A 228,166-nucleotide genomic window follows, 5' to 3' on the forward strand; every position below is an offset into this window, starting at 1 on the left:
GACATCGCCGCCCGGTGGCGCGATGTCCCGCACGTCCCTGCCGTCCTCGGCGGCCTGGCGCAGCTCGTGCCCCACCAGGTCCTCGGGCTGCACCCAGGTGAGGCGGATCACGCGCCGCCCTCCCCGGCGTCGCCCGCCTCGCTCGCGATCAGGGCGGCGAAGTCGCTCTCGTGGGCGCGGCGGCGGGCCTGGTCGTCGGCGTGGACGCGCCGCGCCACCCCGGCGATCGCCCGCCCCGGCTCCACCAGGTCCGTACGGCTGGCCCGCCCGATCTCCTCGACCCACTCCGCCGGCACCGAGGCGAGCCCGCCGAGCGCGCCGGCGATGGCGCCGCCCATGGAGGCGATGGAGTCGGCGTCGCGCCCGTAGTTGACGCCCCCGATCACCGTCTCCCGGAAGTCGCCCTTGCCCACCACCAGGAACCCCAGGGCGAGCGGCAGCTCCTCGATGCTGTGCACCCGGCTCGGCCGGCGCGCCCCGAGCCCCTGGTCGCGGTAGGTGTCGGCGACGGTGTCGTAGGGCCGCATCGCGGCGCGCAGCGTCTCGAACGACCCCTCCCAGTGCCCGAGCCCGCGCGCCGCCTCGCAGACCGCCTCGATGGCGGCCCGGGTGCCGTCCTTGGCCAGCCGCAGGCACACGGCCACGACCGAGTCGGGGGTGGCGCCCGGCCGCATGGCCTCGGCGACCGCGGCGGCCATCACGCCCGCGGCCTCGCGGCCGTAGCTGGACTGGTGGGCGCCGGTGAGGTCGATCGCCTCGGCGTAGGCGGCGTCGGGGTCGGCGGCGTTGACGACGCCGACCGGCGCCACGTACATGGCGGCGCCGCAGTTGACGATGTTGCCGACGCCGGCCTCGCGCGGGTCGACGTGGCCGTAGTGCAGGCGCGTGACGATCCACTTCTCGGCGAGGAAGATCCGGTGCAGCGGCAGCGCCTCCGCCTCCAGCTCGGGGATCCAGCGCCGCTCCCCCATCAGCTCGGGCACCAGGTGCTCGGCCATCGCGTACGCGTCCAGGTGGCCCCGGACCTTCTCGTAGACGCGGATGAGCGCGTGCGTCATCAGGGTGTCGTCGGTGATGTGGCCGTCGCCCTTGTGGTACGGGGCGATGGGGCGGGCGTTGCGCCAGTCCTCGTTGAACGGCGGCACGATGCCCTCGACCGGCCCGCCGTACCGCTGCGTGATCTGCTCCGGTGTCCAGCCCTCCGTGGCGCCGCCCAGCGCGTCGCCCACCGCCGCTCCCGCAACACAGCCCATTGCCTTGTCGGTGAGCGGGTCTGCGGGCCGGCCTGCGGGCTGGTCTGCGAGCGGCGTCATGCGAGTTCCTCCGTGAGTTCGATGAGATCTGTTCCCGCCAGGCTCGGCAGGCAACAGCCGGCCAGCGTGCGGGCCGAGGCGGTCCACCCCTCCGGGATCGCCTCGTACCCGCCGCAGGCCCCCGTGATGGCGCCGGTCAGCGCGGGCGCCGAGTCGGCCAGCGGCGCCAGGCAGGCGGCGGCGGGCACGGCCCGGTCGAGCGCGCCGCCCGACACCTCGGCGAGCACCAGCGCGACGGGCACCGTCAGGGCGGCGCCCACCGCGTAGCTGTAGACGTGGTCGAGCAGGGCGGCGTCGAGCGCGGGCACGGCGGCGAACGGGTCGCCGGCCGCGCGCGCCGCCTTCAGCGCGAGACGCGCGTTGTGCCCGATCGCCGTGTCCTCGGGCAGGACGTCCAGCGCCGCGCGGACGGCGTCCCCTGCGGACCCCGTCGCGACCGCGGCGGCCACGGCGGCGGCCATGGCGAGCGCGCCGAGCACGCCGTCGCCGGCGTTGGTGACCCGGGCGTCCTCGCCGGGGTCACGGCCAAGGGCGCCGAAGGCGACGGCCCGCACGGCGGCGGCGTCGTCGAAATGGTGCGGGTTGTCGTGGCCGCTGGCGGGCGGCTCGACGCCCCGGGCGAGATTGTCCAGCGCGGTGGCCACCGAGATGCGCGCCCGGACCTCGGGGCCCAGCTCGCGGAACGCCGCGGCGCGCGGCCGGTCGATCGTGAGCGCCGTCCAGGCCAGCCATTCGGCGTCGTCGGACGGGCCGAGCGCGAGCGGGGCGACGGGCTGGTTCAGCGCGAACGGCACGGGCAGCGTGGTGACCCGGTGCTCCTCGGCGAACGCGTCGAGCTCGCGGTGGAGGCGTCTGCTCCACGGGGCGTGCAGGGCGGAGCGGTGCCGCCCGGCGGGCCAGCCCGCGGCATCACCGACGGCGAGCCCGACGAAGGCCCCCCGGATTCTGTCCCCCGACATGGTCTCTACAGTCCTTTCGCCGTACGGTCCGGGTGGTCGGCCGGTTCCCCGGCCGGCCGGGCCGCGGGCCGGGCGGCCAGGTCGCCGGTGAGTTCGTCGGCGAGTTCGTCGGCGACGGTCAGGACGTGCCTGCCGGCCACCACGGGCAGGCAGGTGCCCGCGACCGGGCCGACGCGGGCGGCCCACCGCTGGGGTACGCCGGCCTCGCCCTGCCCCGCGCCGGCGATCGCGCCGGCGATGGCGCCGATGGTGTCGGCGTCGCGGCCCAGGCCCACGGCGAACGTCACGGACGCCTCCACCTCGCCCCCGCCCGCCAGGTAGGCGGCCAGGGCGAGCGCCACGGCCTCGGGCGCGACGTCGGTCCACGGGTAGTGCCGGACCACGACGGCCTCGTGCAGCGCCTCCACCAGCGCCGCCTCCCGACGGTCCGAATCGCTGTCCGACTCATCGGCCGAGCCGGCGCTCGTATCACGGTCCGTTTCGCGGTCCGTTTCGCGGTCTGTGACGCGGTCGAGGGCGGCGACCGCGCGTTCGATGGCGCGGGCCGTCCAGGAGTCCGGCGGCACCACCGACAGCGCCGCCGCCACCCCCTCGCGCGGCGGCAGCCCCGCCATGGCGGCGGCCACGGCGCCCGCGACGGCCCGCCCGCCGAGGATGCCCTCGCCGGACTGGCTGACCCGGCCGTCCTCCTCCACGAGCCGCGCCGCCTCGGCCGGGTCGCCCGGGCAGAAGATCCCGTACGGCGCGGCCCGCATGGCGAGCCCGTCCGACCAGCCGTGCTGGTGGACCAGGCCGGTCATCGGCGGTTCGAGGCCGCGGCGCAGCGCCTCGACGGTCCCCAGCTCGGAGAACCCGGCCCCGCGCATGGGGCCGGCGATCCGCGGCAGCACCTCGGCCCGGTAGGCGTCGGCCACCGCGGCCGAGGTCAGTCCGTGCCCGTGCCGCACCAGCAGGGAGGCGGCGAAGATGGCGTACTCGGTGTCGTCGGTGCCGCCGCGTTCGATCTCGGTGAGCCGGCCCCAGCGCCGCCGGATCTCCGACGGCGTGAGGTTCTCGGCGGGCGCCCCGAGGGCGTCGCCGGCCGCGAGGCCGAGCAGACACCCCCGGGCCCGGTCGCGATACGTCACTTCTGGTACCGCTCCAGCACCTTGTTGCCGTCCTCGACGAGCTTCTTCGCCACGTCGTCAATGGTGATCTTGTTGGCGAAGTACTCCTGGAGCGCCGGCGTCGCCACCTTGCTCTTCCACTCGTCGAACCCGTTGACCTTGAGGAACGGCGCGACGACGAGGTTCTTGGCTGAGGCCGTGGCCACGTCCCAGCCGTTCTCCTTGGTCGTCATCGACGGGTCGGCGGCGGCCTTGACGGACGTCGGCAGCAGCCAGTCGCCCTTGGCGAGCTTGGCCTGGTTGTCCGGGTTGAGGAAGAAGGAGATGAACTTCAGCGCCTCGTCCGGGTGCTTGCTGTCCTGCGACACCGAGAGGGTCTGGGAGACCGCGCCCTGGTCGGAGGTGGTGCCCTTCAGCGGCGGCAGCGTCACCCAGTCGAAGCCCTTCGGCGCCTGCTCGGCGACCTGCTGGCGCAGGTACACGCCGGCGGGAAGCAGAGCGAACTTGCCGGCGTAGAAGGCGGGCAGCGGGTCGGCCGTGCCCTGGCCGAGCGCCGCCGGGTCGGCCGACTTGTCCTTGTAGAGCTGGTCGTGGATGCGCTGGAGGACCTGCTTCTCCTCCGGGCCGACCTTGACGGTGGTCTTGCCGTCGGCGGTCTGGAAGAACGTGCCGCCGAAGTTGAGGGCCAGGTTGAGGGTCTTGTTGACCGGCGACTTCATCGGCCACGCCACGCCGAACGCGCCGCCCTTGGTCATCTTCTTGCTCGCCTCGGCGAACTCGTCCCACGTCCACGGGTTGTCGGGGGTGGGGATGCGCACGCCGGCGCCGTCGAGGAGCTTCTTGTTGGCGATGATGACCTGCGACTCCTGCAGGAACGGCACGCCGTACACGCCCTGCTTGCCCTTGCCGTCATCGAAGGTGACGGTGTCCCACGACTTCTGCGGGATGTCGCTCTTCAGCTCGGCGGGCAGCTTGTCCGACAGGTCGAGCAGGTAGCCGTCGGAGGAGAAGCCGGACAGCGCGGGCGAGTCGTTGTGGATGACGTCCGGCGCGGTGCCGCCCGCGAACTGGGTGACGAGCTGGTCGTTGACGTTGTCCCAGCTGCCCTGGACGTAGGTGACCTGGATCTTGGGGTTGGCCTTGTTCCACTCGTCGACGATCTGCTTGTTGGCGGCGACCGACTCCTTCTGCCAGGCCAGGCTGAGGAAGTTGAGCTTGACCGGCTCACTGGGCTCGGCCGCGGAGCCGCCCTTGTCGCCGCTGCCGCCGCTGCCGCAGCCGGCGGCCAGCGCGACGATCGCTGCCGCCGCCAAAGCGGACTTCATACGCATGAGAGCCTCCTACTAGCCCTTGACGGCGCCGGCCATCAGACCGGACTTCAGTCGCCGCTGGATGATTGCGAAAAAGATCAGGCTCGGGATGGTCGCCATGAGCGACGCCGCGGCCAGCGGGCCGAGCCGGGCCACTCCCTCCGGACCGGTGAAGCGCACCAGCGTCAGGGGGAGCGTCATCACGTCGGGGTCCTGCAGGACCACGAGCGCGAAGAGGAACTCGTTCCACGACGAGATGAACGAGAACAGCAGCGTCGCCACCACGCCGGGGGCGAGCAGCGGCGCCACCACGCGGGCGATGGTGGTGATCCGCCCGGCGCCGTCCACGGCCGCGGCCTCCTCCAGCTCGGCCGGGACCGCACGCACGTACCCCTGGAGCATCCACAGCGCGAACGGCAGCGTGAACGTCACGTGCACGACCACCAGGCCGGGCAGCGTGTTCACCAGCTCCAGGTCCCGAAGGATCATGAACAGCGGGATGATGATGAGGATGAACGGGAAGACCTGGCTGACCAGCACCCACCCGATGGCGATCCGATTGACCAGGCCGCGGTAGCGGGCCATCGCGTAGGCGGCGGGCAGCGAGATCAGCACCGTGACGAGGCTGCTGGCCAGTGCCACGACCAGGCTGCGGGTGGCCGCGCCGACGAGGTCCTGCTCGCCGAACGCGTCGGCGAAGTTGGCCAGCGTCGGGTCGCGCGGGATCCACGTCGGGTCGGCCAGCGCCATCTCGCGCGGCGTCTTCAGCGCCGTGGACAGCAGCCACAGCAGCGGGAACGCGAGGAAGACGACGTAGGCGAGCAGGGCGAGGTACTGCGGGACGCGGCGCACCCCGGCGGCCGCTCCGCGGGTGGTGGTCACTTGGCCTCCCTCATCTGGCGCCACAGGTACACGCCGAGCACCGCGAGCACGACGACGGCCATCGCGAGGCCGAGCATCGAGGCGTAGCCGGCGAACCGGTACCGGAACGCCTCCTCGTAGGCGAACAGCATCGGCAGCCGCGTCTGGCCGCCCGGCCCGCCCTGGGTGAGCACGTAGACCAGTCCGAACTGGTTGATGTTCCACACGAAGTCGAGCGAGGTGATGGCCACGATGACGGGCTTGAGCTGGGGCAGCGTGATGTTCCAGAACTTGCGCCAGCGGCCCGCCCCGTCCACCTCCACGGCCTCGTACAGCTCTCTCGGGACGCTCTGCAGGCCCGCGAGCAGCACGACGGTCGTCTGCGGCATGCCGGTCCAGACGCCGACCACGATGATCGCCGGCAGGGCGAACGAGAAGTCGGCCAGCCAGTTGACGTGGGTGCCGAGCAGGCTGTTCAGGATGCCGGCGTCGGGGTGGTAGACGAGCTTCCACATGAGGCCGATGACCACCGGCGGCATCGCCCACGGCACCACCGCCAGCACCCGGGCCACTCCCCGGAACCTGAGGTCCTGGTTGAGCAGCAACGCCAGGCCCAGGGCGGCGAGGAACTGCAGACCGGTCACCGAGACCGACCAGATCATGCCGATCCGGAACGACGACCAGAAGTCCTCGGCGGTCAGCAGCTCGGTGAGGTTCTCCAGGCCGACGAAGCTCGTCTCGTGGTTGCGGGTGTTGCGCGCGTCGGTGAACGCCAGCCCGATGCCGTACAGCAGCGGGCCCACGCTGAACAGCAGGACCGGCACGAGCGCGGGCAGCATGAGCACCCACATCTCGCGGGTCTGCCGGGAGATCCCTCTGCGGCGCGCCCGCCGCCCGGGCGGCGTGGGCGGCGCGGACCTGGTCGCGGTCGCCGTCATGACGTGCCCCCTCCTTCCGTGGTCCTGGTCTCTTCGTCGATGCCGATGTCGATGCGGGTGCCGGTGCCGGTATTGGAACCGGAGCCGCCGCCGGGGCGTCGCCCCGGGTCGCGCCGCACGGCCGGCGGCTCGGGCGTCGTGGAGGCGCGCACCACCAGGCGGGGCGGAACGGTCACCACGCGCGGCTCGTGCTCGCCCTCCTGGAGCCGGTCGAGCAGCAGCTCGGCGGCGGCCCGGCCACGCTCGGCCGACCCGAGCGAGACGCTGGTGAGCGACGGCCACGAGGCCGCGGCGAGGTCCGTGTCGTCCATGCCGACCACCGCCACGTCCTCCGGCACGCGCCTGCCGGCCGCGCGCAGCACGTCCAGCGCGCCGAGCGCGATCAGGTCGTTGGCGCACAGCAGCGCGTCGACGTCGCCCACCCGGTTGAGCAGCGCCGCGACCGCGCGGGCGCCCTCCGCCCGGTAGAAGTCGCCGATCTCCACCAGGTCCTCGTCGTACGGCAGGCCCAGCTCGGCCAGCGCCTCCCGGTAGGCGGCGCCGCGGGCCGCGCCCGGCACGGTGTCGGTCGGGCCGTTCACCAGGGCGATGCGGCGGCGGCCGAGCCCGTGCAGGTGGTCGACGGCCAGCCGGACACCGGTGCGGGAGTCGGCCCGCACGTTGTCGACGGGCGTGCCCTCGGGCACCGAGCCGATGACCACGACGGGCGCGCGGGCGGCCGCCAGCATCTGCAGGTGCGCCTCGGTGACACGCAGCGGCACCATGATCATGCCGTCCACGTAACGCTCTCCGAGGCTGTGCAGCACGTCGATCTCGTCAGCGACGACGGCGCCGGTGGAGTGGAGCACGAGACGGTATCCGGCGGCCTTCAGCACCGGCTGGATCTCGCGCAGCATGGCCAGGTACGCCGGGTTGCCGACGTCGGCCATGGCGAACGCGACCTGGTGGGTGCGCCGCGACTTGAGCGAGCGGGCGACGGCGTTGCGCACGTAGCCGAGCTCCTCGGCCGCGGCCATCACCTTGCGCACGGTCTCCTGCCGGGTGGGCAGGCCGTTCAGCACCCGCGAGACGGAGGCGATGGACACGCCCGCGCGCTCGGCGATCGTGGTGATCGTGGGTCCCTGTGCCAACGTCGTCCTTCCCGGTTCGTAAACGTTTCCGGCATGATTCTGTAAACGTTTACGGTGTTTCGGACATGAAACCCGGACGCCACACAAGGGTCAAGTCACGATCACATAACGCCAGGTCAACGCCATGTCTGACAAACAGGGCAGACCTTCGGCAAGGTATCGGTCATGGAATCGGCACATACGGGCGACGGGGCGGCTGGGATTGGGAGCGCTCCCGTGGGCCGTGGTGGGTGCACCACGGCCCCGGTGACCGGGCGCGCGTCACGGCGGGCGACCGGTGAGGCGGCGGAGCGTGCCCCTGGAAGGTCACCGGCCACGGTCGGCGGGTGGGGGCTCGCGTGCCTGCCGTAAAGGATCTCTGACGCAGGACCGGCCACGGCCCCGCGCCGGCCGTGCATGCCTTGACGGGAGGACCCACCGCGGCGAGACGTCAGGAGCGGACGGGAGCCACCACACGCGGGTGCTCGGTGCTCAGGGCGCGGATGGCCGGGGCGCCCGTGAGGGCGACGACCGCCGCGAGGACCGCCGGGACGAACAGCGCCACCGGCAGCGAGGACGCCTCGGCGACGTACCCCAGCACGGCGGGTCCCACCAGCAGCCCGCTGTAGCCGAACGCCGTCACCAGCGACAGCGCCCGGCCGACCTGGCCGCCGGCCGCGCCCACGGCGCTGAAGATCACCGGCACCACCGTGGCCAGCCCGACCCCCGCCAGCGCCCACCCCGTCCAGGCGCACACCACCCGCAGCGCCTCGCCGACCAGCGGCGAGACGAGCACGAGGACGTACCCGCAGGTGGCGAGCAGCCCGGCGAGCTGGATCGTGCGCACGGAGCCGAGCCGGCCCCTGATGGGGTCGCCGAGCAGCCGGATGGTGGTCATGGCGACGGAGAAGATCGTGTACGCGATAGGCGCGGCGGCCGGGTCGGTGCCGAGCACCCAGCGGGCGTGGAGGGCGGCCCAGTCGATGGCGGCGCCCTCGCTCAGGTGCCCCGCGAACGCGGCCAGGCCCAGCATCGCCACCAGCCCCCACCGCCGCCCGGAGCCGGCCCGGGCCCTGGAGCCGTCACGCCGGGAACCGGCGTCCGCGTCCTCGGGCCCGGACGTGGCCTCGGACCCGGACGCGGACGCCCGCGCGGGCAGGAGCAGCCGCGCGAACGGTACGTACACGAACGGCACCGCCACGGCCGCCACCACGAGCAGCGCCTGCGCGTCCAGCCCGGCCTGCAGCACCAGCGCCGTCAGCCCGCCGCCGGCGGCCCCGCCCAGGCTCCACGTCCCGTGGAACGCGGAGATGATCGGCCGCCGGTAGGCGTGCTCGACCTCGACGGAGTGGGTGTTCATGGCCACCTCCGTCACGCCCAGCCCCATGCCGAACACCACGGCCAGCACGGCCAGCCACAGGTACCCGGGGGCGAGGGCGGGCCCCAGCAGCACCGCGGCCGACACCGGCCCGGAGAACCAGCAGACGGCCCGGCTGCTCCACCGGTCCACGAGCGGGCCGGCGACCAGCATGGACACCAGCGCGCCACCCGAGATCAGCAGCAGCACACTGCCGAGCCGCGCGGGGCCCAGGTCGAGCCGGTCGTTGAGGGACGGCAGGCCGGCGGCCCACAACCCCATCACGAACCCCGCCAGAAAGAAGTAACCGAAAACCGCGATACGGGCACGTCTGGCCACCGCAAGACTTATGTTCACGGCTAGAGCATAATCATGGATGTGAGGACGACACAATGGCGATGACCCCGAACCCGACCCCGCCCCCCATCCGGGCGTCGGGCCCTGACCCGGGTGTTGGCGCGGAACCCGGCACGGGGCCCGTGACGAGTTCGGCCATCGGCTCCGCGGCGAGCGGCACGACAGCTGGCGGGCCGACGGGCGGAGCGACGACCAGTGGGTCGGCGGGCGGGGCGACGACCAGTGGGGCGTTGCGCGCTCACAATCGGGTGCGGCTGTTGCGGGCCGTGCACGACTGCGGGGCGAGCCTGACGCGTTCCCGGCTCACCCGCGACCTCGGCCTCGCCCGCGGCACGGCGTCCGTCCTGGTCGGCGAGCTGGCCGAGGCCGGGCTGCTGCACGAGGAGCCGGCCGCCGAGCACGGGCGCGGCCGGCCGACGCAGGTGCCCGGACCGCACCCGTACGGCCCCCTCGCCCTGGCGGTGGACGTGCGGGAGGACGCCTGGGAGCTGGCCGTGTGCGAGCTGGGCGGCCGGGCCACGGTCCTGGAGGTGCGCCCGCACGACGGGACGCCCGAGGGCGCGCTCGTCCCCCTCGGCGCGGCGCTGAGGAGCCGGCTCGACCACCTGGCCCCCCGCGTCGTCGGCATCGGCGTGGCCCTGGCGGGCCCGGTGCGCCCCGGCGGGCTCGTCGACATCGCCCACCTGCGATGGAACTCGGTCGACGTACCCGGCCTGCTCGGGCTGCCCGAGCCGCCCGTCGTGGGCAACGACACGGCGTTCGCGGGGCTGGCCGAGGCGCGGCGGGGCGGGTTGCGCGGCGTCGCGGTGGGGCTGCACCTGCACGTGGACTTCGACCTGGGCGGGGTGCTGATCGTGGACGGCCGGCCGCTGGGCGGGGCCGCCGGCATCGGCGCCGAGTTCGGGCACATGCCGCTCACCGGCGGGGACGCGCCCTGCATGGGCGGGGCCCGCGGCTGCTGGGGCCAGGGGGGGGGCACGAACGCCCTGCTGCGCCACCTCGGCCTCGCCCACGGCGGCGGCCGGGGCCGCGACCAGGCCGAGCGGCTGCTCGCCGGCGCGGCGGCCGGTGACGAGAGCGCGGTGCGGGCGGTGACGGCCTGCGCCGGCGCGCTCGGCCGGGGCATCGCCGCCCTGGTGAACGCGCACGACCCTGAGGTGGTGACGTTGTCGGGGTTCGGCGTGGACCTGCACGCGCGGGCGCTGCCGGCGCTCATGGAGCGGTTCGGAGGCGGCCTGATGACGATCCGCCGCGACCGGCCGCCCCGGCTCGCGCCGTCGGCCCTCGGGTGGCGCGGCTCGCTGATCGGCGCCATGGAGTCGGTCTTCGACGCCTTCCTGACGGTCGAGGCCGTGGACCGCTGGCGCCGCACCCGCTCCTGAGAGCACCCGGCCTCCGGACACACTTGACCCTTATGGGGGTGCCGTCAACGAACGTGTCACCAGCCCCGAACGCGGGAATCGGACCGACACGCCGCGGAGCCGGTCGCAAGTCGGCTGCCCCGAAGAATGCCGTGAGTGCGGCGATGCCCTGGCCGGCTTTGTTCAGGCCCGCGAGCTGCGGCCGATCAGGTTCTGCGCGAGATGACCATGATGTATTCGCAGGGAGCGTTCGTTCGGTTGGCGAAGCCGTGGTCCGCGTCGGCCTGGAAGAACAGGGAGTCGCCTGTGTTCAGGGTCTCGCTGATCCCGCCGATCGCGACGGTGAGGGTGCCTTCGAGCACCACGAGCTGTTTCTCCGTACCCGGCGGATACGCGGGCAGCAGCCCGGTGGAGACCTGTGCCGGGAGGTGGTGGACGACCATCTCGGCTCCGCCCGCGCCCGGGGCCGCTGACACCATGTGCCGCTCGAAGCCGGTTTCCGGGTCACGGAAAACGGGGCGATCGTTCTTGCGCATGACAATGGCCACACCAGACGCGGCAGCAGCCGGCGCACCGATCAGGTCCGAGAGCGACGCGTCGAGCGCGTGGGCGATCCTGGACGCGACGCCGATCGTCGGGCTCTTCTCACCGCGTTCGACCTTGGACAGCATCGCCCGGCTGACCGACGACTGTGTGGACAGCTGCTCCAGCGTCAGACCCGCCTCCTCGCGGCGTCGCCGCACGTTACCGCCGAACGCGCCGGCCAGGTCATCACCGTGCTGTGGTTCGGCCGCGTTTCCGTCTTGCTCGACCACCGTGCTCCTTGATCGTTGGGTGTCTCGCTGCCCACAGTGTAGGGTTTCTCCTAAAGAAGACAGATTCTTCTATCAGAGACGCGATGTGCGCCCAACACGACGGAGGTTCCGTGCGTTTGATCTCAAGTGGCCAGCACCATGCCACGTTCGAATTCGGCGATCTGCAGGTGATCTCGTTGCGAGACGGGTACATCGACATGCCGCCGACCCGGCTCCGCGACGAGGACGGGCGCCCGCTCGATGAGCTGCCGGCCGCCGTCCCGCTGGCCGGCGACAACTTGCGGCTGTCGGTCAACGCCTTCTTCGTCACCGACGGCACGCGGTCGGTTCTCATCGACACCGGCGCGTCCAACGCCTGGCACGACCCCACCATGGGGTTGATCTACGACGCGCTCGACGAAGCGGGAATCGACCGCGCGCATGTCACCGATGTGGCCATCACCCACAAGCACGAAGACCACGTGAGCGGCCTGATCGCGCCGGACGGTTCAGAGGCGTTCACCAAACTCGAGCGCGTGTGGATCGGCGCGGGCGACACCTCGGTGTTCACGGGGCGGCTCGAACCGATCCGCGACCGGGTCGTACCCGTGTCGGAGAAGGTCGCGATCAACGACTGGACCACCGCGATCCCGACACCGGGCCACACACCCGGTCACACCGTCTACGACGTCAGGAGCGGCACCGGCCACCTTCTCGTCTGGGGCGACACCGTTCACGTTCCCACGCTCCAATTCGATCAGCCGAACGTGTCCTGGGAGCTCGACGGCAACCAGTCCCAGGCCCGCACCGCGCGAGCGACCCTCCTCGAACGACTGACCCAACCACACCACTTCGTAGCCGGCGCCCACCTCGACTCACCCGGCATAGCCCGCGTAACCCCCTCCGGTGACGGTTATGCGCTGGAATACCTCGCACCACCGATCGGCTGATCGAGCCTGTCGGCTCCGGGCGGCGCTGGCCTCCTCGGACCGGATGCCGCCTGGCAAGGCGTTCGACCTCGCACGCTGCTGTCCGACCTCAATCCCAAGAACCTCGCCCTCGCGGTGGCCGCCGCCCTGGCGATCGCCGCAAGAACGAACAGGCGTCTTGACGCATCAGGCTGTCGAACACGCCCTCCGGTCCGCGAGAAGGGGCTGCGACACGCCCGGATGCCGGAATGTGATGCAAAACACGCACAAGGGGTGAAATCCCGCAGCACGCCGGACGCCTCACCCCGTCCTGCGACCTCGGAACGGTCCATCTCAGCAAGCCACGCCCAAGGCCGTCCGCACCCGCAGGAGACCGTGGACGGCTGGAGACGGCCGCCCGGAAGGACGCCGCCGCGCGGTGATCCCGGGATCGGGCCGCGCAGAGGCGCGGCGGGCCGGCCACCCGCGCTCCCTCGTCCGGGAAACGAACGCAGACAGGGCCGCCCACCTGGGCGTTTGCCGGCGGCTGAACGGTTCTCACCACTCCGCCCCCGGGCCAGGCGGGCCCAGCGGCCGCGGCACGCCATGACGGCGGCCCGGCAGGCCCGGCAGGCGGCCTCGGGCGGAGCCGTCCAGGCCCTGGCCGGAGGCCGTTTCCCGGGCGCGGCGGGCGGCGTCCCGCTGTCGTCGCCCGCCCGCGGCGGCGACGCGAGGCGGGCCGCGGCGGCGTCCCCGAGGAGGGCGTGGCCCGTCCCCGGGCGGCCGCGCCGGCGTGGCGCACCCCCTGAGCGGACGCTTTCCGCACCAAGAACCGCTGGTATCCGCCATGATTAGCCACTGCACTACGGGTAACAGAACCCCGAACGTTTAACTCCCCGAGGAGACAGAGATGGCACTTCCCACTCTTACCCCCGAGCAGCGCAAGGCGGCTCTGGAGAAGGCGGCCGAGGCCCGCGCGGCGCGTACCGCCCTGCTGGCCAAGGTCAAGGCCGGCGAGATGTCGTTCTCGCAGCTGCTGGAGCGCGATGACGACATCGCCAAGAAGATCAAGGTGTCGCAGGCGCTCCGCGCGGTCAAGGGCGTCGGCCCGGCGAAGGCGACCGCGCTGATGGAGGAGGCGGGCGTCGACGAGAAGCGCCGCCTCGGCGGCCTGGGCGCCCAGCAGCGCAAGAAGCTGGTCGAGGCGCTCGGCTAGAACCCGGGTGTCCGGGTCCTGGAGACCGGGTGGCCGGGTCCGCGCGGGTGTGCCGCGCGGACCGGCCGGCCGCCCGGCCCCGGAACCCCCGGCCAGAGCCCGGAACGACCCCCAGGACCAGCCCCGGAACGACAACAGAGACCAGCCCCCGAGCGCGGGAGCCGGCCCCCGGCGGGGTCAGGAGCGCAGGTGGGTCAGGAGCGCAGGTAGGTCAGGACGGCGAGGACGCGGCGATGCTGGTCGCTGTCGTCGGCGTAGAGACCGAGCTTGCTGAAGATGCTCCGGATGTGCTTCTCCACAGCCCCGTCGCTGATCACGAGCTGCCTGCCGATGGCCGGGTTGGACCTGCCCTCGGCCATGAGCCCCAGCACCTCGCGCTCGCGCGGCGTGAGCTGCGCCAGCGGGTCGTTCTTGCGCCTTCGTACCATCAGCTGCGACACCACCTGCGGATCGAACACGGTCCCGCCCCCGGCCACGCGCCGCAGGCCCTCCAGGAACTCGTCCACGTCCACGACCCGGTCCTTCAGCAGGTAGCCCACCGCGCCCCGGGCGTCGGCCAGCAGGTCGTCGGCGTACGAGACCTCCACGTACTGCGACAGGATGAGCACCGGCGCCCCCGGCACCCGCCTGCGGGCCTCGACGGCGGCGCGCAGGCCCTCGTCGGTGAACGACGGCGGCATCCGCACGTCCACGACCGACACGTCCGGCCGGTGCTCCTCCACGGCCGAGACGAGGGCGTCGCCGTCGCCGACGGCCGCCACCACCTCGCAGCCGAACTCCTCCAGCAGCCTGACCAGGCCCTCCCTGATCAGAACCGCGTCATCGGCCACGACTACGCGCACGGCACCTCCGCCACGATCACTGTCGGCCCGCCGTCGGGCGAGTCGACCGTCAGCTCCCCGTCGACCGCGCGGAGCCGGTCGGCGAGCCCGGCGAGACCGTGTCCCTTGGCGACGTGTGCGCCGCCGACACCATCATCCCCGATCGTCAGCATGAGGAAGTTCCCGGTCCGGCTGAGCTGGATGGTGCAGAGGGTCGCGCGGCTGTGCTTGGCGATGTTCGTCAGGGACTCGGCGACCACGAAGTAGATCGCGTTCTCCACGGCCGCCTGGAAGCGCCCGACGATCTGCACGTCCAGCTCGACGGGCACCGTGCAGCGGCCGGCCAGGGCGGCGAGCGCGGGCGCGAGCCCGCGGTCCGACAGGATGGGCGGCGCGATGCCGCGCGACAGGGCGCGCAGCTCGTCGAGCGTCTCGCGGGTGGCGGAGATCGCGGAGGTGATCGTGGCCTGCGCCCCCTCCGGGTCCTTGGCCAGCTGCCGCTGCGCCCGGGACAGCTCCATGGCGAGCGAGACGAGGCGCTGCTGGGGGCCGTCGTGGATGTCGCGCTCCAGCTTGCGCAGGGCGTTCGCCTCGGCGGAGACGGCGGCGGCGCGCCCCTCGGCGAGGTCCTCGATGCGCTCCTGGAGCTGGGCGACGCCCGTGAGCAGCCCCCGGCCGAGCGCGGAGCGCACCAGCGCGGCGGCGCGCACCGTGACCGGCATGAGCACCAGGCCCAGCAGGCCGAGGGAGACGTAGAAGATCGAGTTGACGCCGTAGCCGTCGCCGAGGCCGAGCAGCTCGGGCAGCTCCACGTTGCCCGGGATGCGGGAGGTCACGATGCCGTAGACGGGGTAGAGCAGGCCGGCGAGCGGCACCGCCCAGAACACCACGGTCAGCACGAAAGCGATGATCGCCATCGGCAGGTTCAGGATGCCGTGGAGCAGGTCGAGCCAGGACTGGCCGCTGGTCAGGGGGTTGATCAGCCGGCGGAACCGGCCGGCGCCCTCGGGGGCGGGGCGGTAGCGGGGGCGTACGGGCGGTTGGCCAAGGACGTCGGACAGCCAGCCGCGCTCGGCGTCGGCGAAGCCCCTCGCGATCATGAGGGTGCCGGCCAGGAGCGGCACGCCGACCCACACGACCGCGGTGCCGACTCCGGCGGCGAACCCGGCGACCAGGATCGCGAAGCCGATGACGGTCGTGGGGAAGCCCACGAGCGTGTAGCGCGTGTCGAGCAGGACACGCCTCATGAGGGAGAGCATGGCGCAACGCTATGCCGGAGTCGTCGCGGTTTCGACCCGGTGCGCAGGCATGCCGCGGTAGGGCAGGCCCTACCCCGGCGGGTGGTGTGGTCTCGACCCGGACTCGGTGGCCCACGGCAATGTGCCGGCGCGGCCCCGCCGGGAGCCTGGGTTCATCTCCTTCCCCGATGAACCCCGACGACCCCCGCATGAATCGAGGCCCCCCGTGACCGTGCTCCTCGACCGCCCGGCGACGCCCGGAGGCGGTGTCGCGGCCGGCCCGCCGCGCGTCGCCAGGGACCCGTTCATCGACGTGCTGCGCGTCGCGGGCATCGCGCTGGTGGTGTTCCAGCACTGGACGATCCCGGTGCTCGCCTTCGACGGGACCACTCTGACGACCGGCAACGCGCTGGAGACGCCCGGGGTGTGGGTGGTCACGTGGCTCAGCCAGGTGATGCCGCTGGTGTTCTTCGCCGGCGGAGCCGCCAACGCGATCAGCTTCCGCCGTGCCCGGCACGACGGGCCGCGCTGGCTGGCCACGCGGCTGCGGCGGCTCGCCTGGCCGCTGCTGCCGCTGGCCGCCGTGTGGATCCCGCTCCCCCACGCGCTGGCGGCGCTCGGCGTCCCGGCCCAGCCGCTGGAGACGGGCACGCGGCTGACCGGCCAGCTCCTGTGGTTCCTCGCCGTGTATCTGATCGCGGTGACGGCCACGCCGCTGATGGCTCGCCTGCACGACCGGTACGGCGGGCGGGTCCCCGTGGCGCTGGCCGCCGGTGCGGTGCTGACGGACGTGGCCCGCTTCTCCACGGGCGTGGACGCGCTGGGCTATCTCAACATCGTGTGCGTCTGGCTGGCGGTCCACCAGCTCGGCCTCCTGTACGCGGAGGGGCGGATCACCCGGCCGGGCGTCATGGCGGCGGGCGGGTTCGGGGCCGCGGCGCTGCTGGTGTGGGCCGGACCGTACCCGGGCAGCATGATCGGCCTGCCCGGCGCCGAGATGTCGAACATGGCGCCCCCGACGCTGGCGATGCTGGCCGTGGCGTTCGGGCAGGTGGGGCTGGCCCTGCTGCTGCGCGAGCGGATCCTGCGGCTGCCGCTGGGCGGGCTGCTCAGGTGGGCGGGGCCGCGGGTCATGACGGTGTACCTGTGGCACATGCCGGCGCTGTTCGCGGTCACCGGCGTCGCCGTGGTGGCGCTGGGGCTGGACACGCCGGCGCCGGGCAGCGCGGGATGGTTCGCCGGGTGGCCGCTGTGGTTCGGCGCGCTGTGCCTGGTGATGTGGCCGCTGCTGAAGGTGTTCGCCCGGTTCGAGGAGCCGCCCGCGCTGCCGTACCGGCCGGGCGGGTGGCCGGGGGTGCTGGTCGCGGCGGCGCTGGTCGGCGCCGGTCTGCTGACGCTCACGGTGGCGGGGTTCGCGCCGGGGGCCGCGCCGGTGCCGGCGGTGGCGGCGGTCATCGGCGGGCTGCTGCTGACGACGCGGCGCCCGCTCGCGCGCTCCACCGCCCGTCCTCGCACGTGATGCGCACCGGATGGTCGAAGCAGGCGCTGACGTGGCCAGTGGTCAGCACGTCTTCGACGGGCCCGGCAACGAGACACCGCCCGCCGCGCAGCAGCATGGCGTGGGTGGTGCTGGCCGGCAGTTCCTCCAGGTGGTGGGTGACGAGGACCGTCGCCAGCGACGGGTGCTCGCGCCGGAGCGCGTCCACGCTGGCGAGCAGCCGCTCGCGCGCCGCCAGGTCCAGGCCGGTGGCGGGCTCGTCGAGCAGGAGCAGCCTGGGCCGGGGCATGAGCGCCCGGGCGATCAGCGCCCGGCCGCGCTCGCCCTGGGACAGGGTGTCCCACCGGGCGTCGCACCGGGCGGCGAGCCCGAGCATGCCGGTGAGCCGGTCGGCGCGCTCGACCTCCCCGGCGGCCGGCGACCAGCGGGGCACGAGCGCCGCCGTGTTGGTCAGGCCGGTCAGAACCACCTCGCCCAGCCGCAGCGGCCCGTCGGGCGCATGACGCGGATCGACGTGGCCGATGAAGGAGCGCAGCTCCCGCACGTCGACCCGGCCGAGTCGGCGGCCGAGGACCTCGACGGCACCGCGCGTGGGATGGGTGACCGCGCCCAGGAGCTTGAGCAGCGTGGTCTTGCCCGCGCCGTTGGCGCCCAGCAGCGCCCAGTGCTCGCCCCGGCGGACCGTCAGGTCGATCGAGCGCAGCAGGTGAGCGCCGTCGCGGACGACGTCCACGCCGGCCACGCGCAGCACGGGGCCGGCGGCGGACGGGGTGGAGACGATCATCCTTCGGCCGGCCGTGCGCGCAGGAACTCCATGAGGCCCTCCAAGTTGTCCACCGTGGCGGCGACCGCCGCGCCGGTGTCTCCGCGGGCCAGCGCCTCCAGCAGCCCGGCGTGGTGGCAAGAGACGTCTGGCATCGCGGTCTCGTGCGTCACCATCTCGGCCATGACCTCGCGCAGCACCGGCCTGGCCGAGGCGAACAGCGCCACCAGCGCCGGGTTGCCGGACAGTTCCATCACCGCTTGGTGGAAGTCGAGGTCGGCGTCCACGAAGGCCGCCGCGTCGCCGCCGATCTGCTCCTGACGCCCCCGCAGCGCCGCCCGGAGCCCTTCGATGTCCTCCGGCCGCGCGCGTCGCGCCGCCAGCCTGGCGCCCTCGACCTCCAGGGCCCGGCGGACCTCGCACGCCTCCAGCGCCCTCGCCCGCCGCAGCAGCGCCCGTACGTCGGCCGCCTCCCCCGCCGCACGGGCGGCGAAGGTCCCCGACCCGTGGCGGACGTCCAGCAGCCCCTCGCGGGCCAGCACCCGGACCGCCTCCCGCACCGACGACCGGCCCACGCCCAGCTCGGCCGCGAGCCGCTCCTCGCTCGGCAGCCGCTCGCCCGGCTTCCAGAACCCGTCCCGGACCCGCTCCCGTAGGAGCCTTTCGAGCTGCGGCACCACGGGCCCGCGCGTCAACCCCGACTCGACCATGCCCGCCACCCTAGCAGTCCTCAGACGTCTGAGGACTCGTCGGCTGGGGCTGTGAGCCGGCGGAAACACGCCTGTCATACGCGGGTCGCCACAATGGCGTGACATGACGACACTACGACCGCTGTCCGAGGCCGACCTGCCGGCCGTCGCCGGCATCTACGCCCACTACGTCGACCGGACCGTGGCCACCTTCGACGAGACGCCCCCCGGCGTCGAGGACTGGCGGGGCAAGGCGGCCGCCATCGCGGGGGCCGGGCTGCCGTTCCTGGTGACGGAGGAGGACGGCGAGGTGACGGGGTTCGCCTACGCCGGCCCGTTCCGTCCCAAGCCCGCCTACCGGCACACGGTCGAGGACACCATCTACCTGGCGCCCGGGGCGACGGGACGCGGCCTGGGGCGGCTGCTGCTCGGCGAGCTGATCGAGCGGGCCGCCCGCGCGCGGGCGCGGCAGATGGTGGCGGTGATCGCCGACAGCGGCGACCCGGCCTCGCTGCGGCTGCACACGGCCTTCGGCTTCGAGCAGGCGGGGCGGCTGAGGGGCGTCGGCTTCAAGCACGACCGCTGGATCGACACGATCCTCCTCCAGTTGACCCTGTGAAGTGAACCGGTTCGAAGCACCACGTTCCCCGCGCACGCCACAACGGTCGGGCAGGCGGTTCGGAGCACCAGGGTTTCCGCCTCACTCCCCCCGCACGCCACAACGGACGGCGCGCATCGGGCAGGCGGTTCGGAGCACCGGGGTTTCTTCGGCAGGATAGGGACCGTGAGCCTTCTCATCGACCGCCTTCCCGAAGAGATCGACGCCGACCCCGACGCGATCTTCGACGCCTTCGTCTCCTGGAACTCCGAACGGGGGCTCACGCTCTATCCCGCCCAGGAGGAGGCGCTCATCGAGGTCGTCTCCGGCAGCAACCTGATCCTGGCGACCCCCACGGGCTCCGGCAAGAGCCTGGTCGCGGCCGGCGCGCACTTCGCGGCGCTGACGCGCGACATCCGCACGTTCTACACCGCGCCGATCAAGGCGCTGGTGTCGGAGAAGTTCTTCGACCTGTGCGCCGTCTTCGGCACCGAGAACGTCGGCATGATGACCGGCGACGCCAGCGTCAACCCCGGCGCCCCCATCATCTGCTGCACCGCCGAGATCCTCGCCAACGTCGCGCTGCGCGACGGGGCGGCGGCCGACATCGGCCAGGTCGTCATGGACGAGTTCCACTTCTACGCCGAGCCCGACCGCGGCTGGGCCTGGCAGGTGCCGCTGCTGGAGCTGCCGCACGTGCAGTTCGTGCTGATGTCGGCCACGCTGGGCGACGTCTCGATGTTCGAGCGCGACCTGACCCGGCGCACCGGCCGGCCGACCTCCGTGGTCAAGCACGCCGAGCGGCCGGTCCCGCTGGTCTACTCGTACCGGATGACGCCGCTGCACGAGACGCTGGAGGAGATGCTCTCGACCGGGCAGGCCCCCGTGTACGTCGTGCACTTCACGCAGGCCGCCGCGATGGAGCGGGCGCAGGCGCTGATGTCGATCAACATGGCGACGAAGGCCGAGAAAGAGGCCATCGCCGCGATGATCGGCGGTTTCCGGTTCACCACCCGCTTCGGCCGGGCGCTGTCGCGGCTCGTGCGCCACGGCATCGGCGTGCACCACGCCGGGATGCTGCCCAAGTACCGCCGCCTGGTCGAGCGGCTGGCCCAGGCGGGCCTGCTGAAGGTCATCTGCGGCACCGACACGCTCGGCGTGGGCGTCAACGTGCCGATCCGCACCGTGCTGTTCACGGCGCTGTCCAAGTACGACGGCAACAAGGTGCGCCGCCTGCGGGCCCGCGAGTTCCACCAGATCGCCGGCCGGGCCGGCCGGGCCGGGTTCGACACGATCGGCTACGTGGCCTGCCAGGCGCCCGAGCACGACGTCGAGAACGCCAAGGCCCTGGCCAAGATCGGCGACGACCCGAAGCGGCGGCGCGGCTACGCCCGCAAGAAGCCGCCGGAGGGGTTCGTCGGCTGGAGCGAGGAGACGTTCGAGAAGCTGCAGACGGCCGAGCCGGAGCCGCTGGCCTCGCGCTTCAAGGTGAGCAACGCGATGCTGCTGGCCGTCATCAACCGGCCCGGCGACTGCTTCCAGGCGATGAAGCACCTGCTGACCGACAACCACGAGGACCGCAAGTGGCAGCGGCGGCACATCAGCCAGGCCATCGCCATCTACCGGTCGCTGCTCGCGGGCGGCATCGTCGAGCAGCTCGGTGAGCCCGACGAGCAGGGCCGGCGGGCCCGGCTGACGATCGACCTGCAGGAGGACTTCGCGCTCAACCAGGCGCTGTCCACCTTCGCGCTGGCCGCCTTCGACCTGCTCGACCAGGAGGCGCCCGGCTACGCCCTCGACATGGTCTCCATCGTCGAGTCCATCCTGGACGACCCGCGCCAGATCCTGTCCGCCCAGCTCAAGAAGGCCAGGGGCGAGGCGGTCGCGCAGATGAAGGCCGACGGCATGGAGTACGAGGAGCGCATGGAGGCGCTCGCCGAGGTCATGTACCCGATGCCGCTGGAGGACCTGCTGCTCGGGGCGTACGAGACGTACCGGCGGGGCCACCCGTGGGTGGGCGACTACACGGTCAGCCCCAAGTCGGTGGTGCGCGACATGTACGAGCGGGCGATGACGTTCGGCGAGTACATCCAGTTCTACGAGCTGGCCCGCTCGGAGGGCACGGTGCTGCGCTACCTGGCCGACGCCTACCGGACGCTGTCGCGCACCGTTCCCGAGCACCTGAAGACCGAGGACCTGGTGGACCTCATCGAATGGCTGGGCGAGCTGGTCAGGCAGGTCGACTCGTCACTGATCGACGAGTGGGAGAAGCTGGCCAACCCCGCCGAGGCGCTCGAGGCGCACCAGCAGCTGGAGACCAGGGTGCGGCCGGTCACGGCCAACACGCGGGCGTTCCGGGTGCTGGTGCGCAACGCGATGTTCCGGCTGGTGGAGCTGTGCGCGCTGGAGAAGGACGCGGAGCTGGAGGAGCTGGCTCCGGACGTCGACTGGGGCGCGGCGCTGGACGCCTACTACGACGAGCACGAGGAGATTTTCACCGACGCCGACGCGCGCGGGCCGGCGCTGCTGCGCATCGAGGAGGAGAGCGGGCTGTGGAAGGTCCGCCAGACGGTCAAGGACCCGGCGGGCGACGGCGACTGGGGCATCGACGCGCAGGTCGACCTGGCGGCCTCCGACGAGGAGGGTCGGGCGGTGCTGCACGTCATCGGCCTCAACCGGCTCTGATCCCGTGCTGGGAGCGCTTGGAGCCCGGCGGCCCCCGGGCCGACGCCGGGCTCGACGTCCCCCGCACCGGCCACACCTGGTGATCGCAGGGATCACGGGGACGCGCGGCGGGAGAGATAGCCGTGTGCCGGAACGGACTGGCAACGGCGTTCCGGCACACGCCTGTTCCTCAATCCTCGCGGGGAAAGGTTCTTGATGGGGTCATGGCAATGTCTCAAGATCGGGACATTTCGCACCTCGCGATGCGGCAGATCTTGAGGAGCATCCGCTGGGCGTCCTTGGCCTGCTCCCGGTAGTCCGCCTTGGCGGGCCTGCCCCACTCCCCCGCCCGCGTGTAGAGCAGGAGGGCGTTGGCGCGGCGGGCCACCACGGCGCGCTCGCCGCCGATGGCGGGCTTGCCGCCCTGGTAGCTCTGGCCGGAGACGGTCATGGCCTCGTCGCCGAGGGTCAGCGGCGCGACGGCGTACCGGTAGCCGGCGGTGCGGCAGCCCGCGGCGGCGGCGCGCAGGTCCTTCATGGCCTTGCGGGCCGCGGCCTCGGAGGCGTAGAGGACGACCTGCTCGGACTTGGAGTAGTCGGGGACGGCCGTGTAGACCACGGTCTTGGCGGCCACCCGCCCGGCCTGGCCCAGCTTGGGGCGCTCGCACGGGTCCACCACCAGCGGGGCGGTCTTCCTGGCGCTCACGCTCCAGCTCGTCTCCGGGTCGTCGTCCTTGACCGCGGCGGCCTTCTCGGACAGCAGGAACCCGTTCGGGATGGACACGGCGGCGGCTAACACGAGACTGATCAGCATGGTTCAAAATAGTACGAATGAGTGACGAGGACATCAGAAGGGTTCTGGGCCTGCTGTCGCAGGAGGACACGCTGCGCGCGTTCGCCTCCCTGGTGCTCGGCGTGGGCGGGGAGCAGCCGCCGAAGGCGCTCGACCGACTGGCCGGCGGCGGCCTGGCCGCGCGCGGCGAGGACGGGACGTGGCGGGCGGCCCCCGAGCGGTTCCGCGAGCTGCTGCGGGAGCACGCCGAGCCGGCCGCCGCGCTCAGCGAGGAGGAGCGCCTGCTGCGGACGTTCCTGGTGGACGGCCGGCTGCGCACGATGCCGATGAAGCGCGAGAAGCGACTGGTGGTGCTGCGCTACATCGCGCGGCTGTTCGAGCCGGGCGTGCGTTACGCGGAGAAGGACGTGAACGTGACGCTGCGCGCCTTCCACGACGACTACGCGGCGCTGCGCCGCTACCTGGTGGACGAGGACCTGCTGTCGCGGGAGGGCAACGTCTACTGGCGCAGCGGCGGCCCGGTCGACGTCTAGGGCTCGCGGATGTTGCGGGTCAAGGCGTCGATCTTCGCCTCCCAGGCGGCGTCGTCCTCCGGCCGGCCGGGCACCCCGGGCAGGGTCTGCCAGGGCAGCGGCCCGCCCTCGCGCCGGTACTCCACGCCGATCGCGTCCAGCCTGGGCAGGTGCGCGGCCAGCCGTTCGCGGAAGTCCGGCAGGTCCCGCCCGGCCGGGCTCCACACGGTCTCGGCGAAGGCGGCCAGCCGGGGGAAGGCCATGTAGTCCACGCGCCTGGCCGAGTCGATGAGCTCGGTCCAGACCGCGCACTGCGCGCCGAGCACCCGCGCCGCGGCGGGATCGCCGCGCAGCGCGGCCGGCACCGGCTCGAAGGCGTGGACGTCCTCCAGCGTCAGCACCGTCCCGAACGGCGCCGGCTCGTCCGGCCCGGGACCCTGCCGGTAGTCCAGGTAGACGGAGGTGTTGGGGCAGGTGACCACGTCGTGGCCGCGCCGCGCGGCGGCGACCGCGCCGTGGTCGCCCCGCCACGAGGCGACCACCGCGCCCGGGGGCAGGCCGCCCTCCAGGATCTCGTCCCAGCCGAGCAGCCGCCGCCCCCGCGAGGCCAGGTGGTCGGCGAAGCGGCGGATGAGCCAGCTCTGCAGCTCGTCCTCGTCGCGCAGCCCCAGCTCGGCGATGCGGCGGCGGGCGGCGGGGCTGGCCCGCCACTGGTCCTTGCGGCACTCGTCGCCGCCCACGCTCACGTACGGCCCGGGGAACAGCTCCAGCACCTCGTCGAGGACGTGCTGGAAGAACGCGATGGTGGATTCCTCGACGTTGAGCACGTTGACGCCGACGCCCCAGGTGGTGCGCACCTCCAGCGGGGTGGCGAGGTTGCCCAGCTCGGGGTGGGCGGCGATGGCGGCCTGGGTGTGGCCGGGCAGGTCGATCTCGGGCACGACCGTGATGTGCCGGGCGGCGGCGTAGGCGACGATCTCGCGCAGGTCGTCCTGGGTGTAGTAGCCGCCGTGCGGCCGGCCGTCCATGGGGCCGTCCCAGCCGACCTGGCTCTCCCTGCGCCAGGCGCCGACCTCGGTGAGCCGCGGGTAGCGCCGGATCTCCACGCGCCAGCCCTGGTCGTCGGTGAGGTGCAGGTGCAGGACGTTCAGCTTGTGCAGCGCCATCAGGTCGACGAAGCGCAGCACGTCGTGCTTGGGCAGGAAGTGGCGGGCCACGTCCAGCACGCAGCCGCGCCAGGCGAAGCGCGGTGCGTCCTCGACGTACGCGGCCCGCACCTCCAGCGGCGGCGCCCCGGAGCCTGCCGCCCTGCGGTGGGCGCGGGGCGGCAGGAGCTGCCGGAGCGTCTGCGCGCCGTAGAACGCCCCGGCGGGGCCGCCCGCCTCGATCCGCGCGCCGCCGGTGTCCACGGTCAGCCGGTACGCCTCGGGCGGCAGGTCCGCCAGGACGAGGCTGATCGTCCCCGACGGCCCGTCTCCGGCGGCCGGTCCGCCCGGCAGGAGCTCGCCTCCGGTCACCGGGCCGAGCTCCGCGCGCAGCCAGGAGGCCACCTCGCCGAGCGCGGGGTCGGCGGCGAGCGCGGTGTCGCGGTCCAGGAGCCAGCGGCCCAGGCGGGGCTCGTACCGGACGGGTTTGGGAACGATCATGTGCTCTCTTTCTCCTCGTGGATCAGTCGCAGGTGATGGCGGCGTCGGCGAAGTCGGCGTGGTCGGAGGTGGCGTTGTCGCCGCCGTTGGTCGCGACCAGGCGCACGAACCGGGCGCCGCGCACGGAGGCGGTGATCTTCTTGCCGGGCTGCGCGCCGGTGAGCACGCCGGAGTACGCGACGCGGCCGCCGTCCGCCCAGACCTCGAACCCGGCCGAGCCGCCGGTGCCCACCTCGTCGTCGATGCCGGCGGTGAACTCCACGCTCCGGCAGCGGCCGGCGGTGTGGAACTCGATGTCGGCGGGCGCGTGCGCGCCGAGTCCCTTGGCGTACCGGACGCCCTCGATCGTGAGGGGCCGGCCGTCGCCGGCCGCCTTGTCGCCGTTGCTGGTGTCCCGCTCGACCGGGCCGAAGTAGTTCTTGGCCGAGGTCCACGGCAGGTCGCTGAGGTACGTGCGGCCGGGGCCCGGCGCCTGGGCGACGGTCACGACGGCGGTGCCGGTGGCCGTCCCGCCCGTGAAGGCGGCCGTGGTGGTCAGGTCGTAGGCGCGCGGCTCCGTCCCCGCGGGCGGGGTGACCGCCCAGGTGACGGTGAACGCCTCCCCGGCGTCGAGCCGGGACCGGGTCGCGGAGGTACGGGCCTCGGCCTTCCACGCCTCCGGCACGGCGAGCGTGACGCGCAGGTCGCGGAGCCGGCCGGTGCCGCCGGTGTTGACGACCCGGGTGACGATCTCCCGCTCCTTGCCGGGTTCGAGCGTGCCGGGCCGGTCGTCGCCGAGGAAGGCCGGCGGGTCGGTCTCCACCGTCACCAGCGGCGGGGCCTGCTCCCGGCTCTCGCCGACGCGGTACATCACCGCGCCGTGCGCCGGCACGTGCGCCGACAGCTCGCCCGTGGTGGTGGCGACCTGCCCGGTCCACAGGTCCTCGGCGCGATAGCGCGAGGCGGGCAGCCGGTGGGAGACGGTCGCCGCCCGGTTGCTCTCGTTGAACAGCACGATCGCCTGGTCGCCGCCGTCGAGGGGCTTGGCCAGGCCGTGGTACCAGCCGTCGCTGCGCACCAGCCGGGCCGGGACGCCCAGCCTGTCCTGGTTCACGGCGATCACCTTGGGGTTGGCGACGATCGCGCGCGGGGCGGTGGCCGGGTCGGCCTGGAGGACGAGCGGGGCGGCGCCGGCCGCCCAGAGGGTGAACTGGGTGCGGTACTCGGCGTCGGTCATGCCGCCCCGGCCGGCCTGGATCAGGTCCGGATCGGCCCAGCTCCCCGGGCCGGCGTACTGGACGCGGAGCTGGTTGGTCTCCCAGACGTCCGCCATGGACGCGTAGGCGTCGGCGAGGGGCCGGTTGTAGACGTTGGTCCGCCAGGTGGCCGCCTTCGCGTCCTTGGCCCACAGCCACGGGACGGTGCTGCCGTCCTCGTTGTTCATGGCGAACGTCACGGAGTCGCCGAGGGCCTCGCGCATGCGGGGGTAGAGGGTCTGGGCGATCTGCTGGACGTTCTGGCCGGGGAAGTCGGCCGTGGGCACGGCGCACCAGTCGTACTTGACGTGGTCGACGCCCCAGCCGCGGATCAGCTCGGCGTCGGCGGCCTCGTTGCGGTACGAGCCGGGGCCGCCGCCCGAGCACGCCTTCGTGCCCGCCGACAGGCTGAGCCCGAGCCGGAGCCCGAGGCCGTGCAGGTGGTCGGCGAGCGCCTTGATCCCGCCGGGGAAGCGGGCCGGGTCGGGGGCGAGGGCGCCGTCCGCGCGTTGCGGGGCGAGCCAGCAGTCGTCGACGAGGACGAGCCGGTAGCCGAGGGGCGCGAGGGCGGCGAGCCCGGCGGCGGCCTGCCGTACCGACGTCTCGGAGACCGAGCAGCCCTGCGAGCGGCTGCTCCACCCCATCGGCGGGCCGTCGGAAGGCGCCGCGGCGGCGACGGACACCGGGAGGAGGGGCAGCGTGAGGAGGGCCGCCGCGGCGGCGGCCGTGAGTTTGCGCATCGGGGGTCCTGTCAAACCTGGTTGAGCCGGGGGGCGCCGGGCTCGATGACGAAGGAGCCGGAGGTGTAGGCGGGGGCGTACGGCTCGGTGACGCGGGACAGCGACCGGAAGTCGACCGTCATCTCGCGCTCGGTGAGCCGGGCGCGGACGTAGCCGCGGCGGCCGTTGAAGAACTTCACGTGCGGGTTCTCGGCGAGCAGGACGCCGGTGTTGGGGTACTCGTCCAGGCCGTCCCCGGCGCTGGTCACGGACGTGGTGACCAGCTCGACGGCCACCGCCTCGGACTCGGGGTCCTGGAAGCTGCGCTTCACCTCGCCGGCCCAGTGGGAGTGGACGTCGCCGGTGAGGACGACGGCGTTGCGCCTCGTGGCCTCGATGGCGGCGGTCAGCCGGTCACGTGAGGCGACGTAGCCGTCCCAGCCCTCGTTGGAGTAGCCCTTGCCCTCGCCGTTGGTCCAGTCCATCTCCATCATGAACACCTGCTGGCCGAGCAGGTCCCAGGTGGCCGCGGAGTCCTTGAGCCGGCCTTCGAGCCACGCCTCCTGCTCCTGGCCGAGGATCGTGCGGTTGGGGGCCAGGCGCTCCTGGCAGTCGGGGCCGACCGTGCCGCTCCTGCCGGTGCAGGCGTACAGGTCGCGGTACTGGCGGGTGTCCAGCAGGTGCAGGTTGGCCACGGCGCCCCACCGCAGGGTGCGGTGCAGCCGCAGCGACGAGCCCTTGGGCCGCTGGGCGCGGCGCAGCGGCATGTTCTCGTAGTAGGCCTGGAAGGCGTCGGCGCGGCGCTTGAGGAACGGCGGGTCGGGCTGCTCGGGGACGTCGCCGGCCCAGGCGTTCTCGATGTCGTGGTCGTCCCAGACGACCGCCCAGGGGGCGACCGCGTGGGCCAGTTGCAGCTCGGGGTCGGCCTTGTGCTGGGCGTGGCGTAACCGGTAGCCGGCCAGGTCGAGGCACTCGCCGCCGGCCTGGTCGCGCACGGGGTACTTGTAGTCGCCGTACTCGTAGATGTAGTCGCCGAGGAACGCGATCAGGTCGGGCTCCTCCTCGGCCATCCGCCGGTAGGCGGTGAACCAGCCGGTCTGGTAGTCGGCGCAGGAGGTGAAGGCCAGGTTGAGCTCCCGGCTGCGCGTGCCCGGGGCCGGGGCGGTGACGGTGCGGCCCACGGGAGAGATCTCGCCCTCGGCCTTGAAGCGGTAGAAATACTCGGCGCCCGGCTGGAGGCCGGCGGGCTCCACGTGGACGCTGTGGGCCTCCTCGGGCCGGGCGGTCTCGACGCCCTGCCGTACGACGTGACGGAAGCCCTCGTCGCGGGCGAGCTGCCAGTGGACGGCGACGGGCCGGGACGGCATGCCGCCGAGACCGTCCGGGGCGAGCGGGTCGGAGGCGAGGCGGGTCCACAGGACCACGCCGTCGGGGGCCGGCTCGCCGGAGGCGACGCCGAGCCGGAACGGGTCGGACAGGGGGGCGAGGGCGGTGCGGGCCGCCGCCGCGCGCGCGGGCGGCACGCCCAGCGCGGCGGCGGCGCCCAGGCCGGCGCCCCCGGCGAGAAAAGCACGCCGGGTGATCATGGGGGGCTCCCTACTTGACGGTGGCGTTGCCCTCGGTGACCGCCTGGTCGGCGGCCTGCTTGGGCGTCAGCCGGCCGAGGTACATCTCGTTGAAGATCTGGTTGAGCTTGGTCTCGAAGCCGGTGAAGCCGGTGGTCACCGGGAGGGGGAAGGTCATGCCCTCGGCCTCCTTCACGAGGGCCGACACGTCGAGCTTGGCGGTCCTGGCCCAGTGGTCGACATAACCCTGGCTGAGGCCGTTGAGCGCGGGGAACACGTAACCCTCGTCGGCCATGAGCTTCTGCGGCTCCTCGGTGCCGAGGTAGGCGGCCAGCCGCGCCGCCTCCTCCGGGTGCTTGCTCCTGGCGTAGACGGCCTCGGCCAGGCCGTTGAGGTTGACCGCCCGGCCGGCCGGGCCCTCGGGCATGGGGGCGACGCCGACCTCGAACGCGGAGTCGGGCACCACGAACGGCAGCAAGGCGTTGTTGGCCGGGAACATGGCCACCTCGCCGGCCTTGAACATGTCGGTGGCCTTGCCGGTGGGCGGGTTGGTCCGGGTGGCGGGCGGCGAGACGTGGTACTTGTTCACCAGGTCCACGCCGAACTGCAGCGCCTGCACGCTCGCCTCGTCGTTGAAGGTGTACGTGCCGAAGGGCTTGTCGAGCAGCTTCCCGCCGTTGCCGTTGACCCAGTTCATCCACTGCGTCTGGTAGTGGTTCCAGGACAGGAAGCCGTACGTCTTCACCTTGTCCGGGTCGAAGCCGGGGTCTCCGGGGTGCTTGCCGGCCTCGTCGGCGGTGAGCTTGCGGGCGGTCTCCAGGAACGTGCCGGACCCGTCGGGCTTCCAGGTCAGCGTGTCCGGCATCTCGACGCCGGCCTTCTCGAACAGGTCCTTGTTGTAGAGCAGGCCGACGACGCCCCAGTCCTTGGGCATGCCGTACTGCTTGCCCTGGTAGGTGAACGCCTCCACCACGGTCTTGTGGTACTTCGCGGTGTCCACCGGCACGGGGCTGAGCACGCCCTTGGTGACGTACTCGGGGAACTGGGTGGGCGTCATCCAGAAGACGTCGGGCGCGGTGCCCGCCACGGCGTCGGCCGTGAGCTTCGTCCAGTACTGGTCGTACGGCAGCAGCTCGATCTTGACGTCGATCGACGGGTTGGCCTTCTCGAAGGCGGCCATGACCTTCTCGTAGCCGGCCTTCTGCTGCTCGTCCCACAGCCGGTACGTCAGGGTGACCTCGCCGCCGCCGTCCGTGCCGCCTCCGCCGCCCCCGCCGCAGGCGGTGAGGGTGAGCGCGGCGGCGACGGACAGGGACACGGCCCGGCGGATTCGGGGGGTTGTCATGCTACGCCGACCTCTCTCAGTCGAGTCTCACTTGAGGCCGGTGAGGACCACCGACCGGACGATGTACTTCTGGAAGAAGACGAAGATCACGACCATGGGGGCGAGCGCGATCAGGCCGCCCGCCATGATGAGGCCGTGGTCGACGCCGATGCCGTTCTTGAGCACGGCCATGGCCACCGTGACCACCTTGGTCTCCTCACCGCTGGTGACGATCAGCGGCCAGAGGAAGCTGTTCCACGACGAGACGACGGTGATGATCGCGAGCGTGCCGATGGCCGGCCGGCACAGCGGCAGCAGGATCCTGATCAGGATGGTCAGCGGCCCCGCGCCGTCGATGCGCGCCGCCTCCTCCAGTCCCGAGGGCAGGCTCCTGAAGAACTGCCGCATCAGGAAGATCCCGTACGGGGTGCCGAGGATGAACGGGGCGAGCAGGCCGTACCAGGTGTCGACCGCGCCGAGCTCGCGCATGATGAGGAACAGCGGGATGACGGTGACGGCGCCCGGCACCATCATCGTCGCCACGTACAGCCAGAACAGCGCGTCACGCCCGCGGAAGCGCAGCCGGGCGAAGGCGTACGCGGCGAACGTCGTGAACACGAGCTGCCCCAGCGTGAGCAGGGCCGTCATGGCGACCGTGTTGAGCAGGTAGCGGGGGAAGTCGCCGCCGAGGATCTCGGCCAGGTTCGCCGTGGACGGAGGCAGGGCAGGCAGCCACGGCTCGGTGGTGCTGAGCTGCCGCCGAGTCTTGAGTGCGGTCAGCACGACGAGCAGGTAGGGGAAGACGGACACGAACGCGCCGGCGGCGAGCGCGGCGTACAGCGCCACGCGTCTGAACGATGTCGTCACGGTGCTCTCCGGCTCTCAGCTCAGGTCGTAGGTGGTGCGCTTGCCGAAGAACCTGACCTGCGCCAGCGTCACCACGAGGATGACGGCGAACAGCAGCATCGACAGCGTCGAGGCGTAGCCGAAGTCGAACTCCCGGAACGCGGTGCCGAAGATCCTGAAGTTGAGCACGTCGGTGCTCCGGCTCGGGCCCCCGTCGGTCATCACGAAGATCGTGTCGAAGACCTGGAAGGCGCCGATCAGGTTGGTCACGGTGACGAAGAACGTCGTGGGGTTCAGCAGGGGCAGCGTGATCCTCCAGAACCGCTGGGCCGGGGTGGCGCCGTCGGTGGAGGCCGCGTCGTACAGCTCCTTGGGGATGCCCTGGAGGCCGGCCAGGAAGAACAGCATGGTGTAGCCGGTGTGCTGCCACACGTTGACCAGCGCCACGGCGGGCAGCGCCCAGCGGGGGTCGGACAGCCAGTCGGGCCCGGCGACGCCGACCAGGTGCAGGGCCCGGTTGAGCGCCCCGTCACGCGGGTCGAAGATCCAGTCCCAGACGAGGCCCATGACGATCGGGGTGGCCATCCAGGGGATCACGAACAGCGACCGCAGGAACCGGACGCCCTTGATCCGCCGGTCGAGCAGCAGGGCTAACGCCAGGGCGAGGACGGTCTGGAGCGGGATGCACAGCAGGACGTACAGGACCGTGATCCAGAGCGAGTGCCACGCCTCGCCGTCGCCGGCCAGCCGCGCGTAGTTCTCCAGCCCGACGAACACGGGCGCCGACAGCAGCTCCCAGCGGAACAGGCTCAGGACGAGCACGATGACGACCGGCAGGAGGAGGAAGGCGACGACGCCCAGCAGGCTGGGCGCGACGAACAGGTACGCGTACCAGTCGCCACGCCGTCGCCGGCCGGTCACGACGGGTCCGTCCGGGTCGGTGTCAGCAGGCGGCGGGTGGTCTCCAGCCCCCAGGCGTCGAGGGCCATGATCGGGTCGCTGGAGCCGCGCAGCCCGCCGCTCGCCTCGATGTGCGCGGCCCATTCCTCGCGCGCCTCCACCTCGGGGCGGACGATGAGGCAGTCGGGGTCGTTCACCCACCACCGCGCGTGCAGGAACTCCCGGGCCGCTCCGGTCAGCCGCGCGCCGAGCTGCGACGGCTGGCTGATGTCGCCGGAGCGCGGGTAGAGCGTGGGGGCGATGTCCGGGCTGACCCGCATGACGTCGACCAGACCGAGGCTGGGCAGCATCGGCGCGCCGCACCCGTGCAGCGTGGCCGCCGGCCCCGCCCCCTGCCTGATCAGTTCCAGCCCGCGCCGGTACGCGGCGACGGGGTCGAGGTCCTCGTGCCGTACGCCCGGCAGCGCCCCGGCGTACAGGTAGTCGAGCTTGAAGTGGGTGATGCCGAGCGTGGCGAACGCGCGGAAGACGTCCACGAGGTAGGCGGCGGCGCCGGGGTGCGTCACGTCGAGGACGGCCAGGTCCTGGTCCCACATGTGACCGGCGTGGGCGCCGCCCACCATCCAGTCGGGGTGCTCCTGGAAGAGGCGGCTGCCGTGGCCGGCCAGGAAGGGGGCGGTCCAGATGCCGGCGCGGCGGCCCGTTCCGATGACGGCGCCGACGGCCCGCTCCAGCGAGCCGAACCCGGGCCGGGGCTCCAGCCAGTCGCCGATGCCCGCCTCGTAGCCGTCGTCGACGAGGATCATGTCCGCGGTCAGCCCGTGTCGCTCCACCAGGCGGAGGTTGTCGAGGACGTCGGCCTCGGTGACCTTGTCCCAGTAGCCGTACCAGGTGCACCACATGGGCGGGACGGCGGGGAAGGCGCCGGTCGCCTGTCCCGCGGCCCTGTCGGCGGCCCAACCGGCGGCCAGGTCGGCGGCCCAGTCGCGCAGGGCCTTGTCCATGGGGCCGTCCGCCTGGATGTGCCGTACGGGACCGTCCGCCGAGACGACCAGCCGCCCGCCCTCCCGGCGCGCCCGGATGGAGGGCACCGCCTGCGGGCCGGGCGCGGACCAGAGCTGGACCGGCCCGTCACCCGGGTCGACCGCCAGCAGGCCCTCGCCCTGGAACACGCCGTCCGGGACGGGGGTCTCCGGGCGGTAGCAGAGCGTCTGGATGTTGCGGTCCGCCGGGCGCGGCGGGGTCTCGCCGAGCCGGTAGGAACCGGTGGGGCTCCACGACTGCCATCCGTGCTCGAAGACCCGCCCCCGCTCCGGATCACACCTGATCTCGCCGACATCCGCGAACGACATCGGTCCCTCATCTCTCTCTACTTACGAAGGAGCACTTCATTAGTAGCACCAGGCGTTCCGGAGGGTCAATGGCCGAAATAGCACGATATAGGCGGCCACTACCGGCACGCCGCGAGCAGCTGAACACTGGCATAATGGTCAGTTACAGAGGAGACCTACATTAGGAGCGGCGATGGCCGATGTTCGCGGCGGTGACCTGTCGCGGCTCAGGCAGCTCAACGCGCTGACCGCGATCAGGGCGCTGCGCGGCGGCGAGCCGCTCACGCTGTCGGCGCTGGCCGAGCGCACGGGCCTGTCCCGGCCGTCCACCAAGGAGGTGGTGGACGAGCTGGCGCAGCTGGGCTGGGTGGAGGAGGTGCCGCCGAGCCCCGGCACGATGGGCAGGCCGGCGCGCCGCTACCGCTTCCGCGCCGACTGCGGTCATCTGGTCGGGGTGGACATAGGCGGGCACAACATCCGGGCCGCGCTCTCCGACCTGGACGGCGACATCCTCGCCGAGACCCGCCAGCCCGTACGGCCCGACGCCCCGCTGGAGGAGCGGCTGGCCGCGATCGAGCGCGCGGTGTCCGGCTGCCTGGCGCTCAGCGGCCGGACCGCGTCCGACCTGTGGCTGGTGGCGGCCGGGACCACGGGCGTCGTCTCCCCCGAGGGCCGCGTGCTGTTCTCGGCGGCGATCCCGGCCTGGACGGGCCTGGACCTGGCGGGTGAGCTGGCGCGCATGTTCCCGTGCGAGGTGCTGGTCGAGAACGACAGCCGCCTGGCAGCCCTCGCCGAGGCCCGGCGCGGCGCGGCGCGCGGGGCGCGTGACGTGGTGTTCCTGCACGTGGGGCGGCGGATGGGCACCGGGCTGATCATCGACGGCAAGGTGCACCGGGGGTTCGGCGCGGCCGCCGGCGAGATCGTCATGCTGCCGGAGGCCCGCTGGTACGACGCGCCCGACCACCTCAACGCCTGCGAGGTCGTCCCACCCGGCACGCCCGGCGAGGACGCGGCTGGCTTCACGCTGGCGGCGGCACGCGACGGCGACCCGGCGGCGCTGGCGGCCGTCGGCCGGTACGTGGACGACCTGGCGGTGGGGACGGCCGCCATGGTGCTGCTGCTGGATCCGCAGGTCGTGGTGCTCGGCGGCGGGTTCTCCCGCTCGGCCGACGTGCTGCTGGGGCCGCTGCGCGAGCGCCTGGAGCGGGCGTGCCTGCGCATGCCGGAGGTACGGGCGTCGGCACTGGGCGACGAATGCGTGGTGATGGGCGCCATCGACTACGCGGTCGACCACCTCGACCGCCACCTGTTCACCCCGCACGCGGGCCCCGCCCTGCCCCTCCCCCAGCCGGTCTCGGGGCCGGGGGCTTGACGCGACACCGGCGCCGGGACCAGGGGGCGACCGGTGGCAGCCCCTCACGGTGATCGTCCGCGCCATCGGATACGGTCGAACGACCGCCACACCGGCAGCAGGAGGGCACCGTCATGGCCGACGCCATCACCGTGAGCGTTCTCGGTACCGGGATCATGGGAGCCGCCATGGCCCGCAACCTCGCCCGGGCGGGTCACCGCGTCCGCGTGTGGAACCGGACGCGCGCCAAGGCCGAGCCGCTCGCCGCCGACGGGGCGTACGTCGCCGGCACGCCGGCCGACGCGGTGGAGGGCGCCGACGTCGTCGTGACCGTGCTGTACGACGGCGCGGCCACGCTGGACGCGATGCGCCAGGCCGCCCCGTCCCTGCGTCCCGGGGCGGCGTGGGCGCAGTCGACGACCGCGGGGATCGAGGCGCTCGGCGAGCTGTCCGCCTTCGCCCGCGAGCACGGGCTGGTCTTCTTCGACGCCCCGGTGCTCGGCACCAGGCAGCCCGCCGAGGCGGGACAACTCGTGGTGCTGGCGGCGGGTCCCGCCGGGTCGCGTGACGCGGTGGCGCCCGTCTTCGACGCCGTCGGCAGCCGTACGGTCTGGACCGGCGAGGACGGCGCGGAGGCGAGCGCGACCCGCCTCAAGCTGGTGATCAACAGCTGGGTGCTCACCGTCACGCACGGCACGGCAGAGGCGCTCGCCCTGGCCAAGGGCCTCGGCGTGGACCCGCAGGGCCTGCTGGACGCGGTCGAGGGCGGCCCGCTGGACATGGGCTATCTGCGGGCCAAGGCCGCGCTCATCCTGGGTGGCGACCTGAGCTCGCCCAGCTTCGCGGTCGCCACCGCGGAGAAGGACGCCCGCCTGATCGTGCAGGCGGGCGAGGGGGCCGGGGTCCGGCTGGACGTGGCCGCGGCGGGCGCCGAACGCTTCCGCCGCGCCGGCGCCCAGGGTCACGGTGGCGACGACATGGCCGCCTCCTACTACGCCAGCTTCGACGACGACGCTCAGGCCCGCTGACTCCCGGCCCCGGACGGCCTGTCTCCGGTTACGGCATCCTGCCCAGCGCGCGCGCCAGCACGGTCGCGGTCCTGGCGATGACGCTGTTGTCCATCACGGCGTCCGGGTCGGTGCGGTTGGTGTAGACGGCGATGATCAGCGGCGCGCCGGAGGTCGGCCAGACGACGGCGATGTCGCTGCCGGGCGCGTACGCTCCGGCGCCGCCACCGGTCTTGTCGCCGACGGTCCAGTCCGTGGGCACCCCGGCGCGGATGCGCTTGGTTCCGGTGACGCTGGCGCGCAGCCAGCCGTTCAGCCGCTCCTTGTCCTGGGCGGTCAGGGCGCCGCCCAGGGTGATCTTCTGGAGGTTGCGTGCCATCAGGGCGGGCAGGATGGTGTCCCGCTTCTCGCCCGGCTTCCAGTCGTTGAGCTCCGGCTCCCAGCGGTCCAGCCGCCCGATCGGGTCGCCCAGGGACCGGTAGTACCGCGTCAGCCCGGAGGGGCCGCCGATCTGCTTGAGCAGCAGGTTCCCCGCGGTGTTGTCGCTGACGGTGATGGCCGCGTGGCACAGCCGCTCCACGGTCATGCCGTTCTCGACGTTCTCCTTCAGACCGGTGATCGGGGAGTCGACGACCACGTCGTCCTGCGTCCAGTGGAGGGTCCGCTCCAGCAGGCCCGGATCTGTCGTGCGCGCCTTGGTCAGGATCGCGCCGCACACGAACGCCTTGAAGGTGGACCGGCTGGGGAATCGCTCGTGCGCCCGGTAGGCGATGGTCTTGCCGGTGCCCGTGTCGAGCGCGAACGCACCGATGCGCCCCTGGTAGGAGGCCTCCAGTGCGCGCAGTTCCTTACGGAAGTCGGCCCGCGCCCCCGTAACGCTGGTCTGCGTGGTGGCCTGAGTGAACGCCACCCGGGCATCGGCCGTCGCCGGCCCCGCGCTCCAGGCGGCTCCGGCGAACGCCGTGGAGATCGCCAGTACGGACGCCCCCAGCTTCGTCCGGAGTCTGCTGGTGGTGTGGTGGATCTGCCGCATGCGAACTCTCCCCGTTCTCGTTCTGTCTTCGCGCCGTTCTTCGTGCGGGGAAGAGCAGACCAGAGGCCGCACTGTGATGTCCAATAGCGATATGGACGATCGACCGATATGGATTTCGATATCCATCGAGGTGAAGCCGAGGCCTTCCTCCGGTCAGGTCACGATGGCCGGATAGGGACTCCTCATCGCGCCGAAGTAGGCCTCGGGCGCTCCTTCGATGTGCTCGGGCAGTTCATCCATGAAGGCGCGCAGCAGCGGGGTCGCGTTGTGCCGGTCGAGGTCCTCCTGTGACCGCCAGACCTCATAGAGGAAGAAGCGGCCGTCCTCCTGCTCGTGGAGGTGGTACTGAAGGCTGCCCTCGTGCCCCCGGGACGGCTCGACGAGGTCCATCAGGAGCTTTCTGAACTCGTCGGCGTGTCCGGGCTTGGGGGTCAGGAATCCGTAGAGCGAAACGGGCGCTGGTGCAGGGGAAGTCGTCGTCATGTGACCGACGTTAGGATGTGACATCGATGAGAGATTCAAGCCGTTGCCGTATGAGGTGGGTCACATGAAGATCGGGGAGCTGTCCCGCGAAACGGACGTGGCCGTACGTCTCCTCCGCTACTACGAGGCCCAGGGGCTGCTCACCTCCCACCGCAGCGAAGGCGGCCACCGCCATTACGATCCCGAGGCCCCCGCCATCGTCGCCCGCATCCGCACCCTGCTCGCCGCCGGCCTCCCTACCAAGGTCATCCGCGAGCTCATGCCCTGCTTCGTCGGTGACGGCACCGAGCTCCAGGCCTGCGTACTCGACCACCTCAGAACCCAGTACGCCGAGCTGGACTCCCGCATAGCCGACCTCACCCGAGCCCGCGCGGCTCTGGGCGACATCCTCGACGCCTCCACCCGAGCACTCACCCCCGCCTGAACCGGCCGTCACGCGTCGGGGCCACCCCGAGCCGTCCGGCCACCCGTGCCACCGCCGCGTGTGGCGCCGCCGTCACATCGTCGGGCACGAAACCGAGCCAGGGCAAGGTGCAGCAGCAATGGACCAAGGCAGCCGCGGCGACCTCATGGGTCGGCTGGCCGAGGCGACGGAGTCCGTCACGACCACACACCCGCTGCGGGTCGCCATCGACGGGCCGCCGGCCGCCGGCAAGACCACGCTGGCCGACGAACTCGCCGCCGTTCTCCGTACGCAGGGCCACGACATCATCCGCGCGACGATCGATGACTTCCTGTTCCCCCGGGCACACCGCTACCGACGCGGCCAGTACTCGGCCGAAGGCTGCTACTTCGACGCCCACGACCACGACGCGCTGTGCCGCGTCCTGCTCGACCCGCTCGGCCCAGGCGGAGACCGAAGGTTTCAACAGGCGGTCTACGACAGAGACACCGACACCCCACTGTCCCCGCCCGTCATGACCGCTCCCGCAGACGCCGTGCTGCTCTTCGACGGCGTCTTCCTCCTGCGCCCGGAGCTGATCGACCGATGGGACCTGCGCATCTTCGTGTCCGTCCCGTTCGAGCGGACGGTGGATCGCGCCCGGATCCGAGGCAACGCGCTGGCCGGATCCGCCGCCGACACCACCGACATCGAACGGTCTTGGCGCAACCGCTACATCCCATCCCAACAGCTCTACTTCGCGACGGCCCGCCCGACCGATCACGCCGACATCATCGTGTACAACGACCAGCTCCACCGGCCGTCCTGGGAAGTCCGATCAAACTGATCGGTATACAGGATTCGACGACTGCTCCTTCAGCACCGGTGCTGAGGACACCAATGATCAACCCGGGACAACAAGAAGCCCCAGGCTCTCGGCGGAGGCCGTGAGCTGGGGCTTCGTCATGCTTTGGAGCGTGGTGGACGATACTGGGATTGAACCAGTGACCTCTTCCGTGTCAGGGAAGCGCTCTCCCGCTGAGCTAATCGTCCTTGGAGGTGGAGACGGGATTTGAACCCGTGTGGACGGCTTTGCAGGCCGCTGCCTCGCCTCTCGGCCACTCCACCGAGGCGAACTCCGAGCGGAAGACGGGATTCGAACCCGCGACCCTCACCTTGGCAAGGTGATGCTCTACCACTGAGCCACTTCCGCGTTGCCCGACTACTCTAGCGGGTTTTTCGAGTGAATGCTCACTCCACGCGCTCCGGCGAGCGGCGGGGCGGCTACTTGCGGAGCTGCCGGACCACGCTGCGCTCCGTGGCCGGGAGGCTGAGGAAGATCTCCAGGATGCGGGTGAGCCGGTGGACCTCGATGCGGTGGAACGCCGGCCCGTCGGAGCGGGCGAGCAGGAGGGTGAGCGCGAGCGGCGGCAGCGGGGCGTGGATGACGTGCAGGCCGCCCTCCAGCGTGGCGGCCGCCGGCCGGGGCGGCACGACCTCCGGCAACGGCACCTTCTGCGGCGCCCGCCAGCTCGCGTACAGGACGCCGTGCTCGGCGGCCGTGGCCGCCCAGTCGGCGCTGAACAGCACGGGCAGCGAGTCGACGAGGGTGGTCAGGGCCCGGTCGCCGGCCGTGGTGATGTACTTGAGGATCTCCAGCTCGGGGTAGGTGCCGGGCGCCTCGCGGGTGGTCCACAGGCCCTCGACCGTCACGCCGTCGATGCCCTCCAGGCTCTTGCGCAGGGCGTCCTTGGGCGTGTCCTCGGGGCAGAACACGGTGATGTCGTCGACGGCCTGGCCCGCGCCCCTGTCGAGGACGGTGACCTGGGTGATGTCGGCCCCGGCCGCGCCGAGCACCCGCGTGACCTCGGCGAGCGCCCCCGGGCGGTCGGGCAGCGCGATGCGGACGCGAAGGAGCATTCGTCCCCTCCCCTGCGAAGATGCCGGTTCCCAGCCTATCGGCGAATACCGGTCATGGTCCGACCTGCGCTACAAATGTCCAGGTGAAGATTGGGGCGATAGGAGTGTGGCCACCCGTCGTGCTGGCGCCGATGGCGGGCATCACGAACGCGCCGTTCCGGGTACTCTGCCGCGAGCAGGGCGCCGGGCTGTTCGTGTGCGAGATGATCACCACGCGGGCGCTCGTCGAGCGCAACCCCAAGACCCTTCGGATGATCAGGTTCGCGGAGTCGGAGTCTCCGCGCAGCATCCAGTTGTACGGCGTCGACCCCGACACGGTGGGCCGGGCGGTCAAGATGATCGCCGAGGAGGACCTGGCCGACCACGTCGACCTGAACTTCGGCTGCCCGGTGCCCAAGGTCACCCGGCGCGGCGGCGGGTCGGCCCTGCCGTACAAGCGCAACCTGCTGCGGCGCATCCTGCGCGCGGCCGTCGCGAACGCGGGGCACCTGCCCGTGACGATGAAGATGCGCAAGGGCATCGACGACGACCACCTGACGTACCTCGACGCCGGCCGCATCGCGGTCGAGGAGGGGGTCGCGGCGATCGCGCTGCACGCGCGCACGGCCAGGCAGCACTACGGCGGCGTGGCCGACTGGGAGGCGATCGCCCGGCTGAAGGAGGCCGTCCCCGAGATCCCGGTGCTCGGCAACGGCGACATCTGGTGCGCCGACGACGCGCTGCTCATGGTGGCCGAGACAGGATGTGACGGCGTGGTCGTGGGGCGCGGCTGTCTGGGACGGCCATGGCTGTTCCGGGACCTGGCGAACGCCTTCGACGGCGTTCCGGAGCGAGTGCGGCCGAATCTCGGCGAGGTGGCGGCCATGATGGCCCGCCACGCCGAGGGTCTGGTGGAGTGCTTCGACCTCGAGCGCTACGCCGTGGCCGACTTCCGCAAGCACGTCGGCTGGTACCTCAAGGGCTTCACGGTCGGCGCCGAGCTGCGGCGGCAGCTGGCCACGGCCGAATCGCTCGACCAGCTCAGGGACGGGCTGGCCAGGCTGGAGCAGGACCAGCCGTGGCCGCCCAACACCGACACCCCGCGCGGCAAGTCGGGCGAGCGGACCAAGGTGCAGCTGCCGGACGGCTGGCTGGACGACCCGTGGGACTGCGTCGTGCCCGACGACGCCGAGTCGGACATCTCCGGCGGCTGACGGACGCGCGGACCTTTCAACAGCGACCCCGCCGGCCAGTGAGAGCCGGTCAGTGGGGGCCGGTCAGTGGGGGCCGGTCAGTGGGGGCCGGTCAGTGGGGGCCGGTGACGTCCGTGCCGCAGGGGCCGCCGCCGACCGCAGGCTCCAGCGTGACGGGCTCGCCGGACATGGTCAGCGTCGGGTAGTGGACGGAGATCCGCTCGGCGGAGCGGCCGGCGTAGTGGCAGATGAAGCTGCGCCTGAACCGGTCGGCCGTGGTGTTCGGCCCGGACCCGTGGACCAGGCTGCCGTTGAAGAAGAGCACGTCACCGGCCTCCATGTCGACCGGCACGGGTTCGAGGCCGGGCGGCGGCGGGACGTACTCCCGGGTGAAGGACACGTCCAGGTCGGCCTCCTCGGGGCAGAACAGGTCCATCTTGTGCGTGCCGGGCACCACCTCCAGGCCGCCGTTCGCCCGGTCGATGCGGTCCAGGGCGATCCAGGCGGCCACGCAGGTGCCGGGCTCCACCTGGAGGTAGAAGTTGTCCTGGTGCAGCGCCTGCCCGCGCGCGCCCGGCGGCTTGAAGTAGAACATGCTCTGGGCTGCTATCGGCTCCTCCCCCAGCAGCTCGCGCAGGATCGCCGCGATCCGCGGGTCGAGGAGCCGGCGCAGGGCCACACCGTTCACCTGGTGGGGGTGCATGATCCGCGGGTAGTCGCGCAGGATGTCGTACGGCCGGCCGGGCTCCTGCGGCTGGGGCTGGAAATGTCCCGGTATGGGGCCGCCGGCGTGCAGCTCCATGAACGTGTCGCGCAGCTCGGCGGCCTCGGCCGGGGCGAGGAGCCCGGGCACGACGGCGTACCCCCGGTCGTGGAAGGCGGCGAGCTGGCCGTGGAAGGCGGTGAGCGTCATGCTTCTCACGCTAGGAACCCGACCCGTCGAAAGGTATGCCCGTGACCGCTGACGACATGTCCGTTCCTGCCGCGGAGATGGTCATCGTCGGCCACTTCGACCGGGCGCCCGGGTACGCGACCCGCCGGCCGGCCGGGTCGCCGAGCTGGCTGGTGATGTGGACGCAGGCGGGGGCGGGGCTGGGGGGGCAGGCCGGCGCGTCGTTCACGGCCGGACCGGGCGACCTGGTGGTGCTGGCGGCGGGCGCGGCGCAGCACTACCGGGTGGCGCCGGGGGCGGAGCGATGGCGGTTCTGGTGGGCGCACTTCCAGCCGCGCCCGTCGTGGCCGGGATGGCTGGGGCCGTACGCGCGGGCGGCGGGGTGCCATCTGGTGGCAGGGGTGCCGGGGGCGCTGCACGAGCGGCTCGACCAGGCGTTCCGGCGGGCGCTGCGCGACTCCCGCTGGCTTCCCCCGGCCGGTGCCGTCTCGGTGGCCGCTTCCACGGCGGCGGCGCCCTCAGGCACGGACGCCGGGGTCGCGGCGGCCGGGGCGACTGTTGCGGGGGCGGCTGTGGCGGGGTCGGCGGCGGCGCGGGAGCTGGTGCTCGGCGCGGTCGAGGAGGTGCTGGTCCTGGCCACCGCCTCCGCCCGCCACCCCGGCGAGGAGAGCGGCGACGGGAAGGGCGGCGACCCGAGGGTGGGCCGCGCGCTCGCGCTGATCGCCGCCGAGCCGGGCGCCCCTCACTCGGTCGCCTCGCTGGCGCGCGCCGTCGCGCTGTCGCCGTCGCGCTTCGCCCACCTCTTCACGGCCGAGACGGGCACGCCGCCGATGCGGGCCGTCCGGCAGGCCCGGGTACGGCACGCGGCCCGGCTGCTGGAGGCCACCGACATGGACGTCGGCCAGGTCGCAGCGGCCTCCGGCTTCGTCAGCCCGTTCCACTTCAGCCGGGCGTTCCGGCAGGAGTACGGCCTGCCGCCCCGCGCGTACCGGCTGAGCCGGCAGGTCCCGCACACCACCGAAATCTGAGCCCACGAGCGCCGGAGACGCCCGGTCAGCGGACCCCGCGCGGCCTGAACTGGATGCTGATGCGCGGTCCCGTGGGCCTTGTGGTCTTCGGCACGGCGTGCTCCCAGGTGCGCTGGCAGCTTCCCCCCATCACGATGAGGTCGCCGTGGCCCAGGTCGTGGCGGATGGAGTGCCCGCCGCCGCGCGGGCGCAGCAGCAGGGGCCGCGGGGTGCCGACCGAGATGATGGCGACCATGGTGTCCTCGGTGCTGCCTCTGCCGATGGTGTCGCCGTGCCAGGCCACGCTGTCGCGGCCGTCACGGTAGTAGCAGAGTCCCGCCGTGCGGAACGGCTCGCCGAGCTCCTCCTCGTAGTGGGCGTCGAGCTCGCGCAGGGCGTCGTCGAGCACCGGGTCGGGCAGCCGCTCGCCCTCGTCGTAGAACTTCAGCAACCGCGGGACGTCGACCACCTTGTCGTACATCCGCCGCCGCTCGCCCCGCCACGGCACGCGCTCCGCCAGCCGCTCGAACAGCGTGTCCGCGCCCGACAGCCAGCCCGGCCGCACGTCGATCCACGCGCCGTGGTCGAGCCGCGTCCGGCGCACCGTGGAGCCGAGCGGGCCGACGGCGACGTCCTCGTCCAGCCCCAGCAGGGACGCCTGGAAAACACCCCTCATGCCGCCGAGTGTATGCCCATCTTCAAACATCCATTCGACTCACCCCTCCTGCGGGACATCCACCGGACATCCACCGGAAGGGACGGCTGCCGTCGTCGGCCGGCATGGGCCCGCCACACCCGGCCGCCCCCGCCTCTTCACCGAACGGTGGGTCCACGACACGGACGGCTGACCGCCCCCTTCCCGGCACCGCAGGCCACGCTGTAACGTCTCTTTGATGATAGCCCGTTACATGTTCGGCGCGATCACGGCCCGGACCGGAGACGAGATGTCCGGTCCCGCCCTGCTCGTGGCCGGACTCGCCCTGACCGGATCGCCGGTGGTCGCGTCGTGGCTGCTGGCCGGGCTCACCGCGTCGGCCGCGATCGGCGGACCCCTGCTCGGGGTGCTGCTCGACCGCGCCTTACGCCCGGGCAGGATGCTCGCCGGCTGCCTGCTCGGCTACACCGGGGGCCTGCTGGTCGTGCTGCTCGGCCTGGGCCACGTGCCCGACGCCGCGCTGATCGGGGTGGCCGTGCTCGCGGGCGTGCTCGGGCCCGCCCTGACCGGCGGCTGGACCGCCCAGCTGCCCCTCCTGGTCCCGGCGGGACGCCTGGAGCGGGCCAGCGCGCTCGACGCGATCAGCTACAACGCCGCGGGGCTGACCGGCCCGGCGGCGGTGGCGGGGGTCGCGGCCGCGTGGGACGGGCGGAGCGCGGTGGTGGTGTCGCTGGCGCTCATGGTGGCGGCGGCCCCGATCGCGTACCGGCTGCCCGGCCGTCCGGAGCGCGGGGTCCGGACCGAGGGCATCCGGCGGGAACTGGCCGCCGGTTTCACGGCGATCGGCCGGAACGCGCCCCTCCGCCGGGCGACCGTGACCTCGATGGTCTCCTACGCCGGCGTGCCGATGTTCGTGGTCGGGGCGCCACTGCTCGGTGGCGTGCTGGCGGGCGGGGCGGCGTACGGGGCGCTGCTGCTGGCCGTGACCGCCGGGGGCGCGCTGGCCACCAACGCCCTGCTGGCCCGGCGGCGGAGCACGTCGCCCTCCCCCGACACGATCCTGGTCTGCGCGACGCTGCTCCTCGGCGCGGCGCTCGCGCTCGCCGCCGTCGCGCCGCACCTGGCGGCGGCACGGCCCGGACCGTTCACGGGGGCGTTCGGGGTGGCGGTGCTCGCCGCGGCGCTCGCGGGCGTGGCGGAGGGGCCGCAGCTCACGGCCTTGCTGTCGGTACGGCACCGCGAGGCGCCGGCGGAGCGGCGGAGCCAGATCTTCACCACGGGCGCCAGCCTCAAGATCACATCTTTCGCGGCGGGGTCCGCGGTGGCGGGCCCACTGGTGGGGCACGACGTGGGCACGGCCCTGCTGGTGGGGGCGGCGCTCCAGCTGGCGGCCGTGGGCGGGTACGCGCTGCTGTCACGCACGTCCCGCCCCTCCGGTCCCCCGACCGGAGCGGAGAACCGGGGCGGTCAGGCGCGGGAGCGGTGGGCGGCGACGCGTTCGCGGGGGGCGCAGCGGGCGCTGCAGTAGCGGCGCGGGCTGCCGCCCCCCAGGTCCAGGTACGGCCGGCGGCAGCCGGGTGAGGCGCACAGCCCGCCGGGCACCCTCTGGTGCTCGGCCAGCAGGACCGCCAGAGCCATCGCCGACGACGCCAGGAACCACTCCGCCCACGGCGCGTCGTCGCGGCTGTCCACGTGGACATGCCAGGGGCTCGTGCCGCCGTGGCTGGTGAGCCGGGGCGGCCGGGCGGTGCCGGCCAGCAGCCGGTTGAGCAGGCCGGCGGCCTCGTCCGGGCCGGGCGCGGCGAGCACCTCCACCAGCCGCTCGGCCGCCTCCCGCATCGCGGCGACGTCGTCCTCGTCCAGGTACGGGCTCATCGCCACCCCTGGACTCACCGGCTGGGCAGGCACGTCCCGGCCCACCGGCAGGTCTCCGCCGGCCGGCCCGGGACCGGCGCCGTGAACGGGACCGGCGCCGTGGAGGGGACCGGCGCCGTGGAGGGGACCGGCGCCGTGGACGGGGACGACCGTCTCGCCGTGGGCCCGCAGGACCGCCGCCACCGACTCGACGGACGGCCCGGCGGACGGCCCGGCGCCCGGCCCGGCGGGCATCCCCGCGGGCGGTCCACCGGGCGGTCCCGCGTACAGCAGGACCGCGCACAGGTCGACCGCCCGCGCCGCCATCGCCTTGGTGGAGTGAACCTTCACGCCCGCAGCGTATGCCCCCCTCCCCCACCGCGCCGCCCTCTTCGTCACCCGCCGCAGGCGGCGAAGACGAACGTGTCCTTCAGCAGCGTGTACGTGTCCCTGATCGTCACCTTGCCGGTGCCGGAGTCGATCTGCGCGATCGTCACCGACGTCGGCTTGGTGTCGTGGTACCTCATCAGGTGCACCGTGACCTGCGACGGCCCCGTCCAGTCGACCATCTCGGCATCCCCGGCGGGCAGCTTCACCTTCAGCCGCGCCGTCACCTGGTCGTTCACCATGTCGTACAGCGCCAGCTGCTGCTTGGAGCCGCGCACGACGGCCGCCACCGTGCGCCCGTCGCCGGACAGCGCCTGCGGGCCGTTCGACGCGACGAGCTGCGGCGGCGTGACGCGGGCCAGTTCCTGCCCCGCGTCGCTGTAGGCGACCAGGACCTGCGTCCCCTCATCGTCCTCCGTCCCGGCGAGCACCTCGCCACCGTCGGCGCTGAAGCCCTTCAGCTCGTACGCCGCCGGGATCGTGCCGATCCGATCACCGGTCTCGGTGTCGAAGATCAGGGTGTCCCGTGGCTTCTCGGTGGTGAAGGACACGGCGAGCCTGGAGCCGTCGTCCGAGAGCTGGAGGGCCGTCTCCGCCGGGCCGGCCTTCGGCAGCGCGTTCTCCGCCGGCAGCCTGACCCCGCCCCCGAGGGTTCGGACGGCGAGGCGGCCGCTCTTGGTGAAGTACGCGATCCGCCGGCCGTCGCCGCTGACGGCGACCGGCGCGGCGACGCCCTCCACCGGCTTGCCCTTGGCGTCACGCGCGGTCGTCTGGGCGTCGGGCAGCGTGCCGCGCGCGCCGCTGTGCATCACGACGCGCCACCCGCCGCACGGCCGCGGGACGTCGTCCTTCTTCCGGCAGCCCTTGATCGAGACGTACCGGACGCTGTCCTCCCCGTGGGCCAGGTGGGCGTGCGGGGGCTCCTGCAGCGACCCCCAAGCGGCCGCAGGCCCGGCCTGCGCGCTAGCGGGCGCGGCCTGCGCGGGCGCGGCCAGGACGGCGGCCAGTCCCAGGACGAGCGCCGCGGCCCCCGCCGTGGCGCGCGTTCCCCTGCCGCTCTCGGGCTTCGTGCGCCCCGTGGCGTTCCTGTTGCTCATGTCCGTCACTCTCCCGCCGCGTAGAAGGCGTACCGGCTCCTGCCGATGGAGTACGTGTCGTTCTGCCGGACCGCGCCCGTCTCGGGGTCGGCGGTGAGCACCCGTACCACCGCCGGCCTGCCCTCGTCGTTGGCCGCCACCGTCAGGACGAGGCGTCCGTCGGCCGTCCAGCGGGCCAGGTACGGCGAGGCGGACGGCTTGAGCGCCAGCTTCACCGTCTCGTGCAGCTCGCCGCTCTCCAGGTCGTAGATCCGCAGCCGCGGCGGCCGCTTCCGGTCCGTGTCGCCGTCGATCAGCACCGCGACGGTCCTGCCGTCGGCGGCCAGGGCGAGGACACTGGCGTTGGCCACCACCTGCGGCGGCGTCCGCTTGACGACGGTGCCGTCGAGCCGGTGGGCGACGAGTGTGGTGGTGTTGTCGCCGGCGTCGCGGCGGGCCAGCACCTCGTCGCCGTCGCCGCTGAATCCGAGGAGCTCGTCGGAGGCGGGCAGCTCGGTGACCTTCCCGGTGGCGACCGTGACGATCTTGCCGGGCAGGCGGACCGGGTCGTCGGAGTGGCTCACCAGGAGCCGGTCGCCGGCCGGTGAGAGGGCGAGCCACACGTCGTCGGTGCCGCTCCCCCGGGGGACGAGCGACCGGGGCAGCTCCGTGACGGGGCCGCCGCTCGACCGCCGTACGACGAGGCGGTGGTCGCGGGCGCGCTCGTAGGCGATGACGCGGCCGTCCCCGCTGACCGCGAACCGGCCCTCGTCGGAGAGCGTCCGGCCCTTGGCGCTGGTCCGGTGGGTGGCGGCGTCGCGGACGGTGAGCGTGCGGCCGTCGCCCATGAGCAGCCGCCAGTGGCCGCAGGCGCGGGTGTCGCCGCTCTTCGGGCTCTCGCAGGAGGGGATCCACGCCGCCCGCGCCGCCGGAGAGGCGGTGGTGGCGGTCGTCGCGGGGGTGGTGGCGTGGGCGGGGGGCGGCGCCAGTGCCGCCCCTCCGATGACCGCCGCGGCCAGTAATGCGGCGGATGCTGAAATGTGCCCCATGTCGGTGTTCCTTCCGTTCACCGGGTTAGATACCGGCACGGGGACTGCGGTTGGTCACAGCTCGGCCACGACCGCGGACGCCGCTACGCCAGCGGCCGCCGCCCGGCGAAGCCGAGGTCGGTGCGGTGGTACCAGCCGAGCGCCGTCTCCCCCTCGATCCAGCACAGCCGTACCGACACGCCGTCGAGCACGGCCGGGAAGTCGAGCAGGACCGGCGCGATGCCCTTGATCTCCAGGCCCCGGCCGGCCCAGCCGCTCAGGATGTCCTCGATGCGCGCCTCCAGCGCCTTGAGCTCGGGGATCCCGCCGAGGGCCGACGACCCGGAGGTGCGCCGGTCGTGGGCGATCTCGGTCATGTCGGCGCGGGCGGCGACGAGCGCGCCGGCCTCCTCGATGATCGCGGGGAGCAGTTCGCGTGCCTCGCCGGGTGTGAAGATCCTGTCCATCACGGCACGCTAACGGTTGCGCCCGTGGACCGGGCCCGTGGGCGTGGACGAGTTGGGCTCGTAGGCCGGTTCGTAGGCGTCGACGAGGAGCCGCTCGGCGTGGTCGAGATAGGCGTCGAGGAAGGACGCCGCCTCGTCCGGCCGGCCGGCCTCCAGCAGCTCCAGCAGCCGGCGGTTGCGCTCGACGAACGGCTCGTGGAAGGTGCGCGGGTTCTTCATGACGTGGAAGACGAGCCGCAGCTCGGCCAGGAGCTGGCACATGGCCTCGTCGAGCCTGGGACTCTGGTTGAGCGTGACGAGCGCCTGGTGGAAGCGGATGTTGGCGGTGCCGACGGCGCGCCAGTCATCGCTCGCGGCGGCCCGCTCGGCGTCGGCGACGGCCTCCCTGATCAGCCGCAGCGCCTTCGGGGTGGGGGCGCGCCGGACCGCCGCGCCCTCGATGACGCGGCGCACGCGGTAGAGGTCCGCGACGTCCTCTGCCGACAGGATCCGCACGAACACCCCCCGGTTGAGCCGGTGGTACAGCAGCCGCTCGTGGCTGAGCAGCCGGAACGCCTCCCGCAGCGTGTTGCGCGAGACGCCGAGCGCCTCGGAGATCGACTCCTCCGACAGGCGCTGGCCGGGCTCGAAGAAGCCCTCGCTGATGCGGTCGCGCAGGATGTCGGCCACGCGCTCGGCCGTGCTGCTGCGCCCCAGGCGCGAACGGTCCCGTTCGAGATCAGCAACCCCGTCGTCCACGGTGCCAATTAATCATGGAACAAACCCCTTGTCGAATTGTTCAACGATCCTTACGTTGATAAAAAGCCCTTCAAATCCGTGGGGAGCGACGCGATGGCAGGCTCCACCTCACAGGCCCGGCGGGTGATCGTCGCCAGCCTGGTCGGCACGTCACTGGAGTGGTACGACTTCTTCCTCTACACGACCGCGGCGACGCTGGTCTTCGGCAAGCTGTTCTTCCCGACCTTCGATCCCCTCAACGCCACCCTGCTCGCCCTGACCACCAACGCCGTGGCGTTCATCGCCAGGCCGCTCGGCGGCATCGTGTTCGGCCACTTCGGCGACCGGGCCGGGCGCAAGACGGTCCTCGTCGTCACCCTGCTCCTGATGGGCGTCTCGACGTTCCTCATCGGCGTGCTCCCCGGGTACCACGCCGTGGGCGTCGCCGCCCCGGTCCTCCTCGCCGTGCTCCGGTTCGTCCAGGGGTTCGGGCTGGGCGGCGAGTGGGGCGGCGCGGTCATCATGTCGCTGGAGCACGCCGACGACCGCCGCCGCGGCTTCAACGCGAGCTGGCCCCAGGTGGGCGTGCCCGCCGGGTTCGTGCTGGCCACGGCGCTGCTGACGCTGCTGTCGGCCACGATGTCGGACGCGGCGTTCCTGTCGTGGGGCTGGCGCATCCCGTTCCTGCTGTCGGGTGTGCTCGTGGCCGTCGGGCTCTGGGTGCGGCTGAAGGTGACGGAGTCGCCGCTGTTCGCCGAGCTGGAGCAGCAGGGTCAGACGGCTCGGATGCCGCTGGTCGAGGTGCTGCGCACGCACCCGCGGGCGCTGCTGTCGGCCTTCACCGCCCGCATCGGCGTGGACGTGGCCTTCTACACCTTCACCGTCTACATCCTCGTCTACGTGACCGGCCGGCTCGGCCTCCCGCGCTCCGTCGGGCTGAACGCCGTCCTCATCGCCTCCGCCCTGCAACTGGGAATGATCCCGTTCTTCGGCGCCCTGTCCGACCGCCTCGGCCGGCGCCCCGTCTACCTGGCGGGGGTCATCGGCGCGGCGATCTGGGTCTTCGTCTTCTTCCCGCTGCTCGACACGCGCTCGTTCCCGCTCATCGCGCTCGCCGCGGTCGTCGCGCTGATCACCCACGCCGCCATGTACGGGCCGCAGGCGGCGTTCATCGCCGAGTTGTTCAGCACCCGGCTGCGCTACAGCGGGGCCTCCATGGGCTACCAGGTGGCCGGGATCGTGGGCGGCGCGATCGCGCCGATCGTCGCGCTCAAGCTGCTCGACGCGTACGGCACGACGCTCGCCGTGTCGGTGTACGTGCTCGTCGCGCTGGCCATCACGGCCGTGGGCCTGGCCATCGCGCCGGAGACCCGCAACCTCGACCTGCACCGCCCCGAGGGCCTTGCCCAGCGCACCTGACGTCCCCTGTCCCTGACAGGCCCGTACTCCCCCAACCGCCGCGAAACCGCGGGCGGCGGCTGCCACCGCCGCCCGCGCGGGAGGTCCCCGGTGAGAACCGTCCTGCTCGTCATCGCCACGATCATCGCGATCCCCGCACTCGCCGGGCTCGTCACCGGGCTGGATCGCACCGACGGCGGCGAGGTCGCCGTGGTCCGCGACGGCGGCCCGTTCGACGACAACAAGGTGCGCCAGGTCATCGACCCCGCCTCCGGCCTGACCTGGACCGGCTGGTGGTCCTCCGTCCACAGCTACCCCGCCCAGCAGCGCTTCTACACGATCACCGCCGATCCCAAGCGGGCCACCACCCTCGGCGTGGACGTCGTGAAGGTGCCCAGCAGCGACGGCGTGAACCTCGGCATCGAGGGCACCCTGTACTTCACGCTCAACCTCGACCATCGGACGCTCAAGACGTTCGACGACAGGTACGGCACCCGCACCTTCCGCGCGCAGGACGGCGCGTCGCTCTACCCCTGGGACGGCGACGAGGGCTGGAGCGCCTTCTTCGGCCAGGCGGTGCGGCCCGTCATCGACAACGCGCTGCGCTCCGAGGTCGGCGCCATGCGGTGCGGCGAGCTGGTGCCGTCGTGCTCGCTGCTGGAGAGCACCGGGCTCAAGCCGCGGAGCAGCAACACCTCCCTGGTCCAGGTGCAGAACGCGGTCAACGCCTCGCTGGCCCGCGAGCTGCCCGGCACGCTGGGCGGCGACTTCCTGACCGGGCTGCGGTTCACGCTGGCCAGGGTGACGCTCCCGCCGGAGGTGCAGCAGGCCGTCGACCGGTCGCTGGCGGCCGACGCCGCCGTCTCCGAGGCCCAGGCCAAGGTGGAGCAGGCCAAGGCCGAGGCCGCAGCCAACCGGGCCCGCCAGCAGGGCTACGACGCCTGTCCGGCGTGCGCCGAGATCGAGAAGCTCAAGTCCCTGCCGCAGGGCATCACCGTGTACGCCCCGGGCAACCCGCAGTCGGTCGTCGTGCCGGCCCGCTGAGCCCGCTCCCCTCGTCCCGTCCCGGCCGGGAAAGGCGGCCGCGCCGGGCACGGGAACGAACCGGGACGTTGTGACTTAATCGCTGCCGATTCCCAAAACACCGGGCATCCTTTGGGCATAAACTGCGCGCCTGTGAGCCTGCCTGTACGTGAACGTTCCCCCCGGCCCGGCGGCGGTCGACACCGCCGTCCGGTGCCCACGTCCCTGCCATCGGACGCCCCCGTGCTCGTGCTCGCCGCGCCGGGCGACGCCTCCGGCGTGGCCTCGGAGATCGCCGCGGTGGTGCGGGTGGACAACCCGCAGATCGAGGTGCGCCTGGCGACGGTCGCCGACCTGGCAGACTCCCTGCCCTCCGGCCGCGACGCCGTGGTGGTGCCGCTGCTGACCTGGGACGACCCGGCCGTCCTCGCCGACATCGGCAAGGCCGTGGCCGCCGGAGGCTCCGGCGCGGTCGTGGCCGAGGCGCTCGGCCCCCACCCGCTGCTGGCCGAGGCGCTGCACATCAGGCTGGCCGAGCGCGGCCTGGCCCGGGCCGACCGGGTGCGCCTGCTCAACGTCTCCAGCCCCGTCGACGCGGTCATCCTCGGGACCGCCGGCGGGGCGCGGGCCGTGCAGGCCGTCCAGGCCACGGCCGTGCTGCTCGCCTCCCGGCTCACGCTGCCGGTCGTGGCGGCGTCGCTCGACAGCGAGCCCGGCGTGACCATGGCCGCCCAGCGGCTGCGCGCCGCCGGGGCCGGGCGCCTGGCCCTCGCCCCGTGCCTGATCGGCCACGAGGTGGCCCCGGGGACGGTGGAGCGGGCCGCCGCCGAGATCGAGGCCGGCCACGCCGAGCCGCTCGGTGCGCACGGCGCCATCGCCGAGCTTGTCGCGCGAGCTTACGGGAGTCAACTCGCCACTTGACAAGGGCTTGTGGAGATCACAAAACTCGCGTTAACTTCTCTCCATGCGCCACGTGCAGTGCAACGGTGCGCGTTTGTGCCTGCGTGACGTCACGGAGGCCGACGTGGCGGCACTGCACGCCATCTACGGCGACCCCTCCGCCACGCGCTTCATGCCGTTCGGGGCCCTCACCTTCGAGCAGGTGAGGGCACTCGTCGACGAGGCACTGGAGGCGGCGGAGGCCGAGCCGCGCCGCCTGTACGTGTTCGCGGTCGAGGACGCCGACCACCACGAGGTGATCGGCGTCGCCCGGCTGCACGTCGAGACCGACCTCCCGCACAGCGCCGAGATCGGCCTCGGGCTGCGCCCCGACCAGTGGGGCCGGGGCATGGGCACCGACCTGATCCGGCTGCTGCTGTCGTTCGGCTTCAAGCGGCTCGGCCTGCACCGCGTCTGGGGCGCCCGCTCCCCCGACAACCTGCCCGCGCAGCTCGCGATGCTGACGGCCGGCATGGTCGAGGAGGGCCGCATCCGCCACCACCTGCCCACGCCTGACGGCTGGCGCGACTCCATCGTCCATTCCGCCCTGGAGGACGAGTGGACCGACCGCTGACCGGGCTCTGACGCGGCTCCGACCCTGCGCGGCTTGACGTGAAGGTGCGTCGCCGCCGGGGATTGTCGGTGGCTCCCCCTACGATGAGGCTCCTCACGGAGGGATCACAGACATGCTCGACTCGCTGATCGTGCCCCTGTTCGTCACGACGGACCTGCCGCCGAGCGCCGACCTGGCCGAGTTCGGCACGCTGCTCGCCGAGACGGCGCGCACGCTCGACCATGACGGCGTGAGCTACGAGGCGTTCCTCGCCGGCAAGGTGTTCTGGCTCGACAGCCCCGTGCCCACCCGGCAGGAGGCCGTCGCCGAGGTCGAGCAGCGCTTCGCCGCCCTGCTGGGCTACCTCGCCGCCTCCGGCCCCGGCCACACGACCCGCGGCGTGGTCGCCGACGTGCGCCGGGCGATCTCCGCCGCGGTCACCGGCCGCTACGGCGACGCGGGCGTCGCTCCGGCCGTGTTCGCCATCCGCGACCGCGACGTGCGCGAGCGCACCCCCGACACCGCCCTCTACGTCGACACCCGCGACGCCGTCCCCGACCTGGTCACGGCCACCCGCTCCTACCTGTGAGGCGGAGCGGCCGCCGGTCAAGTCCTCGTACAGACCTGGCGGCCGACGGTGACATCAGTCGTGGCGTGGGTAGCCCGGATTCATGCTTTTCGGGAAAGAACACGTTCAGCGCTATCAGGAGACCAACGGCGCGGAAGGCCACGACTGGAACAACACGACCGTCCTCCTCCTGACCACGAAGGGCCGCCGCACCGGCCGCCCGTACACGACGCCGCTCATCTACCAGAAGCACGGAGACGCCTACGTCGTGGTGGCCTCCAAGGGCGGCGACCCCGACCACCCCGACTGGTACAAGAACCTCGACGCCACTCCCGAGGTGGAGGTGCAGGTCATGGGCGAGAAGTTCAAGGCCCGGGCGCACACCGCCATCGAGGAGGAGAAGCCCGAGCTGTGGGCCGTCATGACCCGGACCTGGCCGGACTACGACGAGTACCAGACGAAGACCGACCGCCCGATCCCGGTCGTGGTCCTGGAGCCGCTGCGCTGACACCCGCGCCGGAAGAGCTCCGCGAGGACGGAACGAGGAGACGGTCCCCGTTCGTTGGCCGGGCATGGCTGACATTCCCTATGATCGGAAAGAACAGCTCAGGCAGATCGAGAGCGGTCTCCTGCCCGGCGAGCGGATCGTCGCCGTCTACGACGCGATCGGGGCAGGCACCGGCTTCCTCGGCCTCACCGACCGCCGCGTGATCGTGCAGGACAAGTCGTTCGTGGGCAAGCGGGTGGCGCTCACGAGCATCCCCTACGGCAAGATCTCCGCGGTGAGCGTGGTGAGCAACAAGTCGTTCGCGGGCGGGTTCTTCTCGTCCGGGGCGATCGCCATCCACGTCGGGACGCACACGTACGAGGTGGACTTCCGCGGCGAGAACAAGGCGCACCACGTCCACGACGTGATCCTCCACCACATCTCCCAGGGCTGACGCCCGCGGCGGCGCCCGGACCCCGGCGGGCCCGGGCGCCGTCACGTCACGCGCCGGGGGCCGTCCCGGCGACCGACGCGTACAGCTCCAGGGTGCGCTCGGCGATGCGCTCCCACGAGAAGTGCTCGACCGCCCGCGCCCGCCCGGCCTCGCCCATCCGGCGCGCCCGCTCGGGGTCGCCCAGCAGGGAGTTGACCCGCTCGGCGAAGTCGGCGGCGAAGCGCTCCGGGTCGTGCGGCACCCCGTCGGCGCCCTGGTCGATCGGCACGAGCAGCCCGGTCTCGGCGTCGGCGACGACCTCGGGGATGCCGCCCGTGGCCGTGGCGACGACGGCCGTCTCGCAGGCCATGGCCTCCAGGTTGACGATGCCCATGGGCTCGTACACCGACGGGCACACGAACACCGTGGCGTGCGTCAGGAGCTGGATCACCTCGGGCTTGGGCAGCATCTCGGAGATCCACACCACGCCCTTGCGCTCACGTTCGAGGTCGCGGACCAGGCCGGTGACCTCGGCGGCGATCTCCGGCGTGTCGGGCGCGCCGGCGCAGAGCACGAGCTGCGCGCCGGGGTCGAGGGACCGCGCCGCGTGCAGGAGGTGGACCAGGCCCTTCTGCCGGGTGATGCGGCCGACGAAGACGACGTACGGCTTGGCGGGGTCGACGCCGTGCTTCTTCAGCACCGCGTCGTCCCGGTCGGGGGCGTACTCGGCCGTGTCGATGCCGTTGTGGATCACGCTGACCCGCTCCGGCGGGATCTCCGGGTAGGCGGCCAGCACGTCGCGCCGCATGCCGTCCGAGACGGCGACCACCGCGTCGGCGGCGGCCAGGGCGGTGCGCTCGGCCCACGAGGAGATCGTGTAGCCGCCGCCGAGCTGCTCGGCCTTCCACGGGCGCAGCGGTTCGAGGCTGTGCGTCGTGACGACGTGCGGCACGCCGTACAGGAGCTTGGCGACATGTCCCGCGAAATTGGCGTACCAGGTGTGGGAGTGGACCACGTCGGCGCCCTCGCAGGCGGCGGCCATCTCCAGGTCGACGCCCAGCACCTGGAGCGCCGCGTTGGCCGACTCCAGCCCTGCGGGCACCCGGTAGGCGGAGACCCCCGGCTCGTCGCGCCGCGCGCCGAAGCACCGCACCCGGACGTCGGCCAGGCGGCGCAACCGGCTCGCCAGGTACTCCATGTGAACTCCGGCACCGCCGTACACCTCTGGCGGATACTCCCGGCTGAGCAGATCAACGCGCATGGAACGACCTTACGAGCATCCCGCCCATCCGGGACACACCGGTGCGCGACTCGCCGCTTCCCGCCCTGTTACGGGACGACCCCGGCGATCGTCCGGGCAGCTCAGCAAGGAGAAATCGCCAAAATCTGGAGAAAAGTAACACTCCGGTACGAGGTCACGTCGATAGATCGGCTCATAGGGGGTAGCGTCCTGGTCATGAGGTCCCGGAGGGTGCTTGCGGTCGTGCTGGCAGGTGGCGAGGGGAAGAGGCTCATGCCTCTGACGGCGGACCGGGCGAAACCGGCCGTCCCGTTCGGCGGGATGTACCGTCTGATCGACTTCGTCCTGTCCAACCTGGCCAACGGCGGTTACCTGCAGATCGTCGTACTGACCCAGTACAAGAACCACAGTCTCGACCGCCACGTCTCACGCACCTGGCGGCTGACGGCCATGCTCGGCAACTACGTCACGCCGGTGCCGGCGCAGCAGCGGCTCGGCCCGCGCTGGTTCTCCGGCTCGGCCGACGCGCTGTACCAGAACCTGAACCTCATCTACGACGAGATGCCCGACCACGTCATCGTGTTCGGCGCCGACCACATCTACCGGATGGATCCCCGGCAGATGGTCGAGCAGCACGAGGACTCCGGCGCGGACGTCACGGTCGCGGCCATCAGGCAGCCGATCTCCCTGGCCGACCAGTTCGGCGTCATCGAGACCGACCCGCAGGGCCGGCGCATCGTGGCGTTCCGGGAGAAGCCGAAGGACGCGGTCGGCCTCGCCGACTCGCCCGACGAGGTGTTCGCCTCGATGGGCAACTACGTCTTCCGGACCCAGGCCATGATCGACGCTCTGCGCGAGGACGCGCTCGACCCGACGAGCAAGCACGACCTCGGCGGCAACATCATCCCGATGATGGTCAAGTCGGGCGGAGCCGACGTCTACGACTTCGCCAACAACGTGGTGCCGGGCTCCACCGAGCGCGATCGGGGCTACTGGCGCGACGTGGGAACGCTCGACGCCTACTACGAGGCCCACATGGACCTCATCTCGGCGCACCCGATCTTCAACCTGTACAACGACAAGTGGCCGATCCACACCGGCCACGACCCGCTGCCACCGGCGAAGTTCGTGCACAACGACGGCGACCGGGTGGGCCGGGCGATCGACTCGCTCGTGTCCCCGGGCGTGATCGTCTCGGGCGGCACGGCCATCCGGTCGGTCCTGTCGCCCAAGGTCGTGCTGCACTCCCACTCGCTGGTGGAGGACTCCGTCCTCATGGAGAACGTCAAGGTGGGCAGGGGCGCCATCGTCCGGCGGGCGATCATCGACAAGAACGTGGTCATCCCTGACGGGGCGCGCATCGGCTTCGACCTGGACTACGACCGCACCCGCTTCGCGCTGACGCGCGGCGGCGTCGTGGTCATCGGCAAGAACGAGATCGTGGAGCGCTGACCCGCGCCCGGGTCGCGAAGGAGGTGTGGCCTCGGGCCGGGCTGGCGTGGGGCCATGCCCGAGGCTGGGGCCGCCGTCCGGCCGGGGGGCGCCATTCCCGCCGGTCAGACCGTGACCCGTGGATCATCCGGATGTCGTCCACGGTAGCCAGGTGATCGCCGGGGGTGCCACCCATTAACCGGCCGCGTCAGCCGTGGCGGCGGGCGCGGAAGTGCGCCGCCTTCGCGCGGTTGCCGCATTCGCGCATGTCGCACCAGCGGCGGCCGTTGCCCCGCGAGGTGTCCACGTACAGCCGGGTGCAGACGTCGGCGCCGCACTCCTTGATCCGCGCGGCGTGCGGGCCGCCGAGCAGCTCCACCGCCTGCCGGGCGACCGTCGACAGGACGGCCGCGAGGTCGCCGCCGCGCTCGATGCGCCCGTCGGCGCCGATCGCGACCCGGACGGGAGGCCCGGCGGCGACCCGGTTGACCAGCTGGCGGTCGCCGGGGAGAGCGGCGCCGGCGGCCAGGCGGTGGACGGCCTCGCGCAGCTGCCTGGCGGCGGCCAGCCCGTCCGGCGTGACCTCGCAGGGCCGGTCGAGAACGCCCGCCTCCACGGCCCAGATCTCCAGGTCGGCGGGGCTCTCCAGCATCTCGCGCCGGTCCGCCCGCCGGTGCTGGACCGTGCCGGCCAGGTCGAGGCCGAGGTTGCCGCTGACGAAGGTGAAGCCTGCCACACCCTCATCATAACCGCCTTGACAGGTTATGAGAAGGACGAGCACAGTGAAGTAACCGTGCTGAGTGGTTATGTGGGGAGCGGACCTGTGGCCGTCCAGGTGACGAGGACAAAGACGACGAGGGCGGAGAGCCGGGCGAAGGCACCGGCCCTCATGCCGTCCCTGTTCGTGGTGATGTGGAGCAGCGCGTTCGTGGCCGGCCTGATCGGGGTGGGCGCCGCGCCGCCGCTGCTGCTGACGTTCGCCCGGTTCGCGCTGGCCGGGCTGCTGCTGGGCGGGTACGCGCTGGCGGTGCGGGCCCCGTGGCCGCGCGGGCGGCGCCTCGCGCACGTGGTGGTGGCCGGGCTGCTGGTCCAGGTGGTGCAGTTCGGCGCGTTCTACTCGGCGCTCGGCCTGGGCGTCCCGGCGGCGGTGATCGCGCTCGTGCAGGGGCTGAGCCCCATGGTCGTCGCGCTGCTCGCCGGGCGGGCGCTGGGCGAGCGGATGAGCCCCGTCCGGTGGGCCGGGTTCGGGCTCGGCGCCGCCGGGGTGGGCCTGGCCGTGGCCGACAGGGTGAGCTTCTCCCCCGCCGCGCTGGCGCTGTGCGCGGCCGGGCTGCTGGGGCTGAGCGCGGGCACGGTGTACCAGAAGCGCTTCGCCGCCGACATGGACGTGCGCACGGGGACGGCGGTGCAGTTCCTGGCCGGGGCGCCGCTGATGGGACTGGGCGCGCTGCTGCTGGAGACGCCGCGGGTGGGCGACTGGGGCGCGTTCGGCGGCGCGGTGGCCTGGCTCGTGCTGGTGAACTCGATCGGCGCGTTCCTCCTGCTCAACACCATGCTGCGGGACGCGCCGGCGAGCCGGGTGAGCACAATGTTCTTCCTCACGCCCGCGGTGACGGCCGTCATGGCGTGGCTCGTCGCCGGGCAGTCGCTGCACCCGCTCGCGGTGGCCGGCCTGGTCGTGGGCGGCGCGGGGGTGCTCCTGGCCGCGCGCCGCTGAGGTCAGCGCTGCTGGGTGCCCGGCTTGGGGGCAGGGGAGCCGGAGTCGGAGAGCTGCTCGCCGGGGGCGAGCTCGGCGCCCAGCTCGGCGGTCCACGGCACGCCGGCGCGGGTCTCGGGCGTCTCGACGCGGAAGCGCGGCAACGCCTCGGGGAAGTTCTCCCTGATGAAGGTGACCAGGTGCTCGCGGACGTCACACTTGAGGTCCCAGGCGGAGGGCGAGTCGGCGGCGCTCATCAGGGCGCGCAGCTCGACCAGGCCGTTCGGCAGGACGTCGGTGACCTGGAGCGTCCAGTCCTTCTGATCCCACAGCGGGTTGCTCTGGATGAACGCGTACAGCTCGTCGCGCAGCTTCTGGATCGGGATCGACCAGTCCACCCGCAGGAACACCACGGCGACGACCCGGCTGCCGTGCCGGGTCCAGTTCTCGAACATGTTCTGCGTGAAGTACGAGACGGGCAGCACCAGCCGCCGCTCGTCCCAGAGCCGGACCACCACGTACGTCAGCGTCAGCTCCTCGATGCGGCCCCACTCGTCGCCCACCACGACGACGTCGTCAAGGCGCAGCGCGTCGCTGAAGGCGAGCTGGAGGCCGGCCAGCGCGTTGCCGATCGTGGGCTGGGCGGCGATGCCGACCACGGCGCCGGCGATGCCCGCGGAGGCGAGCAGCCCGGCGCCCAGCGCCCGCACCTGCGGGAACGAGAACAGCATCGCGCCGATGGCGATCACGATGATGGTCACGGCGGCGATCCGGCGGACCAGCGCGATCTGCGTCATGATCCGCCGGGCCCGCCGGTTGCGCTCGCCCTCGACCCGCACCAGCCGTTCGAGCACCACGTCCGTCAACGCGTAGCTGGCCTGGACGATCAGCCAGGTGACGGACCCGATCGTGACCAGCCCCAGGCCCCGCTCCACGGTCGCGGCGAGCTGCTGCTCGCGCGGGCTGTCGCCGAACATGCCCGGCCCGAACACGAGGTTGCACGCCACCACCGCGGCCACCGTGAACCCCGCCCAGGTGCAGTGCTCCACCAGGTGCCCGGCGAGCGACCACTTGCGTCCGGCCCGTTTCAGGAGCCGGCGCATGACCTCCACCAGAAGGATCGCGCCTACGACGGAGACGGCCAGGATGGGCCACTCGGCCGGCGACTGCACGTGTCATGCCCCCAATGTCTTAAAAGGTCTCGTCGAAACTCACATTGCCCTCAACCGCCACCTGATAAGCAGAGACCCGCCGTTCGAAGAAGTTCGCCAGCTCCTGCACGTCCTGGAGCTCCATGAACGCGAACGGGTTGGCGGTGCCGTACCTCGTGGGCAGGCCCAGGCGGGCCAGCCGCTGGTCCGCGACGTATTCAAGGTACTCGCGCATCTGGTCCGCGGTCATCCCCGGCATGCCGTCGCCGCACAGATCGCGGGCGAAGGCCAGCTCGGCGGCCACCGCCTCCTCCAGCATCGCGGTGACCTGCTTGCCCAGCTCGTCGTCGAACAGCTCGGGCTCCTCGGCCCGGACGGTGTCGACGACGCTGAACGCGAACTCCATGTGCATGGACTCGTCGCGGAACACCCAGTTCGTCCCCGTGGCCAGGCCGCTCAGCAGCCCCCGGGATCGGAACCAGTACACGTACGCGAACGCGCCGTAGAAGAACAGCCCCTCGATGCAGGCGGCGAAGCAGATGAGGTTGAGCAGGAACTGCCGGCGCTCGGCGGCCGTCTCCAGCCGCTGGAGTCCGTTGATCGAGTCGATCCACCGGAAGCAGAACTCCGCCTTGTCGCGGATCGACGGGATGTGCTCGATCGCCGCGAACGCCTTGACCCGCTCGTCGAGGTCGGGCAGGTAGGTGTCGAGCAGCGTGAGGTAGAACTGCACGTGCACGGCCTCCTCGAACAGCTGCCTGCTCAGGTACAGGCGCGCCTCGGGGGCGTTGACGTGCTGGTAGAGGTTGAGCACGAGGTTGTTGGCGACGATCGAGTCGCCGGTGGCGAAGAAGGCGACCAGCCGGTTGATCAGGTGGCGCTCCTGGGGCGTCATCTTCGCCAGGTCGGCGAGGTCGTTGTGCAGGTCGACCTCCTCGACCGTCCAGGTGTTGCGGATGGCGGCCCGGTACCGCTCGTAGAAGTCGGGGTAGCGCATGGGGCGCAGTGTCAGGTCCATTCCCGGGTCGAGCAGCATGTGATGTCTCCGTGTGAGAGGGGTGGGGCGGCGGGGCCTACTGGCAGGCTTCGCAGACGTCGGGGTTCTCCAGCGAGCAGGCGATCGCCGCGCTCGTGTCCTCCGAGGGGGCGGGAAGGCCGGGCACGGGCGCGGCCGGCACCGTGGTCTGCGCGATCCGGGTGGCGGGCCGCGAACGCAGGTAGTACGTGGTCTTCAGGCCCTTCTTCCAGGCGTAGGCGTACATCGACGAGAGCTTGCCGATGGTCGGGCTGGCCATGAAGAGGTTGAGCGACTGCGACTGGTCGATGTACGGCTGGCGGGCCGCGGCCAGGTCGATGAGGGCCTTCTGCGGCAGCTCCCAGGCGGTCCGGTAGAGGCTCCGCAGGTCGTCCGGGACGCCGGGGATGTCCTGGACCGAGCCGTCGGCCCGCTTGATGGCGTCGCGCATCGCCTGCGTCCACAGTCCGCGCGTCTGGAGGTCGGCCACCAGGTAGCGGTTGACCTGGAGGAACTCGCCGGACAGCGTCTCGCGCTTGAAGACGTTCGACACCTGCGGCTCGATGCACTCGTAGCAGCCGGCGATCGACGCGATCGTCGCCGTCGGCGCGATGGCGATCATCAGCGAGTTGCGCAGCCCCGTCCCGGCGATCTTCTCGCGGAGCGCGTCCCAGCGCGGCGAGGCGGCGGCGCCGGCGTAGTGGTCGGGGTGCAGCACTCCCCCGGCCGCGCGGGTGTCGCCGTACGAGGGGTGCCGGCCGCGCTCGGCGGCGAGGTCGGCGGAGGTGTCGTAGGCGGCCAGCGCGATCTCCTCGGCGATCCGGGTGGACAGCTCCAGCGCCTCGGGCGAGTCGAACGGCAGGCGCAGCGTGAAGAACACGTCGGCCAGCCCCATCACGCCGAGCCCGATGGGCCGCCAGCGCCGGTTGGCCGCCTCCGCCTCGGGCGTCGGGTAGAAGCCGAGGTCGATGGTGCGGTCGAGGAAGCGCACGGCGGTCCGCACGGTGGCGCGCAGCCGCTCCCAGTCCAGGCCGGCGCCGTCGCGCAGGTGCGCGGCCAGGTTGACCGACCCGAGGTTGCAGACGGCGGTCTCGGCGTCGCTGGTGACCTCCAGGATCTCGGTGCACAGGTTGGACAGGTGGATGACGTTCTCCGGCCGGGCGGTCTGGTTGGAGGTGCGGTTGGCCGCGTCCTTGAAGGTCATCCAGCCGTTGCCGGTCTGCGCGAGCGTGCGCATCATCCGCCCGTACAGGGTGCGGGCGGGGATCCGCCTGACGTGCAGGCCCTGCGCCTCGTAGGCGCGGTAGGCCCGGTCGAACGCCTCGCCGTACAGGTCGGTCAGGTCAGGCACGTCCTTCGGGTCGAACAGCGACCACGGCTCGTCGGCCTCGACCCGGCGCATGAACTCGTCCGGCACCCAGTTGGCGAGGTTGAGGTTGTGCGTGCGGCGGGCGTCCTCGCCGGTGTTGTCGCGCAGCTCCAGGAACTCCTCGACGTCGGCGTGCCAGGTCTCCAGGTAGACGCAGGCGGCGCCCTTGCGCCGGCCGCCCTGGTTGACCGCGGCGACGGACGAGTCCAGCGTGCGCAGCCAGGGGACGATGCCGTTGGAGTGCCCGTTGGTGCCCCGGATGAGCGAGCCGCGGGAGCGGACCCGGGTCCAGGCGATGCCGATGCCCCCGGCGTACTTCGACAGCCGGGCGACCTGCCCGTACCTGTCGTAGATCGCCTCCAGCTCGTCGCGCGGCGAGTCGAGCAGGAAGCACGACGAGAGCTGCGGCCGGCGCGCGCCCGAGTTGAACAGCGTCGGCGAGCTCGGCAGGTACGACAGGGTGCTCATGAGGGCGTACAGCTCGGCCGCCTCGGCCACGGTGGCGGACAGGCCGCAGGCCACGCGCAGCAGGAAGTGCTGCGGGCGCTCCAGCACGGCGCGGGTCTCCGGGTGGCGCAGCAGGTAGCGGTCGTAGACCGTGCGCAGGCCGAAGTACTCGAAGCGGTCGTCGGCGTCGGGCGGCACCAGCGCGTCCAGTTCGGCGGCGTGGGCGGCGACGAACGCCGCCAGCTCGTCCTGCACCAACCCGGCCGCGTGGGTGGCGGCGACGGAGTCGGAGAACGACCGCACGCCGCAGGCGGCGGCCTCGGCGGCGATCTCCTCGGCCAGCAGCCGGGCGGCGACCCGGGAGTTGGCCGGGTCGGCGATCACCCGCGCGGCCGCCTCCTCGATGGCCAGCCGCCGGTCACCCTCAACGATGGTCGTCACGTGCTCTCTCCTCGCGAGCTCGCCTCGGCGAGGGCGCACGAGAGCACGGCGGCGCGGGGTGTCCCCGGCCGCGACGGCCCCCGGGCCCTCCCTCGAGGCCCTGGACAGGTCCAGCCGGTGGTCCCCCGGCACTCGCTGGCAGGTCTTCGGGCTCGCGGGCAGGCGCGCGTGACCGATCACGCGTTCCTACGCGTACGATCACCCGCTCGGTCCTACTGGCCGTCGCTTCCCGGATCGCTCCAGTGCTCTGTGACGGCGGTCGTTCCCGCTCACCGCTGCGGGGCAGCCCCGGAATCGCACCGGGTTCCCTTTTGCTCCGCCCCGAGGGGCGAACCAGCGACGAGCAGGATCCTACATCTAGTGGCCGTCGGCGCAACTACCGCTGCATGTTGTGCCGGTCGTGGTGACGAGCCCGAGATCGCGGAGCACGCCGCGGGTGCGGCCGATCTCCGTGCCCAGCCAGAGCGCGAAGTCGTCGCCGAAGAGCGGCAGGGCGCTCCAGCCGCGCCTGCGGCAGACCTCGCGCCACGGGGCCGAGCGGGAGACGGCCTCGCACATCTCCAGTGCCGCGTCGCGCGTGTCGCCGGACATGCCGTGCGGCCCGACCGCCGCGCACCAGGCGGCGAAGTCGACGCGCACGCCGCTCTCCAGCAGGCTGGGGGCGTCGATCCCGTCGACGCGGTGCGCGCAGGAGACCGCCAGCGCCTTGAAGCGGCCCGTGCGGATGTCGTGCCGCCAGTCGGCCAGGGTTCCGGCGGCGGCCGCCGCCTTGCCGCCGAGCAGGGCCTCGGCCACGTCCTCGCTGCTCGGGTAACCGGTGTAGACGACCTGCCGCGTGTCGGCGCCGAGGCCCCGCGCGACCAGACCGAACAGCAGGTGGTCGGGCTCGCCCCGCGGCCCGCCGGCGAGCATGGTCTCGCCCGGCCGGGCCAGCAGGTGGGCGCCGAAGTCGTCGAAGTCGCGGAACTTCGAGGCCGCCGGCACGACCACGACCTCGATCTCGCCGGCGAGCCGGGCCAGCGGGGTGGCGGTGTCGAGGAGGGTCGGCCCGTCGTTGAGCGCGGCGGCGGCCAGGGCCGGCAGGCCGGTGACGGTGATGCGGGTGGCCTCGCCCTCGCGCGACACGGCGAACCCGGCGTCCCAGGCGGCGGTGCCCAGGGCCTGGGCCACGCGCGTCCACCGCTCGCCGCCGGGCACGATGGCGAACCTGCCGCGCACACCCCGGCCGGGGGCCCGCCCGGCGCCGCACCCGGCGGCGCTCGCCAGCCCCGAGACCGCCAGGCCGAGCCCGAGTGCGAGCACCTGCCGTCGGCGCATGGCGTGCCTCCCCCGGTCCGCGAGCCAGCATCTCGCTACACCAGGTTAACGAACCACTACAAGACGTCACACATCAGGGGCTATGGGATGCTTCCACCCCACACCCGCCATGAGGTACGAACCGCCGCCCGGCTCCCCCGCCAGGCGGGGCCGGTCCGGGCGCCAGTCCGCCGCGTTCACCAGGCCGGGCTCGACCAGGGCGAAGTCGCCGAAGAAGCGCCGGATGGCGGCCGGCGGCCGGTCGGCGCCGCGCCCCTGGGAGATCGGGGTGACGCCTCCGCCGCCCGCCGGCCTGCCGGGGGCGACGGCATGGGTGATCACCAGGTGGCTGCCCGGCGCGACGGCCTCGCGCAGCCGCGCCACCGTCTCGTACGGCCCGTCCGCGTCGGGGAGGAAGTGCAGGATGCCGACCAGCAGGATCCCCACCGGCCGGCCGAGGTCCAGCAGCTCCGAGGCGCCCTCCAGCACCTCGGGCGCGTCGAGCAGATCCGCCTGGAGGAAGGCGGCCCGGCGGTCCGGGGCCGCCCTGCCTCCGTCGCCCTCGCCCAGCAGGGCCCTGGCGTGCGCGGCCACGACCGGGTCGCGGTCGACGTACACGACGCGGGCGTCCGGGACGATCTCGTGGACGCTGCCCTGGGTGGGCAGCCCGCTGCCGAGGTCGAGGAACTGGCGCACACCGGCGCCCGCGAGGTGGCGCACGGCCCGCCGCAGGAAGCCGCGATTGGCCCGCGCCAGCGGCACGGCCTGCGGGACCAGCGCTACCAGCCGCTCGGTCGCCTCGCGGTCGACGGCGTAGTTGTCGTGGCCGCCGAGCAGGTAGTCGTACATGCGGGCGACGTTCGGCGTGTGCGGATCGAACTCGGCCACATTCGGATCTTAGGTCGAGAATGCGCCGCTAACACGACCTTTGTGCGATTGTAGCCATAGTGCCGCGTTAAGTTACTCAACTGTGACACTCTTCGCGAGATTGCGAGGCTTGTCGACATCGCGGTCCAGAGCCACGGCGGCGTGGTAGGCGAGGAGCTGGAGCGGGATCGTCAGCAGGATGGGGTCGAGCTCGATCTCGTTCTTCGGCACCACGATCACGTCGTCGGCCAGCTTGGCGTCGGGCTCGCGGTGGCCCACCATGAGCACCTGGCCGCCGCGGGCGCGGATCTCGCCGAGCGTGGTGAGGTTCTTGTCCAGCAGCTCGTCGTCGGGCACGATCGCCACCGTCGGCATCTCCGGCCCGATCAGCGCGAGCGGGCCGTGCTTGAGCTCGCTGGCCGGGTACGCCTCGGCGTGGACGTAGGAGATCTCCTTGAGCTTCTGGGCGCCCTCGCGGGCGACGGGGTAGCCGCGCACGCGCCCGACGAACATCATGCTCGGGTACGGGGCGTACTTCCGGGCCAGCTCGGCGATCTTGTCGCTCTGGGAGAGGATCTCCTCGATCTGGGCCGGCAGGCGGCGCAGCCCCTCGACGACGCGGCGGCCGTCGGCGGGCGACAGGTCGTGGACGCGCCCGAAGTGCAGGGCGAGCAGCGCGAACGCCAGCGCGGTCGAGGTGAACGCCTTCGTCGAGGCGACCGACACCTCCGGCCCGGCGTGCAGGTAGACGCCGCCGTCGACCTCGCGGGCGATGGCGCTGCCGACCGCGTTGACGATGCCGATGACCCGGCCGCCCTTGCGCTTGAGCTCCTGCACGGCGGCCAGCGTGTCGTACGTCTCGCCCGACTGGCTGATCGCGACGTAGAGGGTGTCGGGGTCGACGACCGGGTTGCGGTAGCGGAACTCGCTGGCCGGCTCGGCGTCGGCCGGGATGCGGGCCAGCTCCTCGATGAGCTGGGCGCCGATCTGGCCGGAGTAGTACGCGGAGCCGCAACCGATGATCTTGACGCGGCGGAAGGAGCGGGTCTCGCGGGCGTCCATGTTGAGGCCGCCCAGGTGGGCGATGTGGAAGCGCTCGTCGAGCCGGCCGCTCATGGTGCGGGCCACGGTCTCGGGCTGCTCGGAGATCTCCTTGAGCAGGTAGTGCTCGTAGCCGCCGGTGTCGTAGTGGCCGGCGTCCCAGTCGACGGTCAGCGGCTCCTTGGCCGTCTCGCGGGCGTCGCTGGCGAAGGTGTGGAAGCCGTCGGCCTTGAGGACGGCCAGCTCGCCGTCCTCCAGGTGGACGACCTGGCGGGTGTAGCGGACCAGCGCGGCCACGTCGGAGGCGGCGAACATCTCCTTCTCGCCGATGCCGAGCACGATCGGGCTGCCGTTGCGGGCCACGACCACCTCTCCCGGCCGCTCGGCGTCCATGACCGCGATGCCGTACGTCCCGACGACGCTCTTCAGCGCCTTGCGGACGGCCTCCTCCAGCGAGTCGGTCTCCTTCACGGTGCGGGCGATCAGGTGGGCCAGCACCTCGGTGTCGGTCTCGGAGAGGAACTCCGCGCCGTCGGCCACCAGCTTGGCGCGCAGCTCGTCGGCGTTCTCGATGATGCCGTTGTGCACGACGGCGACGCGCTCGTCGGAGGACAGGTGCGGATGCGCGTTGACGTCACTGGGGACACCGTGGGTGGCCCACCGGGTGTGGCCGATGCCGAGCCCGCCCTTGAACCTGGCCGGCACGACCTTGGCCAGGTCGGCGACCCTGCCCTTGACCTTGCGGACCTTGAGGCCCTTGTTCGAGACCACGACACCGGCCGAGTCGTACCCGCGGTACTCCAGCCGTTGCAGGCCCTCCAGCAGGATGGGGGCGGCGTCCTTGGGGCCGACGTACGCGACGATTCCGCACATCCGACATCTCCTATCCGTCGTCATCCGTCTTCTCGGAAGACGGCGATGCAGTTGTTTCTCAGGTGGTTCTGGGAACGGCCTGTCCGGTCAGCCGTAGACGATGCGGCGCAACTGCCGCAGGGACAGCTCGGGCGCCGCGACGCGGCGCCCGCGAAGCTCGGCGGCCACTCTGGGGAAGATCTCGTCGTTGGTGAGGCCTCGGGCCTTCAGCTCGGCGTGGCGCCGCCGCACGAACGCCTCCACCGGTTCGGAGAAGTACGACAGCACGTCGGCGACCACCCGCGCGGCCTCACCGGGGCCGAGCCCGCTGGTCCGGATGAGGTGGGCGATCAGCTCCTCGTAGGGGTGCAGCGTCGTGGACACAGACGAGGACACTACGCACAGGGAACGCGACACGCCAACATCCTGCCCGGAATCGGGCAGGGATAGCCGATTCAACACGCTCTCGCGGCGCCGGCGGACTTTCCGATGCGGTGATTACTGTGCGTAGTGTAGTCGTACCGATCCGTGGAGGTTGTCATGCCGCACTGGGCCGCCGCCGGTCTGGTCACCGGTCTCGCCGCCGGGCTCCTCGCCCTGCCCGGCCCCGCGCCGGGCCGCCAGGCGGACTTCGCGCGGGCGGCCGGGGAGTTCGGGGTGCCGGTGAGCCTGCTGCTCGGGGTCTCGTACCTGGAGTCGCGCTGGGACACGAACGGCGGCCGGCCGAGCACGGCGGGCGGGTACGGGCCGATGCACCTGGTGGACACGGCGGCCGTCGAGCCCGTGGCGCCGGGTGACCCCGGTGGCGCCTCCGAGCCCGGGGCCGCCTCCGGGCCTGGGGCCGCCTCCGGGCCTGGGGCTGCCGGTGGGGCGACGCTGCAGCGGGCCGCTCGGCTCACCGGGCTTCCGGCCGCGCGGCTGCGCTCCGACCCGGCCGCGAACATCAGGGGCGGCGCCGCCGTCCTGGCCTCGCTCAAGGCCTCCCTCCAGGCGCGCACCGGCTCGGACCCCGCCGACTGGTACGACGCCGTCGCCCGCTACGCCGGGAGCCTCTCCCCGCTCCCGTCACCCGGATCACACGACTTCGCCGACCAGGTGTTCGAGGTGATCCGCCAGGGCGTGACCCGCAGGACCGACGACGGCTCCGTGGTCCGCCTGGCGCCCGTGCCGGGCCTGCGCCGGCCCGCCGCGCCGTCCGCGCCGGCGGGAGCGGCCGAGTGCCCCCGGACGCTCGACTGCGAGTGGATGCCCGCCGCGTACAAGCGCACGAGCGGCGGCTACGGCAACCACGACCGGATGCCCGCCACGGCGACGCGGCGGATCGACTACATCGTCATCCACGACACGGAGACCAAGTACCGCGACATCCCGTCGATGGTCTCCGACCCCGACTACGTGAGCTGGCACTACACGATCCGCTCCGGCGACGGGCACGTGGCCCAGCACGTGCGGACGCGGGACATCGCCTGGCACGCCGGCAACTACGACTTCAACGCCCGCTCGATCGGCATCGAGCACGAGGGCTACCTGGCCAGGGGGGCGACCTGGTACACGGAGGCGATGTACCGGTCCTCGGCCCAGCTGCTGCGCTACCTGGCGGACCTGTACGACCTGCCCCTCGACCGGGCGCACATCCTCGGCCACGACAACGTCCCGGGCACCACGGCCGAGAGCCATCCGGGCATGCACGACGACCCGGGCCCGTACTGGGACTGGGCCCACTACCTGGAGCTGGCGGGCAGTCCGATCACCGGCACGCCGGCCCGCCCCCCGGCCCTGGCGGTGGCCGGCCCCCCGGCCTCCGGCCTGCCTGACGGCGAGCCCGCGCAGGCCCTGCCGGCACCGGGAGCCGCCGGGGGCGTGCTCACGGCCGCCCCCGCCGTCATGTCCGCACCCGGCGGCCGGGCCAGATCGGTGATCATCCTGCCCGACTACGCGACGAACCAGCCGCTCTTCACCGGCTGCTCCGAGGCCAGGCCGGCCAGGCCCTGCGAGCCGCACGGCGCCTCGTCGGTGTGGCTGCGCACCGAGCCGCGCGAGGACGCGCCCCTGGTCGACGACATCGGCAAGCGGGTGGGCAAGCCGAGCACGTACAGCGTGTACGACCACAGCGCCCGCGCCTCCACCGGCCAGCGGTTCGCCGTGGCCGGGCGGCAGGGCGACTGGACGGCGATCTGGTACCTCGGCCAGAAGGCGTGGTTCCACAACCCCGCCACCGCTCCGACCGCCGTCCCCGCCGCGGGCGCGCTGGTCACGCCGCTGAAGGACACGGTCAGGGTGTACGGCCGGGCGTACCCCGGTCACCCGGCCTACGAGGGCACGGGCGTCGCCTACCAGGAGCGCACGCCGCTGGCGTACGTGATCCACTCCGGCCAGACGTACACGCTGGGACAGATCGTGGCGGGCTCGTACCAGAAGGCGGGCTCCTTCGACCCGGCCGCGCACGTCACGGTCACGGGCACCCGGCGCTTCTACCAGATCCAGCTCGGCCACCGGGTGGCGTTCGTCCGGGCGCGGGACGTACGCGTGATCCGGTGAGCGGCCCCCGCGTCGATGGCCGATTTCGTCCCGCCGATTTCGTCCCGGAGCCCGCCGGACGCGCGCGGGCACTCTCCGAAGGCGATATGGTTTTCCCGTGGCCGGCACTTCGCCGGAGACACGCGGAAGTGGCTCAGTGGTAGAGCATCACCTTGCCAAGGTGAGGGTCGCGGGTTCGAATCCCGTCTTCCGCTCGGAGTACGAACTCCTGGTGGAGTGGCCGAGAGGCGAGGCAGCGGCCTGCAAAGCCGTCTACACGGGTTCAAATCCCGTCTCCACCTCGGTCAGGCGCGGTCCCTCACGGGATCCGCTAAAGTAAAGTGCAGCGCCATGCGGAAGTGGCTCAGTGGTAGAGCATCACCTTGCCAAGGTGAGGGTCGCGGGTTCGAATCCCGTCTTCCGCTCTGAGTGACAACTCAACACGGAGTTGGCTCAACACCGAGTTAACTCAACACGGACGATTAGCTCAGCGGGAGAGCGCTTCCCTGACACGGAAGAGGTCACTGGTTCAATCCCAGTATCGTCCACCACCCGCCCCAGCTCACGGCAGCCGCCGGGAGTCTGGGGCTTCTTGGTGTTCCGGGCGGATCACGGGTGTCGCGGGGGACGGCCGCCACGGGGGTAGGGAACCCGCATGACGACCACGCCTCCGGTCACCCCCGAGACCGTCTTCACCTACGGCGCGCCCCGGCTGAAGTTCGGCAACGGCGCCTCCGCCGAGCTCGGCTTCGACCTCGGCCAGTACGGCGACGTCCGGCGCGTCCTGATCGTCACCGATCAGGGCGTCGCCGCCACCGGCGCCCCGGGACGGATCGCCGAGCAGATCCGCCGCCACGGCATCGACGCCCGGATCTACGACCAGGTGCACGTCGAGCCGACCGACGCCAGCCTCGCCGCCGCCGTCGAGCACGCCCGCGCCGCGGGCCCCTGGGACGCGTTCGTCGCCGTCGGCGGCGGGTCGAGCATCGACACCGCCAAGGCGATCGACCTGATGCTCACCAACCCCGGCGAGCTGATGGACTACGTCAACGCCCCGGTCGGGCACGGCCGGGCACCGGACAACCCGCTCAAGCCGCTCGTCGCCGTACCCACGACCACCGGCACCGGCGCGGAGAGCACCACCATCTGTGTGCTCGACGTGCTGTCGCTCAAGGTCAAGACCGGCATCAGCCATGCCGCGCTGCGCCCCGCGCTCGCCGTCGTCGATCCCGACCTCACGCTGACCCAGCCCGCGGGAGTGACCGCCTCGGCCGGGATGGACATCCTCTGCCACGCGGTCGAGAGCTACACCGCCCGCTGGTACACCGGCAACGAGCGCAAACGTCCCGAGCAGCGGGTGCCCTACTGCGGCGCGAACCCGATCTCCGACATGTGGGCCGAGCAGGCCATGCGGCTGCTGGCGAGGTCGTTCCGGCGCGCCGTGCGGCACGGCGACGACACGGCGGCCCGCGGCGAGATGGCGCTGGCCGCCACGTTCGCCGGGATGGGCTTCGGCAACGCCGGCGTGCACCTCCCGCACGCCAACGCCTATCCCATCGCCGGGCGGGTCCGCGACTTCCACCCGAAGGACTACCCCGGCGACGAGCCGATGGTCCCGCACGGGATGTCGGTCGCGCTCACGGCGCCGGAGGCGTTCAGGTTCACCTTCCCGGCGGCGCCGGAACGCCACCTGCGCGCCGCCCGGCTGCTCGCCCCGGACAGGGAGGAGCCGGGCGAGGCGGCCGAGTTCCTGCCGAGCGTCCTGGTCGATCTCATGCGCGACGTCGGCGTCCCCAACGGGATCGGCGCCGTGGGCTTCGGCACGGGCGACATCGACGCCCTCGTCGAGGGGACGATGAGGCAGCAGCGCCTGCTCGCGACCGCTCCCGCGCCGGTGACCGAAGAGGACGTGGCGGGCATCTTCACGCGCTCCATCGAGCTGTGGTGACCCGGCCGGATGGTCAGGCGGCACGCCTCGTGGCGACGATGACCCCCCGCGGACGACGCGTGTGCCGGGCCAGTGGTCATCCGCCGGAAGAGCCGAGGATGTACGTGTGCGTCCCCTCGTTGAGGGCACACGTGTAGCGGCCAGGGTGGCCATGAGGGTCCGGCGGGACGCCTCCGAACCGGCGGGAAGGCGGGCGCGGCTGTGAGGGGACGGGTGCCGCGCGCTCCGCGACGGTCACGACGAAACCGTCCCGAGGGGCGTACCGGTTGCGGCCGGTCACTACGCTGGGTGGTCCGGCGGTGTGTGGGGCGGCGGCGGCCGCGAGGGGACAGGTGGCGCGGTGACGGACGCGGAAGTGCAGATCACGGACCTCACGGTCAACGATCACGCCTGCCTCACCTTCGGCGAGCCGGAGGAGCTCCACGACCTGACCGCGGCGTTCGTGCGGGACGGGCTGAAGGGCGGGTTGCGGGTGGTGTGGCTGTGCGTGGAGCCGCAGGAGGCGCTGGCCGAGCTCGGCCAGCGTGGGATCTCCGTGCAGTCCGCCACCGCCAACGGCCGGATGGAGGTCCTGGCCTGCAAGGAGGGCCTGCTGTCGGGGCAGGCGTTCGCCGTGGAGCACGCCATGGGCTGGCTGCGCGACCAGATCGAGCAGACCGCGGAGGAGGGCTACTCCGGGCTGCGGGTGGCGCTCGACATGGGGTGGGCGCTCCAGCCGGTCAGCGGGATCGAGCAGTTGCCGGCGTTCGAGGAGGAGATCGCCACCGCGCTGTCCGGCACCAGCGTCTCGGTGCTGTGCCAGTACGACCGCGACCGCTTCGACCCGGTCACCCTGGCGTCGGTGTCGCCGTTCCACACGCACTCGGTGGCCGCCGCCACGTACCACAACGACCCGTTGCTACGAATATGCCGCCAGTACGCGCCACCCGGCATCCGGCTGGCCGGGCAGATGGACCGGACCGCGGAGGGCGCGCTGAGGATGGCGCTGACCGAGGCGATCAGGGGCGAAGGCGACATCACCGTCAACATGGCCGAGCTGGCGTTCATCGACCTCTCCAGCGCCCGGATGATCATGGAGGCGGCCAGGAGCGTGGCCCCCGATCGGAAGGTGGATCTGCGGTGCAGCCGTGCGACCGCGTCGAGGTTCGTGCTGCTGGGGGCCGGCGGCATTCCGGGGATCAGTCTGGTGACCGGTCATGGTCGATGACGAGTCCGTGAACCTGCCCCCGACCGCGAAAGGCGATCCGGACCTCATCCTCGACCAGTCGTTCGACGCCGGCCTGCTGTACGCGCTGCGCGCCACGCTGGAGGCGCACGCCACGCACGCCGGCCTGCCCGACGGGCGGGCCATGGACCTGGTGATCACCGTGCACGAGCTGGCCACCAACGCGGTGGTCCACGGAGCGGGTACGGGCCGGGTGCGGATCCGGCGGATGGCCGGCGCGCTGCGGTGCGAGGTCAGCGACGCGGGACCGTCCCTGAGCACCCGCATCCCCCGGCCGGACGCGGACACCGAGGCCTTGCCGCCCACCGGACAGGTGGGGAACGCCGGGGCCCCGGCGCAGGCACGGCAGGCGGGAGACGCCGCAGGTGAGGCGCGGACCCCCGTGCCCGACGCCGCCCGGTGGCCCGTCCAGCACGGGCACGGGCTGTGGATCGCCCGCTTCCTGCCCGACCGGTTCACGATCGGCTCCGGCCCGGAGGGTACCGTCGCGGTCGCCGACTTCGCCCTCCCCCCGGACGGGCACGACGCGCCGTTCGGCCTCAGCCGCCACGATCAGGGGTCGCACGTCCTGCTGGAGCTGTCCGGGTCGCTGGGCGACCAGGCCGCGCTGGAGCTCGCCGCCGTGGTCCGCGAGGTCGTCTCCGGTGAGCCGGAGCCGCGGCTGGTGATGGACCTGAGCGCGGTGACGTTCTGGGACGCGATGGGGGTCGCGGCCCTGATCACCGCGCAGCAGCAGGTGGACGGCGCCAAGGCCGGGACCATGGTGCTCACCGGCATCAGGCCGGACTTCCGGCGGCGCCTGGACGCGCTCAGCCCCGCGCCCCTGACGGTCCGCGACACTCCGGAGGAGGCCGCGCGCCTGTTCCGGTCCCCACCCCGGTAGCCCTCCTCCGTACCGCGTGCCGGATCGGCGTGGCGGCGGTCTTGCCATGGGCGGAGCTCAGGATTACGGTCAAGGCCGTTATGCCGTCCTAGCGAAGGTAGGCCCATGCGCTTACTCGTTGTCCTTCTCTTGACCGCTTGGTCTCTCGCAGCTCCGGCCCAGGCCGAAACCGCCACACCGCCGACGGGATGCGGTTTCCAGAGCCTCGGCACCCTGCCGCTCACCGGCGCCACCACGGCGGGCACCGCCCTCGACGGCGACCGCCTCTACTCCGTCACCTCCAGCGCCTCCGGCCCCGCGATCCTGGGCATCAGGAACGCCGCCGACGCGAGCCTCGTCGCCGAGCGGCCGCTTCCCCTCGCGCTCGGCTCCTGGGCCGTCACCGTGGCCCCCGACCACTCCGTCTACGTGGGCGGTTACAACGCCACCGCCGGGGCCATGGGCAGGCTCTTCCGCTACGACCCCGCCACCGACGAGGTGCGCGAGCTGGGCATCGCCGTGCCGGGCGAGACGTTCGTCTGGACGGTCGCGGCCAGCCCGGACGGGACCGCCGTCTACGGCGGCACCTCGCCCAACGGCCGGCTGTTCCGCTACGACACGGCGACCGGCCGCATCGACGACCTCGGCAGCCCCGTTCCCGGCGAGCAGTACATCCGTGACCTCGCCATCGCCGGGGACGGCACCGTCTACGCCGGCGTCGGCGCGCAGAGCATGAAGGTCGCCGTGCTGCGGCCCGACGGAACCCTCGTCAAGGTGATCGACCCGCCGATCACGGGCAGCGGCTACGCCTACGACCTCGATGTCGTCGGCCGCCACCTTCTGGTCCGCTTCGGCACCACCACCGGCACCAACCCGATGGGCGTCTACGACCTGGCCGCGGGCACGTGGCGCGACGTCGTGGACGACATCGACAGCCTCACCGTGGGCGGTGGCCGGCACGGTCACCAGGTCTTCCTGGTCCAGAGCGACGAGCTCGTCGCGTACGACCTCAGGACCAGGAAGATCACCAAGCTGGGCTTCACCGACCTCGGCGGCGGCGCCGCCAGGACCCTCGGCTGGAACGGCCGCACGCTCGTCGGCACCTCCTCCACCGGCCGCCTCTGGCACTACGACCGCCACAGCCGCCGCGGCAAGCTGTTCGAATCCACCCTGACCGGCCAGCCCGTCTCCATCAGGTCCATGGCCGTCGGCCCCGACGGGCGCGTCTACGCGGGCGGCTTCTTCACCGGCGGCCTGGCCGCGTACGACCCCGCCACCGGTCAATCCCAGTTCTGGCCCAACGTCGGCCAGAGCGAGGCCATCGTCACCCACAAGGGCAAGCTCTACCTGGGCGTCTACCCCGGCGCCCGCATCTACGAGTTCGACGGCACCGAGCCGAGGAAGCTGCTCGAACTCGCCGGCCAGGAGCAGGACCGGCCGTTCGCCATGGTGTCGGCGGGCGACTGGCTGGCGTTCGGCACCGTGCCCAAGGCGGGCTCGGTCGGCGGCGCGCTCGGCCTGCTCGACCCGGCCACCGGCAGGACCGTGATCAGGCGCAACCTCATCCCGGGCCAGAGCATCATCGCCCTCGCCTACCGCGACGGCGTCCTCTACGGCACCACGTCGGCGTTCGGCGCCACCGGCGTCCCGCAGGGCGACGCGGCGCACGCCTTCGCCTACGACATCGCCACCGACTCGCTCAGGTGGACGAGCACCCCCGTGGCCGGCGACCTGGCACTCGGCTCGATCACCTTCGACGGCGACGGCAGGCTGTGGGGGCTCAGCCCCGACGCGCTGTTCGAGCTCGATCCCGCCACCGGCCAGGCGCTGCGGACCGTGAAGCACCAGACCTACCCGTGGTCCACCGCCACCCAGGTCTGGCTCGACACCAACATCGAGCCGGGGCGCGACGGCCGGCTGTACGGCAAGGTGCAGGGCAAGGCGTACCGGATCGACCGGGGGACGATGGCGCTGACGCTCATCGCCCGCCCGATCTCGATCCTGCTCAAGGGGCCTGACGAGCACATGTACCTGTCACGCTTCGAGAACTTCTCCACCTACCGGCTCTGCGGCTGATACCTGAACAGCTTCGGCCCCTCGGCGAAGTAGACGGCTCCGGACCTGTGCACCGCGAGGTGGTGCACAGGTCCCTCCTTCAGCACCGACCGCTTGCCCGTACGCGGATCGAGCGCGAACACCTGGGCGCCGGCGTGCGCGCCGTAGAGGCGGCGGTCCCGGGCGTTGAAGACCAGCGCGCCGGAGGACGACGCGCTGTCCGACAGCGTGACCCGGGAGACCACCTTGCGCGTGGCCACGTTCACGGCGAACACCTCGCCGCCCGCGATCCCCCACAGCCGGCCGCGGTCGTCGAAGGCGAGCGCGGGGACGGCGGGCTTGCCGGGCGCCGGGACCAGCTCCCACAGCAGCCTCTTCTCCCGCACCGACCAGGCGAACAGCTTGGCCTCCGGCTGGGTCGGCGGGGTGGCCGACTGGCCGCCGTAGATCGAGGTGCCGCCGTAGACGACGCCGTCGCGGTAGGCGAGCGAGACGATGCTCTGGTCCTCGACCACATGCCGCTGGGAGTAGGCCATCCGGCCCTCCCGCGGGTCCCAGAGGGCGAGCACGCCGCCGACCTGCCCGAGGTCGGGCATCGTCCCGACCGCCACGTACCTGCCCGCCGGGGTCAGCGCGCGCGGCCTGATCTGCTTGTCGGTGGCGAAGTCGAGCAGCCGAGCCGGGTTCGGCGCGGGCCCGGGCTCCGGGCTGGGCGAGTACTCGGTGCTGTTCCACGGCAGGCTGGGGTCGTAGGCGTAGACCCTGGCCTCGGGATAGGCCCCGACGTAGAGCTTGCCGCCGTGCGCCGTCATGGCCTCGCTCTGGGAGAAGGTGTGGAACTCCTCCCGCTCCCCCGTGACCGGGTCGAGCGCCGCGAAACCACCGTTGAGGAAGCCGCCCACGTAGACGCGGCCGTCCGGGCCGTCCGCGATGGCCGTGATGTCGATCGGCTCGCCCTGGATGCCCGTCTGGACGAACGATCTGGCGCCGGTCTGCGGGTTGTAGCGGAACATCAGGCCGCGCCACAGCAGCCCGACGAGGCTCTTGCCGGGGTAGTCGGGCAGGCCCAGCTCGGCCCAGCCGATGCCGCGGGTGTTCGCGACCCGTCCGGTGAAGGGCATCCCCGTCGGGGTGACGGTACGGGTGCGCGGGTCGTAGCCGACCAGCTCCCCGCCCTTCACGAAGTAGATCCGTCCTTGGTCGTCGGGCGGCGAGACGTCCAGGCCGTGGGCGGATTCGAGGGTGTCGGTCCAGGCACGAGCGGCGATGTCCCAGACATGCAGGGGGCCGGGGAAGGCGCTGCCGTACCTGACGAAGAGGAAGCCGCCGGCGACGTTGACGTCGTAGGCCCACTTGTCCGTGACGTCCAGGCCGGGCGGAGTGGGCAGCTTCTCGGCCACGCCGGTGGCGGCGTCCACCTCGAAGACGGCGGCCGGGTTCTCGGTGCCCGCGTAGATCTTGCCGCCGGCGTAGGAGACGCTCCGCACGTACGCGTGGGAGGCGGAGAGCTTGCCGTAGTCGCGGAAGCCGGTCGCCGGGTCGTAGCCGAACAGGCGGCCGCCCGGCGACGTGCCGCCGTACACGGTCGCGCCCTCGCCCGCCGCCACCGACCAGACGAAGTTCTCGGACGGGAGCGGGCGGCCGAGGTCGGCGACACCGCCCTCGCGGGTCCAGCGGTAGAGGCGGCCGTCGCCGTAGGTGCCGGCGTAGACGCTGCCGTCGGGGGTCGCGTCCACCGCCCAGGCCCCGGCGGCGCCCGGCAGGTCGAGCCGCGCCACCGCGGCGCCGGTGGCCGGGTCCACCGCGTTGAGGTGGGCGGGGGCGCCGGAGGAGGCTTCCCAGAGCACGGGGGTGCCGCCGGGGCCGGGAGCGACGGTGCCGCCGAGCAGCAGCACGTCCTGGAGCGGCACACCGAGATCGGCCGGGCCCGCTTCGGCGGCCGGGGTCGCGGTCGTGCCGCCCGCCGCCGAGGCGGGCGCGGGCGCCGCCGCCAGCAGTGCGATGACCGCCATGCCGGCAGCCATCGTTCGGGAGATTAGGGTCATGACCGAAATCTAGAAACACCGCCGCCATCAGGTCAATGGAGGGGTTTCGGGTAAGGCTGAAATCGTGACGCAGGGCCTGGAGGCGGAGGGCCGGTCCCGCGGGTGAGGCGGGACCGGCCCCCGGAATCATCCGTGCGTCAGCCGAGGCCGTTGCGCATGGCCGTGATCAGCTCGCCGCCCGTGGTGTCGCCGCTGAGCTCCCAGAAGAACGCGCCGCCGAGGCCCTGGTCCTTCGCGTAGCCCATCTTGCCGCCGATCGTGCCCGGCGTGTCGTAGCTCCACCACTGCCCGCCGCAGTAGCCGTAAGCGGTGCCGGCCACCGTGCCGGTGGAGGGGCAGCGCGTCTTGAGCACCTTGTAGTCCTCGATGCCCTGCTCGTACGTGCCGGGCGCGGGGCCGGTGGCGGTGCCGCCGGGCGCGGCCTGCGTGACGCCGGTCCAGCCGCGGCCGTAGAAGCCGATGCCGAGCAGCAGCTTGCCGGCCGGGACGCCCTTGCTCTTGAGCTTCTGGACGGCGTTGTCCGAGTGGAAGCCGGCAATGGGGATGCCGGCGTAGGAGGTGAGCGGCGAGTGCGGGGCGGTCGGCCCCTGCGCCGCCCAGGCGCCGAAGTAGTCGTAGGTCATGACGTTGTACCAGTCGACGTACGGGGCGGCGCCGCCGTAGTCGGCCGCGTCGATCTTGCCGCCGGAGGTGCCGTCGGCGGTGATGGCCGCGGTGACGAGGTTGCCGGAGCCGAACCGGGAGCGCAGCGCCGACATCAGGTTCCGGAACGCGGCCGCGCCGCTGGTGTCGCAGCTGAGGCCGCAGGCGTTCGGGTACTCCCAGTCGATGTCGATGCCGTCGAACACGTCGGCCCAGCGCGGGTCCTCGACGAGCCGGTAGCAGGAGTCGGCGAACGCGGCCGGGTTGGCCGCGGCCTGGGTGAAGCCGCCCGACCAGGTCCAGCCGCCGAAGGAGAACAGCACCTTCAGGTTCGGGTACTTCTTCTTGAGCTTGCGGAGCTGGTTGAAGCTGCCGCGCAGGGCGCCGGCGTCCCAGGTGTCGGCGACGCCGTCCACGCTCTCGGCCGCGCTGTAGAACCGGTCGTAGTCGGCGTAGCTGTCGCCGATCGTGCACTGGCCGTTCTGCACGTTGCCGAACGCGTAGTTGAGGTGGGTGAGCTTGGCGGCCGAGCCGCTGGTGTCGATGTTCTTGACGTGGTAGCCGCGCTGGTAGACGCCCCACTGGACGAAGTAGCCGAGCAGCTTGTTCCCGCCGCCGCCTCCGCCGCCCGTGGTGGTCGCGGTCACGGCGCCGCTCGCCGCCGAGACGTTGCCGGCCGCGTCACGCGCCCGCACCGTGTACGTGTACGCCGTGCTCGCGCTGAGCCCGGAGTCCGTGTACGACGTCCCCGTCACGGTCGTCACCCGGGCACTCCCCCGGTACACGTCATACCCCGACACCCCGACGTTGTCCGTCGAGGCGGTCCACGCCAGCGACACGCTGCTCGACGTCACCCCCGTCGAACGCAGACCCCCCGGCACGCTCGGCGCCTGCGTGTCGCCGCCTCCGCCGCCCGTGGTGGTCGCGGTCACGGCGCCGCTCGCCGCCGAGACGTTGCCGGCCGCGTCACGCGCCCGCACCGTGTACGTGTACGCCGTGCTCGCACTGAGCCCCGAGTCCGTGTACGACGTCCCCGTCACGGTCGCCACCCGGGCACTCCCCCGGTACACGTCATACCCCGACACTCCGACGTTGTCCGTCGAGGCGGTCCACGCCAGCGACACGCTGCTCGACGTCACCCCCGTCGAACGCAGACCCCCCGGCACGCTCGGCGCCTGCGTGTCGCCGCCTCCGGTGACGACCTTCCACAGGGCGGGGACGTTGGGCGGCTCCCAGCCGGTCTGGGAGGTGTGGCTCTGGACGCACTCGTACGTGACGCCGTTGTAGGTGACGCGCGTCCCCGCCGTGTACGCGACGTTCGGCGCCCAGTCGGCCAGGAAGGCGACGGTCCCGGCAGAGGCGGTCTGGGAGGAAGCGGTCCGGGAAGAGGGGGTGAGGGCGGCCTGGGCGCCCGACGGGGCGGCGACGGCGGCGGTCAGCGGCAGCAGGAACGCCGCCGCGACCGCGAGGACCTTGCTGAGGGCTCTGTGTCTCATGGATTCTCCGACATCCGGTGTCTGGGGGGTGGGATGGGAGGGGATCTGAAGGAAATTAATAGGAAAGTTTCCTTTAGATTTGAGACGACGGTAGCCCGTGCCCGGGACGGCGTCAACAACCCGCGTCAAGAACCGTCAGGGCAGGCCGACGTAGTTCTCCGCCAGCGTCGTCGCGGCCGCCCGTGAGGAGGTGACGTAGTCGAGGTACGACAGCTGCAGCCGCCGGCCGTACGCGTCGTCGGAGTCGAACGTGTGCAGCAGGGTCGTCATCCACCACGAGAAGTGCTGCGCCCGCCACACCCGCCGCAGGCACGCCGCCGAGTATCCGTCCAGCAGGTCGGCCGAGCCCGTGGAGAAGAACCGGTCCAGCGCCTCCGTCAGCACCCGTACGTCGGCCACCGCCAGGTTGAGCCCCTTGGCGCCGGTCGGCGGCACGATGTGCGCGGCGTCGCCCGCGAGGTAGAGCCGGCCGTACTGCATCGGCTCGGTGACGAAGCCGCGCATGGGCGTGACGGCCTTCTCCAGGATCTCGCCGGTGGCCAGCGTGAAGCCGGGCACGGTCTCCAGGCGGGCCTTCAGCTCCGCCCAGACGCGCTCGTCCGGCCACTCCCCGGCCGTGGCGTCGGGCGGCACCTGGAGGTAGAAACGGCTGATCTCGGGCGTGCGCATGCTGTGCAGGGCGAAGCCGCGCTCCGTGCGGCTGTAGATCAGCTCGTCGGACGACGGGGCGACGCGGGCCAGGACGCCCAGCCAGGCGAACGGGTAGTCGCGTTCGTGGAAGGTCAGCACCCCCTCCGGCACCGACGGCCTCGACACGCCGTGGAAGCCGTCGCAGCCGGCGATGACGTCGCAGTCGAGCCGCTCCCCGCCGAAGGTCAGGTACGGCTCCCCGTCCAGGTCGTGCAGGGCCACGTCCTCCACCTCGAAGCGCACGTCGCCGCCCGCCTCCAGCCGGGCCGCGATCAGATCCTTGACCACCTCCTGCTGCCCGTACACGGTGATCGTCCGGCCGGGCACCAGCTCCTCGAACGCGATGCGGTGGCCCCGCCCGCCGTACCGGAGCTCGATGCCGTGGTGCGGCAGGCCCTCGCGGCGCAGCCGCTCGCCGACCCCGGCCTCCACCAGCGTCTCGACCGTGCCCTGCTCCAGCACGCCGGCGCGCACGCGCCCCTCCACGTACGCGCGGCTGCGCCTCTCCAGCACCACGGAGGAGACGCCGCGCAGGTGGAGCAGGTGCGACAGGAGCAATCCCGCCGGCCCGGCCCCGATGATCCCGACCTGAGTTCGCATAGAGGGAAGCATCGTGCCCGGGGGGTGGCCGCGCCGAGCCGTCCCTTCCGTCCAGTGGAAGGATTCGGCAAGATTCCCGCATGGCAGGCCACTCCCGCGAGGCGGGGCGCACGGTGACGTCCAAGGTCCTCGCCATCCTCGGGGCGTTCGACGCGGCGTACCCGCGGCTCACGCTCACCGACCTGGCCCGGCGCAGCGGTCTTCCGTTGAGCACCGTCCACCGGCTGGCCGCCGAGCTGGAGGGCGGCCGTGTGCTGAGCCGCGGGCCCGACGGGCGGCTGCGGATCGGGCTGCGGCTGTGGGAGCTCGGCCGGCTCGCCGCCGGCGACCTCCAGGAGGTGGCGCACCCGTGGCTGCTGGAGCTGTTCGCCGGCACCGGCGAGAACGTGCACCTGGCCGTGCGCGACGGCGTCGAGGCGCTGTACCTCGACAAGGTCCACGGCAGGAGGGCCGTGCGGATCGTCTCCAGGACCGGCGGCCGGCTGCCGATGCACCCGACCGGCGTGGGCAAGGCGCTGCTCGCGTACGAGCCCGAGTGGTTCGTGCACGCGTACCTGGCCCGCGAGCTGGAGCGGCCCACGCCGCACACGATCACCGAGCCGGGGCGGCTGGCGCGGGAGCTGGCGGCCGTGCGGGCGCAGGGCTACGCGCTGACGTTCGAGGAGATGACGCTGGGCTCGTGCTCGGCGGCGGCGCCGGTCCTGGTGGAGGGCCGGGCCGTGGCGGCGGTGGGCATCGTGCTGTCGTCACGGCGCGCCCGGGAGCTGCACCGGCTGGTCGAGCCGCTGCGCGCGGCGGCGGGCGAGATCGCGCGGGCGTACGCCGCGACGGCCCGCCCCGGGTGAGGCCGCTCCGTGCTACCGTGCCTCGGCAAGCGCTTTCCCAAGGAGGCCATCCCCGTGCCGTCCCCCCTCCGCGTCGCCGTCGTCGGCGGCGGGCAGATCGCGAGACATGCCCACCTGCCCCTGTTCCGCGAGCTGCCGGAGGAGGTGGAGGTGGTCGCCGTCGTGGACGCCACCGACGCGCTCGCCCGCGCCTTCGCCGGCGAGTTCGGCCTGCCGTACGCCTCGGCCGACCTCGAAAGGACGCTCGCCGACACCCGCCCGGACCTCGTCGTCATCACCAGCCCGCCCGCCCTGCACAGCGCGCAGGCGGTCGCCGCGCTGCGGGCGGGCGCGTGGGTGTGGTGCGAGAAGCCGCCGTGCCTGTCGCTGGCCGAGTACGACGCCATGATCGACGCCGAGCGCGAGGGCGGGCCGTACGCGGCGATCGTGTTCCAGCAGCGGTTCGGCTCCAGCTCCCAGCACCTGCGGCGGCTGATCGCCGACGGCGCGCTCGGCGCCCCGTACGTCGCGCACTGCCAGACCACCTGGTTCCGCGACGACGCCTACTACGCCGTGCCCTGGCGGGGCCGCTGGGAGACCGAGGGCGGCGGGCCCGCGATGGGCCTCGGCATCCACCAGATGGACCTGCTGCTCGAACTGCTCGGCGACTGGAGCGAGGTGCGGGCGATGGCCGCCCGGCTGGCGCGCGACGTGCAGACCGACGACGTCACCACCGCCCTGGTCCGGTTCGAGTCGGGCGCGCTGGCCACCGTCGTCAACAGCGCCCTTTCGCCGCGCCAGGTCAGCCACCTGCGCCTCGACCTGGCCGGCGGCACACTGGAGCTGACCCACCTGTACGGCTACGCCAACGCGGACTGGACCTACACCCCGGCCGAGGGCGCCGCCGGGATCCCGTGGCCGCCGCCGCAGGACGAGCCCAGCTCCCACCGGGCCCAGTTCCTGGGCCTGCTGGAGGACCTGCGGGCCGGCCGGCGACCCCGGGGCAGCGGGCACGACGGGCGGCGGTCCCTGGAGCTGGTGACCGCCCTGTACAAGGCGGCGCTGACCGGGGCCACGGTCAGCGCGGGCGAGATCGGCCCCGGCGACCCGTTCTACCGCGCCCTGCACGGCGACGTCCCGGGCTGGCGGCCCTCCTGACTCGACCGCATCCCGGGGGCCGATGGTGACCCTCGCCTGGGCGGTCAGTCCCCGAACCTGTCGATCCGGTCCTTGAAGAGCGTGGTCGCGATGGCCGCCCGGTGCGGCTGCCCCTTGAGGAACGCCTGGGCGAACTTCTTGGCCTGCTCGTAGGTGACCTTGCCGGGCATGGGCGGCTCGTTCGGGTTCACGGCCACGTCGACCAGCGCGGGCCCGTCGTACTCCAGGGCCGCGCCGATCGCGGGCCGGACGTCCTCCGGCTTCGTCACCTTGGCGCCGAACCCGCCGCAGGAGACGGCCCAGGCGGAGAAGTCGGCCTCGGGCTCGGGGAAGCGCACCCCGTGCTCGGGGTACCCCAGCACCATCTGCTCCCACAGGATCTGGCCGAGCGAGTTGTTGTTGTTGATCACGACCTTGACCGGCAGCCCGTGGCGGGCGGCCGTCAGGAACTCGGCCATGAGCATGGCGAAGCCGCCGTCGCCCACGTACGCGATCACCTGGCGCCCCGGGAAGGCGTGCCGCATGGCGATCGCGTACGGCAGGCCGGGCGCCATCGAGGCGAGGTTGCCGGACAGGTAGAACTCCCGCCCGCCGCGGATCGTCCAGTGACGGGCGGCCCAGGTGGCGATCGTGCCGCTGTCACACGTCATGATCGCGTCGTCGGCGGCCAGGTCGTCCAGCACGGACACCACGTACTGCGGGGCGATCGGGTCACGGCCGGCGCTCTCCAGCGCCTCCATGTCGGAACGCCAGGAGGCCATCTTCTTCTGGTACGTCCGCAGGTGGGAGAAGTCCTCCCGCGGGCGCAGCAGGGGCAGCAGCGCCCTCAGCCCGTCGCGGGCGTCGCCGACCATGGGCACGTCGGTGGGCATGCGCGCGCCGGCACGGACCGGGTCGGCCTCGATCTGCACCACCCGCACCTTCTCCGGCCGGGGCAGGTACTTGGTGTACGGGTAGTTGGTGCCGACCATGAGCAGCGCGTCGGCGTCGTCCATGAGCTCCTCGCTCGGGCGGGTGCCGAGCAGACCGATGCCGCCGGTCGTGTACGGCGAGTCGTCCGGGACGACCGCCTTGCCGGGCAGCGTCTTGACCACCGGGGCGCCGAGCAGCTCGGCGACCGCCAGCACCTCCTCGCGCGCGTGCAGGGCTCCGGCGCCGACGAGCAGGGCGGGCCGTTCGGCGTTGTTGAGCACCTCGGCCGCCGCGTCGAGGTCCTCCTGGCGCGGGACGCCCGGCGGGCGCAGGTACAGGGCGGTGGACTGCGGCGCGCGCACCGGCCCGACGTGCTCGAACGGCCCCTCCCCCGCCTCGGCCACCTGGACGTCGTTGGGGATCGTCAGGTGGGCGACGCCGCGCCGGGCGTAGGCGCTGCGGACCGCGATGTCCACCAGGGCCGGGAGCTGCTCCGGGTTGGTGACCATCATGTTGTACTCGGCGACGTCCTCGAAGACGCGGTCCAGGTGGACCTCCTGCTGGTAGCCGGTGCCGAGCACGGCGGTCTCCTGCATGCCGGTGATGGCGAGCACGGGCGCGTGGTCGAGCTTGGCGTCGTACAGGCCGTTGAGCAGGTGAATGCCGCCGGGGCCGGAGGTGGCCAGGCACACGCCGATCCGCCCGGTGGCCTTGGCGTAGCCGGCCGCCATGAAGGCCGCCGCCTCCTCGTGGTGGACGAGGACGAAGCGCACCTTCTCCCGGTGGCGGCGCAGGCCCTCCATGATGCCGTTGATGCCGTCGCCCGGCATGCCGAAGACGGTGTCGACCCCCCACTCGGCGAGCCGTTCGACCAGGGATTCCGATGCGATGCGAGCCATGGCGCGGCCCCTACCCCGTTCGGGGCCCTGGCAGACGCCTTCACCGCGCCGCGGCCGGGGTCGTGTTGCCGAGTCGTTATGCCGTGGCCTCTTGCTGGGCTTTCTCCGGCCTCTGTACGGTCCTTTCGTTGCCACTTAACAACCTGTTCAATACAGCCGGCCGAGGGGTTCGATGAGCGAGTCGGAGACGGCGCGCCTGGGCGCCCGGGTCCGCGCGTACCGCGCCATGCGTCAGATGACCGTGCGCGGGCTGGCCGGCGAGGCGGGCGCCAGCCCCAGCTTCATCAGCCAGCTCGAACGCGGCCAGGCCGGCGCGAGCGTCGGCATGCTGCGGCGGATCGCGCTGGCCCTGGGCGTCACCGTCGCCGACCTGTTCAGCGAGGACGACGAGGTGGGGCACCGGGTCGTGCCCCGATCCGGGCGTCCGGAGCTGCCGGTCGGGCCGGGCGCGCGCAAGTACCTGATCTCCCAGCGTCCGCTGCGCAACCTGGAGATGTACGCCGGGGAGTTCGACCCGGGCGCCTCCACCGGGGCGGAGCCGTACACGCACGGGGACTCCCAGGAGATCCTGCTCGTGATCCGCGGCGAGGTCACGCTCTGGCTCGGTCCGCCGGACGAGGCCGCCCGGCACGTCCTCGGCCCCGGGGACAGCGTCGAGTACCGCACGTCGGTCCCGCACCGCGTGGCCAACGACGGCGAGCTCACCGCCGAGGTCCTGTGGGTGGTGAGCCCGCCCACGCCGGCCACCTGAGCCGTCTCACTCCGGCCGCCTGACCACCGTGAGCCCTCTCACCCCGGCCACCTGACCACCGTGAACCGTCCGCCACCATGGGGACATGAACCTGCACCACCCGGAGACGACACGCGCCGACCTGCGCCGGCGCCGCTCCGGCCCGCTGCCGCCCGGCGTCTCACCGGTCGGCGGCGGCCGAAGAGGAAAGCGGGAACCGATGCGACCCCACCGACATGACCGACCCGACCAGGAGACCAGAGTGACCCGCTGTTCCACCCGCCCGTCCCGGACCGAGGGGCGGCGCGCCGGCGCCGTGAGCGCCCCGTGAAGCCGGGCGTTCCGCTGACCGCCGACTTCGCCAACGGCGGCGTCTCCTTCTGGTTCCGGCAGATCGGCGCGCCCGCGCGGCGGGCGCCGCTGCCCGGGTCCCGCGACTACGACGTGGCGATCGTCGGCGGCGGCTACACCGGCCTGTGGACCGCGTACTACCTGAAGAAGGCCGACCCCGGGCTGCGCGTGGCGGTCCTGGAGAAGGAGTTCGCCGGGTTCGGCGCCTCGGGGCGCAACGGCGGCTGGCTGTCGGCCGAGTTCGCCGGGTCGCGCAAGCGGCACGCCAAGGCGCGCGGCCGGCAGGCGATGATCGACCTGCAGCGCGAGATGTTCCGGACGGTGGACGAGGTCATCGACGTGACCCGCGCCGAGGGGATCGACGCCGACGTCCACAAGGGCGGCGTCATGCACGTCGCGACCAACCCGGCGCAGCGCCGGCGGCTGCGCGCCGAGACCGCCGACCTGCGTGCCTGGGGGTACGGGGAGGACGACGTCCGGCTGCTCGACCGGGACGAGCAGCGGGAGCGGCTCCAGGTGGCCGGGACGCTGGAGGCCATGTACTCGCCGCACTGCGCCCGCATCCAGCCCGCCAAGCTCGCCGTCGGCCTGGCCCGCGTCGTCGCGGAGCTGGGCGTGGACCTGTTCGAGGACACGACCGTCACCGCGATCGTGCCCCGCCGCGGGAGCGGCAGGCCCGCGGCGGTCACCACCCGGGGCACGGTCCAGGCCGACTACGTCATCCGCGCCACCGAGGGCTTCACCGCCAGCCTCGACGGGCAGCACCGGCAGTGGCTGCCGATGAACAGCTCCATGATCGTCACCGAGCCGCTGCCGGCCGAGGTGTGGAAGCACATCGGCTGGTCGGGCAGCGAGCTGCTGGGCGACCAGGCCCACGCCTACATCTACGCCCAGCGCACGGCCGACGACCGCATCGCCATCGGCGGGCGCGGCGTGCCCTACCGGTACGGCTCGCGCACCGACGACCGCGGCGCCACCCAGTCATCCACGGTGGCGCTGCTGTGGCGGATGCTGGTCAAGCTGTTCCCGGCGGCGGCCGACGCCCGGGTGCAGCACTCGTGGTGCGGGGTGCTCGGCGTGCCGCGTGACTGGTGCTCGACCGTCCATCTCGACCACGCCACGGGCCTGGGCTGGGCGGGCGGCTACGTCGGCAGCGGCGTGACCACGACCAACCTGGCCGGCCGTACGCTGCGGGACCTGGTGCTGCGGCGCGACACGGAGCTGACGGCGCTGCCGTGGGTGGGCCGGCAGGTGCGTCAGTGGGAGCCGGAGCCGCTGCGGTGGACGGGCGTGCAGCTCATCTACGCGCTGTACCGGGCCGCCGACCGCCACGAGAACGACCGGGGCACCACGACGTCGGCTTACGCCCGCGTCGCGGATCTCATCTCCGGCCGCTGACCCGCGGGGCCCGGTCCTGCCCCGGGCCCCGCGACCCTTCTTCCCCGCCTCTCTTCCCCGTCTCGCCTTCCCGCGTTCCCCGTCCCCTTGCCGCTGGAGGTCATTCCCGGCGGGCGGGGACGGCGGCGGCCGGCCGGCGTACCGGCCGGTCCCGGCGCAGGACCGGGGCGAGGAACGTCACCGGCACCACCACCGCGGTGATCACCGCGAAGGCCGCCGGATAGGACACGCCGCCCGCGATCCAGCCGGTGACCGCCGGCGCGACCAGCCCCGACATGTACGTGATCGTCGCGACCCCCGCGATCCCGGCCCCGGGCGTCGTCCCCGCGTTGCCCGCCGCGGCGATGACCAGCGGCACGATGACCGCCACCCCCAGTCCCATGGCGGCGAACCCGGCCACGCCCGGCAACGGCGTACGGGAGGCGACCACGACGGCCCCTCCCACGACAGTCAGGACACCGCCCGCCCGGACCGCCGCCACGGGCCCCACCCGGCGGACCACCCGGTCGCCGACCAGCCTGGCTCCCGCCAGGCAGAACATGAAGATCGTGTAGCCGGCGGCGGCCGGACCGGGACCCGCGCCGGTGACCTCGGTGAGGTAGACGGCCGCCCAGTTCGCGCTGGCCCCCTCCACGAAGGTGGCGCAGAACCCGACGAGCCCGATCACCACCAGCACCCCCGAGGGGAGCGCGAACCGCCGCCCCGCCCCCTCGCCGATGCGCCTGCCGGTCTCGGCCGCCTCCCTCGCCTCGTCGGGCAGGAGGTCGCGGCCGGCCGCGATCCCGGCGCCGAGCAGCACGAGCGCGGCGCCCGCCAGGTGCAGCCGGGCGTCGATCCCCGCCTGCGCGGCCAGGGCGCCCGCCGCGCCGCCCACCAGGCTGCCCACGCCCCACATCCCGTGCAACCCGGACATGATCGAGCGTCCCACGCGGCGTTCCAGGACCACGGCCTGGGCGTTCATGGTCACGTCGCACGTCCCGGCCGCCGCGCCGTACACGAGGAACGCCGCGAACAGCCACACGGGCGCGGGCGTCAGCGCGGGCAGCGCGAGCCCCGCGCACCAGAGGCCGAGCAGGAGCCGGGTGGCCGCGCGCCCGCCGACGCGGTGCGCCAGGCGGCCGGCCAGCGGCATGCCGACGACCGCGCCGATCGGCGGGCACAGCAGGGCGAGCCCGAGGGTGCGGGGATCGAGGTGAAGGTGGTCCTGGATCCAGGGCAGGCGGGTGGCCAGGCTGCCGGCGACGGCGCCGTGCACGGCGAACACACCGGCGATGGAGCGGTGATGGCTCATGGTCGGGAAATTATCAGGCAGGCTCCCTGATGGAAATACCTATCAGGCAGGAACCCTGACTAATATCGATGCCGTGAAGAGCGCCACTCCGTCCCTGGCCCGGGCCATCAACGACCGACTGGCCCTCGACCTGCTGCTCCAGCACGGGCCGCTGACCGCTCCCCAGCTCCGCGACCTCACCGGGCTGTCACGGCCGACGGTGTCGGACCTGATCGAGCGGCTCATGGAGGGCGGCCTCATCCAGGTCACGGGCGAGTACGGCGAGGACCGGCGCGGCCCCAACGCCCGTCTGTACGGACTCGTGGCGGAGCGGGCTCACGTGGCGGGCGTGGACGTCCGCCGCTCGGCCCTCCACGTCACGGTCGTGGACATCACGGGGCACGTCGTCGGCTCGTCCACCCGCGAGATCGTTCCGGTCTCGCGGGTGGAAGCACCCGGCGCGCCGGCCCCCGGCCCCGGCGGCCTGCCTTCCGATCTGCCCGGCCTGGTCGCGGAGGCGGTCGTGGAGGCGGCGGCGGGGCGGGCTCTGGAGACCGTCGTCATCGGGGCGCCCGGCCTGGTGGACCCGCGCAGCGGCGACCTGGTCGCGCCGAACGACGTGCCCGGCTGGCGGCCGGGCCTCTCGGAGGCGGTGCGCCGGCGCCTCGGAGTCCCGGTGACCCTGGAGAACGAGGTGAACCTCGCCGCCGTCGCCGAGTGGCGGACCGGCTCGGCGACGGGCCGTGAGGACTTCGTGCTGCTGTGGCTGGACGACGGGATCGGCGCGGCGACGGTGCTGGGCGGCCGGCTGCGCCGGGGCGTCTCGGGCGGCGCGGGCGAGATCGGCTTCCTGGAGGTGGACGGCAGGCCGTACTGCGACCAGGTGGCCGCCGGGACGGCGGACGGCCTCGCCCCCGAGGTGCTGGCCGAGCGGGTGGCCAAGGGGGCGGCCGCGCTCGTCTCCATCCTGGACCCGGGGCTGGTGGTGCTGGGCGGCAAGACGGGCCGCGCGGGCGGCGACGCGCTGGCCGCCCTGGTGTCCGAGCGTACGAGAGCGCTCTCACCTGCCCCGGTGGAGGTGCGGCCGAGCACCGTGGCAGGCAACGCGGTGCTCCAGGGCGCCGTCCTGACAGCCCTCGACCTGGCCCGCGACACGGTCTTCGGCTGACCGGCCGCCGCTCGGCCCGCCTTCGCCCGACCGGAACGCGGCCAGGCACGCCAGCAGGACCAGCCCGAACGCCGGCAGCCAGGCCAGCCGGGCGACCAGCCAGGCGGGGCCGAGGGGCACGGTGTGCAGGCCCGTCAGAGGCCTGCCCGCGAGCGTGCCGAGCCCGGTGACCGCGATCATGGCGGTCTGGTGCCAGAGGAACACGGTCATCGCGGAGAGGTTGGCGAGCGCCACGACCGCCCAGACGGCGGGGCGGCGCAGTGCCCGCCGCAACGGCCCGAGCAGCAGCAGGGCCGCCCCGCACTGGGCGAGCCCGAACGTCACGGCCGCGAGAGTGGGCGGGGACTGGTTGGAGACGGGGGCGCCGGGCACCCCGACCATGGAGGCCGGGTAACCGGCCCACAGGACGAGCGCGGCGGTGGCGGCGGCACCACCGGCCGCCAACCCCCATCCCGCCCGGCGGCCCCACGTTGGCTCCCCGCCGCCGCGCGCCCACGACGCGCCCAGGCAGTACGGCACCAGCCACCCGGCGGCCACGTTGATCCAGCCGATCCAGGAGGGCCCGCCCAGGGCGAACCGGCCCAGGTCGGCGAGCGCGACGACCGCCAGCGGCCATCCCGGACGCAGCCTGACCGCCAGCGGGGTGGCCGCCGTCAGCCCGGCGAAGACCAGCAGGAACCACAGCGGTGACCACACCAGCTTGGCCAGCGCCCGCACCGTCCCGACGTCGGCCCCGGCGGCGAGCATCGCGACCGCCACCACGCCCCAGACCACCGCCACGGTGACGACCGGCCTGAACAGGCGCGCCATACGGCCACCGAGCCACTCCCCGTACGAGCGGCCGCGGGCGAGAGCGGACGCGTGGCTCCCCGCGGCCGTCCACCCGCCCACGAGGAAGAAGACCGCCATGGTCTGGAAGATCCAGGAGGCAGGGGCGAGCCATGGCATGTGCCGCAGCGGGCTGGTGACGCGAGTGGTGCCGCTGTCGATCACCGGAGCCGTCACCAGCCAGTGACCGAGCACCACGCCCAGGATGGCCAGGGCCCGCAGCCCGTCGATGCCGCGGTCGCGTCCGGCGGGCGTCCCCGCGGCGACACGCCGGACGAGGTCACGCACCGTCCACCGCCCGGACGGGGGGCAGGCCCGAGACGATGCGGGCGATGTTCCGCAGCGGGAGGGAGCCGGCTCTCAGGTAGTCGCTGTGCCCGCCGCCGCCTGCCGGGAAGACGCGGGCGCCGAACCCCGGGGAGACCGGGTCGGCGCCGAACCCGAGGACGCCGGAGGGCAGGCCGATCCGGACGTGCGGCACGCGGGCGATCCAGTCGCCGGCGCCGCGCCCCGCCCAGACCGTCGCCCGGGTGCGCAACTCGGCGGCATGGTCCACGGTCACGCCCGGGCTTCCCACCAGCACGACCGCGGAGACGTCCAGGCCGGGCGCGGCCAGGCCGCAGACCGCGCCGCCGTACGAGTGGCACAGCAGGGAGATCCGGGCGCCGGGCCGGGCCGCGCGCAGCTCCCGTACGAACGCGCGCAGGTCACGGGCGCCCCGCTCGGCGAGGCCGGAGGTCAGCGCCGACAGGCTCACGGTCGCGGGCGTCCGGTAGCCGAGCCAGGCGATGACGGCCGACCTGTCGCCGAGCTCCCCGAGCAGCCGCAGGGAGCCGCCGCGCAGGAGCCCGTACTTGTCGAGGTTCGTGTCGGAGCCGGGGACGACCACGGCGATCCGCCCGGCCGACGGCAGGTCGCCGAAGACCTCGACGGCGCGGCCGCCGTCGCGGCCGTCGAACGACAGGAACCGCCGCGCGGGGTCGGCCATGGCGCGCAGCATCGCGGCCCGCCACCGGTCGCCGTGCCGGTCGGCCGCCCGCTCGGCCGCCAGGATGCCACTCCGAGCTGCCGCGTATCGACCGGCCAGGACCTCCGGAGCGGCCCGCAGCGCGGGCAGGGGGACGGGAACGGGCGCGGGAACGGCTCCCGGGCGTGCCGCTCCGGAGACGGGCACCGCCACCGAGGCGGCGACGAGAGCGGCGAGCAGGGCCCGGCGCGCGCGGGGGGCGTCAACGTGGATCACGTGACCGACGGTGTCGCAGGGGGCGCCCGCGCCACATCGGACCACCGGTGGCATTCGCACCCGCGCCGGTAGACCCAGGTCGTACGACCCTGGTCCGATGACCGGCCCCCTGGCCCGCCGTTACGATCTGCGCATGCAGGTCACGACACCGCCGCTGCTCAAGCGGGTTCCTCCGGGGGTGTGGACGGCCCTGGCCTGGTGCGCGGGCATGGTGTTCACGTTCCTCGTACGGGTCCGGCTGCCCGGCGAGTGGTCACCCCCCGTGAGCCCCGGCAGCCTGATCTACCGGTGGGACGGTCTGATGTTCCTGGCGGTCGCCACCGCCCTCGCGCTGTCCGGCGGCGGCCTGCTGGGCCGCCGCCCGCTGGCGGCCCTGACGCTGCTGCTGGCCGCGCCCGTCCTCGCCTGCGTCCCGCTGGGCGTGGGCGAGATCCCGTTGGCCCAGTACCTCGCGGTGGACGTGGCGCTGTACGTCATCGCCGCCACCCGGCCGCGCCGCACCGGGGCCGCCGCTCTCGCCGCAGCCCTCGGCCTGCTCGCCGGCTACCTGGCCACCCGGCTGCTGCTCGGCTGGGCCGTGGGCACGTCGGCGGAGCTGGCCGTGGCCATGACGGCCGTCATCGCCTGGCTGATCGGCCGCTCGACGCACCAGGCCCGCGAGCACGCCGCGGCGCTCACCGCCCAGGCGGCGGCCCGCGCGGTCACCGACGAGCGGCTGCGCATCTCCCGTGAGCTGCACGACATGGTCGCGCACAGCATCGGCGTCATCGCCCTCCAGGCGGGGGCGGCGCGGCGGGTCATCGACACGCAGCCCGAGCGGGCCCGGCAGGCGCTGGGCGAGATCGAGAATGTCGGCCGGGAGACGCTGTCGGGGCTGCGCCGCATGGTCGGCACCCTCCGCAGCCGCCAACCGGACGACCCGCCCCAGCCATCCCCCCACACCCCGCCCCCCACCGGCCAGCCGGCATCCCACGCCCCGGCCCGTGCGACGGCGAACGATCCGCGCACCCGGGCCGAGCCAGGACCGGACACCCCGCGTGCCACCGGCCGGACGGCGCCACACGCCTCTCACGCCGCGGTCCAGCCGGCGAACCGGCCGAGGCCGGGTCTGGCGGATCTCGAACGGCTGGCCGCGACGACGACGGACGCCGGGGTCCGCGTCGAGGTGCGCTGGCTGGGCGAACGGCGATCGTTGCCCGCCGACCTCGACGTCTCCGCCTACCGCATCGTCCAGGAGGCGGTCACCAACGTGGTCCGCCACGCGGGCGTCCCCTCGTGCCAGGTGTCCGTCGAGTACCGGCCGGCCGAGCTGTCGATCGAGGTCCTCGACTCCGGCCCGGGACAGGACCGCGAGAGACGGCGGCCCGAGGGGAAGAGCTCGTCAGAAGAGAACCACACGGAAGTAGACCGCGCAGGAGATGACCGCACGGATCAGAACCGGGCGGGAGAGGGCCGCGCGGAAGAAGACCGCGCAGGAGAGGGCCGCACGGATCAGAACCGGGCGGGAGAGGGCTGGGCACGAGAAGGCCACGCGGCGAGCGGCCGCATGGGAGGGGGCGGCTACGGGCTGGCCGGGATGCGCGAGCGGGTCGGCCTGCTGAACGGGGAGCTCTCCGCCGGGCCGCGTCCCGAAGGCGGGTTCCGGGTGGCGGCCCGCCTCCCGATCCCGGCAGGAGTGCGATGACCGTCCGCGTCGTCCTGGCCGACGACCAGCCGCTGATCCGCGCCGCCCTGCGGATGGTCATCGCCGACGCCCCCGACCTCGACGTCGCCGGAGAGGCCGGGACCGGCGCCGAGGCGGTCCGGCTGGCCGAGGACCTGCGCCCCGAGGTGGTGGTGATGGACATCCGCATGCCGGGCATGGACGGCATCCAGGCCACCCGGCTGATCACGGCCGGCACCAGCGGGGCGCGGGTCGTCGTGCTGACCACCTTCGACGACGACGACTACGTCTACGGCGCGCTGCGCGCCGGCGCCTCCGGGTTCCTCGTCAAGGACATGGCGCTGGACGACATCCTCGCGGCCGTCCGCGTCGTCGCCGCGGGGGACGCGCTGATCGCGCCCAGCGTGACCCGCCGCCTGATCGAGGCGTTCGCCGACCGGCCCGAGCCCGCCCCGGCGCCGCGCTCCTTGGAGGGCATCACCGACCGGGAGCGCGAGGTGCTGACCCTGGTCGCGCGCGGCCTGTCCAACAACGAGATCGCGGCCGAGCTGGTCATCAGCGTCGCGACCGTCAAGGCGTACGTGACGCGCCTGCTGTCCAAGCTGGCCGCCCGGGACCGGGTCCAGCTCGTCATCCTCGCCTACGAGGCCGGCCTGGCCTCGCCCTCCGGATGAGCCGCCCCGCCGCCGTCGACGGGTCAGTCCCGCGCTGCCCCTGACGTCAGCCCGTCACATGCGCCTTCTCAAAACGAGTCCCAGAACGAACCCCTGCGCTCCGAGGGTGTACACCGCTCCGGCGGCTCCCGCGAAGGGGATCACCACCGCGCCCAGCGCGGTCATCGCGGCCCAGGTGAGCACCACGGCCTTCGCGCTGTCGCGCAGTCCGGCCTCCCCGGTGTTCTCCAGCACGAACATCCCCACGCTCGCCAGCGCGTTGGCGGGCAGCAGCGATGCCAGCAGGACGCCCAGCGCGACCAGCGATCGGGTCCCGGCCAGCCCGCCCGCCAGCGCCGCCCCCGCGAGCACCAGCCAGAGGCCGCTCGCCCAGACCGACGCCCGCGCGACGCGCCGGACGAGTTCTCGTACCCTGGCGGCGTCGTCGGATCGTCCGTCCGGGCCCAGGTGCACCACCAGCCGAGGTTGGTAGATCCGCTGCAGCGTGTAGACCACGGAGGTGACGAACCCCCACCCGATGGTCATCAGGTAGAGGTCGCCGCTCTGGCTCGCGTACGGGGTGAGGGACAGCTCCACGAAGAGTGTGCCGATCATCGCGCTGGCCATCACGTCGGCCGCCCCCATGAGCGCCGCCGTACGGGCCAGGATGACGCGCAGCATCGGGCGTGGCGCTCCGCTCCCGCGCGGCAGGCCGCGCACCAGCGCCAGGTTCAGGGTGATGACCAGGGCGAGCAGCCCCGCCAGGTAACCGGCGGGCGGCAGCGGCACGACGAACGCCAGCCAGGCCATGCCGATCATCCCGAGGCCCAGCAGTGCGGAGTTCACCGTGTCCCTGGCGTACCTGCCAAGGGCGCGGTGGACGGCCACGCCCAGCATCCCGCAGCCCAGGGCGACGTAGTAGGCGGCGGCCGTCAGGTAGACCGCGGGCTGGGAGCCGGGGGCGAGCAGGAGGGCGACGGCGGCGGCCACGGTGAAGGGCAGCGGGACGTACGCGACGACCGCGCGCAGCATGCCGACGAGGTGCCCGCGGGTGCGGCCGGCCCGCGGGAGGAGCGTGAGCGCCGCCTTCTCCGGGCCCGACTGGGCCAGCATGCCCAGCCATCCCGCCGCGCCCACGGCGGCCGCGTACCGGTTGAAGTCCTCCCGGCTCCACGCCGCGACCAGCACGCCGGCGGAGCCGTACATCAGGAGGCGGAAGGCGGCGCGGCCGGTCAGCAGCGTGAGGAGGCGGCGCGGGCCGATGCGATGCGCCGCGGCCGCGGTGGACCGGCCGGTCACGCCGCGTCCAGATCGGCCGCCACGGCCTCGCGCAGCGGGCGGGCGCCGCTCTCCAGACAGGCGAGCAGCGCCTGGCGGACGCGTTCGTCGCCGAACCGCTCGCGGACGCCTGTCACGGATGGCCCCTTGTCCACCCCGAACAGGGCGCGGAAGAGAGTCTTGACCTGGTCCGTGGTGTGCCAGTCCCGCGACGCGAGGAGGGCCTCGACCTCCTCGCGGGCCGGGGGCAGGGCGGGGGGCGCTGCCAGCCAGGTGGTGGACCGGCCCGCCGTGGCGAGCCAGCGCCGCACGTGGCCCACCCGTTCGAGGACGAAGTCCGCGCCGCCCAGCCTGGCGGCGGCGAGCCCGGCGTCGTAGCACGTGGCGCGTAACGCGCCGCACACCTGGGAGAACGCGGGGATCCTGGCGGGCAGCCGGTCGAGGGGGATCTCGCTGACCCGTTCGACGGTGGCCCGGGCCTGCGGAGAGCTCCTGGCCGCCGCGACGAGGGCGTCGAAGTCCTTGTACCAGCGGGCGAGCGTGACCCGGTCCGGCGCGTCGGTGGCGGGATCGCGCTCGCGCACCCACCGGACCATGCGCTCGGGCATGAACGCCGACAGGGGGTCCGCGCCGGCCGGCGCGGGCGGTTCCCGATCGACGATCGCGTCCTCGAAGAGATCTTGCGGGAAGAGGACCTCCGAGAAGAGGGCGCCGCAGGACCGGCAGGAGTACCGGGTCCGGCGCGGGCGTCTGGTGATCGGCACGGGGTCCGGGTGGCCGCACTGCACGCAGGTCATGGGGGCGTCCACGGGTCAGAAGGGTACGGCGATCGCCGATGAGGGAACCAGGTCCGCGCCGAGGGAGCGCTTGATGTCCGCCTTCCCCTTGCCGAGGACCAGTCCGGCCTTGCCCGTCTCGACGGCCCATTCGACCATCCGGACGTAGAAGTCGAAGTACAGGTGCTTGCGCCCGCCGTCTCCCGGCGGCAGCCCTCCCCAGCTGAGGCAGATGGGCCAGGTGCGGTGGTCCAGTGTCAGGCAGAGCCCGACCAGCCGCCCGCCGTCGCGGTAGGCGACCGCCACGACCTCGTCGCTGCCGACCAGTCCGTCGAAGTACGGCAGCGGCAGCGGCGCGAGCGGGAAGAGCCGGTTGCGGTACTTCAGGTCGTTCCGCGCACGCAGGGCGCAGGCCTCCGCTCCCGTCACCAGGTCGCGGGCCGGGCCGACGCGGATCGACAGACGCGAGTCGGCGGCGAGGCGCCGCGCCCAGCTCCTGAGCGAGGCCCCGCGGGTCCCGTGCAGCCGTGCGTACCACTCGTCGATGCCGGACGGGGTGGCGAGCCGGGCCAGGGGTGCGGTCGGCAGCCGGGCCTTGACCACGCCGGGCAGCTGGGCGGCCTCGCCGGGCGACACCTCGCGCCACAGGACGCCGCGCCAGCCGGGGCCCAGCGCCTGCCGGACGCCGCGCACGTAGGCGCGCAGGAGCTCGCGGCGACGCTCCGGCTCAGGGACGCCGGTGAACCACCAGCCCTTCAGGGAGCGGTTGCCGGGCGCGTGCACGTCCACGACGCCCGCGACGTCGCGGCCGGAGGCGTATGAGCCGCGGCGCGGGCGGACGCCGCGCAAGGACGCCGACACGGCGCCGACCGCGACGTCCCCTTCGCTGAGCACGGCGAGGAGCACCGGCGCCTGCGCGGCCCACGCGTAGGCCCGCAGCAGGTCGTAACGCCAGGTCACGTACTGGCCCGCGGCACGGCGCAGCTTCTCCCAGCCGGGCGGCTCCGGGTCGTGGCGGGGGTCGAGGAGTTCCAGGCGCACGTGATCGCTTTCATGGCACAACCATCAGGACGGTACGACGAGCGCCTGCCACGACGGCGGCATGTTCCGGCTCACCTCGATCCCCGAGAACACCGACGGCTCCTGCGGCCCGTGCTTCTTCGCCCAGGCGGCCATCTGGGCCAGCCCGTCGGCGAGCGGCACGGAGCCGGACCCCACCCCGAGCACGTCCCGCGCCTTCTGATGGGAGGAGTAGGCGTGGACCACCTCGTGCCGCGCCGGCAGGTGCTGGACCCGCAGGGGCGCGTCCATGGCCGTCGCCACGGCCGCGGCCAGCTCGTTCACCGAATAGGGCGTGTCGCCGCCGATGTTGAACGTCTCCCCGTACGCGTCCGGGTTCTCGATCGAGCGGGCGATCGGAATGGCCACGTCGTCGATGTGGCTGAACGCCCTGGTCTGCTCGCCGTCGCCGAAGACGGTGCACGGCTCGCCGCGCAGGATCTGGTTCATGAAGATGCCGATGACGTTGCGGTAGCGGTCACCGATGTTCTGCCGCTCGCCGTACACGTTGTGCGGGCGGAAGATCACGTACGGCAGGCCGAACATCTCGTGCGTGACCTTCAGCTCCTGCTCGACCGCGTACTTGGCGATCCCGTAGGGGTCCACGGGGGCGGGCGGCATGTCCTCGGTCATCGGGGGTTCGGCGTGGCCGTACACGGCGATGGAGGAGGTGAACACGAAGCACCGCACCGTCTGCGCGTTGACCGACGCGTTGATGAGGTTGACGCTGCCGATCACGTTGTTGGTGTAGTTGTAGCGCTTGATGAAGTGGCTCAGACCTTCGGCGGCGTAGGCGGCCAGATGGAACACGTAGTCGAAACGCCACTCGGCGAAGAGCGCGTCCACCACCCCGGCGTCGCAGACGCTGCCGTGGTGGAAGTGGGCGCCCTCGGGCACGTTCGCCGCGTCGCCTCCCGACAGGTCGTCCAGCACCACGACGCGATGACCGGCCCGCAGCAGGGCGGCGGCGACGTGGGAGCCGATGAAACCGGCGCCCCCGGTCACCAGTGACGTGTACGTCATGACGCAGACTCCTTCCCACCGGCAGACCAGGGCCGGCGCGCTGATGATGTCGGCCCGCTCGCGCGCGGGCCATGCGGGTGGAACGGCACGACGCACAAGGCCGGGCTCCTCATGCGGGCGGCGCGGCGTAGTCGGAGGTGACGAATCTGCCTTTGCCGCCCGCGCTGATCCGGACGGACTCGGCGGCGACCACCTCCAGTGGGAAGTCTCCTCCGGCCAGGCCGAAGAGCTTCGCCCGGACCGTCTCGAACACCTCCTGCCCGTCGCCGCCGCTGGGGACGATGTGCAGGCGCACCAGCCCGTCCGCGTCCTGATGGACGAAGCACTCGCTGATGCCCGGGTGGACGGCGGCCAGGTGCAGGAAGGCGTCGGGGTAGAGACGTTCCCCCGACGGGAGCGTGACGTAGTCGTTGCTGCGCCCGGCGGTGAGCCTGAGCGTGCGGAATCTCCGGCCGCAGCGGCACCGGCCGGGTTCGATCATGCCGATGTCCCCGAGGCTGTAGCGCAGGAGGGGCATGGCGCGCTCCATGAAGGCGGTGACCACCACCTGCCCCGGCTCACCGTCGGGCAGCGGCCGGCCCTGGTCGTCGACGATCTCGCAGTAGACGCGGTCCTCACCCAGGTGGGCACGGCCGTATCGGCAGTCGTAGGCGATGTTGAGCACCTCGAAGGCCGAGTACTCGTCGAAGACGGGGGCGCCGAAGCGCTCCTCGAACATCGTCCGGTGCTCCGGGAGCAGCAACTCCGATTCGGTCATGACGAGGCGGAGCGTCCGCTTCAGTCGTGCCAGCTCCGCGGGGGTGAGCTCGCGGAGCAGGGCCCGCAGGTGAACGGGATAGCCGATGAGCACCTTGGGGCGGTTGGCCAGGAGCTCGGCCTTGATCTCACGCATCGGGCGATGCGAGAGGATCACGTGGCGGCGGAACAGCTTGAGCTTCTCGAACATCCGGCCAGGAGGCGCGAACGGGCGGATGTGACTGAGCCGGTCCGTGGGCAGGTAGCGTCCCGTGGCCAGGAAACGGCGCACGCAGGCGGCCATGTGGTAGTCGTGACTGTCCTGGTCGTGCAGGACGCGGACCCGGCGGCCCGTGCTGCCGCTGGTCTGGAAGGACAGGCAGCGGTCCGGGTCCACGTCCTCGGCCAGCAGGCGCTCCAGCGGTTGCTCGCGGAGCACCTGCTTGTCCAGCACGGGCAGCTCGGCCAGCTCGGCGAGGCTGCGCAGGGGGCCGCGCGCGTAGCGCGGATCGTCCCGGTAGTACGGCACCCGCGTACGGGCCAGGCCCAGCAGCCGGTTGATCCAGCGGAGCTGGTGCCGGCGCAGCCTCTCGGCATCGCCGTACTGCCGGGCGATGCTGAGCGGGACGTAGCACGCTTCGCGGACGAGCATCGCCTACACGCTCTCCGAACCGACGCCGGCCGGCTTGCCGAAACGCGCCATCGAGCGCGCGCGCAGGCCGTCCCACCAGCGCTGCGGGCTGAAGAACACCGCCAGCGCCAGCAGCACGTGGACGGCGATGAACGCGTACGCCTCGTACTTGGTGGGCGGGTGCCCGATGAACACGGTCATGTGCGAGGCCCAGTCCCACACCGCGGGGATGGTCGCCCACTGCGGATCCGTGTGATCGTTGACCGTGAGGAAGGCCAGGTCCTCCAGGCCCGACAGCATCAGCAGCAGCATGCCGTACGCGAGCCTGCGCACGACAGCCGGCGTGCCGCCGCCCAGCCGGTAGGCCAGCACCAGGGAGATGATGATCAGCGGTGTGACCGTCAGGACGTGGTAGTACAGGCCGTAGTAGGCCTCCCTGCTCCCGTTGACCACGCCGCCGAAGTAGAAGATCTTGGGGACGAAGTACAGGAAGTACACCAGGAACATGATCGGGACCAGCCACAGCACCAGCCGGATCCGCTTGGCCCACTCCACGTCGAGCCGCGCGAGGGCCTCGGCGGCGAAGACGAAGGGCAGCAGCTTCAACAGGAAGATGCCCAGCGACTTCACTTCCCGGTCGTGCGGCAGCCCGAACCAGACGAAGGCGGCCGCCGCCACGGCGAGCGCCGCGAAGATCAGGAAGCCGAGGGGCTTTCGGGGAATCATTCAGAACCTTTCGAGTCGGGCTCGATCACGAAACGGAGGGTCCGCAGGGCCTCGTCGAGAGCGGATTCGAGCCGCATGCGCGTATCGGCGACCATGATCAGGTAACCGAGCTTGTGACCGGCCTGCGTGTAGGCACGGACATGGCCGCCCACTTCTTTGAACACCTGCACGTCCACGACCTCGGGCATCCGCTTGAGCGCGTCCAGCCCCTCGATCGCGGTGAGCACTCCGTCGACCTCGGCGGCCAGGATGCGTAACGCCGCGATCCTGCGCTCCGAGACGGTGGCGATGTCCAGGGGTTCTCCCAGGGCCAGCCGGATGGCGGCCTCGACGGTGTTCAGCCCGAACGCGTGCTGGACCAGCAGCGGCATGCCGTTGCCGCCGAGCCTGGCGCCCATCTCGATGAAGCAGATGTCGCCGCCGGGCGTCAGCACGAAGTCGAAGTTGACGGGACCGCGCGTGTGGCCGATCTCGGCGCAGATCGCGGTGACGGCCTGGCCGAGCCGGGTGTGCACGGACTCGTCGAGGTCGGCGGGGACCACATGGGAGAGACTGATCATCGCCGGTGGCCCGGTGATGGTGCGGTCGGTCACCGCCATGAAGGCCAACCGGCCGTCGGCGAAGAACGACTCCACCGCATAGTGCCGACCGGCCACCAGCTCCTCGATGATCACGTGCCCGGTGAAGGAGTGCTTCCGGGCGTACTCGATCGCCTCCGGCAGCCTGCCGGGTCCGTCGAGCACGGTGATCCCCTTGCTGCCCGAGGAGTCGGCGGGCTTGACGATCAGGGGATAGCCGATGCCCGCGGCAGCCTCGGTGAGCCGCTCCGGGCTGTCGTGCTGAACGTGGCGGTACGCGGGCAGCCCGAGCCGGTCGATGACCTCCCTGAAGAACCCCTTGTCCACCGAGCAGCGCAGCGCGCCGGGCGCGGGCTGATGGGCCGTCCGGTAGATCCGGCTCAGCTCGGCGACCGCCTCCTGGGCCGCGTCGCTGGCCGGGGAGATGACGGCCGCGACGTCGATCGGGCCCAGGACCCGAGCGATGCCCTCCGGGTCCCTGCTGGTCATGCAGAGGAACTGGTCGGCCTCCGCGGCGCCGAGCGCGTCCGGGCGCTGATCCACGCCGATCACCCGGTAGCCGAGTCGGCGCCCCTCCCGGTAGGCGGGGATCTGGTCCTCGCCACCGCCGAGCACGATGAGGTTTCTCAACTGGCGTTCTCCCAGATGTCGGCGACGGCGAAGGGCGTCTCGTAGCCGTAGAGGGCCTCGTCCGCCCGGATGGAGATGTTGGCCTCGCGGATCTGGTAGCGAGGCATGCTGATCGCCTGCACCCGCATCATCCGCACGAGATAGCGGGCGATCAGCGCGAGCATGGCGAGCGCGACCATCGCGACGACCAGGCTGGCCTCGGCGAGGTCGAAGTAGCCGAGGTGATCCGTCAACGCCAGGGACAGGACCGTCGCCCCGCCCGCGAGCCCCACGAGGGACAGCCCCATCAGCCAGGTCAGCGGCCGGTACGAGAACCCGACGAAGAGCTCGACGGCGTGCGCGAAGAGCTTGCGCAGGTTCCACTTGCCGCGCCCCTCCAGGCGCGGTTGATGCGCGGTGGGCAGCGTGGTGTAGCGGGCGCCGAGCAGCGGAGCGGTGGCCATGAAGTACGGCGTGGACAGACGGCTGTCGACGACCTTGCGCGCGACGCTGGTCCGGACGACGCGGAACACGGACGCGCCGGGCGGCAGCTCGATGCCGAGCCACCTGCGGGCGATCGTCTGATGGGCCCAGGTGCCGAACCGCCGGTACCAGGGATCCTGCCGGTTCTCGCGGACCGCGAAGACCGCGTCGTACCCTTCGAGCGCCTTCTCCAGCAGGCGGTGCATCTCCTTCGGAGGGGACTGCAGGTCGGCGTCGAACTGAACGGTCCACCGCTTGGAGGCGTACGTGAACCCGGCCGAGAACGCCGCCTCGAGCCCGAAGTTGCGGGCGAAGGAGATGTACTTCACCGCGGGGTCTTCGGCCGCGAACCGTTTGATGGCGTCCAGGGTGCCGTCGGTGCTCCCGTCGTCGACGAAGAGCAGCTCGACGTCGTCGTAACGCCGCAGCTCGGCCCGGATCTCCCGGTAGGCGCGCTCGATGCAGGCGATCTCGTTGTAGCACGGGACCATCGCGGTGATGCCGGACCGGGTGTTCGGCGCGGAGTCAGACATCTGCCGCACGACCCTTCTCTGTCGCGTCTTCACGGGCGGGGTCGAGCACCTTGACGATCTTGATTTTCCCGTTGGGCTCCGGGGCGATGTACGACGTCTGCCGTACGGTGACCTCCTGGTCGGGCAGCACGCGCCGGACCGCGGCCGCGATGTCGACGGTCACGTCGGCGCGGGCGCCGGGGGCCAGCACCGTCCGGATCTCGATCGCCCCCGGCCGGGTCTGGACCACCTGCAACCGGCTCACCTCGGGGAAGTCCTGAACCGCGAAGGTGATGAAGTCGCCGTAGAAGCGCCGGCCGTCGGCGTCCACGAGCCGGTCCTCGCTGCGGCCGATCACCTCCCGCACGATCGGCGTGCGAGCCACGCCGCACGAGCAGTCGTTCGGGGTGATCCGCACCCGGTCGCCCAGCCGGTACCTGATCAGCGGCATGGCCTCGCTGTGCAACCGGGTGACGAGGATCTCGCCCTCCCCGTCCTCGACCGAGACGGTCCCGTCCGCGTGCTCCACCTCCACGACCAGGTCGGCCGACCGCAGGTGCAACCGCCCCTCCGGGCAGGTGCGGGCGATCGTGAAGACCTCGACCGAGGCGTACACCTCCTGGTGGGCCGCTCCGAGATGGTCGAGGATCTGCGCCTGCGCGGTCGGGGTCAGCCGCTCGCCGCCGAACAGCACCGTCCGCACGCCGTCGTACCGGACGCCCCGCCGTCGCAGCTCCTCGACGACGCTGCCGATGACATTGGGGAAGCCGATCAGGAACGTCGGCCGGGCCGCCAGGAAGGCCGTCACCTGCTCGTCCAGCGTCCGGTCGGTCGGAACGTGGAAGTTGCGCAGCAACCCGAAGCGTTCCAGGGGATGCCGCAGGAACGGGCGAACCCGGAAGTAGGCGACGCGGTCGGTCAGGCGCACTCCACCGCCGAGCATGTCCTGCAGATAGGTGGCGCGGAGGTAGCCGAGGTCCCGCTCCGAGTTGCGGATGGTGATCGGGATTCCCGAGGAGCCGCTGGTGGTGGCCGCGCGGGTGTTCTCCGGGGTGAAACCGGCCGCGAGCAGCTCGCCCGGCGGCAGCTCACGCAGGTCCTCGCGCCTGAGCACGGGGAACGCGGACAGGTCCTCGGCGCTCCGCAGGCCCTCGACCAGCGAGGCGTCGAAGACGCGCCGGTAGTGGGGGACGTCCTGGTAGGCGTGCCGTACGAGGGCGCGGAGCAGCCGGGACTGGATGTCGCGCTGCTCGGCGTGGCTCAGGCGCTCGCGCCGCCGGACGGCGGCCAGGTGATAGGCGACCGGCGCCAGGTTGATCGTGGATCGCAACCGGCTCACAAGGCTCCCCCCGTCGTCATCTCAGACGAAGGTGTTCTGGTCGTGAACGAGCAGCCAGCGCTCGTCGCGGCGGGTGAAGTACAACGTCAGGTAGTACTTCTTCTGGTATGGCGTGCCCTCGGGGTCGAGGTCGTCGTAGAGCACCGACAGCACGGCGAACGCGGCGTCACCCATGGTCTCGGCCCTGACGGTCTCGGTCCTGATCGACCAGTCGGAGTCGTCGAACCAGGCGGCGTGGAAGTCGGCGATGGCCTGCTTGCCGTCGAGCAGGGTGCCGTTCGGCAGGATCACCGACGCGTCCGGATGGACGGTCGCCAGGAACCCGTCGAGGTCGCGTGTGTCGATCGCCTTCAGATGGCCGGCGAGTGCCTGTGCGAAGTCCATCGCTCCGTCCCCTGTGTGAGATGGTCACCGGGCCGCGCCGGCCCCGCGCTGCGGGACCGCATCACAGCCGAACCGCCTTCATCCGGTTCCACAGGTGCGGATGCTCCTGGAACCAGGCGATGGTCCGCCGCAACCCTTCCTCGACGGGAATCTGCGGCTCCCAGCCCAGCCGGTCTCTGGCGAGCGTTATGTCAGGACGGCGCACCGACGGGTCGTCCTGCGGCCGGGGTACGAACGTGATCTCCGACGCCGAACCGGTCAGCACCTTGATCCACTCGGCGAGCGCGAGCATGGACAGCTCATGCGGGTTGCCGATGTTGACCGGGCCGTCCAGGTCCGAGTTGAACAACCGGACGATGCCTTCGACCAGGTCGTCCACGTAGCAGACGGATCTGGTCTGGCGGCCGTCGCCGGACACCGTGATCGGCTCGCCCAGCAGCGCCTGCCTGATGAACGTGGGAATGGCCCGCCCGTCGAACGGCCGCATTCTGGGGCCGAAGGTGTTGAAGATCCGCAGAATCGCGGCATTGACGCCGCGGGCCCGCCGGTAGGCCGTGGTGGTGGCCTCGGCGAAGCGTTTCGCCTCGTCATACACACCGCGGGGGCCGACCGCGTTCACATTGCCCCAGTAGCTTTCCGGCTGCGGGTGGACCAGCGGATCGCCGTAGGTCTCGGAAGTCGAGGCGAGAACGAACCGCGCCCCTTTGTCCTGAGCCAGCTCAAGCGCGTTGAACGTGCCGTTGGAGCCGACCCGGAGCGTGTCGATCGGCAGCCGGAGGTAATCCACCGGTGAGGCCGGCGAGGCGAAGTGCAGCACGGCGTCCACCGCCCCGGGGATGATGAGGTGCTCCGACACGTCGGTCCTGACCAGCCGGAAGCGGTCCTCTGCCATGAGGTGCTCGATGTTGCCCACCGACCCGGTCAGGAAATTGTCCACGCAGATGACGTGGTAGCCCTCGCCGAGAAACCGTTCGCATAAGTGTGACCCGAGGAATCCGGCTCCGCCGGTGATGGCGACGACGGGGCGGCTCATGGAGAGCCGCCGGCTTGCTCAAGATAGGCAGGTAAATGGCACGACAAGTAGACTTCCCTGGTTACTTTTTATGTGCGGTCACGCCGCACGAACATCCCCGTGTGCCGCTGAGTGAGCATTCTTCACTGCCCGCAGAAGTGCATGACACCAACGTTTCAGTGAGCGTAAGCCCGACATGATCACTGCGTCAAGGACATCAACATCATCCTTATTGCCCGGCCCTTTTCCGCCACCCGCGCAAATGCCAGGGAATATCGGGCGGCCCCCTACCTGCGGTTTCCTACGGCCGACCGCTTTTCGGACGGCCCGGTAACCTCATTTCGGCGCGGTCCGGTCATTCCGGTCAGGTCAGTGCCACGGGTCGTAGTCGACCTCCAAGGGCTCCTGGGGTGGCCGCTCCGGCTCCGGGACGTGCTGGAGGTTGACCCGGACGCGATACCACACGCTGCTGCGCCCCCGCATGCCGTCGACCAGGATGTCGGCGGGCTCCAGCCGGGCCGCCGCCTCCGGGTGGCGGGACTTCCACCGCTCGAACCCCGCCAGGGCCTCGTCCTTGTGCTGGGCCTTGGCGATCTCGATGACCGGGACGACCTGGCGCCTGCGGCCCGTGCCCTTGGGGGGCTTGGGAGCGGGACCGAGCGACTCGGCCAGCTCCAGCAGCCCGTCGAGCGAGCCAGGGTGGAGGTCCATGCCGGCCCACGGATCGCCCTGCTCGGCCAGCCGCCGCGGCACGGTCTCGACGGTGAACAGCTCCGGACGGCACCCCGGCACCTCGTCCCAGGTCAGCGGCGTGGACACGCGGGCGTCCTGAACGGCGCGAACGGAGTAGGCGGAGGCGACGGTGCGGTCGTAGGCGTTCTGGTTGAAGTCGACGAAGACACCGTGCCGCTCCTCCTTCCACCAGCGGCTCGTGGCCACGTCGGGAGCCCGCCGCTCGACCTCGCGGGCCACGGCCTCGGCCGCCCGGCGCACCTCGGCGAACGTCCACCGCGGCTCGATGCGGGTGTAGACGTGGAAGCCGCGCGAGCCGGACGTCTTGGGCCAGGCGGTCAGGCCGTGGTCGGCCAGCACCTCCCGGGCGACCTGGGCGGTGGCCAGCACGTCGTCCCATGGGACCCCGGGCACGGGGTCGAGGTCGATGCGCAGCTCGTCGGGGTGGGCGAGGTCGTCCGCGCGGACGGGGTGCGGGTTGAGGTCGACGCAGCCGAGATTGACCACCCAGAGGAGCTGGGCCAGGTCGCCGACCACGACCTCCTCGGCGCTCAGCCCGGACCGGTAGCGCAGCTCGGCCACCTCGATCCAGGGAGGCCGCTTGGCGGGAGCCCGCTTCTGGAAGAACGCCTCCTCCTCGATGCCGTGCACGAACCGCTTGAGGATCATGGGGCGACCGGCCACCCCGCGCAGCGCCCCCTCGGCCACGGCCTGGTAGTAGCGCACCAGGTCGAGCTTCGTGTGGCCGCTCTTCGGGAAGATCACCTTGTCGGGGCTCGTGACGGTGACCCGCCGCCCCGCGACCTCGATGTCGGGCATGGGCCAACCCTACGCAACACCCCCGACAATCCCCCGGAGCAGCGGGACGCGGCTCAGCCGGCGAAGGGACCACCGCTTCGCCGGTGCATGGAACGGCGATGTCGCCGTTCGCGCGCCAGGCCACGGCCGCACAGACCCCCTATAAAGTCGATCCATCTGGCTCGAAGATCCGACAGAAACCCGAGCGTCAGGAGGAAGCGATGACGGTGGACCGCGCGCGAAGTGTGGTGTTCGGGGAGACGGTGGAGCAGTACGAGGCGGCCAGAGCGGACTACCCCGCCGAGCTCATCACCGACGTGCTGGCCTACGCGCCTCCCGGTCCGGCGCTGGAGGTGGGCGCCGGAACGGGCAAGGCCACCGCGGGTTTCGCCGCCCGCGGAGTGGATCTGACCTGCGTCGAGCCCGACCCCCGGATGGCGGCCGCGCTGACGGCGAAGTGCCCGGATGCCCGGGTCGAGATCGGGGTCTTCGAGGACTACGTCCCCGACAGGGCGTTCGCCCTGCTTTACTCCGCCCAGGCCTGGCACTGGGTCGACAGGGAGAGACGCTGGGACCTGGCCCACGCGGCCCTGGCGCCTTCGGGAGCGGTGGCGGTCTTCTGGAACCGCTACGCCGTCACCGACCCCGGCCTGCGGGCCGCCCTGGCCGCGGTGGACGACCGCTACGGGCTCACCGGCTCGACCCTGAACCAGAACAGCCCGGTCTCGGCCGGGGCGAGCGCGCACCAGCTCGCGGACGACCCGCGCTTCACCGACCTGGAGGAGCGCCACTACACACGCACCGGCTGGTACGAAGCCGACCGCTACCTGAACCTGGTCCGCTCCATCTCCTCCTACGCCATCCTGGCCCCCGGCACCCGCGACGCCCTGTTGCGGGAGGTCGCCGGCCTGCTGGGCGACGGCGTGGACATGACGTTCATCACCGATCTCGCCCTCGCCCGCCGGGCCGGGTAGCAGCCGGGGCGGTCGGACCGTGTCGCGCCGCCCCGCCCATCACGCCGGCGCCGCGGGCGCACGCTCAGAACCGTCCGTGGCGGCCCTCTCCGGAGGCGAAGCGGGCCGCGCCGGCCGCCGCGTCCGGCAGCGACAGCAGGCCGTGGCGCAGCTCGTTCGTGATCGCCTCCGCCTCCGACAGGCCCTCCTGCTCCAGCAGCGACATGCGGTCGCCGCGCAGGCACACCTGCGGGAACGCGGCCAGCTCGCGGGCCAGCGCCTCGGCGTGCCGCCGGGCGGTCCCGATGGGCACGACCCGGTTGGCCAGCCCCATCTCGTACGCCTCCCCCGCGCCGACGGGCCGGCCGGTGAGGATCATGTCCATGGCGCGGGAGGTGCCGACGAGGCGCGGCAGCCGCACGGTGCCGCCGTCGATGAGCGGCACGCCCCAGCGGCGGCAGAACACCCCGAACACGGCGTCCTCCTCGGCCACCCGCAGGTCGCACCAGAGCGCGAGCTCCAGCCCGCCCGCCACGGCGTGCCCGGCGACGGCGGCGACGACCGGCTTGGACAGGCGCATCCGGGTCGGGCCCATGGGTCCGTCGCCGTCCTCGCCGACGTGGTTGTCCAACGCCTTCAGGTCGGCGCCGGCACAGAACGTCCCGCCCTCGCCCCACAGCACGGCGACGGAGGCGTCGGACACCTCGAACTCCCGGAACGCGTCGGCGAGCGCGGCGGCGGTCTTGCGGTCGACCGCGTTGCGCGCCTCGGGACGGCTGAGCACGACGGTCGTGACGGGCCCGTCGCGTTCGATCCGTACGGTCATGTCCACCTCCGCGAACGCGGCGCCGGGGCGCCGGGAGCCCCAGCATCCCCCGTTCCCCGAGGGGGAGGCAACCGGCCCACCACGAAACCCAAGGCCGGACCGGATGGTGATCACCTTGCGCGGGTCCGCGATCCTGCCGTGGCCGGGGCGCCGGAGCCTCAGGCCGGAGAGCCGGCGCCGCGAAGATAGGCGACCACCATCTCGCCCACCATCCGGCGCAGTCTCGCGCGATGCTCGGGGGCCGTCATGTCGCGCCCGAACAGCGCGCCGAAGGTGTGCTGGTTGGCCACGCGGAAGACGCAGAACGAGCTGATCATCATGTGCACGTCGATGGCGTCGGCCTCGGTGACGAAGTCGCCACTGGCCAGCCCGGCGTCCAGGATGCGCTCGATGAGGTCGAGCGCCGGAGTGCCGAGGTTGGCCAGGACCACTGACTTCCTGATGTGCTCGGCGTGGTGGATGTTCTCGATCGCGACGAGCTTGATGAACTCGCGGTGGGCGTCGTGGTGGTCGAAGGTCAGCTCGGCGAGCGTGCGGATGGCCTCGACGGGCGCCAGGTGCGCCACGTCCACCATGCGCTCCACGGAGCGCACCTCGGTGTAGGCCTTCTCCAGGACCGCGATGTAGAGCTGCTCCTTGCTGCCGTAGTAGTAGTAGATCATGCGCTTGGTGGTGCGCATCAGCTCGGCGATCTCGTCCACCCGCGCCCCGGTGTAGCCGCGCCGGGCGAACTCGCGCTGGGCGACCTCGAGGATCTCCGCCTTGGTGCGCTCGGCGTCGCGCCGGCGTTCTGCGGCGGGCTGGGCGGTCATCCGCCCATCTTAGTGAGCGCGAGAGTGCTGCACGGCGCGCCGGATGGGGGCGTTGACGGCGCCGTACCCCTGGTAACCGTCCACGCGCTGGACCAGCTCGAAGAAGACCCGCCCCACGGTGATCGTGTACAGGTGCAGGAACGCGCCGTTCTCGTCCCGGTCGTGGAGGACGCCGAGCTCGCGCAGCTCGGGGTCGATCTCGTGACGGGCCTCCAGGTCGTCGTAGTAGTTGTCCGGGATCGGCAGCAGCAGCTCCGGGTGCCGGGCGCGCAGCCGGCGCGCCGTGGCGAGCAGATCGTCGCAGGCCAGGGCGACGTGCTGGAGGGCGGGCACCTGCTCGGGGGCGATGTTGAGCACCATGCGCAGGCCGCCGTCCGACGAGGTCATCGCCTTGCTGCGGAGCAGGCCGTAGGGGTCGGGGAACTCCAGGCTCTCCTGCGGGGTCAAGCCCAGCACGCTGCGGTAGAACAGCTCGGCCTCGTCGAAGTAGTGCCAGGGCTGGGTGAGCGCGATGTGGTCGATGTGGGTGATCGCTCCTCCCGCGGGCTCGCTCCGGGTGAAGTCCGCTCTCCAGCTGTACGGATCCGCCGTACGGCAGAAGAACAGCTGCGTGCCGTCGGGCGCGGCGATGGCCGCCAGGTTCGCCTCTCCTTCCGCCCGCTCACGCGGCAACACGGGGGCGAGCAGCGACTCCGCTCGTTCGACGGCGGCGGCGGGGTCGGGGCTCTCCAGGCCGATCGCGCCCAGCGCCGGTTCTTCGGCGGAGCGGTTCAGCAGGATGCGGGCGCGGCCCTGCTCCCACAGCTCCACGGGTTTGGTGGGGTGGAGCCCCGACCGGGCGAACCCGAGAGCGGTGAGCACGGCGCGCGGGCCTTCGAGGTCGCCGGCGATCAGCTCGGCGAACGCGAACCCGGTGGGGGTGCGGGCCTGCGGAGCGAGGGCTTCCAGCGCGATGAGGGACCGCATCGCGTCCACAGCGGTCCGGTGGGTGTCGGCCTGGCGGAAGTGGTCGTTGAAGACTTCCAGGGACAGCGGGCCGGCGTAGCCCGCGTTGCGGACGTGGGTCAGGAATCCGGGCATGTCGAAGCTGCCCTGGCCGGGGAAGCAGCGGTAGTGGCGGCTCCACTGCAGCACGTCCATGGCCAGGAGCGGGGCGTCGGCGAGCTGGAGGAAGAAGATCTTCTCGCCGGGGATCGCCTCGATGCCGATGGGGTCGGAGCCGCGCGACATGATGTGGAAGCTGTCCAGGCAGACGCCCAGGTTCGGGTGGTCGGCCATGCGCACGATGCGCCACGCGTGCAGGTACTCGTTGACGTGGCGGCCCCAGGCCAGTGCCTCGTAGGCGATGCGGATGCCGTGCTCGGCCGCCCGCTGGGCCAGGAGGCGCAGCTGCTCGGCGGCCAGCTCGTCGTCGCCGATCGCGTGCGGCGAGACGTTGGAGCAGACCAGCAGGAGGTCGGCGCCGAGCCGCTCCATGAGCCGGAACTTCCGCTCGGCCCGGCGCAGGTCGGGCTCCGGCATGGCCTCGAAGTCGCGGAAGGGCTGGTAGAGGTCGATCGTCAGGCCGAGGCCGGCTGTGCGTTGCCGTACCTCCTCCGGCCGGAGAGGGCACGCCAGCAGGTCGTTCTCGAAGATCTCGACCCCGTCGAAGCCGGCGGCGGCGATGGCGTCCAGTTTCTCGGTCAGGGTGCCGCTCACCGACACGGTGGCGATGGATCTACGCATGGGCCAGCTCCTTCAGGTGCTTGAGCATGCGCTCAGCGTCGGGGGTACGGCCGGTGAACAGGCGGAAGGCGTGCGCGGCCTGGAAGACGGCCATGCCTCCGCCGTCGAGGGTCCGGCAGCCGCGTGCCCGCGCCTGCCGGAGCAGCTCGGTCTCCAGCGGGCGGTAGACGATGTCGGCCACCCACAGCTCCGGGTGGAGCAGCTCGGCCGCCAGCGGCACGCCGGGATGGTGGGCCATGCCGACGGGCGTCGCGTTGGCCAGGCCGTCGGCCTCCGCGAGGAGCCCGGGAAGGTCTTCCCGGGTGCCGCGGCCGGCCCGCTCCGCGCCGAATCGAACGGCCAGCTCGTCGGCGAGCGCCGCGGCCCGCTCCGGCTCGACGTCGACCACGGTCAGCCGATCGGCTCCCAGGGTGAGCAGCGCGTGGGCGATCGCCGCGCCGGCGCCGCCCGCGCCGAGCTGCACCACCCGGCGCACCGGCGCGCCGGGCAGGCCACGGGCGAAGGACTCGGCGAAGCCGGTCCAGTCGGTGTTGTGGCCGACGGCCCGCGCGCCGTCGAAGACCACGGTGTTGACCGCCCCGAGCCTGGCGGCGTCGTGCGACAGCTCGTCAAGGTGCGCGATGACGGCCTGCTTGCAGGGATGGGTGATGTTCAGCCCGTCGTAGCCCATGGCGCGGGCCGTCGCGACCAGCGTGCCCACGTCCTCGCCCAGGACGTCGGTGTCCAGCAGCCGATACACGTACGGGAGCCCATGGTGGAGGGCTTCGCTCTCGTGCAGGGCGGGACTCAGCGACGTGGTGATACCGGAACCGATCAACCCGATCAGACAGGACGACTTCATCGGCCCTTCACCTCCAGCAGGCGCCATTCCATGATCTCATCTCAAATGTACGAACCGGTGAGTTAGTTGTACGCCATCGCCCGCCCGCCCGTGAAGAGGCCTTGACATGTGACTCAGGCCACCCGCACCATTGCAGCCACGTTAATTAACTATCTGGTACGTAACATGGTCCCGGCCTGGGGGTGGCCGGCCTCTGCCGCAAGGAGCCACCGTGACCGACTCTCCGCCAGCCACCCATCGGGGAACCCCGCGCAAGGCCGCCGTCGCCGCCTGGATCGGCAGCGCCCTGGAGTACTACGACTTCTTCATCTACGGCAGCGCCGCCGCGCTCATCTTCTCCAAGGTCTTCTTCGACGCCTCCGACCCCGCCACGGCCACGTTGCAGTCGCTGGCCAGCTTCGGCGTCGCCTACGCCGCCCGCCCGGTCGGCGCCTTCTTACTCGGCCACGTCGGCGACCGGTTCGGCCGCAAGCGGATCATGGTCTTCACGCTCATCCTGATGGGCCTGTCCACCTTCCTCATCGGCTGCCTGCCCACCCGCGACCAGGTCGGCGGCCTGGCACCCGTGCTGCTGGTGCTCATGCGGATCCTGCAGGGCCTGTCGGCCGCCGGAGAGCAGGCCAGCGCCAACTCCATGACCCTCGAACACGCCCCGCAGGACCGCCGCGGCTTCTACACCAGCTTCACCCTGAACGGCACGCAGTTCGGCCAGATCCTGGCCACCTTCGTCTTCATCCCCGTCGCGGCGCTGCCCGAGGAGCACCTGCTCACCTGGGGCTGGCGGGTGCCCTTCTGGCTCAGCGTCGCGGTCGCGGCGGCCGGCTGGATCATCCGCCGCAGGCTCGACGAGACCCCCGCGTTCGAGGCCGAAGTCGCCCGGGGCACCGTCCCCCGCATGCCACTCGCCGTCCTGTTCCGCGAGCACTGGGCCGGCGTGCTCCGTGTCGTCTGCGCCGCCCTCATCGCCACCGTTTCGACCATCTTCACGGTCTGGGCGCTCAACTACGCCACCAGCGACGCCGTCGGCCTCGACAAGGCGACCATGCTGTGGGTCAGCATCGCGGCCAACGCCGTCGCCCTCGTCGCCCTCCCGCTGTGGGCGCACCTGTCGGACCGGATCGGCCGCAAGCCCGTGTTCCTCATCGGCGCCGTCGGCAGCCCGATCATGATCTTCCTCTACCTCGCGGCCATCAACGCCAAGAGCTACCCGCTGATCTTCCTGACCGGCATCCTCACCCTCGGCGTCGTCTACAGCGCCTCCAACGGCATCTGGCCCTCCCTCTACGGCGAGATGTTCAGCACCCGCGTCCGGCTGTCGGGCATGGCCATCGGGACCCAGATCGGCTTCGCCATCGCCGGATTCGCCGTCGCCTCCGCCGCCGGCATCGTCACCCCCGAAGGCTGGCTGGGCCTGCAGGGCTGGACCGGGGTGGCCGTCTTCACCGCGATCCTCTGCGCGATCAGCGCGATCGCCGTCGCCACCGCCCGCGAGACCTACCGCGTGCCGACCGCCGAACTCGGAGAGCCCGCCCGCCCCTCCACGATCGAACAGGGGCGGGACAAGCCCCGCAATCCGTGATCCCGGTCAGAGCGCCAGCGCGCCCGACACGAGATCGTCGAAGCGCTCCAGGCCCTCCGCCGGACGGTCGATCCCGCGCAGCGGACCGTGGTCCTCGAGGTGGGCGTCGGCGTAGAGCCGCGCCACCAGAGCCTTCCGGTCGCCGTGCCCGTTGCGCTCCTCCCAGCCCGCCTGCTCCAGCAGCAGGGCCGCCGCATAGACGTCGGCCATGAGCTGGGCCACCGGGAAGAGCCTGGCCTCGGCCACCTCGGGGGCGAGCGACGACCACAAGGTGATCGCCTTGGCGACGTCGTCGATCCGCGTGCGGACGAGATCGGCGGTGGGGCCTTCGACCGACGAGACGGCGGCCTCCAGACGCTCCAGGAACGGCTCGTGGGCGTTCTCGCGCACGATGGCGCGCCGGACGTCCAGGCAGAGGATGTTGTCGCCGCCCTCCCAGATCGGGTTGACCTGGGCGTCGCGCAGAAGGCGGGCGACCGGCCACTGCTCGATGTAGCCGTTGCCGCCGTGGATCTCCACGGCGTCGCTGGCCGCCGTCAGGCCGAGGCGCGTGGCACGCAGCTTGACCAGGGCCGGCGCCAGGCGCAGCCGGGGGCCGAGGTGGCCGTCGAAGACGAGCGCCTGCGCGGCCTCGACCTCGACGATCAGCTCGGCCAGCTTGCGGCGCATGAGCGGCTGGTCGATGAGCGGGCGGCCGAACGCCTCGCGGGCGCGGGCGTAACACAGCGACTCGACGAGCGCGCGGCGGGCCACGCCGACGCCCATCATCGCCACGCCGAGCCGCGAGGCGTTGGTGAGCTTCATCATCGTGCCGAGCCCGGAGCCGGACCCCTGGCCCGTCCCGCTCCGGGGCGCGAGCAGGAACGCCTCGGCGTCCGTGAACTCGACCTCCGCCGACGCCACCGACCGGGTGCCCAGCTTGTCCTTGAGCCGCCTGATCCGTACCCCGTTGCGGGAGCCGTCCCGCCGCTCCCAGAGCACGAGGAACGGCGCGATGACGTCCCCCTCCGCCCCTTCCGGCCGCGCGGCCCTGGCGAGGACGACGAACGCCGACCCGTTGGCGTTCGAGGCGAACCACTTCAGGCCCGTCAGCCGCCACGCGTCGCCGTCGGGCACGGCCGTGGCCTCCAGCGCGGCCAGGTCCGAGCCGCCGGTCCGCTCCGTGAGCATCTGGGCGGCCTCGCCGGAGTAGAAGCCGTTGGCGAAGACGGCCCGCACACGGTCACGCACGTCGGGGGGCGCGTGCCGCTCGGCCAGGGAGACGACCATGTCGCCGCCGGTGCCGAGGGCGCAGCCCATGCCGATGTCGGCCTGGTCGAGCAGGTACGTCCAGACGGCGGCGAGCGCCGCCGGGTCGGCGCCGTGGGCGCGGCCCTCGGCCGCGAAGGCCGGGGAGGTGAAGTTGTCCGCCATGAGGGCGTCCCTGGCGGCGTGGAAGGACGGCGGCATGACGACCTGGCTGACGTCCCTGCCCCACTTGTCGTACTTCTCCAGCCGGGGCGGGTTACGGTCGGTCTCCTCCGCCCACGCCGCGACGGGGCCGCCCATGAGCGCGCCCAACCGGTCCAGGTGCGGCTCGGCCCAGGCCAGGCCGTCGCCGAGGTGCCGCCGCACGAGCAGCCGCAGCGTCGGGTCGCAGGTCCACCAGTTGCGGCCGGCGGCGCCCTGGTAGCGCTCGGTCGCGTAGCGGTCGCTGCTGTCGAACGGTTCGATGAGATAGCGCCCCATGCCCGCGAGTGTTACATATACTCGACACGCGATGGAAGAGCGTAATGGCCTGAGCGCGCGGTCCGCCCTGCTGAGCGCGCTGCTCGGCAGCCACCCGCCGAGCCTGCCCGCCCGCCACCTGGTGAAGGTCGGCGCGCTGTTCGGCATCGCCGAAGGGGCCGTACGGGTGGCGTTGTCGCGCATGGTCGCCGCCGGCGACCTCCTCCAGGAGGAGGGCCGCTACCGGCTGTCGGAGCGGCTGGTCGAGCGGCAGGCCCGTCAGGACGAGAGCCGCGACCCCCACCCCCGGCCATGGGACGGGACGTGGGAGATCGCCGTCGTCACCGCCGAGCGGCGCGCGCCCGCCGACCGGGCCGCGCTGCGCCACGCGATGACGGCGCTGCGGATGGCCGAGCTGCGCGAGGGCACCTGGATGCGCCCGGCCAACCTGCTGCGCGCCTGGCCCGCGACCGTCACCGAGCAGTGCACGCTCATCGACGGCCGGCCGCACACCGACCCCACGCCGCTGCTGTGGGACCTCGACGGCTGGGCCGCCGAGGCGCGCGAGCTGGAGCGGCGCCTGGAGCGGGCCGAGGGGCTGGCGGAGGGGTTCCTCGTGTCGGCGGCCGTGCTGCGTCACCTGCTGGCCGACCCGCTCCTGCCCGCGGAGCTGCTGCCCGCCGGGTGGCCGGGCGGCGAGCTGCGCGCCCGCTACGACGCCTTCGACCGCCGCTACCGGGAGGTGCTGCAGCGGCACCTCACCGGCTGACGCCGGGCACCTGTCAGAGGGGGACGCCGAAGATCACCCGCTTGTTCCTGAACTCGGTGATGCTCCACAGCCGTCCGTCCCGCACGGTGAGGTCCTCCGGGCCGATCGGGAAGGGCCGGACCGTCGGCTTGCCGTCGCGGTACACGAGCAGCTTGCCGTTGGTGCGCCCGTCGGCCGCCTGGCTCAGGTACCAGGCCCCGCCGCAGGACACCGCCCCCTGGATCTTGGCGTGGCCCATGACGAAGGCGTCGCGCGGCGTTCCGTCGGCCAGATCCGGGTCGAGGCTCCAGCGGACCACCCGCCCGCCGGGACCGTCCTCGTCGTACTCGCCGCTGATCAGCGTGTGCGGGGTGGTGCTGCGGTCCACCGACACGAACGAGAACAGCGGCCCGGACTGGGCGACGCGCCAGAAGTCGGTCTGCGGGATCACGTAGCGGTAGCCGAACGCGTGGAACCTTCCGTCGCGCCGGCCCACCTTCGTGGGGTCGCCGAGGTCGCTCTGCGCGGTGCGCAGGTCCAGCACGTTGCGCGTGTCGAAGACGCGCAGGCCCCGGACGGTGTCGGCCACGTACATCAGGCCGCCGTGCCAGGCCACCCCGCCCGCGTGGATGTCGATCGGGACGTACGAGCCGTCGGTCCGGGGCTCGACCAGCAGCGCGTGCTGGTACTTGAGCGTCTGCGGGCTGAGGAAGGTGAGCCGGATCCCGCGCTCGGGGACCGGCGGCTCCGGCTTGAAGTACCAGCTCGCGACCAGCACGGACGCGCCGGCCGAGCCGGAGTCCTCGCCACAGGTCAGGCCCTGCGGGTACCAGTCGGGCGTGTCCTGGTCCTTGGCGTCGAAGGCGTACCAGTCGGCCGGCCTGGGCTGCATCGTGCCCATGGCCGCCGCCGCTCCCCTGCGGGTCGCCGTGCGGTTGGCCCGGGCGAGCACGGTCGCCACCGTGACCGCGCCGATCTCCCCCGCCAGCTTCCCGGCCGCCTCCGCCAGCGTGCCGGTCACCCGTCGTAACGTGTACGGCGCCGCGTCCGCCGGAACCATCCCCGTGCCCGCCATGTCGCCCTCTCCCCATTCCGTCCGTGTGATCAGTCTGACGGGTGGAGAGCTCTGATTGTTGCGCTTATCGCCGCAGAAGCCTCATCGCCACAGATGCACGGGAAGCCCCGACAGTGCGTTCCGGCGGTACTCCTGGACGAGCCGTCCCCGGTCGCCGCCGAGCCGGGCCAGCGCCTCCCGCTGCCAGGCCGAGCCGGTACGGCGCAGCCGGGTCCGCTGCTCGATGACGCCGAGCGCCCCGTCCACGTCGTCCGGCACCACCCCGGCGGCCAGCAGCGCCGCGCGGGCCTCGGGCAGCAGGCTCAGCACCAGGTCGGCCGCGTCCAGCTCGCCGTCCCTGCCCGGCCACGACAGCTTCGCGTCCAGGCCGCGCATGGCCGCGCGGTAGAAGTTCTGGTACGTCTCGGCGAAGCGGTAGCCGGTGAGGTCGTGCTCGGCCTGCGCCAGCGTGAGCCCGATCAGGAACGCCGCGTTGGCCGTCATGTCCGCGCACGACGGGCCGGCGGGCAGGGCGCGCATCTCGACCCGCAGGTGGCCGCCGCCGGCCGGGTCGTAGACGGGGCGGTTCCACTGCCAGACCGTGCCCTGGTGCAGCCGCAGCTCGGGCACGTCCAGCGGGTCGTCGGAGTCGCGCAGCTCGGGCATGATCGGCGCGTAGTCGCGGACGTACCTCTCGAACAGCTCGTACGCGCCCTCACGCACCCAGTCCGACCCGAACGTGACGCGGCCGTCCCTGCGCTCGCGGCGCTCGATGTCGCGGTCGTCGACCGCCTCCTCCATGAGCGGGATGCGCGTCTCCTCCCACAGCTGCCTGCCCAGGAACGACGGCGAGTTGCCGCACGCCGCCAGGACCGGCCCGATCGCGAGCTGGGCGGCGTTGAACACCCGGGCGAACCGCTCGGGCGGGGTGCGGACGTGCACCTGCCAGGAGGTGTTGGCCGCCTCCAGGAGCACGTCGGCGACCGCCAGCTCCAGATCGTCGATCTTCACGATGAACGGTTCGAGCCGCAGCCGGCGAAAGCCGCTGCTCATGGCGCGGTACCGCTTCTGGTCGCTCATCGCCTCCCGGGTGAAGTCCTCCGTGCCGAGCGTGGGCAGGATGCCGATGGGCACCGCCCCCGCACCGGGCGCCGTGGCGCCCACCGCCGCGTCCACCTTGCCCAGCGCCTCCTGGACCTCCCCGCCGAGCCGCTCGAACGGCCGGCCCTCCAGCGGCACCGGCGAGAGGTTGACCTCCAGGTTGTACCGGCCGAGCTCCATCACCACGCGCGGGTCGCCGAGCGTGCGCAGCGTCTCCTCGTTGCGCGGCAGCGGCCGGCCCGCCTCGTCGACCAGGACCAGCTCCAGCTCCGCGCCGATGGTCGTGGGCCCCTGGCCGAATCCCGGCGTGTCCAGCAGCCCTCGCAACGTGCCCAGCTGCTCCTGGAGCCGCTCACCGAAGCGGACGTACTCCTCCTCGGTGAAGCGCTCCTTGTCCAGATCCTGTCCCATGCCCCCCTTACTGTCCGGGCAGGGCACGCCCACACCTACCAGGGGATAGGGCCGTTCTCGTCCTGATACGCACCGGTCGGGCCGTCGGCGCCGGCCAGGGCGAGGCGCACCGCGATCACCGCGCCCTGCTCGGGCGTGCGGTAGCCGCTGTGGCCGTTGAGATCGGTCGCGCAGTAGCCGGGGGTGACGGCGTTGACCTTGATCGGGGTGTCGCGCAGCTCCTTGGCGTACGCGACGGTCACCATGTTGAGCGCGGTCTTGGAGGAGTTGTAGGCCAGCAGGTTGGTCTCCCAGAACGGGGTGCCGGGGTCGAGCGCCATGCTGAGCGAGCCCAGCTCGCTCGACATGTTCACGATCCGGCCCGCCTGCGACCTGCGCAGCAGCGGCAGCATCGCGTTGGTCACCGTGACCACGCCGAAGACGTTGGTCTCGTACACCTCGCGCAGCTCCGCCGCCGGTGTGCGGCTGGGCTCGGCCGCCCCGCCGGCGATCGCGGCGTTGTTCACGAGGACGTCCAGCCGGCCGTACTCCGTCTCGATCCACTTGGCGGCGGCCTGGACGCTCTCCTCGTCCGTCACGTCGAGCCGCACGTACGGCTGGCCGAGCCGCTCGGCGGCGGCCCGCCCGCGCTCCTCGTCGCGCGCTCCGATGACGGCGGTGACACCGTGCTCGGCGAGCAGGCGCGCGATCTCGAAACCGATTCCCTTGTTGGCACCCGTGATGAGGGCTGTCGTCGTCATGCCTCCACGGTCGCGGGCCGCGGGACGAGGCGGGAGAGACCTCCCGAGGCTGGGATCGGCGGTACCACCCACGCGAACCGCACATCGAGGATGATGGGGGGATGAACCGCGACCTGCTCGCCGACTTCCTCCGCTCCCGCCGCGCCCGCCTCACCCCGCGCGAGGCCGGCCTGCCCTCCGGCGAGCGGCGGCGCACGCCGGGCCTGCGGCGGCAGGAGGTCGCGCAGCTCGCCGGCATGTCGATCGACTACTACATCCGGCTGGAGCAGGCCCGCGGCCCGCACCCGTCGCGCCAGGTGCTGAACGCGCTGTCCCGGGCGCTGATGCTGAGCCAGGACGAGCGGGCGCACCTGTTCCACCTGGCAGGGCAGGCACTGGAGCAGCCGGGCGGCACGGGCCGGCGCAGGGGCGACGTGCCGGAGGGCATCCTGCACCTCGTCGCGTCCCTGGAGGAGGTGCCGGCGTACGTGCTCGACGCCAAGTACGACGTCCTCGCCTGGAACCCGCTGGCCGGCGTCGTCCTGCAGAACCTTGACGAGCAGTCGCCGCAGGAGCAGAACGCCATCCGGTGGGTGTTCAGCTCCCCCGACATCGCCGAGCGCCTCGGCCACGAGGAGACGAGCCGCTTCGCCCGAGCCGCGGTCGCCGACCTGCGCGCCGCCGCGGGCCGCTATCCCGGCGATCCGGGCATCCAGGCGCTGATCGCCGAGATGCTCGCGCTCAGCCCGGAGTTCGCCGAGATGTGGGACCGGCACGAGGTCGAGGTCCGCAGGGACCAGCGCAAGGTCATCCACCATCCGGTCGTGGGCGACATCCACATGACCTGCCAGGTGCTGCCCGTGCCCGACCGCGACGACCTGCGCCTGGTCATCTACACCACCGAGCCCGGCTCCCCCTCCCACCGGGCCATGCGCGAGCTCCGGCGCGTCGTCCTAAGCTCATGAGATGCGAGCCGTTGCGTTTGACCTGTTCGGCGGAGACCTCGACCTCCGCGACCTGCCCGACCCCACCCCCGCGCCGCACGGGGCGGTGATCCGGGTACGGGCCACCGGCCTGTGCCGCAGCGACTGGCACGGCTGGCAGGGGCACGACCCCGACATCCGCGCGCTGCCGCACGTGCCCGGCCACGAGCTGGCGGGCGTGGTCGAGGCGGTCGGCTCCGACGTGCGCGGGTGGCTGCCGGGGGCGCGGGTCACCGTCCCGTTCGTGTGCGCCTGCGGCACCTGCGCCGCCTGCGCGGCCGGCGAGCAGCAGGTGTGCGAGCGGCAGACGCAGCCGGGCTTCACCCGCTGGGGGTCGTTCGCCGAGTACGTCGCCATCGACCACGCCGACGTCAACCTCATCGCGCTGCCCGAGGAGATGGCCTACCCGACGGCCGCCGGGCTCGGCTGCCGCTTCGCCACCGCGTTCCGGGCCGTCGCGCAGGTGGGCGAGGTGCGGCCGGGCGAGTGGGTGGCCGTCCACGGCTGCGGCGGCGTGGGACTGTCCGCGGTCATGATCGCCTCGGCGGCGGGGGCGCGGGTGGTGGCCGTCGACATCAGCTCCGACGCCCTGCACCTGGCCGAGCGGGCGGGCGCGACCCACTTCGTCGACGGGTCGGCCGGCGACGCGGGCGCCCAGGTGCGGGAGCTGACGCGAGGTGGCGCGCACGTGTCGATCGACGCGCTGGGCAGCCCGCGCACCTGCGCCGCCTCGATCGAGAGCCTGCGTCGCCGCGGCCGGCACGTGCAGGTGGGCCTGCTGCCGGACGAGACGACGCCGGTGCCGATGAGCCGGGTCGTCGGGCAGGAGCTGCGGCTGCTGGGCAGCCACGGCATGGCGGCGCACGCCTACCCGCCCATGCTGGAGATGATCAGGGCCGGCATCCTGCACCCGGATCAGCTCGTCACCCGCACCATCGGGCTCGCCGACGCGGGCAAGGCGCTGGCCTCGATCGGGTCGGTGCCGGGCGTGACGATGATCGTCCCGGGGAGCTGACGACCGTCCGGGAGGTCAGCCGTCCTCCAGGGGAACCCGCAGCGTCCTGAGCACGACGGCCAGCATGCCGTAGTGGGTGACGAGCATCACCAGCTCGATCCGCCGGGCCTCGTCGTAGCGCTCGCACAGGGCGGCCCACGTGGCGTCACTGAGGTCGCCGTCCGCGTGGAGCTCGTCCGCCGCCCGAAGCACCAGCAGGTCCGTGGGCGCCCAGTCCGCGGGCTCGGCCGGGCCGTCCCGCCGTACGGCGTCGATCTCCTCGGCCGTCAGACCGGCTTCGCGGCCGATGCGCGCGTGGTGGGCCCACTCGTAGGCGCTGCCGTGGTGGTGGGCGGTGCGCAGGATGGCCAGCTCGCGGTCGCGGGCGGGCAGCGTGCCGTACAGCAGGGCGCTGCCGAACCGGAGCCATGCCCGGTAGAGCTCGGGGTGGCGGCCGAGCGTGGTGAAGACGTTCTGGGGGTGGTCCCGCTGGAAGTCGTCCCACTGCTCGGGCGGGAGGGGGTGCACGCGAGGTTCCATGACCGCCAGCATCGCTCACGGACGCCCCGGGGAGGAGCCCCTCTCGGTGGGAGCCCTCTCCCCGCCCACCTCGGAAGCCAGATTCCCGTAATTTGCGGCCCTCTAGCATGCTTCCGCCGTAACTGGGCAGAGACTCCCGGTGACGGCGCTCTGGCCCCTCCCCCCGGGAGCAGTCACGGCTGCCTTCAGAACCGGAAAGGTCTTGCTGGCCGACCGCGAGGACAACAGTGATCCGAACGTTGCTGGCTGAGGACATGCATCTGGTACGTGGCGCGATCGTGGCCTTGCTGGCCTACGAGGAGGACATCGAGATCGTCGCCGAGGTGGACCGGGGAGACCGGATCGTCAAAGCCGCCCGTGCCTCCGAGGCCGACGTGGCCGTCATCGACGTCTCGCTGCCCGGCAAGGACGGCCTGGAGGCGGCCGGGGAGCTGCACGAGGAGCTGCCGCACTGCGGCGTCCTCATCCTCACCGGCGTCGGCACGCCCGGCCTGCTGCGGCGGGCGCTGGACGTGCACGTGCGCGGTTTCATGGCCAAGGACGCGCCGCCCCACCAGCTCGCCGACGCCATCCGCCGGGTCGCCGCCGGCGAGCGGGTCATCGACTCGGAGATCGCCATCGCCGCCATGTCCCCTCCCGACGCGCCGCTGACGCCCCGGGAGCTCGACGTCATCGGCGCGGCGGCCGAGGGTGCGCCGGTGGCGGAGATCGCCGCGTCGCTGTTCCTCTCGGAGGGAACGGTCCGCAACTACCTGCACCGCACCACCGCCAAGCTGGGCGCCCGCAGCCGCATCGACGCCATCCGCATCGCCCGCGAGTCCGGCTGGATCTGACCGCCGGCCGGACGACGGGCTCAGGCCATGGACAGCGTGCCCTGCTCGGCGGCGGGAGCATCCGGCGCGCCGGCGGGCGTCCGCGGCTCCCCGAACGCCGGCGGCGGCTGCTCAACGGTGGCCTCGGCGCGCGGCAGGTCGTGCCGGGTGAACATGTCGATCAGCAGGCCGATGGGCAGGTCGGCCTCGGTCGGATACCGGAAGCGCCGCTGGGGGTCGATCGCGTACTGGTTGCGGCGGCCTATCCTGTCGCGGGTCACATAGCCGGCCTGGTGCAGGTCGGAGACGATGCCCTGGACGGCGCGTTCGGTGATGCCGATGCTGGCGGCGATGTCGCGCAGCCGTGCCTGCGGATCGCGGGCGATCTCCAGCAGGACCCGGGCGTGATGGGTCAGGAAGGTCCACGACGAACGCTCACCGGAACTGCTCACGAGGCACTTCGCATCTCTCGGACCCCGCTCCGGGCCCGGTGGTCGCGGGTTGGACACAGAAGCACCGCCCCATGATAGACGAATCATCTTTCGGGTAAGTAGATTCTCCTATAGCGTCCTATATCCACTATGTCGGCAATGCCGCGTCAAGGGGGTCACATGCTCACCATCCGTCATCGGTACCAGAGCCCCGGCCGGCGTCGGGCGCGACAGTGGCGCACCGCCCGTCACCGCGCGTGACGGCGCCCATCATGCAGGCGCGCGCCGTGACCGGCCACGAACCCACCTCCGTCGGCACGGCCTCCCCTGGGCCCGCCGCCGGCGTCGATGCCGTGCTGTACCTCGACGGTCAGCTCCGCGTCGTCCGCAACTCCCACCCGGGCCCCGCCGTCGTCCGCCTGATCGGTGAACTCGACGCGGTCAACACCTCCGTCGTGATCGAAACGCTGCGGCGCGCCCGCCGCGCCGGCCGCGACGACGACGTGCTGCTCATCGACGTCGAGAGACTCGGCTTCGCCGACGTCGGCGGGACACGCCTGCTGACCGGCCTGTGCCGCGACGGCCGCGCCCGCCTGGTCAACACGCCGGACCACATGCGCCGCCTCCTTGACCTGTTATGCCTGCCCGGCACCTGAAGCCGCCCCGCGATCTCGCAACATATCCGGGCCACGACGCGTCCAATCGCTCATGAACCCACGTACCGAGCACACGAGCAGCCCGACGCCCCGCCGATTCCGGGTCTGGGTGGGCACCGCGGCCCTCGCCGCCTCACTGGTGACGATCCTGGACGCGGGCGCCGCCGAGGCGGCCACCGGGCGGAACGGCGGCCAGGCCGCCGACGGGGTGGACTGGGCGGCCGTGGTGGAGCCGGCGCTGCACTGCCTCGAGCCGGAGCCGAATGCCACCTGGTACGTCATACGCGCCCGCGTCGCGGCCGTCGGCGACCTCACCCGCGACGGGAAGCGCGAGACCGTCGTCGTGTCGTCGTGCCCGAGCCCGACGTCGAGCAACCCCCTGTTCGCCTTCGTCTACGACGGAGCCTCCAAGCGCCCGGCGGCCCCCCACCTCCTCGCGAGGCTCGGCGCGAACCGCTCCTTCAAGTCCCTGAAGGTCACGATCCACGACGGGCGGGTGCAGCTGCGCGGCAAGGTGGTCAGCGGCCGGGCCCCCAACTGCTGCCCCGATCTGATCGTCAGCCAGACCTACACGTGGAACGGCACCAAGTTCCGCAGGACGGCCGAGAAGGCGACCCCCATCGGCTGAGCACCCGGTTACTGATCAGCTTCCGTATGACCAGCCATAGACGAACTTATTGGTCGCTGATGGGCCGCACCCGTACTGTGTGACCCCGTGAAGACAACGTTGATCACAGGCGGAGCCGGCGGCATCGGGCTCGCGCTCGCGAAGCGGCTGGTCGCCGACGGGCAGGCGGTCGCCGTCACCGGCCGGGACGAGACGAAGCTCGCCCAGGTGCCCGGCGTGTTACGCCTGCCCGGGGACGCCACCGACTACGACGCCGTACAGGACGCCGTGGCGGCGACCGTCAAGGAGTACGGCAGACTCGACCACGTCGTCGCCAACGCCGGATTCTCCACCCACGGCCCGCTCACCGAGACCGAACCGGACCGGCTGCGCGACATGGTCCTCACCAACGTGCTCGGCCCCGCCCTGCTGGTGAAGGCCGCGTTGCCCGCGCTGCGCGAGACCCGTGGCCGGATCGTGCTGGTCGGCAGCGTGGCCGGGTTCATCCACTCGCCGGGCAACATGTACTCGGTGACGAAGTGGGCGGTGACCGCGCTCGCCGAGAACACCCGCATGCTCGTGACCGGCGACGGCGTCGGAGTGACGCTGATCGCGCCCGGCCGCGTGGACACCGCGTTCTGGCCGGACGGCCGCCCCGCCGGGCCGCTGCTCAGCGCGCAGAACATCGCCGACGCCATCGCCTGGGCGCTGGCCCAGCCCGCGGGCGTCGACGTGAACACGGTCGTCGTACGCCCGACCGGCCAGCCCACCTGATGCCCGCCCTCTACTCCCGCTTCTCCGGCAGCAACATCGGCAGGCTCGCCGCACTGAGCGACGGCGTGTTCGCCATCGCCATGACCCTGCTGGTCCTGGAGCTGCACGCGCCGGTGCTGGAGGCCGTGCACCACCAGCGCCCCCTCTGGGAGAGCGGCGCCCTCGACTCCGAGCAGGGGCTGTGGCACGCGCTGGTGCTGCTCGCGCCGAAGCTGCTCACCTACGTCATGAGCTTCCTGACGCTCGGCATCTTCTGGGTGGGGCAGCAGACGCAGCTCAACCAGTTCGAGCGGGCCAACCGCCATCTGACGTGGATCCACCTGGCGTTCCTGGCCTCGGTCTCGCTCATGCCGTTCTCCACGGCGGTGCTCGGCGAGTACATCGGCTTCCGGCTCGCAGTGGCCGTCTACTGGGTGAACCTGCTGCTGCTCGGTGCGATGCTGCTGGCCAGCGTCACGTACGGGCACCGGGCCGGCCTGCTGAAGGCGGACGTCGACCACGACATGCGGCTGGCGCACCGGCGCCGGATCGTCATCTACCAGGGGCTGTACGCGGTGGCCGCGGTCCTGTCGGTGATCAATACGTACGTGAGCATCGTGCTGATCGTCCTGTTCCAGTTGAACTCGGCGATCGCGCCCAGGATCTGGCGGCTCAACCGCTTCTAGCGCGTCCAGCTCGACGCAGCCGCGAGCGGCTCTCGCCTCCCGGAGGTCCGATCCCCGGGCGGCCGGGGATCAGGGTCCCGTCAGGCCGGTGTGGGCGGCGGCGAAGGCGAGGACGTCCGCGGCCAGGGTGATGGAGCGGCTCACCGCGCGGGCGCCGTGGCCGACGTCCGGCTCGTGGCGCAGCAGCACCGGCCCCTCCGCCGAGGTCGCCCTCTGCAGAGCGGCGCACATCTTGCGGGCGTGCATCGGGTCCACCCGCGAGTCGCCGCCCGAGACGGTGAACAACGTCGCGGGGTACGCCGTCCCTTCGCGTACGTGGTGGTAGGGCGAGTAGCCGAGCAGCCAGGCGAGCTGCTCCGGGTCGGCGGCCGAGCCGTACTCCGGCGCCCAGGAGGGCCCGAGGCCGGAGCGTTCGTAGCGGACCATGTCGAGCAGGCCCGCCGAGCACACCACGGCGGCGAACAGATCGGGGCGGCGCGTCAGGACCGCGCCGACGAGCAGGCCGCCGTTCGACTCGCCCCAGGCCGCCAGGCGGCCCGGCTCCGTCCAGCCGTCGGCGACGAGCTTGCCGGCGGCGGCCTCGAAGTCGGCGAAGACGTTCGGCTTGCGGTCGAGCATCCCGTCGCGGTGCCAGGACTCCCCCTCCTCTCCGCCGCCGCGCAGGTGCGCGACGGCGAGGACCCCGCCCGCCTCCACCCAGGCGCGCGAGTCGGCGGCGTACGCGGGCGTCAGCGGCACGCCGAACCCCCCGTACCCCGTCAGGATCGCCGGCCGTGGCCCGGCACGTCCGGGCAGGGCGGAGACGACCATGCGCACGCGCGTGCCGTCGGCGGAGGCGTACTCGACGTGGTGGCTCTCCACCTCCGTGAACGGCACGTGCCCCGGCGCGGTCGCCCAGCGGGCCACCACGCCGTCGCGGGCGTCGTAGCGCCAGACCTCGCCGGGCGTGACGGCGTCGGTGTAGCCGAACCACGCCTCGTGCCCGCCGTCCGGCCGGGACGTCAACGCCGTGACCGTGCCGCTGCCGGGCAGGGGCACCTCCGCCAGCCACTCCCCCGTGGCGGCGTCGTGGACGCCGATCTCGCCGACGGCGTGGCGGGGGCGCGCGGCGAGCAGCCGGCCGCCGTCCAGGACGGGGAACGCGCCGAGGACCGCCCCGCCGTCCTCCGGGACGAGCTCCTTCCAGGCGGACGGCTCCTCCGTGCCGGCGACGCACAGCCTGCGGCGCGGGGCGTCCTGGTCGGTGAGGACGTACAGGCGGCCGTCGGGGCCGACGGCCGCCTCCGTGCGGGCGTCCCGTTCGCGGCCTTCCTCGTGGACGGCGCGCGGGCCGAGCCGCGCCGGGTCGCCGGCGGACAGGTCGGCCAGCCAGGCGCCGTTGCCGGCCCGGGTGCCCGCGGTGATCGTCAGCCACCGGCCGTCGCCGCTGGTCTGCAGGCCGTACGCGACGGGGCCGCGGCTGAACACCTCCACGTCGGCCGGGTCGCCGAGGCGGTGCAGGTAGACGCCCTGCCGGAAGCGGACGTAGTAGAAGCCGGCGCCGCCGGGGAGCCAGGCGACGGGCGAGTAGCGGCAGCCGCCGATCGGCCCGTCCACCGGCTCGCCGGTGGCCAGGTCGAGGACGTACAGCTCCGCGCGCTCGTCGCCGCGCCGCGAGAGCTGGTACGCCACCAGGCGGCCGTCGTGGTCCGGCTGCCAGCCGTCGAGCGTGGTGAGCCCGGAGGGGTCCAGGCGGGCGGGGTCGAGCACCGGCCTGTCGTCGAGGTGGAGCACCGGGTGCTCCTGGCCGGCGGACTGCGACAGGTGGAAGCGGCGCTCGCCGCGCCACAGCGGCGGGGTCACCATGCCGACGGCGCTCAGCTCCACCAGGCGCGCCTCGAACCGGTCGCGCAGCGGCAGCGTGGCGGCGTGCTCGCGCCACAGCCGGTCCTGGGCCTGCTGCCACGCGCGGGTCTCGGGGGCGGCGGGGTCCTCCAGCCAGCGGTACGGGTCGGGGACGGGGTGGCCGTGGAGGTGGTCGACGAGGGACAGACGCCGTGCTTGCGGGTATTTCATGACACGGGCTCCGGTTGCCAGTGGCCGACCAGGTCGGCGTACAGGGGGGCGGTGCGGACGAGCTCGTCGTGGGAGCCGGAGCGCACGTCCGGCCCGTCCATGAGCAGGACGCGGCCGGCGCGCCGCGCGGAGGTGATGCGGTGCGCGACGACGACGAGCGTGCCGCCGCGCCGGGCGAACGCCCGCTCCACCCGCGCCTCGGCGGCGGGGTCCAGGTGCGCCGTGGCCTCGTCCAGGACGACGAGGCGGGCGGGCGACAGGTAGGCGCGTACCAGGGCGACGAGCTGGCGCCCGCCGGCGGACAGGGCGGCGGGGTCGAGCGGCGCGTCGTACCCGCCGGCCGCCCGGACGAGGTCCTCCGCTCCGAGCGCCGCCACGGCCTCGTCCAGCCCGTCCGCTGCGGCGCCGGGACGGAGGTACGTGAGGTTCTCGCGCAGGGTGCCGCGGAAGACGTACGCCTCCTGGGGGATCAGGACCCGGGCGGACGGGTCCAGGGACGCGGCCGGCGCCCCGCCGACCAGCGCCTCCCCCGCGTCCGGCCGCAGCAGGCCGCTGATCAGGGCCGCCAGCGTGGACTTGCCCGCCCCGCTGGGCCCGACGACCGCCAGGTGCTCCCCCTCCGGCACGCGCAGGTCGAGGCCGGCCACGACGGGCGCCGAGTGCGGGCCGTACGCGAAGGTGACGCCGCGCAGCCGGACCTCGGCACTCGCGGGCCGCAGGAGCGGGGCGGCGGGCCGCTCGGCCGGGGCGGCGCCGGCGATGCGCTCCAGCGTCGCCGCCAGCCGCACGCCGCTCACGCCGAGGCCCTGCACGAGCCCGCCGAGGGCGGGCGCGAGGGACTGGGTCACGTACGCCAGCGCCCCCACGACGACGCCCGCGCCGGCCCCGTCGCGCAGCAGCCAGGGTGTGCCGGCGAGGACCAGCAGGACGGGCAGCCAGCCGCCGACCGCCAGCGCGGCCGTGCGGACGGCGGTGACGCGGGCCAGGGCGCGGGCGGCGCCGGCCTGCTCCGCGACGCGCACCGCCAGCCGGTCGCCCTCCCGCTCCTCCGCTCCGCAGGCGGTGATGTCGCGCAGCCCGCCCATCGTCGCCGTCATCGCCTCGGCCAGCCGCTCGTCGGCGACCAGGAACGCCCGCTGCCTGCGGGCCAGCGCCGGCAACGACACCAGGAACAGCCCCAGCCCCGCCCCGAACGGCGGCAGCACCAGCGCCGCCGCGCCCGGCGCCAGCGTGAGCAGCCCGAGCACGACGCTGAGCACGGTGAACGCGAACCCCCGCACGGTCGTCACCACCGCGGCGAACGCGTCCCTGGCCAGCTCCACCTGGAGTCCGGCCCGGGTGACCGCGGCGCTGTCCCGCCGCGCGCCCGCGGTGGCGGCCGCCCGCCGTACCGCGCCGTGGACGACGAGGGCCAGCAGGTCGTCGCGGAACGGCTCGGCGACGGCGGCGACGGCCAGCACGATCTGGCGCGCGGCCACGGCGGCGACCAGCCACGCCACCCCGAGCGCGGCGAGCCACAGGAAACCGGTGCCGGGACGGCCCGCCGCGAAGCCGTCCTCGATGGCGCGGGCGATGGCGTGCCCGATGAGGAACGCGGGCGCGGCCTCCAGCACCGACCAGCCGCCGATGCGCGCCAGCTGGTACGGCTCCCGCCGCAGCGCCCGGCGGAGCAGCCACCCCGCCGTCCCCTCGCGGCCGGCCGTGCGCGGGGTCATGGGGTGGCCTCCTGGAAGACGGCGCGGTAGGCGGGGTCCTGCCAGAGACCGGCGTGGGTTCCCACGGCGCGCACGGCGCCGCCCTCCAGCCAGACGACCTGGTCGGCGCCGGCGGCGGTGGCGAGCCGGTGGGCGGCGACGAGCCGGGTACGGCCGGCGGGGTCGCCGGTGAGGGCCCGGCCGACCTGCCGCTCGGTGACGGTGTCGAGGCTGCTGGTCGCGTCGTCCAGGACGAGCACGCGCCCGGCCTGGGCGAAGGCGCGGGCCAGGCCGATCCGCTGCCGCTCGCCGCCGGACAGCGGCGCCTCGGGGAGCGGGGTGGCGTACCCCTGGGGCAGCCGCCTGACGAAGCCGTCGGCCCTGGCCGCCACGGCCGCCGCGACGACGGCGCCCGACGCGGGGCGTTCCGAGGAGGCGGCGGGGAGGCCGAGGGCGATCGCGTCCCCCATCGTGTCGCCGACCAGGACGGGGCGGTCGAAGGCGCAGCCGATCGCGCGCCGCAGCTCGTCGCGGGTCAGCTCGGGCAGCGGCACGCCGTCCATCAGGATCGTCCCGCGTTCCGGGTCGGTCAGGCGGGCCGCGAGGGCGGCGAGCAGCGACTTGCCCGATCCCGAGCGGCCCACGACGGCCGTCACGGAGCCGCCGGGCACGACGAGGTCGCCCACGGTCAGCCCGTCCGCGGCCACGCCACGGAACTCCAGCGTGCCCTCCGGGGCGCCGACGCCGTCGTCGGAAAGCGGGCGGGTGCGGGGTCCGAGGCCGTCGGCGGGAAGCGGGCGGGTGCGGGTGCGGGGTCCGTCGCCGATGGTGGGAAGCGCGCGGGTGCCGTGGGCGGGGCGGGGGACGGGGAGCAGGGCGGCCAGGGGGGCGCCCGCCGGTCGGGCCCCGGCCAGGGCGCCGGTCAGCCCCCGCCCCGTGCTCAGCGCCGAGCCCAGCACCGCGTACCTCGCCCCCGCGTACAGCCCCCCCACGGTCAGCTCTCCCGATGCGAGCAGCAGGCCACCCGCCGCCAGCACCGCCACCTCCGCCAGCGGCATGACGAGTCCGGCGCGCACCCCGGCCGAGGCGTTGGCGCGCCACAGGGCCAGGCCGTGCCGGCGCAGCGCCTCCAGCGGGGCGAGGACACGGGCGGCCTCACGGTCGGCGGTGCCGGCGGCCGCGATGGTGCGGGCGCCGTCCAGCGCGCCGACGAGCCGGGCGGCGATCTCGCCCTGCGCCTCCTGGTAGCCGCCCGCGAGAGCCGTGGTCGTACGGAGGAACGCGCGTAACACCAGCAGGACGAGGACGATCCCGGCGGCCAGGGCGGCGGTCAGGACGGGATGGATGAGCGTGAGCGCCACGAGGGCGCCCACCGTCGGCACGAGCAGCGCGAGCGCGCCGGTGATCGTCTCGGGGGCGCGGCCCGCCTCCTCGGCGTTGAGTCCGGCGCGGGTGACCAGCTCCCCTTCCGGGAAGCGGCGGGTCGCGACGGGACCGGCGCCCAGCACGTGGCGCAGGATCCGGAGGCGGAGCCCGGCCGCGGCGCGGGCGCCGCTCGCGCCGCGCGCCCACACGCCGATGCTCTCGCAGAGCATGACGCAGGCGACGAGCGCGGCGCAGGCGACCAGCCAGCCGCCGGCGCCCGAGGTGAACGGCTGCCGGCCGCCGCCAGTGAGGGAGGCGGTGAAGGCGTCGACGGTCCTGCCCGCCGCGTACGGCAGGGCCAGCTCCCCGGCCGCTCCGGCGACGGCCGTGACGGCCAGCACCACGGGCCAGGGCCCGCCGCGCCGTACCGCGTCCATCACCAGCCGGTCTCCGGCCCGCACCCCTACCTCCGCGTCTTACACGTCCTGCAGTCTCACCGGTCATGCAGGCTCACTGGTCATGCAGGCTCACTGGTCGTACATGGGCCGATCCCCGCGCCGACGAGACGGCGGCGCGGGGATCTCCGATGCCGCGGGTCAGTGGCAGACCGCGACACTCAGGTTGCTGGGGGCGCCGGAGTGGCAGCCCAGCACGGTGAGCGTGGAGCCGCCGCTGGCGACGTCGCTGCTCGCCGGGGACTCGAGGCCCTGCAGGTCGAGGAGAACCATGGTTTACACCTCCTTCCAGGGGTCGGGGTGACGGGGCCGCCCTTGCGAGGCCGGCTCCAGGAAGGGCAGGTGCACGGGCTGCTCGCCCAGCACCGAACCGAGCGCGAACAGGACACCGGCGGTGCCCGTCGCGAAGTCCATCGAGAGCCGCAGCAGCCGGTCGCCGGGGAAGGCGAGGCCGCCGGCGAACGGCAGCGCGTGCCACCGCAGCCCCTCGACCAGCCGGCCGGCGAACGGGTCGCGTTCCGGGAGCGCGGCGATGATCCCGGCCCGGCCGGTGAACAGCCCCGGCTGGACGTAGTAGCCGGCGCGGCCGGCGGCCCGCAGGCCGGCCAGCGCGTCGGCGAGGCCGGGGTCGTCGCGGTGGCCGAGGTGGCGGGCGAGGACCAGGGCGATGCCGGCCGATCCCTCGTCGAGGTACGGCAGGAGCCGCCAGCCCTGGTTCACCTGGAGCGAGCCGTCCTGGGAGGTGGCGCAGCGGCGGAGGTCCTGCCGGAGCGCGGTGTCGGCCAGGTCGAGCAGCGCCGGGTCGCCGGTGTGCTCGTAGGCGTGCAGGAACAGCAGGGCGGGGCCGCTGGAGCCGTGCATGAGGCCGGCTCTCGGGTGGTCGCCGCCGCTGGTCTCGGGGACGTCGCCGGGGCCGCCGAGCCGGTCGGCGCAGATGTCGACGGCGCGCAGGGCGGCCCGGGTGAGTTCGGGCTCGTCATGGCGGCGGCCGAGGTGGAGGAGGTTCAGCCCGATGCCGGACAGGCCGGAGGAGAGGGCGGATTCGAGGCCGTCCCACTTCTCGCGTAAGCAGACGTCGGCCAGGTCGAGGGCGTCCTGGCGGCGGCCGAGCCGGTCGAGGGCGTACGCAATGCCGTGCAGGCCGTCGTACAGGCCGAGCCCCGACCCCTGGGCGGGCCGCAGCGCGCGCTCGCGCAGCCACTCCTCGTAGGCGGGGTACCGGCCGGCGCCGGTCGCCGCGAGCGCGTACAGGACGCCGGCGGCGCCGTGGGCGAGGTTGAGGCCGCCGCCGGGGCGGAACTGGGCCACGTCGCCGGGGAACAGCCGGTCGTCCCTCTCCGGGGTGGCGGAGGCGGTGATGGCCCGGCACATCGCGTCGCGCAGCTCGGTCCAGGGCGCGCGTCCCGGCATGGGCGTGCGGTCCGGCCCAGGGCCGGCGGGCGCGGCGTCGCGGGAAACGGGCAGGGTGTCGCCGAGGATGGTGGCCGCGGCGGCGCCGACCATGTCCGCCGTCCCCGGGAAGCTCTCCGCGACCATCTCCGCGACCTGGAGGATCTTCGGCCGGTGCAGCGGCAGCATGATGGTGCACTGCGGGGCGAACAGGGCGAACCTGAGGCACGCCATCGCGTACCTGTCGACGTCCACGCCCTGCCGGTCCGGCGGCGCGGCGAACGCGGGGTGGGCCAGCGCGGCCCGCGCGCCGTCGTCGGCGAGCGTGGCGACCTCGTAGTCGATCAGCACCACGCGCCCGTCCTCCGTGAGCAGCACGTTGTCCGGGTGCAGGTCTCCGAAGACGACGCCGCGGGCGTGCAGCGCCTCGATGGCGGCCTCGACCCGGTCCAGCGTGGCGAGCGCCCAGCGGGTGTACTCGGCGACGTCCTCGGCCCGGCAGGTGGCGCGGGTGAGCGGGTAGCGGTGGACGAGGCGGCGCTGGAGCGGCGTGCCGTCGACGAACTCCATCGCGATGAAGTGGTGCTCGCCGAGCGTGAAGTGGTCGCGCAGCGCGGGCGCCGCGTCGAGGCCGGCCAGGCGTTCGAGCATGTCGCGCTCGTGCCCGAGCCGGGTGACGGCGTCGCGCCCGGCGGCGTCGAGGCCGGCGTGCGGACGCGCCTCCTTCAGCACCAGCCGCTCGCCGGTGGGGCGGTGGCGGGCCAGGTAGACGCCGCCGCCGTTGGAGAAGTGCAGGACCTGCTCGATCTCGTACGGCAGGCCGGTCGTGGTGACCGCGTTGCGGGCGGCCAGATGGGGCTCCAGGAAGGCGGGCAGTGTCGCCCACGGCGGCACGGTGAACGTGGCCCCGCGCACGTCCGGCACGAGCCGGCCGTCGGCGTCCTCGACCGCCGGCACCCGCTCGCCGGCGCCGGACAGGCAGTGCCGCTCGGCGAACCCGCCGTGGCGCACGTAGAGCGGGCCCTCGCCGTACCTGAGGTCGCTGAGGACGTACGGGCCCTGGACGCCGCGCAGCAGCTCGTGCAGCTCCTTGAGGGCGAGTTCGAGTTGCGCCTCGTCGCGCGGGTAGATGGTCACGAGTTTCCCGCTGGAGGCGCGGGAGGCGGCCTTGGAATTGACCATCACGTGCACGGCCGGATCGCGCAGGAATTTGAACGCCATTCCGCGGGGAACGCAGTAATCCCATACGGCGGCGATGGCGCGCTCGGCGTCGTCGAGGCGGGCGGAGACGTGGATCTTCCAGCCCTGCCGGGGCAGCGGGGGCTGACCGGTGGCGGCGTAGTAGCACCAGGTTCCGGTGACCATGTGGACCCAGCCCTCGGGGAGCGGCCTGCGCAGCAGGGAGAAGCCGGCCTCCTCGGCGTCGGTGTGGCCGAGGGTGTCGTAGAAACGGCTGTCCGCCAGGCAGTACAGCTCGTACTGGTCCATCCGGCGCTCCCTCCCGGTGCGGTCTGGAGTAAGACTGACGTTCCGGGTGGGTTTGCGGCTAGTAACACACGGCATCGCTAAATTGGTACAAATATAATTGCATTTGTGTGTTTTTCATCATTGGCCGGTTATACGGTCACCATTGGCCCGGGGAATGAAGGCCGAGAAGGCGAATTCGCCCCCGCGAGCGTCCGTCTCCAGCCAGCCGCCGAGCCCCGCGAGCCGCTCCGTCATGTTCCCGAGCCCGTGCCCGCCGCTGTGAGACCCGCCGTTGTGAGGCCCACCGGTGTGAGGACCGCCACTGTGAGACCCGCCGGTGTGAGGACCGTCACCGTGAGGACCGCCCCCGTGCGGCCCGAGGTGGTGCCCGCTCCCGTGACGCCGCACCGGGCGGGCGCCGTCGTTCCTGATCGACAGGGTTATCAGCCGGTCCTGCTCGTCCAGCCGGATCACGCACCTCCGCGCGGCGGCGTGCCGCAGGATGTTCGTCACGCCCTCACGCAGGACGTGGACCAGCGCCTCGGCCACCTCCCCCGGCAGGTCACGGCACGACACCCGTACGTCGCAGCGCACCCCCACCGACTCCAGCAGGGCGCGCGCCGACGCCACCTCGCTCTCCAGCGACGCGTGGCCCCCGCCGTGGGCGACGGAGCGCACGTCGGAGGCGAGGGCGCGCAGCAGCACCAGGGTCTCCCCCACCTCGACCTCCGCCTTGGGGTCGCCCTCGCGGACCAGCCGCTCGACGAGCTGCGCCTTCAGCACCAGGGCGGTCAGCCGGTGCCCCACCAGGTCGTGCAGGTCGCGGGTGAACCGCCGGCGCTCCAGGGCGACGGCCCGGCCGATGACGTCGTTACGGGCGGCCGCCAGCCAGTGCGCCCGCCCCGCGAGCGTCACCACGGCGTACTCCGCCAGCCCCAGCACCGGCGCGCCCACCGCCCAGCCCGTGTGGGCCAGCGCGCCCGGCGGCGCCCACAGCAGCACCGGGCCGCAGGCCGCGGCGAGGGCCACCAGCACCGCTGACCGGACGCGGTACGCGGTCACGAGCAGCGCGCCCGACAGCAGCCCGCACACCGGCGTCCACGCCGCCCCGAACCACGGCATCGGCAGGTACGTCAGCCACGCCTGCGCCCCGACCAGCCACCACCCGCCCTCCCGGCGCGCCAGCACCCCCAGGACGAACCGCGCGTGCACGGCCAGCAGCGCCATCAGCACCACCGCCCCGACGGGCACCGCCAGAGCGGACTCCACGGGGACCGTCAGAGCGGCCTGGACGGGGACCGTGAGAGCCGCCAGTCCGGCCGTCACGGCGACCCGGCCCAGCCACAACGGGGACATGGGGGTGACGACCACCGAGCGCAAGCGGGCCGCGAACCCGTTCCCCGTGCAGTACACCCGCCCCCCGCCTGCCGCCCGGTCCACGCCTCCCTCTAATCGACCCGATCGGCCGACGCCTGTAAAGCGGATGGCCTGGTTCGGACACCTTCGGTCCGCAAGCCGGGGCAAACATGCCAGTCATAGGGTTGACCCCATGGAATACACGCGACTCGGCACCACTGGCCTGAAAGTCTCCCGTATCTGCCTTGGCATGATGAGCTACGGCGACCCCGCCAAGATGGAGTGGACCCTCACCGAGGAGCAGGCGGAGCCGCTGGTGCGGCGCGCGGCCGACGCCGGTGTGACGTTCTTCGACACGGCGGACGTCTACAGCGCCGGCGAGAGCGAGGTCGTCACCGGCAACCTGCTGCGCAAGATCTTCCCCCGGCGGGAGGACTACGTGCTGGCGACCAAGGTCTACTTCCCCATGGGCGAGGGGCGCAACGACCGCGGCCTGTCGCGCAAGCACATCCACGCCTCGATCGACGACTCCCTGCGGCGGCTCGGCACCGATCACGTGGACCTCTACCAGATCCACCGCTGGGACGACGAGACGCCCATCGAGGAGACGATGGAGGCGCTGCACGACGTGGTCAAGGCCGGCAAGGCCCGCTACATCGGCGCCTCCACGATGTGGGCGTGGCAGTTCGCCAAGGCGCAGCACGTCGCCGAGGTCAACGGGTGGACCCGGTTCGTGTCGATGCAGCCGCACTACAACCTCCTCTACCGCGAGGAGGAGCGCGAGATGCTGCCGCTCTGCGCCGACCAGGGCGTGGGCGTCATCCCGTGGAGCCCGCTGGCGCGCGGCGTGCTCGCCCGCGCCGGCCAGGACGCCGCGACCGCGCGGGCCGGCTCCGACCCGCGCATCGGCTCCCTGTACGAGCCGGACGACGACCAAATCGTCATCGACCGGGTGGCGCGGATCGCCAAGGAGCGGGACCTGCCTCCCGCGCAGGTCGCGCTGGCCTGGGTGCTCCAGCAGCCGGCGGTGACGGCCCCGATCGTGGGCGCCACCAAGGAGCGGCACGTGGACGACGCGGTCGCCGCGGTGGACGTCCGGCTGACGGAGGAGGAGCTCACCTTCCTCACCGAGCCGTACCGGCCGCGCGTGGTCCGCTTCTGACGGTCGTCACCCGCTCCCCGCGGCGTCCGCCGGGAGCGGCCGGGCGGGGCCGGAAGTGTCGGTGGCGGCTTCTAAGCTTTGGCCATGGCACGTGCTAACGAGGAAGCGGCGGCGGCGCTGCAGGAGTACGCCGAGCTGTTCGCGCTGACCGGCGGTGACGCCTTCCGGGTGCGCAGCTACCAGAAGGCCGCCAAGGCCATCGCCGGCTTCCCCGAGGACATCTCGGCGACCGACGTGCGCGGCGTCCCCGGCGTCGGCGAGGCGATCGCGAAGAAGATGGAGGAGTTCCTGCTGCGCGGGAGCTTCCGGCAGCTCGACGACCTGCGCGGGCGGGTGCCCGAAGGGGTCCGGCGGCTGACGCGGGTGCCGTCGCTGGGGCCGAAGACCGCGATCATGCTGTTCGAGGACTACGGCATCGACTCCCCCGCCGCGCTGGGCGAGGCGATCGCGGCGGGCCGGCTCGACGGCGTCAAGGGCCTCGGCGCCAAGACCCTGGCCAACCTCGCCAAGGGCGTCGAGCAGATCGAGCAGGCGGGCCGCCGGGTCCACATCGGCGTCGCCATGTCGCTGGCCGAGCAGGTGATGGCGTCCCTGACGGCCGAGCGCGTCGCCTACGCCGGGTCGCTGCGCCGCATGAAGGACACGATCGGCGACATCGACATCCTCGCCGTGGCACCCGAATCGATCATGGAGGAGTTCCGGGCGCAGCCGTACGTCGCGGAGGTGATCGCGGCCGGCGACAAGAAGACGTCGATCCGCACCACCTCCGGCGTGCAGGTCGACCTGCGGGTGGTGCCCGCGGCCTCGTGGGGCGCCGCCCTGCAGTACTTCACCGGCTCCAAGGAGCACAACGTCGCGATCCGCGAGATGGCGGTCAAGAAGGGCTGGAAGCTGTCGGAGTACGGCCTGTTCGAGGGCGAGCGGGTGATCGCCGCCGAGTCCGAGGAGGACATCTACGCCGCGCTCGGCATGCAGTACGTCCCGCCGCCCATGCGCGAGGACGGCGGCGAGGTGCGGGCGGCGCTGCGCGGCGAGCTGCCCGAGCTGGTGCGGCTGGCGGACCTGCGCGGCGACCTGCACACCCACACCGACCTGACCGACGGCATCGCCTCGCTGGAGGACATGGTGGCCGCCGCCGAGGCGCGCGGCTACTCCTACTACGCGGTCACCGACCACGCGCCCGACCTGGCCATGCAGCGCATGACGCTCGACAAGGCGCTGGAGCAGCGCGAGCGGCTGGCCAAGCTGCAGGAGCGGCACCCGGGCATGCGGCTGCTGCACGGCAGCGAGCTCAACATCGCGCCCGACGGCTCGGTCGACTGGCCCGCCGAGGTGCTGCGGGAGTTCGACGTGTGCGTGGCCTCCGTGCACTCCCACTTCGGCATGCCGCGCGACGAGATGACCCGCCGCTTCATCGCCGCCTGCGAGAACCCGTACGTCGACATCATCGGCCACCCCACCACCCGCAAGATCGGCAAGCGTGACCCGGTCGACGCCGACTGGGACGCGATCTTCCGCGCCGCCGCCCGCACGGGCACGGCCATGGAGATCGACTCCTACCCCGACCGCTCCGACCTTCCGTCCGACCTGGTACGGCTGGCCAGGCACCACGGGGTGAAGTTCTCCATCGACAGCGACTCCCACGCCATCCCGCACCTGGCCCACCAGCGGTTCGGCGTCGGCATCGCGCAGCGGGCCTGGCTCACCACCGACGACGTCATCAACACCTGGCCACTGGAGCGGCTCCGGGCCTTCCTGCGGCCCTGACGCCTTACCGGGTTTCCCGGGGCTCCCGGCGTAAGGTGGGAAGGACCTGTCCTCGCGGCGTGTGGGGGGCTCATGACGGCGAAGGCGTTCGCCTCGTCGGCCGACCTGGCCGACCAGCGGCAGAGCCTGGACGTGCTGGCGGACGGCGTGTACGCGTTCACCGCCGAGGGCGACCCCAACGCCGGCGCGATCGAGGGCGAGGACTTCCTCGTCTGCTTCGAGGCGCTGGCGACACCCGTGGCGGCGCGTGAGTGGCTGACCCGGCTGCGCGAGCACACCGACAAGCCGGTGCGCTACCTCGTGCTGTCGCACTACCACGCCGTGCGGGTGCTGGGCGCGAGCGCGTTCGGCGCCGACGTCGTCGTGGCGCACGACAAGACGCGGGAGCTGGTCGCCGAGCGCGGCAAGGAGGACTGGGAGTCGGAGCTCGGGCGGATGCCGCGCCTGTTCAAGGAGCCTGCCAGCATCCCCGGGCTGACGTGGCCGACACTGACGTTCTCCGACCGGCTCACGATCGACCTCGGCGGCGGGCGGGGCGACCTGGTGCTGTGGCACTGCGGGCGCGGCCACACCGAGGGCGATCTGGTGGTCTGGCTGCCCGAGCGGCGCATCCTGTTCGCCGGCGACCTGGTGGAGGCCCAGGCCGCCCTCTACACCGGCGACGCCTTCCACCGCGACTGGGCCACCGGCACGCTCGACCGGATCGCCGGGCTGGGCGCCGAGACGCTGGTCGGCGGGCGCGGCGCGGTCGCCTGGGGCCGGGAGGCGGTGGACGCGGCCATCGCGCAGACCCGGATGTTCCTGGAGGTCATGATCCGCGAGGTGGGCGCCGTGCGCGACGCGGGCGGGACGCTCAGGCAGGCGTTCGAGGCGGTGCGCGAGCGGCTCGCGCCCCGGTTCGGCGGGTGGCCGATCTTCGAGCACTGCCTGCCGTTCGACGTGTCGCGGCTGTGGGACGAGCTGTCCGGCGTCGAACGCCCGCGGGTCTGGACGGCGGCCCGCGACCGCGAGGTCTGGGCCCTCCTCCAGGGCTGAGCGACGATGTCGCCGGACCCGTTCCCCGGCCCCCCGCCGCCGGCCGGGCCGCTTCCCGTGGTCGTGATCGGGGCGGGGCCGGTGGGGCAGACGGCGGCGCTGCTGCTGGCCCGCTGGGGGCTGCCCGTCGTCGTCCTGGACCGGCGTCCCGGCCGCGATCCCGCCGGGTCGAGGTCGATCTGCCAGCAGCGGGACGTGCTCGACGTGTGGGAGGCGGCCGGCTGCGGCGCCATCACCGCCGAGGGGCTGACCTGGACCACCGCGCGCACCTACTACCAGGGCCGGGAGCTGTTCGCCTGGAGTTTCGACCCGGGCCGCTCGCCGCTGCCGCCGTTCGTGAACATCTCACAGGCCCGCACCGAGGAGCTACTGGACGAGCGGATCGCCGCCACGCCGCTGATCGACGTGCGGTGGGGGCACGAGGTGGTCGCCTTCCCGCCCGATGCGGACGGGGTGACCGTGCGGTGCGCGAACGGCGCCGAGGTGCGGGGCTCGCACGCGGTCGCCTGCGCCGGAGCCCACGGCGGGCTCGTACGGGCCGCGCTGGGGGTGTCGTTCGACGGGGAGACGTTCGACGAGCGGTTCCTCATCTGCGACGTCCGCGCCGAGCTGCCCGGCTGGGAGCGGGAGCGCCGCTTCCACTTCGACCCCGCCTGGAACCCCGGCCGCCAGGTCCTCGTCCATCCGTGCCCGGGATCGACGTACCGCATCGACTGGCAGGTGCCGCCGGACTTCGACCTCGCGGCCGAGGAGGCGTCGGGCGGGCTGGACCGGCGGATCAGGCAGGTCGTGGGCGAGCGGCCGTACGAGCTGGTGTGGCGGACCGTGTACCGGTTCCACTCGCGGGTGACGGACCGGATGCGGGCGGGGCGGGTGCTGCTGGCGGGCGACTGCGCTCACCTGGTGGCGCCGTTCGGCGCCCGCGGGCTGAACTCCGGGGTGCCGGACGCGGAGAACGCCGCGTGGAAGATCGCCTTCGTACGGTACGGGTGGGCGCCGGAGGAGCTGCTGGGGACGTACGAGACGGAGCGGCGTGCGGCGGCGCTGGAGAACCTGGAGGTGACGGCGGCGACGATGCGCTTCCTCGCGCCGCGCACCGAGGCCGGGTGGGCACGCCGCCGCGAGATCCTCGACCGCGCCGCCTCGGCCCGCTCCCCGGAGAGGGTCTCGGCGGTGGACTCGGGACGGTTCGCGGAGCCGTTCTGGTATCTCGACTCGCCGCTGACGACGCCCGCTCCCGGGCGGACGTTCACCGGACGGCCGGCGAGGGGCGAGTCCGCCTCGCCGGTCCCCGGCGGGATCGTGCCCGACGCGCCCGTGTCCGTCCAGGGACGGCCGGAGGTGACCAGGTTGCGGCAGGTGTGCCGTGACGGGTTGCTCGTGCTGCTCGCCGAGGGGCTCGACCGCGAGGCGCTCGGCACGGCGGCGGCCCGCGCGGTCCGGGCGCCGGTCACGGTGCTGGACCTGGACGAGATCGACCCGGGCGGCGGCGTGCGTGAGGCGCTGGGGGCGAGGCCGGGCGAGGCGTGGCTGATCCGCCCGGACGCCCACATCGCCGCCGTCCTCACCGGCCCGACCCTGCCCGCCCTGACCCGCGCCGCCCGCCGCGCCCTCGGCCACCCGTCGTAGCCCATCGAGGGGGCCCGGCCCGGCGCCCGCCGCCGCCCTCGGCCACCGCCGTCCCGCCTGCTCCCGGCGGGAAGCCCGGTCCGGGCCGTACGAGGGTCAGGAGCCGGCGAGCAGGGCGGCGAACAGCGCCTTGCCCTCGCGGTCCAGCCACGTCTCGAAGCTCATCAGCCCCGGGTGCAGGGCCCGCAGCGCCGGGATGTCCGCGGCCCAGGCCCCGAACGACTCCGTCTCCAGGTGGGACGCCCCGAGCCCGAGTGCCGCGCGCCGCTCCTCGGGGATGGGGTCGGTGTTGACGGGATGGCCGGTGGCGCGGGTGATGGCGGCCGCCAGGTCGTCGCGGGTCAGCTCGTCGCCGGCCAGCTCCAGCGCCTCACCCAGGTAGCGGTCCGGGTCGGTGAAGGCCAGCGCGGCGAACGCGCCGATGTCGGCGACGGCGATGAGCTGGACCCTCGCCTTGGGCGGGATGATCCGCATGAGCGCGGTCTCACCGGTCACGCCGAAGCCCGGCCGGGTGTGGTTCTCCATGAACATGACGGGGCGCAGGATCGTGGCCGGCAGGCCGAGCGCCCTGATGTGCCGCTCGATCTCCCACTTGGTGTTCCAGGTGGCGATGCCGGTGTCCCGGTCGGCGCTGCCGACGGAGGTGTAGACGAGGTGCCGCACACCGGCCTCGTGCGCGGCGTCGGCCACGTTGACGCCGAGCCGTACCTCCTCGGCGACGCCGTGCGGCGGGCCGGCGGCCGGTTGCACGCTGAACACCCCGTAGGCGCCGCGCACCGCCTCCGCCAGCGACTCGCGGTCGCCCATGTCGCCGGGCACGAGCTCGGCGCCGGCCTTCGCCAGCAGCCGGGCCGCCGGGGCGCCCGGGTCGCGTACCAGGGCTCTGACGTGCCAGCCCTTCGCCAGCAGGGCACGTGCGGTGGCGCCGCCCTGCTGGCCCGTCGCGCCGGTGACGAGCACGGTCCGTCCGATCATGGTGTCTCCTTGGTAGATTATGCGGAGCGATGCTCCGGAACATACGGAGCACTGCTCCGGTTGTCAACACCGAAGGAGACCCCCGCCGTGCCCGAGGCGCTTCGCGCGGACGCCCGCCACAACCACGACCAGCTCCTGACCGCCGCCCGCGCGGCCTTCGCCGAGCACGGCACGGAGGCGTCGCTGCGCGACATCGCCCGGCGCGCCGGCGTGGGGATCGGCACCCTCTACCGGCACTTCCCGACGCGCGAGGCGCTGCTCCAGGCGCTCATGCGCGACCGCTTCGACGGTCTGGCCCGGCGGGCCGCCGACCTGCTCGCCGAGCCGTCGCCGCGCGACGCCCTGGCCACCTGGCTCGCGGAGGTGGCGGCCGGGTCCGCGACGTACCGGGGCCTGCCGGAGTCGGTCATGGCGGCGTTGCGCGACGAGGAGTCGGAGCTGCACGCCTCGTGCGCGGCGATGCGGGCGGCCGGCTCCCAGCTGCTGGAACGCGCCCAGACGCGGGGCGGCGTACGGCACGACGTCACCACGGAGGAGCTGCTGGCGATCGCGGCCGGCATGGCGTGGGCGGGCGAGCAGTCGCCGGGGCGGCCAGAGCTGGCGCGGCGCCTGCTGTCCCTCGCCATGACGGGTATATCCCAGACGGAGGACCCGCCGGAGAGGGCCCGCTGACGGCCCTCGCCACGACCGAGCCGTTACGGGGCGGCCAGTGGATCAGAACCGGTCGATATGATTACATGGTTTTCCAGTAGGAAATAAAGATTAACGGAGGTGGTGGCCCCGTGAAGCAGGCCGTGACAACGATCGTCAAGCCCTTGCCGGACCACCTGTTCCGGCTGCACGACGGCAACGCGGAGATGCGCTGGGAAGCCATGGCCGGCGCGGGCTACCACACGCCGACCGACCGGTTCTTCGTGCGCAACCACACCGTCACCCCGCTGATCGACGCCTCCACGTGGCGGCTGCGCCTGCACGGCCCCGGCGTGCGATGTCCCGCCTCGTACACCTATCAGCAACTGCTCGCCATGCCCTCGCGGACCATCGACACCGCGATCGAGTGCGCCGGGAACGGCCGCAGCCTCTACGACACCCAGCAGCGCGAGCCGGCCCCCGGGGCGCAGTGGGGGCTCGGCGCGATCGGGGTGGCGCGCTGGCGCGGCGTGCCCCTGTCGTACCTCCTGCGGGAGGCCGGCCTGCGGCCCGAGGCCGTGGACGTGGTGGCGCGGGGGCTGGACGCGCCGTTCGAGGACCACGGCCGGGTACGCAGGCCGCTGCCCGCCGGCAAGGCCATGGACGACGTGATAGTCGCCTACGAAATGAACGGCGAACCGCTTCCGCCCGATCACGGATTTCCGGCGCGGCTGGTGGTCCCGGGATGGGCGGGAATTGCGTCCATCAAATGGCTCGGCGATCTGGAGGTCGCCACCGAGGAGATCTTCACTCCCTGGAACACCCTGTTCTACCGCGATATCACCACGCAGCCGGTCAAGAGCGCTTTCGAACTTCCCTGGGACGCCGTGCTCCCCCTCGGCGTCCCCCACACCCTGCACGGCCGGTCATGGTCGGGGCGCGGCCGCATCACCCGCGTGGAGGTGAGCTTCGACGGGGGCGGCAGCTGGCATCCGGCCCAGCATCACGGCCGCCGCCTGGTCAGCGCCTGGCTGCCGTGGCACGTCCAGTGGGCGCCCCGTACCCCCGGGCGGCACGTCCTCATGGCGCGCGCCACCGACGAGACCGGCGCGACACAGCCGCTGGTCACTCCGCGTCACCCCTTCGGCTATCACTTCGACGCCGTCGTGCAACACCCGATTCATGTTGTCAGCGGATAGGAAAATGTCACCGATCCATGCTGAGCTGCGCATTCCCGAATGGTCTGCCCGGGTACGGTGAATTCATCTGAAAGACTCGCGCGGAAACCCATCCGAAATCGGTCCGTGTGACGCTGACCACACGAGACCATAAGGAGCCAAGATGCGCCAGTTGACCGCACTCGACGCCCAGTTCCTCAACGTCGAGTCCGCGACCACCGCCGCGCACGTGGCGGGGCTGGCCATCCTCGATCCGGCGGACGGCGCGGTCAACCGCGACGCCCTGGCCGAGCTGCTCCTCGAACGCGTCCACCTGTCTCCCGCCCTCAGCCTCCGGATCGCGCCGGTGCCGTTCGGCCTCGACCATCCGTACTGGGCGGCGGATCCCGGGTTCGACCTCGGCAACCACCTGTTCGAGACCGCGCTGCCGGATCCGGGCGACCAGCGGCAGCTCGCCGACGAGGTGGCGCGCATCCACGCCCGGCGGCTCGACCGGGCGCACCCGCTGTGGGAGATGCACCTCATCCACGGGCTGGCGGGTGGGCTGGTCGCGGTGTACACGAAGGTGCACCACGCGGCCATCGACGGCGTCTCGGGCGCGGAGACGCTCGCCGCCCTCCTCGACCTCGCCCCGGGCGACCGCCGCCGCCCCGCCGCCCCGCCTTCCGGCGCGTCGCGGGCGGCCTCGTCCGGGGGTACGGCACGGTCCGCCCCGACCGGGGCGCGGGCGGGCGGCGGCGCGTCGCGGGCGGCGTCGTCAGGTGCGACGCTGCGGGCCGTCCCCACCGTCGTCCCCTTGGCCGGCTCCGAGGAGACCTGCCTCGCTCCGCCCGGCGAGACGCCCGCCCCGGCCCCGGGCCCCCTCCCCACACCGTCGAACGCCGGTCAGGAAGGCGGGGAGGAGCCCGGCCTGGCGCGGATGCTCGCCGGCGCCGCCGTGCGGTCCGCCACGCAACCCGTTCGCGCCGTGCGGGCCGCCGTCCGCGCGGCCGGCGACCTCGACGCGATCCCCCTGGTCTCCAGTGTCCCGGGCGCCGGGCTGATCGCCAGGGCGGCCAGGCTCGTGGCGCGGGACCGGCACCACCGGCCGGAGGTTCCCAGGCTGGTGGCCCCGCGCACCCCGTTCAACGGCCCGGTCAGCGCCGAGCGGCGCGTGTCGTTCGGCTCGGTCCCGCTCAAGGACGTCAAGAGCGTCGCCAAGGCCAACGGCATCAGCGTCAACGACGTCGTCATGACCCTGTGCGCCTCCGCCCTGCGCGCGTGGCTGGTGGAGCGGGACGCGCTGCCCGCGGAGCCGCTGGTCGCCGCCGTCCCCGTCGCGGTCCGTACGGGGGGCGCCCGGCAGCTCGTCGGCAACCAGATCTCGGCGATGGTCGCCCCCCTCCCCACGCACGTCGCCGGCGCCCGTGACCGGCTGCGCGAGACGGGGGCCGCGATGCGGGCGGCCAAGCGCCGGTTCGCCGAGGCGCCGGCCTCCTGGCCGGCGGACCTGTGCTCGCTGCTGCCCGCCCCGCTCACGAGCCTGGCGACGCCGGCGCTCTTCCGGCTGGCGTCGGTGGCGTTCCCGCCCATCAACATCATCATCAGCAACGTGCCCGGCCCGCAGTTCCCGTTGTACCTGTGCGGGGGGCGGGTGCTGTCGTACTACCCGCTGTCGGTGGTGTCCGACGTGAGCGGCGGCCTCAACATCACGTGCTTCTCGTACGACGGCATGCTGGACTTCGGCGTCGTCGCCTGCCCGGAGCGCGCGGACGACGTGTGGGGCATGCTCGACCACCTGCGCGCGGCGCTCGACGAGCTGCTGGCGCTCGACGCCGAGTGACCCCACGGCCCGGCACCGCACCGCGACCCGGCACCCCGCCCCCGCACCGGGCCAGGCCGGGGCCGGGCCAGGGCCGGGTCAGGCCAGCGAATGGGCGATGAGCTCGGCCACGGCGTCCGGGTCGAGCTGGTGGCCGGTGAGCTGGCAGAGCGTCTCCTGGTAGAGCAGGACGGCGGCGAACGTGGCCGCCGCCACCTCCAGCCGCGCCGCGTCGCCGCGGGCGCCCGGCAGCGCCAGCTCCAGCGCGAACCTGGCGCGCCGGATCAGCTCCCCGTTCAGGCGGCCGAGCCGCTCCCGTACGGAGCCGTGGGTGTCGGCCTCGCGGAACAGGATGCGCCGCATCGCCGGTGAGGCCCGCAGCGGCAGCCCGCGCGCCAGCCGGGACAGCGTGCCGGCCGGGTCGCCGGGGACCGCGTCGACGTCACGCCCCTCCTCGACGATCGTCCGCTCGTCCACCAGCGCGACCAGCACGTCGATCTTGCGCGGGAAGTAATGGAAGACCAGTCCCTTCGGCACCTGGGCCAGCCGGGCGATGACGGAGGTCGGGGTGGCCTCGTAGCCGCCGCCGGCGAACAGCTCCTCTGCCGCGTCCAGGATGCGCTTGCGCGCGTCACCGCTCACCACAGCCGCACCTTAAGCCCCCGCCCGCTCGCCCCGCCATCCCGCCGGAGGGAGACTCTTGTCGTAAGACAATCATGTATCGTTTGCGACAATGATGTCTCATCCGTTGTGAGGATCCATGAGCCGGGACCAGATCATGAGCGCGGCCATCCGGCACCTGAACGCGGACCCGGCCGCCTCCATGGCGCAGATCGCCGAGGCCGCCGGGGTGAGCCGGGCCACGCTGCACAGGCACTTCAGCAGCCGCGAGGACCTGATGGTCTCGCTCGGCCACCGGGCGCGGGAGCGCTGGGCCGACGCCCAGACGGCCGCCGGCATCACCGAGGCGGTGGCCTCCGGCGAACCGGCACGACTGGAACGCGCCCTCCACGCCCTGCTCACCGCCCTGGTCGGCATCGCCGACGAGTACGGGTTCGGCCTCGCCGACCACGCCCTGGTCACCCATCCCGAGCTGCTGCGCCGTTTCGAGGAGCTGGAAGAGCGCGAGGTCGCGCTCTACACCGCCGCCCAGCAGGCGGGGCTGCTGCGCGCGGACCTGCCGGCGCGCTGGCTGAGCAGCGCGGTGTTCGGCCTGCTGGTGGCCGCGCGGGAGAGTCTGAGGCGCGGCGACATCGCGCGCCGTGAGGTGCCACGCCTGCTCCTCGGCACGTTCCTCTACGGCACCGCCGCCCGCCCCACCGAAGATCGCCCTCCCACCGACGCCCCCACCGCCGGGCACGCCCCCGGGGACCCGGGCGGGGGCACGGGCGGGGACACGGGCGGCGGGCCCGCCTCCGGGGACGGTGACGGCGGGCGCGTGCGGCGGGCGAGGCGATGACGTCCGCCGCCCACCCGGGCTCGGGGCGGCGGCGATGGGCCGGGCTGGTGGTGCTGTCCGTCAGCGTGCTCGTCGTCGTCATGGACATGACCGTCCTCAACGTGGCCCTTCCCGCCATGACCGAAGATCTGCGGCCGGACGCGATCCAGGTGCTGTGGATCGTGGACGTCTACGCGCTCGTGCTGGCGGGTCTGCTGGTCACGCTGGGGGCCCTGGGCGACCGGTGGGGACGCAAGCGGCTGCTGCTGAGCGGGTTCGCCGTCTTCGGGGCGGCGTCCGCCGCCGTGCTCACCGCTGACGGCCCGGAGGCGGTGATCGCGGTTCGGGCGCTGCTGGGCGTGGGCGGCGCGATGGTCATGCCGTCCACCCTGTCCATGATCCGCCACCTGTTCCCCGACCCGCGCGAGCGCGCCACCGCGCTCGGCGTCTGGACGGCCATGGCGGCCGTGGGCGGCGCGCTGGGCCCGGTGCTCGGCGGGCTGCTGCTGGAGCAGTTGAGCTGGCGGTCGGCGTTCCTGGTGAACGTGCCGGTGATGGTCGTGGCCGTCGTCGCCGGGTGGTTCGTGCTGCCCGAGTCGCGCAACCCCGCGCCGGGCCGCTGGGACCTGCTCGGCGCGGTCCTGTCGACCACCGGCATGGTGGCGCTCGTCTACGCCGTCAAGCAGGCCGTCAGGCACGCCGGCGCGGACGGCGGCGGCCCCGGCGGGGCCGGCGGAGTGGGCGGGCTCGGCGGGCTTGGCGGACTTGGCGGGCTTGGCGGGTTTGGCGGTGCGACGCTGACGGCGGCGGGGTTCGCGGTGGTGGCTCTGGGCTGGTTCGTCGCGCGCTGCCTGCGCCGGCCGGAGCCGCTGCTGGAGATCCGGCTGTTCCGGGGCGGGGCGTTCTCGGCGGGCGTGGTGGCGGCGCTGGCCACGTCGATCGCGATGGCGGGGACGCTGCTGCTCCTGGCGCAGTGGTTACAGCTCGTGCAGGGGTACTCGCCGCTGGAGTCGGGGGTGCGGCTGCTGCCCGCCGCGCTGGCGGCCCTGGTCGCCGCGCCTCTGGCCCCCCGGCTGGCGGTCGTGGTGGGGGCGCGGGCGGTGCTGGCGGGCGGGCTGGCCGTGTCGGGAGCGGGATTCCTGGTGGTGTCCGTGGCGCCGCAGCCGCTGGGCTATCCGGCGGTCGCGGCGGCGCTGCTGCTGATCGGTTTCGGCCAAGGAGCGCTGGCGATCTCCTCGGCGGTCGTCATGGCCGGCGCGCCGGCGGAGAAGTCGGGCAGCGCGGCGGCCATCGAGGAGACGTCCTACGAGGTGGGCGGGGGGCTCGGGGTGGCCGTCCTGGGTAGCGTCGCGGCGGCGGTGTACCGTGCCGAGCTGCCGGCCGAGGCCATGGGCGGGACCACGGGCGAGGCCCCGGGCGCCACCGGCAGCGAGGTCGTGGGCGAGAGCTCGGGCCCGGTACCGGAGGGGATGCCCGGTGAGACGGCGGGTGAGGTCGTGCGGGAGTCGCTGGGTGGGGCGCTGGACGTGGCGCGGGAGCTCGGCGCGGCGGGTGCGGAGCTGGCGGCGCAGGCCAAGGCGGCGTTCACCGCTTCGCTGGCGGTGACCTGCGGGGCCGGGGCGCTGCTGATGATCGTCGCGGCGGCGGCCGCCTGGCTCCTCACCCCCTCCGGCCTCGACCTCTCCAGAAACCACCACTGACCCGGGGCGGGGGCGGCGGGGGGCTGCCACCGGCCGCCGTGGAGGCGGACGGGATACTGGGGCGATGCGAGTGATAGGCGACACGGATCTGTCCGTCTTCCCGATATCCCTGGGCACCAACGTCTTCGGCTGGACCGCCGGCAAGGAGGACGCGTTCGCGGTCCTCGACGCCTATGTGGAGGGCGGCGGCAACTTCATCGACACCGCCGACGTCTACCCGTACTGGGCCACCGGCGAGCCGACCTCCGAGATCATGATCGGCGAGTGGCTGGAGGCCCGCGGCAACCGCGAGTCCGTCGTGCTGGCGACCAAGGTCGGCATGCTGGAGGGCGTCAAGGGTCTGGCCCCGGACACCATCCGCACCGCGGTCGAGGGGTCGCTGCGCCGGCTGCGCACCGACTACATCGACCTCTACTGGGCGCACGTGGACGACAGGGACACGCCGCTCGCCGAGACGCTCGGCGCGTTCGACGCGCTGGTCCGCGAGGGCAAGGTCCGGCACGTCGGCGCCTCCAACTACCAGGCCGACCGGCTGGCCGCGGCGCTGAAGGTGTCCGACGACGAGGGCCTGACCCGTTACGTGGCGCTCCAGCAGCAGTACAACCTGGTGGAGCGCGACTACGAGGGCGAGCTGCGTGACGTGGTGGCCCGGGAGGGGCTGTCCAGCACGCCGTGGTCGTCGCTGGCGCGCGGCTTCCTGACCGGCAAGTACCGCCCCGGGGTCACCGTCGACAGCCCCAGGGCGAAGGGGGCCGGCGAGTACCTGAGCACGGAGCGGGGGCCGCGCACCGTCGAGGCGCTCGTCCGGGTGGCCTCGGCGCGCGGGGTCGAGCCCGCGTCGGTGGCGCTGGCCTGGCTGGCCGCGCAGCCCACGGTCGCGGCGCCGATCGCCAGCGCCCGCAACGTGGCGCAGCTCCGGCCGCTGCTGGAGGCCGCCGCGCTCAAGCTGGACGCCGACGAGCTGCGCGTGCTGGACGAGGCCTCCCGTCCCTGAGCCGGCGACCCCGGCCGCGCCGAGCGCCCATGCGCGAACCGGCGGGCGGCGGCGCCGTCGTTATCTCATCTTGATCAAAAACAATGATCATGTGATACTTGACGCGCCCGTTGCCGAAGTCAGAGACAGCGCTTCTCAGCGCAGGATGCTCGAGCACGCAGCCGCAGATCAGGACCGACGTAGGGAACGCCCTCATGCCGCTTGCCACGGACCCCACCGTGTCCAAGCCACGAGTCCTTCCGTTCTACCGTGTGGTCCCGCGGCTTCTCAGGGACCCCGTCACCGAGCTGACCCGCATGGGCGTGGAAGCCGAGGGCGGGGTCGTCCGGCTCGACATCGGCCCGTTCCGGCCGTACCTGGTGTCCCATCCTGACCACGTCCGGCAGGTGCTGGAGACGCGGGCGGCCGGCTTCGCGCGCGAGGGCGTGTTCTGGCGCCCGCTGCCCGGCGGCGCCGGGCGGGGCGTCCTCGGCGACGGTGACGGCTGGGCGTCCGGCCGGGAGATCCTCCAGCCGCTGCTCACCGCCTCCGGGGTCGCGTCGCCGGCCGAGGACATCGCCGGCGTCGTCGCCGGGCGCGTCACCGCGCTGGACGAGGACGCGCGCGGCGGCCGGCTGGTCGACGCCGCTCACCTGATGGCCACGATCACCGACCAGGTCCTCGTCAGGGTGCTGTTCGGCGGACACGTCCCGCCGCGGGCGGGCGAGCGGGAGGCGGGCGAGCGGCTGCTGCCGGATCTCGCCGTCTGCGCCACGGCCGCCGGGGTCCGCCTGCCGTTCCCGTTCGTGCCGTACGCGATGCGGGCGCCGGGCGACAGCACGTTCCTGGACGCCGCGCGCAGGATCGACGACGTCGTGCGCCCGCTGATCGAGGAGGTCCGCGCGGCGGACCACCGGGGCGGCGACGTCCCCGGGCGGCCGGACGCGGTGGTCGCGAGCCTCATCAGGGCCAGGATCAGCGAGGACGGCGCGGGCGGCGCGGACCTCCCCGGGCGGGTGCGCGACGACCTGGTCGGCGTCTACGGAGCCGCCGCCGAGACCACGGCGACCGCGCTGACCTGGCTGTGGACGTTGCTGCACGACCATCCCGAGGTGAACGCGCGGCTGCGTGACGAGATCGAGTGGGTCGTGGGCGACGGCCCGGTACGGCCCGGCCACGTGCAGGAGCTGACGTACCTCCGGATGGTGCTCCAGGAGCTGCTGCGCGTCCATCCGCCGGCGTGGATCATCCCGCGGCAGGCGGTGAAGGACACGGAGATCGGCGGCGTCCCGATCGCGGAGGGCTCGCAGGTGCTGGTCAGCCCGTACACGACGCACCGGCTGGAGGCGTTCTGGGAGCGGCCGGCGGAGTTCGACCCGGAGCGCTGGGCGCCCGAGCGCCACGAGCGGCGGCACCCCTACGCCTACGTCCCGTTCGGCGCGGGGTCGCACGGGTGCCCGGGGCAGGACCTGTTCCACCTGCAGGCGGCGCTCGTGGTGGCCGCGCTGGTCGGCAGGTACCAGCCGGAGCTGGCCAACCCGCAGCGCTTCACGCCCGTTCCGGGAGCCGTCGTACGGCCCAGGGAGGCGCCGCTGCTGCGGCTGCTCCCGGGCGGGCGGGACGAGGAGTCCCGGAACGGCGCCTGGCCGGCGGCCGTCCCGCTGCCCGCCATCGGCGGAGGGCCGGCGCACGACTGGACGTGGCCGATGGGCGGAGGCGCGTGAACGCAGCCCCGCGGACGCCGGGGGTCCGTGCCGGTGAGGCCGCGAAACCCGCCCCTCACACGGATAATTGACTAAAAGTCGCGACAAGAACGGATATGTTGGCTCAAATCACCTTGGTAACTTGAGCCATGATCAGGCCCTTGCTAAGGTCCCGAGGATGTCAGCGCTGGTATGCCACGGCATGTCCTGGTCGTCAGCCATTCACATGGACTTCGCAGGGTAGGTACTATGCGCCCCCGCAATTCACGTCTGCGGACCAAGGTCACGGCGTTGCTCCTTTCCCTGACGGCGCTGTGGGTCTTCGCGGCCTGGGTCACGCTGCGTGACGGGGTCAACCTGCTCTGGGTGTCGCAGATCGACACCAGCGTCATCGACCCGAGCCAGCCGCTGCTGGTGGAGCTGCAGCGCGAGCGCCGGATGACGATGATCCGGCTGGGCGACCCCTCCCCGCGCACCCGCCAGGACCTCAAGGCCCAGCGCGAGGCGGCCGACCGCGCGCGGACCACCTTCACGGCCGCCGCCCAGGAGTGGATCGTCGACTGGGCCCTGGACGACGAGGGCAGCACCCGCCTGAGCCAGACGTTCAAGCGCCTGGAGGGTCTCGACACCATCCGCCAGACCGTGGACGCCGGTCAGCTCACCCGCTCCCAGGCCGCCACCACGTACGACGAGATCATCGACTCCTTCTACAGCATGCACAGCCTCATCGGCACCGTGGACGACCAGACGATCGCCAAGGACATCCGCACGCTGGGAACCCTCAGCAAGGCCCGCGAGATGCTCTCCCGCGAGGACGCGCTGCTGGCCGGCGCGATCGCCGAGGGCCGGCTGACCGTCGAGGAGAAGACCAAGTTCACCGAGACGGTCGGCGCCTGGCACATCATGACCGAGCAGGCCGCCATCGACCTGCCCGCCAACGAGCGGCCCGCGTACGATGCCCTCACGATCAGCAACGGCATCGTCCGCCTGCACAACCTGGAGACCCTGGTCGCCGAGTACGGCGGGGGCCGCGAGGGCATCCCGTTCGGCGCCGACCAGTGGGCCTCGGCCACGGAGCGCGGGCTGGCCGAGTTCAACGCGTTCGTCGTCGGCGCCGGCGACCGGCTGGTGGAGCGCACCACGCCCGTCAGCATCGGCGTCATCATCCGGCTGGCGCTGGCCGGCGGCCTGGGCCTCATCGCGGTCATCGCGTCGATCGCCCTGTCGATCTCCACCACCCGGCAGCTCCTCGCCCAGCTGCAGAAGCTGCGCGACGCGGCGCACGAGCTCGCCGACGAGCGGCTGCCCGCCGTCGTGGACCGGATCGGCCGCGGCGAGAGCGTCAACGTGGACGTCGAGGCCCCGGCCCTGCGGTTCGGCGACGACGAGATCGGGCAGGTGGGCCAGGCGTTCAACTCGGTGCAGCAGACCGCGCTGCGGGTCGCCGCCGAGCAGGCCGAGCTGCGCCGCAGCATCCGCGACATCCTGCTCAGCCTGGCGCGCCGCACGCAGGGCCTGGTCCACCGGCAGCTCACCGTCCTCGACGTGATGGAGCGCCGCGAGGCCGACCCGGAGGAGCTGAAGGAGCTCTTCCGGCTGGACCACCTGGCGATCCGTATGCGGCGCAACGCCGAGAACCTCATCGTCCTGTCCGGCTCTTCCCCCGCCCGCACGTGGCGGCGCTCGGTGCCGATGGTGGACGTGGTCCGCGGCGCGCTGGCCGAGGTCGAGGACTACACCCGCGTCACCATCACCCCGATGGGCGACGTGGTGCTCGTCGGCCGGGCCGTCGGCGACGTCATCCACCTGCTAGCAGAGGTGATCGAGAACGCGGTGTCGTTCTCGCCGCCGTACACGACGGTGCAGGTCAGCGGGCAGCTCGTGGCCAACGGTTACGTGATCGAGGTCGAGGACCGCGGCCTGGGCATGAAGCCGGAGGACCTGGCCGCCGCCAACGAGCGCATCGCCGAGCCGCCCGAGTTCCGCATCACCGGCACCGCCCGGCTCGGCCTGTACGTGGTCAGCCGCCTCGCGGAGCGTCACGGCATCCAGGTGGTGCTGAAGGCGTCCCCGTACGGCGGGACGACGGTCGTGGTCCTGCTGCCGCAGGAGCTCGTCCAGATGGACGACGCGCCGAAGCCGCACGAGGACCTGCCGACGTCGCTGCCGCGCAGGCAGACGGGCCTGGCGACCGCGCCGAGGCCGGTGAACGGGGAGAACGTCCGCACGCTGAAGGTGGCCTCGAACCGCAGGGCGCTGGCGCTGGAGCCGGACGAGCTGACGGACCTCCCCGAGCCGAGAGAGCCGGCCGATCTCGGCCGTCCACGCAGGGTTCCGAGCCATCGGAGGCCGGAGATGGATCAGCCGCGCAGAGAGCCGGCCCGGAGAGAGCCGGCCCGCGGGGAGCCGGCGGGGACGGCGCCGGAGCCCTCGGCGGTGGAGCGGCCCGCGGCGGCGTTCACGCCCGGCGGTCTGCCGCTGCGGGTGCCCCAGGCCAGCCTGGCACCCGCCCTGAAGGAGGAGCCGCCGCCCGTGGGGGCGGCGGCCGAGGAAGACGATGACGAGCGCTCCCCGGAGGAGATCCGGGCGATGATGGGATCGCTGCAGTCGGGCACCCGGCTGGGCAGGACCGACGCGGCCCGGCTCATGGGCGAGCGGCGACCGGGAGGCGACGCGTGACACCGAGTTCCGGCACGGATCTCAACTGGCTTCTCGACGATTTGATCGGGCGCATCCCCGAGGCCCGGCACGCCATCGTGCTCTCCTCCGACGGGCTGCTGATGGCCTCCTCGGCGGAGCTGGAGCGGACCGACGGCGAGCATCTGTCCGCGGTGGCGTCCGGGCTGCAGAGCCTGGCCAAGGGCGTCTCCGAGCGGGTGGAGGGCGGCCCGATCAGGCAGACGGTGGTCGAGTGGAGGTCGCAGTTCCTCATCGTGACCAACGCGGGCGAGCGGGCCTGCCTGGCGGTCCTGTGCGCGCAGAACGCCGACATCGGCCTCGTGGCGTACGAGATGGCGATGCTGGTGGCGCGGGTCGGCCAGTACCTGACCTCGGCGGCCCGCACCGGCGAGGCCGTCGCCGGGAGCGAGCGGTGATGCCGACCGGGGACCCGGGAGAGGAGCACTGGGTCGACCCGGAGATCATCCGTCCCTACGTCGTCACGCGAGGGCGCACCCGGCCCGCGCACGGCCGGTTCGACCTCATCTCGATGGCGCTGGCGGTGGGCCCGCCGCCGGGCCCGGACGCGGGACTCGACCCGGAGCATCTCCGGATCCTCCAGCTCTGCCGCGAACCCAAATCGGTGGCGGAGATCGCCGCTCACCTCAACCTGCCCGCGGGAACGATCCGCGTGCTGCTCGGCGACCTGTTCGACAGGGAGCTCGTCTCGGCCCAGGAACCGCAATCCGAGGTGGACATGCGTGACATGAGGATGTACAGGGCGGTGCTCGATGGTCTTCGGTCGCTCTGAGCGCCCGCGCCTGCCCACGGCGATCAAAATTCTGATCGCCGGGGGCTTCGGCGCCGGCAAGACGACGATGGTCGGCGCGGTCTCGGAGACCAGGCCGCTGCGGACCGAGGAGGTCCTCACCGACCGGGGCGTCGGCGTCGACGACATCTCCTCGGTGGAGGCCAAGCGGACCACGACCGTGGCCATGGACTTCGGCCGCATCACGCTGTCCAACGACTACGTCCTGTACCTGTTCGGCACGCCCGGCCAGGAGCGGTTCTGGTTCGTCTGGGACGAGCTGGCCGAGGGGTCGCTGGGCGCGGTGATCCTGGCCGACACCCGGCGCCTGGCCGACTGCTTCCCCTCGGTCGACTACTTCGAGCGGCGGGGCACGCCGTTCGTGGTGGCGGTCAACTGCTTCGACGGGTCGCCGACGTTCGAGCTGGACGAGGTGCGGATGGCGTTGCAGCTCGACCCGGCGATCCCGATCGTGATGTGCGACGCCCGCAAGCGCGACTCCAGCCGGGAGGTGCTCATCACGCTGGTGAAGCACTCGGCCCGGCTGCGCGCCGAGCCCGTCAGCACGTAACGTCGCCCGTACGCGCGAGGAGGGCCCGGCCGGGTGGCCGGGCCCTCCTGCCGTGCCGGGAGGCGTGTCAGTGCTGGCTGGCCTTCTCGGCGCCGACGCCGGTGAGCGAGCGGACCTCGATCTCGGCGTACTTGCCCTCGTTGCGCTCCTTGCTGAGCACGGTGCCCAGCCACCCGCACAGGAAGCCGAGCGGGATGGAGACGATGCCGGGGTTGCTGAGCGGGAACCAGGCGAAGTCGGCGTCCTTGAACAGCGCGGTCGGCGACCCGGAAACCACCGGCGAGAAGATCACCAGGATGAGCGCGGACACCAGGCCGCCGTAGATGGCGCTGACCGCGCCGGCCGTGTTGAACCTCTTCCAGAACAGGCTGTAGAGGATGGCCGGCAGGTTGCCGGAGGCGGCGACGGCGAAGGCCAGCGCCACCAGGAACGCGACGTTCTGCCCCTGCGCCAGGATGCCGAGGCCGATCGAGACGGCGCCGATGACGAACGCGGAGATGCGGGCCACCAGCACCTCCTCCCGGTCGGTGACGTTGCCGCGCTTGAAGACGTGCGCGTACAGGTCGTGGGCGAAGCTGGAGGACGAGGCGAGCGTGAGGCCCGCGACGACGGCGAGGATCGTGGCGAAGGCGACGGCGCCGATGAGCGCCAGCAGGATGGTGCCGCCCACGTCGCCGAGGAACGTCTCACCGATGGCCTTGGCGAGCAGCGGCGCTGCCGTGTTGCCCGCCTTGTCGGCGGCCGCGATGGCCTTGCCTCCGACCAGGGCGGCCGCGCCGAAGCCGAGGACGAGCGTGAGCAGGTAGAACACGCCGATGATGCCGATGCCCCACAGCACGGACTTGCGGGCGTCCTTGGCGGTCGGCACGGTGTAGAAGCGGATGAGGATGTGCGGCAGACCGGCCGTGCCGAGGACGAGCGCGAGGCCGAGGCTGATCAGGTCGATCTTGCCGGCCAGGCCCTGCGCCTCGGTGCCGTACTTCAGGCCGGGGATGAGGAAGCTGTCGCCCTTGCCGCTCTGCGTGGCGGCGTCGCCGAGCAGCGACGACAGGTTGAAGCCGTAGTGGGCGAGGACGAGGATCGTGATCAGGGCGGCGCCGGTCATGAGCAGGACGGCCTTGACGATCTGCACCCAGGTGGTGCCCTTCATGCCGCCGAAGACGACGTACACGATCATGAGGGCGCCGACGCCGACGATCGTCCACGCCTTGCCGGACGGCGAGGTGATGCCGAGCAGCAGGCCGACGAGGGCGCCCGCGCCCACCATCTGGGCCAGCAGGTAGAAGATGCTGACCGTGATCGTGGAGACGCCCGCGGCGGTGCGGACCGGGCGGGGGCTCATGCGGAAGGCCAGCACGTCGGCCATGGTGAACTTGCCGGAGTTGCGCATCAGCTCGGCGACGAGCAGCAGCGCGACCAGCCAGGCCACGAGGAAGCCGATGGAGTACAGGAACCCGTCGTAGCCGGACAGGGCGATGATACCGGCGATGCCGAGGAACGAGGCGGCCGACATGTAGTCGCCGCCGATGGCCATTCCGTTCTGGGCGCCGCTGAAGGACCGGCCGCCGGCGTAGTAGTCGGCGGCCGTCTTGGTCTGGCGGCTGGCCCAGAACGTGATCCCCAGCGTCAGCGCGACGAAGAGGAGGAAGAGCGTGGTCGCGAGGGTCGTCGAACTCACAGGGCCTTCTCCTCGACCTCGTTGCGGAGCTTGTCGGCGATGGGGTCGAGCTTCTTCTCGGCGTGCCGCGCATACGCCCAGGCGATCCAGAACGTCGACACGAACTGGAGCAGGCCGAAGATCAGGGCGACGTTCACGTTGCCGAACAGCTTGATGCCCATGAAGTCGCGGGCGAAGCCGGACAGGATGACGTAGAGCAGGTACCACGTCAGGAACGCGACCGTCATCGGGAACGTCCAGCGGCGGAAGCGCCGCTTCAGGTCCTGGAACTCGGTGCTCTCCTGGACCTGCTCATAAACGGATGCGTCATGTTCTTGAGTCGTCACGAGACCTCCACTGTGATGCGGATCACGCCCAACGTAGGAGCGCAACCTATCCGTAGTGGAGGCCTCACAGGGGGTCGTTCGGCGAGCCGCCACGGCATTGAGGCCAACCGTGCGGCGCTTGCGATGAAAGGTCCCATTCGCGCGACGAACGGTCGGCCCCGCCGACGTCGGTCAGGGCGGTCCCCAGGGGGCGGCCCGGCCGGCGGCCGGCACGTCGCGCGCCTCCGGGACGCGCGCGCTCATCGGGCCGGCCCTTCCAGCGAGAGGGCGAACAGGTGGAGCTGCGGGCGGGTGAGCGCCGGCAGCGTGAGCGAGCGCAGCTCCTTGGCCGGGTCCAGCTCCGCCCGCGTCTCGAACAGGCCGACCTTGAGCGTGTTGGAGCCGGTGCGGCCGTGCCGGTGGGTGCAGCGCAGCACCTCGGTGGTCGGCGAGGCCCCCGCGCCGCCCCAGTCGGGCATCGTGAACGGCACCTGGGCGGTGGAGCCGTCGGCGTAGGTGGCGGTCAGCGTGCCCGTGAGCGCCCCGGAGGTGGCCGCGCCCAGCAGCCGCGCCCTGGTGTACCTACCGGCCGGCACGGCGATGGTCTGGCCCTGCCCGGTCACGTTGTTCCTGGTGCCGTCGCCGTACGCGGGGAAGGTGAAGGTCAGGCCCTCGTGGACGAGCGGGCCGGCGGGCGGCAGCTCCTCGGCCGGGTAGGTGTAGCCGGAGCCGTCGGCGTCGCCGTCGGTCATGGCCTCGTGGGAGGACACCGCGTCGTTGTCGAAGTAAGCCGACAGGCTCACCGGGGTGGTCGGTCCCGGCGGGGGGATCGGCGGCAGTCCCCACGGGTCGGCGGGCTTGGCCGTCGCCACGGGCGCGACGACCACGTCCGGCCGCGCACCGGTGTGGACCAGGACCTCCCGGCCCTGGGGCAGGGTGATCTCCACGACGCCGCCGCCCAGGTCCTTGACCGTGGCCGCGGCGCCGTCGTCCAGCACCGCGGTGATCTTGCCGGTCAGGCCGTGCCTGAGCCGCAACGGTTCGCCGGCCAGGCTCCTGACCCGGATGAAGCGGGTCACGCCGGCCCGCCGTACGGCGGAGACGAGGAACGCGCCCCGAGTGCGGAAGTCGTGCAGCGTGACGTCCTGCCAGGCGGCCGGGACGGCCGGGAAGACCCGGACGACGCCGCCCCAGCTCTGGCAGAGCATGTCGTGGATCGACTGGGCGGCCGACAGCGGCGTCTCGATGACCGGGCCGCCCTCGGCGTAGTGGGTGTTGGCGCGGCAGGGGAAGCGGCTGGCCGGGTCGAAGAACTTGTCCAGGTACGACAGGGCGGTGTCGCCGCGGCCCATCATCGCGTACAGGGAGGCGGCGCCGGTGTAGCTGTAGCCGCGGTGCGCGCCGGTGAGCGACTGCCAGCGGACGACCGACTTCTCGATGATCTCCCGATGCTCCGGCTGGTCCCAGTTGACCTGGTACAGCGGGTAGACCATGAGCAGGTGCGAGTAGTGGCGGTGGGACTGGTCGTACGGGGTCTCGGCGCCGATCATGTAGCCGTTGGCGTCCGCCGGGTAGTCCACCAGGGTGTCGAGCACCTCCTGCCAGCGGGCCTTGAGCGGGTCGTCCACGCGCAGGCGCGCGGCCGAGTCGAGCAGCGTCCGGCACCCCCAGCGGATGAGCGCCAGGTCGTAGTTGGTGTCGCGCGGCGGCGTGACGGGGTACTCCGGCGACAGCGTGCTCGGCAGGTGCAGCTTCCCGTCGGCGCCGGGGGCCAGGAAGTGCAGGTAGTAGTTGACGGCCCGGCGCAGCAGCGGGAAGACCGTGTCCCGCAGCAGCCCGTCGTCCATGGTGTGCCGGTAGGACAGCCAGACGTTGTGCAACGCCCAGGTGAGGTCGCCGACCTCGGCGCCGGAGCCGGGAGTGCCGACGCCGCGGGTGGCGAACATGTCGGAGCTGCGGCCCACGCCCGCGGAGTCGGACCGGTAGGCGGCGGGGACGTTGGCGACGAGCTGGTCCCGGTTGCGGTCCAGGGTGGAGGTGAGCGAGTCGAGCTCCAGGTGGTTGGAGCCGTGGATGAGCCAGTACTCCAGCTGCACGTTGAGGTTCCACCACACGGCGGGCCACGGGGTCGGCTCCAGCCAGGGGCCGGTCGTCGCCATGACGGGCCCGCCGGCGCGGCTGGCCGAGGCCGTCTTGTAGAGCTGGATCCAGTAGAAGCTCTGCAGCCGCTCGTCGGGCAGGGAGATGAAGCTCTTGCCGTAGAAGTCGTGCCACCAGTCGCGGTGCCGCTGCCTGAGCGTGCCGTACGGCTCGGCGCCCTTGATCCGGGCCACGGCGGCGGCCTGGGCGTCGGCGGCGGGGAAGCTGTGGGCGACGGTCAGCATGAGCGTGTCGCCGCGCACCCGGTAGGCGGTCGCGGTCTGGCCGCCGCCGGTCAGCGGCTGGATCACCTGCGCGATGCCGCCGGAGGACGCCGTGGTCCAGGCGGGGTTGGGGGCGTAGCCGGACGGCGGGGCCTCACTGGCCCCGCGGGGGCTGGCGGCCTCCTCCGGGTGGAAGGTCCAGCGCACCTGCTCGCCGCCGGCGGCCGTGGCCTTGGCCACGAGGATCTCGTCCCGGATGAACGCCGAGCAGGTCAGCGTGCCCTTGTCGGTCGTGACGGTGCCGGTGAACTCGGCGTTCCAGAGGTCGAGCCGCCAGTCCACCGCGGTGATCGCGCCGACGGGGTCGAGGGTGAGGTGGCCGACGGGCAGCCGGCAGGTGCCCCAGCCGCTGCCGAACTCGGGCCGGTGGTCCTGAACGCGGCCGTGCTGGACGGTGAAGCGGATCTTGTTCTGGCCGGGCTCCTGGTAGATCATGCTGCCCAGCAGCCCGTCCCCGAGGAACGGGCCCTCGTGCCAGGCCTTGGGCATCCGGCCCCACCGCAGGTCCTGGTCCCTCATGAAGTCCTGCCAGGTGATCCGCTGCTGGAGCCGCCAGGCGGGAGCGGCCGCCCCGCCGGCGGACGCTCCGGTGGCGGACGTGACCGCCCGGGCGGGGCCGGCGGTGGCGGCGGTGGTGAGCAGAGCGAGGGCGAGGCCGCCCGCGGAGCCGATGACGGCTCGGCGTGAGGCCATACCTCCGAGGACTTCCGGCGTTAAGGGCGAATTTTCGGACATGAAAGGCTCCAGCGCGGGGATTGGGGGGCGAGACCGCTGATGAATGAGAAGATCCATCCGATGTCTGCCTCTGTCAAGCCCCCCTCACCCCTTGACTGCGCCCGCGGTGAGCCCCTCCACGATGTAGCGCCTGATGGCGGCGAAGAGCACCAGGGTCGGGATCACCGACACCACGGTCGCCGCGGCCATGGAGCCCCAGTCGATGTCGTATTGAGTGATGAAGGAGTTCATCGCCACCGGGATCGTCTTGGCGTCCTCGCTGTCGATGAACGTGATCGCCAGGAACAGCTCGTTCCAGCACTGCACGAACGCGAAGATGAACGTCGCCGCGATGCCCGGCAGCATCACCGGGATCACCACGCGGACCATCGCCGCGAGCCGGGAGGCCCCGTCCACCTGCGCCGCCTCCTCCAGCGCCACCGGGATCCGCTCGTAGAACCCCCGCATGATGATCGTGGAGAACGGCACCAGCATCGCCACGTACACGAGCATGAGCCCGGCGAGATGGTTGAGCAGGTCGAGGTCGGACATCAGCAGGTACAGCGGCCCGAGCGCGATGAACAGCGGGATCATCTGCGTGACCAGGAACGCCAGCATCAGCGCGCCCCTGCCGGGGAAGGAGAAGCGCGCCAGCGTGTAGCCGCCGAGCACCCCGATCACGGTGACGGCCGCCGCCGCGACCAGCGAGACGAGCAGGCTGTTGAGCAGGTACGCGCCGAAGTCGGCGAACGAGAACAGGTCCGCGTAGTGCTCGAAGGTCACCTCGCCCGGCCAGTACCTCAGCGGCATCGAGAAGATCTCCGCCTTGGGCTTGAGCGAGGTGACGGCGATCCAGTACAGCGGGAACAGCGTGATCACCAGCCAGAGCGCGAGCACGGTCCCCTTGGCCAGGCGTCTCATCGGGACCTCTCGAATCGGGTGGCGTTGAGGTAGAAGACGCTGAAGGCGAGCAGCAGGCCCAGGATGAGCATCCCGACCGCGCCGGCCCGGCCGTAGTCGCCGCCGATGACCTGCTGGATGAGGAACGTCGTGATGATGTCGGTGCTCCCCGCCGGCCCGCCGCCGGTCATGGCGTAGATGAGGTCGGGGAAGTTGAGGATCCAGATGATCCGCAGCAGCACGATCAGGGCCAGCGTCGGGCGGATGTGCGGCAGCGTCACGTGCCAGAACTGCCGCAGCCGGGAGGCGCCGTCCACCGACGCCGCCTCGTACAGCTCCGCCGGCACCGACTGGAGCGCTGCCATGATCATGATGGCGAAGAACGTCACGCCGTACCAGACGTTGGCCACGATCACCGAGGTCATCGCCCAGCCCGGCGAGGCCAGGAACCCGATCCGCCCGTCGATGATCCCGGCCTTCAGCAGCAGGTCGTTGACCACGCCGAACTGCCCGTTGAACATCCACCGCCACAGCAGCCCGATGAGGAAGCCCGACATGGCCCACGGGAAGAACACCCACGCCTGGTAGAGGCCGCGGCCCCGGAAGTGCCGGCGCAGCAGCAGCGCCAGCCCGAACCCGAGGAAGAACTGGAAGAACAGCGACACCGCCACCCACGTGCCGGTGTTGCGCAGCGCGGTCCAGAACCGGTCCTCCGCCAGCACCGCCCGGAAGTTCTCCAGCCCGACGAACGGCGTCGAGGTCAGGTCGAACAGGTTGTAGCGCTGGAAGGCGATGACCGCGCCGCGGATCATCGGGTAGTACGTGAACACCAGCACGAACACCACGCCGGGCAGCAGGCACAGCGCGACGAACCTGGCCCTGCGCCCGGTGAACGCGGGACGGGCGACCTGGCTCACGAGACCTTCTTCGCCTGGTCCGCCCAGAACGCGTCCCAGGACGTGAGCACCTCGGCGACGGTCTTCTTGCCGGTGATCAGCGCCTGCACGTCACGGTCGGAGTCGGCGATGAACTGGCTCCAGCCCGGGTAGTCGACCGGCCGGACCGTGATGACCTGCTTCGGGTCCTGCTGCGCCTCCAGGTACGCCTTCCACGCGCCCTGCGAGAACTGCGGGTCGTTCTGGGCCTGCCGGGAGATCGGGATGAGCGAGTTGCCCTTGGCGAAGGCGATGCTCTGCTTGGCCTCCGACAGGTACTGCACCAGCTTGACCGCCTCCTTCTGGTGCTCGCTGAAGGAGGTGACGCCCCAGCCCGCGTAGCCGACCGGCTGGAAGGCGTAGCCGGACGGGCCCTTCGGGATCGGCGCCGTCGACCACGCCTTGACCCCGCTCTCCTCGACGGTCTTGATGACCTCGGGGTCCTGGATGAGCATGCCGGTGACGCCGGAGGTGAAGCCCTGCACCATCTCCGGGTAGCCCCAGGAGACCGAGTCGGGCGGCGACGCCTCCTTGAAGATCTTCACGTACAGGTCGAGGGCCTGCGCGGCCTCGGGCGTCGAGAAGATCGTCCGCTTGTCCTTGAGGTAGAAGGACTTCTGCGGATCGAGGGCCTCGCCGTTGTACGCGCTGATCATCTGGACCGCGTAGTCGGCGCCGCCCTTGCCGCCCCGGAAGGAGTAGCCGAACCGGTCGCCGGAGGTCATCTTCTTGCCCGCCTCGTACAGCTCCTGCCAGGTCTTCGGCGGCTGTGTCAGGCCCCAGTCGGTGCGGTAGAACAGCGTGCGCTGGTAGAAGCCGTACGGGATGAGGTACGCCTTGCCGCCGATCTCGACGGCCTTCTTCTGGGCCAGCTCGGTAAGGTCGGACCAGCCGGCCCACTGGGTGGTGGGCAGCTCGGCCAGCCAGCCGTTGTTGGAGAAGGACTTGGCCGTGTGGTCGCGGACCTCCAGCACGTCCAGGTCCTTCTTCGTCTGCAGGATCTGGGTGATCTTCTGGTCGGCGCTGTCCAGCGGGGGCGAGACGAGCTCCACCTCCACGCCCGGGTTCGCCTTCTCGAAGCCCTCGATCAGGGTCTTGAGCAGCTTGGTCCGTTCGGGGCTGGTCAGGCTCTCGATCATGCGTAGCTTGACCTCACCCGAGGACGAGCCGGAGCCGCAGCCGGCGAGGACGAGCGTCGCGGCCATCGCTGCTGCTGAGGCCGACATAAGGGGGGTTCGCATAGGTGCCTCCGCACGAGTAAGACAGCACTGGGAGTCCGCCGTCGGGCCGGCGGCGGGGACCGCCGGCCGCACTACCGGATGACACGGCAGACAGCGCTGTCAGTCACGCTAGGCGACCGACCCCCTCCAGCGCCAGACCCAGGTCCTTGATCAACGTGTCGGCCGGCTCCAGCCCCACCGACAGCCTGACGAGGCCGACGGGGATGCCCATGGTGGCCCGCACGCTCTCCTCGGTGGACAGGGCGGGGGCGTTGACCAGGCTCTCGAAGCCGCCCCACGACACCCCGACGCGGAAGTGCCGCAGCAGGTCGATGAAGCCCGCCACCTCCTCCCGCGACTCCGTGTCGAGCTCCAGGCTGAACAGGCTGGAGAAGCCGGACATCTGGCCCGCGGCCAGCGCGTGGTCCGGGTGGGAGGGCAGCCCGGGGTGGTTGACGCGCCGGACGGCCGGGTGCTCGTCCAGGAACTGCGCCACCGCCAGGCCGCGCTCCTGGTGGGCCGCCATCCGCACGGGCAACGTGCGCAGCCCCTTGATCACCTTGGCCGCGTCGTGCGGCGACATGGCGGCGCCGTAGAGCTGGTACTCGGTCAGCGCGAGCGGCCGGATCAGCCGCGACGGGCCGGCCACCACGCCGCCGACCAGGTCGCTGTGCCCGCCCACGTACTTCGACAGCGAGTGGACCACCAGGTCGACGCCCATGGTGAGCGGCTTCTGGAAGAGCGGGGTGGACCAGGTGTTGTCCATGACCGTCACCAGGCCGCGCTCCGCGGCCCACGCCGTGACGGCGGGGATGTCGAAGACCTCATACCGCATGTAGGAGGGCGACTCGAAGTACAGTAGACGCGTGCTCTCCCTGATAGCGCTGTCACAGCTGACGAGATCGTCGACGTGCGTATGCGTGACGCCGAACTTCTCGAGGTAACGCAGGAACTGGGTGGTCGGCCCGTAGACCGCGCCCAGCACCAGCACATGGTCGCCGGCCGACACCAGCGACGAGATCGTCGCCGAGATGGCGCCCATCCCGGAGGCGAAGCACTTGGCCCGCTCGGCCCGCTCCAGCGCCGCCAGCTTGCGCTGGACGAGGTCCACGGTCGGGTTCGTGCCGCGCCAGTAGACGTACCGCTCGTCCTCGTTCCTGATCGCCTCGCCGAGCTCACCGGCCGTGGCGAAGGTGAACACCGAGTTCTCGAACACCGGTGGGTTGACCGCGCCGAGCATCCACGGTTCGTCCTCGCCCAGCCGGCCACAGATCCATTCATCGTCCATGGGGGCACAGTATGACAGCGCGCCGCAAACCCACTATGGCCGACGTGGCCCGCCAGGCGGGTGTCAGCCTCAAGACAGTGTCGCGGGTGGTGAATCAGGAGCCGCACGTCAGCCCCGTCCTCCAGCGGAGGGTGCAGGAGGCGATCGGCGTGCTCGGCTTCCGCCGCAACGAGGCGGCCGCCCGGCTGGCCCGTGGCGCCACCATGCTGACGATCGGGCTGATCATGGAGAACATCTCCAACGAGTTCTACTCCCGGCTGGCCAAGGCGGTCGAGGCGGCGGCGGCCGACCACGCGGCGCTCGTGGTCTTCGGCTCGTACGAGGAACGGCCGGAGCGGGAGCGGATGCTCGTGGAGTCGATGTACGCGCGGGGCGTCGACTCGCTGATCATCGTGCCGTCGGCCGCCGACCACGGCTGGCTCGCCGAGCACGGCGGCCTGACCACGGTGTTCGTGGACCGGGTCCCGCACGGCCTGGAGCGGGCCGACGTGGTGCTGCTGGACGACGTCCGGGGCGGCCGGATGGCGACGGAGCACCTGCTGGCCCGCGGGCACCGGCGCATCGGGCTGATCTCCGACGACGAGGCGTTCAGCTCGGTCCACGACCGCGCCTGCGGCTACCGCGCGGCGCTGGGGGAAGCGGGCGTGGCCGTGGACGAGTCGCTGGTGGTGCGGGGCGTCTTCGACCCGTGGCGGGCCGGGCACGAGGTGGCGCGGCTGCTGTCCCTGGACGACCCGCCCACGGCCTTCTTCGCCACCAACAACCGGGCGGCGATCGGCATCCTCCAGGCGCTACGCGAACGGCCCGAACATCCGGCGTACGTGGGCTTCGACGACTTCGCGCTGGCGGACGTGTTCAACCCCGGGGTGACGGTGGTGCGCTACGACGTGACCCGGCTCGGGCGCAGCGCGGTGGACCTGCTCCTGGACCCTTCGGACACGCCGCGTCGCGTCAAGGTCCCGGTCGAGCTGGTCGCCCGCGGCTCCGGCGAGCTGCCCCCGCCCTCCCGATAGCTGATCCGTTCGCGGCCTGCCATGCGCTCGGTCGGGGGAGGCGGTGAGCTGCGGGAAAAGATGCGACACGGCATGATAGGGCGCGATGAATGGGCATCTATCCCCCGACGCGACCAGCGCGCAGCGGCGCACCATCGGCCCGTACGTCCTGGACCGCAGGCTCGGCGAGGGCGGCATGGGCATCGTGTACCTGGCGCGCGACGGCTCCGGGCGGCACGTGGCGCTCAAGGTCATGCGGCCGGAGCTGGCCGCGCGCGAGGAGTTCCAGCGGCGCTTCCGCGCGGAGGCGGAGGCCGCCCGGCAGGTCGCCCGGTTCTGCACCGCGGCCGTGCTGGACGTCGGCCTGGACACGGTCGGCCCGAACACGGTCGGCCCGAACACGGGCGGCCCGAACACGGGTGGCCCGGACACGGGCGCCGGCGGGGCGCAGGCGTACATCGCGACCGAGTACATCGATGGCCCCGACCTGTCAGCCGTGGTGGAGGCGCAGGGCCCGATGAGCGGGTCCACGCTGGAGGCCCTGGCCGTCGGGGTGGCCACGGCGTTGTCGGCCATCCACGGGGCGGGCGTGGTGCACCGCGACCTCAAGCCGTCGAACATCCTGCTCAGCCCCGTGGGACCGCGGGTCATCGACTTCGGCATCGCCCAGCTCGCCGACACCCTCGCCGGGCAGGGCGACACCGGCGTGGTGGTCGGCACGCTGCCGTACATGTCGCCCGAGCAGGGCCGCGGCGAGCGGGTGACCGCGGCGGCGGACGTGTTCGCGTGGGGGTGCGTGGTCACCTACGCCGCCACGGGTCACCCGCCGTTCCCCGGCCGGAGCGACGCCGAGATCCTCTACCGGGTCGCCCACCACGTGCCGCACCTGGACGGCCTGGACGAGCGGCTGCGCCCCCTGGTCGAGCAGGCCCTGGACAAGGACCCGGCGCGCCGCCCCACCGCCCAGCAACTCCTCGACCGGCTGCTCGGCCGCGACAGGGTGACGGCGGAGGCCGCGACCCGGCTGGTGACCGCCGGCTGGGACGTTGGCACGCCCGTCCCGCGTCCCGTGACGGACCGGCCGCCCCGCCGGTGGCTGGTGCCGCTGCTGGTCGCGGTGACCGCCGTGGCCGTCTCGGCGGCCGTGCTGGCCCTCACGCTGTACGGCGGCCGGGAACGGCCCGGCGGCGGCGCACCCACGGCGGGCCGCGATCTCCAGGTCGACGGGGTCAAGCTGCACGTCGAGGTCGCCTCGCTCACCCGTGAGGGCCGTACCGTCACCCTCCAGTGGTCGGTGCGGAACGCCGGCGACAAGGCCTGGAACCCGTGGACGGCCTTCGGCACGGAGCCGGGCAGCAAGTGGCAGTACAACAGCACCGCCGGGGTGATGCTGGTGGCCCCGGCGACCGGCAGGAAGTACGGGCCGGTGACCGAGGGCGACACCTGCTCCTGCAGTCCCACCGGGAACCCCCTGCGGCCCGGCGACACCGCGCCCTACTACTCGCTGTTCACCGGGGTTCCCGAGGACGCCGACCGGATCGGTGTGCAGATCCCCAGCGTCGGCTACTTCGCGGACGTCCCCATCGAGTGAGCGGCACAGGGGTCAGGACGAGCGGGGACGCCAGTCGCCGCGGTCCAGGTTGAGGTCCTCGGGGGTGTGCAGGCGGACCATGGTCCTGGCCACGCCCGGCGGCACCCGGTGCGGCGTGAGGAACGAGACGGCCACCATCACCACGAACGCGATCGGCACCGTCCACGCCGCCGGCTGGGCCAGCAGCGCGTTCGCCGGCCCCTCGTACGGACCGCCGACGATCGTGACGAGCACCGCCGCGCAGGCCAGCCCGCCGCCCACGAACAGGCCCGCCAGCGCGCCCGTGGTGCTGAGCCGCCGCCACCAGATGCCGAGCACCAGCAGCGGGCAGAACGAGGAGGCGGCCACCGCGAACGCCAGCCCCACCACGTCCGCCACCGGCAGCGCCCTGGCCTGGAGCGCGAGCGCGAGCGGCACGGCCACCGCCATCAGCGTCGCGATCCGGAACGAGCGCACCCCGCCCTTGAGCAGGTCCTGCGCGATCACCCCCGCCACCGACACGGTCAGGCCCGAGGACGTCGACAGGAACGCCGCGAACGCCCCGGCCGTGACCAGCGCCGTCAGCAGCTCGCCGAGCGTGCCGCCGACCATCCGGCCGGGCAGGGTGAGGACGACGGCGTCGGTGCGGACGAGGTCGGGCGCGTACAGCCGGCCGAGCCAGCCGTACAGGGCGGGCAGCAGGTAGAAGGCGCCGAGCAGCGACAGCACGACGAGCGTGGTGCGGCGGGCGGCCCGCCCGTCGGGGTTGGTGTAGAAGCGCACGAGCACGTGCGGCAGCCCCATGGTGCCGAGGAACGTGGCCAGGATCAGCGAGTACGTCGAGTACAGCGCGTACTCCTTGCCCCCGGCCAGCGGCACCTGCCAGGTGGCGGCGTCCTGCGGGCTCAGCGGCGGCGCGCCACCCGCCCGCCACGCCATGAGGAGGAACACCAGCGGCACGGCCAGCGCCGTCAGCTTCAGCCAGTACTGGAACGCCTGCACGAACGTGATCGACCGCATGCCGCCGGACAGCACGTTCACCGCGACGACCGCCGCCACGAGCAGTCCGCCCGCCCACCGCGGCGCCCCCGTGATCTCCCGCAGCACCAGACCGGCGCTCTGGAACTGCGGCATCAGGTACAGCCAGCCGATGAGGACGACGAGCACGCTCGCGGCGCGGCGCACGGCCATCGACTCCAGCCGCGCCTCGGCGAAGTCCGGCAGCGTGTACGCCCCCGAGCGGCGCAGCGGGGCGGACACGAGCACGAGCAGCACCAGGTAGCCGCCCGTCCAGCCGACCGGCAGCCACAGCATGTCGGCGCCGAAGGACAGGATCAGCCCGGCCACGCCCAGGAACGAGGCGGCCGACAGGTACTCGCCGCCGATGGCGGAGGCGTTCCAGAGGGGGCTGACCGTGCGGGAGGCGACATAGAAGTCGGAGGTGGTGCGGGAGACGCGGATGCCGAACGCGCCGATGAGCACGGCCGCCACGACGACGACGAGGACGGCGGCGAGGCTCACGGGCGTTCGACCAGGTCCGCGAAGTGGCGCTCGTTGCGTTCGGCCTGCCGCACGTACAGCCAGGCCCCGATGACGAAGGCCGGGTAGATGAGGCCGGCGAGCACCGCCCAGGGCAGCGGGACGCCGAGCAGCTCCGCCTCGCGCAGCCGCGGGATGAGCAGGAACAGCAGCGGCAGGCCGCACACCACGCAGCCCAGGACCGTGCAGACGAACAGCGCCAGCCGGAACTGGGTGCGCAGCAGGGAGCGCATGTACACCTCGCCGAGATGGGTCTGCTCGTCGATCTCCCGGGTCGCCGGGTAGCGGGGCCGGCGCGCGGCGGCGGTCCGCGGGCTGGTCACGGCCACCCGCCGCGGCTGCTCGCCGCGCCGGGCCGGGCGCGGGGTCTCGGGGTCGCGGCCCGTCCGGCGGGCCCCCTGCGGGCGCGGGGTCTCGGGGTCGCGGCTCATTCGGCGCGTCCCCTGCGGGCGCGGCGCACGAGCAGGTCGCGCAGCTCGCGCGTGTGGCGGCGGCTGACCGGGATCTCCGTGTCCCCCACCCTGACCGTGCAGCGCCCGGAGTCGATGTGCAGCTCCTCGATGTGCTTGACCGCCACCAGGTGGCTGCGGTGCACCCGGACGAACCCGGCCGAGGCCCAGCGCTCCTCCAGCACGGCCAGCGGGATGCGCACCAGGTGGCTGCCGGTGGCCGTGTGCAGGCGGGCGTAGTCGCCGTGCGCCTCCACGTAGACCACGTCGGTGCTGGAGACGAACCGGGTGACCCCGCCCAGCTCGACCGGGATGGTGTCGGACTCGCCGCCCTCGGCGGGCACGTCCGCCGAGACCGCGACCCGCCGGATCGCCTCGGCCAGCCGCTCGGGGCGCACCGGTTTGAGCAGGTAGTCCTCCGCCTTGATCTCGAACGCCTCGATGGCGTGCTCCTCGTACGCGGTGACGAACACCACGCGGGGCGGGTTGGCGAAGCGCGACAGCAGCCGGCCCAGCACGACGCCGTCCAGGCCGCGCATCCTGATGTCGAGGAACACCGCGTCGATCGGCCGGCCCTCGGCGATGGCCCGGTCCAGCAGGCGCAGGGCCGCGGCGCCGTCACGGGCGGTCGCGACCTCCCCGATGCGCGGGTCGGCGCGCAGCAGGTATGACAGGTCCTCCAGCGCGGGCAGCTCGTCGTCGACCGCGAGAACCCTGAGTTGCGCCATAGACAGTGATAAAACCGACAACTACCGACGCGGTCAACGGGCCGAGACGCCGGGGTGATACTTCGGCAACCTGACGTTGACCTTCGTGCCGGCGCCCGCCCCCGTCTCGACGACGAGCCCGTACTCGTCCCCGTACACCTGGCGCAGCCGTTCGTCCACGTTGGCCAGCCCGACGCCGCCCGCCGGCGCGACCTCGCCGGCCAGGATGCGGCGCAGCCGCTCGGGGTCCATGCCGAGGCCGTCGTCCTCGACGCTGATGCGGCACTCCGCGCCGCCGTCCTCGGCGATGATCGCGATGCGGCCGACGCCGTTGCGGCTCTCCAGGCCGTGGCGTACGGCGTTCTCGACGAGCGGCTGCAGGCACAGGAACGGCACGGCGACGGGCAGCACCTCGGGGGCGATGCGCAGGGTCACCTGGAGCTGGTCGCCGAAGCGGGCGCGTTCGAGGGTGAGGTAGCGGTCGATCGAGCGCAGCTCCTCGGCCAGCGTGGTGAACTCGCCGTGCCGGCGGAAGGAGTAGCGGGTGAAGTCGGCGAACTCCAGCAGCAGCTCGCGGGCCCGTTCGGGGTCGGTGCGGACGAACGAGGCGATGGTGGTGAGCGAGTTGTAGATGAAGTGCGGTGAGATCTGCGCGCGCAGCGCCCGCACCTCGGCCTCCATGAGCAGCGTGCGCGAGCGGTCCAGCTCGGCCAGCTCCAGCTGCGAGTCGACCCAGCCCGCGACCTCCTGGGCGGCCTTGACCAGCCCCGCCGAGGCTTGGGGGCCGTAGGCGGCCAGCGCGCCGACGACCCGGTCGTCGGTGGTGAGCGGCACGACCACGGCATGCCGGATCGGGCACTCCAGCAGGTCGCAGTCGACGGCCAGCACCTGGGTCCGGCCGTCCTTGAGCGTGGCCCGCGCGTGCTCGAACGCCTCCCCGGCGTGGTGCTCCCCCGCGCCGTCGTACACCAGCAGCCGCTCCCCGTCGGTGACGGCCACGGCGGAGGAGCCGAGCAGCGCGCGCAGGTGCCGCGAGGCCCGCTCGGCGCCGTCGGCGGTCAGCCCGGCGCGCAGCGGCGGGCCGGCGAGGGAGGCGGTGTGCAGCGTCTCGAACGTGGCCCGCTCGGCCGGGCTGGTGCCGAGCTCCCGGCGGCCGCGCATGACGCGCCACAGGACGAGCCCCGGCACGCCCACGAGTGCCGCCGCCACGGCGACGCCGACGAGGTACTCCACACCGCGCGAGCCTACTCGGCAGACCCCCAGGGCCCGCCCTGGCCCTGGGCGAGCGCCTTGGCGACGGCGTCGGCGTACGAGCGGGCCTCCTCGTCGGAGTCGTACTTGGTGCGCGGCCAGAAGAAGCCGCGCAGGCCGTCCTTGCGGTTGCGCGGCACCACGTGGACGTGCAGGTGGGGGACGCTCTGGCTGACGTGGTTGTTCATCGCGACGAACGTGCCGGCGGCCTCCATGGCCTCCTCCACGGCGCGGGCCACGGCCTGGACCCGCTCGAAGAACGGCCCCACGTCGGGCAGCGGCAGGTCGGCGAGCGTCTCGGCGTGCCGCCGGGGCACCACGAGCACGTGGCCCTTGAACAGGGGCCTGGCGTCGAGGAAGGAGACGGCCACTTCGTCGGCGCGCACGACGAACGCGGGCCGCTCCCCCGCGACGATCTCGCAGAACAGGTCGGTGCTCACCGGCCGACCCTACCCGCCGGCCACCTCGGCGGTCCCGGCCGCGTCCCGCCGGGGCCGGCCCGCGCCCCGCAGGTGGTCGCGGAAGTCGGTCCAGCTCGTCATGTTCGGCGCCGACCACGCCTCCGGGGCGCGCAGGAAGCGCTCGCCGGCGAAGCGGGCCAGCCGTCCGGGCACCTCGGTGACCTTGCCGCCCCGGCAGTGGTAGACGAGCGCCCCCTCGCGCTGCCCCATCGCCATCCACGGCAGCCACGGCGACACCCGGCACCACGAGAACACGCAGGGGACGTCAGCCACGCCCGAGTCCAGATCGGCGGCGCGGGCGAAGAACTGGAACAGCTCCATCGCCCGGTAGGTGTCGCCCGCCGAGTGCTCGGGGAAGTCGGCGACCGGGAGCGGCGACGGGTAGGCCAGGCGCACGTCCACGTTGTAGACGACCTGGTCGCCGACGCGGGTGAACGGCACCGCGCGGTCGCCGAGCGGCTGGTTGACGGGGTCGTTGAAGACGTGCCGCACCTCGACGCTCTCGCCGGTGAACGGGTTGTCCCAGGTGGACAGGACGTCCCGGGTGACAGGGTCGAGGTAGGCGGCGGCCTCGCGGGTCAGCAGCCGCCAACCGGCGTCGCCGCGTTCGGCGCGGGCCACGTTGAGGCCCTCGAAGCCGAACAGGTGGTGCGGTCCGTCGTCGCGCCGCCAGCCGTACACGTCGCCGGTCCACCAGGAGATCGTCTCGGCGCCGTCCGCGGCGGCGCGCACCCGTACGAAGTCCCTGCCGTAGTCGCTGCCGTTGTCCATGCCCGCAGCCTCCCCGACCCGCGCCTCCGGATCAAGGACACGGGCGCCCCCGGACGGGTCAGCGGGGGGTGACGGTGAGGTCGAAGACCGCCTCGCCGGAGCGCAGGCGGCTCTCCTCGGTGGGGGGCGACGTCGCGCCGCCGCAGCGCCAGCAGTCGTACAGCCTGACGCTCGTCGTGCCGGGCCGCTTGGTGTTGAACACGAAGTAGGCGGTGCCCGGGGAGCCGTCGCGCCGGCGCTCCTTGCTGATGTACGAGGCGACCCGGGCGTCGGGCACCGCCTCCAGGGTCCAGCTGTCGCCCGCCGCCGGGTCGTCGGGCACCGCCAGCGAGAACCGCTGCCCCGAATGCAGCTCCACCGGGACGGTCGCGCCCTTGGCGCCCTTGAAGATCACGCCGAGGTCGCTGACCGCCGCGCCGCCGCCGCATCCCGCGACGACGGCGGCGGTCAGCACCACGAGCAGGGCTGAGGCCGGCCGACGCTTCACTCAGGCAGCGTATCGGGCTCGGGCGCGTCCCGGGGCTCGGCGTACGGCTCCCGCTCCACGGGGCTGCCCTCGGCGATGGCGCGCTCCCTGATCAGCTCGGCGTCGAACTCGGCGCCGAACAGCAGCGCCATGTTCGACAGCCACAGCCAGATGAGGAACACCACGACCGCCGCGAGCGTGCCGTACGTCTTGTTGTAGGAGCCGAAGTGGCTCGCGTAGAGCGCGAACCCGGCCGAGACCATCACCCAGAGAACGACCGCGAGCAGCCCTCCGGGGCTGATCCAGCGCACGCCCGGCTGGCGCACGTTGGGCGCCGCCCAGTAGAGCACCATGATGAGGCCGGCCGCGATCAGGGCGAGGACCGGCCACTTGACGATGTTCCAGGTGGTCACCACCGCTCCGCCCAGTCCCAGCGCGCGCCCCGCCAGGTCGGCGAGCCGGCCGGTGAGGGTGACCGCGATCGCCCCGACCGCGAGCAGCACGGTCACCAGGACGGTCAGGCCGATCCGCAGCGGGGTGGTCTTCCAGAACGGCCGGCCCTCCCCGATGTCGTAGATCGCGTTGCAGGCCCGGATGAAGGCCGCGATGTAGCCGGAGGCCGACCACAGGGCCACGGCCAGGCCGACGAGAGCGAACACGCTCGCCGACCCGACCCGCTGGACGCCCGCCACACCCTGCGTGAGCAGGTCGCGCACTTCGGCGGGCGCCACCACGGCCAGGTTGCCCACGATCACCGCGGTGTCGTCGCGGCCGAGCAGGCCGAACAGCGACACCAGCACGATCATCGCCGGGAAGATCGACAGCACCGCGTAGTAGGTGAGCGCGGCGGCGAGGTCCTGGACGTTGTCGTCCTTGAACTCGATGAACGTGCGCTTCAGCACGCTCCACCAGGCTCTGCACGGGAAGTCGGTGGGACGTTCGGGAGCGCTCACCTGTGCCGGTCGCGCCTCATGACGCGGCGCAGCACGAACACGGCGAGGGCGCCCGCCGCGACCACCAGCAGCGCGGGCCGCCTGCGGGCCTGCGTGGTGACCTTGTCGGCCGCGTCCTTCACCTGGTCGGGCGTGACCTCGCGGACCTTGGTCGTGACCGTCCCCGCGACCTCACCGGCCTTGGTCGTGACCGTCCCCGCGACCTCACCGGCCTTGGCCGTGACCGTCCCGGCCATCTCACTGGCCTTGCCGGTGACCGTGCCCGCCATCTCGCCCGCCTTGGCCTTGGCGGTCTCGGCCGCGTCACCGGCGCGGTGCTTCACGTCCGCCTTGTGCGCCAGCTCGGCCACGGTGTGGCCCAGCTGCCCGCGGGTCTCCTCGATGCGCTTACGCACTCGTCCCTCCTCGTCGTCGTCCTCGCCGTCCCGGCCGTCCCGGCCGCGACGTCCCGTCGTCGTCTCGCGCGCCTGTCCTGAGTTGGCGCCTGTGCCCGTACCGGAGCCGTGCCTGGCTTCCGGTGTCACCTGCTGCGGGCCCTGGGAGCGGGCTTCCCCCTCGCGGCCCTCGATGGCGTCCGTGCGCTCGTCACGCACCAGCGGCTCGGGGTCGAACGTCTCGTGCCCCGCCCGGTCCTCCTCGGCCTTGAGGGCGTTCTCCGCCGCGCCGGCCCGGGTCTGGGGCACGTTGATCGACTCCTCGTCGGTCGGCATGCCCACGGTCGTCCTGTGGGCGCCGACGTCCCCGGCGTGCTGGCCGCTGCTGTATCCGGGATCCGTCTCGCTCATCGCCGCACCTTCTCCTTGACCACGTCGATGTCGGCCTTCACGCTCTCGATGGCCTCGCTCGGCATCGGAGGCTTGGCCCGTTCCACCTGCTTCTTGCCGACCAGCCCCACCACGGCCGCGATGACGAACAGCGCGCCCGCCACCACCGCGGTGGCCGCCCACGCGGGCATGACCAGTGCCAGGAGCAGCGCGACGGCGGCGACCAGCGCGGCGCCGCCGAAGAACGCGAGCATCCCCGCCGCACCGAACAGGCCCGCGCCGAACCCGGCGTGCCTGCCCTTCTCGGCCAGCTCCAGCCGCGCCAGCCGCAGCTCGTCCTTGACGAGCCGGGTGACCTGCTCGGACAGATCATTGACCAGTTTGTGGGTCTCGTTCACGTCCTCGCCTCCTCTGACGAGGAAGGCGCCTACCCACCGGATCGCCCTTCTATCACGGGCGTTCGGCCATGCCCTGGAGCGCGGCGCAGCGGATCGCGGGGCCGCGGCTGCGTGTGACGGCGGCCCCGTCGGCTCAGCGGCCCCTCAGCGCCTGGCGGCGGCCTTCAGGAAGTGGCCGATGACGGAGACGATCGGCGACTTGATCGGCGACTCGGGGACGTCGCACCAGTCGGCCGGGCGCTCCGGCTTGCTCCACGGGGACGGGAGCTCGCACGAGGGAGCCTGCGGCTCGGGCCGCTCACACCACGATCCGGGAGGGTTCATACGTTCACCGTACAACCGGCCCATGATCATGCCCCGCCTTGACCGTACGACCGTCCACAAACCGTACGATCGTCCACTTATCATGGGACGACGTGGTCGGGCACGGCGATCGGGAGGATCGGGGATGGCGGGTACACGCGTCGACAGGCGCGTCGAGCGGGGCAACGAGAGCCGTCGGCTGGTCCTGGGCCACGCGGCGAAGGTGGCTTCGGTGGAGGGCCTGGAGGGCCTGTCGCTCGGCCGGCTCGCCGGGGAGCTCGGCCTCAGCAAGAGCGGGGTCTTCGCGCTCTTCGGCGCCAAGGAGGAGCTCCAGCTCGCGACGGTCCGCGCGGCCGCCGAGGTGTACGTCGAGCACGTCGTCCGCCCGGCCCTGCGGGCGCCGGCCGGGCTGGGCAGGGTGTGGCGGCTGTGCCAGAGCTGGCTGGCCTACTCCGAGCAGCGCGTCTTCCCGGGGGGCTGCTTCTTCTACGCCGTCGCCGCCGAGTTCGACGCCCGCGAGGGCGCGGTGCGCGACGCGATCGCGCGGGCCCAGGCCGACTGGGTCCGCTTCGTGGAGCAGACGATCACCGAGGCGCTGGACCTCGGCGAGGCGAAGCGGGACACCGACGTGCCCCAGCTCGCCTTCGAGGTCATCGCCCTGCTCGAAGCGGCCAACGGCCTGTCGCTGCTGCACGGCGACCCGGCCTGCTACCGCCGCGCCGCCACGGCCGTGCTGAGCCGGCTGCGCGCCGTCGCCACCGACCCCTCCGCGCTGCCCGCCGCCCCCTGACCCGGGCGACTCCGGCCCAGCTCACCAGCCGATCTCAGTGGGCGGCCTCACCGGGCGGCCTCACTGGGCGGGCTCACCGGGCGGGCTGGCGGTCGCTCTCGGGGGCCACGAAGTCCAGCACCGTCCGGACCACCTCGGGGTCGCCGAGCATGCGGCGGTGGCCGAGCCCCCGCGTGGTGATCAGCCGGGCCTGCTCCCCGAACGCGGCGACGACGCGGCTCGCCTCGGTCGGCGTGACCATGTCGTCGTCCTCGTCGTGGAGGACCAGGATCGGGACGCGCAGCTCCTCGGGGCGGTCCAGCACCGAGAAGCGGGTCCAGATGGCCGGCTCACCGGGGAAGAGGTCCCGCTCGATCCGGCCGCGCAGCTCATCCTTCACCGGCTCGGACAGCCCGAGCTTGGCGCAGAACGCGTCGAGGAGGTACCCGAAGTCCACGACGCCGCCGAGGGCGACCACCCGCTCGGCCCGGACTCCGTGCCGCAGCGCGAAGAACGAGGCCAGCACGCCCAGGGAGTGCGCGACGACGGCGTCGAAGTCGCCGTAGCGGTCGTGCAGCCGGGTGATGATGTCGCGGTATTCGAGGATGGTGGTGGTCCGGCCGGTGGCCTCCCCGTGGCCGGGCGCGTCGAAGGCGACGACGCTGTGCCCGCGCCGCAGAAGGCCGGGGAGGAGATCGGCGCAGCGGCTGCCCCGCGACTGCCAGCCGTGCGCGAACAGGACCGGCCGCGTGCCGTCGCCCCAGAGGTAGGTGACGGCGGTCTTGCCGTTGACCTCCAGCGAGCCGGTGCGCGCGGCGGCGACCATCTCCCGCTCGCCGGGCCGCAGTCTGCCGCGCGCGAGCGGCGCCCGGAACAGCGCGAAGGCCCCCGCCCCGGCCAGCCGGGCCGAGACCCTGGACACACCGTTGAGCGCCGCCCCGACGACCGCCACACTGGATCCCATGCCGACTCCCCTGTTCCGTTGGCTGATGGCGAGATATTAGCACGACCGTGCGTGCTATTTTATGCCCACCGGCCGAGCCTGCGGCCGTCCGCACGCGCATGTCCGCGTCCCGGTGATGCGCCAGAATGAATGATCATCATTCGGACAGAGGAATCCCCCCGTGAAGCACATCATCGCCGGCGTGAGCACCGTGGCCATGACCGCCACCCTCCTCAGCGCCGCGTCCCCTCCCGCGCACGCCGCCGCGGCGGCCGACCCCGTCAAGGCTCTGCAGCGTCAGATGGTGGCCGGGAAGGGCGTGCGGTTCACCGACGTCACGTCGTACGTGAAGTTCGACGGCAGGACGCCCTACCTCCGGCGCACCGGCGCGCTGCAGTTCGGCAGGACCGGGATCGTCGCTTCGGACATCACCGCGAAACCCCTCGAAGCACCCGACGTCCCAGGAGGCCTGACGGCTCTCGCCGAGCCGGAACGGACGATCACCGTCGGCAGGAAGAGCTACAACACCGCCGCTCCCATCTACGGCGACCTGCCCAAGGGCAAGACCTGGTTCGTCCCCAGGAAGACGGTCACCAACGGCATGAGCGGGAGGTACGGCCAGGTCGTGAATCCCGCCGAGCCGGCCACACTGAAAGCGCTGATCAGTGGCGGCAGGCGGGCGGGGCGCACCTACTCCGGCCACATCACCCTCGCCAGGCTGTGGAAGATCTCCCCCTGGTACCGGACCACCGTGGTGGTGGAGGAGAAGGGCGACGACGCGCTGGAGTACAAGCTCACGCTGGGATCCGGCGGCCTGCCCGAGCGGCTCGTCACGTCGTACCCGGCCACGGCCTTCCTCGTCCCCGCCGTGGCGGGAGAGGACAGTATCGCCGTCGAGACCCGCTACACGGGGTGGGGCAGCCGCGTGCGCATCACTCCGCCCCCGGCCGCCAAGGTGTACATCGCTCCCTCCCGCGGCGACCGCCGTAAGTGAGCACGGCCCGGCCGGCGCGCAGGACCTCGTCGCGGCGCGTCGCGTGCGACGAGGCCCTGCGCGCCGGCACCAGGCTTCAGAAGCCGATCAGCTCCGGCGCCCCGGTGACGCGCCGCAGCATGCCGGGCAGAACGGCCGCCAGCCGGGCCGTCATCTCGGGCGGCATGTCGAGGCGCACCTCGAAAGCGGTCTCGGTCTCCAGCGCGTCGGCGGCCTCGGGGGTCAGCTCCAGCCGGAGCACCTCGCCGTCGAGCGTGATGGAGCGCATGCCTCCACCAGTGCCACGCGTGCCCCCGCGCGACGCCCAGAGGGCGTTCGCGGAGCAGCCCACCAGAAGGCACTCCGGCTCGTCCGCCTGCCCCGTCAGGTAGACGTCGTGCAGGTCGGGCTCCTGGTGATGCTCGAAGACGTGGGCGGTCATGGCCGTGGCCGGGCGGTAGGCCAGCTCGCCGGTGATCGGCGCAGGCGGCGGGGGCGGCGGCTCGTGGTCGCTGTGGCGGTGCCGGCGGTGGCGGCGGTCGCCGTACGCGGTGGGCAGCGCGATGGGCGCGGCGGTGGGGAGCGCGGCGAGCAACCAGCCGGGGGGCTCCTCGTGGGGAAACAGGGTCAGCTCCGCCAGCGCCGCCGGCGCCGGCACGTCCGCGAACGGCGGCGCGGAGGAGTCGACATGGCCGGTGTAGCCCCTGCTCCCGGCTGTGAACTCCAGCTCGCAGGTGAACCAGGTGCCGGCATCGGCTCGGTAGGACAGCTCGCGCAGCCGCTGGAACTGCTCGTCGACGCCCTCGGCGGCGACCTCGCGGCCGTCGCAGATCAGGGTGGTCAGCGCGTGCGCGCCGACCTGGGAACGGCGGACGGTGAGCCGGGACCAGCCCGGCGGGGCGGCGGCGCGGGCCAGGTCGCCGATCGTCATCCGCATGCGGTGGCCCTCGTCAGGCCGGGCGGGCCAGTTGTGGCGATGGGACATCATGATCGTCCTTCCTGGGCGGAGCCGCCGGTGAGCCGGTCGTGCAGCCGGCGGATCTCGCGGAGCACACCGCTGTTCCCCTTGCGGGCGGCCATGTCGCGTACCTCGGGGATCTCGCCGTGCGCGCCGCACCACTCGGCGGCCACGACGGCGAGCCTGACGAACTCGGCCAGGCCGTTGTGCGGGCGCCCGCCGGAAGCGGGCAGCAGCACAGGCAGCGCCGCGGCGGCGATCCGCCACACGGAGGCGTGGGCGCCCCGCCTGGCCGCGGCGTCGAGCGCGGCGACCATGTCGACCATCCTGACCTCTCCGCTCGCCACGAGGAGCCCGGCCTGGCGGCCGATCTCGGAGGCGGGCAGTTCGTCCCGCGCGGCGGCCTCCAGCAGGACGTCGACCGACTCGGGCATCCGCGGGTCGCCCAGGACGCGGGCGAGCACCACCGCGCACGCCGCACCGGCCGGCCCGTCGGCCCGGACGAGAGCACGGGCCTGCTCCGGTCCGATGGCGGGAGCGCCCCAGTGGCGTGCGAGCACGTACGGCATGAAGGAGGCGGCGGCGACCTCGCGGTGCGAAGGCAGGGTGGAGGCCCACCAGTCGCTGTGCTGTGCCCCGGACGAGTGGCGGGGGACGCCGAGCATCAGGTCCACCAGCGGCAGGCCGGTCAGCTCAACGGTGGTCTCCACCACCGGACGCGCGGCGTGGTGATGGCCGCGGTCGTGCCAGTCATGGTCGTCGCCGTGGTCGCCGCAGGTCCACCCCAGCTTGATCTCGACCTCCGGGCACGTCCACCCGGCGACGATCCGGCCCGCGGCGGAGGTCAGGCGAGCCGCCCGCTCCGCCACCCCGGGCTCGGAGACGCGTGGCAGCCGTAGCAGCGCCTGCTGAAGGTCGGCGGCCGGCGGCTTGGCCCCGGCCGCCTCGACGACCTCCAGCCGCCGGACCAACTCGGCCGCCGCCACGTGTCCCGTGCTGTGCGTGGGCGTGGCGAGCAGCAGCGGCGGGAGGGTGTCCTGCTCGACGGCCCGCAGGATCTCGGCCACGCGGTGCAGCAGGAGCCGGTGCGGCGCGGGCAGGCGGGTCTTCGGCATGAAGCGCCGCCAGGCGTCCCGGACGGGCGCGGTCGCGGTGAGGGAGTGCATCGCGCCCTGGAGCCACTCCTCGGCCCGTTCCCAGCTCTCCCCGTGGTACGCCCCGGTATACGCGCCGATCATCAGCGGCCGTAGCGTCGCCTTCATGGCTGCCCGGTCACGGGACGCGAGCGTGACGAACCCGGCCAGCAGCCGCTCCCACGCCTGCCACGAGTACGTCCCTTCCGCGCTCGGCCGGACGAACTCCTCGACGGTTTCGATCGGGGGTTCGACGCCGCGGACGCGTTCGGCCGGGTCGGGCAGCGACGGTACGAACGAGGGCGCAGCCTCGGCCACGCTTCCCCCGAACACCGCGGCCGCCCGGTGGCCGGGTTCGGGCGCGAGCAGCTCGATCGCCTCCCGTACGGTGGCGCGCCCCTCCTCGCTCATGCCCTCCGCGTGGGCGAGGGCCAGCCCGACGGCCGTCTCCTGGAGCTCGATGGAGTCGGCCCCGAACGCGCGGGCCAGCGGCGCGGCCACCATGCCGGCCAGCGCGGACGTGTGACGGACAGAGCGGTCCAGCCACGACAGCCCGGCGCGCACCAGCTTGCGCTCGGAGCGGAACAGCAGCGAGTCCCACGCCTCGGCGAGATCGTCGGCGCCCAGGTCGTCGCAGGCGCGCAGGCGCTTCATGGCCAGCTCGGCGACCGGACCGGGCGATGCGGGCAGCAGGCGCAGATAGTCGCGAGCGCGGGAGGCCGTCTCGGTGGGAGAAGGGTTCAGAGCCTCGTGCAGATGGACGAAGAACCGCAGGTCTCGTGCTGTGCCACCGAGCAGGAAGCGGCGCACGCAGCCTTCGATCAGCGCCTCGCGCTTCACCCGCCCCGCCTCGGCCAGCTCCGTCAGAGCGCCGAGCCAGCCCTCTCCAGGGTCCTTCTCCCACTGGAGCACCCGCCCCACGCCCTGGGCCTCGAACAGCCGCGGGAGCAGCTGGTCGAGCAGCGGGTCGTCGCCCAGTCGCGACGGCCCGCGCTCCACCCATCCGGCCACCAGCGGGTCGTGCGGCGGCGGCTCGACGCCGGTCTCGCGGAGCAGCGCCAGGGCGAGCGGCATGCCGCGGTCGTCCGAGGCGCGGATGCGCAGCGTCAGCCGCTCGGCCAGGTCGGCACGCCAGGCGGCGGGCCGGTCCGCGATCACCGTGAGGATGAGGTCCACGTCGTTGTCGGGGCCGGCCCATTGCGGCGCGAAGTCGCGCCGGTACAGCCAGGACGCCACGGCCGCCGCGCCGCCGAAGGTGGCGGCGCCCGCCACCCGCAGCACCGGCGCGTAGTCGACCAGGCCGTCGTCCCACTGATCGAACCAGCCCCGCAGCTCCTTGCGCAGTGCCGGTAATCGGGCCGCGACGTCCGCGCGGGCCACGTCGTCCAGCGCCTTGACCCGCTCGGCGAGCCGGTCGGCGTGCCGCTTCTCGATCAGCTTCCTGATCTCGTCCCAGTGATCCATGGCGGGGACAGTAACCAGCGGTGCCGACACTTCTGGGTACGGCGGCCACTCCCACCCGCTCGCTCCATGGGCAGCAGCCGCTCTGCGGCGGGTGGTCAATCGCTCCGGTCGCCGGGGTCGGGCTTCTGCCTCTGGCGGCGCCGGCCGGGCAACGGCGGGTGGGCGATCTTCCCGATGACGTCGCGGGGCTGCCACTCCAGCCCCCCGGGCAGGTTCCAGCCCCGCCAGTAGGAAATCAGGTCACGGGTGGCCCCGCCGCCGACGGCGGTGACGGTCCCCAGGAGGACGGCCGGCAGCCAGGCGAGCCCGGTCGCCAGGGTGCGCTGCGCCCCCGCGGCGGCCCACACGCACAGCGCGATCGCGTCCAGCACGTAGAAGAACCGGCTCCAGTCCTCCTCGGTGAACGCCAGCAGGAACGCCACCACGGCCCCGGCCAGAGCGATGGGGATGTAGAGCGGGTTGGTCAGGGCAAGGGGCGGCCCGTGCTGGAGGAGCACATCGCGGATCAGGCCGCCACCGAGCCCGGACACCGTCCCGATCACCACATACCCGAACAGGTCCAGCTCGCGCCTGCGCGCCACCGACCCACCGAGCAACGCGTTGATGAACACCCCGATCAGGTCCAGCACGGTCGTGATCATTTCGATCCGCACAGGCAGGAGCGTAGAGAGCACGACCGGCGCGGACGGCAGGGCCGCCTACGGCCTTGCCGAAGCCATTGCCGGACCCCTGACCTGATCGAGCGGCCACGGCGGAAACATCCCTGAGCGTTACCCACGGCGTGGATGGGGAGCAGCCGATGTCAGGCGGGAAGACGAGCGCGAGCCGGGTGCTGGCCGAGCTGGACACGATCCGCGCCGACCTGGAGGACTGCTATCGCGACGTGCACGCCCATCCCGAGCTCGGACACCAGGAGAGGCGCACCTCCGCCAAGGTGGCCGGGCGGCTCCGGGCGTGCGGGTACGAGGTGCACGAGCACGTCGGCGGCACGGGCGTGGTCGGCGTGCTGGTCAACGGCACCGGCCCGGGGGTGCTGTTCCGCGCCGACATGGACGCCCTGCCGATCAAGGAGCGGACCGGCCTGCCGTACGCGAGCACGGCCACCGACGGCGACGGCCGGCCGGTCATGCACGCCTGCGGCCACGACATGCACGTCACCTGCCTGCTCGGCGCGGCGCGGCTGCTGGCCCAGGTCAAGGACGCCTGGAGCGGCACGTTCATCGCGCTGTTCCAGCCCGCCGAGGAACCCGGTGACGGCGCCGACCGCATGATCGCCGACGGGCTGACCGACCGCGTCCCCCGTCCGGTCGTGTGCCTGGCCCAGCACGTCCTGCCCTATCCCGCCGGGCGGGTGCTGACCCGACCGGGGCCGGCGCTGTCGGCCGCCGACAACTACCGGGTCACCCTGTACGGGCGCTCGGCCCACGGCTCGGCGCTGGACAAGGGCGTCGATCCGGTGGTGATGGCCTCGATGCTCGTGGTCCGGCTGCAGACGGTCGTCTCCCGCGAGGTGGCCCCGCTCAGCCCGGCGGTGCTCACCGTGGGCAGCATCCACGCCGGCACCAACCCCAACAACATCCCGGAGTCGGCCGAGATCCAGCTCAACGTCCGCACCTCCGGAGCGGGGCGCTGGACCTGCAGACGGCCAGCGAGGACTTCAGCGAGATCCCGAAGGCGTTCGGCGTGCCGTTCACCTACTGGGGCATCGGCTGCGTGGATCCCGCCGCCTTCGAGACCGCGGCCCGCAGGGGCACCCTGGCCACCGACATCCCGGTCAACCACAGCGCCGCCTCCGCACCCGTCATCCAGCCCACCCTGGACACCGGCGTCCAGGCCGCGGTGGTCGCCGCCCTCGCCTACCTCGGCACCGAACAGGAGTGACGTTCGAGGAGTTGCCCAAGAATCATCCCTCGGGTGTCGATTCGGGGCCCGTCGCGCTCGTCGCACCAGTAGGCGAGCCCATCCGGGCTCCACATGATGGGATGGTCGACATGGCGAAGTATCTGATCCTCATCTACGGCGACGAGCGGAAGTGGGCCGCGATGTCCGCCCAGGAGCGGCAGGAACTCGCCGAGGGTCATCGTGCGCTCGTCGCGGCGGCCGGTCCCGCGGTCCTCGACACGCATGAGCTGGAGCCGGCGAGCGTCGCCACCACGCTGCGCGCGGACGCCGCGGGCCGGGCCACCACGACGGACGGACCGTTCCTCGAGACCAAGGAGGCGGTGGGCGGCTACTACCTGATCGAAGCCGGCGACCTCGACGAGGTGATGACCCTGGCCACACGGCTGTACGAGGCCTCCGCCGGTCACAGCGGGGTGGAGATCCGCCCGGTGGTGGAGCACGGATGACCGAGGAGGTCGTCGCGGCGGTCGCGCAGGCGCACCGCCGCGAATGGTCCCGGGTGCTGGCCGCCACGGCCCACCTGACCCGGGACCTCGATCTCGCGGAGGAGTGCGCGCAGGAGGCGTACGCGCAGGCGTTGCGGAGCTGGGTGTCCTCGGGCATTCCCGATCGCCCCGGCGCCTGGCTGACGACCACCGCGCGCAACCGGGCCCGTGACGTGTTGCGCCGTGAGGCGGTGGCGCGGAGGGCGCTGCCGCTGCTCGTCGCGGACGAGTCGGTGCCCGGCCCCGAGGACGCCCTCGACGACGACCGTCTGCGGCTCGTGTTCACCTGCTGTCATCCCGCCCTGTCCCGTGACGCCCAGATCGCCCTGACGCTGCGGCTGGTGTGCGGTCTGTCGACGGCCGAGGTGGCCCGCGCGTTCCTGGTGCCCGAGGCCACCATGGCCGCGCGCGTCACCCGCGCCAAGAAGAAGATCGCCGTGGCGCGGATCCCGTACCGCGTGCCGTCGCCGGACCAGCTCGCCGAACGCGTCAGCGCCGTCCTGGAGGTCGTACATCTGATCTTCACCACCGGCCATACGGCGCCGGTCGGCTCCCACCTTGTTCGCCGGGACCTGGTGGACGGCGCGCTGAGCCTGGCGCGCCTGCTGCACCTCCTCATGCCGAACGACGCCGAGATCAGTGCCCTGCTCGCCCTCATGCTGCTCATCGACGCGCGTGCGGACACCCGGCTGTCCCCCACGGGTCGCCTGCTGCTGCTCTCGGAGCAGGACCGCACGCGCTGGGACCACCGGCTGATCGACGAGGGCACGGGCCTGCTGACCGACGCGTTGCGCCGGCGACAACCGACGAGGTACGCCGTCGAGGCCGCGATCGCCGCGGTGCACGCGGAGGCGCCGACCTGGCAGGACACCGACTGGAGGGAGATCGTCGGGCTGTACGACGTCCTGCTTCGGCTGTGGCCCTCACCGGTGGTGGAGCTCAACCGTGCCGTGGCCGTGGGCCTGCGCGACGGCCCGCGGGCCGGCCTCGACGCGCTGACGCCGCTGTTCGCCGATCCGGCGCTGGCCACCTACGGCTACCTGAGCGCCGCCCGCGCCGACTTCCTGCGGCAGCTGCGCCGATGGTCGCAGGCGGCCGAGGCGTACGAGGAGGCCCTGACCCTGAGCGACAACGACGTCGAACGCGCCTTCCTCGCCGAACGGCTCGATGAGATCCGGCTCCACCTGGAACAGTGAGTCAGCCGCCTGACCGAGCCGGCTTCGCGCGGGTCAGCGGTCCTCGAAGGAGGCGGGGACCATGACGCGGACGCCGTTGGGGACCACGCGGAGGCGGATCGGGGTGCGCAGCCGTACCTCGCCGTCCACGTCCGCCGCCATCGGCGGGTCGGTCTCCAGCAGCATCTCGCGGCCCACGACGAAGGGACCGCCGGCGAGGCTGCGCCAGCGGCCCGTCGTGGCGCGGGCCAGTGTCTCGCCGAGCAGCCGCAGCTTCTTGCCGGACCCGAGCTGGTAGGCCACGAGCATGCCGTTGTCGATGCTGATGTCCTTGGCGACCTGCCAGCCGCCGTGGAAGCGGCCGTTGGCGATGTTGAGCTGGTGGGTGAGCAGCTCGTGCCGCTGGTCGTCGACCGTGATGTAGGCCCGGAACGGCCGGTGCCCCGGCAGGACCGTGAGGGCGGTGAGCGGGTAGGCGGGGCGGCCGAGGATGCGCTTGAGCCACGGCTTGACCTTGCCGGCCACCTCGACCGACACCCCGAAGCTGGCCAGGTTGGCGAACGGCCGGTCGTCGGCCATGCCCAGGTCGATGTCGGCGACCTTGCCCGTGTCGAACACCCGGATCGCGCCCTGCAGGTCGAGCGGCAGGCCGAGGCTGCGGGCGAAGTTGTTGGTGGTGCCGAGCGGCAGTACGCCGAGGGCGACGTCGCGGTGGGCGACGTGGCGGACGGCGGAGGAGAGCGTGCCGTCGCCGCCGCCGACGATGAGCAGGTCGGGGCGGGTGGCGAGCGCGGTGTCGAGCAGCTCTCGCAGCCGCTTGGGGTTGTAGACGCCGATCTCGGCCAGCGGCTCGAACCCGAGGTCGTGGAGCTGCTCGATCACCTCGACGTAGTGGCGCCGGCCACGGCGCGAGCGAGTGTTGATCACCACCGCCACGCGACGGTCCTTGCGGATCGCCTCGGTGTGCTCGGCCTTGGTGCGCAGTTCGCTCATGGTGTCCCATCGTAGGGCCGCCGGTCGCCCCGGCGGCCCTACGGACAGGGCCTGCAGATCCGGCCTACAGGGACAGGCCGGGATTCACTTCTTCGGCGGGATCACCTGGACGACGGCGCCCAGGTTGCCCGGCAGCGGGGAGACCAGCTTGAACTGGACGCCCAGGGCCTTGCCCTCGTCGCCGGGGTTGCCGGTGCCGAGCTTGTGGCCGTTGCCGAGGTCCGTGCCGTACAGCTCGGTGGCGGGGGTGCCGTCGAGGTGCACGACGCGGGTGCTGTACTGCTGGTCGCCCTTGGACGGCACCACCGTGGAGGCGTCGAAGTCGCGGTAGTACAGGCTGCCGTTCTGCACCTCGAAGCCCGGGTACCAGGTCTTGGCGTCGGTGAAGGCAGGCACGCCCTTCAGCGCGGGGACGTCCGTGCAGTACTCGCTGAACGGCTCGTCCGCGGCCTCCAGGCACTCCTTGAACGGGTACGTCTTGCCGAAGGAGAAGGCGGCGTTGGACGACTGCGAGCGGCCCTCCATGTTCTTGTGCCGGGTCGGGTCCTTGGCGGCCGCCGTGCCGGTGCGGCGCAGCGGGTCGTAGTGGGAGTCGACCACGAGGAGGCTGCCCTTGGAGCCGATGCTCGGCGAAAGCTCCAGGTTGTTGGCGATCGAGTTGTTGGTGAACGTGGAGTCGCGGTACCAGATCAGCAGGCCGGGGGCGTTGTACTTGACCTTCTGGACCTTCCACGCGCCGTCACGCGAGTACGTGCTGTCGTAGGCGAACTGCAGGCCCTTGTCGAACCCGTCGAAGTTGCGCCACTCGGCGAGGTAGAAGCGGGAGACCTCGCGAGAGCCGTTGTTGATGGTCCAGCCCTGGCCGCTGGTGTTGGTGAAGGTGCCGCCGGTGGCCTTCCACCCGTTGTCGCCGTTCTCGACGTCGTCGCTCCACACGGCGGTGCCGCCGTTGGTGAGCTGGAAGTCGTCGGCGTGCCAGCCGCGCGGGGTGAAGGCCGCGTCGCTGTTGTACGTCAGGCGGAGCTTGACACTCTTGCCCGCGAACGGCGTCAGGTTGACGTAGTCGTGCCGCCAGCCGTTGGTGTTGCCGGTGAGGCCGTACTTCTTGTTGCCGAACGTCTTGAGGTTCTTGTTCGGGTCCGGGTAGTCCTCGGCGGTGGTGACCTCGTTGCCCGCCTCGTCGTACACCTTCTGCTGCGCCCAGGTCTGGCCGCCGTCGGTGGACACCTCGACGAAGCCGAAGTCCCAGTCCTCCTCGATCTCGTAGTTGTTCCACATCCAGAAGCGGACGTCGGTGCCGGCGGGGACGGGCACGTCACGGGTGAGGTGGACGTTGGCCCATTCCTGGTCCATGCCGGACCACCACGCGTTGGCGCCGCTGTGCGGGTCGATCATCTTCAGCGGCGTGGAGGCGAGGTTGACGCGGACGCCGTCCTGGGTGAGCTTCGGCGTGCGCGACGACTGGCCGACGGTCACGAGCTTGGCGGCGTCGCCCGGCTCGAACACCTTCGGGTTGGCCCAGCCGAGCACCCACTTGTCCCAGAGGCCCATGTGGGTGGGCATCGACTGGAAGATCGGCCCGGAGTGGGAGCCGCTGGACATGAGGTCCCAGAAGTCCACGGCCGAGCTGGCGGCGCCGCTGGTGTCGTACAGGTCGGGCAGGCCGAGGTCGTGGCCGTACTCGTGGGCGAAGACGCCGACGCCGGAGTCCTCGGGCTGCACGATGTAGTTGGAGATCTTCTTGTCGGTGCCGGGGACCTGGTAGCCGCCGGCGACCGCGCTGGAGTGCGCCCAGATGGCGTACGTGCCCTCGGCGCCGCCGTCGGAGGACTTGTCCTTGCCGGCGTGGACGAGCACGAGGTGGTCGATCACGCCGTCGGGCTCGGCGTAGTTGCCGTCGCCGTCGGCGTCGGAGACGTCCTCGACGTCGTAGTCGGCCCAGGGGAAGCTCGGCTGGGTCTGGGAGAGGACGTTGACCGCGTCGATGGCGAGCTGGCCGGCCCCGGTCGGGTTGTCGGGGTGGCCGGACATGTCCTGGGGCGCGCCGCCGCAGGCCGCCGCGCCGTACCACGCCTCGGAGTGCGGCGCCTTGATCCAGCCGACGGCGGAGCCGGTGACGGAGTAGGCGCCCTTGGACATCTCCTCGTACATCTTCTTCATCGTGAAGCCGGAGATGTCGATGCCGGGCTTGCCGTCGCGCGGGTCCTTCAGGTCTGGGCGGACGCGCTCGGTGATGCCCTTGTCGGTGTAGAGCATCTTGTTGAAGTGCTCGGTGCTGAAGTCCTTGACCCAGAACGAGTTGTTGTCCTGGTGCGGCAGCGTGGCCGGGTCCGGGATCTTGTTGTGCAGCGGGCCGTTCTTCAGGGTGCCGGGCGGCTCGACGACGCAGTCGTCGGGGGCGCTGTCGGGGGTGGCCAGCCGGTTGAAGCCGGAGAAGTCGTCGTTGGCGTTCTCGTTGAACTCGACGAGCAGCGTGAGGAGCTTGGCGGTCTTTGACTGCTTCGCGTTCTTGAAGATGAATTCAGCGGGGTTTCGGCCCGTCTTGATGGCCTGCTGCTCGCGCGCCGCGAGGACGCGGGCGGCGGCGGGATTGCCCTCGATGTACTTCCGGTCGGCCTTCTGCGCCGGCGACTGGGCGCGGGCGCGCCTGCTGTTCGGGGACGGCGGGTCGCCCGGCTCGGGCTCGTCGCGCGGCGGCGCGTAGTTGATGTAGTAGTCGGCCGCGGTCGGCTCGTACACGGCCGCCGACGCTGCGGCCTGGGAGGTTGCCGCGGGGACTGTGAGCGCGGCAGCGAGCAGGGCCGCCGCCGGCATGGCTGTTAACAGGCGCTTCGTGCTGGGCACCAGGAACCCTCTCTGCCCGGGATCGCCGGGCGCATGGCCTTGGGGTGTGCAATGCCGGACGTTAGAGGGTGAGTAAAGCGGACGTAAAGGGCGTTGTTGAAATGTGATGTATTTAGGACAATTCAGAATAAGGGTCCGTGACCGCCCTAGCCCTGCTCTCCCTGAGGAGACCTGTGCGGGTAGTGCAGGTCGAAGGCGGGACGCTCCGATCGGATCGGCGGCATGGAGGTGAAGTTGTGCCGCGGCGGCGGGCACGAGGTGGCCCATTCGAGCGAGTTGCCGAAGCCCCACGGGTCGTCCACGGTCACGCGCGGCGCGGTGCGGGCGGTCTTCCAGACGTTGTGGAGGAACGGCAGCGTGGACAGCCCCAGCAGGAACGCGCCGAGTGACGAGATCTGGTTCAACGTGGTGAAGCCGTCGGCGGCGCCGTAGTCGGCGTAGCGGCGGGGCATGCCGAGCACGCCCAGCCAGTGCTGGACGAGGAAGGTCGTGTGGAAGCCGACGAACAGGGTCCAGAAGTGCACCTTGCCGAGCCGGTCGTTCAGCATGCGGCCGGTCATCTTGGGCCACCAGAAGTAGAAGCCCGCGAACATCGCGAACACCACCGTGCCGAACACCACATAGTGGAAGTGCGCCACCACGAAGTAGGTGTCACTGATGGGGAAGTCCAGCGGCGGCGAGGCGAGGATGACGCCGGTCAGGCCGCCCAGCAGGAACGTGACGAGGAAGCCGATCGCGAACAGCATCGGCGTCTGGAAACTGATGTGGCCGCGCCACATGGTGTCGATCCAGTTGAAGAACTTCACGCCGGTCGGCACGGCGATGAGGAAGGTCATGAACGAGAAGAACGGCAGCAGCACCTGGCCGGTGGGGAACATGTGGTGCGCCCACACGGTCATCGACAGGCCCGCGATGGCGATCGTCGCCCCCACCAGGCCCATGTAGCCGAACAGCGGCTTGCGGCTGAAGACGGGGATGACCTCGGTGACGATGCCGAAGAACGGCAGCGCGATGATGTAGACCTCGGGATGGCCGAAGAACCAGAACAGGTGCTGCCAGATCATGGGGCCGCCGTTCGCCCCGTCGAACACGTGCGTGCCGAGCTTGCGGTCCGACTCCAGCACGAGCAGCGCGGCGGCCAGCACGGGGAACGCCATGAGCACGAGCATGCTGGTCAGCAGGACGTTCCAGGTGAAGATCGGCATCCGGAACATCGTCATGCCCGGGGCGCGCATCCCGATGATCGTGGTGATGAAGTTGACCGACCCGAGGATCGTGCCCAGGCCCGACAGCGCGAGCCCCATGATCCACAGGTCGCCGCCCATGGTCGGCGAGTACGTCGCCGTGGACAGCGGCGTGTAGGCGAACCACCCGAAGTCGGCCGCGCCGCCCGGCGTGAAGAACCCGGCCACTGCGATCAGGCTGCCGAACAGGAACAGCCAGTACGCCACCGCGTTCAGCCGCGGGAACGCCACGTCCGGCGCGCCGATCTGTAAGGGCATCACCACGTTGGCGAACCCGGCGAACAGCGGCGTGGCGAACATGAGCAGCATCGCGGTGCCGTGCATCGTGAAGAGCTGGTTGTACTGGTGCTGGCTGACGAGCTGCATGCCCGGCTGGGCCAGCTCGGCCCTGATCACCATGGCCATGACCCCGGCCACCAGGAAGAAGGCGAACGACGTGATCAGGTAGAGGTAGCCGATGACCTTGTGGTCGGTCGTGGTGAGCCAGGAGACGATCACGGTGCCGGTACGGCGCCGCCTGACCTGGGCGATCGAGGTCTCGCGAACAGTCGTCACGACTGCTCCCTCCTGTGCGGAGTGGTGCCCTGCCTTGCCGGTCCCCCGGTGCCCCCCGATGCCCCTCCATTGCACGCCACCGATCGCTCCGCGTGAAGCCGTTCGCGCTGATTCGTCGCTGGCGGGCCGTCCACATGCCGAAACCGATTCCTGCTCCCGGAACCGCGTCTTCTATCCTTCGTATCCGACCCATCCGGAGGAGAAGATCTCGTGAACGCTCAGCGCGACTACGCCGAACTCGTCCAGCGTGGCCTCTCGCTCGACCTCACCCGCGGCAAGCCGTCCCCGCGCCAGCTGGATCTCTCCAACGACATGCTCCGTCTGCCGACGTCCTACCGCGCGGCCGACGGGACCGACGGCCGCAACTACGGCGGCCTCCAGGGCCTGCCCGAGCTGCGCCAGCTGTTCGCGCCGCTGGTCCAGGTGCCGGCCGGCCAACTCGTCGTCGGGGGCAACTCCAGCCTGGCCCTGATGCACGACACGGTCGCGTTCGCGCTGCTCGACGCGGTGCCGGGCGCCACGCGCCGCTGGGTGGAGGAGCCGAAGGTCACGTTCCTGTGCCCCGTGCCCGGATACGACCGGCACTTCACGATCACCGAGCGGTTCGGGATCACGATGGTGCCCGTCCCGATGAACGCCGACGGCCCCGACATGGACGTGGTCGAGCGTCTGGTGGCCACCGACGCGAGCGTCAAGGGCATGTGGTGCGTGCCGAAGTACAGCAACCCGTCCGGCGCCACCTACAGCGACGAGACGGTGCGCAGACTGGCCGCCATGCCGGCCGCCGCGCCCGACTTCCGGATCTTCTGGGACAACGCCTACGCGGTGCACCACCTCACCGACACCCCGGCGGAGCTGGCCGACCTGCTGGCGCTGGCCGCCGAGCACGGCCACGCCGACCGCGTCTTCGTCTACGCCTCCACCTCCAAGGTGACGCTGGCGGGCAGCGGCGTGTCCTTCTTCGGCTCCAGCCCGGCGAACGTCGAGTGGTTCCTGCACAACACCGGCAAGCAGTCCATCGGCCCCGACAAGATCAACCAGCTGCGTCACGTCGAGTTCCTGCGCGACGCCGAGGGCGTGGCCGCGCACATGCGGCGCCACGCCGAGCTGGTGTGGCCGAAGTTCGAGCTGGTCGACCGGGTGCTGACCAAGGAGCTGGGCGGCCTGGCCACCTGGACCAGCCCGATCGGCGGCTACTTCGTCAGCCTGGAGGTGCCGCACGCCGCCGAGGTGGTGGCCAAGGCCAAGGCGGCGGGCATCGCGCTCACCCCGGCCGGCGCCACCCACCCGTACGGCCAGGACCCCGACGACCGCGTGATCCGCATCGCGCCCACCTTCCCGGGGCTGGACGAGCTGGAGCAGGCCATCACCGGCCTCGCGGTGTGCGCGCGGCTCGTCGCCGACGAGCACGGCGCCTGACCCCCGGGTCCGCCCGGCCGGCGGGCTTCAGGCGCGACCGCCGCGCCTGAAGCCGAAGATGTAGTCGCGGGTCTCGCTCGGGTGCACCGAGACGCCGACGCCGGGCTCGAAGACCACGTTGTCGCGCGAGCAGTAACGCAGGCGCTCCCACACCTGCAGCGCCTGCTCGCGGGCGGGCGCCTCGGCCTCGTCCCGCCTGCGAGCCCCGTACGAGCCGAGCACCTGCAGCAGGCCGAACCCCCAGAACAGGCCGGTCAGGCAGAACGGGGCGAGCAGCACCTCGCCCCAGTTCGAGTCCTTGCCCATCGCGATCACCAGCGACACCACCAGGTGCACGAGGGCGGCCACGCCGAGCAGGATGTAGCCCTGGTTGCGCACCCAGGGCGCGTACTGGCGGCTGGGGAACGACATCCACACCGCGAGCTGCGTACGGCTCATCAGGTGCTTCGTGGCGCCCAGCGACACGGCGGCCGGCAGGTCGGCGATCTCGCGCTCCCCGGGAAGGCGGACGCGCCCGATCCGGTACGTGGTCCCCGCCGCCACCGCTCCCGGGACTGCGATGACCTGGTCAACCTGGGAACACACCGGACACGTCACTTCCACCCGGGCAGTCTGGCCTCAAGCCTCGATCCACGCAAACCGTAAGGTTCTTCATGTGAGACCCATAGACGCCTTGGTGAACGCGCTGCCCGCCGGCCGAGTCGTGACCGATCCCGACGTGGCCGCCTCCTACGCCCGTGACCGCACGTTCGTCGAGCCCGGCCAGCCCGTCGGCGTGGTGCTCGCCGCCTCCCGCGACGACGTCGTCGCGACGCTGCGCTGGGCCGGCGAGCACCGCGTCCCGGTCGTCCCGCGCGGCGCCGGCTCGGGCCTCGCCGGGGCGGCCACGGCCACCGAGGGCGCGCTCGTCCTGTCGCTGGCGCGCATGACGGCCATCAGGGAGCTGTCCCCCGCCGACGAGATCGCCGTCGTGGAGCCCGGCGTGATCACCGCCGACCTGGACAGGGCGGCCCGGGAGCACGGGCTCATGTACGCGCCGGACCCGTCGTCATACGAGATCTCCACGATCGGCGGGAACCTGGCGACCAACGCGGGCGGGCTGCGCTGCGTCAAGTACGGCGTGACGCGCGACTCCGCGCTGGGCCTGGAGGTGGTGCTGGCCGACGGCCGCGTCCTCCACACCGGCCGCCGCACGATGAAGGGCGTCACGGGCTACGACCTGACCGGGCTGTTCGTCGGCTCGGAGGGCACGCTCGGCGTCATCACCTCGGCCACGGTACGGCTGCGCCGCGCGCCCGCGGCCCCGCCGGCGACGTTCGCCGCGGAGTTCGGGTCGCTGCGCGCGGCGGGCGCGGCCGTGTCGGCCATCATGGCGGCCGGCTGCCAGCCGTCCCTGATGGAGCTGCTGGACCGGGCGACGCTGGAGGCGATCGACGACTGGCGCCACATCGGCCTGGAGCCCGGGGTGAACGCCATGCTCATCGGCCAGTCAGACGCCTCCGACGGCCAGGCCGCCGTCGAGCGGATGGAGCGGCTGTGCGTGCAGAACGGGGCGTCGTTCGTGGCCGTCTCCTCCAGCCCGCAGGAGACCGAGGAGCTGATCGGCGTGCGCCGCATGGCCTACGAGGCCAAGGAGCGGCTCGGGGCGTGCCTGGTGGAGGACGTGTGCGTGCCCCGCTCGGTGCTGCCCGAGATGATCGGCGCGATCGAGGCGGCCGGGGCCCGGCACGACGTGCGGATCTGCACGGTCGCGCACGCCGGCGACGGAAACCTGCACCCGGTGTTCATCTTCGAGCACGGCCTGGCCGAGCCGCCGGCGAGCGTGTGGGCGGCGGCCGACGAGGTCTTCACCCGGGCGCTGGAGCTCGGCGGCACGCTGACCGGCGAGCACGGGGTCGGCCTGCTCAAGCGCCGGTGGCTGGCGCTGGAGGCGGGGCCGGTCACGCGGGAGGTGCAGCACGGGATCAAGGCGGTGTTCGACCCGCTGGGCATCCTCAACCCGGGCAAGGCGATCTGAGCCGTTCCTCCGGATTCCGGGCATGACGACGGGCGTGGTCCTGGCCACAATCCGTACACAAACGCTGACATGAGCCGACAAATCGTGAAAGAAAACGCAAGGCCGGGCCACGCACCAAGCACCACGCTGGTAGCGTTCTGCCCCAGTTGTTGATAAATCATGCGTGGTCATGGGGGTTCAACGTGGATCAGTACCAGCCGTTGGCGGCGGACGACCCGCGACGGCTGGGGGCCTACGACCTCCTGGGCCGTCTCGGCGAGGGGGGCCAGGGAGTCGTCTATCTCGGCCGTAGCGACTCCGGCGAGCAGGTGGCGGTCAAGCTGCTGCACCATGCGGCGGTCGCCGACCCCGACGCCCGCACCCGCTTCCTGCGGGAGGTGGCCGTGGCCCAGCGGGTCGCCCGGTTCTGCACCGCCCCCGTGCTCCACGCCGACCTGGAGGGCAGCCGGCCGTACATCGTCAGCGAGTTCGTGCCCGGGCCGTCGCTGCGTGAGCTCGTCATCAACGAGGGGCCGCGCCGGGGGGCCGCCCTGGAGCGGCTGGCGATCAGCACCGCGACCGCGCTGGCGGCCATCCACCGGGCCGGGATCCTGCACCGCGACCTGAAGCCGGCCAACGTGCTCATGGGCCCCGAGGGCCCGGTCGTGATCGACTTCGGCATCGCGCGGGCGCTCGACTCGCCGGGCGCGACGGCCACCGGCATGGCCATGGGCACGCCGTCGTACCTCGCGCCGGAGCAGCTCAGCGGCTCCGCGGTGTCGGAGGCCGCGGACGTGTTCGCGTGGGGCGTCACCATGGTGTACGCCGCGACGGGCACGCCGGCGTTCGGCTCCGACTCCATCCCCGTGGTGATGAACCGCATCCTGCACGAGGAGCCGCAGCTCGGCGGGATGGACGGGACGCTCGGCGAGCTGGTGGCCCTGTGCCTGTCCAAGGACCCGGCGCTGCGGCCGAGCGCGGACGAGCTGATCGTGCGGCTCACCGGGCAGCCGGCGCCCAGGGCGGCGGTCGAGCCGGTCACGGGCAGCCAGGCCGTTCCGGGGAGCCAGGCCGTCCCCGGCGGGCCTCAGGTCGCCGGCCCGCACCAGACGGGCGCCCAGCTCCCCCACGTGCCGCAGCAGCCCGCGGGCCCGCACCCGAGCGGCCCGCACCCGAGCGGCCCGCACCCGAGCGGCCCGCACCCGAGCGGCCCGCACCCGAGCGGCCCGCACCCGAGCGGCCCGCACCCGAGCGGCCAGCACCCCGGCGCTCCTCAGCACGGCAGTCCTCAGCACGATGCTCCTCACCAGGGAGCCCCCCATCAGGGCGTTCCCCAGGCGGGTGGCCCTCAGCCCGGCGGTCCGCAGCCCGGTGGTCAGCACCCCGGCGCCCCGTACCCCGCCGGAGCTCAGCAGGCGGGCGCGCAGCATCCCGGCATGCCGCAGGCGGCGCCGGGCGGTCAGCCCGGCGCGGGCGGCGGTCACCCCGCGGCGCCCGGCGGAGGCCCTCAGGGTGCCTGGCCGGGCCGGGAGGCGCCCCCCTTCGGCCACCCCGGCACCCAGCACCCCGGAGCCGGACATCCCGGCGCCCAGCACCCCGCAGCCGGACACCCCGGCGCCCAAGGGCCGCACGGCGGCGGGAACGGCCCGGCCGGGCCCACCCGGCGGCAGGGCGGTCCCACCGGCCCCACCGGTCCGGGCGGGCAGAACGGACCGGACGGGGAGGGCGGTCAGGCGGCCAAGCATCGCCGCACCCTGACGTTCGCCCTCTCGGGCGCGGCCGCGGCGGCGCTCCTGGTCGTGGCCGGCGCGGTCGTCGTCCAGGCGAACGCCGACAAGCCCACCGAGGTCGTCGCCGTGGGCAACCGCTCGCAGGTGACGCCCACCGACGGCTCGGGCGGCGGCCAGCCCCTGGAGCCGCCGGCGGACGTGATCATCCCGGAGACGGACGACACGGTCCCGCCGCCGGAGCTGGAGGAGACGAATCCGTCGGAGACGGGAGCGGCGCAGAAGCAGCCGAGCCCGCTCCAGCCGATCCCCACCCAGGTCCAGATCCCGGCCACGGTCGCGCCTCCGCAGCACACGAAGGAGACCCCGGCCGACAAGACCTCCGAGCCCGCCACGAAGCCGACGAAGACCAAGAAGCCGGACAACCAGGTGGACCCGGCCACGGAGCCCACGAGCGGCGCGGACACCGGCACGGTCGAGCCGCCTCCGGCGCAGTCCACGGCCAGGCCGACCGCGAAGCCCACGGCCAGGCCCACCGTCAAGCCGACGGTCAAGCCGACCGCCAAGCCGACGGCCGCCCCGCTGAAGCCGAACCCGTACACGCCGGCGCAGGTGTGCGGCACGGGCTACAAGGTGATCGACAGCCACGCGCTGGGCGGCAGCGCGACCGTCTACCTGCTCTACGACACGGGTGCGGGCAAGAACTGCGTGGTCACCATGTCCAAGCTCGTGTATCCGGGCAAGGTCGCGATGAACGCCGTCCTCCAGGTGAAGGGCGGGTCCAGCGGCTCGAACCCCGGCAGCTTCACCGCGTACGCGGGGCCGGTGCGCCTGGGCGCCAAGAAGCAGTGCGTCATCTGGGGCGGCTCCTGGAAGACGCTGAGTTGGAAGTCCGGCTGGAGCCACTGCGGCTGAGGACCCGCCCCGCAGCGGCACGTGAGGGAAGGCCCGCCCGCGACGACCGTCGCGAGCGGGCCTTCCCCCTTTCGGCGGCCGGAGTTACGCTGTTGACGTGATCGTCAGGTCCGAGACGCTGACGGCCCGGGGCCGGCGCACCAGGGCCGCGCTGGTGCGGGCCGGCCGCGAGGCGTTCGACGAGCAGGGGTACGAGGCCGTGCGCGTCGACGACGTGTGCGCCAGGGCCGGCGTCTCGCACGGCACCTTCTACACGTACTTCGGGTCCAAGGAGGACCTCTTCCGCGAGGTGGCCGGCGCCGTGGTGGGCGAGATGTTCGCGGCGAGCGTGGTGGGCCCGGCGGCGCCCGGCGACCCGTACGCGCGCATCGAGGCGGCCAACCGGCTCTACCTGCGCGCCTGGTCGGCCAACTCCCGGCTGGTGCGGATGCTGGAGCAGGCCGCGGCCGAGGAGGGCCTGCGCGAGCTGCTGCTGGAGCTGCGGGAGGTGTTCGTGCGGCGCGGCGCCGACGGGCTGCGCCGCCTCCAGGAGCAGGGCCTGGCCGACCCGTCGCTCGATCCGCGGCTCACCGCCGTCATGCTGGGCGGCATGGTCGAGCACTTCGCGCGCGTCTGGCTCGACCTCGGCGAGCCCGCCGAGGAGCGCGCGGCCGTGGATCTGCTGACGAGGTTGTGGGCCCGGGCCATCGGGTTGACGCCGGCGTCGACTTCAGGGGAGGACACGTGATCACGAGCAGGATCGACCCGGCCGACCCCGAGCACGCGCGGCGGCGCGAGGCGATGCTGGCCAAGCTGGCCGAGCTGGACGCCGAGCACGCCAAGGCGGTCGCGGGCGGCGGTGAGAAGTACCGCGAGCGGCACCGCCGGCGCGGCAAGCTGCTCGCCCGCGAGCGGATCGAGCTGCTGCTCGACCCCGACTCCCCGTTCCTGGAGCTGTCGCCGCTGGCCGCCTGGGGCAGCGACTTCCCGGTGGGCGCGAGCGTCGTGACGGGGATCGGGGTGATCGAGGGCGTCGAGTGCGTGGTCTGCGCCAGCGACCCGACGGTCCGCGGCGGCGCCTCCAACCCGTGGACGCTCAGGAAGACGTTGCGCGCCTCCGACATCGCCCTGCGCAACCGCCTGCCGTACGTCAATCTCGTGGAGAGCGGCGGCGCGGACCTGCCGACGCAGAAGGAGATCTTCATCCCGGGCGGGCAGGTGTTCCGGGACCTGACGCGGCTGTCGGCCGCCGGGGTCCCGACGATCGCGCTCGTCTTCGGCAACTCCACCGCCGGCGGCGCCTACGTGCCCGGGATGAGCGACTACGTGGTGATGGTCCGCGAACGGGCGAAGGTGTTCCTGGGCGGGCCGCCGCTGGTGAAGATGGCGACCGGCGAGGAGTCCGACGACGAGTCGCTGGGCGGCGCCGAGATGCACGCCCGCGTGAGCGGCCTGGCCGACCACCTCGCCGCGGACGAGCACGACGCGCTGCGCATCGGACGGCGGATCGTCCGCTCGCTCGGCTGGCGCAAGCTCGGCGCGGCGCCACTGCCCGTGCGCGAGCCCGCCCACCCCGCCGAGGAGCTGCTCGGGATCGTGCCGGACGACCTGCGCGTGCCGTTCGACCCGCGCGAGGTGATCGCCCGGATCGTGGACGGCAGCGAGTTCGAGGAGTTCAAGCCGCTGTACGGGTCGTCGCTGGTGACCGGGTGGGCGCGGCTGCACGGCTACCCCCTCGGCATTCTGGCCAACGCGCGCGGCGTGCTGTTCAGCGAGGAGGCGCAGAAGGCCACCCAGTTCATCCAGCTCGCCAACCAGACCCGCACGCCGCTGCTGTTCCTGCAGAACACCACGGGCTACATGGTCGGCAAGGAGTACGAGCAGCGCGGCATCATCAAGCACGGCGCCATGATGATCAACGCGGTGTCCAACTCGACCGTGCCGCACCTCACCGTGGTCATGGGCGCCTCGTACGGGGCCGGGAACTACGGCATGTGCGGCCGGGCGTACGAGCCGAGGTTCCTGTTCGCCTGGCCCAGCGCCAAGTCCGCGGTCATGGGGCCGGCGCAGCTCGCCGGGGTGCTGTCGATCGTCGGCCGCGCCTCCGCGCGGGCGCGCGGGCAGGTGTACGACGAGGAGGCGGACGCGGCGATGAGGGCCATGGTGGAGGCGCAGGTGGAGGCGGAGTCGCTGCCGTTCTTCCTGTCCGGGCGACTGTACGACGACGGGGTGATCGACCCGCGCGACACCCGGACCGTGCTGGGGCTGTGCCTGTCGGCCGTCAACAGCGCGCCGGTGCCCGAGGCGGCGGGTTACGGGGTGTTCCGGCCGTGATCACACGCCTGCTGGTCGCCAACCGTGGGGAGATCGCGCGCCGGGTGTTCCGGACCTGCCGCGCGCTGGGGATCGAGACCGTCGCCGTGTTCTCCGACGCCGACGCCTCCGCGCCGCACGTGGCCGAGGCCGACTTCGCGGTACGGCTGACGGGCACGCGGCCCGCGGACACGTACCTGGCGATCGAGCGGATCGTGGCGGCGTGCCGGGCGTCGGGCGCCGACGCGGTCCACCCCGGGTACGGGTTCCTGTCGGAGAGCGCGGACTTCGCGCGGGCCGTGCTGGGGGCGAGGCTCGTGTGGGTGGGGCCGCCGCCGGAGGCGGTCGCCGCGATGGGGTCGAAGGTCGAGGCCAAGCGGCTGATGGCGGAGGCGGGCGTCCCGGTCCTGCCGTCGATCGTCCTGCCCGCTCCGGAGGACGCCCAGGATTCGGAGGACGCGCCGGATCCGGAGGACCCGCTGCTGCTGGAGTACCCGCTGCTGGTGAAGGCGTCGGCGGGGGGCGGCGGGCGCGGGATGCGCGTCGTGCGCTCCCCGGCCGACCTCGCCGCGCAGGCGGCGTCGGCGCGGCGAGAGGCCGAGGCGGCATTCGGCGAGGGCACGGTGTTCGCGGAGCCGCTGCTGGAGGGCGCCCGGCACGTCGAGGTGCAGATCCTCGCCGACACCCACGGGACCGTGTGGACGCTCGGCGAGCGCGAGTGCAGCATCCAGCGCCGCCACCAGAAGGTGATCGAGGAGTGCCCGTCGCCGGGCGTCGGCGACGCGACGCGGGAGACGCTGCGCGACGCGGCCGTCCGCGCCGCCCGCGCGATCGGCTACGTCGGCGCGGGCACCGTGGAGTTCCTGGTCAGGGGCGAGCGGGTGGCGTTCCTGGAGATGAACACCCGCCTCCAGGTGGAGCACCCGGTGACCGAGCAGGTGTACGGGCTGGACCTGGTGCGGCTGCAGCTGGAGGTCGCCGAGGGCGCGGCGCTGCCGGAGGAGCCGCCCCGGCCGCGCGGTCATGCCGTCGAGGCCCGCCTGTACGCCGAGGACCGCGACCACCTGCCGCAGACCGGCACCCTGTGGCGCTTCGAGATCCCGGACGGGGTCCGGGTGGACTCCGGGGTGGAGTCGGGCTCCGTGGTGCCGCCGTACTACGACGCGATGCTGGCCAAGGTGGTCGCGCACGCGGCCACGCGCGGGGAGGCGGTCAGGAGGCTGGCGGCGGCGCTGCGGCGCGCCCGGCTGCACGGCGTCACCACCAACCGGGACCTGCTGGTCGCCGTCCTGGACCATCCGGCGTTCCGCGCCGGCGACACGCACATCGGCTTCCTGGACGAGCACCGCGACGCGCTGCTGCCGCCCGGGCCGCCGGAGCCGCCGCCCCTGGCCGTGCTCGCCGCCGCGCTGGCCGGCGCCGCCGCCCACCGCCGTGACGCGCGCGTCCTCGCCAGCCTGCCCGGCGGCTGGCGCAACGTCCGCTCGCAGCCACGCGCCGCCCGCTTCGAGGAGGCGGAGGCGGTCTACGACCCGCTCCCGGACGGCGTCGTCCTCGTCTCCGCCGAGCCTGACCGGGTCGTGCTGGAGGACGGCGGCGTACGGCAGGCGTTCCGGGTGGCGTGCCACGGCGGCAAGGTCTACGTCGACTCGCCCGCCGCGCACGCCGAGCTGACCCCCGTCCCGCGCCTGCCGGAGCCGGCCGAGCGGGCCGCGCCCGGCTCGCTGCTCGCGCCCATGCCGGGCGCCGTTCTCCGGGTGGAGGTCAAGGAAGGGCAGCGCGTGGACAAGGGGCAGCCCGTCCTGGTGCTGGAAGCGATGAAGATGGAGCATCGGATCACCGCGCCCGCCACCGGGACCGTGTCCGCCCTGCGCGTGGCGAAGGGCGACCAGGTCGAGGCCGGGGCGGTGCTGGCGATCATCGACGAGGAGAACACATGACGCGCCTGGTCCACAGGGAGCTCGCCGGCGGCGTGGCGACGATCACGCTCGACTCGCCGCCGAACCGCAACGCGCTGTCCGTGCGGCTGCTCGGCGACCTGGAGGAACGGCTGACCTGGGCGCTGGCCGAGCCGGAGGCGCGGGTCATTGTGCTGACCGGCACCGGCCCGGTGTTCTGCTCCGGCGCCGACCTGAAGGAGCAGCGGATCGAGCCCTCCTCCGCCGCCGCGGACGCTCCGGTGACGGCGTCGTTCCCGGAGGTCCTGGCGCTCATCTGGGAGAGCCCGAAGCCGGTCGTCTGCCGGCTCAACGGCACCGCGCGGGCCGGCGGGCTCGGCCTGGTGGCCGCCTGCGACTTCGCGGTCGCGCCGCTGACGGCGTCGTTCGCGTTCACCGAGGTGCGGCTCGGCGTGGTGCCCGCGATGATCTCCGTACCGGTGCTGCGCAGGCTGCAGCCGAGGGCGGCGGCCGAGTACCTGATGACCGGCGAGGTGTTCGACGCCGCCAGGGCCGTGGAGATGGGGCTGCTGTCGAAGGCCGTGCCGGCGCAGGAGCTCGACGCGGCGGTGGCGCACTACGCCGACATGCTCGTCAGGGGCGGGCCGGAGGCGCTGGCGATCACCAAGCGGCTGGTGCGCGAGGTGCCGGCGATGCCGTTCGAGGAGGGGCTGCGGCGGATGGCGGCGCTGTCGGCGCAGCGCTTCACCTCGCAGGAGGGGCAGGAGGGGATCGCCGCGTTCATGGCCAAGCGCCCGCCCTCGTGGGTCCCGGACAAGCCGGAGGCGTGATGGCGCTGCGCGTCGCCAACTGCAGCGGCTTCTACGGCGACCGGCTGTCGGCCGCGCGGGAGATGGTCGAGGGCGGGCCCATCGACGTGCTGACCGGCGACTGGCTGGCCGAGCTGACCATGCTCATCCTGGCCGGCAACCGCCTCAAGGGCCGCCCCGGCTACGCGCCGACGTTCCTGCGGCAGCTGGAGGACGTGCTGGGGCCGTGCCTGGACCGCGGCGTCCGGATCGTCGCCAACGCGGGCGGGCTCGACCCCGCCGGCTGCGCCGAGGCCGTCCACGAGCTGGCCGCCCGGCTCGGCCTGTCCCCCGACGTCGCGTACGTCACGGGGGACGACCTCACCGGCCGGCCGCTCGACCTGGTCAACGCCGACACCGGTGAGCGGCTCGACGCCGCGCCGCTGACCGCCAACGCCTACCTCGGCGGCCGGCCGATCGCCAGGGCGCTCGCGGCGGGCGCGGACGTCGTGGTGACCGGCCGTGTCACCGACGCGGCCCTGGTGACGGGCCCCGGCATCTGGCGGTACGGCTGGGGCCCGGACGACCTGGACGCGCTGGCCGGCTCGGTGGTGGCGGGACACGTGATCGAGTGCGGCTGCCAGGCCACGGGCGGCAACTACGCCTTCTTCCAGGAGGTGCCGGACCTCGCCCACTGCGGCTTCCCGATCGCCGAGCTGCACGCCGACGGGTCCTCGGTCATCACCAAGCACCCCGGCACGGGCGGGCTCGTCTCGGTGGGCACGGTCACGGCGCAGCTCGTGTACGAGATCGCCGGGCCCCGCTACCCCGGGCCGGACGTGGTGGCGCGCTTCGACACCGTCACGCTGTCACAGGAGGGGCCGGACCGCGTCCGGATCTCGGGCGTGCGCGGCGAGCCGCCGCCGGACACGCTCAAGGTCGCGGTGACCGTCCCGGCCGGCTACCGCAACACGATGACGCTCGTCCTGACGGGCCTGGACGTCGAGGCCAAGGCGCGGGTCGCGGAGGAGGCGATCTGGGCGCGGGTGCCGCGGGAGTCGTTCGACCAGGTGGACGTCACGCTCACGGACCGGGGGCTGCTGCGGATCACCGTCATGGACGCGGACCGGCGCACGGCGGGCCGCGCCTTCTCCTCGGCCGTGGTGGAGACGGGCCTGGCCGGCTACCCGGGCTTCCACGCGCTGACGCCTCCGGGCGACGCCACGCCGTACGGCGTCTACTGGCCGGTCCTGGTGCCGGCCGGGGAGGTCCGGTCGGCCGTGTATCTCAACGGCCGTCCCCTCCCGCCGGAGCCGGAGGAACGCGCCACCGCCGGCGCCCCCGTGAGCGGTCCAGCCGACGCCCCCGTGAGCGGTCCCGCCGGCGCCCCGGAAGGCCCCGGCGCGGCGACCGCGCACCGGCTCGGCGGCGGACGGCGTGTCCCCCTGGGCCGGATCATGGGCGCCCGCTCGGGCGACAAGGGCGGCAACGCGAACCTGGGCGTCTGGGTCACCACGGCCGAGCGGTACGCCTGGCTGGCCGCCACCCTCACCACGGCCCGGCTGAAGGAGCTCCTGCCCGACCTGGCCCCCCACCGGATCGACCGCTACGCGTTCCCCAACCTCAACGCCCTGAACTTCGTCGTGCACGGCCTCCTCGGCCGCGGCGTGGCCGCCAGCCCGCGCATGGACCCGCAGGCCAAGGCCCTCGGCGAGGAGCTGCGCGCCCGGCTCGTGGACGTCCCCGAAGAGCTGCTCCCCTGACCCCCTGCGGGAAGTGTGCCTGATCCCCGGCGGGAAGCGTGCCGTCGCGGCTGATGAGGCCGCCCTCGCGGGTCGTCCCACCCACATCAACCGCCACGGCACACTCCATCCTCTTATACTCCACCAGCCCCATCAGGTTGAAGGGGATAGTGCGCTACAAAAGGGTTTGAGCGGACTCTTCCGGATACGGAAGGATGCCGGGCGTGATGAGGATACGCCGCCTGACCGTGGCCGATCTGGACGCCTGCACCCGCCTGGCGACCGACCGCCAGTGGGAGCCCGAACGCCACAAGTGGTCGCTGCTGTTCGAGGTCGGCGAGGTCCACGGCATCGACGCGCCCGACGGCGACGGGCTGGCGGCCGCGAACGTCCTCACCCGCTACGGCCATGACCACGCCGTGATCAGCATGGTCCTCACCGCCGCCCGCCACTCCCGCCAGGGCCTGGCCAGGAGACTGATGGAGCACGCGCTGGAGCAGGCCGGCGACCGGACCGTCTCCCTGCACGCCACCGAGCAGGGCCGCCCGCTGTACGAGAAGCTCGGCTTCCGCACCGTGGGCCGGGTCGCCAAGCACACCGGCGTGTTCGAGGGCCGCCCGTCCGGGGTGACGCGCCCGGCCACCGAGGACGACCTCGGCGCGATCCTGGCGCTCGACGCGGAGATCTTCGGCACGGACCGGTCCCGGCTGCTGCGCCGCATGTTCGGGTTCGGGCTGCGGGTGCGGATGGCCGACGGGGGTTTCGGTCACTGCTGGCGCAACGATTCGAACGTGGTCATCGGCCCCGTCGTGGCCCGCGATCCGGCCACCGCCCGGGCGCTGATCGGGGACCTGGCCCGCGACGCCGGGGGCGAGGTGCGCATGGATCTCGACCTGGCCCAGGAGGAGCTGGTCGGCTGGGCCGTGGCCCATGGGATGGGCCGGCCCTGGCAGGTGTCGCTCATGGTCAGGGACGGCGACCTGCCGGGCGACCGGACCCGCCAGTTCCTCCCGTTCATGCAGGCCCTGGGATGAATATGGCTATTTTTCCAGAAACGATCACATATGTCCCAGCGGGCCGTACAATTGCGCGCAATTGCAGTCGTCCGTCCAGGGGGAAGGACCAGCCATGCGCATGCGGTTCCTCGGCTCGACGTCGGAGGCGGGCGCCTGCCCCACCCTGTACGAGACCGACCGCGGCACCATCGTGGTCCAAGGGCTCAGGCTCACCGACCCCGAAGCCCTCGCGGACCTGCGCGACGTGCTCGACGGCGAGGACGCGGTGGAGGTCCCCCGCGAGCTGATCACCGAGATCGCCCGCCGGGTCCTCCAGGACCCGTAACCCCGGGCGCCTCGGCCGTTTCGCCACCTTCCGCTATTGCTTCGTCACGATTGCGCCACTACCTCTGGCATGATCACCCCTGCCCGTCTAGCCTCTTGCGGCGTGACGTCCTTTCAGCAGGCGCGGATCGACCTCGGAAGCCAGCTCCGGCAGTTGCGCGAGGCCGCCCACCTGTCGGGCAAGGACCTCGCCGAGCGGCTGCGCTGGCAGCCCTCGAAGGTCTCCCGCCTGGAGAACGCCAGGCAGACGGCCACCGAGGACGACGTCGTGGTCTGGGCGCAGGCCGTACAGGCCAGTGCCGCGACGACGGACGACCTGATCAGGCAGGCGATCGCGCTGCTGGAGCGGCACGACGACTGGCGGCAACGGCACCGCAGCGGCCTGGCCGCCATCCAGGAGGACATCCGCGACCTGGAGGCCCGCACCCGGCTCTTCCGGGTGTTCGAGCCGAACATCGTGGTCGGCCTGCTCCAGACGGCGGAGTACTCCCGGCACGTGTTCAGCAAGGTCAAGCGCCTCTACAGCGCCCCCGACCAGATCGACGCGGCGGTCCGGGTGCGGATGCAGCGGCAGGAGATCCTCTACGACCGCGCCCGGACGTTCCGTTTCGTGCTGCCCGAGTCGGCGCTGCACACCCGGCTGGCCCCCCTCGACGTCATGCGGGGCCAGCTCGACCGGCTGCTCGCGGTCAGCACCCTGCCGAATGTCGAGTTCGGGGTCGTCCCCTATGACGCGGAGCTGCCGGCCGCCCCGATCAACGGCTTCTGGATCTACAACGACGCCATGGTGGGCGTGGCCACCCTGACCAAGGATCTCGTGCTCCGCGACCCCGAGGACGTCGCCTTCTACGTCCGCGCGTTCGATGACTTCGCCAAGGCGGCGGCCTTCGACGAGGACGGCAGGGACGTCATCATCCGTATTCTCGACGGATACCGGAAACAATCGTCGCATTGATCCTCGCAATTGCTTGCCCGCCTCCACAAGATCGTGCAATTCTGTCGCGGGAGACGTTGCGGAGGTGACGCATGATGCTTGATACCGCGCTCAGCCTCGAGCGGTTCGCGTGGTACGCGGGCCGTCACGCGGATCTGGCGATCCAGAGCCTCTCCCTGGCCAGCGATCCCGCGTACGTGTCGGTGCGCAACCGCTTCTCCACCACGCTGGCGGAGACCGTGACCTGCTCGGACGACGGCAGCTTCATCACGTCGTGGGGCTACCGGCTCGGCACCGCGGAGGACGTCGAGTCCGCCGCCGCCCGCCTCGCGTTCCTGCTCGCCGCCCTGCCCGCCTGAGCCGTCCCCGCCGCGACCGTCCTCGCCCGAGCCGTCCCCGCCGGGACTGTCCTTGCCGGGACTGTCCTCGCCGGGGACTGTCCTCGTCGGGGCCGTCAGCCGGGGAAGGACGTCACCGGGATGCCGGCCTCGCGGGCCGCGGCCGTGCGGGCGTGGGCCAGCAACCGCCCCCGGCTCAGCACGTCGGGGTGGAGCGTGTAGCGGATGATGAGCCCGTCGAGCATGGCGTCGATCCGCTCGGCCGCGCCCGCCGGGTCATCGCAGGCGAACTCCCCCGCGTCCGTGCCGTCGGACAGCACCCGGGCCAGCGCGTCGAGCCAGGCCGTCTCCAGCTCCAGCATGATCTCGTTGACCGCCGTCTCGCGCAGCGCGGTGTTCCACGCGTCGATCCAGAGCAGCCAGCTCTGGTCGGACGGCGACTCCGGGATGTAGTAGCGCAGCACCCGGTCCAGGCGCTCCGCCGCCGAGCCCGGGCCCGCGACCAGCTCGTCGAGCTTGGCGCTCTCGATGTCGAGGGTGGCCCGGAGCATGGCGGTGATCAGCTCGTCCTTGGTGGCGAAATGGTAGTGGATGAGGCCGCCGCTGACGTTGATCGACTTGGCGATGTCGGCGATCCGGGTGTGGGCCAGACCGCGCTCCAGCACCACCTTGCGCGTGGCCTCCAGCAGCTCGGCCCTGCGCTGGTCAGCCTGATCGGCCCGGGACGTACTCCGCACCGGGCCAGCCTATCCGTCAGGAGGCCGCGGCGGAGCAGTCGTAGAGGCCGTCCTGACCGTCCACGGCCGTGCAGTTCTGCTGCACCCACATGGTGACCTCGGTGTTGCCCCGGCCCGGGCCGCCGCGGTCGCCGCCGCCGAGCACGTACCGGAGCCTGCCGGACGAGACGAGCTCCTTGAGACGGTCCACGGTCATGGCCGGGTCGCTGCCGGTGAAGCCGCCCATCGCGATGACGGGCCGGCCCGTGGACAGGATGATCGAGGACGCCTGCTGGGCGCTGCCGACGGCCACGAGCCACTCGGCCCGGCCCTGGTTCGCGAGGAGGTACTTGACCATCGCGTCGCTGACGCCGCCGCCGGGGCCGCCGGTCGTCCGCCCGGCCCGGCCGTCCTGCGCGGACTGGTCCTGGCCGTCCTGCGGCGGCTGTCCGCCCTGCGGGAACCGGCCTTCGCGGAACGAGCCGTACTCCCCGGCCCCTCCGGGCGGCAGGCCGCCGGGAGGCAGCTGGCCCATGGGGCCGCCGCGGCCGAAGCCCATGCCGCCCGTCGAGGGGCCGGCGGTCGGGTTGCTGCCGTTCACCTGCGACCCGAGCGGGCTGACGGCGTACGCGGCGGGGCCGGCGAGCCCGGCGACCAGGGTGGCGAGCAGCGCGCCCGAGGCGACCCCGGCGGCCGCGCGCCCGCGCCCGGCGAGGACGAGCCCGGCCAGCGCCAGCCCGGCGACGGCGAGGACGGTCGCGGCGAGCACGGCCCACGCCAGCCACGGCACGAAGTCGGGCGAGCGACGCAGCACCGTGAACGACCAGCCGCCCGTGACGGCGACCGCCAGCGGCAGCACCCAGGCCCAGGTCCGCGACCGGCGGTACGAGCGCCACATGAGCACGCCGCCCATGCCGGTGACCGCGGCGACGGCCGGGGCCATGGCGGTGGTGTAGTACGGGTGGAAGGTGCCGCTGGAGAAGCTGAACACCGCGAAATGGACCACCAGCCAGCCGCCCCAGACCAGCCACGCCGCTCCGGACGCTCCTTCGGCGCCGCCGGTCCCTTCGGCGCCGGCCGCCCCCTCCGCGCCGGCGCGACGGGAGGTCCAGCGGGACAACGCCGCGAACGCCAGGGCGAGGGCGCAGAACGGCAGCAGCCAGGAGATCTGCCCGGCCATGATCTCGTTGAACAGCCGCCCGGCCCCCGACGCGCCGCCGAACGACGCCCCGCCACCGCCGCCGACCCCGCCGTTCCCGGCGCCCTGGCCGAAGATCCGCCCGAGGCCGTTGTAGCCGATGACGAGGTCCCGGACGGAGTTGTCGGTCGATCCGCCGATGTACGGGCGGGAGCCGGCCGGCCACAGGTCCACGACCACCATCCACCAGGCGCTGGAGACCACCAGCACGGCCCCGGCCGCCAGCAGGCGCCCGATCCGCCGCACCACCGCGCCGCGGGCGCACACCAGGTACGCGAGCGCGAACGCCGGCACCACGAGGTACGCCTGGAGCATCTTGACGTTGAAGGCGAGCCCCACGAACAGCGCGCACAGCAGCAGCGACCGCAGCCGGCCGGTGCGCAGCGACTCCAGGCAGAACCACGCGGCCAGCACGAGCAGCAGCACGAGGATGGTGTCGGGGTTGTTGTCCCGGTTGATGGCCACGGTGATGGGCGTGAGCGTCATGACGACGGCCGCGACGAGGGCGGCCACGTGCCCCTGCCGCGCGCCCCCGTGGGCCCGCAGGACGGCGGAGTGGACCAGCGCGACGGCGGCCACGCCGGCGACGGCCTGCGGCAGCAGCATGCTCCACGTGCCGAAGCCGAACACCCGGGCCGACAGCCCCATCACCCACAGCGCCAGCGGCGGCTTGTCGACGGTGATGTACGAGCCCGCGTCGATGGCGCCGAAGAAGAACGCCTTCCAGCTCTTGGTGCCGGACAGGATGGCGGCGGAGTAGTACTCGTTGGCGTAGCCGCTGAGCGCCCACGCGTACAGGACGAAGGCGGCGGCGAGCACGGCCCACAGCGCGGGGCGCGACCAGCGGGGTGCGTCGCCGGCGCCGCGCCGGGACGTACGACGGTGCGCGGAGAGACTCGGGGTGGTCGTCATCAGGCGGCGTTCCTTCTCCGGGGGTTGAAGACCCACACGCGCAGCAGCAGGAACCGCGCGAGGGTGGCCAGCGCGTTGGCCACGATCACGGTGACCAGCTCGACGCCGTGGGAGACGTCGCCGGGCAGCAGCGCGAGGCTCCCGGTGGTGAGGGCCAGGCCGACGAGGAACGCGACGAGCCCCTCGACCTGCTGGCGCAGCACCCCGGACGAGCCGGTGACGCCGAAGGTGAAGCGCCGGTTGGCGGCGGTGTTGGCCACGGCGGTGACGAGCAGGGCGACGGCGTTCGCCGTGAAGACCGGGACGGCCTGGCGCAGGCCGGAGAAGAGCAGGAGGTAGGCGAGCGTGCTGACCGCGCCCACGACGGCGAAGCGGGGAAGCTGGCGGGCCATGCCGCGCGGCAGCTCGGCCTGGCGCACGCGGGCGGGGACGGGGATGCGGGCGGCGCCGGACAGCGTCCTGCGGGCGACCCGGGCCATGCCGCGCAGGTCGTCCAGGGCGGTCCGGACGACGTCGACGCGGCTGTCGGGGTCGTCCACCCAGTCGACGGGCACCTCGTGGATGCGCAGGCCGTGCCGCTCGGCGAGCAGCAGCAGCTCGGTGTCGAAGAACCACTGCTCGTCCTCGACGGCGGGCAGCAGCGCCTGCGCGACCTCGGTGCGCACGGCCTTGAAACCGCACTGGGCGTCGGTGAAGCGCGCCCCCATCAGGGAGCGCAGCAACAGGTTGTACGCCCGGGAGACGAACTCCCGCTTGGGCCCGCGCACCACGTTCGACCCGCGCGAGAGCCGGGTGCCGATCGCGAGGTCGCTGTGGCCCGACAGGAGAGGGGCGACGAGGGGAAGGAACGCGTCCAGGTCGGTGGACAGGTCGACGTCCATGTAGCTGACGACGTCGGCCTCGCTGCGGGACCACACGTGGCGCAGCGCCCGGCCGCGGCCCTTGGCGTCGAGGTGGACGGCTCGCACGCCGGGCAGCTCGGCGGCCAGTCGCCGGGCCTCGTGCCAGGTGTCGTCGGTGCTGGCGTTGTCGGCGATCGTGATGCGGAAGCCGTAGGGGAAGGTGCGGGTCAGGTAGCCGTGCAGCCGGGCGATGCTCTCGCGCAACGCCCGCTGCTCGTTGTAGACGGGGACGACCACCTCGACGAGTCGAGTCCTGACTGATGTCTGCATGCTGATAGTGCAAAACATCGGTCTTTGAAGCTACTTATGCCTATCTGAGCGCGGCGTGAGATTTCCCAGGAATCTCAACTGTCGCCATGACTCCGCCTCCCGGAGCGTTGTCAAGGCGCACGCGGCCACCCGATTCGGCGACGGACTGAGCCACGATCGCCAGCCCCAGCCCCGAGCCGGGCAGGGCGCGAGCCGACGGCGAGCGCCAGAACCGGTCGAAGACGTGCGGCAGCTCCTCCTCGGGGATGCCGGGCCCGTGGTCGCGGACGGTCAGCGTGCCGTCGCGCAGGACCACGTCCACCTGGCCGGGGCCGAACTTCGCCGCGTTGTCGATGAGGTTGAGCACGGCACGTTCCAGCGAGGCCGCGCCGCCGAAGACGTACCACTCGCCGAGGTCGGTGCTGACCTCGGCGCCGCGCAGCCGCGCCCGCTCGACGGCGGCCCGCACGACGTCGTGCAGGCCCAGCTCGGCGTGCGGCTCGTGGTCGGTGTCGCCGCGGGCGAGCTGGAGCAGGTCCCCGACCAGCGTGGACAGCTCGGCGAACTGCGCCTTGACGTTGACGAGCAGGCGTTTCTTGGCGCCCGGTTCGAGGCTGCGGCCGGTCTGCTCGCTGCGCAGCAGCAGGTCGATGTTGGTGCGCAGGGTGGTGAGCGGGGTGCGCAGCTCGTGGCCGGCGTCGGCGACGAGCTGGCGCTGCCGGTCCCGCGAGCCGGCCAGTGCGGTCGTCATGGCGTTGAAGGACGAGCTGAGCCGGGCGATCTCGTCGGTGCCCTGGACGGGGATGCGGGTGCTGAGGTCCTGCGTCTGCGCGATGTGCTCGACGGCCTTGGTCAGACGGCCCACGGGGGCCAGGGCGGCCCTGGAGATCGCCAGACCGGCCCAGGCGGCGCCCAGCGCGCCGAGCGCGGTGAGGGCGGCGAGGCCGAGCGCCATCTGCCGCAGGGAGCCGCGGACGTGGTTCAGCGGCCTCGACTCCAGCACGGCGACGCCGGGCGCGAAGTTCGTGGTGACCACGCGCACCGCTCGCCCGTCGGTGGTCTGGCCGTTGCGGAAGACCGGATCACCCGGGTGAGCGAGCAGGGCCTTGTCCTCCTCGGTGGGCACGATCGGCTTGCCCAGCGAGCAGGTGCCGCCGTCGGCTCCCAGGAGCGTCACGCTGTCGCCGAAGGGGTCGCCGGTGCCGCCCTTCTGGCAGTGGTCCTTCAGCCAGCGCGGATCGTCGGGCTCCAGGATGGTCTGATCGAGGGTGCGGAGCATCTGCTTCTCCGCGACGACCCAGGACATCATGGCGCAGGCGGCGATGGCCACCACCACGGCGGTCGTGACCAGCAGCGTCAGCCGCGACCGCAGGCTGCCGAACCGTCTCATGTCGTCGCCCGCAGGACGTACCCCACCCCGCGCACGGTGTGGATCACGCGCGGCTCGCCGCCGGCCTCGGTCTTGCGGCGCAGGTACATGATGTAGACGTCGAGCGAGTTCGAGGTCGGCTCGAAGTCGAACCCCCACACCTCGCCCAGGATCTGCTCGCGCGTCAGCACCTGGCGCGGGTGCGTCAGGAACAGCTCCATGAGGAGGTACTCGGTCCTGGTCAGGTCGAGCGGCCGGTCGCCGCGGGTGACCTCCCTCGTCGCCGGGTCCATGCGCAGGTCGCCGTACGTCAGGGAGTTCTCCGGCGTGCCGGCGTGCAGCGCGCTGCGCCGCAGCAGCGCGCGGACGCGCGCCAGCAGCTCGTCCAGCTCGAACGGCTTGACCAGGTAGTCGTCGGCGCCCGCGTCCAGGCCGGACACCCGATCGCCCACGGCGTCGCGGGCGGTCAGCATGAGCACCGGCACGTGGTTGCCCCTGCCTCGCAGCCGGCGGCACGCGGTCAGCCCGTCGAGGCGCGGCATCATCACGTCGAGCAGCACGGCGTCGTACGGCTCGCGGACCAGCTCGTCCAGCGCGGCCTGGCCGTCGTTGGCGGTGACGACCCGGTAGCCCTCGAACTCCAGGCTCGACTGCAGCGCCTCGCGCAACGCGGGCTCGTCGTCCACCACCAGCAACCGTGCGGGCTCACTCATGCTTCACAAACTAGGGGCACATCATGAGAACCCTATGAACGGCCCGGCCATCTTCGCATGAGAACGATCAGGCGGTGAGCAGGGCCATCGCGGCGTTGTGTCCCGGTATGCCGCTGACCCCTCCGCCCCGGCGGGCGCCCGCGCCGCACAGCAGGATCCGCTCGTGTTCGGTCCGCACGCCCCACTTCCCGCCCGCGTCCCCGCCCTCGGCGTACGGCCACGTCAGGTCGCGGTGGAAGATGTGGCCGCCGGGCAGTCCCGCCTCGGTCTCCAGGTCCACGGGCGTCCTGACCTCGACGCAGGGCGTGCCGTCGGGGCCGCGCAGCAGGCAGTCCTCGATCGGCTCGGCCAGCACCCGGTCGAGCGAGGCGAACGTGGCCCGCAGGGCCGCCGCGCGCGCCCCTTCCGGGTCCGCGCGGAACAGCCGCGCCGGCATGTGCAGGCCGAACAGCGTCATCGTCTCGGCCCTGCCCCGCAGCTCCGGCCCGAGGATGGACGGGTCGGTGAGCGAGTGGCAGTACACCTCGGCGGGCGGCACCTCCGGGATCTCGCCGCGCGACGCCTGCGCGTGGGCCGCGGCGAGCTGGTCGCGGCTCTCGTTGATGTGGAACGTGCCGCTGAAGGCCGCCCGCGGGTCCACCGACGCGTCCCGGAGCCGGGGCAGCCGCGACAGCACCATGTTGACCTTGAGCTGGGCCCCCTCGGGCACGGTCGCGGGCCGGCCGAGCACGCGGTCGAGGACGGCTGGGGGCAGGTTGACCAGCACGTGGCCGCCGGTCACGGTGTGCTCGCCGTCCTCCGCCCGGAAGGTCACCTCCCCGGACGGCGCGATGCCGACGATCTCGGCGCCGGTCCTGATCTCCGCGCCGGCCCGCCTGGCCGCCGCCTCGATGGCCCCGGACACGGCTCCCATGCCGCCGACCGGGACGTTCCACTCCCCGGTGCCGTCGCCGATGACGTGGTAGAGGAAGCAGCGGTTGGCCGCCAGGTCCGTGGCCGGGTCGGCGAACGTGCCGATGAGGGCGTCGGTCAGCACCACGCCGCGTACGGTGTCGTCGCCGAACCGCTCGTCCACCGTCTGGCCGATGGGCCGCTCGAACAGGTCGCGCCATGCCTCGGGGCCGACCAGCCGCTCGATCTCGGCGGGCGTCCGCAGGGGTTGGAGGAGCGTGGGCGCGAGGACGCGGGCCGTCCGCCCGGCCATGGCGTAGAAGTCGCGCCACGCCTTGTGGTCGGCCTCCCCGCCGGTGACGCGCCGGAACGACTCCTCGGTACGGGCCGCGTCCTCGTTGTCGACGAGCAGCCCGGTGGCGCCCTTGGGGGTGTAGGAGGCGTAGCGGCGGCGGCGCAGCTCCAGATCGAGGCCCAGATCCCGGACGATCGCGGTGGGGAGCAGGCTGACCAGGTAGGAGTAGCGCGACAGCCGCACGTCCACGCCGGGAAAGGGGCGGGCGGAGATGGCCAGACCGCCGGCGTGGTCGAGCCGTTCGAGGACGAGCACCCGCCGCCCGGCACGCGCCAGGTAGGCGGCGGCGACCAGACCGTTGTGCCCACCACCCGCCACCACAACGTCATATTTCCCCATACCGGCACCCTAAGGCTCCCGCTCCCACCCGGACAGCCCGGCCGCGGCGCGGAGCCGGCGCGGAGCTGGCGCCGATGGGCGGTGACGACGAGGCCCGTAAGCTGGGGCGGGGCGAGTCGCAGGGGGACTCGCACCCCAATTCACCGCAAACTCCCCAAATGCACTAAAGTCCACGTTTCCCCGTGTCAGGCCGACCATCCGAAGGAGCACCGCACCCACATGCGCACTGCCGCCGACCCCCTTCTCCAGCCGTCCGACGAGGTCGCCGAGGCCCTCTCCACCGGCGCGCCCGTCGTGGCCCTGGAGTCCACGATCATCTCCCACGGCCTGCCGCAGCCGCGCAACCTGGAGGTCGCCAGGGAGCTGGAGGGGATCGTCCGCGAGGCGGGCGCCGTGCCGGCCACCATCGCGGTGCTGGACGGTGTCGCCCGCGCCGGCCTGACCGAGGCCGAGCTGGAGCGCGTCGCCTCGGAGCCGGGGCTGCGCAAGCTCGGCCAGCGTGACCTGCCGATGGCCGCGGCGCTGAAGGCGAGCGGCGCGACGACCGTCTCGGCGACGTCGTTCCTGGCGGCGCGGGCGGGCATCCGCGTGTTCGCCACCGGCGGGCTCGGCGGCGTCCACCGCGGCTGGACCGAGGACCAGGACGAGTCGGCCGACCTCGGCACCCTCGCCGCCACCCGCATCACGGTGGTGTGCGCCGGCGTCAAGTCCATCCTCGACGTGCCGGCGACGCTCCAGCGGCTGGAGACCCGCGGCGTCAGCGTGGCCGGCTACCGGACCGACCTGTTCCCGGGCTTCTACCTGCACTCCTCCGGTCTGCCGGTCGAGTGGCGGGTCGAGACGCCCGAGGACGTGGCGGCCGTGATGCGCGCGCAGGACGCCTTCGGCGGGCAGGAGAGCGCGCTCATCCTCGCCAACCCGGTGCCGGTGGAGCAGCAGCTCGACCCCGAGCTGCACGACCGGGTCCTGGCCGAGGCCCTGGAGGCGGCCGCCCGGGACGGCGTCACCGGGCAGGCGATCACGCCGTTCCTGCTGGGGTACCTGGTGCGCGGCACCGGCGGCGCCTCCCTGGAGGCCAACCTGGCCGCCGTCCGCGGCAACACCGCCCTCGCGGCCCGCGTCGCGCTCGCCTGGTCCCGGCCGTGACCGAAGCGGCCCCGCCGCCCGCCTCCCCCATGACGCACCCGCCCTCCGAGCCCAGCCCCTCCGAGCCCAGCCCCTCCGAGCCCAGCATGGGGGGCCGAGGCGGGTTGCTGGTGGTCGGGGACGTGGTGACCGATGTCGTGGCGCTGCACGGCGGCGCTCCCATCGCGCCCGGCACCGACACCGCCGCCGACATCGTGCTGCGCCCCGGCGGCTCCGGCGCGAACACCGCCTGCTGGGCCGCCCGCCTCGGCGCCGACACCCGCCTGCTGACCCGGCTCGGCTACGACAGCAGCGAGTGGCACACCGCCGAGCTGGTCAGGGCGGGGGTGCGCCCGCACGCCCAGGTGGACCCCGACCACCCGACGGCCGTGGTGATCGCGATGGTGGACGCCGGCGGCGAGCGCTCCATGCTCACCAATCGCGGGGCCGGCGGCCGGATCTCCCCCGGCGACTGGGACGACGCCTTCCTCGACGGCGTCGCGCTGCTGCACCTGTCGGGCTACACGTTCTTCACCGAGCCGGGGCTGCGGCTGGCCCGGCTGGCGATGGAGCGGGCCGCCGCGGCCGGGATCGCGATCAGCGTCGACCCGGCCTCGACCGGGCCGCTGAGGGAGTTCGGCGTCGAGCGGTTCCTGAGCGAGTCGGCACCGGCCGGCCTGATCATCCCGAACCGCGACGAGGCCCTCGTGCTGACCGGTGTTCCGGAGCCCGAGCGGGCCGCCGAGATCCTCAGCGAGCGGTACGGCACGGCGGTGGTGAAGCTGGGGTCCCGGGGCGCCGTCGCCGCGACCGGAGGACGTATCGTGGCGGCCGCGGAGGGCGTGCGCGTCCACGCCGTCGACACGACCGGAGCGGGCGACGCCTTCGCTGCCGGATATCTCACAGCGCGCCTCGAAGGCGCCGGCGAAGCGGCTGCTCTGCGGGCCGGGTGCCAGGCGGGTGCGGAATGTGTGGCCCTGGTGGGCGGTCGGCCACGGTACGGTTTGGAAGTGAACCGTCTTTACCCTATTCACGCCGATTGATAGCTTGCCGCGTAAGCTGCACCATGAGCCACAGGTGTATCGCCGGCCACGTGGTTCACTCTGGGGAGGTTAAGGTCTGCCGATGGAAGTCGAGTCATCGATCTGCCTGAGCGACCTGGTCCCCGCCCTGCGCTGGAGCAGGCCACAGCAGGTCGCGGAGGTGCTGGGCGATCCGCGTCTGCCGGCCGCCTGGTGGTCGTCCCTGTCGCTGTCGCGGGCGCTCGCGACAGCGGGACTCGACTGGATCTGTGAACGGCTCGCGCGGCTGGCCGCGGACCGCTGGGACCACCTGCCGCTGTCCGACCTGCTTCCCGCGCTGTCGGTGTACCGGGTGGACCCGGCGCTGCCGGGCTGGTCCGACGCCACCCGCACGGCCGTGGCCGGCCTCGGCGGCTGGCAGCGGCTGCGCAGGCTCTCCCCCGCCGACCTGGCCACCCCCTCGGCCACGCCGGAGGTCGTCCTCGGCTCCGTGCTGCGCGAGGTGCTCGGCCGCGTACAACGCGACGTGACGCGGACCGGCACGACCGCCGGGACCGGTGCGACCGCCGCCGTCCAGGCCGGTCACCCGGAGGTCACCCGGCCGTTCGTCCCGCGCCCCGCCGGTGCTCCCGGCGAGGGCGCGGCTCCTTCTTCCGGCCCGTTCCCCGTGCAGCCCGCCGCGCACCAGTCGGAACCCTTTCCGGCGCAGCCCGACCCGCAGAGCGGGGGCTTCCCCGCGCAGCCGCAGGCCGCCCAGCAGAGCGGCGGGGTCCCCGCGCCGCCGGAGGACGTGCCGGCGCACCGGACCGGCGGCTTCCCCGCGGTGGGCCAGGACAGCCCGTCGCAGCAGGGCGGCGCGCCGCAGCAGTCGGGGCCTTCCCCGGCCGCCGGCCCGAGCCCCCGACCGCATCAGCCCGGCTCCTCCCCCGCCGTGGACCAGAACGGCTCGCCGTCCGGCGCGGGCCAGACCGGGTCCTCCCCTGCCCAGCCGGGAGGCACGCCGCAGCGCGACACGGGCGCCTTCCCCGCCCGGCCCGGCGCGGCGCGGTCCGACAGCGGCGCCTACCCGGCCCAGCCCGCCGAGAACCAGTCCGACACCGGCGCCTTCCCCGCCCGGCCGGGCGGCGGTCAGCAGGACACGGGGGCGTTCCGCGGGCAGCCCGCGGCGACCCCCACCGGACCGCTGCCCCGCACCGGCGGCGCACCCGGCCCGAACGTCCCGAACGGCCACGTCCCCGGCTCCCCGGCCACGCCCGGCCCGCAGGCGAACGGTCAGCCCCCGGCGCCCTCCGCCTCCTCCCCCCTCCCGGGCTCCCCTCTCCCGGGCGACTACGGCACCAGCCTGCCCGGCGGCTCCGCCCCGGTCCCGCCCTCGCCCGTGCCGTCGGACATGGACCACGCGATGGTCCGGGTCGTGGACAGCCTGTTCCGCGGGCTGGACAAGCTGGAGCTGGCCGTGGCCGTCCACCGGCTGTTCGCGGAGGACCCGGTCAGCCTCCGTACGCTCGCCCACAAGATGCTCGTCGACCGTGACGCGCTCTCCCACGCGCAGCGCACCGCCGAGGAGCGCGTCCTGCACTGGCTGCGCTCGTCGGAGTCGGCGCCGGTGACGGGCCACATGTTCCGGCTGACCGAGTGGCTCGGCGCCGCCGCCACCCAGGAGCAGCTCATCGGCGCCGACCCGGCGCACCCCGTGATCGTGCCGTCGCTGCGCACGCCGCTGTGGCGGGTGCTCGTCACCCTCATGCCCGACCGCCGCCTCCAGGACGGCTGGCTCGTCGTGGGCGACATCCAGCGGCTCCAGGCGCGTACGAGGCAGCTCCTCGCCTCGCAGCCGGCCGACGCCGACGTCGTGGAGCTGCTGGGCGAGCTCGGCATCCGCGCCCACTCCGCCAAGGCGTGGCTCGAAGCGCTGCCCCCGGAGACCTCGGCGCACGACCCGGCCTCCTCCGCGCCCTCACCGGCGCAGCCACTCCCCCGCCGCACACCCGGCGCCAACGGCCACCATCACCGCGGCGGCCAGCCGATCCCCACGGCCGGGGCGAGTTCCATCGACCCCTCCGCGGCGCTCGCCACGCTCTCGGCGCTCTCGGGCGGCCGGTCACCCGCGCTGCCCGCCCTCGCGGGCGCGCCGTCCAGCCCGCCGCCACCCATCCCCGGCCCGTCGTCCGACCCGCGCCGCTGGCAGCGCATCGACGTCACGCCCGAGCACCTGCGCGGCGGCCCGGTGCCGGTCCCGGAGGGGTACGCGGCGCAGCTCGGCATGCGGCCGGGCACGCTCCTGTCGGTGACGGGGCCGGGCGACAACGCCATCGTCCTGGTCTGGCAGGGCCACCAGCCGGTCTTCGACTCGCTCCAGCCGGTGCTGATGCGCCTGAACGCCCGCCCGGGCGACCAGGTGTACGTCACGGTGGACGGCTACCGCCTGGAAGCCCAGCTGACCGGCTGACCCGCCCACCACGGACACCCCGCCCTGCCCACGGCCGCCACCGGACGGCCGTCACGGACAGCCGGCCCGGGTTCCCCACCACCTGACGGCCGGCTCATCCCCGGACGACCACAGCGCCGCCGCAGCGCGCGGCCTGATCGCGGCGCGAGGAGGCGCTCTACCAGCAGACCCGGACGGCCACCGCCGGGCCCGACGTGGTGGCGCTCGCCCCCGACCAGGGCCCCGCCGTAGCACCGGCTCTGCACTCGCTGGCGCGCGACCCCGAAGTCGTGGCGCACAACGGTCCCTACCGCATCGTGTACGCCACCCTCACGGCGCGCGGCTCCTCCTCCCGCGTGGTGGTGCACGGCGCCGCCGAGACACCCGGCGCGGTCAACCGGCCGCTGGTGACCTCGGGCCGCTGGCTACCCCCGGCGGCGCGGTTCTCGAACGAGGCTTCGCCACCGCGCTGGGCGTCCGCGTCGGCGAACACGTCACCATCGCCGGCCGCTCGTACCCCGTCGTCGGGATCGCGGTGACCGCGGCCACCTCGATCTACCCCTGGGCGGCGCAGATCGGCCCGCACGGCGGCCCGAGCGACCCGAGCGGCCTGGCCTGGCTCACCCCGTCGGATGCGCGGGCACTGGCGTCGCCGGGTCTACCGGTGACCACGGCCCTGGACCTCAAGCTGCGCGACCCGCCGCCACCCGGGCCTTCGTCGACGCCCACCACATCTCCACCGCCAGGGTGACCTTGCACACCTGGCAGTTCAAGGCCGACCAGGACGCCGTCATCCTCAAGACCAGCCGGCCGATCCTGGTCGTCGGCAGCTGGCTGCTCAGCTTCCTGGCCGTCACCGGAGTGGCCGCACTGGCCGCGGGGCGCGCCTTCGAGCGGACCCGCCGAGCGGGACTGCTCAAGGCCGTCGGCGCCACCCCCGGGCTGATCGCCGCCGTCCTGCTCACCGAATACCTGGCTCTGGCGCTGCTGGCCGACGCGCTGGGGCTGACCGTCGCCCGCCTGGCCGGGCCCGCCATCGCCAGCCCCACCGCCGGCCGGATCGGCGATGTCGCCGGACCGGCCGGCGCCACCGTCGCCGCGACGACCGTCCTCGCCGTGGCGGTGGCGGCGCTTGCCACCGTGCCGCCCACCCTGCGGGCGCTGCGCACCGCGACCGGCACCGCACTGGCCGGCACCGCACCGGCCGGCACCGCGCGCCGGCCCCGCCACCGTCCGCGGCTGACCGCGCTGTCCGCGCTGCTGCCCACCCCGCTGCTGCTCGGGCTGCGCCTGACGGCCCGCAGGCCGGGCCGCGCCTTGCTGCACGCGTGCTCCACCGCCGCCACACTGATCGCGATCGTCGCCCTGCTGACCCTCTACGCACAGCCCGTCAAGGGGTACGGCCTCGGCTCCTCCACCCTGCCCGACCTGCGAGACGTCCACGACCGCCGGCTGCTGCTGGCGGTCACCGTCCTGCTGCTCGCGCTCGCCACCGTGAACACCATCACGCTCACCTGGACCACGGCCATGGAAGCCCGGCGCACGATGGCCATCGCGCGGACGCTCGGCGCCACCCCCGGACAGATCTCCGCGGGGCTGTCCACCGCCCAGCTCCTGGCCGCCCTGCCCGGCGCCGTCGCCGGTGTTCCCCTGGGCGTCGGCGTGTACCGGCTCCTCAGCGCCGGGGAGAGGATCACACCGCCCGTCTCCTGGATGTTCGCCGCCGCACTCGCGATCCTCCTGGCGACGGCGGCGCTCGCCACCCTCCCCGCACGCGTGGCGGCCCGCCGCTCGGTGGCACAGACCCTCAGCGCCGAAACGGCCTGACCGGCCCGGCCCGGCAGAGGCCGGCGCCGGCCGCCGATCAGGCGCGGCGTCACTGCGGGCCGGCGAACAGGCGCAGGCGGTGGGCCGTGGCCGCGGCCTCCCCTCGTGAGGCGACGCCGAGCTTGGCCAGGATGTTGGACACGTGGACGCTCACCGTCTTGACGGCGATGACCAGCTCGCCGGCGATCTCCCGGTTGCTGCGCCCGGCGGTGACGAGCCGGAGCACCTCCAGCTCGCGGGCCGTCAGCCCCAGCGGCGAACCCACCGGCGCGCCGTCGGGCCCGGCCGCGCCCCTCGATCTGCCGGAAGCCACCTGGGCGCGGCCCACCAGGGCGTCGAGCTCGGCCAGCAGCGGCGCGGCCTTCAGCGGCTCGGCCAGCTCCCGGGCGCGCGCCACGCGGGCCGCCGCCTCCTGCCGCTCGCCGCACGCCAGCGCCGCCCGCGCCGCGTCGGCGAGGGTCAGCGCCTCCGAGTACGGCTGGCGCAGCGCCGTCCAGGCCGCCACGGCCTCGTCCCACGCCTGGAGCCGCCGTCCGGCGCCGCCCCCGGCCTCCGCCCCGTCCGCCGAGACGTCGCCGCCCGCCGGGTGAACCACGCCCTCCAGGGCAGCCCCACGGGACGAGCCGGGGCCGAGGCCCGTCAGGGCGGTGAACGTCAGGTGGTGCGCCCGCTGCACGGCCCCCTGGACCTTCGTCGACCCCGCCGCCGCGGCCAGCTCCGGTGGCAGCGGCTCGCCCAGCCTGGCGACGGTCACCAGGAGCGGCCACACGTAGCGCGGCCCGGCACCCGGGACGTCGTCCCGCAGGGCCCGCACGGCCGCCTCCCGCGCCTCGTCGGCCCGGCCGCGCGCCAGCAGCAGGCTGATCTCCCTCTCGGCCTGCGGCAGCATGGTCTGGTCGCGGAACACACCGCGCGACACCACGGCCCGGACCCGGTCGAGCAGCTCCTCGGCCCGGTCGAGCTCCCCGCGGGCCAGCGCGATGTCCATGCCCATGCCCTGGAGGCTGGCCTGGTACGGCGGCGGGGGCACGAGGTCGAGCGCGTGCTCGATCACGTCGAGGGCCTCGTCCCACCGTCCGAGGGACACCAGCGGCTCGACCAGGTTGATGGACAGGAACGCGCCGGAGGTGCGGGCCACGCCGTACCGCTCCGCCTCGGCGACGCCTTCGCGGGCCACCTGCGCCGCCCGCTCGTGCCGTCCGGCGCCCTCCAGCGTGTCGGACTCGGAGATGGCGCAGGCGAGCAGCGCGTTGTAGGCGTCGGCGCCGAGCGCGAGCCGCCGCGCCTCGGCGAAGCCGCCGAGGTGGGCGTCGACCTCGGTGTAGTCGCGGCAACGGGCCCAGGTGAGGGCGATCAGGGCGCGCGCCTCGACGGTGGGGTCACCCCCCTGGCGCGCCAGGTCGATGGCCTGCTGGGCGGTGGCGATCCTCTCGGGCCACAGGTCGGTCGCGTGGAGCATGCGGGCGAGGTTCTCCATGACCTGGGCGCGCAGCCTGATCGGCCCGTCCGCCACCAGGGCCGCCGCCTGGCGCAGGTCGTCGATGTGGCCGGACCGGCCCAGGTCGTAGCGGATGATGCCGCGCTTGCGCAGCAGACGGGCGGCCCGGATCGGGTCGGCGTCGGGGTCGAGCTCCTTCATGGCGGCTCCGGCCAGGGCGATGCCGCGCTCGTACTCGCCCGCGACATGAGCGACGGTGACGGTCCGGTAGAGCACGTCGACGTGGTCGCAGCCGATGCGCTCGGCGGCGTCGGGCACCTTGTCCCACAGCTCCAGGACGCGGGACAGCATGCGGAGCTGCTCGCCGTACGCGGCGGACTTGCGGGCGGCGTCGGCGGCCGCCCAGGCGCTGACCAGCGCCCAGGTGGCGTCGTGGGCGGAGTGCCAGTGGTGGGCCAGCTCGATCGCGCCGCGCGGGGCGGGCAGGATGGACGGGTCGCGCTCCAGCGCCTGCGCGAACCGGGTGTGCAGGCGGGTGTGCTCGCCGGGCAGCAGGTCGTCGTGCAGGGCCTCGCGGATCAGCGCGTGGCGGAAGGAGTAGCCCTCGCCGTCGACCACGAGCACGTTGCCGGCGACGGCGGGGCGCAGGGCGCTCGACAGCTCGGCGTCGTCGAGGCCCGAGACTGCTGTCAGCAGCGCGTGCTCGATGCGCTGGCCTCCGGCGCTGGCCACGCGCAGCAGCTCCTGCGTCTCCTCGGGCAGCCGCTCGACGCCGGCCAGCAGCAGGTCGCGCAGCGACTCGGGCAGCGCGACGCCGCCGCCGGCCTCGCTCAGCAGCGCCTCCACGAACAGCGGGTTGCCCTCGCTGCGCGCGTAGATCATCTCGATGTCGGTGGCGTTCGGCTCGCGCTCCAGGATGCTCGCCGCCTGCTCGACGACCTCCCGGCGGGTGAGCCTGCGCAGCTCCATCCGGCTCACCCAGCCGACCCTGCCCAGCTCGGCCAGCAGCGGGCGCAGGGGGTGGGTGCGGCGCAGCTCGTCGGTGCGGTAGGTGACGACGATGAGCAGGCCCGCGTCGGAGCGCTGGTAGCGGACCAGGAACGACAGCAGGTCGCGGGTGGAGCGGTCGGCCCAGTGGGCGTCCTCGATGACGAGGACCACCGGCTGCTCCTCCGCCAGCCGTTCGAGCAGCCCGAGCACCTGCTCGAACAGCCGGGCCCGGGCCTCCGCGCCGTCGCGGTCGGGCTCGCCGAACTCGGGCAGCAGCCGGGCCAGGCCGCGGGTGGTGCCGCCGGGCACGAGCGCGGCGACGCCGTCGCGGCCCCGCTCGCGCACCAGGCCGCGCAGCACGGCGCTGAAGGGCGCGAACGGCAGGCCCTCGGTGCCGAGCTCCAGGCAGCCCCCCACCAGCACCAGCGCGTCGCCGGCCCGGCCGGTGAACTCCTCGACCAGCCGCGTCTTGCCCACGCCGGCCTCGCCTCCGACGAGCACGGTGGACGACGCCCCGGCACGGACGCGGGACAGGGCGTCGCCGAGCGCGGCCAGCTCGCCCGCCCGGCCGACGAACAGCGGGCTCACCATGTGGATCGTCACGCCCTACAGGATGCCATCAGCCCCCGACAGGACGAGCCCGGCCGTACGGCTCCCTACCTGAGCATCTTGCGGAAGAACGCGGCCGACTCCTCGTAGCCGAGGGCGTGGTAGAACTCCGGCGCCCGCCGGGTGGCCATCGCCACGTACCGGGCGCCGCGCGCGCGGGCCCATCGCTCGCACTCCTCCAGCAGCGCCCGCCCGATGCCCTGCCGTCTCGACCCGGGCCGGACCATGGCCTCCTCCACCCAGGCGACCGGCCCGTTGGCGAACAGGGTCAGGTGCGCGAATCCGAGCAGGTAGCCGTGGACCCGCCCGCCCATCACAGCGGTGATCAGCAGGGCGTCCTCGTCGTCCAGCAGCCGCGGCAGCGCCTCGTCGAACGCGTCGCGCTCCGGCCGGAACGTCGTCGCAAACTCCCGGGCCAGCGCGAACAGCTCGTCCGCGTCGGAAGCCCCAGCGCGCCTGATGACCGGCTCCCCCGCCGTCCCCACGGTGTCGATCGACGTCATGATCCTTACCGTATGTCGGTCCCTCCCCTGGGCGGCACGCGGGACGTGGGTTAGCGTTCCGGGCGTGAGCGAGATCATGGTCGTGTACCGCAAGTACGGTGGCGCGCTGCACTGGCACCACCGGGGGACGCTCCTCGGTGAGGACGAGCACGGCGCGTGGGTGGGGGTGCCCGACGGCACCCTGGCCCGCAAGGGCACGGACCCGCCGGTCAGGTGGGAGACCGGGATCGTCATGCTGTTCCCGCGCGACGCGTGGTGGACGGCGAGCTTCCACGTCCCGCCGCACCGGACGGACGTGTACGTGGACGTCACGACGGTGCCCGAGTGGCGCGAGGGTGAGGTCACCATGGTGGACCTCGACCTGGACGTCATCCGGATGCGCGACGGGCGGCTGTTCCTGGACGACGAGGACGAGTTCGCCGAGCACCAGGTGCTGCTGGGCTACCCGGCGGAGGTGATCGCCCGAGCGGAGGAGACGGCCGCCATGCTGATGACGGCCGTCGGCTCGCGTCAGGACCCGTTCGGCGGCGCCCACGAGAAGTGGTTCACCCTGGCCCGGCGACCCGGCTGAACCTCCCGGGCCGGGCGGCTCGCGGAACGGGTCAGAGGTCGCCGAGGCCGAGCTGGCGGGCGATGAGCATGCGCTGCACCTCGCTCGTCCCCTCGCCGATCTCCAGGATCTTGGCGTCGCGGTAGAAGCGGCCCACCGGGTACTCGTTCATGAACCCGTACCCGCCGAAGATCTGCGTGGCGTCGCGGGAGTTGTCCATGGCGGCGTTCGACGAGACCAGCTTGGCGATGGCCGCCTCCTTCTTGAACGACTCCCCGGCCAGCATCCGCTCGGCCGCGTGGTAGTAGGCCAGGCGGGCGGTGTGGGCCCGGGCCTCCATGTCCGCGATCTTGAACTGGATGGCCTGGTAGTGGCCGATCGGGTGGCCGAACGCCCTGCGGTCCCGTACGTGGCGCAGGCACTCGTCCACGCAGCCCTGCGCCAGCCCGACGCCGATGGCGGCGATGGCGACGCGCCCCTCGTCGAGGGTCCGCAGGAACTGGGCGTAGCCGCGCCCGCGCTCTCCCAGCAGGTTGGCGGCGGGCACCCGGCAGTCCCCGAAGGCCAGCTCGCGGGTGTCGGAGGCGTTCCAGCCGACCTTGGAGTACTTCTTCGACACCGTGAAGCCCGGCGTGCCGCTCGGCACGAGGATCGTGGAGATCTCCCGCTCGCCGGTGAGGGCCGCAACGGCCACCACGCCGGTGATGTCGGTGCCGGAGTTCGTGATGAACGCCTTGGTCCCGTTGATCACCCATTCGTCGCCGTCGAGGACGGCCGTGGTCCGCATGCCGCCCGGCACGTCGGAGCCGCCGCCCGGCTCGGTCAGGCCGAACGCGCCCAGCGTCTCGCCCGTCGCCAGCCTGGGCAGCCACTCCTGGCGCTGATCGGGCGTGCCGAACCGGTAGATCGGCATGGCGCCCAGCGACACGGCCGCCTCCAGGGTGATGGCCACGCTGGAGTCGACCCGGGCCAGCTCCTCCAGCGTCAGGCAGAGGGCGAAGTAGTCGCCGCCCATGCCGCCGTACTCCTCCGGCAGCGGCAGCCCGAACAGGCCCATCGCGCCCATCTGCCGCACGATGCCGTACGGGAACTCCTCCCGCTCGTAGTGCTCGCCGATCACCGGGGCGACGACGTCGCGGGCGAACGCCTCGACGGTCTTGCGCAGCTCTTCGTACTCGCCGGTCAGCATGGGTGGTCAGCCTTTCGAGAGGGCCTGGACGACGCGGGACGGGCTGGGCCGGCCGAGCAGCCGGGCCAGCCAGGTGCTGGTCTCCACGAGCCGGCCGAGGTCGAGCCCGGTCTCGACGCCGAGGCCGTCGAGCATCCAGACGAGGTCCTCGGTGGCGAGGTTGCCCGTGGCCGACTCGGCGTACGGGCAGCCGCCGATGCCGCCCGTGGACGCGTCGACGGTGGTCACTCCGGCCCTGAGCGCGGCGAGCGTGTTGCCGAGCGCCTGGCCGTACGTGTCGTGGAAGTGGACGGCGAGCCGGTCGGGCGAGCCGAACGCCTCGATGAGCGCGGTGACGTGACCGGGCGTGGCGACGCCGATGGTGTCGCCGAGCGACAGCTCGTGGCAGCCGAGCGCGAGCAGCCGCTCGCCGACCTCCACGACCTGCCGGACGGGCGTGGGGCCCTCCCACGGGTCGGCGAAGCACATGGAGACGTACGCGCGGACCCTGACGCCGCCCGCCAGGGCGCGGGCGACGACCGGCTCGAACATGTCGAACTGGCTCTCCAGGCTGCGGTTGAGGTTCTTGGCGGCGAACGTCTCGGTGGCGCTGGCGAAGACGGCGATCTCGTCCACGTCGCGGGCCAGCGCCCGCTCCAGGCCGCGCTCGTTCGGGACCAGGACCGGGTAGCGGACGCCGGGCCTGCGCTCGACCCGGGCCAGCAGCTCGTCGGCGTCGGCGAGCTGCGGCACCCACTGGGGGTGGACGAAGCTGGTCGTCTCGATGATCTTGTGTCCGGCGTCGGCGAGGCGGTGGACGAACTCCGCCTTCGCCTCGACGGGGACGACCGCGGCCTCGTTCTGCAGGCCGTCGCGCGGGCCGACCTCGTAGACGGTGACGTGGTGGGGCAGACCTTCCAGTCCGTACGGCCGGCGCATCAGGACGCCTCCTCGGGTGCGACCGCGGCGTCCCGCGTGACCGGGTCCTCGGGGACGACCACGGCCAGGACCGCGTCCATGTCGACCGGGCGGCCGGCCTGGGCCGGCAGCTCGGTGACGCGGCCGGCGTGCGGGGCGGTGACGGTGTGCTCCATCTTCATGGCCTCCACGATGAGCAGCGGCTGGCCCTCGGCGACCTGGTCGCCCACCTGGGCCTTGACCACCAGGACGGTGCCGGGCATGGGGCTGCGGACGACGCCGTCGCCGGAGCCGGCCGCGCCGGGGCGGTCGCCGGGGTCGCCGATGAGGTGGCGGGTGAACGCCCACGCGGCGCCGTCCGCGGCGAGCCAGAGCGTGTCGCCGTCACGGGCGTGCGTGTAGTGGCGGGTGCGCCCGCCGAGCGTGACGGACAGCCGGGAGCCGTCCTGCCGGATCCGCGCGGGAGTGGCCCGGCCCGAGTCGTCGCCGGACAGCCGGGCCTCAGCCTCCTCCGCGGCCCCGCTCGTACCGGAGGGGCCGTACGGCAGGCCGCGCACCTGGACGGCGCGCACCGCGCCGCGCGACTCCAGCCGCCACGTCGTCCACGCCCGCTCACCGACCCGCCAGCCGTCGGCGACGTCCCACGGGTCGGCACCCGGGGCCTGCGCGGGGTCCCACCGGCCGGCGCCCGGGGGCCGGCCGGCGTTCCCAGGGTCGGCGGCCGGGGGCCGGGCGTGGAAGGCGAGCGCGGCCGCGGCCAGGGCCTCCGGGGAGGGCTCGCCGGTGAGCGGCAGGCCGGGCAGGGCCCGCTCGACCAATCCGGTGTCGAGCTCGCCCGCCACGACCGCGGGGTGGGTGAGCAGGGCGCGCAGGAACGGGACGTTCGTGGTGACGCCGAGCACGGCGGTCCGGGCCAGCGCCTGGTCCAGCCGCCGCAGCGCCGCCTCCCTGGACGGGGCCCAGGCGATCACCTTGGCCAGCATGGGGTCGAACTCGCTGCCGACGACCATGCCCGCGGCCAGCCCCGAGTCCACCCGCACGCCCTCGCCCGCGGGCTCGTCCAGGGCGAGGACGCGACCGCCCGTAGGCAGGAAGCCGCGCGCCGGGTCCTCGGCGTAGACGCGGGCCTCCACCGCGTGCCCGCGCAGCCGCACGTCGTCCTGCGCGAACGGCAGCGGCTCGCCCGCCGCCACCCGCAGCTGGAGCTCGACCAGGTCGAGGCCGGTGACCAGCTCGGTGACGGGGTGCTCCACCTGGAGGCGGGTGTTCATCTCCATGAAGTGGTGCTCGCCGGTCGTGCCGTCCACGATGAACTCGACCGTGCCGGCCCCCGTGTAGCCGACCGCGCGGGCCGCCTCGACGGCCGCCGCGCCCATGCGGGCGCGCAGGTCCGCGTCCACGAACGGCGACGGCGCCTCCTCGACGATCTTCTGGTGGCGGCGCTGGAGGCTGCACTCGCGCTCGCCGAGGTGGACGGCGCCGCCGTGCGCGTCGGCCATGACCTGGATCTCGATGTGGCGCGGGTTGGCGACGTAGCGCTCGATGAGCAGCGTGTCGTCGCCGAACGCGGCGCGGGCCGTGCGGCGGGCGGACTCGATCGCGTCCGGCAGCTCGGCCGCCGAGCGGACCAGCACCATGCCCTTCCCTCCACCGCCGGCGGAGGGCTTGATCAGGGCGGGGAAGGCATTCCACGCGGCCAGCGACTCGGCGGGCTCGGCGGCGCCCGGGACGACGGGCACGCCGGCGGCCGACACGGTCGCCTTCGCGCGGATCTTGTCGCCCATGGCGTCGATGGCCTCGGGCGGCGGTCCGACGAAGACCAGCCCTGCCTCGGCGCAGCGGCGGGCGAAGGCGGCGTTCTCCGCGAGGAACCCGTAGCCGGGGTGGACCGCCTGGGCGCCGGACGCCTGGGCCGCCGCAACGATCGCCTCCATGTCCAGATAATTCGGGATCTGGAGGGCCAGGTCGGCGTCCCGCACATGCCGCGCCCCCGCGTCCGAGGCGGTGTACACGGCGACCGAG

The 228,166-nt window shown here is 72.9% G+C and carries 200 protein-coding genes, 7 tRNA genes and 1 riboswitch (1 of these 208 cut by a window edge); of the genes, 89 read left to right on the forward strand and 118 right to left on the reverse strand.

What is annotated here, in order from left to right; all coding sequences use genetic code 11:
* Positions 1–107: 107 nt before the first annotated feature.
* From MTP10_RS20040 to MTP10_RS20075, 8 genes are all read right to left on the reverse strand, one after another.
* Positions 108–1,313, reverse strand: coding sequence for an ADP-ribosylglycohydrolase family protein (locus MTP10_RS20040; protein ID WP_310711015.1), 1,206 nt, complete (start codon positions 1,311–1,313; stop codon positions 108–110).
* A complete protein-coding gene (locus MTP10_RS20045) occupies positions 1,310–2,272 on the reverse strand; it encodes an ADP-ribosylglycohydrolase family protein (RefSeq protein WP_310711016.1) in 963 nt (320 codons plus the stop codon). Before MTP10_RS20045 ends, MTP10_RS20040 begins: the two co-directional genes overlap by 4 nt.
* Before the next feature lie 5 nt (positions 2,273–2,277).
* Entirely contained in the window at positions 2,278–3,399 is a 1,122-nt protein-coding gene (locus tag MTP10_RS20050) for an ADP-ribosylglycohydrolase family protein (RefSeq protein ID WP_310711017.1), read from the reverse strand.
* The gene (locus tag MTP10_RS20055; RefSeq protein WP_310711018.1) at positions 3,396–4,709 is read right to left on the reverse strand and encodes a sugar ABC transporter substrate-binding protein; all 1,314 of its coding nucleotides are present in this window, start codon (positions 4,707–4,709) and stop codon (positions 3,396–3,398) included. Before MTP10_RS20055 ends, MTP10_RS20050 begins: the two co-directional genes overlap by 4 nt.
* 12 nt (positions 4,710–4,721) lie before the next feature.
* Positions 4,722–5,570 carry a carbohydrate ABC transporter permease gene (locus MTP10_RS20060; RefSeq protein ID WP_310711019.1) on the reverse strand — a complete coding sequence of 283 codons (849 nt, stop codon included), beginning with the start codon at positions 5,568–5,570 and terminating at the stop codon, positions 4,722–4,724.
* Positions 5,567–6,487, reverse strand: a complete 921-nt coding sequence (locus MTP10_RS20065) for a sugar ABC transporter permease (RefSeq protein ID WP_310711020.1) — start codon at positions 6,485–6,487, stop codon at positions 5,567–5,569. The genes MTP10_RS20060 and MTP10_RS20065 overlap by 4 nt, the downstream gene beginning before the upstream one ends.
* The gene (locus MTP10_RS20070) at positions 6,484–7,617 is read right to left on the reverse strand and encodes a LacI family DNA-binding transcriptional regulator (protein ID WP_310711021.1); all 1,134 of its coding nucleotides are present in this window, start codon (positions 7,615–7,617) and stop codon (positions 6,484–6,486) included. The genes MTP10_RS20065 and MTP10_RS20070 overlap by 4 nt, the downstream gene beginning before the upstream one ends.
* 430 nt (positions 7,618–8,047) lie before the next feature.
* Entirely contained in the window at positions 8,048–9,310 is a 1,263-nt protein-coding gene (locus MTP10_RS20075; RefSeq protein ID WP_310711022.1) for an MFS transporter, read from the reverse strand.
* A 230-nt stretch (positions 9,311–9,540) separates the two neighbouring features.
* On the opposite strand from MTP10_RS20075, the gene MTP10_RS20080 reads away from it, so the two are divergent.
* Complete coding sequence (locus MTP10_RS20080; RefSeq protein WP_310711023.1) at positions 9,541–10,692, forward strand: ROK family transcriptional regulator; 1,152 nt, start codon at positions 9,541–9,543, stop codon at positions 10,690–10,692.
* A 185-nt stretch (positions 10,693–10,877) separates the two neighbouring features.
* Here MTP10_RS20080 and MTP10_RS20085 read toward each other — a convergent pair whose 3' ends face one another.
* Positions 10,878–11,486 carry an XRE family transcriptional regulator gene (locus MTP10_RS20085; RefSeq protein ID WP_310711024.1) on the reverse strand — a complete coding sequence of 203 codons (609 nt, stop codon included), beginning with the start codon at positions 11,484–11,486 and terminating at the stop codon, positions 10,878–10,880.
* 110 nt (positions 11,487–11,596) lie between these two features.
* On the opposite strand from MTP10_RS20085, the gene MTP10_RS20090 reads away from it, so the two are divergent.
* Both MTP10_RS20090 and mihF read left to right on the forward strand, forming a co-directional pair.
* Positions 11,597–12,415: an MBL fold metallo-hydrolase gene (locus MTP10_RS20090; protein WP_310711025.1), complete on the forward strand. Its 819-nt coding sequence runs from the start codon at positions 11,597–11,599 to the stop codon at positions 12,413–12,415.
* 868 nt (positions 12,416–13,283) lie between these two features.
* Positions 13,284–13,589 (forward strand): integration host factor, actinobacterial type, encoded by a 306-nt coding sequence (mihF, locus tag MTP10_RS20095; RefSeq protein WP_310711026.1) that lies wholly within the window; start codon positions 13,284–13,286, stop codon positions 13,587–13,589.
* 194 nt (positions 13,590–13,783) lie between these two features.
* On the opposite strand, the gene MTP10_RS20100 is transcribed toward mihF, so the two are convergent.
* Both MTP10_RS20100 and MTP10_RS20105 read right to left on the reverse strand, forming a co-directional pair.
* Complete coding sequence (locus MTP10_RS20100) at positions 13,784–14,431, reverse strand: response regulator transcription factor (RefSeq protein ID WP_310711027.1); 648 nt, start codon at positions 14,429–14,431, stop codon at positions 13,784–13,786.
* Positions 14,422–15,657 carry a sensor domain-containing protein gene (locus tag MTP10_RS20105; RefSeq protein WP_310711028.1) on the reverse strand — a complete coding sequence of 412 codons (1,236 nt, stop codon included), beginning with the start codon at positions 15,655–15,657 and terminating at the stop codon, positions 14,422–14,424. Before MTP10_RS20105 ends, MTP10_RS20100 begins: the two co-directional genes overlap by 10 nt.
* A gap of 217 nt (positions 15,658–15,874) precedes the next feature.
* Here MTP10_RS20105 and MTP10_RS20110 point away from each other — a divergent pair, with 217 nt between their 5' ends.
* Complete coding sequence (locus MTP10_RS20110) at positions 15,875–17,167, forward strand: acyltransferase (protein ID WP_310711029.1); 1,293 nt, start codon at positions 15,875–15,877, stop codon at positions 17,165–17,167.
* Here MTP10_RS20110 and MTP10_RS20115 read toward each other — a convergent pair.
* Positions 17,100–17,930, reverse strand: a complete 831-nt coding sequence (locus tag MTP10_RS20115; RefSeq protein WP_310711030.1) for an ATP-binding cassette domain-containing protein — start codon at positions 17,928–17,930, stop codon at positions 17,100–17,102. The genes MTP10_RS20110 and MTP10_RS20115 overlap by 68 nt on opposite strands.
* Complete coding sequence (locus MTP10_RS20120; protein ID WP_310711031.1) at positions 17,927–18,619, reverse strand: FCD domain-containing protein; 693 nt, start codon at positions 18,617–18,619, stop codon at positions 17,927–17,929. The genes MTP10_RS20115 and MTP10_RS20120 overlap by 4 nt, the downstream gene beginning before the upstream one ends.
* Positions 18,620–18,722: 103 nt before the next feature.
* On the opposite strand from MTP10_RS20120, the gene MTP10_RS20125 reads away from it, so the two are divergent.
* On the forward strand, positions 18,723–19,217 hold the full coding sequence (locus tag MTP10_RS20125) for a GNAT family N-acetyltransferase (protein ID WP_310711032.1): 495 nt from the start codon (positions 18,723–18,725) through the stop codon (positions 19,215–19,217).
* Positions 19,218–19,373: 156 nt separating this feature from the next.
* Positions 19,374–21,881: a DUF3516 domain-containing protein gene (locus MTP10_RS20130; RefSeq protein WP_310711240.1), complete on the forward strand. Its 2,508-nt coding sequence runs from the start codon at positions 19,374–19,376 to the stop codon at positions 21,879–21,881.
* A 214-nt stretch (positions 21,882–22,095) separates the two neighbouring features.
* On the opposite strand, the gene MTP10_RS20135 is transcribed toward MTP10_RS20130, so the two are convergent.
* Positions 22,096–22,674 carry a hypothetical protein gene (locus MTP10_RS20135; protein WP_310711033.1) on the reverse strand — a complete coding sequence of 193 codons (579 nt, stop codon included), beginning with the start codon at positions 22,672–22,674 and terminating at the stop codon, positions 22,096–22,098.
* Positions 22,675–22,691: 17 nt separating this feature from the next.
* On the opposite strand from MTP10_RS20135, the gene MTP10_RS20140 reads away from it, so the two are divergent.
* Positions 22,692–23,186 carry a DUF2087 domain-containing protein gene (locus tag MTP10_RS20140; protein WP_310711034.1) on the forward strand — a complete coding sequence of 165 codons (495 nt, stop codon included), beginning with the start codon at positions 22,692–22,694 and terminating at the stop codon, positions 23,184–23,186.
* Here MTP10_RS20140 and MTP10_RS20145 read toward each other — a convergent pair.
* The 7 genes from MTP10_RS20145 to MTP10_RS20175 are packed head-to-tail and all read right to left on the reverse strand — an operon-like array spanning position 23,183 to position 32,752.
* A complete protein-coding gene (locus MTP10_RS20145) occupies positions 23,183–24,811 on the reverse strand; it encodes a beta-N-acetylhexosaminidase (RefSeq protein ID WP_310711035.1) in 1,629 nt (542 codons plus the stop codon). The two genes, MTP10_RS20140 and MTP10_RS20145, sit on opposite strands and share 4 nt — an antisense overlap.
* A 22-nt stretch (positions 24,812–24,833) precedes the next feature.
* The gene (locus tag MTP10_RS20150; protein ID WP_310711036.1) at positions 24,834–26,786 is read right to left on the reverse strand and encodes an NPCBM/NEW2 domain-containing protein; all 1,953 of its coding nucleotides are present in this window, start codon (positions 26,784–26,786) and stop codon (positions 24,834–24,836) included.
* A gap of 11 nt (positions 26,787–26,797) precedes the next feature.
* A complete protein-coding gene (locus MTP10_RS20155) occupies positions 26,798–28,351 on the reverse strand; it encodes an alkaline phosphatase D family protein (protein ID WP_310711037.1) in 1,554 nt (517 codons plus the stop codon).
* Between the two features lie 10 nt (positions 28,352–28,361).
* A complete protein-coding gene (locus tag MTP10_RS20160; RefSeq protein WP_310711038.1) occupies positions 28,362–29,675 on the reverse strand; it encodes a sugar ABC transporter substrate-binding protein in 1,314 nt (437 codons plus the stop codon).
* Between the two features lie 27 nt (positions 29,676–29,702).
* Positions 29,703–30,521: a carbohydrate ABC transporter permease gene (locus tag MTP10_RS20165; RefSeq protein WP_310711039.1), complete on the reverse strand. Its 819-nt coding sequence runs from the start codon at positions 30,519–30,521 to the stop codon at positions 29,703–29,705.
* A gap of 15 nt (positions 30,522–30,536) precedes the next feature.
* Positions 30,537–31,421, reverse strand: a complete 885-nt coding sequence (locus tag MTP10_RS20170) for a sugar ABC transporter permease (protein ID WP_310711040.1) — start codon at positions 31,419–31,421, stop codon at positions 30,537–30,539.
* Positions 31,418–32,752 (reverse strand): alpha-galactosidase, encoded by a 1,335-nt coding sequence (locus tag MTP10_RS20175; protein WP_310711041.1) that lies wholly within the window; start codon positions 32,750–32,752, stop codon positions 31,418–31,420. The genes MTP10_RS20170 and MTP10_RS20175 overlap by 4 nt, the downstream gene beginning before the upstream one ends.
* 172 nt (positions 32,753–32,924) lie before the next feature.
* On the opposite strand from MTP10_RS20175, the gene MTP10_RS20180 reads away from it, so the two are divergent.
* Positions 32,925–34,103, forward strand: a complete 1,179-nt coding sequence (locus MTP10_RS20180) for an ROK family transcriptional regulator (RefSeq protein ID WP_310711042.1) — start codon at positions 32,925–32,927, stop codon at positions 34,101–34,103.
* A gap of 113 nt (positions 34,104–34,216) precedes the next feature.
* A complete protein-coding gene (locus MTP10_RS20185; RefSeq protein ID WP_310711043.1) occupies positions 34,217–35,110 on the forward strand; it encodes an NAD(P)-dependent oxidoreductase in 894 nt (297 codons plus the stop codon).
* 28 nt (positions 35,111–35,138) lie between these two features.
* Here the strand turns inward: MTP10_RS20185 and bla are convergent, their stop codons facing one another.
* Both bla and MTP10_RS20195 read right to left on the reverse strand, forming a co-directional pair.
* The gene (gene bla / locus MTP10_RS20190) at positions 35,139–36,122 is read right to left on the reverse strand and encodes a class A beta-lactamase (RefSeq protein WP_310711044.1); all 984 of its coding nucleotides are present in this window, start codon (positions 36,120–36,122) and stop codon (positions 35,139–35,141) included.
* A 153-nt stretch (positions 36,123–36,275) separates the two neighbouring features.
* On the reverse strand, positions 36,276–36,605 hold the full coding sequence (locus tag MTP10_RS20195; RefSeq protein ID WP_310711045.1) for a putative quinol monooxygenase: 330 nt from the start codon (positions 36,603–36,605) through the stop codon (positions 36,276–36,278).
* 64 nt (positions 36,606–36,669) lie between these two features.
* Here MTP10_RS20195 and MTP10_RS20200 point away from each other — a divergent pair, with 64 nt between their 5' ends.
* Positions 36,670–37,029 carry a MerR family transcriptional regulator gene (locus MTP10_RS20200; protein ID WP_310711046.1) on the forward strand — a complete coding sequence of 120 codons (360 nt, stop codon included), beginning with the start codon at positions 36,670–36,672 and terminating at the stop codon, positions 37,027–37,029.
* 118 nt (positions 37,030–37,147) lie between these two features.
* Positions 37,148–37,834 (forward strand): cytidylate kinase family protein, encoded by a 687-nt coding sequence (locus tag MTP10_RS20205; protein ID WP_310711047.1) that lies wholly within the window; start codon positions 37,148–37,150, stop codon positions 37,832–37,834.
* 131 nt (positions 37,835–37,965) lie between these two features.
* Here MTP10_RS20205 and MTP10_RS20210 read toward each other — a convergent pair.
* The 4 genes from MTP10_RS20210 to MTP10_RS20225 all read right to left on the reverse strand — a co-directional run bounded on the left by MTP10_RS20210 (position 37,966) and on the right by MTP10_RS20225 (position 38,907).
* Positions 37,966–38,040 (reverse strand) — tRNA-Val (locus tag MTP10_RS20210).
* A gap of 1 nt (position 38,041) precedes the next feature.
* Positions 38,042–38,115 (reverse strand) — tRNA-Cys (locus MTP10_RS20215).
* Positions 38,116–38,128: 13 nt separating this feature from the next.
* Positions 38,129–38,200 (reverse strand) — tRNA-Gly (locus MTP10_RS20220).
* Positions 38,201–38,271: 71 nt separating this feature from the next.
* Positions 38,272–38,907, reverse strand: a complete 636-nt coding sequence (locus MTP10_RS20225; RefSeq protein ID WP_310711048.1) for an ACT domain-containing protein — start codon at positions 38,905–38,907, stop codon at positions 38,272–38,274.
* Positions 38,908–38,990: 83 nt separating this feature from the next.
* Here MTP10_RS20225 and dusB point away from each other — a divergent pair, with 83 nt between their 5' ends.
* Positions 38,991–40,100 (forward strand): tRNA dihydrouridine synthase DusB, encoded by a 1,110-nt coding sequence (gene dusB, locus MTP10_RS20230; RefSeq protein ID WP_310711049.1) that lies wholly within the window; start codon positions 38,991–38,993, stop codon positions 40,098–40,100.
* A gap of 91 nt (positions 40,101–40,191) precedes the next feature.
* Here the strand turns inward: dusB and MTP10_RS20235 are convergent, their stop codons facing one another.
* Positions 40,192–40,992 (reverse strand): phytanoyl-CoA dioxygenase family protein, encoded by an 801-nt coding sequence (locus MTP10_RS20235; protein WP_310711050.1) that lies wholly within the window; start codon positions 40,990–40,992, stop codon positions 40,192–40,194.
* A 41-nt stretch (positions 40,993–41,033) separates the two neighbouring features.
* On the opposite strand from MTP10_RS20235, the gene MTP10_RS20240 reads away from it, so the two are divergent.
* The gene (locus tag MTP10_RS20240) at positions 41,034–41,999 is read left to right on the forward strand and encodes an AraC family transcriptional regulator (RefSeq protein ID WP_310711051.1); all 966 of its coding nucleotides are present in this window, start codon (positions 41,034–41,036) and stop codon (positions 41,997–41,999) included.
* Between the two features lie 25 nt (positions 42,000–42,024).
* Here the strand turns inward: MTP10_RS20240 and MTP10_RS20245 are convergent, their stop codons facing one another.
* A complete protein-coding gene (locus MTP10_RS20245) occupies positions 42,025–42,654 on the reverse strand; it encodes an alpha-ketoglutarate-dependent dioxygenase AlkB (RefSeq protein ID WP_310711052.1) in 630 nt (209 codons plus the stop codon).
* A gap of 217 nt (positions 42,655–42,871) precedes the next feature.
* Here MTP10_RS20245 and MTP10_RS20250 point away from each other — a divergent pair, with 217 nt between their 5' ends.
* The gene (locus MTP10_RS20250) at positions 42,872–44,161 is read left to right on the forward strand and encodes an MFS transporter (RefSeq protein WP_310711053.1); all 1,290 of its coding nucleotides are present in this window, start codon (positions 42,872–42,874) and stop codon (positions 44,159–44,161) included.
* On the opposite strand, the gene MTP10_RS20255 is transcribed toward MTP10_RS20250, so the two are convergent.
* From MTP10_RS20255 to MTP10_RS20275, 5 genes are all read right to left on the reverse strand, one after another.
* Positions 44,101–44,838 carry a CGNR zinc finger domain-containing protein gene (locus MTP10_RS20255; protein ID WP_310711054.1) on the reverse strand — a complete coding sequence of 246 codons (738 nt, stop codon included), beginning with the start codon at positions 44,836–44,838 and terminating at the stop codon, positions 44,101–44,103. The two genes, MTP10_RS20250 and MTP10_RS20255, sit on opposite strands and share 61 nt — an antisense overlap.
* Positions 44,839–44,882: 44 nt before the next feature.
* A complete protein-coding gene (locus MTP10_RS20260; RefSeq protein ID WP_310711055.1) occupies positions 44,883–45,971 on the reverse strand; it encodes a hypothetical protein in 1,089 nt (362 codons plus the stop codon).
* 5 nt (positions 45,972–45,976) lie between these two features.
* Entirely contained in the window at positions 45,977–46,999 is a 1,023-nt protein-coding gene (locus MTP10_RS20265) for a hypothetical protein (RefSeq protein ID WP_310711056.1), read from the reverse strand.
* Between the two features lie 83 nt (positions 47,000–47,082).
* Positions 47,083–47,445, reverse strand: coding sequence for a DUF2203 domain-containing protein (locus tag MTP10_RS20270; protein WP_310711057.1), 363 nt, complete (start codon positions 47,443–47,445; stop codon positions 47,083–47,085).
* A gap of 9 nt (positions 47,446–47,454) precedes the next feature.
* A complete protein-coding gene (locus MTP10_RS20275) occupies positions 47,455–48,192 on the reverse strand; it encodes a GntR family transcriptional regulator (RefSeq protein ID WP_397334484.1) in 738 nt (245 codons plus the stop codon).
* Positions 48,193–48,276: 84 nt separating this feature from the next.
* Here MTP10_RS20275 and MTP10_RS20280 point away from each other — a divergent pair, with 84 nt between their 5' ends.
* From MTP10_RS20280 to MTP10_RS20310, 7 genes are all read left to right on the forward strand, one after another.
* The gene (locus tag MTP10_RS20280; protein WP_310711059.1) at positions 48,277–49,581 is read left to right on the forward strand and encodes an MFS transporter; all 1,305 of its coding nucleotides are present in this window, start codon (positions 48,277–48,279) and stop codon (positions 49,579–49,581) included.
* Between the two features lie 90 nt (positions 49,582–49,671).
* Entirely contained in the window at positions 49,672–50,604 is a 933-nt protein-coding gene (locus MTP10_RS20285) for an SPFH domain-containing protein (RefSeq protein WP_310711060.1), read from the forward strand.
* 192 nt (positions 50,605–50,796) lie between these two features.
* The gene (locus tag MTP10_RS20290) at positions 50,797–51,504 is read left to right on the forward strand and encodes a hypothetical protein (RefSeq protein ID WP_310711061.1); all 708 of its coding nucleotides are present in this window, start codon (positions 50,797–50,799) and stop codon (positions 51,502–51,504) included.
* A 43-nt stretch (positions 51,505–51,547) separates the two neighbouring features.
* A complete protein-coding gene (locus MTP10_RS20295) occupies positions 51,548–52,096 on the forward strand; it encodes a GNAT family protein (RefSeq protein WP_310711062.1) in 549 nt (182 codons plus the stop codon).
* A gap of 112 nt (positions 52,097–52,208) precedes the next feature.
* The gene (locus tag MTP10_RS20300; protein WP_310711063.1) at positions 52,209–52,664 is read left to right on the forward strand and encodes a hypothetical protein; all 456 of its coding nucleotides are present in this window, start codon (positions 52,209–52,211) and stop codon (positions 52,662–52,664) included.
* 82 nt (positions 52,665–52,746) lie between these two features.
* A complete protein-coding gene (locus MTP10_RS20305) occupies positions 52,747–53,151 on the forward strand; it encodes a nitroreductase family deazaflavin-dependent oxidoreductase (protein ID WP_310711064.1) in 405 nt (134 codons plus the stop codon).
* Positions 53,152–53,215: 64 nt separating this feature from the next.
* Entirely contained in the window at positions 53,216–53,584 is a 369-nt protein-coding gene (locus tag MTP10_RS20310; RefSeq protein WP_310711065.1) for a PH domain-containing protein, read from the forward strand.
* 46 nt (positions 53,585–53,630) lie between these two features.
* Here MTP10_RS20310 and glgA read toward each other — a convergent pair whose 3' ends face one another.
* The gene (gene glgA, locus MTP10_RS20315) at positions 53,631–54,824 is read right to left on the reverse strand and encodes a glycogen synthase (protein WP_310711066.1); all 1,194 of its coding nucleotides are present in this window, start codon (positions 54,822–54,824) and stop codon (positions 53,631–53,633) included.
* A gap of 195 nt (positions 54,825–55,019) precedes the next feature.
* On the opposite strand from glgA, the gene glgC reads away from it, so the two are divergent.
* Positions 55,020–56,255 carry a glucose-1-phosphate adenylyltransferase gene (gene glgC / locus MTP10_RS20320; protein ID WP_310711067.1) on the forward strand — a complete coding sequence of 412 codons (1,236 nt, stop codon included), beginning with the start codon at positions 55,020–55,022 and terminating at the stop codon, positions 56,253–56,255.
* 187 nt (positions 56,256–56,442) lie between these two features.
* Here glgC and MTP10_RS20325 read toward each other — a convergent pair whose 3' ends face one another.
* Positions 56,443–56,970 (reverse strand): ABATE domain-containing protein, encoded by a 528-nt coding sequence (locus MTP10_RS20325; protein ID WP_310711068.1) that lies wholly within the window; start codon positions 56,968–56,970, stop codon positions 56,443–56,445.
* Positions 56,971–57,057: 87 nt separating this feature from the next.
* On the opposite strand from MTP10_RS20325, the gene MTP10_RS20330 reads away from it, so the two are divergent.
* Positions 57,058–57,951: an EamA family transporter gene (locus MTP10_RS20330; RefSeq protein WP_310711069.1), complete on the forward strand. Its 894-nt coding sequence runs from the start codon at positions 57,058–57,060 to the stop codon at positions 57,949–57,951.
* A 2-nt stretch (positions 57,952–57,953) separates the two neighbouring features.
* Here the strand turns inward: MTP10_RS20330 and MTP10_RS20335 are convergent, their stop codons facing one another.
* The 7 genes from MTP10_RS20335 to MTP10_RS20365 all read right to left on the reverse strand — a co-directional run bounded on the left by MTP10_RS20335 (position 57,954) and on the right by MTP10_RS20365 (position 66,793).
* Positions 57,954–59,102 carry a mechanosensitive ion channel domain-containing protein gene (locus MTP10_RS20335; RefSeq protein ID WP_310711070.1) on the reverse strand — a complete coding sequence of 383 codons (1,149 nt, stop codon included), beginning with the start codon at positions 59,100–59,102 and terminating at the stop codon, positions 57,954–57,956.
* A 19-nt stretch (positions 59,103–59,121) separates the two neighbouring features.
* The gene (locus MTP10_RS20340) at positions 59,122–60,117 is read right to left on the reverse strand and encodes a ribonucleotide-diphosphate reductase subunit beta (protein WP_310711071.1); all 996 of its coding nucleotides are present in this window, start codon (positions 60,115–60,117) and stop codon (positions 59,122–59,124) included.
* A 37-nt stretch (positions 60,118–60,154) separates the two neighbouring features.
* Positions 60,155–62,353, reverse strand: coding sequence for a ribonucleoside-diphosphate reductase subunit alpha (locus tag MTP10_RS20345; protein WP_310711072.1), 2,199 nt, complete (start codon positions 62,351–62,353; stop codon positions 60,155–60,157).
* 119 nt (positions 62,354–62,472) lie between these two features.
* Positions 62,473–62,706: riboswitch (cobalamin riboswitch) on the reverse strand.
* A gap of 4 nt (positions 62,707–62,710) precedes the next feature.
* The gene (locus tag MTP10_RS20350; RefSeq protein WP_310711073.1) at positions 62,711–63,670 is read right to left on the reverse strand and encodes a tripartite tricarboxylate transporter substrate-binding protein; all 960 of its coding nucleotides are present in this window, start codon (positions 63,668–63,670) and stop codon (positions 62,711–62,713) included.
* Between the two features lie 66 nt (positions 63,671–63,736).
* Entirely contained in the window at positions 63,737–64,537 is an 801-nt protein-coding gene (locus MTP10_RS20355; RefSeq protein WP_310711074.1) for an SAM-dependent methyltransferase, read from the reverse strand.
* 72 nt (positions 64,538–64,609) lie between these two features.
* Positions 64,610–66,430 (reverse strand): glutamine--fructose-6-phosphate transaminase (isomerizing), encoded by a 1,821-nt coding sequence (gene glmS / locus MTP10_RS20360; RefSeq protein WP_310711075.1) that lies wholly within the window; start codon positions 66,428–66,430, stop codon positions 64,610–64,612.
* 87 nt (positions 66,431–66,517) lie between these two features.
* Positions 66,518–66,793 carry a hypothetical protein gene (locus MTP10_RS20365; protein WP_310711076.1) on the reverse strand — a complete coding sequence of 92 codons (276 nt, stop codon included), beginning with the start codon at positions 66,791–66,793 and terminating at the stop codon, positions 66,518–66,520.
* 156 nt (positions 66,794–66,949) lie between these two features.
* Between MTP10_RS20365 and MTP10_RS20370 the strand changes: the two genes are divergently transcribed.
* From MTP10_RS20370 to MTP10_RS20410, 9 genes are all read left to right on the forward strand, one after another.
* Positions 66,950–68,947 (forward strand): peptidoglycan recognition family protein, encoded by a 1,998-nt coding sequence (locus MTP10_RS20370; RefSeq protein WP_310711077.1) that lies wholly within the window; start codon positions 66,950–66,952, stop codon positions 68,945–68,947.
* Positions 68,948–69,069: 122 nt separating this feature from the next.
* Positions 69,070–69,141: transfer RNA gene (locus MTP10_RS20375), tRNA-Gly, on the forward strand.
* Positions 69,142–69,157: 16 nt separating this feature from the next.
* Positions 69,158–69,228: transfer RNA gene (locus tag MTP10_RS20380), tRNA-Cys, on the forward strand.
* A 51-nt stretch (positions 69,229–69,279) separates the two neighbouring features.
* Positions 69,280–69,351 (forward strand) — tRNA-Gly (locus MTP10_RS20385).
* Between the two features lie 51 nt (positions 69,352–69,402).
* Positions 69,403–69,477: transfer RNA gene (locus MTP10_RS20390), tRNA-Val, on the forward strand.
* A gap of 104 nt (positions 69,478–69,581) precedes the next feature.
* Positions 69,582–70,874, forward strand: a complete 1,293-nt coding sequence (locus MTP10_RS20395) for a hydroxyacid-oxoacid transhydrogenase (RefSeq protein ID WP_310711078.1) — start codon at positions 69,582–69,584, stop codon at positions 70,872–70,874.
* A 340-nt stretch (positions 70,875–71,214) separates the two neighbouring features.
* Positions 71,215–72,081 carry an MEDS domain-containing protein gene (locus MTP10_RS20400; protein WP_310711079.1) on the forward strand — a complete coding sequence of 289 codons (867 nt, stop codon included), beginning with the start codon at positions 71,215–71,217 and terminating at the stop codon, positions 72,079–72,081.
* A complete protein-coding gene (locus MTP10_RS20405; protein ID WP_310711080.1) occupies positions 72,071–72,982 on the forward strand; it encodes an ATP-binding protein in 912 nt (303 codons plus the stop codon). Before MTP10_RS20400 ends, MTP10_RS20405 begins: the two co-directional genes overlap by 11 nt.
* A gap of 129 nt (positions 72,983–73,111) precedes the next feature.
* On the forward strand, positions 73,112–75,037 hold the full coding sequence (locus tag MTP10_RS20410) for a hypothetical protein (protein ID WP_310711081.1): 1,926 nt from the start codon (positions 73,112–73,114) through the stop codon (positions 75,035–75,037).
* Here the strand turns inward: MTP10_RS20410 and MTP10_RS20415 are convergent.
* The 3 genes from MTP10_RS20415 to MTP10_RS20425 all read right to left on the reverse strand — a co-directional run bounded on the left by MTP10_RS20415 (position 75,019) and on the right by MTP10_RS20425 (position 80,489).
* A complete protein-coding gene (locus MTP10_RS20415) occupies positions 75,019–77,040 on the reverse strand; it encodes a PQQ-binding-like beta-propeller repeat protein (RefSeq protein WP_310711082.1) in 2,022 nt (673 codons plus the stop codon). The genes MTP10_RS20410 and MTP10_RS20415 overlap by 19 nt on opposite strands.
* A gap of 158 nt (positions 77,041–77,198) precedes the next feature.
* A complete protein-coding gene (locus MTP10_RS20420; protein WP_310711083.1) occupies positions 77,199–79,199 on the reverse strand; it encodes a glycosyl hydrolase family 18 protein in 2,001 nt (666 codons plus the stop codon).
* A gap of 135 nt (positions 79,200–79,334) precedes the next feature.
* Positions 79,335–80,489, reverse strand: coding sequence for a 4-hydroxybenzoate 3-monooxygenase (locus tag MTP10_RS20425; RefSeq protein WP_310711084.1), 1,155 nt, complete (start codon positions 80,487–80,489; stop codon positions 79,335–79,337).
* 80 nt (positions 80,490–80,569) lie between these two features.
* On the opposite strand from MTP10_RS20425, the gene MTP10_RS20430 reads away from it, so the two are divergent.
* Positions 80,570–81,334 carry an IclR family transcriptional regulator gene (locus MTP10_RS20430; RefSeq protein ID WP_310711085.1) on the forward strand — a complete coding sequence of 255 codons (765 nt, stop codon included), beginning with the start codon at positions 80,570–80,572 and terminating at the stop codon, positions 81,332–81,334.
* 54 nt (positions 81,335–81,388) lie between these two features.
* Positions 81,389–82,471 (forward strand): Gfo/Idh/MocA family oxidoreductase, encoded by a 1,083-nt coding sequence (locus MTP10_RS20435; RefSeq protein WP_310711086.1) that lies wholly within the window; start codon positions 81,389–81,391, stop codon positions 82,469–82,471.
* A 44-nt stretch (positions 82,472–82,515) separates the two neighbouring features.
* On the opposite strand, the gene MTP10_RS20440 is transcribed toward MTP10_RS20435, so the two are convergent.
* Positions 82,516–84,282 carry a thiamine pyrophosphate-dependent enzyme gene (locus tag MTP10_RS20440; RefSeq protein WP_310711087.1) on the reverse strand — a complete coding sequence of 589 codons (1,767 nt, stop codon included), beginning with the start codon at positions 84,280–84,282 and terminating at the stop codon, positions 82,516–82,518.
* A 172-nt stretch (positions 84,283–84,454) separates the two neighbouring features.
* On the opposite strand from MTP10_RS20440, the gene MTP10_RS20445 reads away from it, so the two are divergent.
* Positions 84,455–85,033 carry a cupin domain-containing protein gene (locus MTP10_RS20445; RefSeq protein WP_310711088.1) on the forward strand — a complete coding sequence of 193 codons (579 nt, stop codon included), beginning with the start codon at positions 84,455–84,457 and terminating at the stop codon, positions 85,031–85,033.
* Between the two features lie 306 nt (positions 85,034–85,339).
* On the forward strand, positions 85,340–86,761 hold the full coding sequence (locus MTP10_RS20450; RefSeq protein ID WP_310711090.1) for an FAD-binding oxidoreductase: 1,422 nt from the start codon (positions 85,340–85,342) through the stop codon (positions 86,759–86,761).
* Positions 86,762–86,861: 100 nt separating this feature from the next.
* On the opposite strand, the gene MTP10_RS20455 is transcribed toward MTP10_RS20450, so the two are convergent.
* Positions 86,862–88,052 carry an MFS transporter gene (locus tag MTP10_RS20455; RefSeq protein WP_310711093.1) on the reverse strand — a complete coding sequence of 397 codons (1,191 nt, stop codon included), beginning with the start codon at positions 88,050–88,052 and terminating at the stop codon, positions 86,862–86,864.
* Positions 88,053–88,125: 73 nt separating this feature from the next.
* On the opposite strand from MTP10_RS20455, the gene MTP10_RS20460 reads away from it, so the two are divergent.
* A complete protein-coding gene (locus MTP10_RS20460) occupies positions 88,126–89,199 on the forward strand; it encodes an ROK family transcriptional regulator (RefSeq protein WP_310711094.1) in 1,074 nt (357 codons plus the stop codon).
* On the opposite strand, the gene MTP10_RS20465 is transcribed toward MTP10_RS20460, so the two are convergent.
* Together MTP10_RS20465 and MTP10_RS20470 are read right to left on the reverse strand one after the other, a co-directional pair.
* Positions 89,092–90,315 carry an acyltransferase gene (locus MTP10_RS20465; protein ID WP_310711095.1) on the reverse strand — a complete coding sequence of 408 codons (1,224 nt, stop codon included), beginning with the start codon at positions 90,313–90,315 and terminating at the stop codon, positions 89,092–89,094. The two genes, MTP10_RS20460 and MTP10_RS20465, sit on opposite strands and share 108 nt — an antisense overlap.
* Positions 90,308–91,270, reverse strand: coding sequence for an alpha/beta hydrolase (locus tag MTP10_RS20470; protein WP_310711096.1), 963 nt, complete (start codon positions 91,268–91,270; stop codon positions 90,308–90,310). The genes MTP10_RS20465 and MTP10_RS20470 overlap by 8 nt, the downstream gene beginning before the upstream one ends.
* A 97-nt stretch (positions 91,271–91,367) precedes the next feature.
* Here MTP10_RS20470 and MTP10_RS20475 point away from each other — a divergent pair, with 97 nt between their 5' ends.
* Both MTP10_RS20475 and MTP10_RS20480 read left to right on the forward strand, forming a co-directional pair.
* The gene (locus MTP10_RS20475) at positions 91,368–92,954 is read left to right on the forward strand and encodes a histidine kinase (RefSeq protein ID WP_310711097.1); all 1,587 of its coding nucleotides are present in this window, start codon (positions 91,368–91,370) and stop codon (positions 92,952–92,954) included.
* Positions 92,951–93,607: a response regulator transcription factor gene (locus MTP10_RS20480; RefSeq protein WP_310711098.1), complete on the forward strand. Its 657-nt coding sequence runs from the start codon at positions 92,951–92,953 to the stop codon at positions 93,605–93,607. The genes MTP10_RS20475 and MTP10_RS20480 overlap by 4 nt, the downstream gene beginning before the upstream one ends.
* A 54-nt stretch (positions 93,608–93,661) precedes the next feature.
* Here the strand turns inward: MTP10_RS20480 and MTP10_RS20485 are convergent, their stop codons facing one another.
* The 12 genes from MTP10_RS20485 to ligD form a co-directional block, all read right to left on the reverse strand.
* Positions 93,662–94,885: a hypothetical protein gene (locus MTP10_RS20485; protein ID WP_310711099.1), complete on the reverse strand. Its 1,224-nt coding sequence runs from the start codon at positions 94,883–94,885 to the stop codon at positions 93,662–93,664.
* Positions 94,882–95,673: a hypothetical protein gene (locus MTP10_RS20490; protein WP_310711100.1), complete on the reverse strand. Its 792-nt coding sequence runs from the start codon at positions 95,671–95,673 to the stop codon at positions 94,882–94,884. Before MTP10_RS20490 ends, MTP10_RS20485 begins: the two co-directional genes overlap by 4 nt.
* 3 nt (positions 95,674–95,676) lie before the next feature.
* Positions 95,677–96,681 (reverse strand): hypothetical protein, encoded by a 1,005-nt coding sequence (locus MTP10_RS20495; RefSeq protein ID WP_310711101.1) that lies wholly within the window; start codon positions 96,679–96,681, stop codon positions 95,677–95,679.
* A gap of 24 nt (positions 96,682–96,705) precedes the next feature.
* Positions 96,706–97,722: an NAD-dependent epimerase/dehydratase family protein gene (locus MTP10_RS20500; RefSeq protein ID WP_310711102.1), complete on the reverse strand. Its 1,017-nt coding sequence runs from the start codon at positions 97,720–97,722 to the stop codon at positions 96,706–96,708.
* A 109-nt stretch (positions 97,723–97,831) separates the two neighbouring features.
* Positions 97,832–99,109, reverse strand: a complete 1,278-nt coding sequence (locus tag MTP10_RS20505; protein ID WP_310711103.1) for an AMP-binding protein — start codon at positions 99,107–99,109, stop codon at positions 97,832–97,834.
* Between the two features lie 3 nt (positions 99,110–99,112).
* A complete protein-coding gene (locus tag MTP10_RS20510) occupies positions 99,113–99,814 on the reverse strand; it encodes a hypothetical protein (RefSeq protein ID WP_310711104.1) in 702 nt (233 codons plus the stop codon).
* Positions 99,811–101,022 carry an ATP-grasp domain-containing protein gene (locus tag MTP10_RS20515; RefSeq protein WP_310711105.1) on the reverse strand — a complete coding sequence of 404 codons (1,212 nt, stop codon included), beginning with the start codon at positions 101,020–101,022 and terminating at the stop codon, positions 99,811–99,813. Before MTP10_RS20515 ends, MTP10_RS20510 begins: the two co-directional genes overlap by 4 nt.
* On the reverse strand, positions 101,019–102,017 hold the full coding sequence (locus tag MTP10_RS20520) for a glycosyltransferase family 2 protein (RefSeq protein ID WP_310711106.1): 999 nt from the start codon (positions 102,015–102,017) through the stop codon (positions 101,019–101,021). The genes MTP10_RS20515 and MTP10_RS20520 overlap by 4 nt, the downstream gene beginning before the upstream one ends.
* A complete protein-coding gene (locus tag MTP10_RS20525) occupies positions 102,010–103,335 on the reverse strand; it encodes a hypothetical protein (protein WP_310711107.1) in 1,326 nt (441 codons plus the stop codon). Before MTP10_RS20525 ends, MTP10_RS20520 begins: the two co-directional genes overlap by 8 nt.
* A 21-nt stretch (positions 103,336–103,356) precedes the next feature.
* The gene (locus MTP10_RS20530) at positions 103,357–103,719 is read right to left on the reverse strand and encodes a nuclear transport factor 2 family protein (RefSeq protein ID WP_310711108.1); all 363 of its coding nucleotides are present in this window, start codon (positions 103,717–103,719) and stop codon (positions 103,357–103,359) included.
* A 61-nt stretch (positions 103,720–103,780) separates the two neighbouring features.
* Positions 103,781–104,752, reverse strand: a complete 972-nt coding sequence (locus MTP10_RS20535) for a UDP-glucuronic acid decarboxylase family protein (RefSeq protein ID WP_310711109.1) — start codon at positions 104,750–104,752, stop codon at positions 103,781–103,783.
* Positions 104,753–105,100: 348 nt separating this feature from the next.
* Positions 105,101–106,282, reverse strand: a complete 1,182-nt coding sequence (gene ligD, locus MTP10_RS20540; protein WP_310711110.1) for a non-homologous end-joining DNA ligase — start codon at positions 106,280–106,282, stop codon at positions 105,101–105,103.
* 200 nt (positions 106,283–106,482) lie between these two features.
* Between ligD and MTP10_RS20545 the strand changes: the two genes are divergently transcribed.
* On the forward strand, positions 106,483–107,235 hold the full coding sequence (locus tag MTP10_RS20545) for a methyltransferase domain-containing protein (protein WP_310711111.1): 753 nt from the start codon (positions 106,483–106,485) through the stop codon (positions 107,233–107,235).
* Positions 107,236–107,299: 64 nt separating this feature from the next.
* Here MTP10_RS20545 and MTP10_RS20550 read toward each other — a convergent pair whose 3' ends face one another.
* The 4 genes from MTP10_RS20550 to MTP10_RS20565 all read right to left on the reverse strand — a co-directional run bounded on the left by MTP10_RS20550 (position 107,300) and on the right by MTP10_RS20565 (position 111,418).
* Positions 107,300–108,040: a crotonase/enoyl-CoA hydratase family protein gene (locus MTP10_RS20550; RefSeq protein ID WP_310711112.1), complete on the reverse strand. Its 741-nt coding sequence runs from the start codon at positions 108,038–108,040 to the stop codon at positions 107,300–107,302.
* 158 nt (positions 108,041–108,198) lie between these two features.
* Positions 108,199–108,852: a TetR family transcriptional regulator gene (locus MTP10_RS20555; RefSeq protein WP_310711113.1), complete on the reverse strand. Its 654-nt coding sequence runs from the start codon at positions 108,850–108,852 to the stop codon at positions 108,199–108,201.
* A 9-nt stretch (positions 108,853–108,861) separates the two neighbouring features.
* Positions 108,862–110,577: a TIM barrel protein gene (locus MTP10_RS20560; RefSeq protein ID WP_310711115.1), complete on the reverse strand. Its 1,716-nt coding sequence runs from the start codon at positions 110,575–110,577 to the stop codon at positions 108,862–108,864.
* Complete coding sequence (locus MTP10_RS20565) at positions 110,570–111,418, reverse strand: shikimate dehydrogenase (RefSeq protein WP_310711116.1); 849 nt, start codon at positions 111,416–111,418, stop codon at positions 110,570–110,572. Before MTP10_RS20565 ends, MTP10_RS20560 begins: the two co-directional genes overlap by 8 nt.
* Before the next feature lie 211 nt (positions 111,419–111,629).
* Between MTP10_RS20565 and MTP10_RS20570 the strand changes: the two genes are divergently transcribed.
* Positions 111,630–112,997, forward strand: coding sequence for an MFS transporter (locus MTP10_RS20570; protein WP_310711117.1), 1,368 nt, complete (start codon positions 111,630–111,632; stop codon positions 112,995–112,997).
* A gap of 6 nt (positions 112,998–113,003) precedes the next feature.
* On the opposite strand, the gene MTP10_RS20575 is transcribed toward MTP10_RS20570, so the two are convergent.
* Positions 113,004–114,725 (reverse strand): acyl-CoA dehydrogenase family protein, encoded by a 1,722-nt coding sequence (locus MTP10_RS20575; RefSeq protein ID WP_310711118.1) that lies wholly within the window; start codon positions 114,723–114,725, stop codon positions 113,004–113,006.
* A 31-nt stretch (positions 114,726–114,756) separates the two neighbouring features.
* Here MTP10_RS20575 and MTP10_RS20580 point away from each other — a divergent pair, with 31 nt between their 5' ends.
* Entirely contained in the window at positions 114,757–115,473 is a 717-nt protein-coding gene (locus tag MTP10_RS20580) for a PaaX family transcriptional regulator C-terminal domain-containing protein (protein ID WP_310711120.1), read from the forward strand.
* A gap of 13 nt (positions 115,474–115,486) precedes the next feature.
* Here MTP10_RS20580 and MTP10_RS20585 read toward each other — a convergent pair whose 3' ends face one another.
* The 3 genes from MTP10_RS20585 to MTP10_RS20595 all read right to left on the reverse strand — a co-directional run bounded on the left by MTP10_RS20585 (position 115,487) and on the right by MTP10_RS20595 (position 118,758).
* Positions 115,487–116,527, reverse strand: coding sequence for a hypothetical protein (locus tag MTP10_RS20585; protein WP_310711121.1), 1,041 nt, complete (start codon positions 116,525–116,527; stop codon positions 115,487–115,489).
* Positions 116,528–116,608: 81 nt separating this feature from the next.
* Positions 116,609–118,018: a glutamate--cysteine ligase gene (locus tag MTP10_RS20590; protein ID WP_310711122.1), complete on the reverse strand. Its 1,410-nt coding sequence runs from the start codon at positions 118,016–118,018 to the stop codon at positions 116,609–116,611.
* Between the two features lie 35 nt (positions 118,019–118,053).
* On the reverse strand, positions 118,054–118,758 hold the full coding sequence (locus MTP10_RS20595; RefSeq protein ID WP_310711123.1) for an SDR family oxidoreductase: 705 nt from the start codon (positions 118,756–118,758) through the stop codon (positions 118,054–118,056).
* Positions 118,759–118,859: 101 nt separating this feature from the next.
* Here MTP10_RS20595 and MTP10_RS20600 point away from each other — a divergent pair, with 101 nt between their 5' ends.
* Together MTP10_RS20600 and MTP10_RS20605 are read left to right on the forward strand one after the other, a co-directional pair.
* Positions 118,860–119,702, forward strand: coding sequence for a helix-turn-helix transcriptional regulator (locus MTP10_RS20600; RefSeq protein WP_310711124.1), 843 nt, complete (start codon positions 118,860–118,862; stop codon positions 119,700–119,702).
* Position 119,703: 1 nt separating this feature from the next.
* Complete coding sequence (locus MTP10_RS20605) at positions 119,704–120,735, forward strand: zinc-dependent alcohol dehydrogenase family protein (protein WP_310711125.1); 1,032 nt, start codon at positions 119,704–119,706, stop codon at positions 120,733–120,735.
* A gap of 15 nt (positions 120,736–120,750) precedes the next feature.
* Here MTP10_RS20605 and MTP10_RS20610 read toward each other — a convergent pair whose 3' ends face one another.
* Positions 120,751–121,254: a carboxymuconolactone decarboxylase family protein gene (locus MTP10_RS20610; RefSeq protein ID WP_310711126.1), complete on the reverse strand. Its 504-nt coding sequence runs from the start codon at positions 121,252–121,254 to the stop codon at positions 120,751–120,753.
* Positions 121,255–121,481: 227 nt separating this feature from the next.
* Between MTP10_RS20610 and MTP10_RS20615 the strand changes: the two genes are divergently transcribed.
* Entirely contained in the window at positions 121,482–122,087 is a 606-nt protein-coding gene (locus MTP10_RS20615; protein ID WP_310711127.1) for a response regulator transcription factor, read from the forward strand.
* A 20-nt stretch (positions 122,088–122,107) separates the two neighbouring features.
* Here the strand turns inward: MTP10_RS20615 and MTP10_RS20620 are convergent, their stop codons facing one another.
* On the reverse strand, positions 122,108–122,518 hold the full coding sequence (locus tag MTP10_RS20620; protein ID WP_310711128.1) for a helix-turn-helix domain-containing protein: 411 nt from the start codon (positions 122,516–122,518) through the stop codon (positions 122,108–122,110).
* Between the two features lie 236 nt (positions 122,519–122,754).
* Here MTP10_RS20620 and MTP10_RS20625 point away from each other — a divergent pair, with 236 nt between their 5' ends.
* From MTP10_RS20625 to MTP10_RS20640, 4 genes are all read left to right on the forward strand, one after another.
* Positions 122,755–123,153 carry an STAS domain-containing protein gene (locus MTP10_RS20625; protein ID WP_310711130.1) on the forward strand — a complete coding sequence of 133 codons (399 nt, stop codon included), beginning with the start codon at positions 122,755–122,757 and terminating at the stop codon, positions 123,151–123,153.
* Between the two features lie 52 nt (positions 123,154–123,205).
* Positions 123,206–123,781, forward strand: a complete 576-nt coding sequence (locus MTP10_RS20630; protein ID WP_310711131.1) for a hypothetical protein — start codon at positions 123,206–123,208, stop codon at positions 123,779–123,781.
* 87 nt (positions 123,782–123,868) lie between these two features.
* Complete coding sequence (locus MTP10_RS20635) at positions 123,869–124,534, forward strand: SDR family NAD(P)-dependent oxidoreductase (RefSeq protein ID WP_310711132.1); 666 nt, start codon at positions 123,869–123,871, stop codon at positions 124,532–124,534.
* The gene (locus tag MTP10_RS20640) at positions 124,534–125,199 is read left to right on the forward strand and encodes a TMEM175 family protein (protein WP_310711133.1); all 666 of its coding nucleotides are present in this window, start codon (positions 124,534–124,536) and stop codon (positions 125,197–125,199) included. Before MTP10_RS20635 ends, MTP10_RS20640 begins: the two co-directional genes overlap by 1 nt.
* 69 nt (positions 125,200–125,268) lie before the next feature.
* On the opposite strand, the gene MTP10_RS20645 is transcribed toward MTP10_RS20640, so the two are convergent.
* The 6 genes from MTP10_RS20645 to MTP10_RS20670 form a co-directional block, all read right to left on the reverse strand.
* The gene (locus MTP10_RS20645; RefSeq protein ID WP_310711134.1) at positions 125,269–127,254 is read right to left on the reverse strand and encodes a prolyl oligopeptidase family serine peptidase; all 1,986 of its coding nucleotides are present in this window, start codon (positions 127,252–127,254) and stop codon (positions 125,269–125,271) included.
* Positions 127,251–128,969, reverse strand: a complete 1,719-nt coding sequence (locus MTP10_RS20650; protein ID WP_310711135.1) for an ABC transporter ATP-binding protein — start codon at positions 128,967–128,969, stop codon at positions 127,251–127,253. The genes MTP10_RS20645 and MTP10_RS20650 overlap by 4 nt, the downstream gene beginning before the upstream one ends.
* A complete protein-coding gene (locus MTP10_RS20655) occupies positions 128,966–130,774 on the reverse strand; it encodes an ABC transporter ATP-binding protein (protein WP_310711136.1) in 1,809 nt (602 codons plus the stop codon). The genes MTP10_RS20650 and MTP10_RS20655 overlap by 4 nt, the downstream gene beginning before the upstream one ends.
* 135 nt (positions 130,775–130,909) lie before the next feature.
* Positions 130,910–131,041, reverse strand: coding sequence for a SapB/AmfS family lanthipeptide (locus tag MTP10_RS20660; protein WP_175595241.1), 132 nt, complete (start codon positions 131,039–131,041; stop codon positions 130,910–130,912).
* Positions 131,042–131,044: 3 nt separating this feature from the next.
* A complete protein-coding gene (gene lanKC / locus MTP10_RS20665) occupies positions 131,045–133,645 on the reverse strand; it encodes a class III lanthionine synthetase LanKC (RefSeq protein ID WP_310711137.1) in 2,601 nt (866 codons plus the stop codon).
* A 117-nt stretch (positions 133,646–133,762) separates the two neighbouring features.
* Positions 133,763–135,064, reverse strand: coding sequence for a histidine kinase (locus MTP10_RS20670; protein WP_310711139.1), 1,302 nt, complete (start codon positions 135,062–135,064; stop codon positions 133,763–133,765).
* 109 nt (positions 135,065–135,173) lie between these two features.
* Between MTP10_RS20670 and MTP10_RS20675 the strand changes: the two genes are divergently transcribed.
* From MTP10_RS20675 to MTP10_RS20690, 4 genes are all read left to right on the forward strand, one after another.
* Positions 135,174–136,142, forward strand: a complete 969-nt coding sequence (locus MTP10_RS20675; RefSeq protein WP_310711140.1) for an aldo/keto reductase — start codon at positions 135,174–135,176, stop codon at positions 136,140–136,142.
* A gap of 84 nt (positions 136,143–136,226) precedes the next feature.
* On the forward strand, positions 136,227–137,909 hold the full coding sequence (gene polX / locus MTP10_RS20680; RefSeq protein WP_310711141.1) for a DNA polymerase/3'-5' exonuclease PolX: 1,683 nt from the start codon (positions 136,227–136,229) through the stop codon (positions 137,907–137,909).
* A 72-nt stretch (positions 137,910–137,981) separates the two neighbouring features.
* Positions 137,982–138,944: an MBL fold metallo-hydrolase gene (locus MTP10_RS20685; protein ID WP_310711142.1), complete on the forward strand. Its 963-nt coding sequence runs from the start codon at positions 137,982–137,984 to the stop codon at positions 138,942–138,944.
* A 6-nt stretch (positions 138,945–138,950) separates the two neighbouring features.
* A complete protein-coding gene (locus MTP10_RS20690) occupies positions 138,951–140,573 on the forward strand; it encodes an FAD-dependent monooxygenase (RefSeq protein WP_310711143.1) in 1,623 nt (540 codons plus the stop codon).
* 96 nt (positions 140,574–140,669) lie between these two features.
* Here MTP10_RS20690 and MTP10_RS20695 read toward each other — a convergent pair whose 3' ends face one another.
* The gene (locus MTP10_RS20695; protein ID WP_310711144.1) at positions 140,670–141,548 is read right to left on the reverse strand and encodes an NmrA/HSCARG family protein; all 879 of its coding nucleotides are present in this window, start codon (positions 141,546–141,548) and stop codon (positions 140,670–140,672) included.
* Positions 141,549–141,635: 87 nt separating this feature from the next.
* On the opposite strand from MTP10_RS20695, the gene MTP10_RS20700 reads away from it, so the two are divergent.
* From MTP10_RS20700 to MTP10_RS20710, 3 genes are all read left to right on the forward strand, one after another.
* Positions 141,636–142,220 (forward strand): helix-turn-helix domain-containing protein, encoded by a 585-nt coding sequence (locus tag MTP10_RS20700; RefSeq protein ID WP_310711145.1) that lies wholly within the window; start codon positions 141,636–141,638, stop codon positions 142,218–142,220.
* Positions 142,221–142,342: 122 nt separating this feature from the next.
* Entirely contained in the window at positions 142,343–143,377 is a 1,035-nt protein-coding gene (locus tag MTP10_RS20705) for a sulfite oxidase (RefSeq protein WP_310711146.1), read from the forward strand.
* Between the two features lie 142 nt (positions 143,378–143,519).
* A complete protein-coding gene (locus tag MTP10_RS20710; protein ID WP_310711147.1) occupies positions 143,520–145,178 on the forward strand; it encodes a wax ester/triacylglycerol synthase domain-containing protein in 1,659 nt (552 codons plus the stop codon).
* A 78-nt stretch (positions 145,179–145,256) separates the two neighbouring features.
* Here the strand turns inward: MTP10_RS20710 and MTP10_RS20715 are convergent, their stop codons facing one another.
* On the reverse strand, positions 145,257–145,799 hold the full coding sequence (locus tag MTP10_RS20715) for a TetR/AcrR family transcriptional regulator (protein ID WP_310711148.1): 543 nt from the start codon (positions 145,797–145,799) through the stop codon (positions 145,257–145,259).
* A gap of 118 nt (positions 145,800–145,917) precedes the next feature.
* Here MTP10_RS20715 and MTP10_RS20720 point away from each other — a divergent pair, with 118 nt between their 5' ends.
* The 8 genes from MTP10_RS20720 to MTP10_RS20755 all read left to right on the forward strand — a co-directional run bounded on the left by MTP10_RS20720 (position 145,918) and on the right by MTP10_RS20755 (position 155,008).
* Entirely contained in the window at positions 145,918–146,616 is a 699-nt protein-coding gene (locus MTP10_RS20720) for a helix-turn-helix domain-containing protein (RefSeq protein ID WP_310711149.1), read from the forward strand.
* Positions 146,613–148,295 (forward strand): MFS transporter, encoded by a 1,683-nt coding sequence (locus MTP10_RS20725; protein WP_310711150.1) that lies wholly within the window; start codon positions 146,613–146,615, stop codon positions 148,293–148,295. Before MTP10_RS20720 ends, MTP10_RS20725 begins: the two co-directional genes overlap by 4 nt.
* Positions 148,296–148,359: 64 nt before the next feature.
* Positions 148,360–149,289: an aldo/keto reductase gene (locus tag MTP10_RS20730; protein WP_310711151.1), complete on the forward strand. Its 930-nt coding sequence runs from the start codon at positions 148,360–148,362 to the stop codon at positions 149,287–149,289.
* A 194-nt stretch (positions 149,290–149,483) separates the two neighbouring features.
* On the forward strand, positions 149,484–150,992 hold the full coding sequence (locus MTP10_RS20735; protein ID WP_310711152.1) for a cytochrome P450: 1,509 nt from the start codon (positions 149,484–149,486) through the stop codon (positions 150,990–150,992).
* 270 nt (positions 150,993–151,262) lie between these two features.
* Positions 151,263–153,650: a nitrate- and nitrite sensing domain-containing protein gene (locus tag MTP10_RS20740; protein ID WP_310711153.1), complete on the forward strand. Its 2,388-nt coding sequence runs from the start codon at positions 151,263–151,265 to the stop codon at positions 153,648–153,650.
* Positions 153,647–154,066 carry a roadblock/LC7 domain-containing protein gene (locus tag MTP10_RS20745; protein WP_310711154.1) on the forward strand — a complete coding sequence of 140 codons (420 nt, stop codon included), beginning with the start codon at positions 153,647–153,649 and terminating at the stop codon, positions 154,064–154,066. The genes MTP10_RS20740 and MTP10_RS20745 overlap by 4 nt, the downstream gene beginning before the upstream one ends.
* Complete coding sequence (locus MTP10_RS20750; protein ID WP_310711155.1) at positions 154,066–154,440, forward strand: DUF742 domain-containing protein; 375 nt, start codon at positions 154,066–154,068, stop codon at positions 154,438–154,440. Before MTP10_RS20745 ends, MTP10_RS20750 begins: the two co-directional genes overlap by 1 nt.
* Complete coding sequence (locus MTP10_RS20755) at positions 154,421–155,008, forward strand: ATP/GTP-binding protein (protein WP_310711156.1); 588 nt, start codon at positions 154,421–154,423, stop codon at positions 155,006–155,008. The genes MTP10_RS20750 and MTP10_RS20755 overlap by 20 nt, the downstream gene beginning before the upstream one ends.
* A gap of 67 nt (positions 155,009–155,075) precedes the next feature.
* On the opposite strand, the gene MTP10_RS20760 is transcribed toward MTP10_RS20755, so the two are convergent.
* The 7 genes from MTP10_RS20760 to MTP10_RS20790 all read right to left on the reverse strand — a co-directional run bounded on the left by MTP10_RS20760 (position 155,076) and on the right by MTP10_RS20790 (position 164,471).
* Positions 155,076–156,686 (reverse strand): cation acetate symporter, encoded by a 1,611-nt coding sequence (locus MTP10_RS20760; protein ID WP_310711157.1) that lies wholly within the window; start codon positions 156,684–156,686, stop codon positions 155,076–155,078.
* Positions 156,683–157,012, reverse strand: a complete 330-nt coding sequence (locus MTP10_RS20765) for a DUF485 domain-containing protein (RefSeq protein ID WP_310711158.1) — start codon at positions 157,010–157,012, stop codon at positions 156,683–156,685. The genes MTP10_RS20760 and MTP10_RS20765 overlap by 4 nt, the downstream gene beginning before the upstream one ends.
* 239 nt (positions 157,013–157,251) lie before the next feature.
* Positions 157,252–160,107, reverse strand: coding sequence for a glycosyl hydrolase family 95 catalytic domain-containing protein (locus tag MTP10_RS20770; RefSeq protein ID WP_310711159.1), 2,856 nt, complete (start codon positions 160,105–160,107; stop codon positions 157,252–157,254).
* A 126-nt stretch (positions 160,108–160,233) separates the two neighbouring features.
* Positions 160,234–161,049, reverse strand: a complete 816-nt coding sequence (locus MTP10_RS20775; protein ID WP_310711160.1) for a carbohydrate ABC transporter permease — start codon at positions 161,047–161,049, stop codon at positions 160,234–160,236.
* Positions 161,046–161,945 carry a sugar ABC transporter permease gene (locus tag MTP10_RS20780; RefSeq protein WP_310711161.1) on the reverse strand — a complete coding sequence of 300 codons (900 nt, stop codon included), beginning with the start codon at positions 161,943–161,945 and terminating at the stop codon, positions 161,046–161,048. The genes MTP10_RS20775 and MTP10_RS20780 overlap by 4 nt, the downstream gene beginning before the upstream one ends.
* Positions 161,942–163,204: a sugar ABC transporter substrate-binding protein gene (locus MTP10_RS20785; RefSeq protein ID WP_310711162.1), complete on the reverse strand. Its 1,263-nt coding sequence runs from the start codon at positions 163,202–163,204 to the stop codon at positions 161,942–161,944. Before MTP10_RS20785 ends, MTP10_RS20780 begins: the two co-directional genes overlap by 4 nt.
* A gap of 103 nt (positions 163,205–163,307) precedes the next feature.
* Positions 163,308–164,471, reverse strand: coding sequence for a PLP-dependent aspartate aminotransferase family protein (locus MTP10_RS20790; protein ID WP_310711163.1), 1,164 nt, complete (start codon positions 164,469–164,471; stop codon positions 163,308–163,310).
* Between the two features lie 35 nt (positions 164,472–164,506).
* On the opposite strand from MTP10_RS20790, the gene MTP10_RS20795 reads away from it, so the two are divergent.
* Positions 164,507–165,484, forward strand: coding sequence for a LacI family DNA-binding transcriptional regulator (locus tag MTP10_RS20795; RefSeq protein WP_310711241.1), 978 nt, complete (start codon positions 164,507–164,509; stop codon positions 165,482–165,484).
* 85 nt (positions 165,485–165,569) lie between these two features.
* Positions 165,570–167,054, forward strand: coding sequence for a serine/threonine-protein kinase (locus MTP10_RS20800; protein ID WP_310711164.1), 1,485 nt, complete (start codon positions 165,570–165,572; stop codon positions 167,052–167,054).
* 12 nt (positions 167,055–167,066) lie between these two features.
* On the opposite strand, the gene MTP10_RS20805 is transcribed toward MTP10_RS20800, so the two are convergent.
* The 11 genes from MTP10_RS20805 to MTP10_RS20855 form a co-directional block, all read right to left on the reverse strand.
* The gene (locus MTP10_RS20805) at positions 167,067–168,554 is read right to left on the reverse strand and encodes a cation acetate symporter (protein ID WP_310711165.1); all 1,488 of its coding nucleotides are present in this window, start codon (positions 168,552–168,554) and stop codon (positions 167,067–167,069) included.
* Positions 168,551–169,003 (reverse strand): hypothetical protein, encoded by a 453-nt coding sequence (locus tag MTP10_RS20810; RefSeq protein ID WP_310711166.1) that lies wholly within the window; start codon positions 169,001–169,003, stop codon positions 168,551–168,553. Before MTP10_RS20810 ends, MTP10_RS20805 begins: the two co-directional genes overlap by 4 nt.
* A complete protein-coding gene (locus tag MTP10_RS20815) occupies positions 169,000–169,749 on the reverse strand; it encodes a LytTR family DNA-binding domain-containing protein (protein ID WP_310711168.1) in 750 nt (249 codons plus the stop codon). The genes MTP10_RS20810 and MTP10_RS20815 overlap by 4 nt, the downstream gene beginning before the upstream one ends.
* Before the next feature lie 33 nt (positions 169,750–169,782).
* Positions 169,783–170,961, reverse strand: a complete 1,179-nt coding sequence (locus MTP10_RS20820) for a histidine kinase (RefSeq protein ID WP_310711169.1) — start codon at positions 170,959–170,961, stop codon at positions 169,783–169,785.
* An 11-nt stretch (positions 170,962–170,972) separates the two neighbouring features.
* Complete coding sequence (locus MTP10_RS20825; protein WP_310711170.1) at positions 170,973–171,419, reverse strand: HIT family protein; 447 nt, start codon at positions 171,417–171,419, stop codon at positions 170,973–170,975.
* Positions 171,420–171,428: 9 nt separating this feature from the next.
* Positions 171,429–172,211 (reverse strand): DUF1838 family protein, encoded by a 783-nt coding sequence (locus MTP10_RS20830; protein ID WP_310711171.1) that lies wholly within the window; start codon positions 172,209–172,211, stop codon positions 171,429–171,431.
* Positions 172,212–172,269: 58 nt separating this feature from the next.
* Positions 172,270–172,698, reverse strand: coding sequence for a protease inhibitor I42 family protein (locus MTP10_RS20835; protein ID WP_310711172.1), 429 nt, complete (start codon positions 172,696–172,698; stop codon positions 172,270–172,272).
* On the reverse strand, positions 172,695–173,579 hold the full coding sequence (locus MTP10_RS20840; RefSeq protein WP_310711173.1) for a YihY/virulence factor BrkB family protein: 885 nt from the start codon (positions 173,577–173,579) through the stop codon (positions 172,695–172,697). Before MTP10_RS20840 ends, MTP10_RS20835 begins: the two co-directional genes overlap by 4 nt.
* A gap of 47 nt (positions 173,580–173,626) precedes the next feature.
* Positions 173,627–174,415 (reverse strand): DUF3618 domain-containing protein, encoded by a 789-nt coding sequence (locus MTP10_RS20845; RefSeq protein WP_310711174.1) that lies wholly within the window; start codon positions 174,413–174,415, stop codon positions 173,627–173,629.
* Positions 174,412–174,792: a phage holin family protein gene (locus MTP10_RS20850; RefSeq protein ID WP_310711175.1), complete on the reverse strand. Its 381-nt coding sequence runs from the start codon at positions 174,790–174,792 to the stop codon at positions 174,412–174,414. The genes MTP10_RS20845 and MTP10_RS20850 overlap by 4 nt, the downstream gene beginning before the upstream one ends.
* Before the next feature lie 144 nt (positions 174,793–174,936).
* The gene (locus MTP10_RS20855) at positions 174,937–175,116 is read right to left on the reverse strand and encodes a hypothetical protein (protein ID WP_310711176.1); all 180 of its coding nucleotides are present in this window, start codon (positions 175,114–175,116) and stop codon (positions 174,937–174,939) included.
* A gap of 124 nt (positions 175,117–175,240) precedes the next feature.
* Here MTP10_RS20855 and MTP10_RS20860 point away from each other — a divergent pair, with 124 nt between their 5' ends.
* A complete protein-coding gene (locus MTP10_RS20860; protein ID WP_310711177.1) occupies positions 175,241–175,885 on the forward strand; it encodes a TetR family transcriptional regulator C-terminal domain-containing protein in 645 nt (214 codons plus the stop codon).
* A 73-nt stretch (positions 175,886–175,958) separates the two neighbouring features.
* Here MTP10_RS20860 and MTP10_RS20865 read toward each other — a convergent pair whose 3' ends face one another.
* Complete coding sequence (locus MTP10_RS20865) at positions 175,959–176,828, reverse strand: alpha/beta hydrolase (protein WP_310711178.1); 870 nt, start codon at positions 176,826–176,828, stop codon at positions 175,959–175,961.
* Positions 176,829–176,988: 160 nt separating this feature from the next.
* Here MTP10_RS20865 and MTP10_RS20870 point away from each other — a divergent pair, with 160 nt between their 5' ends.
* A complete protein-coding gene (locus MTP10_RS20870; protein ID WP_310711179.1) occupies positions 176,989–177,801 on the forward strand; it encodes a hypothetical protein in 813 nt (270 codons plus the stop codon).
* A 76-nt stretch (positions 177,802–177,877) separates the two neighbouring features.
* Here MTP10_RS20870 and MTP10_RS20875 read toward each other — a convergent pair whose 3' ends face one another.
* The 3 genes from MTP10_RS20875 to MTP10_RS20885 all read right to left on the reverse strand — a co-directional run bounded on the left by MTP10_RS20875 (position 177,878) and on the right by MTP10_RS20885 (position 181,988).
* The gene (locus MTP10_RS20875) at positions 177,878–178,768 is read right to left on the reverse strand and encodes a hypothetical protein (RefSeq protein ID WP_310711180.1); all 891 of its coding nucleotides are present in this window, start codon (positions 178,766–178,768) and stop codon (positions 177,878–177,880) included.
* The gene (locus tag MTP10_RS20880) at positions 178,765–181,335 is read right to left on the reverse strand and encodes a DUF6493 family protein (protein WP_310711181.1); all 2,571 of its coding nucleotides are present in this window, start codon (positions 181,333–181,335) and stop codon (positions 178,765–178,767) included. Before MTP10_RS20880 ends, MTP10_RS20875 begins: the two co-directional genes overlap by 4 nt.
* Before the next feature lie 95 nt (positions 181,336–181,430).
* Positions 181,431–181,988, reverse strand: a complete 558-nt coding sequence (locus tag MTP10_RS20885) for a TRIC cation channel family protein (protein ID WP_310711182.1) — start codon at positions 181,986–181,988, stop codon at positions 181,431–181,433.
* A gap of 146 nt (positions 181,989–182,134) precedes the next feature.
* On the opposite strand from MTP10_RS20885, the gene MTP10_RS20890 reads away from it, so the two are divergent.
* The 3 genes from MTP10_RS20890 to MTP10_RS20900 are packed head-to-tail and all read left to right on the forward strand — an operon-like array spanning position 182,135 to position 184,918.
* Positions 182,135–183,313 carry an amidohydrolase gene (locus MTP10_RS20890; RefSeq protein ID WP_310711183.1) on the forward strand — a complete coding sequence of 393 codons (1,179 nt, stop codon included), beginning with the start codon at positions 182,135–182,137 and terminating at the stop codon, positions 183,311–183,313.
* A 13-nt stretch (positions 183,314–183,326) separates the two neighbouring features.
* Positions 183,327–183,683, forward strand: a complete 357-nt coding sequence (locus MTP10_RS20895; RefSeq protein ID WP_310711184.1) for a YciI family protein — start codon at positions 183,327–183,329, stop codon at positions 183,681–183,683.
* A complete protein-coding gene (locus tag MTP10_RS20900; RefSeq protein ID WP_310711185.1) occupies positions 183,680–184,918 on the forward strand; it encodes a sigma-70 family RNA polymerase sigma factor in 1,239 nt (412 codons plus the stop codon). The genes MTP10_RS20895 and MTP10_RS20900 overlap by 4 nt, the downstream gene beginning before the upstream one ends.
* A gap of 33 nt (positions 184,919–184,951) precedes the next feature.
* Here MTP10_RS20900 and MTP10_RS20905 read toward each other — a convergent pair whose 3' ends face one another.
* The 3 genes from MTP10_RS20905 to ctaD form a co-directional block, all read right to left on the reverse strand.
* On the reverse strand, positions 184,952–185,890 hold the full coding sequence (locus MTP10_RS20905) for a diacylglycerol kinase family protein (RefSeq protein WP_310711187.1): 939 nt from the start codon (positions 185,888–185,890) through the stop codon (positions 184,952–184,954).
* Between the two features lie 84 nt (positions 185,891–185,974).
* A complete protein-coding gene (locus MTP10_RS20910) occupies positions 185,975–188,734 on the reverse strand; it encodes an immune inhibitor A domain-containing protein (RefSeq protein ID WP_310711188.1) in 2,760 nt (919 codons plus the stop codon).
* A 146-nt stretch (positions 188,735–188,880) separates the two neighbouring features.
* Positions 188,881–190,533 carry a cytochrome c oxidase subunit I gene (gene ctaD / locus MTP10_RS20915; RefSeq protein WP_310711189.1) on the reverse strand — a complete coding sequence of 551 codons (1,653 nt, stop codon included), beginning with the start codon at positions 190,531–190,533 and terminating at the stop codon, positions 188,881–188,883.
* A 210-nt stretch (positions 190,534–190,743) separates the two neighbouring features.
* Between ctaD and MTP10_RS20920 the strand changes: the two genes are divergently transcribed.
* Entirely contained in the window at positions 190,744–191,952 is a 1,209-nt protein-coding gene (locus MTP10_RS20920) for an aminotransferase class I/II-fold pyridoxal phosphate-dependent enzyme (protein ID WP_310711190.1), read from the forward strand.
* 27 nt (positions 191,953–191,979) lie between these two features.
* Here MTP10_RS20920 and MTP10_RS20925 read toward each other — a convergent pair whose 3' ends face one another.
* Positions 191,980–192,537, reverse strand: a complete 558-nt coding sequence (locus MTP10_RS20925; protein WP_310711191.1) for a hypothetical protein — start codon at positions 192,535–192,537, stop codon at positions 191,980–191,982.
* A 70-nt stretch (positions 192,538–192,607) separates the two neighbouring features.
* Here MTP10_RS20925 and MTP10_RS20930 point away from each other — a divergent pair, with 70 nt between their 5' ends.
* From MTP10_RS20930 to MTP10_RS20980, 11 genes are all read left to right on the forward strand, one after another.
* Positions 192,608–193,969: an FAD-linked oxidase C-terminal domain-containing protein gene (locus MTP10_RS20930; RefSeq protein ID WP_310711192.1), complete on the forward strand. Its 1,362-nt coding sequence runs from the start codon at positions 192,608–192,610 to the stop codon at positions 193,967–193,969.
* 182 nt (positions 193,970–194,151) lie between these two features.
* The gene (locus MTP10_RS20935; protein ID WP_310711194.1) at positions 194,152–196,590 is read left to right on the forward strand and encodes a protein kinase domain-containing protein; all 2,439 of its coding nucleotides are present in this window, start codon (positions 194,152–194,154) and stop codon (positions 196,588–196,590) included.
* Between the two features lie 97 nt (positions 196,591–196,687).
* A complete protein-coding gene (locus tag MTP10_RS20940) occupies positions 196,688–197,317 on the forward strand; it encodes a TetR/AcrR family transcriptional regulator (RefSeq protein ID WP_310711195.1) in 630 nt (209 codons plus the stop codon).
* A gap of 53 nt (positions 197,318–197,370) precedes the next feature.
* Entirely contained in the window at positions 197,371–198,903 is a 1,533-nt protein-coding gene (locus tag MTP10_RS20945; RefSeq protein WP_310711243.1) for a carboxyl transferase domain-containing protein, read from the forward strand.
* Entirely contained in the window at positions 198,900–200,822 is a 1,923-nt protein-coding gene (locus MTP10_RS20950; RefSeq protein ID WP_310711196.1) for a biotin carboxylase N-terminal domain-containing protein, read from the forward strand. Before MTP10_RS20945 ends, MTP10_RS20950 begins: the two co-directional genes overlap by 4 nt.
* On the forward strand, positions 200,819–201,610 hold the full coding sequence (locus tag MTP10_RS20955; protein ID WP_310711197.1) for an enoyl-CoA hydratase-related protein: 792 nt from the start codon (positions 200,819–200,821) through the stop codon (positions 201,608–201,610). The genes MTP10_RS20950 and MTP10_RS20955 overlap by 4 nt, the downstream gene beginning before the upstream one ends.
* Positions 201,610–203,331 (forward strand): acyclic terpene utilization AtuA family protein, encoded by a 1,722-nt coding sequence (locus tag MTP10_RS20960; RefSeq protein ID WP_310711198.1) that lies wholly within the window; start codon positions 201,610–201,612, stop codon positions 203,329–203,331. The genes MTP10_RS20955 and MTP10_RS20960 overlap by 1 nt, the downstream gene beginning before the upstream one ends.
* 206 nt (positions 203,332–203,537) lie before the next feature.
* Positions 203,538–204,344 (forward strand): GNAT family N-acetyltransferase, encoded by an 807-nt coding sequence (locus tag MTP10_RS20965; protein WP_310711244.1) that lies wholly within the window; start codon positions 203,538–203,540, stop codon positions 204,342–204,344.
* A gap of 94 nt (positions 204,345–204,438) precedes the next feature.
* On the forward strand, positions 204,439–204,651 hold the full coding sequence (locus MTP10_RS20970; protein ID WP_310711199.1) for a hypothetical protein: 213 nt from the start codon (positions 204,439–204,441) through the stop codon (positions 204,649–204,651).
* Positions 204,652–204,753: 102 nt separating this feature from the next.
* Positions 204,754–205,605 (forward strand): helix-turn-helix transcriptional regulator, encoded by an 852-nt coding sequence (locus tag MTP10_RS20975; protein WP_310711201.1) that lies wholly within the window; start codon positions 204,754–204,756, stop codon positions 205,603–205,605.
* 71 nt (positions 205,606–205,676) lie between these two features.
* The gene (locus tag MTP10_RS20980) at positions 205,677–205,943 is read left to right on the forward strand and encodes a hypothetical protein (protein WP_310711202.1); all 267 of its coding nucleotides are present in this window, start codon (positions 205,677–205,679) and stop codon (positions 205,941–205,943) included.
* A 95-nt stretch (positions 205,944–206,038) separates the two neighbouring features.
* On the opposite strand, the gene MTP10_RS20985 is transcribed toward MTP10_RS20980, so the two are convergent.
* The 6 genes from MTP10_RS20985 to MTP10_RS21010 form a co-directional block, all read right to left on the reverse strand.
* Positions 206,039–206,659, reverse strand: a complete 621-nt coding sequence (locus tag MTP10_RS20985) for a TetR/AcrR family transcriptional regulator (protein WP_310711203.1) — start codon at positions 206,657–206,659, stop codon at positions 206,039–206,041.
* 16 nt (positions 206,660–206,675) lie between these two features.
* Positions 206,676–208,748 (reverse strand): glycosyltransferase family 39 protein, encoded by a 2,073-nt coding sequence (locus MTP10_RS20990; protein ID WP_310711204.1) that lies wholly within the window; start codon positions 208,746–208,748, stop codon positions 206,676–206,678.
* Positions 208,748–209,920, reverse strand: coding sequence for a bifunctional glycosyltransferase family 2/GtrA family protein (locus tag MTP10_RS20995; protein ID WP_310711205.1), 1,173 nt, complete (start codon positions 209,918–209,920; stop codon positions 208,748–208,750). Before MTP10_RS20995 ends, MTP10_RS20990 begins: the two co-directional genes overlap by 1 nt.
* Before the next feature lie 40 nt (positions 209,921–209,960).
* On the reverse strand, positions 209,961–211,289 hold the full coding sequence (locus MTP10_RS21000) for a HAMP domain-containing sensor histidine kinase (protein ID WP_310711206.1): 1,329 nt from the start codon (positions 211,287–211,289) through the stop codon (positions 209,961–209,963).
* The gene (locus MTP10_RS21005) at positions 211,286–211,981 is read right to left on the reverse strand and encodes a response regulator transcription factor (RefSeq protein ID WP_310711207.1); all 696 of its coding nucleotides are present in this window, start codon (positions 211,979–211,981) and stop codon (positions 211,286–211,288) included. Before MTP10_RS21005 ends, MTP10_RS21000 begins: the two co-directional genes overlap by 4 nt.
* Before the next feature lie 67 nt (positions 211,982–212,048).
* The gene (locus tag MTP10_RS21010; protein ID WP_310711208.1) at positions 212,049–213,566 is read right to left on the reverse strand and encodes an NAD(P)/FAD-dependent oxidoreductase; all 1,518 of its coding nucleotides are present in this window, start codon (positions 213,564–213,566) and stop codon (positions 212,049–212,051) included.
* 219 nt (positions 213,567–213,785) lie between these two features.
* Here MTP10_RS21010 and MTP10_RS21015 point away from each other — a divergent pair, with 219 nt between their 5' ends.
* The 3 genes from MTP10_RS21015 to MTP10_RS21025 all read left to right on the forward strand — a co-directional run bounded on the left by MTP10_RS21015 (position 213,786) and on the right by MTP10_RS21025 (position 218,162).
* Complete coding sequence (locus tag MTP10_RS21015; RefSeq protein WP_310711209.1) at positions 213,786–214,712, forward strand: pseudouridine-5'-phosphate glycosidase; 927 nt, start codon at positions 213,786–213,788, stop codon at positions 214,710–214,712.
* On the forward strand, positions 214,709–215,734 hold the full coding sequence (locus MTP10_RS21020; protein ID WP_310711210.1) for a sugar kinase: 1,026 nt from the start codon (positions 214,709–214,711) through the stop codon (positions 215,732–215,734). Before MTP10_RS21015 ends, MTP10_RS21020 begins: the two co-directional genes overlap by 4 nt.
* 82 nt (positions 215,735–215,816) lie before the next feature.
* Positions 215,817–218,162, forward strand: a complete 2,346-nt coding sequence (locus tag MTP10_RS21025) for a hypothetical protein (RefSeq protein ID WP_310711211.1) — start codon at positions 215,817–215,819, stop codon at positions 218,160–218,162.
* Positions 218,163–218,448: 286 nt separating this feature from the next.
* Here the strand turns inward: MTP10_RS21025 and MTP10_RS21030 are convergent, their stop codons facing one another.
* Positions 218,449–218,634, reverse strand: a complete 186-nt coding sequence (locus tag MTP10_RS21030) for a hypothetical protein (RefSeq protein WP_310711212.1) — start codon at positions 218,632–218,634, stop codon at positions 218,449–218,451.
* 42 nt (positions 218,635–218,676) lie between these two features.
* On the opposite strand from MTP10_RS21030, the gene MTP10_RS21035 reads away from it, so the two are divergent.
* The gene (locus MTP10_RS21035) at positions 218,677–218,892 is read left to right on the forward strand and encodes a hypothetical protein (RefSeq protein WP_310711214.1); all 216 of its coding nucleotides are present in this window, start codon (positions 218,677–218,679) and stop codon (positions 218,890–218,892) included.
* Complete coding sequence (locus MTP10_RS21040; RefSeq protein WP_310711215.1) at positions 218,889–219,968, forward strand: FtsX-like permease family protein; 1,080 nt, start codon at positions 218,889–218,891, stop codon at positions 219,966–219,968. Before MTP10_RS21035 ends, MTP10_RS21040 begins: the two co-directional genes overlap by 4 nt.
* Before the next feature lie 49 nt (positions 219,969–220,017).
* On the opposite strand, the gene MTP10_RS21045 is transcribed toward MTP10_RS21040, so the two are convergent.
* Both MTP10_RS21045 and MTP10_RS21050 read right to left on the reverse strand, forming a co-directional pair.
* The gene (locus MTP10_RS21045; RefSeq protein ID WP_310711216.1) at positions 220,018–222,999 is read right to left on the reverse strand and encodes an AAA family ATPase; all 2,982 of its coding nucleotides are present in this window, start codon (positions 222,997–222,999) and stop codon (positions 220,018–220,020) included.
* Positions 223,000–223,052: 53 nt separating this feature from the next.
* Positions 223,053–223,508: a GNAT family N-acetyltransferase gene (locus MTP10_RS21050; protein WP_310711217.1), complete on the reverse strand. Its 456-nt coding sequence runs from the start codon at positions 223,506–223,508 to the stop codon at positions 223,053–223,055.
* A 64-nt stretch (positions 223,509–223,572) separates the two neighbouring features.
* On the opposite strand from MTP10_RS21050, the gene MTP10_RS21055 reads away from it, so the two are divergent.
* Positions 223,573–224,079, forward strand: a complete 507-nt coding sequence (locus tag MTP10_RS21055) for a DUF402 domain-containing protein (protein ID WP_310711218.1) — start codon at positions 223,573–223,575, stop codon at positions 224,077–224,079.
* Positions 224,080–224,110: 31 nt separating this feature from the next.
* Here the strand turns inward: MTP10_RS21055 and MTP10_RS21060 are convergent, their stop codons facing one another.
* The 3 genes in view from MTP10_RS21060 to MTP10_RS21070 are tightly spaced (at most 6 nt apart) and all read right to left on the reverse strand, a layout consistent with a single transcriptional unit that may run on beyond the window.
* Entirely contained in the window at positions 224,111–225,247 is a 1,137-nt protein-coding gene (locus MTP10_RS21060; protein WP_310711219.1) for an acyl-CoA dehydrogenase family protein, read from the reverse strand.
* A 6-nt stretch (positions 225,248–225,253) separates the two neighbouring features.
* Positions 225,254–226,165, reverse strand: a complete 912-nt coding sequence (locus MTP10_RS21065; protein WP_310711221.1) for a hydroxymethylglutaryl-CoA lyase — start codon at positions 226,163–226,165, stop codon at positions 225,254–225,256.
* Positions 226,165–228,166: the 3' portion of a biotin carboxylase N-terminal domain-containing protein gene (locus MTP10_RS21070; protein WP_310711222.1), read on the reverse strand. 92 nt of this gene lie beyond the right edge of the window; only the last 2,002 of its 2,094 coding nucleotides appear in the window; its start codon lies off the right edge, out of view — the gene reads right to left on this strand; the stop codon is at positions 226,165–226,167. The genes MTP10_RS21065 and MTP10_RS21070 overlap by 1 nt, the downstream gene beginning before the upstream one ends.

Origin of the sequence: Nonomuraea sp. 3-1Str (assembly GCF_031570565.1) — a bacterium.
GTDB lineage: Bacteria > Actinomycetota > Actinomycetes > Streptosporangiales > Streptosporangiaceae > Nonomuraea.

Excerpts from the sequence above, each read along its gene's own strand:
- MTP10_RS20440 (WP_310711087.1), bottom strand. The coding sequence starts at position 84,282 with ATGGCTCGCATCGCATCGGAATCCCTGGTCGAACGGCTCGCCGAGTGG.
- MTP10_RS20865 (WP_310711178.1), bottom strand. The coding sequence starts at position 176,828 with ATGGGATCCAGTGTGGCGGTCGTCGGGGCGGCGCTCAACGGTGTGTCC.
- MTP10_RS20675 (WP_310711140.1), top strand. The coding sequence starts at position 135,174 with ATGGAATACACGCGACTCGGCACCACTGGCCTGAAAGTCTCCCGTATC.
- MTP10_RS20140 (WP_310711034.1), top strand. The coding sequence starts at position 22,692 with ATGAGTGACGAGGACATCAGAAGGGTTCTGGGCCTGCTGTCGCAGGAG.
- MTP10_RS20125 (WP_310711032.1), top strand. The coding sequence starts at position 18,723 with ATGACGACACTACGACCGCTGTCCGAGGCCGACCTGCCGGCCGTCGCC.
- MTP10_RS20420 (WP_310711083.1), bottom strand. The coding sequence starts at position 79,199 with ATGAGACACAGAGCCCTCAGCAAGGTCCTCGCGGTCGCGGCGGCGTTC.
- MTP10_RS21025 (WP_310711211.1), top strand. The coding sequence starts at position 215,817 with ATGGAAGTCGAGTCATCGATCTGCCTGAGCGACCTGGTCCCCGCCCTG.
- MTP10_RS20260 (WP_310711055.1), bottom strand. The coding sequence starts at position 45,971 with ATGAGCAACAGGAACGCCACGGGGCGCACGAAGCCCGAGAGCGGCAGG.
- MTP10_RS20875 (WP_310711180.1), bottom strand. The coding sequence starts at position 178,768 with ATGATGTCCCATCGCCACAACTGGCCCGCCCGGCCTGACGAGGGCCAC.
- mihF (WP_310711026.1), top strand. The coding sequence starts at position 13,284 with ATGGCACTTCCCACTCTTACCCCCGAGCAGCGCAAGGCGGCTCTGGAG.
- MTP10_RS20995 (WP_310711205.1), bottom strand. The coding sequence starts at position 209,920 with ATGCAGACATCAGTCAGGACTCGACTCGTCGAGGTGGTCGTCCCCGTC.
- MTP10_RS20195 (WP_310711045.1), bottom strand. The coding sequence starts at position 36,605 with ATGACGACGACTTCCCCTGCACCAGCGCCCGTTTCGCTCTACGGATTC.
- MTP10_RS20900 (WP_310711185.1), top strand. The coding sequence starts at position 183,680 with ATGACCGAGGAGGTCGTCGCGGCGGTCGCGCAGGCGCACCGCCGCGAA.
- MTP10_RS20265 (WP_310711056.1), bottom strand. The coding sequence starts at position 46,999 with ATGGGGCACATTTCAGCATCCGCCGCATTACTGGCCGCGGCGGTCATC.
- MTP10_RS20550 (WP_310711112.1), bottom strand. The coding sequence starts at position 108,040 with ATGACCGTACGGATCGAACGCGACGGGCCCGTCACGACCGTCGTGCTC.
- MTP10_RS20040 (WP_310711015.1), bottom strand. The coding sequence starts at position 1,313 with ATGACGCCGCTCGCAGACCAGCCCGCAGGCCGGCCCGCAGACCCGCTC.
- MTP10_RS20155 (WP_310711037.1), bottom strand. The coding sequence starts at position 28,351 with ATGATCACCCGGCGTGCTTTTCTCGCCGGGGGCGCCGGCCTGGGCGCC.
- MTP10_RS20500 (WP_310711102.1), bottom strand. The coding sequence starts at position 97,722 with ATGACGTACACGTCACTGGTGACCGGGGGCGCCGGTTTCATCGGCTCC.
- MTP10_RS20585 (WP_310711121.1), bottom strand. The coding sequence starts at position 116,527 with ATGGCGGGCACGGGGATGGTTCCGGCGGACGCGGCGCCGTACACGTTA.
- MTP10_RS20690 (WP_310711143.1), top strand. The coding sequence starts at position 138,951 with ATGTCGCCGGACCCGTTCCCCGGCCCCCCGCCGCCGGCCGGGCCGCTT.
- MTP10_RS20480 (WP_310711098.1), top strand. The coding sequence starts at position 92,951 with ATGACCGTCCGCGTCGTCCTGGCCGACGACCAGCCGCTGATCCGCGCC.
- MTP10_RS20695 (WP_310711144.1), bottom strand. The coding sequence starts at position 141,548 with ATGATCGGACGGACCGTGCTCGTCACCGGCGCGACGGGCCAGCAGGGC.
- MTP10_RS20145 (WP_310711035.1), bottom strand. The coding sequence starts at position 24,811 with ATGATCGTTCCCAAACCCGTCCGGTACGAGCCCCGCCTGGGCCGCTGG.
- MTP10_RS20970 (WP_310711199.1), top strand. The coding sequence starts at position 204,439 with ATGCGCATGCGGTTCCTCGGCTCGACGTCGGAGGCGGGCGCCTGCCCC.
- MTP10_RS20415 (WP_310711082.1), bottom strand. The coding sequence starts at position 77,040 with ATGGCTGCCGGCATGGCGGTCATCGCACTGCTGGCGGCGGCGCCCGCG.
- MTP10_RS20965 (WP_310711244.1), top strand. The coding sequence starts at position 203,538 with ATGAGGATACGCCGCCTGACCGTGGCCGATCTGGACGCCTGCACCCGC.
- MTP10_RS21015 (WP_310711209.1), top strand. The coding sequence starts at position 213,786 with ATGCGCACTGCCGCCGACCCCCTTCTCCAGCCGTCCGACGAGGTCGCC.
- MTP10_RS20710 (WP_310711147.1), top strand. The coding sequence starts at position 143,520 with ATGCGCCAGTTGACCGCACTCGACGCCCAGTTCCTCAACGTCGAGTCC.
- MTP10_RS20425 (WP_310711084.1), bottom strand. The coding sequence starts at position 80,489 with ATGCGAACTCAGGTCGGGATCATCGGGGCCGGGCCGGCGGGATTGCTC.
- glgC (WP_310711067.1), top strand. The coding sequence starts at position 55,020 with ATGAGGTCCCGGAGGGTGCTTGCGGTCGTGCTGGCAGGTGGCGAGGGG.
- MTP10_RS20560 (WP_310711115.1), bottom strand. The coding sequence starts at position 110,577 with ATGCGTAGATCCATCGCCACCGTGTCGGTGAGCGGCACCCTGACCGAG.
- MTP10_RS20645 (WP_310711134.1), bottom strand. The coding sequence starts at position 127,254 with ATGAAATACCCGCAAGCACGGCGTCTGTCCCTCGTCGACCACCTCCAC.
- MTP10_RS20980 (WP_310711202.1), top strand. The coding sequence starts at position 205,677 with ATGATGCTTGATACCGCGCTCAGCCTCGAGCGGTTCGCGTGGTACGCG.
- MTP10_RS21000 (WP_310711206.1), bottom strand. The coding sequence starts at position 211,289 with ATGAGACGGTTCGGCAGCCTGCGGTCGCGGCTGACGCTGCTGGTCACG.
- MTP10_RS20770 (WP_310711159.1), bottom strand. The coding sequence starts at position 160,107 with ATGGCCTCACGCCGAGCCGTCATCGGCTCCGCGGGCGGCCTCGCCCTC.
- MTP10_RS20475 (WP_310711097.1), top strand. The coding sequence starts at position 91,368 with ATGACCGGCCCCCTGGCCCGCCGTTACGATCTGCGCATGCAGGTCACG.
- MTP10_RS20120 (WP_310711031.1), bottom strand. The coding sequence starts at position 18,619 with ATGGTCGAGTCGGGGTTGACGCGCGGGCCCGTGGTGCCGCAGCTCGAA.
- MTP10_RS20105 (WP_310711028.1), bottom strand. The coding sequence starts at position 15,657 with ATGAGGCGTGTCCTGCTCGACACGCGCTACACGCTCGTGGGCTTCCCC.
- bla (WP_310711044.1), bottom strand. The coding sequence starts at position 36,122 with ATGCGGCAGATCCACCACACCACCAGCAGACTCCGGACGAAGCTGGGG.
- MTP10_RS20350 (WP_310711073.1), bottom strand. The coding sequence starts at position 63,670 with ATGCGCCGACGGCAGGTGCTCGCACTCGGGCTCGGCCTGGCGGTCTCG.
- polX (WP_310711141.1), top strand. The coding sequence starts at position 136,227 with ATGGCACGTGCTAACGAGGAAGCGGCGGCGGCGCTGCAGGAGTACGCC.
- MTP10_RS20205 (WP_310711047.1), top strand. The coding sequence starts at position 37,148 with ATGGACCAAGGCAGCCGCGGCGACCTCATGGGTCGGCTGGCCGAGGCG.
- MTP10_RS20150 (WP_310711036.1), bottom strand. The coding sequence starts at position 26,786 with ATGCGCAAACTCACGGCCGCCGCCGCGGCGGCCCTCCTCACGCTGCCC.
- MTP10_RS20815 (WP_310711168.1), bottom strand. The coding sequence starts at position 169,749 with ATGGCGCAACTCAGGGTTCTCGCGGTCGACGACGAGCTGCCCGCGCTG.
- MTP10_RS20800 (WP_310711164.1), top strand. The coding sequence starts at position 165,570 with ATGAATGGGCATCTATCCCCCGACGCGACCAGCGCGCAGCGGCGCACC.
- MTP10_RS20310 (WP_310711065.1), top strand. The coding sequence starts at position 53,216 with ATGGCTGACATTCCCTATGATCGGAAAGAACAGCTCAGGCAGATCGAG.
- MTP10_RS21010 (WP_310711208.1), bottom strand. The coding sequence starts at position 213,566 with ATGGGGAAATATGACGTTGTGGTGGCGGGTGGTGGGCACAACGGTCTG.
- MTP10_RS20610 (WP_310711126.1), bottom strand. The coding sequence starts at position 121,254 with ATGGAACCTCGCGTGCACCCCCTCCCGCCCGAGCAGTGGGACGACTTC.
- MTP10_RS20735 (WP_310711152.1), top strand. The coding sequence starts at position 149,484 with ATGCCGCTTGCCACGGACCCCACCGTGTCCAAGCCACGAGTCCTTCCG.
- MTP10_RS21065 (WP_310711221.1), bottom strand. The coding sequence starts at position 226,165 with ATGCGCCGGCCGTACGGACTGGAAGGTCTGCCCCACCACGTCACCGTC.
- MTP10_RS20555 (WP_310711113.1), bottom strand. The coding sequence starts at position 108,852 with ATGACCGCCCAGCCCGCCGCAGAACGCCGGCGCGACGCCGAGCGCACC.
- MTP10_RS20200 (WP_310711046.1), top strand. The coding sequence starts at position 36,670 with ATGAAGATCGGGGAGCTGTCCCGCGAAACGGACGTGGCCGTACGTCTC.
- MTP10_RS20855 (WP_310711176.1), bottom strand. The coding sequence starts at position 175,116 with ATGAACCCTCCCGGATCGTGGTGTGAGCGGCCCGAGCCGCAGGCTCCC.
- MTP10_RS20790 (WP_310711163.1), bottom strand. The coding sequence starts at position 164,471 with ATGGACGATGAATGGATCTGTGGCCGGCTGGGCGAGGACGAACCGTGG.
- MTP10_RS20370 (WP_310711077.1), top strand. The coding sequence starts at position 66,950 with ATGCCGCACTGGGCCGCCGCCGGTCTGGTCACCGGTCTCGCCGCCGGG.
- MTP10_RS20730 (WP_310711151.1), top strand. The coding sequence starts at position 148,360 with ATGCGAGTGATAGGCGACACGGATCTGTCCGTCTTCCCGATATCCCTG.
- MTP10_RS20880 (WP_310711181.1), bottom strand. The coding sequence starts at position 181,335 with ATGGATCACTGGGACGAGATCAGGAAGCTGATCGAGAAGCGGCACGCC.
- MTP10_RS20160 (WP_310711038.1), bottom strand. The coding sequence starts at position 29,675 with ATGACAACCCCCCGAATCCGCCGGGCCGTGTCCCTGTCCGTCGCCGCC.
- MTP10_RS20445 (WP_310711088.1), top strand. The coding sequence starts at position 84,455 with ATGAGCGAGTCGGAGACGGCGCGCCTGGGCGCCCGGGTCCGCGCGTAC.
- MTP10_RS20545 (WP_310711111.1), top strand. The coding sequence starts at position 106,483 with ATGACGGTGGACCGCGCGCGAAGTGTGGTGTTCGGGGAGACGGTGGAG.
- MTP10_RS20905 (WP_310711187.1), bottom strand. The coding sequence starts at position 185,890 with ATGAGCGAACTGCGCACCAAGGCCGAGCACACCGAGGCGATCCGCAAG.
- MTP10_RS20180 (WP_310711042.1), top strand. The coding sequence starts at position 32,925 with ATGGCCGATGTTCGCGGCGGTGACCTGTCGCGGCTCAGGCAGCTCAAC.
- MTP10_RS20115 (WP_310711030.1), bottom strand. The coding sequence starts at position 17,930 with ATGATCGTCTCCACCCCGTCCGCCGCCGGCCCCGTGCTGCGCGTGGCC.
- MTP10_RS21005 (WP_310711207.1), bottom strand. The coding sequence starts at position 211,981 with ATGAGTGAGCCCGCACGGTTGCTGGTGGTGGACGACGAGCCCGCGTTG.
- MTP10_RS20520 (WP_310711106.1), bottom strand. The coding sequence starts at position 102,017 with ATGTCTGACTCCGCGCCGAACACCCGGTCCGGCATCACCGCGATGGTC.
- MTP10_RS20990 (WP_310711204.1), bottom strand. The coding sequence starts at position 208,748 with ATGACGACCACCCCGAGTCTCTCCGCGCACCGTCGTACGTCCCGGCGC.
- ligD (WP_310711110.1), bottom strand. The coding sequence starts at position 106,282 with ATGCCCGACATCGAGGTCGCGGGGCGGCGGGTCACCGTCACGAGCCCC.
- MTP10_RS20795 (WP_310711241.1), top strand. The coding sequence starts at position 164,507 with ATGGCCGACGTGGCCCGCCAGGCGGGTGTCAGCCTCAAGACAGTGTCG.
- MTP10_RS20755 (WP_310711156.1), top strand. The coding sequence starts at position 154,421 with ATGGTCTTCGGTCGCTCTGAGCGCCCGCGCCTGCCCACGGCGATCAAA.
- MTP10_RS20250 (WP_310711053.1), top strand. The coding sequence starts at position 42,872 with ATGATAGCCCGTTACATGTTCGGCGCGATCACGGCCCGGACCGGAGAC.
- MTP10_RS20535 (WP_310711109.1), bottom strand. The coding sequence starts at position 104,752 with ATGAGCCGCCCCGTCGTCGCCATCACCGGCGGAGCCGGATTCCTCGGG.
- MTP10_RS20565 (WP_310711116.1), bottom strand. The coding sequence starts at position 111,418 with ATGAAGTCGTCCTGTCTGATCGGGTTGATCGGTTCCGGTATCACCACG.
- MTP10_RS20510 (WP_310711104.1), bottom strand. The coding sequence starts at position 99,814 with ATGATTCCCCGAAAGCCCCTCGGCTTCCTGATCTTCGCGGCGCTCGCC.
- MTP10_RS20860 (WP_310711177.1), top strand. The coding sequence starts at position 175,241 with ATGGCGGGTACACGCGTCGACAGGCGCGTCGAGCGGGGCAACGAGAGC.
- MTP10_RS20960 (WP_310711198.1), top strand. The coding sequence starts at position 201,610 with ATGGCGCTGCGCGTCGCCAACTGCAGCGGCTTCTACGGCGACCGGCTG.
- MTP10_RS20845 (WP_310711174.1), bottom strand. The coding sequence starts at position 174,415 with ATGAGCGAGACGGATCCCGGATACAGCAGCGGCCAGCACGCCGGGGAC.
- MTP10_RS20750 (WP_310711155.1), top strand. The coding sequence starts at position 154,066 with ATGCCGACCGGGGACCCGGGAGAGGAGCACTGGGTCGACCCGGAGATC.
- MTP10_RS20280 (WP_310711059.1), top strand. The coding sequence starts at position 48,277 with ATGGCAGGCTCCACCTCACAGGCCCGGCGGGTGATCGTCGCCAGCCTG.
- MTP10_RS21050 (WP_310711217.1), bottom strand. The coding sequence starts at position 223,508 with ATGACGTCGATCGACACCGTGGGGACGGCGGGGGAGCCGGTCATCAGG.
- MTP10_RS20055 (WP_310711018.1), bottom strand. The coding sequence starts at position 4,709 with ATGCGTATGAAGTCCGCTTTGGCGGCGGCAGCGATCGTCGCGCTGGCC.
- MTP10_RS20245 (WP_310711052.1), bottom strand. The coding sequence starts at position 42,654 with ATGAGGGGTGTTTTCCAGGCGTCCCTGCTGGGGCTGGACGAGGACGTC.
- MTP10_RS20660 (WP_175595241.1), bottom strand. The coding sequence starts at position 131,041 with ATGGTTCTCCTCGACCTGCAGGGCCTCGAGTCCCCGGCGAGCAGCGAC.
- MTP10_RS20045 (WP_310711016.1), bottom strand. The coding sequence starts at position 2,272 with ATGTCGGGGGACAGAATCCGGGGGGCCTTCGTCGGGCTCGCCGTCGGT.
- MTP10_RS20225 (WP_310711048.1), bottom strand. The coding sequence starts at position 38,907 with ATGCTCCTTCGCGTCCGCATCGCGCTGCCCGACCGCCCGGGGGCGCTC.
- MTP10_RS20725 (WP_310711150.1), top strand. The coding sequence starts at position 146,613 with ATGACGTCCGCCGCCCACCCGGGCTCGGGGCGGCGGCGATGGGCCGGG.
- MTP10_RS20685 (WP_310711142.1), top strand. The coding sequence starts at position 137,982 with ATGACGGCGAAGGCGTTCGCCTCGTCGGCCGACCTGGCCGACCAGCGG.
- MTP10_RS20430 (WP_310711085.1), top strand. The coding sequence starts at position 80,570 with ATGGCAGGCCACTCCCGCGAGGCGGGGCGCACGGTGACGTCCAAGGTC.
- lanKC (WP_310711137.1), bottom strand. The coding sequence starts at position 133,645 with ATGGACCAGTACGAGCTGTACTGCCTGGCGGACAGCCGTTTCTACGAC.
- glmS (WP_310711075.1), bottom strand. The coding sequence starts at position 66,430 with ATGTGCGGAATCGTCGCGTACGTCGGCCCCAAGGACGCCGCCCCCATC.
- MTP10_RS20595 (WP_310711123.1), bottom strand. The coding sequence starts at position 118,758 with ATGACGACGACAGCCCTCATCACGGGTGCCAACAAGGGAATCGGTTTC.
- MTP10_RS20455 (WP_310711093.1), bottom strand. The coding sequence starts at position 88,052 with ATGAGCCATCACCGCTCCATCGCCGGTGTGTTCGCCGTGCACGGCGCC.
- MTP10_RS20235 (WP_310711050.1), bottom strand. The coding sequence starts at position 40,992 with ATGACGCTCACCGCCTTCCACGGCCAGCTCGCCGCCTTCCACGACCGG.
- MTP10_RS20895 (WP_310711184.1), top strand. The coding sequence starts at position 183,327 with ATGGCGAAGTATCTGATCCTCATCTACGGCGACGAGCGGAAGTGGGCC.
- MTP10_RS20775 (WP_310711160.1), bottom strand. The coding sequence starts at position 161,049 with ATGAGACGCCTGGCCAAGGGGACCGTGCTCGCGCTCTGGCTGGTGATC.
- MTP10_RS20605 (WP_310711125.1), top strand. The coding sequence starts at position 119,704 with ATGCGAGCCGTTGCGTTTGACCTGTTCGGCGGAGACCTCGACCTCCGC.
- MTP10_RS20305 (WP_310711064.1), top strand. The coding sequence starts at position 52,747 with ATGCTTTTCGGGAAAGAACACGTTCAGCGCTATCAGGAGACCAACGGC.
- MTP10_RS20890 (WP_310711183.1), top strand. The coding sequence starts at position 182,135 with ATGTCAGGCGGGAAGACGAGCGCGAGCCGGGTGCTGGCCGAGCTGGAC.
- MTP10_RS20600 (WP_310711124.1), top strand. The coding sequence starts at position 118,860 with ATGAACCGCGACCTGCTCGCCGACTTCCTCCGCTCCCGCCGCGCCCGC.
- MTP10_RS20810 (WP_310711166.1), bottom strand. The coding sequence starts at position 169,003 with ATGAGCCGCGACCCCGAGACCCCGCGCCCGCAGGGGGCCCGCCGGACG.
- MTP10_RS20175 (WP_310711041.1), bottom strand. The coding sequence starts at position 32,752 with ATGTCGTTCGCGGATGTCGGCGAGATCAGGTGTGATCCGGAGCGGGGG.
- MTP10_RS20530 (WP_310711108.1), bottom strand. The coding sequence starts at position 103,719 with ATGGACTTCGCACAGGCACTCGCCGGCCATCTGAAGGCGATCGACACA.
- MTP10_RS21060 (WP_310711219.1), bottom strand. The coding sequence starts at position 225,247 with ATGCTGACCGGCGAGTACGAAGAGCTGCGCAAGACCGTCGAGGCGTTC.
- MTP10_RS20630 (WP_310711131.1), top strand. The coding sequence starts at position 123,206 with ATGAACCCACGTACCGAGCACACGAGCAGCCCGACGCCCCGCCGATTC.
- MTP10_RS20270 (WP_310711057.1), bottom strand. The coding sequence starts at position 47,445 with ATGGACAGGATCTTCACACCCGGCGAGGCACGCGAACTGCTCCCCGCG.
- MTP10_RS20575 (WP_310711118.1), bottom strand. The coding sequence starts at position 114,725 with ATGGGGCGCTATCTCATCGAACCGTTCGACAGCAGCGACCGCTACGCG.
- MTP10_RS20830 (WP_310711171.1), bottom strand. The coding sequence starts at position 172,211 with ATGGACAACGGCAGCGACTACGGCAGGGACTTCGTACGGGTGCGCGCC.
- MTP10_RS20185 (WP_310711043.1), top strand. The coding sequence starts at position 34,217 with ATGGCCGACGCCATCACCGTGAGCGTTCTCGGTACCGGGATCATGGGA.
- MTP10_RS20505 (WP_310711103.1), bottom strand. The coding sequence starts at position 99,109 with ATGCTCGTCCGCGAAGCGTGCTACGTCCCGCTCAGCATCGCCCGGCAG.
- MTP10_RS20720 (WP_310711149.1), top strand. The coding sequence starts at position 145,918 with ATGAGCCGGGACCAGATCATGAGCGCGGCCATCCGGCACCTGAACGCG.
- glgA (WP_310711066.1), bottom strand. The coding sequence starts at position 54,824 with ATGCGCGTTGATCTGCTCAGCCGGGAGTATCCGCCAGAGGTGTACGGC.
- MTP10_RS20945 (WP_310711243.1), top strand. The coding sequence starts at position 197,371 with ATGCTGGCCAAGCTGGCCGAGCTGGACGCCGAGCACGCCAAGGCGGTC.
- MTP10_RS20300 (WP_310711063.1), top strand. The coding sequence starts at position 52,209 with ATGCTCGACTCGCTGATCGTGCCCCTGTTCGTCACGACGGACCTGCCG.
- MTP10_RS20640 (WP_310711133.1), top strand. The coding sequence starts at position 124,534 with ATGCCCGCCCTCTACTCCCGCTTCTCCGGCAGCAACATCGGCAGGCTC.
- MTP10_RS20405 (WP_310711080.1), top strand. The coding sequence starts at position 72,071 with ATGGTCGATGACGAGTCCGTGAACCTGCCCCCGACCGCGAAAGGCGAT.
- MTP10_RS20785 (WP_310711162.1), bottom strand. The coding sequence starts at position 163,204 with ATGCGAACCCCCCTTATGTCGGCCTCAGCAGCAGCGATGGCCGCGACG.
- MTP10_RS20135 (WP_310711033.1), bottom strand. The coding sequence starts at position 22,674 with ATGCTGATCAGTCTCGTGTTAGCCGCCGCCGTGTCCATCCCGAACGGG.
- MTP10_RS20065 (WP_310711020.1), bottom strand. The coding sequence starts at position 6,487 with ATGACGGCGACCGCGACCAGGTCCGCGCCGCCCACGCCGCCCGGGCGG.
- MTP10_RS20340 (WP_310711071.1), bottom strand. The coding sequence starts at position 60,117 with ATGCTGCTCGACCCGGGAATGGACCTGACACTGCGCCCCATGCGCTAC.
- MTP10_RS20395 (WP_310711078.1), top strand. The coding sequence starts at position 69,582 with ATGACGACCACGCCTCCGGTCACCCCCGAGACCGTCTTCACCTACGGC.
- MTP10_RS20295 (WP_310711062.1), top strand. The coding sequence starts at position 51,548 with ATGCGCCACGTGCAGTGCAACGGTGCGCGTTTGTGCCTGCGTGACGTC.
- MTP10_RS20580 (WP_310711120.1), top strand. The coding sequence starts at position 114,757 with ATGGAAGAGCGTAATGGCCTGAGCGCGCGGTCCGCCCTGCTGAGCGCG.
- MTP10_RS20590 (WP_310711122.1), bottom strand. The coding sequence starts at position 118,018 with ATGGGACAGGATCTGGACAAGGAGCGCTTCACCGAGGAGGAGTACGTC.
- MTP10_RS20650 (WP_310711135.1), bottom strand. The coding sequence starts at position 128,969 with ATGACCCCGCGCACGGCCGGCCGCGAGGGGACGGCGGGGTGGCTGCTC.
- MTP10_RS20955 (WP_310711197.1), top strand. The coding sequence starts at position 200,819 with ATGACGCGCCTGGTCCACAGGGAGCTCGCCGGCGGCGTGGCGACGATC.